The 229,232-nt window shown below is 58.7% G+C and carries 217 protein-coding genes, 2 tRNA genes and 5 pseudogenes (2 of these 224 running past the window's edge); 126 read left to right on the top strand and 98 right to left on the bottom strand.

Going from position 1 to position 229,232, the window contains the following annotated elements:
- A protein-coding gene (locus HALTADL_RS12785; RefSeq protein WP_089671122.1) for a 5'-deoxyadenosine deaminase crosses the window boundary here: on the bottom strand, positions 1-167 show its beginning. 1,168 nt of this gene lie to the left of the window's left edge; 167 of the gene's 1,335 nt are visible here — the first part of the coding sequence; its start codon is at positions 165-167; its stop codon lies beyond the left edge, outside the window.
- 159 nt (positions 168-326) lie between these two features.
- On the opposite strand from HALTADL_RS12785, the gene HALTADL_RS12780 reads away from it, so the two are divergent.
- Complete coding sequence (locus HALTADL_RS12780; protein ID WP_089671147.1) at positions 327-521, top strand: 30S ribosomal protein S17e; 195 nt, start codon at positions 327-329, stop codon at positions 519-521.
- 32 nt (positions 522-553) lie between these two features.
- On the opposite strand, the gene HALTADL_RS12775 is transcribed toward HALTADL_RS12780, so the two are convergent.
- Both HALTADL_RS12775 and HALTADL_RS12770 read right to left on the bottom strand, forming a co-directional pair.
- Entirely contained in the window at positions 554-1,930 is a 1,377-nt protein-coding gene (locus tag HALTADL_RS12775; protein WP_089671121.1) for a dihydroorotase, read from the bottom strand.
- A 344-nt stretch (positions 1,931-2,274) separates the two neighbouring features.
- The gene (locus HALTADL_RS12770) at positions 2,275-3,645 is read right to left on the bottom strand and encodes a uracil-xanthine permease family protein (protein WP_089671120.1); all 1,371 of its coding nucleotides are present in this window, start codon (positions 3,643-3,645) and stop codon (positions 2,275-2,277) included.
- Between the two features lie 243 nt (positions 3,646-3,888).
- Here HALTADL_RS12770 and uraD point away from each other — a divergent pair, with 243 nt between their 5' ends.
- The 6 genes from uraD (at position 3,889) to HALTADL_RS12740 (ending at position 9,044) form a co-directional block, all read left to right on the top strand.
- Positions 3,889-4,392 carry a 2-oxo-4-hydroxy-4-carboxy-5-ureidoimidazoline decarboxylase gene (gene uraD, locus HALTADL_RS12765; protein ID WP_089671119.1) on the top strand — a complete coding sequence of 168 codons (504 nt, stop codon included), beginning with the start codon at positions 3,889-3,891 and terminating at the stop codon, positions 4,390-4,392.
- 327 nt (positions 4,393-4,719) lie between these two features.
- A complete protein-coding gene (gene pucL / locus HALTADL_RS12760) occupies positions 4,720-5,688 on the top strand; it encodes a factor-independent urate hydroxylase (RefSeq protein WP_245708359.1) in 969 nt (322 codons plus the stop codon).
- The gene (gene uraH / locus HALTADL_RS12755; RefSeq protein ID WP_089671118.1) at positions 5,685-6,035 is read left to right on the top strand and encodes a hydroxyisourate hydrolase; all 351 of its coding nucleotides are present in this window, start codon (positions 5,685-5,687) and stop codon (positions 6,033-6,035) included. Before pucL ends, uraH begins: the two co-directional genes overlap by 4 nt.
- Positions 6,036-6,143: 108 nt before the next feature.
- On the top strand, positions 6,144-7,415 hold the full coding sequence (locus HALTADL_RS12750) for a Zn-dependent hydrolase (RefSeq protein ID WP_089671117.1): 1,272 nt from the start codon (positions 6,144-6,146) through the stop codon (positions 7,413-7,415).
- Positions 7,416-7,565: 150 nt separating this feature from the next.
- Positions 7,566-7,952 (top strand): DUF3830 family protein, encoded by a 387-nt coding sequence (locus HALTADL_RS12745; protein WP_394327350.1) that lies wholly within the window; start codon positions 7,566-7,568, stop codon positions 7,950-7,952.
- A 144-nt stretch (positions 7,953-8,096) separates the two neighbouring features.
- On the top strand, positions 8,097-9,044 hold the full coding sequence (locus tag HALTADL_RS12740; RefSeq protein WP_089671115.1) for an AEC family transporter: 948 nt from the start codon (positions 8,097-8,099) through the stop codon (positions 9,042-9,044).
- Positions 9,045-9,339: 295 nt separating this feature from the next.
- On the opposite strand, the pseudogene HALTADL_RS12735 reads toward HALTADL_RS12740, so the two are convergent.
- A pseudogene (locus tag HALTADL_RS12735) lies at positions 9,340-10,034 on the bottom strand (IS6 family transposase).
- Between the two features lie 189 nt (positions 10,035-10,223).
- Here HALTADL_RS12735 and HALTADL_RS18115 point away from each other — a divergent pair.
- The 3 genes from HALTADL_RS18115 (at position 10,224) to HALTADL_RS12720 (ending at position 13,002) form a co-directional block, all read left to right on the top strand.
- Positions 10,224-10,634, top strand: coding sequence for a hypothetical protein (locus HALTADL_RS18115; protein WP_162551729.1), 411 nt, complete (start codon positions 10,224-10,226; stop codon positions 10,632-10,634).
- 177 nt (positions 10,635-10,811) lie between these two features.
- Positions 10,812-11,267, top strand: a complete 456-nt coding sequence (locus tag HALTADL_RS12725; protein ID WP_089671113.1) for a hypothetical protein — start codon at positions 10,812-10,814, stop codon at positions 11,265-11,267.
- A gap of 169 nt (positions 11,268-11,436) precedes the next feature.
- A complete protein-coding gene (locus tag HALTADL_RS12720) occupies positions 11,437-13,002 on the top strand; it encodes a hypothetical protein (RefSeq protein WP_089671112.1) in 1,566 nt (521 codons plus the stop codon).
- Positions 13,003-13,145: 143 nt separating this feature from the next.
- On the opposite strand, the gene HALTADL_RS12715 is transcribed toward HALTADL_RS12720, so the two are convergent.
- The 3 genes from HALTADL_RS12715 to HALTADL_RS12705 all read right to left on the bottom strand — a co-directional run bounded on the left by HALTADL_RS12715 (position 13,146) and on the right by HALTADL_RS12705 (position 15,546).
- Complete coding sequence (locus tag HALTADL_RS12715; RefSeq protein ID WP_089671111.1) at positions 13,146-14,252, bottom strand: NADH:flavin oxidoreductase; 1,107 nt, start codon at positions 14,250-14,252, stop codon at positions 13,146-13,148.
- Between the two features lie 359 nt (positions 14,253-14,611).
- A complete protein-coding gene (locus tag HALTADL_RS12710) occupies positions 14,612-14,968 on the bottom strand; it encodes a DsrE family protein (RefSeq protein WP_089671110.1) in 357 nt (118 codons plus the stop codon).
- Between the two features lie 95 nt (positions 14,969-15,063).
- On the bottom strand, positions 15,064-15,546 hold the full coding sequence (locus tag HALTADL_RS12705; RefSeq protein WP_143054113.1) for a hypothetical protein: 483 nt from the start codon (positions 15,544-15,546) through the stop codon (positions 15,064-15,066).
- A gap of 91 nt (positions 15,547-15,637) precedes the next feature.
- Between HALTADL_RS12705 and HALTADL_RS12700 the strand changes: the two are divergent.
- Positions 15,638-16,117 (top strand): annotated as a pseudogene (locus tag HALTADL_RS12700) (patatin-like phospholipase family protein); the annotation flags it as partial.
- A 49-nt stretch (positions 16,118-16,166) separates the two neighbouring features.
- On the opposite strand, the gene HALTADL_RS12695 reads toward HALTADL_RS12700, so the two are convergent.
- On the bottom strand, positions 16,167-16,631 hold the full coding sequence (locus HALTADL_RS12695; protein WP_162551728.1) for a DUF63 family protein: 465 nt from the start codon (positions 16,629-16,631) through the stop codon (positions 16,167-16,169).
- Positions 16,632-16,732: 101 nt separating this feature from the next.
- Here HALTADL_RS12695 and HALTADL_RS12690 point away from each other — a divergent pair, with 101 nt between their 5' ends.
- The 3 genes from HALTADL_RS12690 (at position 16,733) to HALTADL_RS12680 (ending at position 18,448) form a co-directional block, all read left to right on the top strand.
- Complete coding sequence (locus HALTADL_RS12690; RefSeq protein WP_089671107.1) at positions 16,733-17,254, top strand: redoxin domain-containing protein; 522 nt, start codon at positions 16,733-16,735, stop codon at positions 17,252-17,254.
- A gap of 63 nt (positions 17,255-17,317) precedes the next feature.
- Positions 17,318-17,605 (top strand): hypothetical protein, encoded by a 288-nt coding sequence (locus HALTADL_RS12685; protein ID WP_245708358.1) that lies wholly within the window; start codon positions 17,318-17,320, stop codon positions 17,603-17,605.
- Between the two features lie 159 nt (positions 17,606-17,764).
- On the top strand, positions 17,765-18,448 hold the full coding sequence (locus tag HALTADL_RS12680; RefSeq protein WP_089671106.1) for a haloacid dehalogenase type II: 684 nt from the start codon (positions 17,765-17,767) through the stop codon (positions 18,446-18,448).
- Here HALTADL_RS12680 and HALTADL_RS12675 read toward each other — a convergent pair.
- The gene (locus HALTADL_RS12675) at positions 18,437-20,377 is read right to left on the bottom strand and encodes a glycoside hydrolase family 15 protein (RefSeq protein ID WP_089671105.1); all 1,941 of its coding nucleotides are present in this window, start codon (positions 20,375-20,377) and stop codon (positions 18,437-18,439) included. The two genes, HALTADL_RS12680 and HALTADL_RS12675, sit on opposite strands and share 12 nt — an antisense overlap.
- Before the next feature lie 177 nt (positions 20,378-20,554).
- Here HALTADL_RS12675 and HALTADL_RS12670 point away from each other — a divergent pair, with 177 nt between their 5' ends.
- The 3 genes from HALTADL_RS12670 (at position 20,555) to HALTADL_RS12660 (ending at position 28,810) form a co-directional block, all read left to right on the top strand.
- On the top strand, positions 20,555-23,944 hold the full coding sequence (locus HALTADL_RS12670; RefSeq protein ID WP_143054112.1) for a hypothetical protein: 3,390 nt from the start codon (positions 20,555-20,557) through the stop codon (positions 23,942-23,944).
- Positions 23,941-27,828 (top strand): UvrD-helicase domain-containing protein, encoded by a 3,888-nt coding sequence (locus tag HALTADL_RS12665; RefSeq protein WP_089671103.1) that lies wholly within the window; start codon positions 23,941-23,943, stop codon positions 27,826-27,828. The genes HALTADL_RS12670 and HALTADL_RS12665 overlap by 4 nt, the downstream gene beginning before the upstream one ends.
- A gap of 301 nt (positions 27,829-28,129) precedes the next feature.
- Positions 28,130-28,810: a carbonic anhydrase gene (locus HALTADL_RS12660; RefSeq protein WP_089671102.1), complete on the top strand. Its 681-nt coding sequence runs from the start codon at positions 28,130-28,132 to the stop codon at positions 28,808-28,810.
- Between the two features lie 27 nt (positions 28,811-28,837).
- On the opposite strand, the gene HALTADL_RS12655 is transcribed toward HALTADL_RS12660, so the two are convergent.
- The 4 genes from HALTADL_RS12655 to HALTADL_RS12640 all read right to left on the bottom strand — a co-directional run bounded on the left by HALTADL_RS12655 (position 28,838) and on the right by HALTADL_RS12640 (position 33,159).
- The gene (locus HALTADL_RS12655; protein ID WP_089671101.1) at positions 28,838-29,704 is read right to left on the bottom strand and encodes a universal stress protein; all 867 of its coding nucleotides are present in this window, start codon (positions 29,702-29,704) and stop codon (positions 28,838-28,840) included.
- 66 nt (positions 29,705-29,770) lie between these two features.
- The gene (locus HALTADL_RS12650) at positions 29,771-31,159 is read right to left on the bottom strand and encodes a hemolysin family protein (protein WP_089671100.1); all 1,389 of its coding nucleotides are present in this window, start codon (positions 31,157-31,159) and stop codon (positions 29,771-29,773) included.
- Positions 31,160-31,228: 69 nt separating this feature from the next.
- Complete coding sequence (locus HALTADL_RS12645; protein ID WP_089671099.1) at positions 31,229-32,122, bottom strand: ABC transporter permease; 894 nt, start codon at positions 32,120-32,122, stop codon at positions 31,229-31,231.
- Positions 32,119-33,159, bottom strand: a complete 1,041-nt coding sequence (locus HALTADL_RS12640) for an ABC transporter ATP-binding protein (protein WP_089671098.1) — start codon at positions 33,157-33,159, stop codon at positions 32,119-32,121. The genes HALTADL_RS12645 and HALTADL_RS12640 overlap by 4 nt, the downstream gene beginning before the upstream one ends.
- A gap of 155 nt (positions 33,160-33,314) precedes the next feature.
- On the opposite strand from HALTADL_RS12640, the gene HALTADL_RS12635 reads away from it, so the two are divergent.
- Together HALTADL_RS12635 and HALTADL_RS12630 are read left to right on the top strand one after the other, a co-directional pair.
- Positions 33,315-35,189, top strand: a complete 1,875-nt coding sequence (locus HALTADL_RS12635; protein ID WP_089671097.1) for a cation:proton antiporter domain-containing protein — start codon at positions 33,315-33,317, stop codon at positions 35,187-35,189.
- A 137-nt stretch (positions 35,190-35,326) separates the two neighbouring features.
- Entirely contained in the window at positions 35,327-36,232 is a 906-nt protein-coding gene (locus HALTADL_RS12630) for a DMT family transporter (RefSeq protein WP_089671096.1), read from the top strand.
- Positions 36,233-36,243: 11 nt separating this feature from the next.
- Here HALTADL_RS12630 and HALTADL_RS12625 read toward each other — a convergent pair whose 3' ends face one another.
- The 6 genes from HALTADL_RS12625 to HALTADL_RS12600 form a co-directional block, all read right to left on the bottom strand.
- Positions 36,244-36,636, bottom strand: a complete 393-nt coding sequence (locus HALTADL_RS12625) for a type II toxin-antitoxin system VapC family toxin (RefSeq protein WP_089671095.1) — start codon at positions 36,634-36,636, stop codon at positions 36,244-36,246.
- Positions 36,636-36,833, bottom strand: coding sequence for a hypothetical protein (locus HALTADL_RS12620; protein WP_089671094.1), 198 nt, complete (start codon positions 36,831-36,833; stop codon positions 36,636-36,638). The genes HALTADL_RS12625 and HALTADL_RS12620 overlap by 1 nt, the downstream gene beginning before the upstream one ends.
- An 81-nt stretch (positions 36,834-36,914) precedes the next feature.
- Positions 36,915-37,196 carry a chorismate mutase gene (locus tag HALTADL_RS12615; protein WP_089671093.1) on the bottom strand — a complete coding sequence of 94 codons (282 nt, stop codon included), beginning with the start codon at positions 37,194-37,196 and terminating at the stop codon, positions 36,915-36,917.
- Positions 37,193-38,104, bottom strand: a complete 912-nt coding sequence (locus HALTADL_RS12610; RefSeq protein WP_089671092.1) for a shikimate kinase — start codon at positions 38,102-38,104, stop codon at positions 37,193-37,195. Before HALTADL_RS12610 ends, HALTADL_RS12615 begins: the two co-directional genes overlap by 4 nt.
- A gap of 52 nt (positions 38,105-38,156) precedes the next feature.
- A complete protein-coding gene (locus HALTADL_RS12605) occupies positions 38,157-38,591 on the bottom strand; it encodes a hypothetical protein (RefSeq protein WP_143054111.1) in 435 nt (144 codons plus the stop codon).
- Between the two features lie 45 nt (positions 38,592-38,636).
- A complete protein-coding gene (locus HALTADL_RS12600; RefSeq protein ID WP_089671090.1) occupies positions 38,637-39,842 on the bottom strand; it encodes a hypothetical protein in 1,206 nt (401 codons plus the stop codon).
- Between the two features lie 98 nt (positions 39,843-39,940).
- Here HALTADL_RS12600 and HALTADL_RS12595 point away from each other — a divergent pair, with 98 nt between their 5' ends.
- The 5 genes from HALTADL_RS12595 to HALTADL_RS12575 all read left to right on the top strand — a co-directional run bounded on the left by HALTADL_RS12595 (position 39,941) and on the right by HALTADL_RS12575 (position 44,386).
- Positions 39,941-40,381, top strand: coding sequence for a DUF5796 family protein (locus tag HALTADL_RS12595; RefSeq protein ID WP_089671089.1), 441 nt, complete (start codon positions 39,941-39,943; stop codon positions 40,379-40,381).
- 18 nt (positions 40,382-40,399) lie between these two features.
- Positions 40,400-40,720 (top strand): DUF7508 domain-containing protein, encoded by a 321-nt coding sequence (locus HALTADL_RS12590; protein WP_089671088.1) that lies wholly within the window; start codon positions 40,400-40,402, stop codon positions 40,718-40,720.
- 53 nt (positions 40,721-40,773) lie between these two features.
- Entirely contained in the window at positions 40,774-42,963 is a 2,190-nt protein-coding gene (locus HALTADL_RS12585; RefSeq protein WP_089671087.1) for an AAA family ATPase, read from the top strand.
- Between the two features lie 59 nt (positions 42,964-43,022).
- Positions 43,023-43,424, top strand: coding sequence for a DUF7522 family protein (locus HALTADL_RS12580; RefSeq protein ID WP_394327349.1), 402 nt, complete (start codon positions 43,023-43,025; stop codon positions 43,422-43,424).
- A gap of 65 nt (positions 43,425-43,489) precedes the next feature.
- A complete protein-coding gene (locus tag HALTADL_RS12575) occupies positions 43,490-44,386 on the top strand; it encodes a hypothetical protein (RefSeq protein ID WP_089671086.1) in 897 nt (298 codons plus the stop codon).
- Here the strand turns inward: HALTADL_RS12575 and HALTADL_RS12570 are convergent.
- Positions 44,372-44,593, bottom strand: coding sequence for a hypothetical protein (locus HALTADL_RS12570; protein ID WP_089671085.1), 222 nt, complete (start codon positions 44,591-44,593; stop codon positions 44,372-44,374). The genes HALTADL_RS12575 and HALTADL_RS12570 overlap by 15 nt on opposite strands.
- 165 nt (positions 44,594-44,758) lie before the next feature.
- On the opposite strand from HALTADL_RS12570, the gene HALTADL_RS12565 reads away from it, so the two are divergent.
- Both HALTADL_RS12565 and HALTADL_RS12560 read left to right on the top strand, forming a co-directional pair.
- Positions 44,759-45,541, top strand: coding sequence for a helix-turn-helix transcriptional regulator (locus tag HALTADL_RS12565; protein ID WP_089671084.1), 783 nt, complete (start codon positions 44,759-44,761; stop codon positions 45,539-45,541).
- A gap of 187 nt (positions 45,542-45,728) precedes the next feature.
- On the top strand, positions 45,729-46,133 hold the full coding sequence (locus HALTADL_RS12560; protein ID WP_089671083.1) for a DUF7475 family protein: 405 nt from the start codon (positions 45,729-45,731) through the stop codon (positions 46,131-46,133).
- Positions 46,134-46,238: 105 nt separating this feature from the next.
- Here HALTADL_RS12560 and HALTADL_RS12555 read toward each other — a convergent pair whose 3' ends face one another.
- From HALTADL_RS12555 to HALTADL_RS12540, 4 genes are all read right to left on the bottom strand, one after another.
- The gene (locus HALTADL_RS12555; RefSeq protein WP_089671082.1) at positions 46,239-49,130 is read right to left on the bottom strand and encodes a DEAD/DEAH box helicase; all 2,892 of its coding nucleotides are present in this window, start codon (positions 49,128-49,130) and stop codon (positions 46,239-46,241) included.
- 81 nt (positions 49,131-49,211) lie between these two features.
- The gene (locus HALTADL_RS12550; RefSeq protein ID WP_089671081.1) at positions 49,212-50,018 is read right to left on the bottom strand and encodes a metallophosphoesterase; all 807 of its coding nucleotides are present in this window, start codon (positions 50,016-50,018) and stop codon (positions 49,212-49,214) included.
- Positions 50,018-51,751 (bottom strand): hypothetical protein, encoded by a 1,734-nt coding sequence (locus tag HALTADL_RS12545; protein ID WP_089671080.1) that lies wholly within the window; start codon positions 51,749-51,751, stop codon positions 50,018-50,020. Before HALTADL_RS12545 ends, HALTADL_RS12550 begins: the two co-directional genes overlap by 1 nt.
- Positions 51,748-53,019 (bottom strand): Single-stranded DNA binding protein, encoded by a 1,272-nt coding sequence (locus tag HALTADL_RS12540; RefSeq protein ID WP_089671079.1) that lies wholly within the window; start codon positions 53,017-53,019, stop codon positions 51,748-51,750. Before HALTADL_RS12540 ends, HALTADL_RS12545 begins: the two co-directional genes overlap by 4 nt.
- A 105-nt stretch (positions 53,020-53,124) precedes the next feature.
- Here HALTADL_RS12540 and HALTADL_RS12535 point away from each other — a divergent pair, with 105 nt between their 5' ends.
- Positions 53,125-53,511: a DUF7510 family protein gene (locus HALTADL_RS12535; RefSeq protein WP_089671078.1), complete on the top strand. Its 387-nt coding sequence runs from the start codon at positions 53,125-53,127 to the stop codon at positions 53,509-53,511.
- Between the two features lie 99 nt (positions 53,512-53,610).
- Here HALTADL_RS12535 and HALTADL_RS12530 read toward each other — a convergent pair whose 3' ends face one another.
- On the bottom strand, positions 53,611-54,741 hold the full coding sequence (locus HALTADL_RS12530; RefSeq protein ID WP_089671077.1) for a hypothetical protein: 1,131 nt from the start codon (positions 54,739-54,741) through the stop codon (positions 53,611-53,613).
- Between the two features lie 221 nt (positions 54,742-54,962).
- Positions 54,963-55,991 (bottom strand): glycosyltransferase family 4 protein, encoded by a 1,029-nt coding sequence (locus tag HALTADL_RS12525; protein WP_089671076.1) that lies wholly within the window; start codon positions 55,989-55,991, stop codon positions 54,963-54,965.
- A gap of 156 nt (positions 55,992-56,147) precedes the next feature.
- On the opposite strand from HALTADL_RS12525, the gene HALTADL_RS12520 reads away from it, so the two are divergent.
- A complete protein-coding gene (locus tag HALTADL_RS12520) occupies positions 56,148-56,813 on the top strand; it encodes a 2,5-diamino-6-(ribosylamino)-4(3H)-pyrimidinone 5'-phosphate reductase (RefSeq protein WP_089671075.1) in 666 nt (221 codons plus the stop codon).
- 106 nt (positions 56,814-56,919) lie between these two features.
- Positions 56,920-57,255 (top strand): thioredoxin, encoded by a 336-nt coding sequence (gene trxA / locus HALTADL_RS12515; protein ID WP_089671074.1) that lies wholly within the window; start codon positions 56,920-56,922, stop codon positions 57,253-57,255.
- A 119-nt stretch (positions 57,256-57,374) separates the two neighbouring features.
- Here the strand turns inward: trxA and HALTADL_RS17845 are convergent, their stop codons facing one another.
- Complete coding sequence (locus tag HALTADL_RS17845) at positions 57,375-57,518, bottom strand: hypothetical protein (protein ID WP_177171896.1); 144 nt, start codon at positions 57,516-57,518, stop codon at positions 57,375-57,377.
- An 80-nt stretch (positions 57,519-57,598) separates the two neighbouring features.
- Positions 57,599-60,076: an ATP-dependent DNA helicase gene (locus tag HALTADL_RS12510; protein WP_218143639.1), complete on the bottom strand. Its 2,478-nt coding sequence runs from the start codon at positions 60,074-60,076 to the stop codon at positions 57,599-57,601.
- A gap of 215 nt (positions 60,077-60,291) precedes the next feature.
- Here HALTADL_RS12510 and tbsP point away from each other — a divergent pair, with 215 nt between their 5' ends.
- Positions 60,292-61,110: a transcriptional regulator TbsP gene (gene tbsP / locus HALTADL_RS12505; protein WP_089671072.1), complete on the top strand. Its 819-nt coding sequence runs from the start codon at positions 60,292-60,294 to the stop codon at positions 61,108-61,110.
- Positions 61,111-61,165: 55 nt separating this feature from the next.
- Entirely contained in the window at positions 61,166-62,890 is a 1,725-nt protein-coding gene (locus tag HALTADL_RS12500) for a YcaO-like family protein (protein ID WP_089671071.1), read from the top strand.
- On the opposite strand, the gene HALTADL_RS12495 is transcribed toward HALTADL_RS12500, so the two are convergent.
- Entirely contained in the window at positions 62,891-64,024 is a 1,134-nt protein-coding gene (locus HALTADL_RS12495) for a mechanosensitive ion channel family protein (protein WP_089671070.1), read from the bottom strand.
- A 132-nt stretch (positions 64,025-64,156) separates the two neighbouring features.
- On the opposite strand from HALTADL_RS12495, the gene trmB reads away from it, so the two are divergent.
- Both trmB and HALTADL_RS12485 read left to right on the top strand, forming a co-directional pair.
- Entirely contained in the window at positions 64,157-65,206 is a 1,050-nt protein-coding gene (gene trmB, locus HALTADL_RS12490) for an HTH-type sugar sensing transcriptional regulator TrmB (RefSeq protein ID WP_089671069.1), read from the top strand.
- A gap of 107 nt (positions 65,207-65,313) precedes the next feature.
- On the top strand, positions 65,314-66,552 hold the full coding sequence (locus HALTADL_RS12485) for a response regulator (protein WP_089671068.1): 1,239 nt from the start codon (positions 65,314-65,316) through the stop codon (positions 66,550-66,552).
- 11 nt (positions 66,553-66,563) lie between these two features.
- Here the strand turns inward: HALTADL_RS12485 and pyrF are convergent, their stop codons facing one another.
- On the bottom strand, positions 66,564-67,379 hold the full coding sequence (gene pyrF, locus HALTADL_RS12480) for an orotidine-5'-phosphate decarboxylase (RefSeq protein WP_089671067.1): 816 nt from the start codon (positions 67,377-67,379) through the stop codon (positions 66,564-66,566).
- Between the two features lie 128 nt (positions 67,380-67,507).
- Here pyrF and HALTADL_RS12475 point away from each other — a divergent pair, with 128 nt between their 5' ends.
- The gene (locus HALTADL_RS12475; protein WP_089671066.1) at positions 67,508-67,852 is read left to right on the top strand and encodes a hypothetical protein; all 345 of its coding nucleotides are present in this window, start codon (positions 67,508-67,510) and stop codon (positions 67,850-67,852) included.
- A 63-nt stretch (positions 67,853-67,915) separates the two neighbouring features.
- Here the strand turns inward: HALTADL_RS12475 and HALTADL_RS12470 are convergent, their stop codons facing one another.
- On the bottom strand, positions 67,916-68,317 hold the full coding sequence (locus HALTADL_RS12470; protein ID WP_089671065.1) for a universal stress protein: 402 nt from the start codon (positions 68,315-68,317) through the stop codon (positions 67,916-67,918).
- Between the two features lie 267 nt (positions 68,318-68,584).
- Between HALTADL_RS12470 and HALTADL_RS12465 the strand changes: the two genes are divergently transcribed.
- The 5 genes from HALTADL_RS12465 to HALTADL_RS12445 all read left to right on the top strand — a co-directional run bounded on the left by HALTADL_RS12465 (position 68,585) and on the right by HALTADL_RS12445 (position 73,228).
- A complete protein-coding gene (locus HALTADL_RS12465; protein ID WP_089671064.1) occupies positions 68,585-69,616 on the top strand; it encodes a PAS domain-containing sensor histidine kinase in 1,032 nt (343 codons plus the stop codon).
- 26 nt (positions 69,617-69,642) lie between these two features.
- Positions 69,643-70,026, top strand: coding sequence for a CHY zinc finger protein (locus tag HALTADL_RS12460; RefSeq protein WP_089671063.1), 384 nt, complete (start codon positions 69,643-69,645; stop codon positions 70,024-70,026).
- Positions 70,027-70,057: 31 nt separating this feature from the next.
- Entirely contained in the window at positions 70,058-70,603 is a 546-nt protein-coding gene (locus tag HALTADL_RS12455) for an NUDIX hydrolase (RefSeq protein WP_089671062.1), read from the top strand.
- 77 nt (positions 70,604-70,680) lie between these two features.
- Positions 70,681-72,177: a tRNA guanosine(15) transglycosylase TgtA gene (gene tgtA / locus HALTADL_RS12450; RefSeq protein ID WP_089671061.1), complete on the top strand. Its 1,497-nt coding sequence runs from the start codon at positions 70,681-70,683 to the stop codon at positions 72,175-72,177.
- Positions 72,178-72,388: 211 nt separating this feature from the next.
- The gene (locus HALTADL_RS12445) at positions 72,389-73,228 is read left to right on the top strand and encodes an esterase/lipase family protein (protein WP_162551726.1); all 840 of its coding nucleotides are present in this window, start codon (positions 72,389-72,391) and stop codon (positions 73,226-73,228) included.
- A 9-nt stretch (positions 73,229-73,237) separates the two neighbouring features.
- Here the strand turns inward: HALTADL_RS12445 and HALTADL_RS12440 are convergent, their stop codons facing one another.
- Both HALTADL_RS12440 and HALTADL_RS12435 read right to left on the bottom strand, forming a co-directional pair.
- On the bottom strand, positions 73,238-75,130 hold the full coding sequence (locus HALTADL_RS12440) for an ABC transporter ATP-binding protein (RefSeq protein WP_089671059.1): 1,893 nt from the start codon (positions 75,128-75,130) through the stop codon (positions 73,238-73,240).
- Between the two features lie 74 nt (positions 75,131-75,204).
- Positions 75,205-75,663, bottom strand: a complete 459-nt coding sequence (locus tag HALTADL_RS12435) for a pyridoxamine 5'-phosphate oxidase family protein (RefSeq protein WP_089671058.1) — start codon at positions 75,661-75,663, stop codon at positions 75,205-75,207.
- Positions 75,664-75,745: 82 nt separating this feature from the next.
- On the opposite strand from HALTADL_RS12435, the gene arcS reads away from it, so the two are divergent.
- From arcS to tpiA, 14 genes are all read left to right on the top strand, one after another.
- Complete coding sequence (arcS, locus tag HALTADL_RS12430) at positions 75,746-77,503, top strand: archaeosine synthase subunit alpha (RefSeq protein ID WP_089671057.1); 1,758 nt, start codon at positions 75,746-75,748, stop codon at positions 77,501-77,503.
- A 61-nt stretch (positions 77,504-77,564) separates the two neighbouring features.
- The gene (locus HALTADL_RS12425) at positions 77,565-78,008 is read left to right on the top strand and encodes a thiol-disulfide oxidoreductase DCC family protein (protein WP_089671056.1); all 444 of its coding nucleotides are present in this window, start codon (positions 77,565-77,567) and stop codon (positions 78,006-78,008) included.
- Positions 78,009-78,114: 106 nt separating this feature from the next.
- Positions 78,115-80,181 (top strand): bacterio-opsin activator domain-containing protein, encoded by a 2,067-nt coding sequence (locus tag HALTADL_RS12420; protein WP_089671055.1) that lies wholly within the window; start codon positions 78,115-78,117, stop codon positions 80,179-80,181.
- 439 nt (positions 80,182-80,620) lie between these two features.
- On the top strand, positions 80,621-81,697 hold the full coding sequence (locus tag HALTADL_RS12415; protein WP_089671054.1) for an archaeosine biosynthesis radical SAM protein RaSEA: 1,077 nt from the start codon (positions 80,621-80,623) through the stop codon (positions 81,695-81,697).
- 61 nt (positions 81,698-81,758) lie between these two features.
- Positions 81,759-82,496, top strand: a complete 738-nt coding sequence (locus HALTADL_RS12410) for a fumarylacetoacetate hydrolase family protein (protein ID WP_089671053.1) — start codon at positions 81,759-81,761, stop codon at positions 82,494-82,496.
- A gap of 58 nt (positions 82,497-82,554) precedes the next feature.
- The gene (locus tag HALTADL_RS12405; RefSeq protein ID WP_162551725.1) at positions 82,555-83,547 is read left to right on the top strand and encodes a mechanosensitive ion channel family protein; all 993 of its coding nucleotides are present in this window, start codon (positions 82,555-82,557) and stop codon (positions 83,545-83,547) included.
- 45 nt (positions 83,548-83,592) lie between these two features.
- On the top strand, positions 83,593-83,781 hold the full coding sequence (locus HALTADL_RS12400; RefSeq protein ID WP_089671051.1) for a CbtB domain-containing protein: 189 nt from the start codon (positions 83,593-83,595) through the stop codon (positions 83,779-83,781).
- A gap of 3 nt (positions 83,782-83,784) precedes the next feature.
- Entirely contained in the window at positions 83,785-84,507 is a 723-nt protein-coding gene (locus HALTADL_RS12395; protein WP_089671050.1) for a CbtA family protein, read from the top strand.
- A complete protein-coding gene (locus HALTADL_RS12390) occupies positions 84,504-84,848 on the top strand; it encodes a (2Fe-2S) ferredoxin domain-containing protein (RefSeq protein WP_089671049.1) in 345 nt (114 codons plus the stop codon). Before HALTADL_RS12395 ends, HALTADL_RS12390 begins: the two co-directional genes overlap by 4 nt.
- A gap of 66 nt (positions 84,849-84,914) precedes the next feature.
- A complete protein-coding gene (gene hisC, locus HALTADL_RS12385) occupies positions 84,915-86,003 on the top strand; it encodes a histidinol-phosphate transaminase (protein WP_089671048.1) in 1,089 nt (362 codons plus the stop codon).
- A gap of 20 nt (positions 86,004-86,023) precedes the next feature.
- Entirely contained in the window at positions 86,024-86,545 is a 522-nt protein-coding gene (locus tag HALTADL_RS12380; protein WP_089671143.1) for an adenylate kinase family protein, read from the top strand.
- Positions 86,542-87,144 (top strand): CDP-alcohol phosphatidyltransferase family protein, encoded by a 603-nt coding sequence (locus HALTADL_RS12375; RefSeq protein ID WP_089671047.1) that lies wholly within the window; start codon positions 86,542-86,544, stop codon positions 87,142-87,144. Before HALTADL_RS12380 ends, HALTADL_RS12375 begins: the two co-directional genes overlap by 4 nt.
- Before the next feature lie 45 nt (positions 87,145-87,189).
- On the top strand, positions 87,190-87,717 hold the full coding sequence (locus tag HALTADL_RS12370; protein ID WP_089671046.1) for a multiprotein bridging factor aMBF1: 528 nt from the start codon (positions 87,190-87,192) through the stop codon (positions 87,715-87,717).
- A gap of 124 nt (positions 87,718-87,841) precedes the next feature.
- Entirely contained in the window at positions 87,842-88,486 is a 645-nt protein-coding gene (gene tpiA / locus HALTADL_RS12365) for a triose-phosphate isomerase (RefSeq protein ID WP_089671142.1), read from the top strand.
- Positions 88,487-88,516: 30 nt separating this feature from the next.
- Here the strand turns inward: tpiA and HALTADL_RS12360 are convergent, their stop codons facing one another.
- Positions 88,517-90,655 carry a helicase HerA domain-containing protein gene (locus HALTADL_RS12360; RefSeq protein WP_089671045.1) on the bottom strand — a complete coding sequence of 713 codons (2,139 nt, stop codon included), beginning with the start codon at positions 90,653-90,655 and terminating at the stop codon, positions 88,517-88,519.
- A gap of 131 nt (positions 90,656-90,786) precedes the next feature.
- Here HALTADL_RS12360 and HALTADL_RS12355 point away from each other — a divergent pair, with 131 nt between their 5' ends.
- A complete protein-coding gene (locus tag HALTADL_RS12355) occupies positions 90,787-91,353 on the top strand; it encodes a DUF5658 family protein (protein WP_089671044.1) in 567 nt (188 codons plus the stop codon).
- A 167-nt stretch (positions 91,354-91,520) separates the two neighbouring features.
- Here the strand turns inward: HALTADL_RS12355 and malQ are convergent, their stop codons facing one another.
- Together malQ and HALTADL_RS12345 are read right to left on the bottom strand one after the other, a co-directional pair.
- Positions 91,521-93,008: a 4-alpha-glucanotransferase gene (gene malQ / locus HALTADL_RS12350; RefSeq protein ID WP_089671043.1), complete on the bottom strand. Its 1,488-nt coding sequence runs from the start codon at positions 93,006-93,008 to the stop codon at positions 91,521-91,523.
- Positions 93,009-93,106: 98 nt separating this feature from the next.
- Positions 93,107-93,712 carry an FAD-dependent oxidoreductase gene (locus HALTADL_RS12345; protein ID WP_089671042.1) on the bottom strand — a complete coding sequence of 202 codons (606 nt, stop codon included), beginning with the start codon at positions 93,710-93,712 and terminating at the stop codon, positions 93,107-93,109.
- Between the two features lie 415 nt (positions 93,713-94,127).
- Between HALTADL_RS12345 and HALTADL_RS12340 the strand changes: the two genes are divergently transcribed.
- On the top strand, positions 94,128-94,919 hold the full coding sequence (locus HALTADL_RS12340; protein WP_089671041.1) for a helix-turn-helix transcriptional regulator: 792 nt from the start codon (positions 94,128-94,130) through the stop codon (positions 94,917-94,919).
- Positions 94,920-94,927: 8 nt separating this feature from the next.
- Here the strand turns inward: HALTADL_RS12340 and HALTADL_RS12335 are convergent, their stop codons facing one another.
- Complete coding sequence (locus HALTADL_RS12335; protein ID WP_089671040.1) at positions 94,928-98,014, bottom strand: FAD-binding and (Fe-S)-binding domain-containing protein; 3,087 nt, start codon at positions 98,012-98,014, stop codon at positions 94,928-94,930.
- Between the two features lie 128 nt (positions 98,015-98,142).
- Between HALTADL_RS12335 and HALTADL_RS12330 the strand changes: the two genes are divergently transcribed.
- Positions 98,143-98,433, top strand: coding sequence for a PRC-barrel domain-containing protein (locus HALTADL_RS12330; protein WP_089671039.1), 291 nt, complete (start codon positions 98,143-98,145; stop codon positions 98,431-98,433).
- On the opposite strand, the gene HALTADL_RS12325 is transcribed toward HALTADL_RS12330, so the two are convergent.
- The 4 genes from HALTADL_RS12325 to HALTADL_RS12310 all read right to left on the bottom strand — a co-directional run bounded on the left by HALTADL_RS12325 (position 98,430) and on the right by HALTADL_RS12310 (position 102,014).
- Complete coding sequence (locus HALTADL_RS12325; protein WP_089671038.1) at positions 98,430-99,884, bottom strand: DHH family phosphoesterase; 1,455 nt, start codon at positions 99,882-99,884, stop codon at positions 98,430-98,432. The two genes, HALTADL_RS12330 and HALTADL_RS12325, sit on opposite strands and share 4 nt — an antisense overlap.
- 107 nt (positions 99,885-99,991) lie before the next feature.
- On the bottom strand, positions 99,992-100,753 hold the full coding sequence (queC, locus tag HALTADL_RS12320) for a 7-cyano-7-deazaguanine synthase QueC (RefSeq protein WP_089671037.1): 762 nt from the start codon (positions 100,751-100,753) through the stop codon (positions 99,992-99,994).
- Positions 100,754-100,755: 2 nt separating this feature from the next.
- Positions 100,756-101,559: a 7-carboxy-7-deazaguanine synthase QueE gene (locus tag HALTADL_RS12315; RefSeq protein ID WP_089671036.1), complete on the bottom strand. Its 804-nt coding sequence runs from the start codon at positions 101,557-101,559 to the stop codon at positions 100,756-100,758.
- A gap of 2 nt (positions 101,560-101,561) precedes the next feature.
- Positions 101,562-102,014: a 6-pyruvoyl trahydropterin synthase family protein gene (locus HALTADL_RS12310; protein ID WP_089671035.1), complete on the bottom strand. Its 453-nt coding sequence runs from the start codon at positions 102,012-102,014 to the stop codon at positions 101,562-101,564.
- A 90-nt stretch (positions 102,015-102,104) separates the two neighbouring features.
- Here HALTADL_RS12310 and HALTADL_RS12305 point away from each other — a divergent pair, with 90 nt between their 5' ends.
- Positions 102,105-102,446 (top strand): 2Fe-2S iron-sulfur cluster-binding protein, encoded by a 342-nt coding sequence (locus HALTADL_RS12305; RefSeq protein WP_089671141.1) that lies wholly within the window; start codon positions 102,105-102,107, stop codon positions 102,444-102,446.
- Positions 102,447-102,643: 197 nt separating this feature from the next.
- On the opposite strand, the gene HALTADL_RS12300 is transcribed toward HALTADL_RS12305, so the two are convergent.
- Positions 102,644-102,717, bottom strand: a tRNA-Tyr gene (locus HALTADL_RS12300).
- Between the two features lie 116 nt (positions 102,718-102,833).
- Between HALTADL_RS12300 and HALTADL_RS12295 the strand changes: the two genes are divergently transcribed.
- Entirely contained in the window at positions 102,834-103,610 is a 777-nt protein-coding gene (locus HALTADL_RS12295; protein WP_089671034.1) for a hypothetical protein, read from the top strand.
- Here HALTADL_RS12295 and HALTADL_RS12290 read toward each other — a convergent pair.
- Positions 103,607-103,882 carry a hypothetical protein gene (locus HALTADL_RS12290; RefSeq protein ID WP_100190892.1) on the bottom strand — a complete coding sequence of 92 codons (276 nt, stop codon included), beginning with the start codon at positions 103,880-103,882 and terminating at the stop codon, positions 103,607-103,609. The genes HALTADL_RS12295 and HALTADL_RS12290 overlap by 4 nt on opposite strands.
- A 113-nt stretch (positions 103,883-103,995) precedes the next feature.
- Here HALTADL_RS12290 and HALTADL_RS12285 point away from each other — a divergent pair, with 113 nt between their 5' ends.
- Positions 103,996-105,060 carry a pyridoxal-phosphate-dependent aminotransferase family protein gene (locus HALTADL_RS12285; RefSeq protein WP_089671140.1) on the top strand — a complete coding sequence of 355 codons (1,065 nt, stop codon included), beginning with the start codon at positions 103,996-103,998 and terminating at the stop codon, positions 105,058-105,060.
- Here HALTADL_RS12285 and HALTADL_RS12280 read toward each other — a convergent pair whose 3' ends face one another.
- The 6 genes from HALTADL_RS12280 to HALTADL_RS12255 all read right to left on the bottom strand — a co-directional run bounded on the left by HALTADL_RS12280 (position 105,061) and on the right by HALTADL_RS12255 (position 111,049).
- A complete protein-coding gene (locus HALTADL_RS12280) occupies positions 105,061-106,977 on the bottom strand; it encodes a DEAD/DEAH box helicase (protein WP_089671032.1) in 1,917 nt (638 codons plus the stop codon). It abuts the gene before it with no gap.
- 56 nt (positions 106,978-107,033) lie between these two features.
- Entirely contained in the window at positions 107,034-107,672 is a 639-nt protein-coding gene (locus HALTADL_RS12275; RefSeq protein ID WP_245708357.1) for a hypothetical protein, read from the bottom strand.
- Between the two features lie 177 nt (positions 107,673-107,849).
- Positions 107,850-108,128 carry a ubiquitin-like small modifier protein 1 gene (locus tag HALTADL_RS12270; RefSeq protein ID WP_089671031.1) on the bottom strand — a complete coding sequence of 93 codons (279 nt, stop codon included), beginning with the start codon at positions 108,126-108,128 and terminating at the stop codon, positions 107,850-107,852.
- A 45-nt stretch (positions 108,129-108,173) separates the two neighbouring features.
- The gene (locus HALTADL_RS12265) at positions 108,174-109,421 is read right to left on the bottom strand and encodes a hypothetical protein (RefSeq protein WP_089671030.1); all 1,248 of its coding nucleotides are present in this window, start codon (positions 109,419-109,421) and stop codon (positions 108,174-108,176) included.
- Positions 109,418-110,653: a potassium channel family protein gene (locus HALTADL_RS12260; RefSeq protein WP_089671029.1), complete on the bottom strand. Its 1,236-nt coding sequence runs from the start codon at positions 110,651-110,653 to the stop codon at positions 109,418-109,420. Before HALTADL_RS12260 ends, HALTADL_RS12265 begins: the two co-directional genes overlap by 4 nt.
- Positions 110,654-110,743: 90 nt before the next feature.
- Positions 110,744-111,049, bottom strand: a complete 306-nt coding sequence (locus tag HALTADL_RS12255; RefSeq protein WP_089671028.1) for a hypothetical protein — start codon at positions 111,047-111,049, stop codon at positions 110,744-110,746.
- Between the two features lie 183 nt (positions 111,050-111,232).
- Here HALTADL_RS12255 and HALTADL_RS12250 point away from each other — a divergent pair, with 183 nt between their 5' ends.
- Positions 111,233-112,399: an NAD-binding protein gene (locus tag HALTADL_RS12250; protein WP_089671027.1), complete on the top strand. Its 1,167-nt coding sequence runs from the start codon at positions 111,233-111,235 to the stop codon at positions 112,397-112,399.
- A 13-nt stretch (positions 112,400-112,412) separates the two neighbouring features.
- Here HALTADL_RS12250 and HALTADL_RS12245 read toward each other — a convergent pair whose 3' ends face one another.
- The 4 genes from HALTADL_RS12245 to HALTADL_RS12230 all read right to left on the bottom strand — a co-directional run bounded on the left by HALTADL_RS12245 (position 112,413) and on the right by HALTADL_RS12230 (position 116,059).
- Positions 112,413-113,426: an AI-2E family transporter gene (locus tag HALTADL_RS12245; protein WP_089671026.1), complete on the bottom strand. Its 1,014-nt coding sequence runs from the start codon at positions 113,424-113,426 to the stop codon at positions 112,413-112,415.
- An 87-nt stretch (positions 113,427-113,513) separates the two neighbouring features.
- On the bottom strand, positions 113,514-114,401 hold the full coding sequence (locus HALTADL_RS12240; RefSeq protein ID WP_089671025.1) for a DUF726 domain-containing protein: 888 nt from the start codon (positions 114,399-114,401) through the stop codon (positions 113,514-113,516).
- A 113-nt stretch (positions 114,402-114,514) separates the two neighbouring features.
- A complete protein-coding gene (locus tag HALTADL_RS12235; protein WP_089671024.1) occupies positions 114,515-115,234 on the bottom strand; it encodes a hypothetical protein in 720 nt (239 codons plus the stop codon).
- A gap of 99 nt (positions 115,235-115,333) precedes the next feature.
- The gene (locus HALTADL_RS12230) at positions 115,334-116,059 is read right to left on the bottom strand and encodes a nucleoside phosphorylase (protein WP_089671023.1); all 726 of its coding nucleotides are present in this window, start codon (positions 116,057-116,059) and stop codon (positions 115,334-115,336) included.
- Positions 116,060-116,202: 143 nt separating this feature from the next.
- On the opposite strand from HALTADL_RS12230, the gene HALTADL_RS12225 reads away from it, so the two are divergent.
- Positions 116,203-116,676, top strand: coding sequence for a DUF485 domain-containing protein (locus HALTADL_RS12225; RefSeq protein ID WP_089671022.1), 474 nt, complete (start codon positions 116,203-116,205; stop codon positions 116,674-116,676).
- A gap of 22 nt (positions 116,677-116,698) precedes the next feature.
- Here the strand turns inward: HALTADL_RS12225 and HALTADL_RS12220 are convergent, their stop codons facing one another.
- Complete coding sequence (locus HALTADL_RS12220; protein WP_089671021.1) at positions 116,699-117,217, bottom strand: hypothetical protein; 519 nt, start codon at positions 117,215-117,217, stop codon at positions 116,699-116,701.
- A gap of 194 nt (positions 117,218-117,411) precedes the next feature.
- Positions 117,412-118,233 carry a DUF63 family protein gene (locus tag HALTADL_RS12215; RefSeq protein ID WP_089671020.1) on the bottom strand — a complete coding sequence of 274 codons (822 nt, stop codon included), beginning with the start codon at positions 118,231-118,233 and terminating at the stop codon, positions 117,412-117,414.
- An 82-nt stretch (positions 118,234-118,315) separates the two neighbouring features.
- On the opposite strand from HALTADL_RS12215, the gene deoC reads away from it, so the two are divergent.
- The 3 genes from deoC (at position 118,316) to HALTADL_RS12200 (ending at position 121,662) form a co-directional block, all read left to right on the top strand.
- Positions 118,316-118,963: a deoxyribose-phosphate aldolase gene (gene deoC / locus HALTADL_RS12210; protein ID WP_089671019.1), complete on the top strand. Its 648-nt coding sequence runs from the start codon at positions 118,316-118,318 to the stop codon at positions 118,961-118,963.
- 65 nt (positions 118,964-119,028) lie between these two features.
- Positions 119,029-120,873: a formate/nitrite transporter family protein gene (locus tag HALTADL_RS12205; protein WP_089671018.1), complete on the top strand. Its 1,845-nt coding sequence runs from the start codon at positions 119,029-119,031 to the stop codon at positions 120,871-120,873.
- A 42-nt stretch (positions 120,874-120,915) separates the two neighbouring features.
- Positions 120,916-121,662 (top strand): Lrp/AsnC family transcriptional regulator, encoded by a 747-nt coding sequence (locus HALTADL_RS12200; RefSeq protein WP_089671017.1) that lies wholly within the window; start codon positions 120,916-120,918, stop codon positions 121,660-121,662.
- Positions 121,663-121,690: 28 nt separating this feature from the next.
- On the opposite strand, the gene HALTADL_RS12195 is transcribed toward HALTADL_RS12200, so the two are convergent.
- The gene (locus HALTADL_RS12195; protein WP_089671016.1) at positions 121,691-122,125 is read right to left on the bottom strand and encodes a universal stress protein; all 435 of its coding nucleotides are present in this window, start codon (positions 122,123-122,125) and stop codon (positions 121,691-121,693) included.
- Between the two features lie 360 nt (positions 122,126-122,485).
- On the opposite strand from HALTADL_RS12195, the gene HALTADL_RS12190 reads away from it, so the two are divergent.
- The 5 genes and pseudogenes from HALTADL_RS12190 to HALTADL_RS12170 form a co-directional block, all read left to right on the top strand.
- Complete coding sequence (locus HALTADL_RS12190) at positions 122,486-124,783, top strand: amino acid permease (RefSeq protein WP_089671015.1); 2,298 nt, start codon at positions 122,486-122,488, stop codon at positions 124,781-124,783.
- 332 nt (positions 124,784-125,115) lie between these two features.
- On the top strand, positions 125,116-126,651 hold the full coding sequence (locus HALTADL_RS12185) for a TrkH family potassium uptake protein (protein WP_089671014.1): 1,536 nt from the start codon (positions 125,116-125,118) through the stop codon (positions 126,649-126,651).
- 157 nt (positions 126,652-126,808) lie between these two features.
- A complete protein-coding gene (locus HALTADL_RS12180; protein WP_089671013.1) occupies positions 126,809-127,306 on the top strand; it encodes a ferritin family protein in 498 nt (165 codons plus the stop codon).
- Positions 127,303-127,743 carry a metal-dependent transcriptional regulator gene (locus tag HALTADL_RS12175; protein WP_089671012.1) on the top strand — a complete coding sequence of 147 codons (441 nt, stop codon included), beginning with the start codon at positions 127,303-127,305 and terminating at the stop codon, positions 127,741-127,743. Before HALTADL_RS12180 ends, HALTADL_RS12175 begins: the two co-directional genes overlap by 4 nt.
- Positions 127,744-128,113: 370 nt before the next feature.
- A pseudogene (locus HALTADL_RS12170) lies at positions 128,114-128,443 on the top strand (DUF1616 domain-containing protein); the annotation flags it as partial.
- 437 nt (positions 128,444-128,880) lie between these two features.
- On the opposite strand, the gene HALTADL_RS17840 reads toward HALTADL_RS12170, so the two are convergent.
- Positions 128,881-129,045 carry a DUF7838 family putative zinc beta-ribbon protein gene (locus HALTADL_RS17840; RefSeq protein ID WP_177171895.1) on the bottom strand — a complete coding sequence of 55 codons (165 nt, stop codon included), beginning with the start codon at positions 129,043-129,045 and terminating at the stop codon, positions 128,881-128,883.
- Between the two features lie 193 nt (positions 129,046-129,238).
- On the opposite strand from HALTADL_RS17840, the gene HALTADL_RS12165 reads away from it, so the two are divergent.
- The 4 genes from HALTADL_RS12165 (at position 129,239) to HALTADL_RS12150 (ending at position 131,078) form a co-directional block, all read left to right on the top strand.
- Complete coding sequence (locus HALTADL_RS12165; protein ID WP_321166912.1) at positions 129,239-129,754, top strand: acyl-CoA thioesterase; 516 nt, start codon at positions 129,239-129,241, stop codon at positions 129,752-129,754.
- 94 nt (positions 129,755-129,848) lie between these two features.
- Positions 129,849-130,382 (top strand): cob(I)yrinic acid a,c-diamide adenosyltransferase, encoded by a 534-nt coding sequence (locus HALTADL_RS12160; protein ID WP_089671009.1) that lies wholly within the window; start codon positions 129,849-129,851, stop codon positions 130,380-130,382.
- Positions 130,383-130,660: 278 nt separating this feature from the next.
- Complete coding sequence (locus tag HALTADL_RS12155) at positions 130,661-130,906, top strand: DUF7553 family protein (RefSeq protein ID WP_089671008.1); 246 nt, start codon at positions 130,661-130,663, stop codon at positions 130,904-130,906.
- A 97-nt stretch (positions 130,907-131,003) separates the two neighbouring features.
- A tRNA-Val gene (locus tag HALTADL_RS12150) sits at positions 131,004-131,078 on the top strand.
- 164 nt (positions 131,079-131,242) lie between these two features.
- Here HALTADL_RS12150 and HALTADL_RS12145 read toward each other — a convergent pair.
- Complete coding sequence (locus tag HALTADL_RS12145; RefSeq protein ID WP_265472957.1) at positions 131,243-131,665, bottom strand: glutamate cyclase domain-containing protein; 423 nt, start codon at positions 131,663-131,665, stop codon at positions 131,243-131,245.
- A 32-nt stretch (positions 131,666-131,697) separates the two neighbouring features.
- Complete coding sequence (locus tag HALTADL_RS12140) at positions 131,698-132,675, bottom strand: DMT family transporter (protein WP_245708352.1); 978 nt, start codon at positions 132,673-132,675, stop codon at positions 131,698-131,700.
- 243 nt (positions 132,676-132,918) lie between these two features.
- Between HALTADL_RS12140 and HALTADL_RS12135 the strand changes: the two genes are divergently transcribed.
- The gene (locus HALTADL_RS12135; RefSeq protein WP_089671006.1) at positions 132,919-133,710 is read left to right on the top strand and encodes a helix-turn-helix transcriptional regulator; all 792 of its coding nucleotides are present in this window, start codon (positions 132,919-132,921) and stop codon (positions 133,708-133,710) included.
- Here the strand turns inward: HALTADL_RS12135 and HALTADL_RS12130 are convergent.
- The gene (locus HALTADL_RS12130; RefSeq protein WP_089671005.1) at positions 133,707-136,151 is read right to left on the bottom strand and encodes an efflux RND transporter permease subunit; all 2,445 of its coding nucleotides are present in this window, start codon (positions 136,149-136,151) and stop codon (positions 133,707-133,709) included. The genes HALTADL_RS12135 and HALTADL_RS12130 overlap by 4 nt on opposite strands.
- A 1-nt stretch (position 136,152) precedes the next feature.
- Positions 136,153-137,895: a COG1361 S-layer family protein gene (locus tag HALTADL_RS12125; protein ID WP_089671004.1), complete on the bottom strand. Its 1,743-nt coding sequence runs from the start codon at positions 137,893-137,895 to the stop codon at positions 136,153-136,155.
- Between the two features lie 432 nt (positions 137,896-138,327).
- On the opposite strand from HALTADL_RS12125, the gene HALTADL_RS12120 reads away from it, so the two are divergent.
- Entirely contained in the window at positions 138,328-138,609 is a 282-nt protein-coding gene (locus HALTADL_RS12120; RefSeq protein ID WP_089671138.1) for a PadR family transcriptional regulator, read from the top strand.
- A gap of 32 nt (positions 138,610-138,641) precedes the next feature.
- Here HALTADL_RS12120 and HALTADL_RS12115 read toward each other — a convergent pair whose 3' ends face one another.
- The 3 genes from HALTADL_RS12115 to HALTADL_RS17835 all read right to left on the bottom strand — a co-directional run bounded on the left by HALTADL_RS12115 (position 138,642) and on the right by HALTADL_RS17835 (position 143,014).
- Entirely contained in the window at positions 138,642-139,964 is a 1,323-nt protein-coding gene (locus HALTADL_RS12115; protein ID WP_089671003.1) for a phosphohexomutase domain-containing protein, read from the bottom strand.
- Between the two features lie 272 nt (positions 139,965-140,236).
- On the bottom strand, positions 140,237-142,054 hold the full coding sequence (gene glmS, locus HALTADL_RS12110) for a glutamine--fructose-6-phosphate transaminase (isomerizing) (RefSeq protein ID WP_089671002.1): 1,818 nt from the start codon (positions 142,052-142,054) through the stop codon (positions 140,237-140,239).
- A gap of 381 nt (positions 142,055-142,435) precedes the next feature.
- The gene (locus tag HALTADL_RS17835; RefSeq protein WP_218143638.1) at positions 142,436-143,014 is read right to left on the bottom strand and encodes a DUF7344 domain-containing protein; all 579 of its coding nucleotides are present in this window, start codon (positions 143,012-143,014) and stop codon (positions 142,436-142,438) included.
- Between the two features lie 357 nt (positions 143,015-143,371).
- On the opposite strand from HALTADL_RS17835, the gene HALTADL_RS12100 reads away from it, so the two are divergent.
- The 8 genes from HALTADL_RS12100 to HALTADL_RS12060 all read left to right on the top strand — a co-directional run bounded on the left by HALTADL_RS12100 (position 143,372) and on the right by HALTADL_RS12060 (position 151,871).
- Positions 143,372-144,538, top strand: a complete 1,167-nt coding sequence (locus tag HALTADL_RS12100; protein WP_009486633.1) for an ISH3-like element ISHla1 family transposase — start codon at positions 143,372-143,374, stop codon at positions 144,536-144,538.
- Positions 144,539-144,705: 167 nt separating this feature from the next.
- Positions 144,706-145,422, top strand: a complete 717-nt coding sequence (locus tag HALTADL_RS12090; protein WP_089673977.1) for a nucleotide sugar dehydrogenase — start codon at positions 144,706-144,708, stop codon at positions 145,420-145,422.
- A gap of 1 nt (position 145,423) precedes the next feature.
- Entirely contained in the window at positions 145,424-146,482 is a 1,059-nt protein-coding gene (locus HALTADL_RS12085; protein WP_089673978.1) for a glycosyltransferase family 2 protein, read from the top strand.
- Positions 146,475-147,326, top strand: coding sequence for a polysaccharide deacetylase family protein (locus HALTADL_RS12080; protein ID WP_089673979.1), 852 nt, complete (start codon positions 146,475-146,477; stop codon positions 147,324-147,326). The genes HALTADL_RS12085 and HALTADL_RS12080 overlap by 8 nt, the downstream gene beginning before the upstream one ends.
- Complete coding sequence (locus HALTADL_RS12075) at positions 147,323-148,534, top strand: GNAT family N-acetyltransferase (RefSeq protein WP_089673980.1); 1,212 nt, start codon at positions 147,323-147,325, stop codon at positions 148,532-148,534. Before HALTADL_RS12080 ends, HALTADL_RS12075 begins: the two co-directional genes overlap by 4 nt.
- Positions 148,535-148,825: 291 nt before the next feature.
- Positions 148,826-150,013, top strand: coding sequence for a carboxylate--amine ligase (locus tag HALTADL_RS12070; RefSeq protein ID WP_089673981.1), 1,188 nt, complete (start codon positions 148,826-148,828; stop codon positions 150,011-150,013).
- A 439-nt stretch (positions 150,014-150,452) separates the two neighbouring features.
- Complete coding sequence (locus tag HALTADL_RS12065; protein ID WP_245708550.1) at positions 150,453-151,175, top strand: GNAT family N-acetyltransferase; 723 nt, start codon at positions 150,453-150,455, stop codon at positions 151,173-151,175.
- A gap of 381 nt (positions 151,176-151,556) precedes the next feature.
- Positions 151,557-151,871 (top strand): glycosyltransferase family protein, encoded by a 315-nt coding sequence (locus tag HALTADL_RS12060; RefSeq protein WP_162551724.1) that lies wholly within the window; start codon positions 151,557-151,559, stop codon positions 151,869-151,871.
- On the opposite strand, the gene HALTADL_RS12055 is transcribed toward HALTADL_RS12060, so the two are convergent.
- A complete protein-coding gene (locus HALTADL_RS12055) occupies positions 151,868-153,205 on the bottom strand; it encodes an ISH6-like element ISHla10 family transposase (protein ID WP_100190878.1) in 1,338 nt (445 codons plus the stop codon). The two genes, HALTADL_RS12060 and HALTADL_RS12055, sit on opposite strands and share 4 nt — an antisense overlap.
- A 94-nt stretch (positions 153,206-153,299) precedes the next feature.
- Between HALTADL_RS12055 and HALTADL_RS12050 the strand changes: the two genes are divergently transcribed.
- The 4 genes and pseudogenes from HALTADL_RS12050 (at position 153,300) to HALTADL_RS12040 (ending at position 156,040) form a co-directional block, all read left to right on the top strand.
- Positions 153,300-154,232, top strand: a complete 933-nt coding sequence (locus tag HALTADL_RS12050; RefSeq protein WP_143054205.1) for a glycosyltransferase family 4 protein — start codon at positions 153,300-153,302, stop codon at positions 154,230-154,232.
- Positions 154,178-154,663 (top strand): annotated as a pseudogene (locus tag HALTADL_RS18050) (glycosyltransferase family 4 protein); the annotation flags it as partial. The gene HALTADL_RS12050 and the pseudogene HALTADL_RS18050, both read left to right, overlap by 55 nt.
- Positions 154,664-154,690: 27 nt before the next feature.
- On the top strand, positions 154,691-155,308 hold the full coding sequence (locus HALTADL_RS17825) for a glycosyltransferase (RefSeq protein ID WP_245708548.1): 618 nt from the start codon (positions 154,691-154,693) through the stop codon (positions 155,306-155,308).
- A 6-nt stretch (positions 155,309-155,314) separates the two neighbouring features.
- The gene (locus HALTADL_RS12040; protein ID WP_089673962.1) at positions 155,315-156,040 is read left to right on the top strand and encodes a hypothetical protein; all 726 of its coding nucleotides are present in this window, start codon (positions 155,315-155,317) and stop codon (positions 156,038-156,040) included.
- Between the two features lie 120 nt (positions 156,041-156,160).
- Here HALTADL_RS12040 and HALTADL_RS12035 read toward each other — a convergent pair whose 3' ends face one another.
- From HALTADL_RS12035 to HALTADL_RS12015, 4 genes are all read right to left on the bottom strand, one after another.
- Positions 156,161-158,515 (bottom strand): hypothetical protein, encoded by a 2,355-nt coding sequence (locus tag HALTADL_RS12035; RefSeq protein WP_162551722.1) that lies wholly within the window; start codon positions 158,513-158,515, stop codon positions 156,161-156,163.
- 657 nt (positions 158,516-159,172) lie between these two features.
- Positions 159,173-160,030, bottom strand: a complete 858-nt coding sequence (locus tag HALTADL_RS12025) for a hypothetical protein (protein WP_100190891.1) — start codon at positions 160,028-160,030, stop codon at positions 159,173-159,175.
- Between the two features lie 140 nt (positions 160,031-160,170).
- The gene (locus HALTADL_RS12020) at positions 160,171-160,965 is read right to left on the bottom strand and encodes a hypothetical protein (protein WP_089673958.1); all 795 of its coding nucleotides are present in this window, start codon (positions 160,963-160,965) and stop codon (positions 160,171-160,173) included.
- Positions 160,966-161,275: 310 nt separating this feature from the next.
- Positions 161,276-162,052 carry a ParB N-terminal domain-containing protein gene (locus tag HALTADL_RS12015; RefSeq protein WP_100190890.1) on the bottom strand — a complete coding sequence of 259 codons (777 nt, stop codon included), beginning with the start codon at positions 162,050-162,052 and terminating at the stop codon, positions 161,276-161,278.
- A 3-nt stretch (positions 162,053-162,055) separates the two neighbouring features.
- On the opposite strand from HALTADL_RS12015, the gene HALTADL_RS12010 reads away from it, so the two are divergent.
- Both HALTADL_RS12010 and HALTADL_RS12005 read left to right on the top strand, forming a co-directional pair.
- On the top strand, positions 162,056-162,877 hold the full coding sequence (locus tag HALTADL_RS12010; protein WP_009488261.1) for an IS5-like element ISHla2 family transposase: 822 nt from the start codon (positions 162,056-162,058) through the stop codon (positions 162,875-162,877).
- A gap of 354 nt (positions 162,878-163,231) precedes the next feature.
- A pseudogene (locus HALTADL_RS12005) lies at positions 163,232-163,438 on the top strand (helix-turn-helix domain-containing protein); the annotation flags it as partial.
- Between the two features lies 1 nt (position 163,439).
- Here HALTADL_RS12005 and HALTADL_RS12000 read toward each other — a convergent pair.
- Positions 163,440-164,279 carry a proline dehydrogenase family protein gene (locus HALTADL_RS12000; RefSeq protein WP_089673441.1) on the bottom strand — a complete coding sequence of 280 codons (840 nt, stop codon included), beginning with the start codon at positions 164,277-164,279 and terminating at the stop codon, positions 163,440-163,442.
- Positions 164,280-164,422: 143 nt separating this feature from the next.
- Here HALTADL_RS12000 and HALTADL_RS11995 point away from each other — a divergent pair, with 143 nt between their 5' ends.
- The 7 genes from HALTADL_RS11995 to HALTADL_RS11965 all read left to right on the top strand — a co-directional run bounded on the left by HALTADL_RS11995 (position 164,423) and on the right by HALTADL_RS11965 (position 171,675).
- Positions 164,423-165,697: an ABC transporter substrate-binding protein gene (locus HALTADL_RS11995; protein ID WP_089673442.1), complete on the top strand. Its 1,275-nt coding sequence runs from the start codon at positions 164,423-164,425 to the stop codon at positions 165,695-165,697.
- A 7-nt stretch (positions 165,698-165,704) separates the two neighbouring features.
- Positions 165,705-166,616 (top strand): branched-chain amino acid ABC transporter permease, encoded by a 912-nt coding sequence (locus HALTADL_RS11990; protein ID WP_089673443.1) that lies wholly within the window; start codon positions 165,705-165,707, stop codon positions 166,614-166,616.
- Positions 166,616-167,857, top strand: coding sequence for a branched-chain amino acid ABC transporter permease (locus HALTADL_RS11985; RefSeq protein ID WP_089673444.1), 1,242 nt, complete (start codon positions 166,616-166,618; stop codon positions 167,855-167,857). Before HALTADL_RS11990 ends, HALTADL_RS11985 begins: the two co-directional genes overlap by 1 nt.
- Positions 167,850-168,728: an ABC transporter ATP-binding protein gene (locus tag HALTADL_RS11980; protein WP_089673445.1), complete on the top strand. Its 879-nt coding sequence runs from the start codon at positions 167,850-167,852 to the stop codon at positions 168,726-168,728. The genes HALTADL_RS11985 and HALTADL_RS11980 overlap by 8 nt, the downstream gene beginning before the upstream one ends.
- Positions 168,725-169,438 (top strand): ABC transporter ATP-binding protein, encoded by a 714-nt coding sequence (locus HALTADL_RS11975; RefSeq protein ID WP_089673446.1) that lies wholly within the window; start codon positions 168,725-168,727, stop codon positions 169,436-169,438. Before HALTADL_RS11980 ends, HALTADL_RS11975 begins: the two co-directional genes overlap by 4 nt.
- Before the next feature lie 24 nt (positions 169,439-169,462).
- Positions 169,463-170,359, top strand: a complete 897-nt coding sequence (locus tag HALTADL_RS11970; RefSeq protein ID WP_089673447.1) for a DMT family transporter — start codon at positions 169,463-169,465, stop codon at positions 170,357-170,359.
- A gap of 263 nt (positions 170,360-170,622) precedes the next feature.
- Positions 170,623-171,675 (top strand): PD-(D/E)XK nuclease domain-containing protein, encoded by a 1,053-nt coding sequence (locus tag HALTADL_RS11965; protein WP_089673448.1) that lies wholly within the window; start codon positions 170,623-170,625, stop codon positions 171,673-171,675.
- A gap of 149 nt (positions 171,676-171,824) precedes the next feature.
- Here the strand turns inward: HALTADL_RS11965 and HALTADL_RS11960 are convergent, their stop codons facing one another.
- The 4 genes from HALTADL_RS11960 to fer all read right to left on the bottom strand — a co-directional run bounded on the left by HALTADL_RS11960 (position 171,825) and on the right by fer (position 175,106).
- Positions 171,825-172,250, bottom strand: coding sequence for a universal stress protein (locus HALTADL_RS11960; protein ID WP_089673449.1), 426 nt, complete (start codon positions 172,248-172,250; stop codon positions 171,825-171,827).
- Positions 172,251-172,303: 53 nt separating this feature from the next.
- Positions 172,304-173,815 carry an aldehyde dehydrogenase family protein gene (locus tag HALTADL_RS11955; RefSeq protein WP_089673450.1) on the bottom strand — a complete coding sequence of 504 codons (1,512 nt, stop codon included), beginning with the start codon at positions 173,813-173,815 and terminating at the stop codon, positions 172,304-172,306.
- 97 nt (positions 173,816-173,912) lie between these two features.
- On the bottom strand, positions 173,913-174,359 hold the full coding sequence (locus HALTADL_RS11950) for a hypothetical protein (RefSeq protein ID WP_089673451.1): 447 nt from the start codon (positions 174,357-174,359) through the stop codon (positions 173,913-173,915).
- Between the two features lie 93 nt (positions 174,360-174,452).
- Entirely contained in the window at positions 174,453-175,106 is a 654-nt protein-coding gene (fer, locus tag HALTADL_RS11945; RefSeq protein WP_089673452.1) for a ferredoxin Fer, read from the bottom strand.
- 134 nt (positions 175,107-175,240) lie between these two features.
- Between fer and HALTADL_RS11940 the strand changes: the two genes are divergently transcribed.
- The 7 genes from HALTADL_RS11940 (at position 175,241) to HALTADL_RS11910 (ending at position 178,979) form a co-directional block, all read left to right on the top strand.
- Complete coding sequence (locus HALTADL_RS11940) at positions 175,241-176,032, top strand: alpha/beta fold hydrolase (protein WP_089673453.1); 792 nt, start codon at positions 175,241-175,243, stop codon at positions 176,030-176,032.
- Positions 176,033-176,101: 69 nt separating this feature from the next.
- Positions 176,102-176,815 (top strand): type 1 glutamine amidotransferase, encoded by a 714-nt coding sequence (locus HALTADL_RS11935; protein ID WP_089673454.1) that lies wholly within the window; start codon positions 176,102-176,104, stop codon positions 176,813-176,815.
- A 152-nt stretch (positions 176,816-176,967) separates the two neighbouring features.
- A complete protein-coding gene (locus HALTADL_RS11930; RefSeq protein ID WP_089673455.1) occupies positions 176,968-177,330 on the top strand; it encodes a hypothetical protein in 363 nt (120 codons plus the stop codon).
- Entirely contained in the window at positions 177,331-177,660 is a 330-nt protein-coding gene (locus HALTADL_RS11925) for a hypothetical protein (protein ID WP_089673456.1), read from the top strand.
- Between the two features lie 71 nt (positions 177,661-177,731).
- Entirely contained in the window at positions 177,732-178,052 is a 321-nt protein-coding gene (locus HALTADL_RS11920) for a 4Fe-4S dicluster domain-containing protein (protein ID WP_089673457.1), read from the top strand.
- A gap of 133 nt (positions 178,053-178,185) precedes the next feature.
- Positions 178,186-178,635: a CBS domain-containing protein gene (locus HALTADL_RS11915; RefSeq protein WP_089673458.1), complete on the top strand. Its 450-nt coding sequence runs from the start codon at positions 178,186-178,188 to the stop codon at positions 178,633-178,635.
- A 116-nt stretch (positions 178,636-178,751) separates the two neighbouring features.
- Positions 178,752-178,979: a hypothetical protein gene (locus HALTADL_RS11910; RefSeq protein WP_089673459.1), complete on the top strand. Its 228-nt coding sequence runs from the start codon at positions 178,752-178,754 to the stop codon at positions 178,977-178,979.
- A 5-nt stretch (positions 178,980-178,984) separates the two neighbouring features.
- Here the strand turns inward: HALTADL_RS11910 and HALTADL_RS17820 are convergent, their stop codons facing one another.
- The 4 genes from HALTADL_RS17820 to HALTADL_RS11895 are packed head-to-tail and all read right to left on the bottom strand — an operon-like array spanning position 178,985 to position 181,271.
- Entirely contained in the window at positions 178,985-179,140 is a 156-nt protein-coding gene (locus tag HALTADL_RS17820) for a hypothetical protein (RefSeq protein WP_177171949.1), read from the bottom strand.
- A gap of 60 nt (positions 179,141-179,200) precedes the next feature.
- Complete coding sequence (locus HALTADL_RS11905; protein ID WP_089673460.1) at positions 179,201-179,917, bottom strand: energy-coupling factor transporter transmembrane component T family protein; 717 nt, start codon at positions 179,915-179,917, stop codon at positions 179,201-179,203.
- On the bottom strand, positions 179,910-180,680 hold the full coding sequence (locus HALTADL_RS11900; RefSeq protein WP_089673461.1) for an energy-coupling factor ABC transporter ATP-binding protein: 771 nt from the start codon (positions 180,678-180,680) through the stop codon (positions 179,910-179,912). The genes HALTADL_RS11905 and HALTADL_RS11900 overlap by 8 nt, the downstream gene beginning before the upstream one ends.
- Before the next feature lie 3 nt (positions 180,681-180,683).
- Positions 180,684-181,271: a biotin transporter BioY gene (locus HALTADL_RS11895; RefSeq protein WP_089673462.1), complete on the bottom strand. Its 588-nt coding sequence runs from the start codon at positions 181,269-181,271 to the stop codon at positions 180,684-180,686.
- A gap of 143 nt (positions 181,272-181,414) precedes the next feature.
- Here HALTADL_RS11895 and HALTADL_RS11890 point away from each other — a divergent pair, with 143 nt between their 5' ends.
- Positions 181,415-182,014, top strand: a complete 600-nt coding sequence (locus HALTADL_RS11890) for a conditioned medium-induced protein 4 (protein WP_089673463.1) — start codon at positions 181,415-181,417, stop codon at positions 182,012-182,014.
- A gap of 66 nt (positions 182,015-182,080) precedes the next feature.
- Entirely contained in the window at positions 182,081-182,740 is a 660-nt protein-coding gene (locus HALTADL_RS11885) for a CRISPR-associated protein Cas4 (RefSeq protein WP_089673464.1), read from the top strand.
- Between the two features lie 33 nt (positions 182,741-182,773).
- On the opposite strand, the gene HALTADL_RS11880 is transcribed toward HALTADL_RS11885, so the two are convergent.
- The 4 genes from HALTADL_RS11880 to HALTADL_RS11865 all read right to left on the bottom strand — a co-directional run bounded on the left by HALTADL_RS11880 (position 182,774) and on the right by HALTADL_RS11865 (position 187,586).
- The gene (locus tag HALTADL_RS11880) at positions 182,774-184,495 is read right to left on the bottom strand and encodes an ATP-binding protein (protein WP_089673465.1); all 1,722 of its coding nucleotides are present in this window, start codon (positions 184,493-184,495) and stop codon (positions 182,774-182,776) included.
- A gap of 86 nt (positions 184,496-184,581) precedes the next feature.
- Positions 184,582-185,184, bottom strand: a complete 603-nt coding sequence (locus HALTADL_RS11875) for an L-threonylcarbamoyladenylate synthase (protein ID WP_089673466.1) — start codon at positions 185,182-185,184, stop codon at positions 184,582-184,584.
- Positions 185,185-185,256: 72 nt separating this feature from the next.
- Positions 185,257-186,210 carry a hypothetical protein gene (locus tag HALTADL_RS11870; RefSeq protein ID WP_089673467.1) on the bottom strand — a complete coding sequence of 318 codons (954 nt, stop codon included), beginning with the start codon at positions 186,208-186,210 and terminating at the stop codon, positions 185,257-185,259.
- Positions 186,211-186,212: 2 nt separating this feature from the next.
- A complete protein-coding gene (locus tag HALTADL_RS11865; RefSeq protein ID WP_218143703.1) occupies positions 186,213-187,586 on the bottom strand; it encodes an eCIS core domain-containing protein in 1,374 nt (457 codons plus the stop codon).
- A gap of 118 nt (positions 187,587-187,704) precedes the next feature.
- Here HALTADL_RS11865 and HALTADL_RS17815 point away from each other — a divergent pair, with 118 nt between their 5' ends.
- The 6 genes from HALTADL_RS17815 (at position 187,705) to HALTADL_RS11840 (ending at position 193,828) form a co-directional block, all read left to right on the top strand.
- Positions 187,705-188,544, top strand: coding sequence for a hypothetical protein (locus tag HALTADL_RS17815; RefSeq protein ID WP_218143704.1), 840 nt, complete (start codon positions 187,705-187,707; stop codon positions 188,542-188,544).
- Positions 188,545-188,561: 17 nt separating this feature from the next.
- A complete protein-coding gene (locus HALTADL_RS11860; RefSeq protein ID WP_218143705.1) occupies positions 188,562-190,289 on the top strand; it encodes an ATP-binding protein in 1,728 nt (575 codons plus the stop codon).
- A gap of 77 nt (positions 190,290-190,366) precedes the next feature.
- A complete protein-coding gene (locus HALTADL_RS11855) occupies positions 190,367-191,287 on the top strand; it encodes a thiamine-phosphate synthase family protein (protein ID WP_089673468.1) in 921 nt (306 codons plus the stop codon).
- Between the two features lie 48 nt (positions 191,288-191,335).
- Positions 191,336-191,614, top strand: a complete 279-nt coding sequence (locus HALTADL_RS11850) for a DUF7385 family protein (RefSeq protein WP_089673469.1) — start codon at positions 191,336-191,338, stop codon at positions 191,612-191,614.
- 63 nt (positions 191,615-191,677) lie between these two features.
- Positions 191,678-192,250 (top strand): hypothetical protein, encoded by a 573-nt coding sequence (locus tag HALTADL_RS11845; protein ID WP_089673470.1) that lies wholly within the window; start codon positions 191,678-191,680, stop codon positions 192,248-192,250.
- Positions 192,251-192,304: 54 nt separating this feature from the next.
- Positions 192,305-193,828, top strand: a complete 1,524-nt coding sequence (locus HALTADL_RS11840; protein ID WP_089673471.1) for a glutamate--cysteine ligase family protein — start codon at positions 192,305-192,307, stop codon at positions 193,826-193,828.
- Positions 193,829-194,119: 291 nt separating this feature from the next.
- Here the strand turns inward: HALTADL_RS11840 and HALTADL_RS17425 are convergent, their stop codons facing one another.
- The 4 genes from HALTADL_RS17425 to HALTADL_RS11825 form a co-directional block, all read right to left on the bottom strand.
- Positions 194,120-194,257 (bottom strand): hypothetical protein, encoded by a 138-nt coding sequence (locus tag HALTADL_RS17425; protein WP_162551721.1) that lies wholly within the window; start codon positions 194,255-194,257, stop codon positions 194,120-194,122.
- A gap of 119 nt (positions 194,258-194,376) precedes the next feature.
- Positions 194,377-194,757 (bottom strand): hypothetical protein, encoded by a 381-nt coding sequence (locus tag HALTADL_RS17810; protein WP_218143706.1) that lies wholly within the window; start codon positions 194,755-194,757, stop codon positions 194,377-194,379.
- 222 nt (positions 194,758-194,979) lie between these two features.
- On the bottom strand, positions 194,980-196,317 hold the full coding sequence (locus HALTADL_RS11830; protein WP_012659191.1) for an ISH6-like element ISHla10 family transposase: 1,338 nt from the start codon (positions 196,315-196,317) through the stop codon (positions 194,980-194,982).
- Between the two features lie 64 nt (positions 196,318-196,381).
- A complete protein-coding gene (locus tag HALTADL_RS11825; protein ID WP_089673721.1) occupies positions 196,382-197,146 on the bottom strand; it encodes an alpha/beta fold hydrolase in 765 nt (254 codons plus the stop codon).
- A gap of 120 nt (positions 197,147-197,266) precedes the next feature.
- Here HALTADL_RS11825 and HALTADL_RS11820 point away from each other — a divergent pair, with 120 nt between their 5' ends.
- The 5 genes from HALTADL_RS11820 (at position 197,267) to HALTADL_RS11800 (ending at position 202,752) form a co-directional block, all read left to right on the top strand.
- On the top strand, positions 197,267-198,508 hold the full coding sequence (locus HALTADL_RS11820; RefSeq protein ID WP_089673720.1) for a cytochrome P450: 1,242 nt from the start codon (positions 197,267-197,269) through the stop codon (positions 198,506-198,508).
- Between the two features lie 33 nt (positions 198,509-198,541).
- Positions 198,542-199,468: a hypothetical protein gene (locus HALTADL_RS11815; protein ID WP_089673719.1), complete on the top strand. Its 927-nt coding sequence runs from the start codon at positions 198,542-198,544 to the stop codon at positions 199,466-199,468.
- Positions 199,469-199,539: 71 nt separating this feature from the next.
- Entirely contained in the window at positions 199,540-200,484 is a 945-nt protein-coding gene (locus HALTADL_RS11810; RefSeq protein WP_089673718.1) for a hypothetical protein, read from the top strand.
- 111 nt (positions 200,485-200,595) lie between these two features.
- Positions 200,596-201,567, top strand: a complete 972-nt coding sequence (locus tag HALTADL_RS11805) for an alpha/beta fold hydrolase (protein ID WP_089673724.1) — start codon at positions 200,596-200,598, stop codon at positions 201,565-201,567.
- A 90-nt stretch (positions 201,568-201,657) separates the two neighbouring features.
- Entirely contained in the window at positions 201,658-202,752 is a 1,095-nt protein-coding gene (locus tag HALTADL_RS11800) for a glycerol dehydrogenase (protein WP_089673717.1), read from the top strand.
- A 96-nt stretch (positions 202,753-202,848) separates the two neighbouring features.
- Here the strand turns inward: HALTADL_RS11800 and ilvD are convergent, their stop codons facing one another.
- A complete protein-coding gene (gene ilvD / locus HALTADL_RS11795) occupies positions 202,849-204,594 on the bottom strand; it encodes a dihydroxy-acid dehydratase (RefSeq protein WP_089673716.1) in 1,746 nt (581 codons plus the stop codon).
- A gap of 92 nt (positions 204,595-204,686) precedes the next feature.
- Here ilvD and HALTADL_RS11790 point away from each other — a divergent pair, with 92 nt between their 5' ends.
- The gene (locus HALTADL_RS11790; protein ID WP_089673715.1) at positions 204,687-205,010 is read left to right on the top strand and encodes a hypothetical protein; all 324 of its coding nucleotides are present in this window, start codon (positions 204,687-204,689) and stop codon (positions 205,008-205,010) included.
- Positions 205,011-205,066: 56 nt separating this feature from the next.
- Here HALTADL_RS11790 and HALTADL_RS11785 read toward each other — a convergent pair whose 3' ends face one another.
- A complete protein-coding gene (locus tag HALTADL_RS11785; RefSeq protein WP_089673714.1) occupies positions 205,067-206,410 on the bottom strand; it encodes an RNase J family beta-CASP ribonuclease in 1,344 nt (447 codons plus the stop codon).
- Between the two features lie 220 nt (positions 206,411-206,630).
- Entirely contained in the window at positions 206,631-206,804 is a 174-nt protein-coding gene (locus tag HALTADL_RS17805) for an HEWD family protein (RefSeq protein ID WP_177171962.1), read from the bottom strand.
- Between the two features lie 210 nt (positions 206,805-207,014).
- Between HALTADL_RS17805 and HALTADL_RS17045 the strand changes: the two genes are divergently transcribed.
- On the top strand, positions 207,015-207,170 hold the full coding sequence (locus HALTADL_RS17045; protein ID WP_109561565.1) for a rubrerythrin-like domain-containing protein: 156 nt from the start codon (positions 207,015-207,017) through the stop codon (positions 207,168-207,170).
- Between the two features lie 38 nt (positions 207,171-207,208).
- Here HALTADL_RS17045 and HALTADL_RS11775 read toward each other — a convergent pair whose 3' ends face one another.
- Together HALTADL_RS11775 and HALTADL_RS11770 are read right to left on the bottom strand one after the other, a co-directional pair.
- A complete protein-coding gene (locus tag HALTADL_RS11775; RefSeq protein ID WP_100190889.1) occupies positions 207,209-208,195 on the bottom strand; it encodes a DUF368 domain-containing protein in 987 nt (328 codons plus the stop codon).
- A 152-nt stretch (positions 208,196-208,347) separates the two neighbouring features.
- A complete protein-coding gene (locus tag HALTADL_RS11770) occupies positions 208,348-211,374 on the bottom strand; it encodes an oligosaccharyl transferase, archaeosortase A system-associated (protein ID WP_089673712.1) in 3,027 nt (1,008 codons plus the stop codon).
- Positions 211,375-211,481: 107 nt separating this feature from the next.
- Between HALTADL_RS11770 and aglG the strand changes: the two genes are divergently transcribed.
- Both aglG and HALTADL_RS11760 read left to right on the top strand, forming a co-directional pair.
- On the top strand, positions 211,482-212,435 hold the full coding sequence (gene aglG, locus HALTADL_RS11765; RefSeq protein ID WP_089673711.1) for a glucosyl-dolichyl phosphate glucuronosyltransferase: 954 nt from the start codon (positions 211,482-211,484) through the stop codon (positions 212,433-212,435).
- An 11-nt stretch (positions 212,436-212,446) separates the two neighbouring features.
- Positions 212,447-213,625, top strand: coding sequence for a glycosyltransferase (locus HALTADL_RS11760; protein WP_089673710.1), 1,179 nt, complete (start codon positions 212,447-212,449; stop codon positions 213,623-213,625).
- On the opposite strand, the gene HALTADL_RS11755 is transcribed toward HALTADL_RS11760, so the two are convergent.
- Positions 213,600-214,730 carry a glycosyltransferase gene (locus HALTADL_RS11755; RefSeq protein ID WP_089673709.1) on the bottom strand — a complete coding sequence of 377 codons (1,131 nt, stop codon included), beginning with the start codon at positions 214,728-214,730 and terminating at the stop codon, positions 213,600-213,602. The two genes, HALTADL_RS11760 and HALTADL_RS11755, sit on opposite strands and share 26 nt — an antisense overlap.
- A 117-nt stretch (positions 214,731-214,847) precedes the next feature.
- Between HALTADL_RS11755 and HALTADL_RS11750 the strand changes: the two genes are divergently transcribed.
- The 5 genes from HALTADL_RS11750 (at position 214,848) to HALTADL_RS11730 (ending at position 220,503) form a co-directional block, all read left to right on the top strand.
- On the top strand, positions 214,848-216,041 hold the full coding sequence (locus HALTADL_RS11750; protein ID WP_143054189.1) for a hypothetical protein: 1,194 nt from the start codon (positions 214,848-214,850) through the stop codon (positions 216,039-216,041).
- 100 nt (positions 216,042-216,141) lie between these two features.
- Entirely contained in the window at positions 216,142-217,191 is a 1,050-nt protein-coding gene (locus HALTADL_RS11745) for an RNA-guided endonuclease TnpB family protein (RefSeq protein WP_089673707.1), read from the top strand.
- 274 nt (positions 217,192-217,465) lie between these two features.
- Positions 217,466-218,881, top strand: a complete 1,416-nt coding sequence (locus HALTADL_RS11740; protein WP_245708516.1) for a hypothetical protein — start codon at positions 217,466-217,468, stop codon at positions 218,879-218,881.
- Positions 218,882-218,961: 80 nt separating this feature from the next.
- Positions 218,962-219,468 (top strand): SDR family NAD(P)-dependent oxidoreductase, encoded by a 507-nt coding sequence (locus tag HALTADL_RS11735; protein ID WP_089673706.1) that lies wholly within the window; start codon positions 218,962-218,964, stop codon positions 219,466-219,468.
- Between the two features lie 96 nt (positions 219,469-219,564).
- A complete protein-coding gene (locus tag HALTADL_RS11730) occupies positions 219,565-220,503 on the top strand; it encodes a transposase (protein ID WP_015911568.1) in 939 nt (312 codons plus the stop codon).
- Between the two features lie 303 nt (positions 220,504-220,806).
- Here the strand turns inward: HALTADL_RS11730 and HALTADL_RS11725 are convergent, their stop codons facing one another.
- From HALTADL_RS11725 to HALTADL_RS11695, 6 genes are all read right to left on the bottom strand, one after another.
- Positions 220,807-221,508, bottom strand: coding sequence for an acylneuraminate cytidylyltransferase family protein (locus tag HALTADL_RS11725; RefSeq protein WP_089673990.1), 702 nt, complete (start codon positions 221,506-221,508; stop codon positions 220,807-220,809).
- Between the two features lie 225 nt (positions 221,509-221,733).
- The gene (neuC, locus tag HALTADL_RS11720) at positions 221,734-222,894 is read right to left on the bottom strand and encodes a UDP-N-acetylglucosamine 2-epimerase (protein WP_089673991.1); all 1,161 of its coding nucleotides are present in this window, start codon (positions 222,892-222,894) and stop codon (positions 221,734-221,736) included.
- 126 nt (positions 222,895-223,020) lie between these two features.
- Positions 223,021-223,701, bottom strand: a complete 681-nt coding sequence (locus HALTADL_RS11715; RefSeq protein ID WP_089673992.1) for a class I SAM-dependent methyltransferase — start codon at positions 223,699-223,701, stop codon at positions 223,021-223,023.
- 60 nt (positions 223,702-223,761) lie between these two features.
- The gene (locus HALTADL_RS11710; RefSeq protein WP_089673993.1) at positions 223,762-224,769 is read right to left on the bottom strand and encodes an N-acetylneuraminate synthase family protein; all 1,008 of its coding nucleotides are present in this window, start codon (positions 224,767-224,769) and stop codon (positions 223,762-223,764) included.
- Positions 224,770-224,824: 55 nt separating this feature from the next.
- Entirely contained in the window at positions 224,825-226,162 is a 1,338-nt protein-coding gene (locus tag HALTADL_RS11705; protein ID WP_012659191.1) for an ISH6-like element ISHla10 family transposase, read from the bottom strand.
- Between the two features lie 632 nt (positions 226,163-226,794).
- The gene (locus tag HALTADL_RS11695) at positions 226,795-228,591 is read right to left on the bottom strand and encodes an ABC transporter ATP-binding protein (RefSeq protein ID WP_177171964.1); all 1,797 of its coding nucleotides are present in this window, start codon (positions 228,589-228,591) and stop codon (positions 226,795-226,797) included.
- Positions 228,592-228,791: 200 nt separating this feature from the next.
- On the opposite strand from HALTADL_RS11695, the gene HALTADL_RS11690 reads away from it, so the two are divergent.
- Positions 228,792-229,232, top strand: the start of a protein-coding gene (locus tag HALTADL_RS11690) for a sugar phosphate nucleotidyltransferase (RefSeq protein ID WP_089673767.1). It continues 780 nt past the right edge of the window; 441 of the gene's 1,221 nt are visible here — the first part of the coding sequence; it begins with the start codon at positions 228,792-228,794; its stop codon lies beyond the right edge, outside the window.

The following is a 229,232-nucleotide window of genomic DNA, read 5'->3' as shown; positions in this document are numbered from 1 at the left end:
ACAAAGCCGGGGAGCAACAGATCGTAGGCGTGTCGCTCTCTGTCCGTATACTGGTCGACGAGTTCCGCTCGATGGCCGACAGCTTCGATCTGTGAGCCGTCGACGACGACAGCGCCATCCTCGATCACGGTCGTCGAATCCACGACGACGGTCCCGGTTAGTATCATTCCGCTCCCGGATACCGGGGACGGGCTGAAAAGTGTCACCCCTGCAACAGTGCCACAGGTCGGCCACACACGCCACTCACACATACTGGGTGTCTGTCATCGTCCGTAGTTCGAATGGTCCGCGAAAGAACTATTCGTCAGGTCGGTCGATTGGGTGGCATGACACTGAACGCCGAAGAGATCATTAACATCGGTGATACCCTTCTCCAGCGGCATCCGGATGGCTTCACCGACAGCTTCGAGACGAACCGTCATCGCGTGTCGACCCTGACTGACGTCGAGTCGCGGCGGGTCCGGAACCGGATTGCAGGCTACATTACCAGACAACAACAGAGCCGGTCCCAACAGGTCTAGACCGGGGGATTTCGCCGCGGTTTTGGCTTTGCTTACTGATCCCAATCAGGAACGACACGACTGAGGAACTGTCCGTGTCCCGGTTCGGCAACGATCTCACCGCTGTCGGCGACCAGTGTACCGCGGACGAACGTTTTTTTCACTCGTCCAGTCACTTCACGGCCATCGTAGATCGAATAGTCCGCATTCGAGTGGTTCTGGGCTGCGTTGATCGTATAGGTCTCGCCGGGATCGAACACCACGAGATCGGCGTCGGCACCCGGTTCGATCCGCCCCTTTGAGGGGAGTCCGAACGTGCGGGCTGGCGTAGTACACATGAGCCGGACAAGCGAGGGATACGAGAGGCCGCGCCGATTCACGGCTTCGTCGTGGAAGACCGGCAGGCTTGTCTGGAGGCTGTTGACGCCGAAGGCGCTCTCCCACCAAGGGCCGCCCTCTTTTCGGCTGGTGGGGAGTGCGACGTGGTCGGTCGAGACAACCGAAAGCGTCCCGTCGCGGAATCGGTCGAACAATGCGTTGATATCGTCCTGCGTCCGCAGCGGCGGTGCCATGATCGCGCGGTTTCCAAGGCGGCCGTAGGTGGAGTCGTCGAGCGCGGTATAGTGTGTACACGTTTCGGCCCTGACGTTCGAACCGTCAGTTCGGACCGAGGCGATAGCATCGGCTGCTGCCTTTGAGGTCGTGTGGACGCCGTAATACTTCGCGTCGGCCGCGACGGCGAGTCGAGCAGCCGCTCCAGCCGCCATCGCCTCGGCGTAGTCCGGCCGCGACTGGGGGTAGGCCGATGTCGACTCGCCCGAAGGGTCCGATTTTACCGCCTTCGTCCGCTCGGTGCACACGGAGTAGTCTTCGGTGTGAACCATGCCGACCGCACCGAGTTCGGCGAGTCGGTCGAACACCTCGCCGATGAACCCGTTGGAGAGCCGGATGTCGTCAGTCGTGAACATCTTAAACGAGGTGACCCCCGCCTCAACGAGCGCTGGGAATTCGTCGAGTACTTCGGGCGTCTCCTGAGTAATCACGGGGTGTTGCCCACAGTCGATCAGCGGGAATGCGCCGTCTTTGTGGCGTTCGACAGCTCCCCAGAGGGTCCCGTCTTCGTCCCACTCGCCGTCATCCCATCCCTGCCATGCGAACGTTAGGAGGCTGGTGACGCCACCCACGGCGGCCGCTGCGGTCCCTGTTTCGTAGGAGTCGATCGAGTTATACCCCGCGAGGTGAGTGTGGGGGTCGACTACTCCCGGGAGTACGAGGTTACCGCCAACGTCGATTCGTCGGTCAGCCGTCGGCAGCGCCCGTTCGTCGCCGACGCCGACGATCGTTCCGTCGTCGATACCGACAGTTGCATCAAACATCGAGTCTGCAGTTACAACTGTGCCGCTGGTGATGAGCGTCTCTATCGGTGCCATTACCGATCGTTCTCGCATAGGCTGGGGAAATCGTTCATCCGAATTTTGAGTCGGGACAATCTCTTAGTTGTGTCCAGACGAGTAGTTGATGCGGGTATAGTGCGATCAAGCCTCTTCGGTTGTGTATAGCCGATAGAATCGAACTGCCAATCTATGAGGCTGTTTTGGTGATTAGCGTTCATTGTGAGATATCCCATGCTACGTGTATTTATAACCTGAAATTGCCACACAGACACCGAACGTCTGCACATGCCGTCTGATGTGTCCGACTGATCCGACCGCGGGTCGACTGCCGGACCACGCAACAAATTACTGTACTCTCAGTGGTCGGTTGATGTGCTGGATCAGTCGTCGTCTGTTGGTTTCAGAGTCGACGAAACGGGGTCAGCAGAATCAAACAACGGACTGGAACTGCCGGGAACAAACGTATTCAGTAGTAATGCTCCGAGACCCGTCATAATAACCGGCTCCCCGAAGAGCGTCTGTGCCCCAGCAGGTAGCCCCGAAAGTGCATCAGGAACAGTTGCGATACCCAGCCCGAGACCGAGTGAGGTCGCAATAATAACCATGTTGCGCCGGTTCATCTCGATATTTAAAAAGAGCAGGCGCATACCGCTTGCAGCAACCATCCCGACCATTACTAATACGGCTCCACCAAACACCGACGCAGGGATTGTCGTCACAATGGCCCCGAATTTAGGAATGAGTCCGAGCCCAACGAGAATGAAGCCTCCGATACCGACAATGTGTCGACTCATCACGCCAGTAAAGTTGATAATGCCAACGTTCTGTGAGAACGAAGTCTGTGGGAACGATCCGAAGATGGCCCCGATAGCACTGATGAATCCGTCCGCGAAGATGCCACCACGGAATTCTGTTTTGGTTGGATTCCGGCCTTCTGCGGCGGTAATACCGGACATATCTCCGATTGTTTCCATCCCTGACACTAAGAAAAGAAACATGAACGTAAGGAGTGGGATTGCCTCAAAGCTAAATCCAAACCGTCCTGGCGTCGGCACGGCGACCCATGCAGCCTCGTACACCGGTGTGAAGTCAACGACGCCGAAAGCGACTGCAGTAATGTAACCAACACTGATTCCGACAATGATACTTAGTATGCGCCAGATACCAGTTAAAAACAGATTAAAAAGGACCGCAATGGCGAGAACTAACGAGGCAAGTCCGAGGTTTTGCATTGAGCCGAAGTCTGCAGCTCCAACGCCACCTGCAGAGTACTCCATGCCGACCGGAATGAGATACAGACCGATGATAATCACAATCAGGCCGGTGACGAGTGGAGGGAAAAACGATTCGAGTCGGTTAAACTGCCAACCGAGGAGGAAGGGAACCACAAAGGCTGCAATCAGAATTGAACCGAAGACGACGTCCAGGCCGGAACTTGCGCCAATCGAGCTCATCGCACCGACGAAGGCAAAACTCGTTCCCATTACGATCGGTAGCTTGGCACCAATAGGTCCGACGGTATAGGCCTGAACGAGGGTTGCAACTCCTGCAAAGAGGATGGCCATCTGTACCAAAAACGTTGTATCGCTAGCCCCTAGCCCAGCAGCCCCCGCAACAATGAATGCGACCGCAGTTGAGGGGACAATCATAACTGACACATGTTGTAATCCAAGGAGTATTGATTTCGGAAGCGGAGGCTTTTCTTCAATACCGTAGTTGATTCTAATCTCATCACCGCTATTATTGGACATGATTCGTAAGTGAAAGAGAGGTGACTAAACTTAAAATTTTTTCTCGACAAGATATATGCCAAATATAGTTCCAAAATCTACGACAGAGGGTAGTAACAGCAGTTGGGATTAGTTCAATTAGAATATGTTGTGTCGGTATCGGCCTGAACAACAGTGATCAACAGAACCGAACTACCTGTGTGAATTGTGTGTCGGTAATAGGGAGGAGTAATTTAACTAACGGCCGGATAGAATGCCGAGAGGATGGCTGAACTCACAGTCCAAGCCCTCAATGGGATGGACAAGACATCATTCGTCGATACCCTAGAAAGTGTATATGAAACATCTCCTTGGGTAGCCGAGCGAGCCGCTTCGGACCGACCGTTCGACTCTATCGAGGCCGTCCACGAGAGCATGAGACAGGCTGTACAGAACGCCTCACACGACAACCAGCTCGAACTGTTACAGGCCCACCCTGACCTCGGAGAGCAAACCGAAATGACCGACGCCTCGCGCGAGGAGCAGGCCTCGGCTGGCCTTGACCAACTCTCCCGAGAGCAGTACGAGGCGTTTCAGCGGCTGAACGAAACATACCGTGACACCTTCGGCTTCCCGTTCATCATGGCGGTGAAAGGTGCGTCTCCGGATGTGATTCAAGCGACAATGGAGGACCGAGTCGACAATTCGGAGTCCAAAGAGTTCCAGACAGCCTTAGACGAAGTACACGAGATCGCACGGTTGCGGCTCGACGAACTACTGACATCGTAACGGCCTCCGGATGTGTGGTGTGTGGCACACGTCTGCAGGCACGTCCAACGGCTCGTTCTCTGATATTCGAAATTAGAGGTCGTAAAACCGGAACCAACGGGTTTCGGAACTGAGGACAAGCGGCCAAAGCCGAACACATATTTTAGTTTTCTGTATGTTGTGTCACCAATCATCGGACGATTGTTGATATTTTGCCAGTGAAAAGATACTTTATATAGCCAGTGGCAGTGAGAGGTGAACGATGCGAGAGTTAGGAAATCGGGTAGACGGACTGTGGGATCAAGAACGAGAGGCTTCTAACGTTGTGTCAGGAGGAACGGCAACCCAATGAGCGAAAGTGAACTGTCAAACGCTGACGAGCGGACGATGAACTACGGCAAAGAGAAAGTCGCCGTCTATCGGACGTACGGGACCCCATTGGAGGACGTTCGGACGATTCCGGAGTCTGATTTCGATGGCCGAAACAACATACTGTTCGGATTAGAACTCCGTATGCAGGTCGAAGGCGAGGAGTTCCTGCCGTCGTTCAGCGATGGCGACAACAGTATGGTCGTTGCAACGGACTCGATGAAGAACTTTGTACTCCACCACGCGGGAGAGTACGACGGTGCGACAGTCGAGGGCTTCCTCCACTTCGTGGGGTCGCTGTTTCTGGAGACCTACTCGCAGGTGGATGCTGTACAGATGTCTGCCGACGAACTCCCCTTCGACGAGCAACCCGTTCCTGAAAACGATGCGTTCGAGGCCAGTGATCTCGTCTTCGGTGTCTCCCATGGCGAGTCGGCGTTCGGAGAACTCTATCTGACTCGGGGCGATGACGGATCAGCCATCGAGAACCATCGAAGCGGTGTCACCGGAATCGAACTCGTCAAAGTCAAAGATAATTCGTTCGTCGGCTACGTCGACGACGAGTATACGACCCTTCCAGAACGAGAGAATCGAACGCTCTACGTCGCGATGGATATCTTCTGGACATACGCCGATTCGGTCGACGCGCTCGGAGACGACCCACAGCGCTACGTTCCTGCCGAGCAGGTACGCGATATTGTACAGACCGTCTTCCACGAACTCGACGTAAACTCGATTCAAGAGCTGATCTATCAGACCGGGCTTCGGATTCTCGAACGCTACCCTCAACTCGAATCGGTCAGCTTTGAGGCGAACAATCGAACATGGATCAAAGAGCGCGACGATCTGGACGGGGACGGGAAGGTGCTGCGAGAACCGCCGCGACCGACCGGCTTCCAGCAGTTCTCGATGGACCGTAGCGACCTCGACGAGGAGGACACAGCATGAGTGCCGAACTAACAACACACGTCCTCGACACGGGCCGAGAGGGCCCTGCTGAAGGTGTCGAGGTGACACTACAGCGACTGGACGGCGACGGACCAGCCGAGACGATCGCTCAGGGAACTACCAACGATGATGGTCGACTCAATGAGCCGCTGTTGACCGAATCCCAAATGGAGGCCGGCACATATCAACTGCTCTTCGATGTTGGAGCCTACTATCGACAGGGGCCCTCGGGGTCGACGTTCTTGGAGACAGTCCCGGTCCGATTTGTTATCGACGATGCCAACGACCACTATCACGTCCCGCTGTTGTTGTCTCCCGGCGGGTACACAACCTATCGAGGAAGCTGAACCGTTGGCTCCTATGATACCTTTCAGACTCCGTGTCTGGTGTGTAAATATTAACAGATACCTAACCAATCGGCAGGCGATAGCCGCCGCAGACGAGGACGTCGACTGATGACCGAATCTCGGTTTCCGGTTGATGGTGACCGACTCCAGCAAGATATCGAGCGCAACGCACAGTTCGGCACTATCGCGACCGAAAACGGGCGCGGCCGAACGGTGCTGCCGGGGACCACGCCGAACCAGCAGGCCCGTGAAAGCCTCGTCGAGCGATTGATCTTTGCGGATCTGACCGTCGACACCGATGCTGTCGGCAATATCACCGGAACGTGGCTGCCCGAGGGGTGCGATCCCGAGGCTCCACCGGTTGCTGTTGGGAGTCACCTCGACTCCGTTCCGAACGGTGGCATCTTCGACGGCCCACTCGGAGTCTACGCGGCTCTCGAAGCCGTCCGGGCGCTCCAAGACGCCGACGTATCCACGACAAGACCGATCCAAGTCGTCTGTTTTACTGGTGAGGAGGGGACACGATTCGCTGACGGGGTGCTCGGATCGTCGGTTGCCGCTGGCCTGCTTGACATCGCCACGGCGCTCGAACTGTCGGACGGCACGGAGACGCTTCGTGAGGCGTTGGAGGATATCGGCTTCCACGGCGAGGGACGTCTCGACGCGACCGACTGGCACGCATGGCTGGAACTCCACGTCGAACAGAGCCAGCGGCTCGAACAGTTGGACGTTTCGGCTGGGGTCGTGACGACAATTAACGGGACTACGAGGCTCCACGGGACCATCGAAGGGACGCCAGAACACACCGGATCAACGTCGATGGCGGATCGAACGGACGCGCTTGCGGCCGCCAGTGAGTTTGTTCTCGCGGTCGAACAGGCGGCACAGGCTGCCGCTGAAACGGACCCAACGGCCGTCGCAACTGTCGGCGAACTCTCCGTTGATCCGGGTGCGGTCAACGTCGTCCCGGGCCAAGTCGAATTCAGCGTCGACATCCGTGCTGTCAATCAATCAGTGATCGATCGACTCGTCGACCGTGCCGAGTCGAAACTCGAAGCTCTCGAAGCCGACCGCGGCGTCGAGACAACGCTCGACTGCTCGTACGACGTGTCGCCCGCCGATATGGCACCAAGTTGTCGTGCTGCGTTACACGACGCAGGGGATGCTTTGGGTATCGAAACTGTCGACGTTCATTCGGGGGCAGGACATGATACAATGCAGATCGCCACCGCGACCGACGCAGGCTTGTTGTTTGCTCCATCTCGGGGTGGACATTCACACAACCCCCTCGAATGGACCGACTGGTGGGACTGTGCTGCTGCGACCGAAGTACTCACAGAAGCACTCTACTCACTCGCTACCAACGGTGCTGACACATGATATGTTACGAAACACAACCAATGAGACGATACCACAGCCACATTCGAACCATAGCGGAGACAGCACTGTTATCGACTACTCCTCGACTGGCCCCACAATGGACAGGAGAGTCGGACAGTGAGTGATCTCGAACTAGTTGTCGACGGAGACGTGTTATCATCGACGTTCCTGCCCGAGGCCGCTCCGGAATCGGTCGAGGCTGTGCGGGAACTGGCTCCCCTACATACCGAACTGATGCATGTTCGGTGGAGTGGTCACGCAACATGGATCAACATCGACGAGATCGATCTTCCGGAGATCCCACGTGAGAACCATACGGTCTATCCGTCCTATGGGGACCTGCTGTTGTACCCGGGGTACCGGAACGAACAGGAAATTCTCGTCCCGTGTGGACCGACCTGTTTCAAAAGCCCGGCCGGTGAACTCGCTGGCAATCATTTTGCAACACTCGAAACACCACGTGACGCGCTCGCTGCAATCGAAGAGCGAACACTGCAGGAGGGTGTGCTTGATGTGACGCTCCGAGTGGTCGACTAACGGATTCAGTTTTGTGTCAATGAGATTGTCACGGCAATTCCAAAACAAACGGACAAGACTGCAAGCATATATACCGCACATAGTTACAGGAAACAGAAGAGCAGGACCGAAACTATTGACTCCAATCCACTGCTCGTTTTAATTGTGTCACTGCTTTCAGTGTTAACTTCGGCCATTCTCCCTGTCGTTTCGGTTGCGGGTATTGGTATGATTCTCGGCTATACTCGTGATATCGAAGTCGACCCTCTTTCAACGATTACCATCTACGTGCTGACTCCAGCGCTGGTTTTCCATAGCCTAGTAACAACACCAATCAAGGGATCGACTGTTGCCCGATTGTTCACTGGTGTCGTGATCTTCACTGTCGTTGTTGTTGTGCTCGCAGTAGGAACCGGTCATTTGATCGGCGAGAAAGAGCCAATTCTTGGTGCGTTCGTGCTATCGACCAGCTTCGCCAATGCGGGCAACTACGGGATTCCACTCTCGGCGTTTGCCTTTGGTGCGGTCGGTCGAAGCACGGCTGTCCTCTATATCGCTGTCCAGTCGATTTTGATGTACACACTCGGAGTCTACATCGCCTCTCGTGGGCAGACCGGGTCAATACGAAGTGCTGTCGGCGCAGTGTTTCGTCTCCCGCTTGTGTATGCCGTCGTCGCCGCCGGAATCATCCGTGTATTTGAGATCGCACCACCGACCGATACCGCGCTCATGCAGACAATCAAACTCACCGGTGACGCGGCGATTCCTGTGATGTTGTTGTTGCTCGGTATTCAGCTTGCAGGCTCAACCGGGAAGGGGACTGTACAGCGAGTACTTCCGGCGACGACGCTAAAATTGCTAGTCGCCCCGATTATTGCTATCGGAGTTGCGTTAGCGCTCGGTCTCACTGGGACTGTCGGTCGTGTGTTTATCCTAGAGTGTGCAATGCCCGCAGCTATCACACCACTGATACTCACAATTGAGTTCGGTGACAAAAGTGTGGGTCTGTCAGCTGCCGACTACGTCAGCACGACGATTCTTGTTAGTACACTAGCTAGTACAGTAACGTTGACTGGGCTGATCTTGCTGCTCCAGTCCGGTACCGTACTGTAGGTGATCTCAGAGTATAGCATTGAATTGGTAGTCTGTACCAACAAGTTCATTCCGTATACATTGAGCAGAGCAATCTTCGAAGGTAGAACTGTCAAACATCAGTCTCGGTCGACAGTCTGTTAAATGTATTAAGCGAGGATCGTGGTGATTCAAATACGACTATACAAATTTTCGAGGGTCGAGTTACACGTTTTCGGGATGTGGATAGCTACAAATCACATCTTACCTGATAGATTCTTCTGAAATGCACTGTATAGTTAGCGATCTCCTCAGCTGGCGTCCGATTATCTAGTGATTAATGCGGTCGCTGGCGGTTATAATAATGTACAAACTGCGAACACCAGCGACGAACGCTCGACCGACTGCCCACCCACGAATTATGGAAGCGGTCGATCCTCATTTTGAGTGTCTGAAAACACTTTTCGATCAGGTTCCGGTCTGTATAATCACGCCGATGCTGAGTTCTAATCGAGCAAGGACAGTCTGATAGCCGAAGCCATCAACGAGAAACACGGCCTCGGAGAGGTCGTGTTTCTCGGAGAGTCCATGCAAAAACGCAGCAGCTGGATCGGTGCCGTGAGTTCCGAAGAGATCGACACCCAAAATCAACTTGGTGCCGAGGTTTATTGCAGCATATAACCAAGACCACTCGCCATTGATTTTGACAGCGGTCTCGTCTACAGCGACCCGCTTCGGCTGCGCCTCAGGCGGGTCGAGAACGCTGTCAGCTACTCGATGTACCCACTGAAAGATTGCCTGATGAGACCGTTGTACGCCGAATAGTCGGAGAACTGCTTGTGTCTCTCTAAGTGAACAGCCAGTCGCGTGGAGCCGGACGGCGAACGCCCTGACGGGCGTCCCCAGAAATCGAAGATTTCTGGTGTGCGAACGAGGCGTGTAGCGTCTCGTTAACGTCGCCGTCCGTTCTCGCTCCCAACATTCAAGATTTGCCATGTCCAACGTCTCTCTGAGCAGTTCTGGCGACAGCATAGACAACTCTAACCACGAACTGCTCACTTCTTAAACTGGCTTAACTAGACAGTGCTGTTTCGGAGGATAGGGTATCGAATAGCGACATCAACCGGTTTTCGGGATTTTTGTAGAGGTATTCAAAGGCCTAACGTGTTGATTACAAACAAACAGAGAGATTCTGATTCGGTTCGTACCACTCCATCCGATGTGGTTTCCGAAAGCCGGGAGGTCGACGAAAACCGGTTGTACAACTACCTAACGAGAGTCGCTCGTCTCACAGACGTTGCGATAATCGACGCCGATCTCCTCGGTGATAGCGTTGTTACACCGTATCAGCAGCAGGTCGAACTCGAACTCTGTCGACTCCTGTTGGACGGTTTGGAGTTCCTCATCGAGTTCTTCGCCAGCCTTTATCTGCTCGTCGTCGAGGAGTTCGCGCATCGGCTCGATAGTCTCCTAGCGGTACTCCTCGGCTGCGGCGGTGGGGTCGATCTTCCGAAAGGGGTACTCCCTAACAGGGAGACACCCGTCGACGTCTGGCGTGGGATAGAGATCAACGGGTCGACTGCATCGAGAGGGGGTGAGTCAATATCGGTTGTAAGATTTGGTGGGCGATAGGTCGAAATGGGGATGCTCCGTCGTAGAGTGTATGCGTTTCGATGTCAGTATTCAACCCTTGAGGGGTTGAGAAGTGATTGCAGCAGCGATCCTTGGACACCCACAGACACTCCTTGCGGTGGGACGAGAGGCCAGTACAGACAATATAGTTATTATATTGTAGGGAGACTGATACGCATGGACACGCGGTGGAACTCATTTGTCCGAAATATCATCCTATCTACAGGAATCCTTGTGGTGTTGTACGGTCTTCGAGCCGCAGCCCCACTTGGCACCCTTTTACTTGCGTTCAATCCAGTGCGTATTACTACAATACTGGGGCTAAATTACCCGGAGTCGTTCGATGCTGTGATTTTTATCATGGAAATATTTCTACTCGGTTTGGTCGGTACGACTGCTGCTCACCTCGTTCATAGATGGGCAACCGACACCCACCATGGCGGTTGGTATCTCGGCGTGGCTGGGGCCCTCAGTATACTCAGTGTCCACTGGATTAAATGGGCAATTCAATTCTTCGGTACGACCCATACCGATACAGAACCGCTTGTCATTACGGGTATTTCAGGGGTGATACTGCTTGTGCTGGCCGGGTGGTTCACTGGGATGTTCGCTGGCAGTGGTGCACAAAAGTGAACGGTAGACGACTGTGGAAGCTATACACGTTTACAGTTCAAGACCGACAGCGAGACGACAGTCACGAACGGCGTCGTGATCGTTACCACACAGGCCGATGATGTCTACCTTGAGCGAATCATAACGACGAACCGTACATTTATTGTTTCACGACCGACATCGGTAGACGATGTCGACTGCCCTCCGCAACGGCCTCCGGATCGCGTTGAACGAGCCGCGTGTCTTTGGCCTTGCGGGTAGTTCGATTCTGCTCGACATCCTCACTCGACTCGTCCTTGCCGGGACTGTCCATCCCGTACTGGCCGTCCTCTGGCCACCAGTCGTCGCACTCCCCCTACTTGGCGCGGGGGCACCGACAGTCAGGCGACTCGCGGACGATCCGGCGTCGACACCGCAGTGGGCCCTCGGTTCGACACTTCGGGAGATCGGCCCGCGACTCATCGTGGGTGCCGTCGTGGGCCACCTCTGTGCGATTGTACTCGGGACTTCGGCGTTCCTGATAGTCGACACTGCAGTCCGGATCCTGATGTATGCCATCGGATGGTCCGTTCCCGCAGGCCTCGTGTTTTTCCTGCCGCTTCCGGGAGTTGCGGCTGGAACGCTCCTCGCATGGGGACTGCTCGTGCCGACGGTCGCACAACTGGCCACCGGCCGCAGTCTCCGTGATGCTGCCGATGGGTCACTCCGGGCCCTCGCTGATCGTCGACGGACTGCGTACGCGCTGTCTTTGCACGGCGGGATCGTCTTCATTGTTGCTGCGACCGTCGGCATCTGTTTGCTCCTTGCGAACGAACAGTATGCGACCCAGGAGGCGGCATTCGTTGCGTTTGTAACTCTGATTGGGGTTGGTGTCGCAGTCCTGCTCGTCCTCGGTGTGTTCGCCTATCCGATTCACGTCGCCTTCGCGGCTACAGCCACGGACCGACCCCGGACAATCCCAGTCGGTCGGATCGCGATCGCTTGCCTCCTTGTCTCCGGATTGGTCATCGGTGCGAGTGCGATTCGCGTGACAGAGAGTCGTCCCATGCCAGCTACCACAGCATCAACGCCCCTGCCTGCTGACGGGACAGCTGCCTACGCAACGGCCATCGGACGGACAGCAGCCGTCGACCACCGACTAATCGTCGATCAAGCACGAGATGATGAGCGAATCATATATTCAGCCGTCGTTGAGCGGTCTTCACGACAGATCTTGGTCTCACAGCAGTCCAGGGATCGATCGTTTACCGGCTATGCCGACAGCGGCGTCGTGTATCGATTGCATGCCGATTCCTTCGGCCTCTTTTCGCTTGGCGAACGCCGGATAAACGACGATAGCGTTCGTTCTCTGCCGGGATATTGGGAGTTGAACAGTGGGTACGACATCACGGACGCGGTCGGTTTTGATCTCCCGGATCCACAGACTGGAAACTGGGAGACAATCCATGAAGAAAACGGGATACTGACGCTCGAACTCACCGATGACCAAGCGGTGTTCGACGCCGTACTACCGGTCGACAGCGAGACTATGAGCGCGGAGACGGCGTGGATACGGATGCGTGTCGACCGAGAGCGCGGTGTCGTCCTCGGCGGTCGTGCAGTCATCAACGGGACATATAATGAGTATAATGACAATCGAGTTTCTCGGGCGTACAACTATACCGTCAAAACCGGACGATCCGTAGATGTCCACCGACCGGACGTGCTTGGGTCACGTTCGGTTGGCGAGTGGACGTGGGATCTCTTTGCCTACTAAACGAACCGGTGGGAACAACTGATAGCCTCCTACGGCGAAAGCCATGCGGTCCGTTGTATGGCGATGTCTGGAACGAATCCGAGTGAACATCGAATTTGGATGGTACCCATGGCTTGGCCGTGGAATGATGTCATCCGGGACCGTCAATCGTCGCTGGGGATCTCGGCATCGCTAAGCGAGGCGTCGGGCTGGAAGACAATACTCGGGTCCAGATCATCGAGCGGTTCGCCTGCCCGAACCCGATTGGGCCAGTCGTGATTGGCGAGCGCCCCGGTTCCAAGTGTGATCAGGTCGGAGCCGTCTGCCAGCGCCTCCCGTGCGTTCTCCGGGTCCCCAAGGCTTCCGTTGGCGATCACGGCGACATCGTCGTCGACATACTCGATCGCCAGTTCGGCGAGCGTTCGGTCGGTATCCGGCACCTCCGGGGCGGTCGCGTCGCCGCCAGTGACGTGGACGTAGTCGGCACCGGCCTCCGAGAGCGCCTCGAACAGCACAGCGGCAGTTTCCTCGCCGTCAGGCCAAACCCGTTCCTCGTCGGTAACTGCCGCCTGAGAGGTACGCACGCCGACGACGAACGCATCGGGCGTCGCCTCGTCGATTGCGGCTGTCACCTCGGCGGGGAATCGCGCGCGGTTCGCCGGAGAGCCACCATACTCGTCGTCACGGTCGTTGACCAGCGGGTCGACGAACTCATGGAGGAGATAGCCGTTGGCCGCGTGGACCTCGATACCATCGAAGCCAGCATCAACCGCGCGTTTGGCGGACGCAACGAATCCCTCTTTCACCTCTGCGAGGCCGTCAGTATCGAGCGTGTCAGCTTCCGGGAACTCACCGGAGCCGCCGTAGAGCTCGGACATCTCGCCCGGCGGGCGGTAGACTGAGGGGGCGATCGAATCATAGCCATAGCGATTGCCCTGTGCTTGTGCGCCGGCGTGCATGAGTTGTGCGAAGATGGGGCTCCCCTCCTCGTGGACGGCGTCGACCACGCGCTCCCAAGCCGCCGCCTGCTCGTCGGTAGCGAGGCCGGGTTGGTTGGGGTAGCCTTGGCTGTGAGTTGCGTCCGGGTGGACGCCCTCAGTAATGAGGAACGAGAAACCACCGCGGGCGAAGGAAGCATAGTAGCGGGCCATCCGGTCGGTTGCATGGCCGTCGTCGGTTGCACTTGTACGCGTCATCGGCGCGAGCCCGATACGGTTGTCAAGAATATGATTATTTAGTTCAAATTCGTCGAAGAGTAGGTCATCAGTCATCGTAGTTTCGTATTGTGGTTGGAACCATAAGGAGTCGGCGAATTTCGTACTTGATCACATAACTCAATAGGATTACATTTCTCTGTCTGTGGGTTAGTCTTCGAGAGCTTCGATGCTCTCTTGAGCAGTTGAGTTGATCCGACCGAGACGGGGCCGCCAACCGCTCACCGTTCTCGGGAGCGACGGGGTCATCGACAGCCTCGGCGTCATCAGTTATCTCGAAGCCGTCGGTCATCGCCGACCACCCTGCTGTCCAATCGGTGCCACACGTCGACCGAGAGCACTCACGCTCTCCGATAGTATTCTGAACAGAAGGAAAATGGGAGGGTGTGTGGTGGGTGCCTCTGAGGCGAGTCAGGTTAGAACGTGATGACTTCGTAGCCGTCGGCGACGAACTCTCGGATACTGGGGTGGCCTTCGTACTCGTTGACGAGGGTCAGCCCGGCCTCGTCGACGGCCTCCTCGACGCCGAAGGCGCTGGCGCAGTAGTCGCAGACAACGGCCTCGTCACGGATCGCCAGATACAGCTCGTGGTAGTCGCTCTCGGCGTCGATAAGCTCCGGAATCCATTGCGTGCCGCCGCCATCGAAGACGACCGTGACCTCGTCGCCGTCGGTTTCGACGAACTCCTTGGCGGCTTCGAGCCCGTTTGCCAGTCGACCGTAATCGGCGTGCGATTCGTTACCCGTTAGGATGAAGATTGCTGCTTTTGCCACACATCCCTCTACCCTCCGAACCATCTTATATCGACGGCTGTTGTGTGTTTTCTTCACCAATCCGATCCGTGATAATCACGAACACACACGTTAGGTTATAAATGGGCAGATAAGCGATCATGCCACTCAGGAAATGTTGCTTCCCGAGCAGTGGTCGCCCCTTCGGCACCACCAGACTGCGGGAGCCCACAGGCCGCTGGCGGTCGCCAGGCACCGTAGGCGACCGCGAGGTTCAGCCCGACGAGCACTGCCAGCCCGAGGCCGATGGCGGCATTAAGGGGCGCAAACAGGTAGTCGACCACGCCGAGTTCAAGCAGCACAATCGGCTCGTACTGGAACGGTCCCATCGACTCGAAGAGCCGCGAGAAAGGCTGGTCGACGACCGAGATGCCGACCGATCCCGGCGTCACCGACTGCGCGAGATCACCCACCGCAACCGAGTACAGTAGGAGAGAACCGAGGACCGTCCCCACGAACACGGTTTGGCCGTCCCGGCGGGAGAGCACACCACCCACCCCCCGGCTCACCCGGCGCGCTGGCCGACCGAGCCGCCCTTTGAGACTGTTTTCAGTCGACATAGCTCATCCCCGGGTAGAACCCGCACCACGCGAAATGCATCGCGTCGAACGCGACCACGCGATCCAGCGGCAGCTCGGTGGCGTCGGCCGACTGGCCGTCGACGCTGTATTGGCCTCGGCGGCCGTCCCGGAGCTGTTCCGAGCCGTCGAGATCCACGGCCACCTCCACTGGGACGGTCTGTTCTCACAGAACCCGCCCGTCGACGACCTCATGGATCTCCCCGAGCGGAAACCAGAGGAGCTGTGGGTGATCCAGATCAATCCCCAGGAGTTCGATGGCGAGCCGACGACGAGCGAGGTTATCGCCGACCGTCGCAACGAACTGGCGGGCAACATCTCGCTGAATCAGGAACTGCGGTTCATCGAGACGGTCAACGAGTGGATCGAGACCGGCAAACTCCCGGCCGACGAGTTCACCAAAACCGAGATCCATCGGATCCAGATGGGCCAGCGGTTCCACTGCTCGACCAAGGTCGACCGGAGTGCGGCGTTTATTACAGATTTACAGCGACTTGGCGTGACACAGGCAAAGGAGTTCCTCACCGAGCGCGGATCGGACTACTCGCCGTAGGTGTGGAAGTCGACGGCCTCGAAGTGCTCGCCTAATCCGCACGACTATTTTATATCGCCACTTGAAGGCTGAGATTGTTCAGTGCCGGACCGAACCCGGCACCGAACGTGATTCCGAACAGCAGCCACCGTTCGGCGCGGCTGGCGTCGTCGGTCCGGGCGAGCAGCGTCACGATTCCGACTGCCAAGCCGCATTTGACGAGGACGAACAGCCACGTCGTGCCCAGCAGGTCGGTCAGTGGGAGTCGGGCCGTCGACTCGATGATGAGCCGCGAGAGAAACACCTCCTCGGTGAAGCCGAGCCGGTCGATCCCGACCAGTGTCGTGATCGCATCGAGCACCTGCCCGAAGATCACGAGCCCGCCAACCCACCCCGTCTGCTCGGTGACATCGGAGAGTCGGAGCCGCATGGCTGCCCAGAGACCCACGGTGAGGACCACCGCCGAGAGGGTCGACAGCAGTGGCCAAAACAAGCAAAAATCGGCCCCGAACACGGCGACAGGTAGACTCGCCACAGGAGTGGATCCGAGCCCAGTGTACAGAACCCTTGGCTGGTTTGGCCGCCGCGCCGCACAATCCCCGAACCCTTAGCCATGCTGTGGGCCTCCCTGTCTGTATGACCGCGATTCCCAACTTCGAGTTGCCGAACGTCGGCGCAGGTCCCGATCCATTCGATCTGGCAGCCGCTGCAACCGACGCGTCGACCGACGCCATCGTCCTGCTGTTCCAGCGGGACCACCACTGCCCGAAATGTCGACAGCAGGTTCAGGATATCGCCGCACGCTACGACGAGTTCGAAGCCCTCGACACGCTTGTCGTCTCGATCCTTCCGGAGTCCGTCGAGAATGCCGCCGAATGGCAAGCAGCCTACGATCTCCCCTACCCACTGCTGGCCGACGAATCGAAAGCCGTCGGCGACGAGTTCGACCAGCCGACGCGGTTCGGCGCGCTGGGTGGCCTCCACGACATGATCGGCCGGATGCCGTTTGCGATGGTCCTCGATGTCCGGGACGGCGAGCCGACGGCGATCTTCACTCATAAGGGGTCGATGCCTGCGGATCGGCCGTCGATTGACGACCTCTTAGAGAGCGTGCGGTCGCAGGTTTCCGAGACGCCAGCGGCTTCGGTCGACGACTAATACGGAGTTAACAACGACCAATGAATACGATCCGAGTCAGTCGTCGACGCTGGAGGGACACCCGTGAGTACTGACGGGACAGCGAACGAACAGGTCGACGAACGCGATGGAGGCGATCAGAACGATGGGGACGACGAATCGTTTCTCGGCGCACTGTCGATCATCGGCGCGATCAGCTTCTGCTGTATCGGCCTCGGCACCGTCGTCGGAACCGCCGCCCTCGCTGGCGGGCTGAGCGGGACGACCGTCGCCATCGGGGCCGCCAGTACCCGCGGGTCGATCATCAGCGGGCTGGTGACCGCGCTGACAGTCGTCAGCGTTGCGCTCGTCGCCCGCTGGTACTACAGTTAGTACAGTTAGGGATCGCGACTCGGCCGCAGCCGTCGATGACTGTCCCGAATACCACAGATATGAATCGTCTGCCTGAGTGGGGTACGCCGTCGTTACCAGAGCCGACCGACCACCTCGTCGGACACAACCGTTAGGACCACCGCGAGCCTCCGGTGAGCTATGTCATTCGACTCCGACCGCGTTTCGACAGTGACCTTTGATTCCTACAGCACGCTGGTCGACGTTGAGGCCGCCGAAGCGGCCCTTGCCGCCCGCGTGGCCGACCCGGAGCCAGTCTCGAAGCTCTGGCGGTCTCGCTCGCTGGCCTACACGTTCGTCGCAAATCAGCTCGACGCCTACCAGCCGTTTTACGAGATCAACCGCGACGCCCTCCAGTACGCGCTGGATGCCCACGGCGTCGACATCACGACCGACGAGCGCGACGAGATATTGGCCGTCTACCATGAACTGGACGTCTTCGACGACGTACGAGAAGGGATCAAACGCCTCCAGGAGGGTGGATACGACTGCTATGTCGTCTCGAATGGCAATCCAGAAATGCTCGATTCGATGGTCGACCACGCCGACATCGGCGATCTCATCGAAGACACGATCAGCGCTAACGAAATTCGGACGTTCAAACCGAACGCCGACCTCTATCGCCACGCCGCCGGACGAACCGACACGCCAATCGAAGAGATTGCCCACGTCACGGCGGGCTGGTTCGACGTGATGGGTGCGACCCACGCCGGGATGCAGGGCGTGTGGGTCGACCGAAAGGGATCGCCGTGGGAGACATTCGGCACCGATCCAGACCTCACAATCGAGACGTTCTACGAGCTGGCCGAGACGTTAGGTGTCTGAATGATTGTGATCACGAACCGCTTCGACGGTCGCGCCCGTCCCGAGTTCGATGCCGATGAGTTCCGTACCGGGGACGGCCATCCCCTTGGCGCGGCTCACGTGGAGGGCCGAGTTGATCAAGCCAATGTGGCTGAACGCCTGCGGGAAGTTGCCGAGCTGTTGGCCCGTCGACTCGGCGACCTCCTCGGCCAAAAGGCCGACCGGATTGACGTAGCCAATGAGTTCTTCGAGGCGGGTTTCGGCCGCTTCGACTCGCCCGGTTAGCGCGAGTGCGTCGACCAGCCAAAACGAACAGAGCAGAAACGTCCCCTCGCCGCCCGGCAGCCCATCGGGGCCGTCGTAGCGGTAGACGAGCCCGGTCTCGGAGGTCAGGCGGTCGTCGACCGCCTCGATTGTCGCCCGGACCCGTGGGTCGTCGAACGGAAGAAAGCCGACGAAAGGTATCATAAGGGTTGCCGCATCGAGCACGTCGTCTTCCTCGAAGGAGCGGACGAAATACGAGCCCGTCGGATCGAGCCCCTCGTCGAGGATCTCGGTACGGATCTCCTCGCGGTGTCGACGCCAGCGGTCGAGCGGGGCCGAAAATCCCTGCTGTTCGGCGAGGTCGACCGCCCGGTCGAGCGCGACCCAACACATCAGCTTCGAGAAAACGAAGTTGAGGGGCTCGCTTCGGACCTCCCAGATCCCCGAATCCGGTTCCTGCCAGATTTCGGTAACGTAGTCGACGATCTCACAGATCGCCTGCCAGTCGGTCTCGGCCAGTGTGATTCCCGAGCGTGTTGCTTCGAAGACGGCCAACAGGAGCTCGCCGTAGATGTCGAGTTGGCGCTGGTCGGCGGCCTCGTTGCCGATCCGGACCGGCTGGGAGTCCCGGTAGCCCGAGAGATGGCCCAAGGTCTGTTCGGCAAGTCCTGACTCGCCGTGGAGGCTATACAGGGGTTGAAGATCCGCCGGAGTGGTGGTCCGACACAGATCGAGAAACCACGAGAGATACTCGCGGGCCTCGGCGGTATGGCCGAGATTCGAGAGTGCCTGGACCGTGAAGGCGGCATCTCGAATCCAGTTGAATCGGTAATCCCAGTTGCGAACGCCGCCGATCTCCTCGGGCAGTGAGGTCGTCGGCGCGGCGGCAATCGCGCCAGTTTCGTCGTGGGTCAGCAGTTTGAGCACCAGCCCCGACCGGACGGCCAGGTCGTGCCACGGCCCGCCGAAGACACACTCGGCTTGGTTCCCACAGGAGTGGCTCCACTCGCGCCAGTAGTCGACTGTCTCGACGAGCGCCTGCTCGCAGGTCTCCGTTGTGGGAGCCACAGCCTCGCCGTAGCTCACACCGACCCACTCCTGCTGGCCCGCTGTGAGCGTGGCTGTGGCCGTCGCGTGGCTGGCCGCAGTGTCGATCTCGAACGGCTGGGCGGCGAACGTGGTCCAACAGCACAGCGGTGTTTCATCACCGGTTGCGTGAACTCCCTCGGTCGTGGCCGAGAGCGTGGGCTCCGTGCGGGCGAAATCGAATCGTGGCTCAAAGACGATACGGAGGTCGACATTCCCCTCCAGACAGTCGAGTTTTCGGAAGAGCGTTCGCTCGGAGATCTCCGACTCGCCGTCAGTCATCGGTGCCATGAAATCCGTGAGCCGGAGCGTCCCGCCCTCGGTTTGAAACGTTGTTTCGAGGACGTTCGTTCGCTCGCGATAGCGGTGGGTCGACTCGAAGGGGTCGACCGGCTGGATGGCAAAACAGCCGCCACCGCCGTCGAGCAGTCTGCTGAAGGCGCTCGATGATTCGAGATGTGGGATCGGAAACCAGTCGACCGATCCCCGGCGGCTCACGAGGGCGCAGGTTTCGAGGTTACCGACAACTCCGTAGTGTTCGATCGGTTCGAACGTCTTATTTGATGGATCGCGATTGGTTGGGTGATCGTACTGTGACATATGGTATCGCGGGATTCGCTACCTACTAGTCGTCCCACCGGTCAATCAAACCCGTTCGTTGCCATCGAGAGAGTCAGTCGGGTTTATAAAACGAGTCCGAGCCATGGTCGTCCTGCGTGTCCGGTCACTTGCAGTCACGGATAATTTATACGGCCACCGCCCATCGCGTAGCGTATCGTGTCAGTAACGGTGTCATATGGATCGCTGGTTTCGTTTCTCGACACACGGGTCGACCGAGAAGACCCAGTACCCACCACAGAGACGACGGGCCTCTGTCTGGTCGCTGGCGGCATCGTTGGTGACAACCTCGAAGAGGCACTCGCCCGGCAGGGAATTCCAACAGCGGCCCTCGACATTTCGACAATCGAGGACACTGCGAGCCGCCTGCTCGACTCCCATCACAGCCGTCACACTGACGACCCCGCGTCGGTCGACATCCTCGACCAACAGCTCTGCGAAGCCCTGCTGGTCGATACGATCACCACCGCCTCTGACTCCGGCTCGGTCGAGACCGTCGACAGCCTGCTGTCGGGGTTCGACTGGGCCGGTCGACCCACGCTTCGAGACACGCTCTGGCGAGAACTCGACCGCTACTTTCGGATGACCGATGCCGGTGAGGACCACGCCGCAGCAGTCGACGTCGCCACCGATCTCGCTGCACGCGACCCCTATGCCGGGAGTCGCTCCCAGCAGGCTCTCGATGCGTTTCAGGAACTCCATACTGCCCTCCAGCAACGAACCGAAGACCTGCCGGAGGCTGCGTATATCTCACGAAGCCATCTCGTCAGTGCCGCCCGCGAGGCGCTGGCCGCCGAGTGGGTCGACTGCTATCCCGACGTCGAGTGGGTCGCCGTCGACACAATCTCGGTCCTCGACAACCCCACGCTCCGCTTTTTCGAAACACTCGCCCACCTCGACGACGGGCCGGATCTGTATCTGTTCGGAACCGAGACGGGCGCGGGGGCGACGCTCTACGACCGACTCAACGCAACGAGTCTCGATCCGGATCTCACGCCGGGTGAGACCGACGACCCCGAAACCCCACACGTTGCGGGACTGATGGAGACGGTCCGAGGAGATCCTCCCGACTCGCTCCCGAACGTCGAATTTGTGGAGGCCCCCGATGGTCGACGGGAACTCGAATATGTCGCCGGAGCGATCCGAGAACTGACGGCGATGGACGTCGACAGCGATGAGTCGACCGAGACGACCTGTGGAGATATCGTCATCGCCGCCAAGGACGTGATTCCCTACCGGAACCGGATTGCCGACGTGTTCACCAGCCACGAAATCCCGACGCATATCGAGGCCCGCCAGCCCCTGATGCAGACGGTTCCGTATCGGTATCTGCGGGCCGTCGTCGACCTGCTGGCGGCCATCGAAAACGGAACACCGATTACCACACAAGAGCTTGTCGACCCGCTTCGACTGGGCTTTTGTCCCCCCGACACAGCGACAGCCTCGGAGGTGGAGTGGCCAGTGGATGGCCAAACAGCTGCCGAAATTGAGGCTCGTCTTGAAACAGTTGCCACGGCAGTCGACGAGGAGGGCCAACCATTGGCAGACTGGATCGAGACGATTCAGACCGAACTCTCGCCGACCGAACTGCCAGTAATGACCGCGTTCATCGAGTGGGTCGACGAGACTGCCGACTCGGCCCCTGAGTCGGACGAGGCGGTCGTCGACCTGATCGAATCGGTGCTCGATGCACATCTCAGGCCACTGACCAGCCGCGGCGTTCGTCGACCCTCAGGTCCCGGTATTGATGGAACACGAACCGCACTCACCACCAAACACGACTCTCATGTCGTCGCCCGACTTCGGGCACAGTCCGACCGCGTTGGCAGCTACGTCGACCGAGCCATCGAGACCGACCTCGCAGCTCCCGGCTGGGAGGTGGCCGCCGAAGCCGTGAGACAGGTCTGTGGCAGTGGCTCCTACTGGCCGCAGAACGCCGACGGTAATGCGGTGCGGATCATCAACGCCGCCAACGCACACTACATCGAGGCCGACCACGTGTTCGTCATTGGTCTGGCCGCCGAGGAGTTCCCTGCCGACCGTAGCCAACCAAATATCTTCCACGAGACGTTTTACGGGACGATCCGCGAGATTTCGGCGGCAGCAGACGATGGAACCCCGACTGCGTATCTCCACGCGCCGACCAATCAGAGCCAGTTCGAGGGCGATATCGACGAATACCGCGCAGCAGTCGATGCGGCCACCGAGAGCGTCTGGCTCTGTCGACAGTTCAGAACCAAAGAGGGTGAGACTGTCCCGTGGTCGGGATTTGTCGACGCCTACACCTCGGGGGCCGACGAGGAAATCCACCGTATCGCCATGGATGAGTGGCTCCCAACAGCCGACCGCGAGAGCGATTGGGAGACCACAATCCGGACTGCAACGCCACGGGACCGGCTTCGACTGCTTTCGGCGACGTTTCCCGATGGGATCAATGGGCCCGCCGGTCGGTCGACAGGTTCGCTCACCGACCGAGACGCCATTGTCGACCTGCTGTCGCGGGTCGATGGCGACGCCTACAGCCGGGAGATCGACCCACGTCGACGGCGATATCTGGGCGAGGATATTCGGTCGATCACTGTCAGTCCTGACGAACCGCTGTTTTCGGCGGACAGCGAGACAGCAACTCCAAAACAGTCGCTGGCAGAGATTACGGGTCCACCGATCCGACCCCACGAGCTCGATTTATATACCAACTGCCAACTCAAGTTCTACTTTTATCAGTATGTAAACACAGGCGGCATCGACAGAGACCGGGTTGCTGACCGGGCGACACGGCTCGGCAAGCAGTATCCCGATCCAGCGTTCACTGACGGACTCCGTCGACTGATCTCGTCGACCGGCCGGCTCGCGGATCGACAGGCTGCCCTCAGCCGGTACGACTCGCTGGGGGCGTTCCGTGATCAGTTGGCCTCGTGGATCGAGACCGATCCGGCACTCGATTCGAGTCTGATGCAACCGATGCTCGGTGAGTATCAGGCCGTCCAGCAGGAACTCAATGCAGACATCAACAGGGAGTGGCGGTGGGAACCAGCAACGACCGTTCAGATCGATGGGCATGCGGTTCGGGTGCCCGGCCACCGTGTCGACGTGCTTCCGGAGTCCGGATTTTTGATCCCAGTCTGGTACACCGGTGCCGAAGGGACCGCCAAACAGCTCGTAAGTCAGTCCCTCCCGTCACAGAGCGCGGTTACCGAACGCGACCACCGACTTCTGGGTGGTGCCGAGATGGCCGACACATTCGGTGGTACGCTCGTCTATGATCCTACCAGTGCGGCCGCCTCCGCACCGCGGGGACTTCTCATCGGCGGCGATCTCAACCCGATCCCTGCGGCGATTCCGGACACGTCGAATCTCACGCGAATCAGCCGCTCGGAGTGGGACGAGTGGCGCGATTCAGCTGCTGGCTCTCTCGAACCGATGACTGCCGTCGACGAACCGATCACCTACGACGTCTCCGACTCGTTCGTGGACAACGGCGGCTGCGTCGGCTGTGGTTACCGTGATCTCTGTCAGGTACCAGCCAGTCGACAGCGGGGTGGCAAATGAGCCAAGACACTCGGTCGACTGCTGGCGAGTCCAGCGACATCGACCTTCAGTTGTCTCTTGAAGATGGTGAGGGACCGCCCCATCCGCCGGTCGACGACCAGCGAGCGGTGTTGGCGAGCTACTTTGAAGGCACTGGTCGGGTGGTGGTCGACGCTTCCGCAGGCACTGGGAAGACAACCACGCTCGTGGTGACGCTGGCCGAAACCATCGTCCGAACCGCCAGCGAGACCGACAATCCGCTGTCGGATATTCTCGTGACGACGTTCGGTCGGGATGCGACTGCCGAACTCAAAACCCGACTCAAAGGACTGCTTCGGCATCACGTCGACAACGGGGGTGGGCTTCCGCAGGACGTGTTCCGGTGGATCGAAACCGAGAGCAACATCCAGACGCTGGATGCGCTGTTCGCGGATCTGCTCCGGGAGATTGCCATCGAGGCGACTGTACCGCCGGATTTCAACGTCGACGACCGACTCGAACTCCAGCGACTCCGTGAGGAGATTTTCGCGGATCTCCGCCGGGAGTACCGCAGCGAGTTCCGGACGCTCGAAGAGGCGTATCCGGCCGAGGAGTGGCGCACGTATCCTCCGGATACCGTCGAAGAGATGCTGGCTTCGGCCCAACAGAACTGCCGTGAGTTCGGTATCTCGACGGCCGAGGCTGCCGAATCGCTTCGGGAGAGCCTCATTGTGGGTTATGGCGGTGACGGCGGCCACTGGCTCGGTGAGACTGACACGGAGACCAGACCAAACTCGGTTCCACCGGAGACGGTCGACGACATCACTGCAATTCTCAGGGCGGTCGTCAGCGAGGATGCGGAGCTCTCGGTCGACTCCGAGGCCGACGCCCAGCAGCTACTGGCACACGTCAGAGCGACCTACTTCGAGACCGAGGCCGCCATCGATGCGTTTGCCACCCTATTGACGGCTTACGAGCGGGCGTACGACAGCCGAACGCGGCGGGCCGGGCAGTTCACTTTTACCGATGTCGCACACCTGCTCAACAGCTATCTCGACGACTGCGAGCCGACCGCTCCGTTCCGGCAGACACTGGGCCAGCGGTTCGACCACGTCTTCGTCGACGAGTTTCAGGACACGAGTACGGTCCAGTGTGCCGTGCTTCGTCGACTTGTCGAGCCTGAGGACGAGAGTGGTGGTACCGACGAGGATGGATCGAACCTGTTTCTGATCGGCGACAGCAAGCAGGCCATCTACGAATGGCGGTCGGCCGACCCCGCGCTGTTCGCCGAGATCATCGAAACGACACAGGCTGTGGCCCCCGACCCGGCGACGATACCGCATCTCAACGTCAGTGGTGTGCGCTACCACGCGCTGACGACGGTGTTTCGGCATCATCCCGACATCGCCGCGGCCGCGAACCACGTCTTTCAGCGGCTGCTTGGGGACGAGGGCCGCGGCGCAGTCGACGGGTCGGGACCGTCGTATGTCCCCGTCGACCCCTACGGCTCGCCGTGGGAAGCCAATACAGAGACTGCTGAGACCACTGAGAGCGATAACAATGATGACGACTCTCACATCCATGTCCTCAATGTGGGTGCGACCAGCGAGGATCTGAGTGAGTATATTGCGGCCGCCGACTGGGCGGCTGCCGAGTCGACGCGCGTTGCCGAGACGATTGCAGCGATCACCGACCCCGATACGGAGGAGCCACCAGTGACTATCCAAACCGCCGGGGGCGAGGAAGATACTGACGACGAGCCTAGCCGACAGCCCACACCGGGCGACATCACCTTGCTGTTTCGGTCGACACGCCAGATGGAGCGCTACGCAACCGTCCTCCGCGAGGAATACGACATCGCTGCCGAGGCGGTTGCGACCGGCGACCTCTTCGAGCAGCCCGAAATCCAACTACTGATCGATCTGCTGTCGTGGATCGCCCGACCATATGACATCGATCTCCGTCGACTGCTCCGGTCGCCGCTGGTCGCCCTCTCCGACGAGACGATCCGAACGGTTGTCGCCACAGACTCCGAGTTGGAGACGCTCGTCGACGCGTGGCCGGAATCGCTTCCGGCCGACGACCGCCAGCGACTCGCCGGGCTGGTGTCGCTCCGTGAGGATCTCAACTGGGTGCGCGAAACCTCGAAGACGGCGCTTATCCACCGCTTGCTACAGCACTCCGGACTGGACGCGGTGCTGCTGAGCGACAGCGACGGGCTTCGGCGCTACGGCAACGTCTGGCTGTTGACCGAACTCGTCGACGACTGGGAAGTCGACGAACTGCTTTCTTACCGGGAGTTCCGCAGTCGACTCCGAGCGCTTCGAGGCGGAACCGACAGCAGCGACCCGCAGTTTTCGGTCGCCGACCGCGATAGCGAGCGTGGCGATGCGGTCACGCTGACGACGGTCCATCAGGCCAAGGGCCAAGAGTACCCCATCGTGTTCCTCTGTGATCTGCCGAAACCCTCGAACTACCCCCGACTCCAACACGACCGACTGGTGATGAGTCGACGGGATGGTTTCGGGCTCCGGCCACGCCCCGGCACGCCCCCGAGTCCGGAGGGTGTCGAGTTCCCAACGCCAGATTCGGATCGCAGTCGGCCCGTCTGGTTCAACGACGATTTGGACACCGACTACCCCGATGCGACGGGACCGATCTGGCTTTCGGATGCCCGGACCGAGACTGGCGCGTTCCGGTACCCCAACCCACTGAATAGCCATTTAAAAGCCCACGAGGCGGAGTTTTGGCGGCTGGCCTACGTGGCGTTCACCCGCGCCGAGGACCACGTCTTTCTTGGAGTGGGTGATCTGGATACGAACTCCGACTACTATGACCAAGCGCAGTGGACGACATGGCTCGCGGCGTTCAACGAGACGCTAGCCCCCGACGCTGGCTGGGATTCGATCACCGACCGCGACCCTGCGGATCGAACAATTTCGCAAGATCTCTCGTGGCGCGTCGACGCGGACCAAGAAATCTCGGAGACCGTTTCGATTGGCGTCGACGAGATACCACCGCAGTCCCCCAAACCGACACCCGAACTCGATCTCCTCGACGAGTTGGGTCGACTGCCGGGCAGTGGCGACGAGATCGACACCCAGACATACCGGCCACGAACCGTCTCAGCGTCATCGCTCGCCACGCTTGCGTCCTGTCCGCGTGCCTTCCAGTACCGTCACGTCCAAGCAATCGAAGCCGTCCGCCAGCCGTCTCGGTCGGGTCGGTTGGATCAACCGGTCGCGTCGACCGCGTCGACACAACCGCCGGGTTCCCTCGCCCCCAACGAGTGGGGCGACATCGTCCACCGGGCGATTGAGCTACGGCTGAGCGACCCCGAGCGCGCAGGGCAGTATATTCGAGACCAGCCGGAGGCAGTCGAGAGCCAACTGCGAACAGTCCTCACGGCGGTCGAGTCGTCCACACTCTTCGAGCAGTGTCAGTCGACGGCTGGCGAATGGGTCACTGAGTACGATCTCTCAGATCTCGTCTCGACCGAGGGACGCGAGCTCCGTCTGACCGGAACCGTCGACCTGCTGTATCGAAGCGAGGGGGCGTGGCACTTAGTCGACTGGAAAACCGGCCAGCGGCCAGCAGACCCAGCGGACTCGGCACACAGCCAGCAACTCTCCGTGTACGCATGGCTCCTCGAACGGCAGTTCGGAATCACGGTCGAGACCGCGACTCTCGGCTACATCGATCCCGCCGCGGAGCCAGTCCTCACACCGGTTGCTGTGACAGACAATCTCGATACTGAGTGGGTCGACCGAACAGTCGTCGACGCGAGCGACGCGCTCCCGATTCCCTCCGCGGATGGTCTCGAAACTCGTCCGGACCCCGAGACCTGTGGCAGTTGTCCCTACGCAGCGAGCGTGGGTGGACCGTGTACTGACGACTATCACGCGACTGACGCGGACTCCGAGTAGCATACTATCACCAAATAGTTATTATCTACACCGGTGATTTATCGGTATGACCGAGGATCTTGCGGCGGCATTTTGTCGGTTTGTCGAGGAGGACTGTACCAGACGAGTTGGAAGCCCCTCACACTGTGTGAACGGCTCTCGCTGGAGATCGATGCGGGTTCTGAACTGCTCAAACTGGCCAGCGACGCCTGCGAGGAGCAATCAATAGTTTTCATCCCGTGACTGAGAGTCAACCGACAGCAGACGAACGGTTGAGCCGTCGAGAGTGAAGAATTTTATTCACTGCGGGAGACCGTAGTATATGAATCAGACTGTCGTCGACTTATTAGCGCGGAACGTCGACCACGCCCACGAATTCAAAACTCGGTTTGACGACGTTCAAGACGCCCAGTATCCGGGTGCGGTCACGGTCTGTTGTTCGGACTCACGGGTGCTTCAAGACCACATCTGGGGCAACGACGAGCCCGGACAGCTGTTTTCCTGTGGCAACATCGGCAACCGCGTCATCCAGCGAACTGACGAGGGCGATGTCGTCTCCGGCGACGTGCTGTACCCGATTGCCCACACCGGGACGAAAACCGCCATCGTGATGGGCCACACCGGCTGTGGAGCCGTCACTGCGACCTACGACGATCTGACCGAGGGCCTCGACGAGCCAGCCGGGATTAGTCACTGTCTCGACCTTTTAAAACCACCTCTCGAACCCGCGCTTGATATGCTTCCCGACGATGTGAGCCGGGCTGGTACAATAAATCGGCTCGTCGAGTACAATGTCGACCGACAGATCCAGATGCTCTTAGAGAGCGAGGACGTGCTCGACGATGTCGACTGTATTGGTGTCGTCTACGACTTTCAGGACGTCTATGATGGCGAGCGCGGCGAGGTCCACGTGATCAACGTCGACGGTGAAACCAACGTCGAGACGCTCCAAGCAGCCCATCCGGAGCTCGAGGCACGGATCGAGCGGCTCTGGGAGTACTGAGCGCCGTTGGCTACCCATCAAGCGTAGCTATTCGTGGCTGCCGACGGTCAACACCGGCACGGGGGCCGTTCGGAGCACTCGTTCGGTGATACTCCCCAGAAGGCGCTGATTGAGACTGGTCCGGCCGTGGGTTCCCATCACGATGAGGTCGACATTCTTCGTGTCTGCATAAGATCTGATTTCGCTTCGAACTGAACCTTGCTGCACAGCGGTGGTAACGTCGGTACATCCTCGCTCGGCTGTGATCTCGGCAGCCTCATCGAGGAGGGTCTGACCGTCGGCTTCGAGCCGCTCGGTGGCCGCCGCCGAGCGTGCATCGATTCCCAGTGGCTGTTCGTCGACGACAAACAGAAGATGGAGTGTTGCCCCATGGTAGGCGGCGATCTCCGCACCGCGTTCGACGGCCGCCGACGCGTGGTCGCTGCCGTCAGTCGGGACGAGGACGGTTTCGTATGGATAGGGTGCGGCCTCGGCGGCCGCTCTGACCGTCACGACCGGAGTTTCAGTTGTGGTAACGACCTGATCGGTGACGTTTCCGAGGACGTACTCCCCGAGGTCGCGCTGGCCGCGGGTCCCCATCACGATGCAATCGATCTCGTAGCTCTCGTCGTACTCAAGGATGGCTGCTGCTGGTTCGCCCTGAATCACCTCTGTCACCATCGAGACGTCGCGTTTCTCGCCACGCTCGCGGGCTTCGGCGACGATGTCTGCGCCCTCTTGGACCAGCGCGTCGACCACGTCGACGCCGATCCGGGTCAGACTGGGAACGTTGGTGTCGGCCACGTTGATGAGATGGAGTGTCGCCTCGTGGTCCGCAGCGATATCGAGGGCGTGGTCGAGTGCCGCGGTCGCCGGGTCGCTGCCGTCGACGGGGACGAGAATCTGGTCATACATGAATAGTAGTTTGGCGGCGACTGACTTACACGTGTGGCAGGTCCTTTTTAACCGGTGACGAGCCGATCAGTCGCTGGCCTCATCGTTTTCGTCGTCGGAGCGACTTTCCTCGCTCGCCTCGCCCTCTTCGGTCGACGTGTCAGTCTCGTCGATAGCGACCGAGGTGATTCGCGCGCCGTCGACGCTCTCGACAGTGAAGCGGTAGCCGTCGACCTCGATTCGGTTGCCAACTGCGGGGGCCCGACCCAACCGATCCAACACGAGTCCACCGACCGTGCCGAACTCGTTGGTTTCGAACTCGGTGTCGAGCGTCTCGTTGACCATCGAAATCGTGAGGCTGCCGTCGGCGACGTAGGTGCCGTTTTCGCGCTTGCTGATCGATGGCTCGCTCTCCGGAACGTCGAAATCGTCCCGCAGATCGCCAAGGACGACTTCGATAATGTCCTCAACCGTGACGATTCCTTCAAACGCGCCCCATTCGTCGATCACGGCGGCCATCTGCCGCTGTTCGGTCTGGAACTGGTTTAAAAGGTCGGTGACCTGTCCGGTTTCTGGAATGATCGGCATCTCACGGGCGAGATCTCTCGCCGTGATCTTGTCGGCTCGCTCGGCGTCGAACTCGCTTGCTCGGAGCACGTCTTTGACGTCGACGAAGCCGACCATCTGGTCGGACTCGGACCCCTCGACGACCGGGTATCGGGTGTGGCCCTCCTCGATGATGGTCGACCGGAGCTCCGACAGCGACAGATCCGCCGACACGCTCACCACGTCCGGACGCGGGATCATGATCTCTCGGACCGAAATATCGTCGAGATCGAAGACGCGTTCGATCATCTCGACTTCTTCGGCGTCGATATGACCTTCGGTCCCTGACCGGGTCAACACAGTCAGAATTTCTTTCTCAGTCAGCGTCTCATCGGTCTCGGAGGCTGGCGGAACACCGATGAGCCGTGTGAAGAAGTTCGCGGTCCCGTTGAACACGTAAATACCCGGTCGAAAAATAACGTAGAAGAACTTCATCGGCGCGGCGACGAACAGCGACACACGTTCGGCCTGTGCGATAGCGATTGTCTTCGGGGCAAGTTCGCCGAAGACGACGTGGAGGAACGTAATCACGCTGAACCCGATGGCGAAGGCAGCGATGCTGATCGCTTCCGGTGAGAGAAACGGCTCCATGAGGGGCTCGATAAGCGCCGCCACCGCTGGCTCCCCGATCCAACCCAATCCAAGCGAGGAAATCGTAATCCCGAGTTGGGTGACCGCGAGGTAGTCGTCGAGGTTGTCGAGGGCCTCATCCAAGAGATCCGAACCGGGTTTCCCCTCCTCAACGAGTGTCTCGACAGCTGTCGACCGAATTCGGACGTAGGCGAACTCCGCGGCCACGAAAAAGCCATTTAAAAATACGAGGAAGATGGCCGCAACGACTCGACCAGCCGAAAGGGCGAGAGTGGTCATTGGGTCCCTTATTCGTTTCTTCCCTAAAAATACACCCGTCGAGTACCACACCTGTTAGGCGTCTCGCCGTTATTGCACGTCAGAACTCGATGCCCGAGAGAGCAGCGAGACGGCAAGAGCACCGAACGCGAGATCCAAGCCGAGCAACACGACCACGGCCGGAACGACACCGTCGAGGGTGCCGCCGAACCACGTCACCTCGATCACAGTCATCACGTCCTGATCGAGCATCAGCGAGCGCGCGGCGTCGACCCCATACGTAACTGGATTGAGCCGGGCGAACGTTTGAATCCATCCCGGGAGCGCCGACAGCGGGAGAAATGCACTCGACAGAAAGAGGAGTGGGAACTGCAGGAGATTCGCGCCGATGATCGTCGACTCTTGGTCCCGAGTGAGAATCGCCAGCGTGTTCGAAAACGCGACGAACCACAGCGAAAACAGGATGCCGACCGCGATAATCCCGAGCGCACCGACGACGCCGGTGATGATCTCCGCGCCGAGGACGAGGCCGAGCCCGAGGATGATCGAGATCTGAACCGCGATGCGAAACACTTCGGCGGCGGTTTTGCCGACGAAGACCGCAGTGCGGTTCATCGGCGTCACGAGCACCTTCTCGAACATCCCGTTCTCGATGTCGTTGACCAGCCCGATACCGGAGGTGATCGCCGCCGCGAGGGCAACCTGAATGGTAATCGCGGGCACGAGATACGTCTCGTAGGAGATGCCGGGAATCCCCTGATTGACCGCCGAGCCAGCGACGGTACCGAATACTTCGGTAAACAGGACCAGAAAGATGATCGGCTGGACCAGCGAGACGACCAGCACAAACGGATTCCGGACGGCCTTGAGGTTCCAGCGTTTGAAATTCACCCAGACATCGCCGAGGAAGCTGTTGCCGGAGCGGTCGAGGCCGTGGCCTGCAGGGGTGGCTGTCTCAGTCGACTCCTCGACGTCGGTACTCATTGTGAGACCTCCGAGGCGGTCGACGCTGGCGTCTCGTCTTCCACAGCATCAGTCGACTCGGCGTCGACCGTATCGCCGGTGATGGCGAGGAACACATCGTCAAGCGTCGGCGCTCGAATATTGAAGCCAACGACAGTCAGCCCGGCATCGCGGAGGGCGACAAGTAGATCCGTCCCGTGTTGGCGGACCGACTCGGCGGTGACAGTGATTCCCTCGTCGGTTTCGTCGACCGTCGCATCGGGGAACGCTTCGAACTCACGAGCAATCGTTGCGGCACGGGCGCGAACGTCGACCCCACCGTCCAGTTCGAGATCGAGGACGTCTCCACCGACTCGTCTTTTTAGGTTGGATGGACTCCCGTCGGCGACTATTTGTCCGTCGAGGATGACCGCCAGCCGGTCACAGAGTTGGTCGGCCTCTTCGAGATACTGGGTGGTCAGAAAAATCGTCGTCCCGCGGTCGTTGATCCGCCGGAAGTAGTCCCAGAGCCGGTTTCGAGCTTTTGGGTCTAATCCGGTCGTCGGCTCGTCGAGAAAGACTAGTGGTGGCCGGTGGACCAACGCGGTCGCCGCATCGAGTCGCTTTTTCATGCCACCGGAGAACTCCTCGGCTCGCTTGTCGGCGACGTCGGCGAGGTCGACGAGATCCAGCAGTTCGTCGACTCGCTGGTCGCGGTCGCCTCGCGGGACGCCGTAGGCCTCACAAGCGAAGCGAATATTCTCCTCGGCGGTGAGTTCCGGATCGATGCTCGTCTCCTGGGCCATGTAGCCGATGGTCTCCCGAATCTTTCGCGGCTCGGTGCGCACGTCGAATCCATTGACGTGGACCGTCCCACTGGTGGGTCCGAGCAGCGTTGACAACACTTTGATGGTCGTCGTTTTTCCGGCTCCGTTGGGGCCGAGGAAGCCGAAGAACTCGCCTTCGGGGACGGTCATATCCACCCCGTCGACGGCGGCTGTTCCATCGCCATATACGAGTTCGAGACCCTCGACGTCGACGGCCGCGGGGACCGTCTCGGTCGAATTCGGCGGTGACATACTGGCCTTAGTACCGCGTACGGTATGTACGTTGGCTGTGTCGACAGCGACGACCGGATACGGAACTCACCGACAGTCACCAGCCTGTTCTGTGTGAGGGCGGTATCGCCACGCATCTCGCCATCTCTTTATGAGTCGACTGTGTGTTTGTCTGTGTGGTTGGAGAAGGACCAGATACACTCATCATCGTCGCGCTCATCCTCGCTCTCGGCGTGGCCGCACAGGTTCTCGCCGACAGATTTCGCGTCCCGAGCGTGCTGTTTTTGATTTTGGCGGGGGTGGCTGTCGGGCCAAAGGGGTTGTCGATTGTGACGGTCGACGTCTTCGGTGATTCGCTGACGACGATTGTGGGAATCAGCGTCGCGATTATCGTCTTCGAGGGCTCGTTCCACCTCAAAGTAGACAAACTGCGTGAAGCCCCCTCTGCGGCACTGCGTCTTGTGACCATCGGTGCGGTGATCTCGTTTGTCGGGACAACGGTCGCAGCTAGGTACTTCCTCGGTGCCGAGTGGGGGATTGCAGCCCTCATTGGCGCGCTCCTGATCGCGACCGGGCCGACAGTGATCACCCCTATTTTGGCCGTGGTTCCGGTTCGGGATCGTGTTGCCGCGGCGCTCGAAACCGAGGGGATCGTCAACGACGTCACCGCGGCGATTCTTGCCGTCGTCATTTTCAAACTCCTGACCGCACAGGAAGTCGCACCCACGCAGTATCTGGTCGAGTTTATCCAACGGTTGAGTATTGGGGTGTTTTTCGGACTGGTCACCGCAGGTGTACTCTGGTTCCTCTTCGTTCGGATGGAGCTGTCGACGGGCTGGACCCCACAGAATGCCCGCCTGATGACGCTTTCTGGAGCGATCTTAGCGTTCGCCCTCGCAGATACAATCGCCTCGGAATCCGGCGTTGCCGCGGTGGCGACCGCCGGGATACTGCTTGGCAACGCCGACCTCCCCTACGAGGAGACCATCGAGGAGTTCAAAGGGGATGTGACGATCATCGTGCTTTCGTTCGTCTTCATCGCGCTGGCAGCACTGATTGAGTTCGATACCTTGCTTGCACTCGGTGTCGGCGGCCTGCTTGTCGTGGCGGCGATAGCACTGCTGGTCCGCCCGTTGTTGGTGTTCATTTCAACAACTGGCGACCGGTTCAAGCGGAACGAGAAACTGTTTATGAGTTTCGTGGGACCTCGCGGTATCATTCCAGCCAGCGTCGCCACGTTGTTTGCGATCCAACTCCAGACGCCCGAGGCACCGTCGAACCCCGAGGGTGCGAGCATTCTTGCGGGAACGGTGTTTCTCGTCATTTTGCTGACTGTCGTCTTCGAAGGTGGATTTGCCAGACAGATAGCTGAGAAATTACAGGTCATACCAATGCGTGTACTCGTTATCGGCGGCGGCCGTGTAGGAAAAGAAATCGTTGAACGACTCGAAGAGCGGGGCGAAAACGTCGTCATCATCGAAGATCGAGGTGACACCGCAGAGGAACTTCGGAATCAGGGCTTTACCGTCCGTGACGGCGATGGAACCAACATCGAGACGCTCCGTAAGGCCGGGGCAGAACGGTCGAAAATCGTCGTTGCCGCCACAGGCGACGACGATACGAACCTGCTTGTGGCACAGCTCGCAAGCTCCAAGTTCGATACGCACAAAGTGATCTCTCGGGTCAACGAACCCGACAACGTCGACGCGTTCAACGAACTCGGCGTCGAGACCGTCTCGGCGTCATCAGCCACAGCATGGGGGATCGACAACCTCATCGAACGCCCCGCGCTCTCCCGGTGGATGACCGAACTCGGCCGGAGTGGCGACGTCCAAGAGATCGAAGTCACCGACGAATCGCTGGTCGGTAAAACGGTCGGTGACGTCTCCGAGATGCTCCCCGGCGGATGTATGATCGCACTCGTGAGTCGGGATGACGAGAACACGGTGCCAGACACCAATCAAGAGATTCACTACGGTGATCACCTCACCGTGCTCGGTCGAACCGATGCCGTCCACGAAGCCATCGAACGACTCCACCCCCACGACTGAGTTGCGACCGACGGTCGAGGGCAACGGAAGGGGATGTTGAGCCCGTATTCGGATCTCTTCTGGCGACAGAAAAAATAGCAGAACAGAACCACGTACGGTTCTCGTAAATATATAAGGCCGGTAGCGAAAATGCGAATGTGAGTAGTTTCCGAAACGCCGGACTGTTTCTCCTGTTATCGTTTCTGTGGGGAACGTCGTTTATGGCGATCAAAGCGGGCCTGGAGTTCATGCCGCCGGTCCTGTTTGCAGCGTTTCGCTACGACCTCGCCGCCGTCGGAATGCTTGGCTATGCGGCATACGCGACCGACTACTGGCGACCGCGCAGTCAGGCCGACTGGACGGTCGTCGGAATCAGTGCGATCCTCATTATCGCCTTTTATAATACGTTCCTGTTCGTCGGCCAGCAGGGCGTCACAAGCGGGGTCGCCGCGATCCTGATTGCGATGAACCCGATTCTGGCGACCGGCTTTTCACGGCTCCTGCTCCCGAGCGAGCAGTTGGGAGCCGTGGAGTCGGTGGGACTTTTCGTCGGCTTTCTCGGCGTCGGACTGGTCGCTCGGCCGACCTCTTCGGGGGTGCTGGCGGCGGATCTTCTGGCACCGGGGTTCGTCCTGCTGGCGGCGGTTTGTGTCGCCCTCGGCAGCGTGTTGATCCAGCGCGTCGACGGCGGACTTCCGGCAGAGGGGATGGTGGCGTGGTCGACCGCGTTCGGGGCGATCCTGCTGCACGCGATGAGCCTCGCCCTCCCGTCGGAATCGATGGCCGATATAACAGTGACAACCGAAGCCGTCGTGACACTGGTCTATCTCGCGGTGTTTGCAAGCGCTGTGGGCTACGTCATCTACTTCGACCTACTTGACCGACTGGGAGCCATCGAGATCAATCTCGTCTCGTATACCGTGCCGATCTTTGCGGCGCTGTCGGGCTGGCTCGTGTTGAGCGAGTCGGTCGACGTACTGTCGGCTGTCGGCTTCGCCATGATATTTGGTGGCTTCGTCCTGCTGAAGCGCGGGGCGCTCGGTGAGAAAGTCGACTGGCTGTGAGCAAAGCGTCGTTACTCGATCAACTCGGCTGGCTCGATGGCACCGTGCTCCAGTAGTTCGCCATCGAAGGTGACCATCGTGGCGTCGACATCCTCGGCGAGAGCAAGGAGGACGCAGTCAAGCGTGTACAGTAGCGTGTCTTCTTGGAGACTGTATGCCGAAATCTGATCACTGATTTCCGGCGCGTAGATGTCGACGCGTCCGTAGATGTCAGTCAGTATATTTTCAACTTGCTCTTGTTCCACACGCTTCTTTTTCGTCAATACCGACCGAATTTCCATCAGGTTGAGAATCGACGTGCAGAACTCATAGTTCTCGTTCAGCAGTTCGGTCGCTATCTCACCACGTGCTGGTTCCTCGGTTATGCTGGCAATGAATACGTTTGTATCGACGAATACCTTCATCAACGCTCTCGCGTGTCGCGCACTGCTTCAACAGAGTCGATGTCGACAGCTGCCAGTCGTCCAGACAGTACGTCACCGAGTTTGGCTGTCGACTCGTCGTCTTTGTTGAAATCACTGATGTTGGCCGTCGATTCGTCGTTCTCGTCGTTCTCGTCGGTTGATATCGGCCCGTTTGGCGACGTTACGCGACTTCCCATACGTACCATACCGGAGCGAATACTAAATCAGTTTGGTGGTCCTGCACGATTCGGAGAAAAACAAACGCGTATAGCGGTCGACTACCGGTTCTGTCGCTGTTCGACCTTGTTCAACTCGATCAGCAGTCGGAATACGGCCTTGACGAGGTTCGAGTCGACGTCGAACTTGTCGGCGTTCTCCCCAGCGCGATCCATGACCTTGTCCTCTTGGCCTTCATCAGTCGTTGGCAGATCTCGCTCGGATTTGACCTCCGCAATCGTGTCGGCAACATAGGTTCGGCGGGCGATCAACTCGACGATCTCCCGGTCGATGTCTTCGATTTCGGTACGCAGCTCGTCCAGACTCTTTTCTTCAGTGCTCATTGGATTCGTGCTCCGGTGGTTTGTGTCGACGTCTCAAGAAGGCTCCCATCGCGCGCGGCCCACTGCTCGCGGACCGCCGCCAGCGACTCACCAGTGCCAACCGCCACGACACTGGGGCCGGTGCCCGACAGCGAGACACCCTCGGCGTGGTCCATCGCCTCGATAGCTGGATCGGTCGAAAAGCCGAGCGCCGCCGAGTAGGCCAGTCCATTGACGGTCATCGCCTTGCCGTAGCGACCGTCGAGTGCCAACTCCTCGACGAGGTCGGCCATCTCGGTGATCTTTCCACAGCGGTCGACGTCGGCGTCCGCGCTGTAGGCCCGCTCCGGCGGCGTCCAGACCAGCACCTCCCAGTCGCGGGTTTCGCGGGCCAACAACTCGTCGGTGTCGTTGTCAGTCACAACAACGCCGCCGACCATGCTCGCGGCGGCATCGTCGAACGCGCCGGTGATCGTGACACCCACGTCACGGGCGGCTTCGACGCCGAGTCGACAGGCATCGAGAGAGGTGATTTCGTCGGCTGCGGGGTCGACCCCTCCATCGCCATCGAGTTCACTTTCACCAGTGGGGTCGACGACGTCGACGCCGAGGGCATCGAGCGTGGCCAGAATCGAGGCGTTGGCCGCCGCGCTCGAACTCTTGAGTCCGGCAGCCATCGGTACCTCGCTTTCGGTGCGGACGGTGCCACCCTCGCCGTCACCGAATCGCTCGGTGACGAGGTCGACACAGCGTTCGATCAGTCGGGTGTCGCCATCCGGTTCGCCATCGATTTCGCCGGTGACGGTGTCGCCGCTATCGAGGTCGACGGTGGCGGTGGTGTCGACATCGATGGCGAAGGCCGACCCTGTGTGTGTCGCCAACGCGTTAAGAACGGTGCCGGCACCCGGTGCCGACGCGACTCCCTTCATACCGGAACGGTGTCAGGGGTGATAAAAGAGGTGACGGTTCGCACTGTAGGAGTTAGTTGAGTGCCGAACTCAGCGCCGAGACGAGGCTCCCCATAATCGCAGTCGGAATCCCTGCGACGAGCATGGGGACCAGTGCCTGACCGAAGGAAAACGCCTGTGTCGCCCCATCGCCTTTCGAGAGGACGAGCACACCGAGTGCGATCACACTCATGATGTAGAACCCGACGAGGCTCCCGCCGCCGCCGGTGATAAGTGCGGTTTTCGGACTCGAAAACACCGAGCCGAGGAGGCCGCCGACGAGTGCGGCGATCACTGGGCCGAGGAAGAAGATGATGACAGCGGTCTGGAGATAGGCGATGGCGATGAAGATCGGCCCGAAGTCGGTGGCTCCACCAGCGTCGGTGACGAGCTGTGACTGTGCCCACGAACCGGAGACAAAAGCCAACACCCCGAGAGCAATACCGAAAAGGGTGAAGAGCGATATCATGAAACCAACTGCTTGCAGTGTCTTTTTCATAGGTGTAGTCGGATGTTATGGGTTCAGCCACGTGCCGCTGAGGAGTTCAGTCCACTCATCGCTCCGTTCTTCCCACGGGGTCGGTGAGGGGTCGACCGCAAACAGGTAGGAGTCTGCTCTACAGAAATAGGCGTAGAACCGCTGTCCGTCCTTGGTGTAGAGCACCTGATTCCACGTCTCATCGCCCCAGTCGACTTGGGATTCGATTTCGAGGTCGAACGCCTCGGAAGCAACGACCGTTTCGAACGCCGCCTCGGCGGCCGCGAGATCAGCGTACTGCTGGCCGTAGACTGCTAGTGGATCGGTTTGGGTAGGATCGATACGACCGCTGGTTCCCACATCGTGGAACCGAACGTAGAGTTGATAGCGCCGGTCGGTCGACTCCGCGAACGGTTCGAATCTATTGTCTATCGACGACAACAACTCGTATCGCCTGCCGCCCATCGGCCGGTCAAGATACTCGATCTCACGGCTCGAATCATTGACGACATAGACGCCGTGTCCGGGAAGCCGCTGATCGGCATCGTCGTGCTGATCGGGATCATCGCTGCGGTGTCGAATCTCGAACATCGTTCCGGGTTCGTCTCCGGCAAGCCACTCGTGAAGTCGGTTGTCGACCGGATTGGGCGAGTAACGCTCTTCGGTCGCTTTGACCGTGGACGCCTCGCCGTAGATCCGAGCGACGTATTCGAGTTCGCGTTCGACTCGGTCCCAGTCTTTGCGATTCCTGAACTGTTTGGCCACGGGAAACCGATCGTCGTTGACTGCCGAGAAGTTGATATGACCCGTGAACTGTGGTTTCGGAATCTCGATGACCGTACTAGCCACATCGTTTGCGAACGCCTCGACGTCTTCGAGCGGTTGTGCATCGAGCCGCCCGTCGGTGGTAAGCGTCTCCAGTAAGGATTCTACCTCGGTGTAGACATCCCGAAGTCGACCCCGATACGTTCGCATCGTCCTGTCGTACTCGGTTTCGAACCACCGGAGTTCGTCGTAGATCGAAGCCGTCTCCTCGGCAATCCGGGAGTTAATCGGATCTCCGGACGGCTCTTCGGATTCTCCCGGACTTTCATCGCCATTCCCGGAGGCGTCCGGTTGTCCGTCGGACCCATCGGTCCGTTCCGGATAGGTGATGTTCGATCCCGATGACAGACAGCCAGCAACCCCAGCGCCGATACCGACACCTGCAATCGCAAGGCACCGACGGCGTGTTGGTTGCATAATCCTGATTGGTCGTTAGTGGATAATAAACCCAACGCTCGGTGGGGGTGTGGCCGGACAAACGGCGGACTTTTTCGGGCCACTCCCATAGCGACAGTATGGCAGTTCATAACGACGTTCCCCCGCGAACACTCGGCGTCGAACTCCGTGAGGAGGGTGTCGTCGTCACCTACGCCGACGGACGGACGACCATCTACCGCGGCGTTCCCAAAAAGGTCAGTGGCTCACTCAAAACCGCTCCCGGCAAGGAGACACACGTTCTCGTCACAGATCCGACCGAAACCGAGGGCGTCCTGCTGTACGTCAACGACCTCAAAACCGCCGACGAAATCCTCGAAGACACCGGTGTCGGCCGAATCCTCCTCTCGGAAAACGACCGTGAGGACGTGTTCCCCGGCGTGACAGTCTCCCGAACTGGCGGTCATCGAACGACTGTCGAGGCCGACCCCGAGGAGGCTCGGGGCCGCGTCTTTGTCTTCGTCGAGGACGACTGGGGCGAAGCCAGCTACGAGTTCGTCGACGAGTCTCGACTCGATTAGTCGCTCCCTAACTGATACATGAGTCTCAGAAAACAGTGGCAAGCCTTGGATCGGTCGACCGTTGCCAGCGCCCCCGAGCGCTACGGTCTCTACGAGTTGGGCGACCAAGAGGGCACCAGTCTCGGCGTCGGCATCGGCGTGCTTCGGGACGAACTCAAGGAGGCGCTATCCTACGGGAGACCGTCGGGCTTCGAGTCGACCGAAGCGGGTGGGACAACCGGCGAGTCGACCGAAGCGGGTGGGGCAAACGGCGAGTCGACTGGCAAGCCAACACAGGTTCGCTGGGAGACCGCCACATCGAAAGCCCACGCCGAGCGGCTGCTCGAAGAGCATCGGTAGCCCAATTCCTGTTGTCCGTGCATAATAAACCGGTAGCGGCCTAACCCCCTCTCATGAGTGACGATCCCGGTGTTGAACTCACCGTTCGCAGTGCCGAAAAGCGGGATGCCGGACGCGGAATCGCCCGGCTTCCCGACCGAGCGATGCGGGAACTCGGCGTTCTCAGTGGGGATACAGTCGTTATCGAGGGCGCAGCCTCGACGGTCGCCAAAGTGTGGCCCGGTGGCCATAGCGTGGCCGCTGGCTCCGTCCTCATCGACGCCGACACACGCACCAACGCGAGTGTCAAAGTCGGCGAGACCGTCCGAGTGAAAAAAGAGCCGGTATCGGATGCCCGCCGCGTCCGACTCATCCCGCCAAAGGAGTTGGCCGCAGCCGACATCTCACACGAGACCATCGAAACCGCGGTCGAACGCGATATTCGGGACCGACCAATCCGCGAGGGTGAGGGCGTTCGCATCGAACGCCTCGCCGGAACGCGGTTCACCGTGGCGTCAACCGACCCCGAGGGGACGGTGCGCGTCACCGACTCAACGCGTGTCACTGTCGACCCCGTCGCGCAATCACGGTCGTCGAATCAGACGAGCAACCCGACGGAGCCGATCGACAAAGCGATCGACGGGAGGGCCAACAAGGTCGACAGTGACCCCCAATCCCCGACCGGTGTCACCTACGAGGATATCGGTGGCCTCGACGACGAACTGGAACTCGTTCGGGAGATGATCGAACTCCCGTTGTCCGAGCCGGAGGTGTTCACCCGACTCGGCGTCGACCCACCGAAGGGCGTCTTGCTGCATGGCCCTCCCGGCACGGGGAAGACGCTCATTGCGAAGGCGGTCGCCAACGAGGTCGACGCCACCTTCCTCACCGTCTCGGGGCCGGAGATCATGTCGAAGTACAAGGGCGAATCCGAGGAGAAACTCCGCGAGAAGTTCCAAGAGGCCGCCGACAACGCCCCCGCCATCGTCTTTTTCGACGAGATCGACTCCATCGCGGGCAAACGCGAGGACGGCGGCGATGTCGAAAGCCGGGTTGTCGGCCAACTGCTGAGCCTGATGGATGGTCTCAACGCCCGCGGTGATGTAATCGTGATCGGGGCAACGAACCGCGTCGACTCGCTCGACCCCGCCCTGCGGCGCGGTGGGCGGTTCGACCGCGAGATCGAGATCGGCGTTCCCGGCGAGGCAGGTCGCCGCGAGGTCCTCGACGTCCACACACGGCGAATGCCGCTTGCCGATGACGTAGATGTCGACAAACTCGCCTCACGGACCCACGGCTTCGTGGGGGCTGATCTCGAATCGCTGACCAAGGAGGCCGCGATGACCGCGCTTCGCCGGACCAGACGCGCTGGCGAGCCGCTGGGGAACATCACCATCTCGCGGGCCGACTTCGAGAGCGCGATGGCCGCCCTCGAACCCAGCGCGATGCGGGAGTACGTCGCCGAAACGCCGTCGACTGATTTCGACGACGTGGGCGGGCTCGACGAGGCGAAATCACAACTCGAACAGGCAGTGACGTGGCCGCTGATGTACGGGCCGCTGTTCGATGCCGCCGACACCGCCCCGTCGGCCGGCGTCCTCCTCCACGGGCCACCCGGAACCGGAAAGACACTTCTCGCACGCGCGATTGCGGGCGAAAGCGAGGTTAACTTCATTCAAGTGCAGGGGCCTGAACTGCTGGACCGCTATGTTGGCGAATCCGAGCGAGCGGTTCGGGAGGTCTTCGAGCGCGCCCGACAGGCCGCCCCCGCCATCGTCTTTTTCGACGAGATCGACGCCATCGCCGGCGACCGAGACAGCCTCGGTAGCGACTCCGGGGTCGGTGATCGCGTCGTCTCTCAACTCCTGACTGAACTCGACCGCCTTAGCGACAACCCGAATTTGGTCGTTCTGGCGGCGACAAACCGCCGCGGCAGTCTCGATCCAGCCCTGCTCCGGGCCGGTCGACTCGAACGCCATATCAACGTGCCCGAACCCGACCGCGAGGCCCGGCGGGCAATTTTGGCGGTTCACACCCGAGACAAACCACTGGCCGAAGACGTCGACCTCGATTCGGTTGCCGACGACACCGAGGGCTACTCGGGGGCCGAACTCACCTCGATCTGCCGGGAAGCCGCACTGTTGGCAATTACCGATGTCGCGGGTCGGTACGAGGGTGAGACCGCAAACGACCACGTCGACGAGCTGGTGATTACGGACGATCAGTTCGAGACCGCACTCCAGTCGATTGCCGCGAGTCGGTAAGCCGGCAGGTCAGCCCCACGACCCGTGGTTTCAAATCGCCCGCATCCGTACGGGTTTATATGAGCGATGAAGAACCAATGAGCGAGAAGCCACTGACCGAAAAACGCGCCGACCAGCTTAAAACCGCCTGCCGGAGTGCGGTCGGCGACAACTGTCGGTCAGTTACCTACTTCGATGCGACCAACTATATGCAAGTGTATCTCCGCGGCGATCTCGAACAGGATGCGGATCTGATGTCGTTTATCGGCCACGAATGGCACGACTACAAGACGACGACCGATGCCTACGCTGGCTCGGAGCTTGGCAACTACGAGTACACGATCCGAAACTTCGAAAACGGGTTTCTGGTCCGGGTCGGTGTCGGCGACAGCGGCGTCTTCGTGACGACTGACGGGCTGAAGCTGAAAGATTTCGACTCACTCGTCGCCACAATCACTGAACTCCTCGAAAGCTGGGACTGAACTGAGATCAAGAATGAACGACTCTCGTCACACGTAAGTTACTGTGTACCGTTCGGTCTGCTAACGTGTCATCCCGGTGGCTTCAGGAACTCTGTGACCTTCCCGCGACCGCGGTCGGCTGGTGGCGACGAACGACAGCCACCAGTCCGGCCGAACACTGGCTCGTCTTAGCTGGGCTGCCAGCCGTACTGGGGATACTGTGGCTCCTCTCGCCAACCGATGGGCTCGCGTTTAGTTTGGCGGCTGATTCGGTATTTGAGAGCTCACGGACGCTGTCGACCGCCTTTACGGCCAACTACGTCCACGCTGGTGGTCGACACCTTGCTGATAACCTGCTCAACTTCTGGGTGACGCTGTTCGGCATCTACCCGCTGGTCGCAATTGCTGGCTGGCGGCAGGAGTTCCGCATCTCGATGGCGGTCTACCTCCTGATTGCTCCCTTTGGTATTGCGTGGCTAACGTTGGCTACGCTGGGTTCGATCACGAACCAGCCATCGATGGGGTTCTCCGGAATCACAGCCGCGTTTCTCGGCTTTCTCCCGGTCGTATTGGCGGCAGCCGTCTGCGAAACAACTGATGGTGAACTCGACACCGCATGGGCGGCAGTCCCGTTTCTGCTCTCGCTGGCGATTGTGTTTGCGGTTCCGTCGGTTTCGTACTTCCCGGTCCAGCCAGTCCTTGCGCTCGGATTGACGGTCTGTGGTGTGTCGGCGGCTGGCGCACTCTGGTGGATCGACCCACCCCACAAGCTTGGCGCGTACAACCGTCACCTCGATCCGGACCGTCGACTCGCCTTCCTGATCGGGTCGACGGTGTTCGTCTTCGGGGTCGCCGGCGCACTGCTGTTCGTCCGACCCGGAACCAATGTCTGGGGCCATCTGGCCGGGTATCTCGTCGGCTTTACGGTCCCGTATCTGGGCTTCGTAATCTGGCCAGTAGTGACAAACTCACTCCCAGACTGATTGGGTTCGGGCGTACTGTTGCTCGGCGGCCAGAATATCCCGGTCGAACTCCGCCTCATCCTCGCGGACGTTGGTGATGATGCGGACGGCTGTCTCGGGGGCGACGCCGCGGGCCGCTATGGCGATGATTGCGGCTGCTGCGGAGCGAATTGGGACATTGAGTGGGTTGCAACTGCTCGCTACGATGCCTGAGTAGACCTGTGGCAAAGGGGCCGTGCAGGTGTTATGATTACATCTCAATTGCGTCCAGCGTGAATAGCGTGTCTGCAACAGTATCGTGCTGCGGTTGGCAGCCGACACCAACCGTTCAGCGTACGACTGAACCAACGACCGAGGTTATTATGAGACCGCAAACTGAACGATTAGACGCAAATGCCAGGGAATTCGGTGTATGATTTCGTTATCTCTTCGTCGGTTCGGGTTGATATTTTGCAGCGACTAGCCGCAACTACGCAGCCGACGGATCAGCTCATCGACCACCTGGATGCGAGCACGTCGACGGTGTATACCGCACTCGCGGATTTGGAGCGTCGGGGAGTGGTTTTTGATGGAGACGCTGGCTGGACACTCACGGGACAAGGCCGTCTGGTGGTAGATCTCATCGAACGAAAAAAATCCACCGTTCAGACAATCAACTATGATCAGGAATACTGGGAGACCCACCGAACCGATCATCTTCCCCGAGAGTTTCGCCGTCGACTTCCTGAACTGGGGCAGTACGAAGTCGTTCGTTCCGAACCACCCACTGTTCGAGCACATGCCAGCGCAGTTGTCGACCTGCTTGAGCAAGCAGATAGCTGCCGTACTGCCGTGCCAATCCACGCTCCAGAGTATAGTGATGCGTTCCCGGATGATCCTGACTCTCGGCTTATTTTGCCACCGAGTGTTGTCGACCAGTTACAGGCGGACGTCGAGGCGGGAACCCGCGACCGGATTCGTGAGATCGACACAGCCCAGTACAGAGTGACAGATATTCAGTTTGGATTCACTGTTGCTGATTCGTATATGATGATGGCGCTCCGACCGATGACCCAGTCGCCGGTTGAGTCGGTGCTAATCTCCGAGGCAGAGTCCGCTATCCGCTGGGCCTCGGACCTCTACGAATCGCTCTGGCAGGATGCCGAACGCTTGGATTCGTATCTGAGTCGGGGATAATCAGTTTCGTGAGTGTGCTACTAACTGCTTTTGGGGTGTCGTTGCCCACGGCACCAGAACCAACCGAACAATATCAGATTTCATATGGATAAAAATATTTTTGCCACAATGAAACAATCCGGCAGAACAAAAAATTTTTTCTCCAAGATTCTTTGGGTTTTATTACCTGAACCATACACTCTGGGATATGGCTGAAACGACCACAGCGACAGGCGTACAGACATTCAGTACACCGGAGAATCCCGCTGGGTATCTTGCCGTCCTGACTGCACTCACGACTGGCATCTTGCATCTGTACCTCATTCCGGGGGCAACCGCGACTGCAGGTACTACTGGGGGCGTGTTGTTTGCACTCAACGGGACAGGATTCATCGGCGGGACGGTGCTGTATCTCTCGAAATACTGGCGGAAGGGACTGTTCCTTGTGGCAGCGATCTATGCGGTACTCTCGATTCTAGCAATGTTTATGGTACACGGATGGGGGATAGAAGCATTCTACAGAGGCGGCTCCCTCGCTCACTGGGCAGTAATAACAAAGACCGCGGAGTCGATCCTCGCCGTCTGTTCTCTCTACTTGTATTCGAATAGCTAGTCCCACCAGACACAACGCTGATGAATGACTCTCCACACTACGTTTGGGCCACCGCAGTTGTGACCGCGATTGCCGAATCACTGAATACGCAACCCACCACCAGAGTTAGTCCCAAAACGACTGCGTTCGGGCGTACTCGCGTTCCTGTTTAAGTAGATCCCGATAAAACTCCATTTCGTCTTCGCGGAACTTGCTGATAATCCGGGCGGCGTTGTGGGGGCCGACACCGCGGGCCGCCAGCGCGATCACGGCCTGTTTGCCGTGGCTCTGGACGAGGTTCGCAGCTTTATAAGCACGTCTCGTCTGTTTCTTCTGGTCGCCGTCCTTGTCATCCGCTCGGACTGCCGAGACGACCTCGTCGGCCCACGGATTGAGCGCGGCGACGCGTGTCGACCCACAGTCGGGGCACTCCGGCTGCTCGCGGATTCGCCGAACCTTTGTTGTATGATTCCAGTCTTTGCAGTGGCAACAACACAGCAGGACGCGGTCGTTCTGAATCCGGGTTTTGATCGCCTCGATCACGCTCGCGTCGGCCTTTTCAGGGACAAGTAGCTCCTGGCCACTCGGCCGCGAACTCGTCCCTATCGGTGTCTCATCGCCAATGAGAACGAGATCCAGTTCGCCCGACTGCAGTCGACTGAGCACGTCGGCCGTCGCGTCGACTGCCAGATCACGGTGAAAAATCTCCCGCAATGCTTCGTCGTACATCGGAGTGCCCTCCAGCGCATCCAGCAGTCGGTCGCCGCCGAATCGGTTCCGGCCCTGATACCGCTTCAGCGAGCCGAACTTGGCGGCCACCTGCGCAAGCGTGAATTTGAGTGTTTCCGAGTTCTTGAGTGCGAGTTCGAGATAGCTTTCGAGATGGTCGGGATCGGTCGACTGCAGAATATCTCGGAACACGCCGCCGTTGACGCCCTGTGGGACCTCGAAACTGATTCGGTAGGGGTCGACACTCATCCCAATCGAGGAGCCGGTTTGCTGGCCGACTAAGGCCGAGAGCAGTCGACCCAGCGTCTCGTTAATTTCGTGGCCGAACGCCGCGGTGACTCTGACTGTCCGCCCACGAGCCTCGATACAGAGTCGCTGGTCGGTTGGCATCGGAAATCCCGCCTCGACGTGGCGTTCGATGGGATCAAGCGCAGTCTCAAGGGTCGACTGGTTGGTTGGATACCGCCCGCAGAGATCGGCCGCGACTGTCGACGCTGTGGCCCCATGCTCGAACTGCGATCCAGCAATCCCCCGAATTTTACCCACCTCTTGGGCGACTGCGGCGGGGACTGGGATCTCTTGGCCGACCCACGAGGGCACCTCGCCTGCGGGGTCCTCGATGGGGGCGACGTTGACCCGGCTTCCCTCCTCGTCGGTGTCATTGATTCGCCACATCTCGCCGCGTTGGATGAACACCTCGCCCGGCGCGGCGAAGTTGATGACAAACCGCTCGTCGAGGGTGCCGACCTGTGTTCGGGAGGACATATCGTGGACCTCGTAGCTCTCCTCATCGGGAATCATCGAGAGGTTGGCGTAGTAGTACTGCCACGTCCCGCCCGACTTTTCGAGTTGGTCGGCGTCCTCGTTGAGCCAGCAGAGCCGATTGCTGTGAAGCTCTCGCACGACGGCCCGGAACTGGTCTTCGGTGAGGTCGTGGAACGGTTTGGCTCGCGTGACTGTCTGGTAGGCTCGCCGGGCACTTACTTCACCAAAATCCATCACGAGGCCGACGATCTGGTTGGCGACGACGTCGAGACTCCCGGTGTGGATTCCGGCTGGTTCGACCAGTCCCTCGCCTGCGCGGCGGGCGATGGCGAGCGATTCGAGCGTGTCGTCGGGATAGCTCGTGATGATCGTTCCGTGGGAGACCTGATCGTGGCGGTGGCCAGCGCGGCCGACCCGCTGAAGCAGGCGGGCGACCTCGCGGGGACTGCCGTACTGGACGACGTGGTCGACTCGGCCCACGTCGATCCCGAGTTCCATCGAGGACGTACAGACCAGCGCATCGAGATCCCCTGTTTTGAATCGGTCCTCGACGTCGACCCGAACGTCACGCGAGAGTGAGCCGTGGTGGACTTCGATTGGGTCGCCGAGCTTTTTGAATCGGGAGCCGAGTGCTTCGGCGGTCTGTCGAGTGTTGACGAAGACGAGCGTCGACTCGTGGGTCTCTACGATCTCACGGATCACTCGGACGTGGCTGGCGATTTCCTCGGTGGTTGCGAGTTTCCCCGCCAGCCGGTCGTCTGCGGTGGTGATCTCGGGCTGGGTGACGGTGAACTCTATTCGGCTGCCGACGTCGACCTCGACGATGGAGAAATCGCGGTCGGCGTCGGTCTCGCTTTCCGGCAACTCGTCGACACGGGAGCCAGTCAGAAACGCCGCCACCGCCTCGGGGTCGCCGACGGTCGCAGACAAGCCGATTCGCTGGAACGACCCCGAAAGCAGCCGTAGGCGTTCGAGGCCGACGGTCAGTTGGGCACCGCGCTTCGAGGCCGCGAGTTCGTGGACCTCGTCGACGACCACGTGCCGCACGTCTGAGAGCGCGACTCGCAACTTCGAGCCGCTCAACATTGCCTGCAGTGTTTCGGGCGTCGTCACCAGCACGTCGGGAGGATTGTTGGCCTGTTTCTGTCGCTGGTACTGGGTGGTGTCTCCGTGGCGGACATCGATCTCGATACCGAGTCGCTGGCCCCACCACTCCAGCCGCTGGCGCATATCCCGGTTCAGTGCGCGAAGCGGGGTGATATACAGGGCACAAAACCCCTCTGTCGACCCTTCGCGCTCGCGGTGTTGGACGATAGCATCGAAGACGGGCAGCATCGCGGTCTCGGTTTTCCCGGTGCCGGTTGGGGCGATGACCAGTGTGTTGCGACCCGAAGCAAGCGGCGGAATGGCTCGCCGCTGTGGCTCGGTGGGGGTTGAAAAACCGCGGTCAGAAAGCGCGGCTCGCACCGTCTCACCGAGATGAGAAAAGGCATCGACGCCCGACTCTGCGTCCGCAGAACTCATTGTTCAACCAAGCAGCGCGAGCGGATTAAGCACATCGCCCTCGTGGCTGGGAGAGTATAGATGACCACATTTGCGTCCGGCTCAGACCTGCTGGTAGGCACCCAATCGCGTCCCATCGAGTAGATATAGCTCTCCACTGCGAAGCGCGTCAGGGAGAAACGGAGCCAAGAATCCCGCTTCGTCGACATTGATCCATGTCCCTCCCGACCGGTCGTTGAACGCTGGCATGACGATGAGTTCGGGATCTGCCCACTCCAGCGCCTCGGGGTCACAGCCGACCCCCTTGGCAAGCACCGACCGGTCGAGTCGACCGCGGAGCCACGCCTTCTCGGTTCGGTAGCCACCCACGCTATCTTGGAGTTTGACGGTTGGATGTTCGTGGGCCATACAGATCACGTCGGCCGACAGCAGCGATTGGTCCGGCCACGTATGGCCATGGAACACGCCCACCAACCCTGTTTCCTCGGTGGCGAGCAGTCCACCCGACGGCGATAGGATGTCGACGCCATCGCGGTCGCCCCATACCTGATCAAGCCCTCCGTCGTGGTTGCCGGGGGCGACGGTAATCGGTACCCCCAAATCCTCGACGACCACCGAGTACAGCGCGTCGAGTTCCTCGCGCTCGACCTGCTCGACAGTACCGATTCGGTGGCCGAGATCACCGAGAATCACCAGTCGGTCGACGCCGGTCTCGTTGACCAGAGTCTGCAGACGCTGTCGACGCTCCGCGCCGTTGCTCGGGAGTTCGACACCACGTTCGTAGCGAAGTCCAGCCTCGATTCCGGCGTGGTAGTCACCGACTACTAGTGCCTGCTCGTCTCCGAGGTCGACCGTCGCGGCCGGGGCGTTGGGAACCGGCTCGACACGGGGTCGGGAGCCGAGGCCCATCAGATCGCCTTCAGGACTCCGTCACCCGGCTCGTAACACCGGCCGCCCATCAGCGCGTCGGCGATGGCCCCCTCGACGGCTTCCTCGTCGACGCCGTAGGTGTCGACGATCTCGGTCACGAGGTCTGCACGGTCGACGCCGTCGCCGTCGTCCAAATCGGCCATCGTCTCGACGACTGTCTCTTCGAGGTCAATCTCCTCAGCTGGTGGCTCGTCGGCTTCGGCGTCCGCCGAACTGTCGTCCGAGGCGTCGACCGCCGGTGATTCAGCAGCCGCTTCTGTGTTTGGCTCCACTGCAGGCGCGTCATCAGTGACGGGTTCGGTAGTCGTGGACTCGTCGTTATCGAACTCGTCCAACCCGTCGTCGAACTCCCCAAGCGTCTCTTCGTCGTCAGTTGTCTCTGTCTCTGCGGTGGCTGACTCTTCAGCCTGAGACTGCTCGGCCTGCTCGGCCTGCTCAGCGAGTTCGTCGACATCCGGCACGTCGATGTCGGCCTCGCCAGCCGGGTCGACGTCGTTACCGCTGGAGAACCCGGTGTCGAAATCTGATTCGAGTTCCTCGCGTTCTTGCTCGTCGAGTTGGTACATTCCGGTCTCCTCGGAAGCACCCTCGTCAGCAGACTCCTCGGCGGCCGGTTCAATGGCATCGTCACCGGCCGGAGCCACTGTCCCGGCGTCCGCATCTGGATCTGACGCCCCGTTTGCGGCTTCCGTATCCGGCTCTGCTGCCTCGATGCTGTCTCCCGTCTCAGTCGACTCGGTCGACGTCTCGTGGTCGGCTGGATCAGTAGCCGACGTATCCGACGATTCGGCTGCCGCTTCGGTAGTCGATGTCTCGGATGTATCTGCAGTCGCTGTGTCGGCTGACTCCGAGGCTGTCGTCGGTTCCGCGTCGGCTGGCTCCTCTGTTGAGGCTGACTCTGAAGCAGATTCCGCCGCTGACTCGGAGGCAGGCTCCGGCTCTAGCCCTGGCTCCGAAGCTGGCTCGGCAGCGAGATCGATGTCGACGTCTGGGACCGCGCCGAGACCCGTCTCGCCGCCCTCGTTGGGTGCGATATCCAGCGCGCGTACCTCCTCGCGCTCGTCGGCAACGAGTTCGAGCGCGTCGATAGCGACCTGCCGCAGTGCATCGAGATATGCCGTCGTCGTCCCGTAATGGTCGAGTGCGCGCGGAATGCCCACCGCTAGCGAGTCGTCGACACCGGCCTCGCTGAGGGCGGCCTGTAGCTTGTCGCCCCGCAGCGAGGAGTCAAGCGCGGCCGCACAGACCGCAATTCGGTGGAGCGTCGCTTCGGCCGCCGAGACCACCCATCGGTCGCGGGTGTCGCTGTCGACCTCGCTGAGGCTCTCCGGCCGAACCGAGGTGAACACCCGGTCGGAGTCCTCCGGCTCGAAGGTTCGAGCTTTGCCAGTGATCGCCACGAACGCTGGTGGGGTGGTCTGGTCGAGGAACGCCTGTGCTGGGGGTTGATACTGGCCAGCGTAGGTGACGAACGCGCCGGTTGGGTCGACAATCCGCCCCCGAAGCGTGTCCTCGTTGATCGATTCGACCTCGGTCAGCACCCCGACTGCGAACAGTCGGTTGACCCGAAGGCCGGTCGGCGTAACAACGAAGTTCGGCGCGCGCTCCTCGTCGCTCTCGGAGTACGACAGCGAGGCGTCGTCGAACTCCGCAGCAAATAGTCGGTAGGCGACCTCGCGTCGCCCCGGTCCGGAATCTCCCTCGGCGCTCATTGGCGCACCTCCGCGAGCGCGGCCGTCGCAAGCGCGGCCGGATCCTCGCCGGCCACCTCGAACTCCTCGACGTTAAGATTCGCCCCGTACTCGTCGACTGACAACGAGCCGCGAACTCGATAGGCCCGACCCACCAGTTGGCTCCGAATCGTCTCGGCGACGACCTCCTTGTCCATCGCCTCACGGGCGGCCTCCTTGGCGTCGTCGACGTCGCCGCCGTAGATCTCCTCGGTCAGCTCCGAGCCGATAATCGCCGTGACGGTGTCGGTGCCGTCGTCGAGAATGGCCTTGATTCGCAGGTCGTCCTCACCGTCGACCGTTCCGTGAGTCCGACACTGGTCGTTCTGGATGACGCGGCCACACTCGGGACAGCGTTCGATTAGCCCGGAGCCATCCCGGACTTCGAGGACATTTCCGACGACCTCGACGTCGAACAGCCCGCCGCTGTCGACCGTCTCGGCCAGCGAGAGCCGTGGAGCGGAGTCGGAGACCGTCACCGGCTCCGAGAGCGGCTCGACAGTCGAGAACTCCGAGAGATTCACCGACGGCGAGCCGCGGAACTCCCGGACGTACACGTCCTCGATTCGGAGATTCGCTCCTGCTTCGAGATCCGGATGCGGGTCCCAGTCGGTGAACGGGAGTCGGGCGGTTTCGTCGGCGACGACACCTGAGAGAATAGTCGTCTCACCGTCTCTCCCGTCAATCGTTCGGGATTCGACCTCTTGGACTCGGACCTCGACGTTTCGCCCCCGGTCGCCCGGTTTGAGATCGATCAGATCGCTGTCGCCACCGATGGGCTGGTCGACCGCGACCTCTTCGTCGGCCATCGACACTGACGTCGACTGGCCGAGGTTGAGTTCGGGATGACCGTCCCACTCGCGGACGCCGGCGTTGCCGATGACGAGCGAATCGCCCGCCTCGAAGCCGAAATCCTGCCACGCGGTGTAGGAAATCGTCCCCGACGAGTCGGCGAGTTTCCCCTCTCGGATCGTGACGTCCTCACCCTGATACCGGATCGTCCGCGTTCCCTGTGTGAGGACTCTGACGGTGACGTTCACCGAATCCTGTGTCGTCGATATTGACTCGATATCGAGGGTTTCAGGTGTCGACGACCCACCGCTGGCTCCGCCGTGTTTCCGGCGGACGCTCTGGGCGGCCTCCTCCAGTGGCACGTCGAACTCCAGCAACGATTCCAGATCCGCTTTGACCTCCTGTTTGGTGACACCGAGAGCGGAGGCAAGCTCCTCGGCTTTGTTATCTACGTCCATCATCTCTCCGTTGGTCAGCCGACAATAAAAACTGTTTGCGCCGAGCGGGGGTCTGGACGGGCGAACTCGGGGAACTGATAAGTGGGTTGCTCACCCACATTGGGTATGAGCGATTCCGAGACGGTCGACGAGGAGCCGGAGTTCGAGTACACGACTCGCATCGAAGATGGTCTCACTGTCATCGACGTGACCGGAAACCACGATGTCGCGTTCGTCATTCAGTCTGACAGCGGCGAGCGTATCTATTTCCCGCCGGAAGAGATGTCGAACAAATCGAAAGACGAACGCGACAGTCCCTACCAGAGCCGCGATAGTCCGTATCAGTCCGACAGCCCATACCAGTCGGCCGACAGCCCGTACCAGCCAAGCGACGACCCCGAAGTGAGCACTCGCGGCGTCAGCGAAACCCGAACCGGGTTCCGTATCACCCACCCGGAGCCAGCCTCCGAAATTACGCTGTTCCGTGAATCGGTCGCTGCAGTCGACGCGTAACCTGAGAGCGGCGGCACGCGAGGATCTGCGATCCAACTGGGCCGAAACGGTATGAAAAGCTGTGAGTAGAGGCCTCACCCGTCGTCGGTTCCGACTACGTTAGTCGTGTTTTTCGTACTTCTTTTTGTACTCCTCGTATTTCGCCTTGTGTTCTTTCATCCGTTTTTTGAGTTCCTTTTTATTGTCTGGCTCTGGCGGTTCCGGCGGCTCGGGTGGTTCTGGCGGTACCTCCGCACAGGGGGCGTCAGTCGCCTGAATGTTTCCAGCGAAGAGGGTTTCATCCTCGAACACGATCTCGATACTCGATGGATCGAAATCACCAGGAAGTGCGATTACACCCACACCGTCAGCGTCGACTATCACATCGTAAGTCGTTGAAATATCACCGACAAACTCAACGGTGACAAAGAGTGTCTCACCAGTTTCGATGTTGTCGGTCGTAATCGTGATCTCTTCACAAGTCACGTCGATGGCATCGATGAGGGGGTCTTCGGGCTCAGGTGGCTCGGGCGGCTCGTCGGTACAGGGGGCATCTTCGGCGACGATATCTTGCTCACCGAGCACGCTATCCCCGAACGAGAGTACGAAGAAGGTCGGATTGAGATCACCGGGGAGGTCGAATGTGGCTGTATCGTCTTCAACCGTCGCCTCGAAGGTTTCCTCTGACTCCACGCTATCCTGATCGAGGAACGTGACCGTCGCTGTCAGTGTCTCGTCGTCATCGATGTTTTCGGTTTCGACAGTGAGTTCCTCGCAGGTCACCTCGAAGTCGACCAGTGCGGGCGTCGGATCGCCACCACACGAATAAAACGTCGCGTTACTGATGTCGGGCGACCCCGGTGGAAGACAGAACGTCGTGTTGTCATCAACCGATGCTAAATAGCAGTTCAACCCTGCTTTGAGGGTGATGTAATCGGCACCGTCCGGGATCTCATCCGGCGTGAAACACTGGCCGGTTAGTCCGGTAAAAAGCGGATTGAGTGGGTTTACCTCCTCGTCACATTCGGCCTCAACGCACGCAATACATTGTTGATCTTGTGGCCCCGGATTGAAGAACCCACAAAATTCGGCGACAGTCGCCTCGTCGTTGACATCTTGGGGCGATTCTTGTTGTGCACTGGTCGATTTCGCCGCGAATCCACCGAGTCCAGCGACCGCACCAGCGGTAGTAACGCCCTTGACATATGTTCGACGGTAGATTCCAGCATCGTCTGATCCATCTGTTGTCATAATGCAGTTCCCAGATTACTACCGAATAGTATTGTAATAGTGACATAAAAACCTCAAATAATTTTAAATATTAATACTTACACAACTAGGCATATACTAGAGCTACTATTGTTGATCCCACAGAAACCATCATGGCCGCCGGTTCCAGCTCTGTGCTGTTAGATGATCGTTACAGACAGTAATCGATGTATACCGTTGTTAGATTAGTTGAACGTGACTAGTCAGTCGAATGCAGTGTTGTAGACCGCAAGCAAGTCGTCGGCGACCTCGTCCCACGTTCGCGGCTCGTACTGTGGCGGCCCCTCGCGGGCGAGTGCTTCGTCGATCCCACGAGCAATCGAATTCGAGTCGGTCGTCACCTCGACGAGACAGCCGTCTGGGAGTGTCTCTCGGACACCGCTTTCGGTGGCGACGACCTGTGCGCCCGCTGCGAGTGCTTCGGTGATCGTGAGACCGAACGGCTCGGCCCGCGACGGCGAGATGAACACGTCAGCGGCCGCGTAGTAGTCACCGAGCTTTTCTTCCGGAATGTAGCCCGCAAACTTCACGCGGTCTTCGATCCCGAGCAGTTTTGAAAACATCTTCAGGTGGTCGGTCTGGTGGCCGCTGCCGCCGAGAACAAGCGTCGCATCCGTATTCTGGACCTTGTTCATTGCATACAGCAGATGACTGATCCCCTTCTGGTCGGTGTGTCGACCGACGAAAAACAGCATTGGCCCTTCGATGCCGAGATCGGCCTTCACATTAAAGCCGGTCGTCTCAAGCGATGAAAACCCATTGTGGACGACGTGTGAGTCAGCATCGTACAGGTCGAGGACGTTCTGTCGGGTGATGTCGCTGACCGAAATCAGGATATCGGACTGGTTTGCGACACGGCGTTCGGTTTCGACTTCCCGTTCTGGGGGATTGATGTTGCGGTCACTGGACAGCGAGTGGAACGCCGACACCCACGTGGCGTCGGTTTCGCGTTTGGCCCGGAGTCCCGGCCCATAGCCGAACCAGTCGTTGGTGTGGGCGATGTCGGCGTCTTCGGCGAGTTCGACGAACTTGTCGCTCATTCGACCAACGCGGGTGATGATGTCACTGTCGCCGGTTGGGGCGCTATGAATACCCTCCCGATCAGTCGGAGCATACTCCTCGGGGAGCAAGAGCTGCATATCTACGTCCTTTGCTTCGAAAGCTTCGAACACTTCACCGACCCACGTGTCGAGACCGCCGGTGACGTTCGGTGGAAACCCCCAGCCAAGCATGAGTATGCGCGGAGTCATACTGTTTGATTCGCTCAGCCCCCACTTATCAGTTGGCCCGTTTGAGCTGTGAAATCGTTGCCACATTCCCATGTGGCCGACAGCCACCCCCGTCGACCGGACCAAAACGCCGATACCTCCGCCGTCTCATTCCACCGCATGGATGTCGTTATCAACGCCGCGATGAGCGTCGACGGTAAACTCTCGTCGCGTCGCCGCGAACAAATAAAGATCAGCGGCCCCGAAGACTTCGACCGCGTCGACCGCATCCGGGCCGACGTCGACGGCGTCGTGGTCGGAATCGGGACCGTCCTAGCCGATAATCCGCATCTTACGCTCGATGATCCCGAGCGACGCCAACGGCGACGCGACACCGGTCGATCCAGCGATCCCGCACGCGTGGTGGTTGACTCCCGTGGCCGCACGCCACCCGAGGGGCGGATCTGTGACGACGCCGCCGAAACCTACGTACTCGTCTCTGATGCTGCCCCCGAGGAACGCCGACACGCGCTCCGGGAGGCCGGAGCCGAACTGATCGTCGCCGGAGCACAACGGGTCGACCTCCCAATGGCGTTCGACCAGCTCGAAAAACGTGGTATAGACCGCCTACTGATCGAAGGTGGTGGCGAGCTGATCTTTTCAGTTATTGAGACCGATCTTGTAGACGAACTGACCGTGTTTGTGGGATCGCTCGTCATCGGCGGCCGTGATGCGCCAACACTCGCCGACGGCGAGGGGTTCGTCACGAATTTCTCCTCGCTCTCACTGGAAACTGTCGAACAGGTCGACGGTGGCGTTGTTCTCAGCTATATAGTCGATGATTAAATAATATTCTTTTGATAGTGTCATCTGAGTGAGAGGGGGAGGGGGTTGTGCGAGCTACTGACACATTCCTGCAACTGTTATACCATTTGACCTCGTAGAAACATGTATGAGTACCACAACTGCTTCCGAGCCGATTCACGTCGAGGATGAGAGCCATTTCGAGGAACTCATCGAGTCACATGGGGTTGTCCTCGTCGACTACTACGCCGACTGGTGTGGTCCCTGCAAGATGCTGGAGCCGACCGTCAAGGAGATCGCCGCCGAGACCGAGGCCGCGGTGCTCAAAGTAGATATCGACGAACTCCAGGAGTTCGCCAGCGCGAAAGGGATCCGAAGCGTTCCCACCCTTGAGTTCTACCACAACGGCGAATCAGTCGACCGCGTGATCGGTGTCCAAGACAAAGACGACCTGCTCAACGCGCTCGACGAAATTACCGGCTAAGGCGCTCGGACGCCATTCCGACTCTCCAAACCAACGATTCTTTTTGTGGACGTAGTGACCAACGGTAGTGCTCTTGCTGTGGCCGTGAAAATGGAGACTACAATTGGAGCGACGCTGACCTACGCTACCTGTTTAAAATCCAACCGATGTCCGGTGATCGCTTCGTGGTCGACCGCCTGTTGTTTGGCTGTCGAGGCACTCTCGACTAGTTGTTCTTTTGAACAGTCACGACAGACGAGGTGATACATGCTGGACTCAGACATTACGCATCAAGTCGTTGTTGGATTGTTTAGTTACGAACCGAATGTTCCATTGTAGGGACTGCCTACTGACCGGGAGTTGCTCACTCAGTGTTCCAAAACTGTGTGAACTGACTGCCGAGAAACTCCGGCGTCAGTCGACTGAACTCCCGTTGTTCTTGGGCAGCGAAAAACGGCGCGACGGACCGGGGTCGGTCAGGGAGATACCGCTCGCCGACCAGCACCCGAACCCCTCGCTCGTCGGGGCCGCGAAGCACGCGTCCGATGGCCTGTCGGACCTGTCGGACCGCGGGGATAGTCAGTGCATACGTGAACGCGTTGTCAGTGCCGAATCGGTCGCCGTAGGCGTGTCTGACTGCCTGCACACGGGGAGAGCCGATGTTGACAAGCGGGACGCCGAAGACCGCACACGTGTGGAGTTTCTCGCCGGCGTAGTCGACGCCTTCGGTCAGCGTCCCCCGAGTACTCGTGACCAGCACCGCATGCTCGCCACTGAAAAACTGCTCTTTGAGGCGCTGGGTTTCCTCGTGGCTTGAGGAACTGTCGAGGACGACGGGTTTGTCGACTTCCTTGCGGAGCCGACCGGCGGCCCATTTGGCTTCGGCGTAGTTGGGATACGACAGCAGAATGTTGCCGTGGCTCCGGGCAATCTCCCGGGCGACGTAGGCGTAGCGCTCTCTGGTCTCGTTGTGGTTGTCTGAGGTTGGTTGGCCCCGATTGCGGGCGGTAAACGGCATCACGTCGACCACCCAACTTTCGCGGTTGGCTGCCGGAAACTGCAGCTCGTAGCTCCGGCGGTCGACCCGTCGTTTGGCTCCGTCATCATCTGTGGACGTCCTCGTCGACAGCGATTCAAGCCCGCTGACAGTCTCAAAAATCGAAATTGGCTCAAGGGTCGCACTCATCAGGATGCCGCCGCCGAACTCTCCGAGGATGTCACGGACCTGCTCGGAGGGGATACAGTTGTACATCACCAGCGAGGCGTTGTAGGCGTTAAACCACGGATACTCCGGGTTTCGGTAGTCCAGATCCGTGGGTTCGAGCGTGATCTCCCGAAAGAACTCGGTGTGGTCACGCTGCCACCACTGACTGAACCGGACCCCGGTGGCCGTACAGACACAGTCACGGTTGATCCCCTGCTGGCTCAGTGTGTCCTCGACAGCGCTGCCAACAGCGCCGAGTGTGCGGAAAAAGTCACCAGTGTAGCCTGCTTGTTCTTCGGCCCACACCGTGAAGGCGTCTCGCTCGTCGGAATCGGGTTCACGGAGTTCGAGTTCGAGGGTTTCGTCAGGCAGGGCCTCATCAATAAAGCCGGTGCCGTAGCGCTCGAAGCGGTCGGTGAGTTCTGTTTCGACATACTCATCGAGCCACTGAATCGCCTCGCCGTAGAACTGGTGGGCCTGTTCGACCGCCTCGTACGGCACGTCGTGGTCGGCGAGATGCGACTCGATGAGTTCCTTGTTGTCAGGATGCTGTCGGGCGCGTTCGAGCAGTGTCTGGAGGTCCTGTTGGGCCTGTTTGAGCGTTACCCGGCCCATGGTCTCGCTGAGCAGATCCCTGACGCGCTCTTCGAGCCGGTGGGCCTCGTCGACGATCACGAGCGTCCGCTCGTCGAGGATCGACTCGGTGAGATGGCGCGTCTGACTGTCAAATAAGTGATTATAGTTGCCGACTACGATCTCCGCATTTTCTAGTAGGACGCTCATAACCCGGTGCGGACAGGTGCCAGCCTCAACTGCGGCGGGGAGAAAATCGTCCGTCGAGAGGACGTGGTCGACGCCCTGTTCGAAGCCGACCGGCGAGCCGGTGTCACGGGCATACCAGTCGGCCTCGAACGGACAGTACAGCGGCGTGCTCTCGCTATCGGTGAACTCCGCAGGGGTGGCTGGCTGTGCGGTCCCGTACGGCGCGGTCGCGCCGGCGGTCCGAAGCGGTTCGTCGTCGCTGGCGGCCTGATCTTGGCGCGCAGTCTCCACGAGGCTGCGGGCTCGGTCGGTGTCCCACCACTGCTCGGCGTCGTCAGTGGTTCCCTCGATAATCGCCGCTGGCTCGGGGTCTGTTTCTGGAGTGGTTGTTGATGAGTCGACGGCTGTCGACCCGCCGCTGTCGCCTCGGTGGCCGCCGGAATCGTCCTCACGGACGAGATCTGCGGTCGTCTCCCGCAGCTCCTCACACCGAGTTTGGACGCTGGTGTCGTCGGGAAATACACCTTCGCGCCCGTAGGGGCAGAGATCCGATTTCCCGACGAGGCTGACACCCGAAAGCGGCTCGTCGAGACCGCGGTTGATCGTTCGGAGGTCTTCGATGAACTGCTGGCGTTGCTGTTTGACCGGCGTCGCTATCACGACGTTCTCGAAGCGGTCGGTCTCCCGGAGCAGAAACGCCGCCGCGGTAAGGGCGGCCATCGTTTTGCCGGTCCCGCAGGGACCCTCCATCGCGAGATATCCCTCTCGGCGGACGGTTTCGATTGCGGCCTCGATGGCGTCGGCTTGGTTCTCGTAGGGACGCTCGAAGCCGAAATACTGCTCCCAGCCCGGGCTCTCGTCGGTCGACACGTTCACTGGCTCTCCTCCGTGACCGCATTTATATCCTCGGTGTTCCCACCTGCCCGCGGTGAGAAAACACAAAACATACATCCGAAAATAATTTATGTATGAATGACATAAATAGATTCAATGACGCTGATTTGGAGTTAAATTAGGGAACCATATGCCGATGTGGTTGATCGAGACCCGATAATATTAAATAACAGTTTCCATATTATACTATACTATAGATGAACTCGAATTTACTCGAACAAGACATTAACGATATCCTACAGACAGTGCTCACTGAAGCGACGGATGATCTGCTACTGATTGACCCGACCGAAGGGGCAATTCAGGCACTGGTCGACGTCGCCACCGGATTCGATGGTGAGCTCCCCACGATTCGGATGCTCGCAGAGGAACGTCCACTCAAGGAGACGATGGAAGACTTTCTGGTTGCGAGTCGCGCTGCCGACCTGATCGACGCTGGTCAGTTGTCGATCCGGACGCTCGATGATCCGGCGGCTAACTCGCTGCTTATTTCGGGAGCGTCAGTGTTGGCACTCGTCGCGGCTGGCGACCGGATCGCCGCACTGACGACTGATGACAGCGAATTCGTCGAGAGCGCCCGAGACAGCTACGACGACCAGTGGGAGGCCGCCGAGCCATTCCGCCTCCGAACGCCGCCGATCACGCGCGTTCGGGAGACGCTGGCCGCCGATATCAGCGAGGCCGCCCGCGAGGATTTCGATGCAGTGCTGGCCAAACTTGATACGGCTCGCGGCGACGGCAACGGGCTCGATGAAGTAACGATTTCGCTACTGGTCGCAGCGAGAAACGAGGTCCTCCTCTACGATATCTCCAAATGGGGCGAAGATGTCGGCATCGCCAGCAAGGCGACCTTCTCGCGGACCAAAACCAGACTCGAAGACATGGGGCTTATCGCGACCGAAAAGGTTCCCATCGATGTCGGTCGACCACGGCTCCGACTCCAACTCGGCGACGACCGACTCCGAGAGGCCGAGGCAAGCGAACTGGCTGGCGTTAGTCAGGACCTACTCGACTGAACGCAGTCGTTGAGCCATCGCCGTGTTATTTTACCTCCCACCCGCAGTGTGAGCTATGGAACTTGGTCTCGTTGGCAGCGGTCCCGCTGTCGAGGCGCTCACCGCGGCCTGTACTGATGTCGACCTCTCGGTCGACCGGATTGCGCCGTCGGCGCTTGGTTCGACGGCGGATGGAACGACACAGCCCGACATCGGGGCGGTCGTCGCACCCACCGGTGCAGACGTCTTTTCGGCCGCCTCGGCCGTCTTTGACCGATGGGTTGCGGTCGAAATCGGCGGCGTTGGTGGGTTCCCACTGGCCGACGTCGACGCAACAGTCTCGCTGTATGAACCCGGCACGGCCTGTTATGGGTGCCTCCGCGCCCGCGTTGCAGCCAATCAGGAGGAGCGTTCTGACGCACAACCCAGCGGCTCCCGGAGTGAGGTTCGGTTAGCGGGGGCGGTCGCCGGAGCCGAACTGATCGATCTGGTATCGGGGTCGACCACTGGTGGCCGACTTATCGAACTCCCCTGGCAAGAGCGCAGTTTTCTGCCAGTGCCGGATTGTGAGTGTGAGACGCCCGGTCCCGACCGCTCGCTTCGGCTTTCCCATCGGTCGGTGAACGTCGACGCCTCGCTGTCGCGAGCCGAACGGGCAGTCGACGACCGTGTAGGCCTTCTCAGTCAGGTTGGCGAGCGCGAGTCGTTCCCGGTTCCCTACTACATTGCAACGACAGCCGACACGGCCGGCTTCAGTGATGTCGCGGCCGCCCAGTTGGCCGCTGGCGTCGACCGCGACTGGGACCGGGCGTATATGAAGGCCATCGGCGAGGGCCTCGAACGCTACAGCGCAGGCGTCTATCGGCGCTCGAAACTCGATGGCGGCTCAGAACGAACCCGCAAGCGGCCGGTCTCGCCCAGCCGGTTCGTCCGCCCCGAGAGCTTCGAGACCCCGGACCCCGAACAACGGATCGAGTGGATCGAGGGGTGTGATCTGGCGAGTGACGAGCCCGTTTCCCTGCCGGCGGAGTTCGTCTGCTTTCCGCCGCCGAGTCGACGGTATCGGCCACCGATCACGACCGGGCTCGGCCTCGGGAACTCGACGGTCGAGGCCGTCCTCTCGGGACTGTACGAAGTCATCGAGCGGGACGGGACGATGCTGGCGTGGTATTCGAGTTTCGAGCCGTTGGGCCTCGCGGTCGACGACGAAGCCTTCGCGGAGCTAACGAGACGAGCCAGCGCGGAGTCGCTCACCGTCACGCCGTTGCTCGTCACGCAGGATATCGACGTTCCCGTGATTGCGGTCGCGGTCCACCGCGAGGGTGAGTGGCCACAGTTTGCGGTCGGCTCGGCCGCAGGGCTCGATCCGACCGCCGCCGCCCGGTCGGCGCTCGCCGAAGCGCTCCAAAACTGGATGGAGCTTCGGGCGATGGGTCCCGACGACGCCAGCCAGCAGGGCGGTGCCATTGGGAAGTACGCCTCGTTCCCGGCGGCCGCCCAGGAGTTCGTCAAAACCGAGAGCCGCATTCCGGTCGACTCCCTTGGTAGCCCGGGCCTAACGGGCACAGAAGAACTGGATGCGGTCGTCGACAGCGTGGCGGCCGTGGGCCTCGATGCATACGCCTCGCGGCTCACGACGCGGGATGTAGAACACCTCGGCTTCGAGGCAGTACGGGCAGTGATCCCGGCCGCACAACCACTGTTTACCGGCGATCCGTACTTCGGCGACCGTCTGCAGGAAGTGCCTCGGTCGCTCGGCTTTGAGCCACAACGCGACCGCCCGTACCATCCGTATCCGTAGCTATGACGAGTCGCCGTCGGTTGCGGTCGACCCATCCGATTGTGGTCTCTCATCGGATGACGGGATCGAGCCACCGAATTCCCCGTCAGTCGGCGAAGATACGGGGTCGGCCGGGCTGGTCGATTCGGTGGTTGGCTCGGTCGACTCCGCGTCTCCAGCGGCATCCGGTGAGACGGGGTCGGTGGCTGCTGTGGCGGCAGCCTCGCGGATTGCGACCTGCGCCTCGCCGCTGTTGTCGTCGAAGACGAGCTGTTGGTGTGGGTAGGCCATCTCGACGGTCGCGTCGGCGGCGGCGAACGCCTCTCGAATCTTGGTGCGGACCTCGGAGTGAACGGTAGCGATCTTGTACGGTTTCGTCACCCAGTAGCGGAGCCGAAGTAAGATTCCGTTATCGGCGTAATCAGCGATAAGACAGCCCGGATTGGCGGGATACCGTGCGCTCCCGACCCGGATATCGGGACCGCCCTGAATTACATCGGTGGTGTCTCTGGCCGCCCGCTCCATCAGTCGACGGGCCTCAGGAATGTCGGACTCGTAGGTGACCAGTACGTCCAGCGAGAGTCGGGTTCGTTCGTCCTCGGCGGAGTAGTTGGTCACGTCCCGCTCGCGGATGTTCCCGTTCGGAATCACCAGAAAGGTGTTATCGAGGGTGAACATCTTCGTGTATCGGATCGTGATATCGTCGACGAAGCCGCGGGTCTCGTCGTCGAGTTCGATCATATCGCCGATCTCGAAGGGCTGGTCGGCCAGCACGAAAAACCCGTTAAGGATGTTGCCGACGATGGGCGCGAGGATAATACCGACGACGGCCGAAAAGACCGTCACCGAGAGGACGATATCACCGATTCGAAGTCCGACCAGCGAGCCAGCCACGATGATCGAGCCGCCGATAGTGAGGCCGCGAACCCCGCCGAGGACGGTCTGGGCAACGCTCTGTCGGGTAAACCGGCGGGCGATGGGTCGACCCAACAGCCGCACCAGTAGTTTCGAGAGCCAGATACCGGCCGCGACCACAAGCAGGGCCATCAGCAGTCGGTGGCCCGGGAACTGGAGCCAGCCGGGCAGTAGCTGTGCCAACGCGTCAGCTTCGGTCTCTCCCGAAGTCGTCTGTAGCAACTGCCCGAAGCGGATCATACAGTGACGTTATGGGCTGCCTGAAAAAGGGTTTCTCCCTGTCTATCGAGGGCTCGAAGATACAGAATTACGGAACAGGGTGCAACTCAAAGTATAGTAACTTACAAACCTACTGGCTCGCCACGGAGTAGTATGGCAGATGACCTCCGACAGACGCTGGATGCGGTCGGCGACCGGTTTAATTTGGGCGACTACGAGATCGATGCCTATCTGGCCGTCTTGGAACACGGCCAGCTCACTGCCAGTGAGATCGCTGACCGAACCGACATCCCACAGCCACGAGTGTACGACACCGTGCGGAGCCTTTCCGACAGACAGCTCGTCGAACTCCGGGAGTCGCGACCGATGCAGGTTGTCGCCATCGATCCCGAAGACGCCTTCGGTGAGATCCAGTCGTCGTTCACCGAGATGGTCGACGAACTCACCGCCCGCTATACGGCTCCGACGCGGGAAACGGAGGCCGTGTCGCTGGTGAAATCCCGGTCGACGATCATCCGACATCTCCGGGAGTGTATCGAGTCGGCGGAGTTCGAACTCGCCCTGTCGCTGACCCCGGAGCTACTGACGCAGTTCGCCGAGGACCTCCAGCGACAGATCGCAAACGGTGTCAGCATCGACCTGCTGCTCACCCCGGCCACCGCGGCCCCCGATCCCGAGACGTTCGACTACCTTTCGGTCGCAACCACGGTTCGGGCCCGTCGCGGCATCACGACACCCGTATTGGCGGTTGCCGATGGCGAACACTCGGTGTATGCGACCCAAGACGCCCTCCGAGACGATCAGGACCGGTACGGCGTGATTTTCAACCGTTCGGCGCTCGGCTTCCTGATCTCGGGGTTCTTTGGCACGGTGCTGTGGACCACCGCAGAAACACTCGCCGTCAACGGGACGGAACGACCCTTCCCCCGCCGGTATGCATCGATCCGCCGAGCGGTCAAAGACATCCGAGAACTCGGCGGCGATTTCTACGCCACCGTCGAGGGTCGGGACATCGAAACCGGCGAGCCACGCATCTGCGCCGGCAAGATCGTCGACCTCGCCTTCCAAGACTCCGAGGAGATCGCCGCACTGACCGTCGACACCGAGTCAGGGCCGGTCGAGATCGGTGGTCTCGTCGCCGCACTCGAAGACGTCGAGGGCCAAGAGATCCACATCGGCCGCGAAAGCCCACCCGAAATCTGAGCGGCGGTAGCCACCGGCTACTAGCAGCGTAGGGGCCAAACGACGAGTTCGGCTGACAGTCAGGATAATCAGAACAATTACCTAGGCTGCAGTGTGTTGTATTATTTATGAAGGACTCGGTTCGAATCCTCCACGTCGACGACGAGTCGTCATTTTTGGATCTCACTGCGGAGTTCCTCTCTCAGGAAGACGACCGCTTCGAGATCACAACCGAGACGAGTCCGGCCGATGGGCTCGACCGGCTTGCAGACGAGGCGTTCGACTGTGTCGTGAGCGACTACCAGATGCCGTCGACGACGGGAATCGAGTTTCTCGAAGCCGTTCGGGAGTCGTATCCCTCGCTCCCATTTATTTTGTTTACCGGCGAGGGCTCCGAAAAAGTCGCCAGCGACGCGATCTCGTCGGGTGCGACCGACTATCTCCAGAAACAGACCGGCACCGAGCAGTACCAACTGCTTGCCAACCGCATCACCAACGCCGTCGAAAGCTACCAAACCCAGCGGGAACTCGAACAGTACCAGTTGCTGGTTGAGGCGGTCGGCGACCCGATGTATATTCTCGACAGCGAGGGATCGGTCACCCTTGCCAACGAGGCTCTAGCCGAGATGCTCGGCTGTGATCGGGAGATCGCACACCGGATGCATGCTGATGACTTTTTAGTAGAGGGTGGCTACCGGACCGAGAGCGACCGGTTGGACGAGATTCTGGTCGATCCGACCGTCGACTGGTCGACCTACGAGGCGTGTGTCGAAACAACCGATGGAACGGAGATCCCGACCGAAATCAATATCGCTCCCGTGGCCAGTGGGACCGACAGCTACGCGGCAAGCGTCGGGGTTGTGCGGGATATTTCCGCCCGAAAACGGCGGGAACGCCGGCTCGAAGCACTCCATACGACGACCAGAACGCTGATCGACGCCACCAGCTTCGAGGAGATCGTCGATATCGGTCTTTCAGCCGCCGAGGACGTCCTAGAACTGGAGCTTGCGTCGTTTTATGCACCGCCGGCCGAAAACGCGGATCTGCTCGTTCCGATAGCGTCGACCGAACAGACCGAACAGCTGTTTGGGACGATTCCATCGATGGAACGTGAAGAGGGGTTGATATGGCAGGTGTACGAAACGGGCGAAGAGATATTCCGGGCCGATATCCGTGATCATCCGGAGGCGTACAATGCTGAAACGCCCATCCGAAGTGAACTCATACTCCCGGCCGGAGATCATGGTGTCTTCATCGCCTCGGCGACCACTGTTGATGGATTCAATACAACTGACAAGAAGTTAGCACACGTGTTGGTTGCGACGCTCACGCGCGCACTCGAAAGCGGAGAGACTCGTGAGAACTGAGCGAACGGCCGCTACTCGACGTCTCGGTACTGGTTCAGCCGCTGTTTGAGCTGTTTGGCCGACTGACCAGCCGCCTTGGCGAACTGCTTGCCCCGATCCTCGCCGGCATAAATAATCCCTCGCGAGGAGTTGACGAGGCCGACACCGTCACCTCGGAGCCCATGCTCGACGGCGGCCTCGGCATCGCCACCCTGCGCACCGACGCCCGGCACGAGGAACGGCAGGTCGGGCACCGACTGGCGGATCGTTTCGAGTTCGTCGGGGCCGGTCGCGCCGACGACGAGGCCGACGTTGCCGTGGGTGTTCCAGAGATCGGCGAGTGCGGCGACCCGTTTATAAAGAGCTTCCCCGGAGTCGAGTTCCAGATCCTGCAGATCTTCTCGGCCGGGGTTCGAGGTCCGACAGAGAATGAACACGCCCTTGTCGGCGCGATCCAAAAACGGCTGCAGCGAGTCCCGCCCCATGTAGGGGTTGACCGTGATCGCGTCGACCTCCTCTAAAACCTTGGCGTACTGCCGGGTCGTGTTGCCGATATCGGCGCGTTTGGCATCCAGAAGCACGGGAACATCTTTCCCGTGGGCGTAGGCAATCGTCTCCCGCAGCGAGCGCCAGCCGTCGGCTGACTCGTAGAAGGCGGCGTTAGGTTTGTAGCAGGCGGCGTGTTCGTGGGTGGCGTCGATGATTCGCCGATTGAACGCCCACTGCGGGAGATCTTTGTCTTGGAGGTGGTCGGGAATGCGAGTCGGGTCGGTGTCAAGCCCGACCGAGACGACGCTGTCGACGGTAGCGATCCGGTCGGCGAGCCGGTCGAAGAAGGCAGTAGCCATTACGTTACGGGTGTCACGGCACTCTTAAGTCTCCTTCCCTGTGCGCAGACAGCCTGTATCTGTTGGTAGTGAGACACTACCAGCCGGTGGCGGCGGCTAACAAAACCGCATGCTGTGGGAGACCCGGTATGTTTCGCTCGTCCGGCGGTTCGATGGGTCGGCTCCACCGGCTCCAGCCTGCATTGTGGCTGGTTGCGATTGCGTTTTATGGTGTCGGTGATCTGGTGACGACGGTCATCGGGCTCCGAATCAGCGGTATCATCGAGGCAGGGCCGCTCGTCGGTCCACTGATCGACCAGTACGGCGTGATGAGCCTCTTCGTGCTAAAATTCCTTACAATAGGTGTGAGTTACGGCGTCTGGCAAGTTATCCCAACCCCCCACCGCACTGGCATCCCGCTCGGGCTGGCCGTCCTCGGCGTCGCTGTCACTGGCTGGAACACGGTGGTCGTGTCGACGGCGCTCTTTTTCTGAGACTCGCGGACCTAACAGTAAACAGCTCCCGTGGGCGTGCTACAGCGACGCCATCTGAGAGCATTACTCCAGTTCGCGTGGAACAACCGCCATCGGTCGACTCGAGTGGAGCAACACCTGTTCGGTGACGCTGCCGATAGCGACCTTGCTCGTCGACGTCGGTTTCCTGACACCAAGGACGATCTCGTCGGCCTCAACCGTTTCGGCAAACGAGAGGATGTCTTCGGCCGGGACGTTGCCCCGAACAAACTGGTGGGTTTCGACGGTCGTCATCGCGCCGAGCCGCGAGTAGATCCCGTTGAGCGCGTCCTCGCCGTCCCGGAGTTCGTCGTCGGTTGCCGACGCCTCGTCGAGATGTGAGTTGATCGCGTGGACGGTGTCGCCATCGTCGACTCGATCACCGAGATAGTCACAGATCGCTGCACTCGTGTGAACCGAGTTCGTTGCGACCACGAATATCGTCATAGCTGAGTGAATAACGCCAGAGGTGATAAATCCAAGTCAAACACTTAGAAAACACAGGCACACAAAACACACTTACTGGGAAGTAAAGGTAGTATGTATTTAATATATTCAAACATTTCTATAGCTTCTAACACATATTGGCCTTACAGTTTGTTTTATTACAAAGAAGCATCTCAACAGAGATAGACAATAGATGCGATACTGGTTATTTTTTCTGGGCACCAACAGATGTGACCCACTGTTCGACTATAGAGGGCGTGAGCAGCTGTGAATACGAATGATACACAGAGTAGCGATCGATTCCAACAGCTGTTCGAACAACTCAACGACGCGGTCGTCGAGTTCGCGCTCGTCGACGACGAGCCGATAGTCCGTGATGTCAACTGTACATTCGTGACAATATTCGGCTACGATGCCGAGGAGGCAATCGGCGAGCCACTCAACGAGTTGATCGTTCCCTCAAGCGAGCAGGCCGAAGCCGAGAACTTCGACCAACGAACCGCAGACGGGGAGTCAAACGCAGCCGTCGTCAGGCGGGCCACCGTCGACGGCAACCGAACGTTTGTCTACCGTGGCGTGGCGTACGCCGAAGATTGTGGGTTCGCAATCTACTCCGATATTACCGAAGAGATGCAGCGTGAACGCTATCTCGATGTGCTCCAGCGGGTAGTCCGGCACAACCTTCGGAACGACCTCAATATCGTTCTCGGGGTCGCCGATACAATCCTCGAAAGGACCGATGATAGCCAGATCACCGCAGCCGCAACGACGATCAAACAGACTGCTGAGGGTCTCGCGCGGCTCAGCGAGGAGGCGAAGATCGTCGACAGCGTGCTTGGCGAGCAAACAACGGTCGAACCAACCCCACTGCGGCCTATCGTGAAGACTGTCCTCACGGAGTATCAACAGCAGTTCGAGACGGCAACGATCAGTGTCAATCTGCCAGCGGACCTCTCAGTCGCCGCTGACAAACGACTCTACACGCTACTTCGAAGCCTCGTCGATAACGCCCTCGTCCACAACGATGCTCCGACACCGAAGGTAAACATCCGCGTGACGACAGCCGCCTCGGAGGTCCAGCTCGAAGTCCTCGATAACGGACCGGGGATTCCAGACGCCGAACAGGCTATCGTGTTGGGCGCAGCCGAGATCACCCCACTGAACCACGGTAGCGGCCTCGGCCTCTGGCTCGTCAAATGGATCACCGACAGCTACGGTGCGGAGGTCGAAATCGAAACCTCCGACAGCGGGAGCCTCGTCCGTGTGCGACTCGACCGAACTGATAGTCCACCATCGTAATTACTCCGCGACCCAACCATAGCCCAATGACGACCGAGTGTCGACGTCGACTGACACCGGAACAGCGCCTCGTCGTGGGACTCGCGGTCGACGACCAAACCCGGTGTGCCCACTACCACACCGACCGCGACGTGATCGCGGTTCAGTTCCCCTGTTGTGAGACTTATTACCCCTGTTTCGAGTGTCACGCCGCCTGTGTCGACCACGACGCCGTACAGTGGCCCCGCGACCGATTTGACGAACCAGCGGTACTCTGTGGCGTCTGTGGCAGCGAACTCAGTGTCCGAACGTATCTCGACTGCGAGCATCAGTGTCCGGACTGTGGAACAGCGTTCAACCCGGGCTGTCGACGCCACGCCGACCGCTATTTCGCGGTCGACGAAACCGTCACGACGGATTCGGACCGGTGATATTTAGCCATCGCCGCGGGACAGTCAGGATATGACCAACGACTCGCTCGAATGGGAGACCAAGGCAACGGAGATTGACTACCGCTGTCCGGGATTCGATATCCGTCGCGATGCGGTCGAACTCCCCGACGGCACCGTCACCGACTACCACTACGTCGACGAGTCACCAGCCGTGGTTATCCTCCCCCTAACACCCGACGGCGATGTGGTCGTCATCGAGGAGTGGCGACAGGCCGTCGACAGCGTTAACCGCGGGCTGCCGGCCGGCTCGGTCGAAGGCGAGGAGGATCTGTTCGATGCCGCTCGGCGGGAACTCCGCGAAGAAACTGGCTACGAAGCAGGCAGTCTCGAACACCTGCTAACGACTGAACCATCGAACGGGATCGCCAACTCGGTTCACCACCATTTCGTCGCCCACGACTGCGAGCCGACTGCCGAGCAGGAACTCGACGACAACGAGTCTATTCGCGTCGACGTGACTGACTACGACGAGTATCTCGCCAGTGTCGTCGACGACGAACTCGACGACGGACGGGCCGCACTCGCCGTTACCCACTACGAACTCACTCACCGGTGAGGCCCCCTGCGGCTACCGACAGCCGACAGAAACACCGAACGCAATCCTTACCGACCAGCCACGGATAGGGCTGGCATATGCGCGATCATTTCGAGATTCGGGATGCCGACGGTGCCGGGCGGATCGGCAGACTCGACGTCCCACGGGCGGGCCGCACGGTCGAAACCCCGGCTCTCCTCCCCGTTATCAACCCCAATATGCTCACTATCGAGCCCTCGCGGCTCGAATCCGAGTTCGGCGTCGACATCCTCATCACCAACTCCTACATCATCCGCCAAACCGAGAGCCTCCGCCAACAGGCCCTCAACGACGGCCTTCACGAACTGCTGAATTTCGATGGCGCGGTCATGACTGACTCGGGCTCGTTTCAGCTCTCGGAGTACGGCGACATCGACGTGACGACCGAAGAAATCCTGAAGTTCCAACACGAGATCGGCTCCGACATCGGCACGCCGGTCGACATCCCCACGCCGCCGGATGTAAGCCGCGAGCAGGCCCAGTCGGATCTCGAAATCACTGAGCAGGCACTGGCTGATGCCGAGAGTCTCGATCTCGGCGAGATGCTGATCAACGCCCCCGTTCAGGGGTCGACGTATCCCGACCTCCGCGAAGAGGCCGGTCGACACGCCGCCGCGACCGATCTCGACGTGTTCCCGATTGGAGCGGTGGTTCCAATGATGAACAACTACCGCTACGACGATCTTGTACATACAGTCGCAGCAGCCAAACGTGGGCTGAGTGTCGACTGTCCGGTCCACCTTTTCGGCGCGGGCCACCCGATGATGCTCGCGCTAGCGGTCGCGCTGGGCTGTGACCTGTTTGACTCGGCGGCCTACGCATTGTACGCCCGCGCGGGCCGATACCTGACCGTCTCGGGCACCCAACAGCTGGATGATCTCGACTACTTCCCCTGCTCGTGTCCGATCTGTGTCACCCATACGCCCGAGGAGATCCGGCAGCAAAACGACGACGAACGCGAGCGACTGCTGGCCGAACACAATCTCCACGTCACCTTCGAGGAGCTTCGCCGAATCAAGCAGGCGATCCGGAGCGGGAACCTGCTCGAACTGGTCGACCGTCGCGCTCGCGGCCACCCTTCGATGTACGATGGCTACCGTGCCCTGCTGGATCACGCCGACCAACTCGAACGCGAGGACCCCGTCTCGAAAGGCACCTTCTTCTACACTTCGCCCGAAAGCGCCCGTCGACCCGAGGTCCTGCGCCACCACGAGCGGCTTGATCGGTTGTCGACGCCCGACCGGCTCCTGCTGACCGAGGCCGGGGCCCCCGGCTCTGATGAGTACGACGCCGCATGGCGCGTTGTCCCGCCGTTTGGTCCGTTTCCCCGCGAACTCTCCGAAAGCTATCCGTTTACCGCGGCTGTCCCTGACCGCCCCGACCGGGGCGGACAGATCGCGGCTGCCGAGGGGGTTCGGCGGCTCGTCGAGACCAACCCTAACACCGAGTTCACACTCGCAGTCGAAGCGTGGCATGCCGATGCCATCGAAGAGATTCCGGACCGAGTAACGGTCGAATCGATGAAAGACGTCCGCGAAGGGTTCGGTACTGAGTAAGCAAACGGGGGTCTGATTCATCCGTTTGTGGGTCGAATCAAGACGACAGTCGACGGCGCTGTATAGTACAGTTCGGACAGAATACATAATAGATTTTGGTGGTTTTTCAGTTATTTGTGGGACTGTAGTCACTGTGCAAAAAGGATATAGTCGGCTCGCCGTATCATGATCTGTACAACTCATGTATCCCTACATTCCCGCATGCGAACACGTGTTCAGTCTCGGGATCTCTCAGTCGGCTCGGTATCAACAGGCGATGTTCGATCTCTGTTTTAGCGACACTGAGAGTACGGACCGTCGCTCCGACCACCCGTCAGATCGGGTCGACGATGCACAACTGCCGTGGGAGACAGCCGGGCAGTATGGCGGCTGGGGCGGCCACGAGTGGTTCGGGACGGCCCCCGGAACGACACAGGTTCCCGTTGTCTTCGTTCATGGCAATCAGTGCGATGCCTCGGACTGGACCGAGACCTGCGAGCAGTTCATAGAGGCGGGCTATCGAGGAGACGATCTGTGGGCGATTACGTTTGCCGAGTCGACGCCAACCCACGCGGAGATGGCAGCCCAACTCGACGAGTTCGTCGCTGAACTCCGCTCGGACACCGGTGCAGAATCGGTAATGGTGGTTGCCCACAGTCTCGGCGTGACCGGCGTCCGCTACTGGCTCTCCGAGCGTGACCGCTACGACTGGGTCGAGACGTTCGTCGGGTTGGCTGGGGCCAATCACGGCGTCTCGTGGGCCACACTCTGCTGTAAGTCCGGACTCGACAGTGGCCCGTTTCAGGTGAGCGGCTTTCTCAGAGACGACTACGACCGCTACACCAACCATCCACTCTCGGAACTCAACGACAACGAGACGCCCGGAGAGATCGATTACTACACGATCCGTGGCCGGTACGATTCGCTGTTTTGGGTCGATCAGGCGAGTCCACGGCTTGATGGCGCGGTCGAAAACGTTGTTCTTCCAACAGACCACAACGGAGTCAGAGACTCCGCTGCGGCTGTCGAACGGATATTTTCGTGGGTCACTCCCGATGCGTGTGGGGCCTAATGCGAGCAGTTAGTCGACAAGAGCTGGCTCGTCGTCGACCTGCGCGCCCCAGAGATCGGCGTAGGCTCCCGAACTCCCGACCAGTTCGTCGTGGGTTCCCTGTTCGATAACCTCGCCGTCGTCCATGACGACGATCCGATCCGAATCGCGGATCGTCGACAGCCGGTGGGCGATCACCAGCGCAGTTCGGTCAGCAATGAGGCGAGTGAGGCTCTCCTGGATGTGTTTTTCCGTCTCGGTGTCGACGTCGCTCGTGGCCTCGTCGAGAATGATGATCGCGGGATCGTTGAGAATCGCCCGCGCGATGGCAAGTCGCTGGCGTTGGCCGCCCGAAAGCTTCACGCCGCGTTCGCCGATCTCGGTTCGGTACCCTTTGGGGAGGTCATCGATGAACCGGTCGGCCTCGGCGGCGTCGGCTGCGTCGACGACTGCCTCGGGCACGTCTTCACCGTTGCGGAGCCTATCGAGCACCTCGCGGTCGCCGTAAGCGATGTTTTCGGCAACCGTCCCCGAGAACAGATACGGCGACTGGCCGACGATGGCGACCCCGCTCCGGAGGCTCTGTCGGGCATACTCCCGGACGTCGACATCGTCGACTCGCACCGCGCCGGAGTCGACATCGTAGAACCGGGGAACAAGCCGAGTGAGCGTTGATTTCCCCGCGCCGGTCTCGCCAGCGAGGCCAATCGTCTCTCCGGCCTCGATATCCAGCGAGACGTTGGAGATCACGGGTTCGCGGTCGCCATACGAGAACGTCACATCGTCGAACTCGATATCGCCCGCGATGGTCTCGGGCAGGTACGGATCATCGGGGTCGGAAATTGTCGACGTCTGCCCGAGCAGACCGAAGACGCGTTCGGCGCTGGATTTGGCCTGCTGGTAGCGGTTGGCCGACCGACCGATCCGCCGCATCGGCGAGTAGAGCCGCCGGAGATAGAGGAAGAACAGCGCGAACGAACCGGTCGACAGCGCGCCAGCGTCACCGAGCAGGATGATGTCTCGGCCGCCGATGTAGAGGATTGCAACGAAGGCGACCCCGGTCATCAGTCGGAGTGCCGCAAAAAAGCCGCGCCGGAGCCGAAGCGCCTTGATCTGTTCGTCGTGGTAGCGTTCGCTTTGAGTTGCCACCCGGTCGTGTTCGAACCGGTAGCGGTCAAAGGATTTGATGACGTCGACGCCCGCGATGTTGTTTTCCAATCTCGAATTCAATCGTGAAACGGTCTCCCGAATAGATTTGTATCGGGGTTCGATCCACGTGAGGAATCCCGCGCTGGCCAACCCAATGATCGGCACCGGAAACAGGGCAATTGCTGCAAGCTTTGGCGAAACTCTCCACAGAATGATCGTAATTCCGGTCACCGTTGCGACGACCCTGATGAGTTGGCGAAACTCACTATTTAAAAAGCGTTCGAGGCGGTTGATATCGCTGTTGAGAATAGACAGCATCCCGCCGGTCTGATGGTCGACGAAAAACTTCATCGAGAGCTGCTGGAGGTGGTCGTAGGCATCGTTTCGGAGGTCGCGCTGGACTTTTTGGGCCATCGACTGCAGGAGATACCGTGAGGCAAACCGGGTCACAGAGCGAATCAGATATGCGATAGCGGCGATAACGACGAGCCGCTGGAGGAACGCCAGTCGGGCTGCCTCGCCGACGATGTCACCGGTCGGAAGCAGGCCGACATCGGTCAGCAGTCCGGGGTCGCCCTCATTGAGGACCACTCGGTCGATGGCTGCCGCGACGATCAACGCGGGCATCAGTCGCGCAAATCGTGTGATGACAGCGGTGGTGACGCCGGTCAGCAACCGTGGCCAGTAGCGGAATGCGTACCGAACGAGACTGACCATCGGGTGTCCGTCGACGTTCCCTCGAATGTCTTCGAACCCACCGTGTTCGTCAGCCATATCTCGCGGTAGTGGCCACCCCGGTGTAACACTGGCGTTCCGGAGACAGTGACCGTCTGGAGGCCAGCTTGGGCTTACTCCCTTTCAGGAACCGATCCGGCCATGCGGTGGCTGAAATCCCACGTATACACGCGGTCGGGATCGATCCGAATTCGCACTTCGTCACGGTCGGGCGACAGCAGTCGCTTGGCCAGCGGCGAATCAGTTCCGCCGAGATAGCGTTCGAGCAGTGTTTTTAAAAGGTCTTTATCAGGGTCAGAGTCGACGCTTGCCGTCCCGTTGCCCCGAACACCTTTGTATGGCGGTTCGTTGGTCGATATTTCGAAGGCCACCCGGTCGTCGTGCGAGAGGTAGTCGACGACGTCGGCCTCGGCGCTGGTTGCACACCACAGCGCGCCGTCGCGGTAGCGATACCACAGCGAGAGCATCCACAGATCGTCACCCTTCGTACGGCAAGAAAGCCGAATTGGGATCGTCTCGCGTTCGAGAAACGCCTCGGTTTCGGCGCGGTCCCATGCGCCAGTTGGGTCCATACAGTGAGGTCGACGGGGGGATCGAAAAACCTCGGGGTCGGCGAAAAGCAAGATAGTTCACCCTCGACTGCCCAGCATTGGTATGACTACGTATTTCGAGGTTCTCGACCGCGATGGGGCGGCCCGTCTCGGCGAGATCCGACTTTCGACGCCGGTCGACACCCCGGCACTGCTCGACGATGTCCTCGTCGACAGCGGGAGCCACTGGACGGCCGAGCAGCCAGTTCCGGAGGGCGACGACGACCAACTGACGATTCTCCCCCACCGTTCGTTGCCTGCTGGTACGCGAGAGGAGGTCCGCGAGGCATTTACCACGGACGCAATCGATGTCGACTTTCCATCGGCGTCGGTGATCTCCTCGGAGTCACCCCGTGATCTCGGCACCGATGCCGCCATTCTGAGCGACGCCTCCGGATTTGTGGGTCACGGCGAAGGACTGAAGGACGCGATCATCCGCACCAAAGAGGCGCTTCCGGCCGACACCGCACTCGTTCTTTCGGGTGTTGCCACACCGGTCAACGTCGCCACGCTGGTCTATGCGGGCGTGGATGGTGTCGACGCGAAACTGGCGAAAGTCAAGGGGAGTCAAGGAATGTATCTCACAAACGACGGCGAGGCATTCCTCGAAGACCTCGACGAGCTGCCGTGTGCCTGTCCGGCCTGTCAGGGGCCACGCGAGGAGTTCACCCAGCAAGATTGTATCGACCACAACGTCAACGCGCTCCGCGCCGAACTCCGGCGCGTCAGAGAGCGGATTCGAGCCGGTCGACTACGCGACTACATCGAAGGCCAAGCTCGCCACGAAAACTGGCTCACGGCGGCGTTCCGGGAGTTCGACAGTCAGTACAGCTATCTCGAAACCCAAACCCCAGTCGTTCGAAATAACGAACTCGCCGCCGCGACCAGCGACTCGCTCCGCAGAGTCGAAATCCAGCGGTTTGCCGACCGGGTGACCAGTCGGTACCGCAACCGGTTCGACAACCCGCTCGTCCTCGTGCCCTGTTCGGCCCGGAAGCCGTACAGCGAATCCAAGAGCCACAGTCGGTTCCACGATATGATCGCCTTCCGGGGCCACACCGTCTCGATGACCTCGCCGATTGGCGTGGTGCCACAGGAACTCGAATTGACCTATCCGGCCCAGCACTACGATTCAGTGGTGACAGGACGGTGGTCCGAGGACGAAAAGCAGTTCGTCGCTGCAGTGCTCGATAAATACCTCCAGCGAAACGACTATTCGCGGGTAATCGCCCACGTTCCCGACCACGGCTACCGCGACATCGTCGAACGCGTCGAGTCCGACTCGTCGCTCGACTTCGAGTACACGGTCGACGGCCATCCCACGTCGACGGATTCGCTGGGGAATCTGTCGGCCGCCCTCGAAGGCGAACTCAAATACGCCAAGCGGGAGCGGGAACACAACACGGTCAAAGCAATCGCCGACTTCCAGTTCGGGCCTGATGCGGGCGACGACCTCTTTGGCGATATAGAGATCAAGACGACAGGTCGCTATCCCAAACTACAGGTCCGGGACACCGACGGCGAGCAGTTGGCGACGATGGTCCCACAGTACGGCATGCTTGCGATGACCCTCGACGGGGCCGACCGCTGGGTCGACAGCGATGCCCCAACCAAGGTTGTCGAAATCGATGGCTTCGTGCCCCACGGTAGCGTGCTCGCGCCGGGTGTCGTCGACGCCAGCGACGAGATCCGACCGGGAGATGAGGTCGTGATTCGGGGACCGAAAGCGTTCGGCATCGGTCGCGCCGAAATGAACGGGCCCGAAATGGTCGAGTCGACACGGGGTGTCGCCAGCACGGTGCGGCACGTCAGAGAGCGATGAGACGGCGGCTCTGCCCGAGGGTTGATATGGTCCCGTCGCCGAACACCCAGTGAACCGAGCAATGAGTTCCGGAGACACCAACGAGGAGACGGCTATCGCCGAGAGCGACACCCATCCCGTGCTGCTGTTCGATGGCGTCTGTAACCTCTGTAACGGCGCAATTCAGTTCATTATCCCGCGTGATCCCGAGGGAACGATCCGATTTGCACCGCTTCAGTCGACGCTGGGCACACGGATTCAAGAACAGGCCGGGCTGTCAACCGAGGATCTCGAAACGGTCGTGTTGGTCGAAGACGGGGTGGCTTACACCAAATCGGATGCAGCGATCCGCGTCGGCGAACGGCTCGGCGGGATCTACAGACTGCTGTCGCTCGGTCGACTGGTCCCCCGCGGACTCCGTGACCGCATCTACGATTTCGTCGCCGACAACCGCTATGACTGGTTCGGCCGGAAAGACCAGTGTATGATCCCCGATGAGGACGTTAGCGACCGGTTTCTCGAGTAGGGAGTTCCTACTGAGCTGAATCTCCGATCTGTCGACTCTATTTTCTCACGAATTTACCCATAATAAAAACAGAACGTTCAGTATCACGGGCCTCCAACGGGAACCAATGTCTCGGTCGATCCGGGTGCTCTACGTCGACGACGATCCGCAATCACTGGACGTGATTACCAATCGGTGTGAAGCGGTCTCAGAGCTCCGGTTCGAAACCGAATCACGGCCACGGCAGGTGGCCGATCAGCTCCATGAGGATCTCGACTGTCTGATTACTGACTACCGGATGCCGGGAATGGACGGGATAGAGCTACTGGCAGAAGCCTCCAAACAGCGGCCGGAGCTCCCGATTTTGCTGTTGACGGGCCATGGTGGCGGTGAGATCGCAAGCGAGGCGCTCCGAAAGGGTGCCACCGAATATATGGAGAAGTCGACCGCAATCGAGCAGCCGGATCTGTTGGCCAACCGGATTCGAAACGCGGTCGAACAGATGCGCCGGGAGAAAACTAACGAGGCTCTGGCGACCGACGCCAACCGTTTCATTCGGGCGACCTCGCCCACTGCGGTCTACGAGGCAGCTATCGATCTTACCTGTGAGACGCTTGGCTTCGAGGATGCCGCGATCATCGAGGAGACGCCTGATGGTCATTTGGTCGTCGCCGACAGCGGTTTCTCCACGAGCGTTCTGAACGAGCTCCCGACTGCCGAGGCGGTGTCGACGGCCACCGACAGCGAGGAACCGGTCGTCGTCGAGCCGGGAACCGTCGACGAACTCGACACGGTGAGCTGTTGGGTGTCGCTGGGAAGCCACGGCGTGTTGGTGGGTCGAACCGCCGGGAGGGATGCCGCGGTCGACTATCTCCGCGACGGCATTCTGATCGTGGCGACCAACGCCGAAAGCGCGCTAACCCGGCTCGAACAGGCCGCCCTGCTCGACGAGCGGAAGCGGGAACTCGAACGCCAGCGCACCGAGCTGGCCTCGCTCAGACAGACCAACGAGGTGATTCGGTCGGTCAACCGGGCGATTACGAGCGTGAGTTCACAGCGAGAGATCGAACGCCTTGTCTGCGAGCGGCTTGTCGGCGAGGATCGCTACAGCTACGCCTGGATCGGCGAGTACGATCTCGAAAGCGAGCGACTCACCCCGCAAGCAAAGGCCGGGTTGGGGGCCAACGTTACCGTCGACTCGCCGGTCTCGCTGGTCGACCGCTACAGCGTCGAGACGCTCGAAACCGTGATCGACCACCGACAGGTGGCCGTCGAGACGCCACCCACCGAGATCGGCGAGGCGAGTCTCAGATACGTGACCGACCCCGACACCGATCCCGACGCCGGCACGGCAGTTCTCGTTCCGATCACCCACAACGAGATCCTCTATGACGTGCTGATCGTGTATGCGGCCGGGCGCACCTCAGTCGGCCACCGAGAGCAGGACGTGCTGGCCGAACTCGGCGAGACGATTGGCTACGCGCTTCGGACGGCCGAACAGCGCCGGGCGCTCGTCGGTGACGCTGACACCGAGGTCGTGTTCGAAATCGACTGCGAGCAGGAGCATCTCATCCAACTGTCGACGGCCGCCAACTGTACGGTCACCCTCCAGAGTCTCAGTACGCGCTCGGATGACCGCCTTCGTCAGTTCGTTCTGGTTGAGGGGGCCGAGCCGGATGCGTTCTTGGAGTACGCCGACCGGATCGGGATCGATCAGCCGACCGTGTTGGTCGAGCGCGACGACTGTTTTGTCGCCACGCTCACGACCGACGAGAGTCCGGTGATCAACTGTATCGCCGATCAGGGCGTCTCGCTCACGGAGTTCCGCGCAGCCGAGGGCCGCGGCACGGTGTCGATGACCGTGCCGGATACGACCGACGTCCGGACGCTGGCCGAACTGTTCGAGTCGACGTTTGCGGGGGCCGAACTACGGGCCAAGCGACAGCTCGACTCCTCGGTCGACACCCCACAAGGGTTCCGCGAGCAGCTTGAGGAGACGCTGACTGACCGCCAACACGAGACGCTGCAGGCGGCCTACCACGCCGGATTCTTTGCGTGGCCACGGAGCAACACCGGCGAAACTATCGCCGACCGGCTCGGGATCGCCGGACCGACGTTCCTGCAACATCTCCGCGCGGGCGAACGCAAACTGCTCCGGGAACTGTTCGAACAGGACCAGACAGTCTACTCCTGATCGCGTCGGTCGACCACCGGTATGGTTCAGTCGACACCCGAGGCGATGACTCCATAACGCCGTAAATCGACAATTCAAGATGCTTGCCTATGCACATAGGCAGTTTATTTTCAGTGCACCTATGCAGATAGGTACAAGTGTTATTTACATACCAATCTTTAGCCGATATGTGTCAAAGCCGACGGTGGCACCCGACAGCGCCCCACTCGCTGGCGGTCTGCAACCGTCGGTCGGTCGACACAGTTAGTCCCACACTACACTGGTGACAGCCCCACCACGTCTGTCACTACTTGAGAGAGCCCCACCACGCTGTCTCAGTGGTGACAGCTTTCCATACCTGTCTCCACACTCCCCCCGCTGTCGCTTCGCACCGGTTGCCCTCCACTCATCCGTTCTGCGGTGCGATGCGGTTTTATCCTTCACGCGAGTAGCATTGCCAATGAGTAAGCCGAGCCCAGAAGTGTACGAAGACGGGCGCGGGATGGACGCACACAATTCGGTGATGCGTGATATCCGCGGTCTCAAGGAGAAACACTACGACCCACACGAGCCGACCCGCGTCTGGCTCGACGAGGACAACACCCCCAGCGGCGTCTACGACTCGCTGACGATCATCCTCAACACCGGCGGCTGTCGGTGGGCGCGGGCGGGTGGCTGTACGATGTGTGGCTACGTCGCCGAGAGCGTCGAGGGCGGCACTGTCGAGCATTCGGCGCTGATGGACCAGATCCAGGCCTGTCTCGACCACGAGGCCGACAACGCCGACGAACCTGCCGACCTGATCAAGATCTACACCTCCGGTTCGTTCCTCGACGAACGGGAAGTGCCCGCCGAAACCCGGCAGGCCATCGCCGAAACGTTCGGTGACCGCGAGCGGATCGTTCTTGAGTCCTTACCGGACTTCGTCGACCACGGGAAAATCACTGATTTCACCGAGCAGGGACTCGATGTCGACATCGCAGTCGGTCTCGAAACCGCGACCGACAAGATTCGCCACGACTGTGTGAACAAGTACTTCGATTTCTCCGATTTCGAAGACGCCTGCGCGACCGCGAAAGAAGCGGGCGCAGGAGTCAAAGCCTATCTGCTGATGAAACCACCGTTCCTCTCGGAGCGCGAGGCTCGGGACGACATGCTCGCGTCAGTTCGGCGCTGTGCCGACGTCGAGGGCTGTCACACGGTGTCGATGAACCCCTGTAACGTCCAGCAGTTCACGATGGTCAACGAACTGTTCCGCGAGGGCGGCTACCGGCCGCCGTGGCTCTGGTCGGTCGCCGACGTCCTCGAACAGACCGCCGACATCGATGCCATCGTCATCTCCGATCCCGTCGGCCACGGCTCGGATCGTGGCGCACACAACTGCGGGGAGTGCGACGACAAGGTTCAGAAGGCAATCAAGGACTTCGATCTACGACAGGACCCCTCGGTCTTCGAGCAGGTCGACTGTGACTGCAAGCGAACTTGGGAGCTGGTCATCGACGAAGAGACCAGCTACGCGATGCCGCTGGCGCGGTAGCCGGAGCCTACCCAACTCCTCGCTGGTAAACGTTTTTACTCGTTCAACGAATCCCTCCGTTATGAAGTATCTCCGCTTCCGCGACCCGGCTGGCTCGGTTCGACGTGGGACGTTCGATGACGGCACCGTTCAGTTTGGTGACCAGCAGTACGAGGTAAGCGAGGTCGACGTTCTGTCCCCGACCGACCCAACCAAGATCGTCTGTGTGGGGCTCAACTACGCCGACCACGCGGCCGAACGCGATAAGGATGTGCCGGACCGACCGCTGCTGTTTCTCAAAACGCCGAACACGGTCTCGACACACGGCGATACGGTGACTCTGCCAGCAGGCAAACAGCGCGTCGACTGGGAGGCCGAACTCGCGGTCGTGATCGGCGAGCAGTGCCGGAACGTCGCAGTAGAGGAGGCAATGGATGTTGTCGAGGGCTACACTTGTCTCAACGACATCTCGAATCGGGACGACCAAGACACTGAGCAAAACTGGGTCCGCGGCAAGGCCTTCGACAACGCCGCCCCGATGGGGCCGGTCGTGGCGACGCCCGACGAGGTCCCAGACGACGCGACAATCGAACTCCGAGTCAACGGCGAGACGAAACAGGCCTCGTCGATTGACCAATTTTTCTTTTCAGTCCCTGAATTGATCGCCGAAATCACGACCCATCTCACCCTAGAGGCTGGAGATGTGATCTCGACCGGAACGCCTGCAGGGGTTGGTCCGCTGTCGGATGGCGACCACGTCGAGGTCGACATCGAAGGGATCGGCACGCTGGAACACGATGTGCGATCACCCAGTCGGTGAGTATCCGTCGGTAGTCGGCAGCTACGACGCCGGTAGCCGACGCCTACGCCGTTGATAGGTGGACAGTAACCCTGTCTCCCTCGGCGGCAAATCAGTCGACCGTATGATTCGTCTGCTCCAATCTGGACTCGGCCAGTTCATCTCCGAGATGCTCCGACCGAGCATGCCGTGGTTCGTTGCCGTGCTCATTCTCGTCGTGGGCTGGTATGGCGCGAAGTATGTTGCCCGACTGATCCGTCCGCAGTTCGTCAAGCTACTCCAACGTGTGAGTGTCGCAGAGACACTCCTTGGCGTCTTGCGGGCGATTGTGATGGTGCTGGCATTGTTTGCGGTGGCCAATGTCTTCGGGTATGAGCCCGAAAACATCCTGCTGTCGGTCACTGTGTTGACGGCGGCTATCGCCTACATTCTCGCGCCGCTTCTCGGGAGCCTGATCAACGGACTGTTCGTCCTCGTGAATCGACCCTACGAGGTCGGCGACATGATCGAACTCGTCGACACCGACCAGTTAGGGTACGTCAAGGAAATCACGCTTCGGTATACGAAAGTCCACACCCTCGAAAACACGACGCTCGTGATCCCGAACGATAGCATCCACCGCCGGGATGTGATCAACTACAGCGAAGCCGACGAACGCTCGTGGCTTACGCTCGAACTCACCGTCACTTACGAAAGCGATCTCGAAACGGCACTCAGCCGAATCGAACGGGCTGGCCGAACAGTCGACGAGGTAATCGACGGCGGGCCCTCGATCAGACTGGGTGGCAACCGATATCCGGCGGCTCCGACCACCTTTGTTACTGATTTCGGTGATCACGGCGTCGACATCGAACTTCGGTTCTGGGTCTTCGAGCCGTATCATCCGAAACGAGCCCGGTCGAAAGTGTACCGACGTATCAAGACGGAACTCGACGAGACGGACGTTTCGATTGCCTACCCGCGAACCCACCACGTGTTCGACGAAACCAGTGGTCGAGCAGCGGTCTCGGTCGATGGACAGCAGCCATCGTGGGCCGAGCAGTCGACACCGTCCGAACAGCGACCTCGCTGAATCACAAGCTTTACAATCTAATTTTCAGTAAGGCAAGTAGAGTTTATGACTTCCACTGACGACACCGTTGCCGACCGCATCCAGACCGCACGAGCGACCGTGACGCCGATTCAGGCTGCAACACTCCTTACGTTTGCCACCGCGATCACGTTCGCGCTGGTCGTCCTCCAAGAGCCGCTGGCCCACGAGTCGCTGCACAACTTCCGACACGCTGCTGGCGTCGTCTGCCACTGATCGATGATCGACTACCTCAAGCAAGGCGTGCTCGCAGGCGGGGTCGCCGGAGGAGCCTACGGCTTGTTTCTCTCCGTCGTGGCAAACCCACTGATCGAGTCGATCCATGAGCTACAGCACGACCACAGCCATGCCGCGGGCGAATCAACCGCTATTGTCGCCGAGTCGACGACGAATATCGTGAGTGTGGGCGGCGGGTTGCTGTGGGGTATTTTCCTCGGTGGCCTGTTCGCGCTGGCGTTCTTTCTGCTCGAACCCGCCGTCCCCGGTAGGAAGGCGGTCAAACCCTACCTGCTCGCCGGGGTGGGTTTGCTGACTGTTTCGCTGACACCGTGGCTGGTGCTTCCGCCCGCAACTCCCGCCTCCGAACAGCTCTACAGCGTCGACGCCCGGCTGGCCGTCTACGGCGGCCTCGTCCTCGTCGGAGCCGCCATCTCGGTGGCCGCTGTCGAGATCTACCGACGAACCGCTTCCCGACATCGGCTTCTCCGTATAGCTGCTGGGCTGGTCCCCATCGTTGGGACGATCATCCTCCTGCCAGTGCTGACGCCGACCACCGTCAGCCATCCGGGACTGTCGACTGATCTCGTCGTAGCCTTTCAGGCGATGGTCGCCGTCGGGCAGGCAGGTATCTGGCTGCTGATCGCGGCGACGTTCAGTTGGCTCCAGCGACGGGATGCCGCCGCCATCTCTCAGTCGACCGAGCCAACCCCGGAGTCAGCATGAAACACCGAACCGACGAACACAGAGAGCGACTCGATTCCCACGTGTTCGTCTGTACACAAGAGCGAGACTCCGGGTACGCTTGCTGTGCTGAGGCTGGCGGCGAGGAAACGTTCACAGCCGTCAAATCGTGGCTTCGAGACCGGGATGCGTTCTGGTCGACCGTCTCGGTCACCGAAACGGACTGTCTCGGCCTCTGTAGCGAGGGGGGAACCGCGATTTCGATCCAGCCACGCAACGAGTGGTATTCCGATGTCCAGCCGGAGGATGTCCCCGACCTGCTCGAATCGGAGTTTGGGCCGGATGCAGAGCGTGTCAGTGTTGAGGCCGACACTTCGACCTAACCCCTCACACACGCGCCCACAGGTTGTGTAAGCACGTTTAAGGGCGGGGGTCTGCTTCCAACGACTATGCAACCACGGGATCTCTCCGCGACCAGCCCGTACGTGCCGGGCCGGGGGATCGAGGAGGTCGCTCGTGACCTCGGACTCGATCCAGACGAGTTGATCAAACTCTCGTCGAACGAAAACCCTCACGGCACCAGTCCGAAGGCCGTCGACGCCGTCACGACACGCGCCAATGAGGGCCTCCACGTCTACCCGAAAGCCGCCCACACTGATCTCACCGAAAAACTGGCCGATAAGTGGGACCTCTCCGCAAATCAGATCTGGGTCACACCGGGTGCCGACGGCGCAATCGACTACCTCTCGCGAGCGATGCTCGAACCCGGCGACTCCGTTCTCGTCCCCTCGCCCGGTTTCTCCTACTACTCGATGAGCGCTCGCCACCACCACGGCGAGGTCGCCGAGTACGACCTCTCGAAGGACGGCGCGTTCCAACAGACTGCCGACATCGTCCTTGATGCCTACGACGGCGAGCGAATCGTCCATCTCACCTCGCCGCACAACCCGACCGGCACCGAATGGAGCCGCGAGGAGATCACGACGCTCCTCAACGCAGTCGACGACCAGACGCTGGTCGTCGTCGATGAGGCCTACGGTGAGTACTCCGACCGACCCAGCAGCATCGGTCTCCTCTCGGAGTTCGAAAACCTCGCGGTCCTCCGGACGTTCTCGAAAGCCTACGGGCTGGCTGGACTCCGGATCGGCTACGCGGCTGTACCCGAGGCTTGGGCCGACGCCTACGCCCGCGTCAACACGCCGTTTGCGGCCAACGAACTCGCCTACCGGGCCGGACTCGCTGCTCTCGATGACGACGACCACGTCGACCACTCGGTCGAGACCGCAAAGTGGGCACGCGAGTACATGTACGAGAACCTCGATGCGCCGACCTTCGAGAGCGCGGGGAATTTTGTCTTGGTCGACGTTGGCGACGCAAGCCGTGTCGCAGAACGGAGCCAAGAGGAAGGCGTCATCATCCGGGACTGCAGTAGCTTCGGCCTTCCCGGCTGTGTCCGCATCTCCTGTGGCACCCGCGAGGAGACGAAGACGGCCGTCGAGACGATCAACGGAATTCTGGCAGAGGTGGCTCCGACATGAGCGATGATCAGTCGGAGCCGCTGAAGATTGCGGTGACTGGAACGCCCGGCACCGGCAAAACGACGGCCACGGAGCTACTGGCCGAGCGTGGCGTCGACATCCCCGTCATCCATCTCAACGACGAAATCAAGGAGTACGATCTGTGGAGCGAGCGGGACGTCGACCGTGATGACTCCCTAATAACAGATATCGAGGCCGTCAAAAATCACCTCGGCGACTGGGATGGACTCCTCGAATCCCATCTCGCCCATCATTTCGATGTCGACCGTGTGATCGTGCTTCGCTGTGAGCCATCCGTGCTTGAAGATCGGCTCAGCGAACGCGGTGACTCCGAGCAAAAGGCCAAAGAAAACGCCGAAAGCGAGGCGCTTGATGTCGTACTCTCAGAGGCTGTCGACCAGCACGGTCAGGACGCCGTCTACGAGATCGACACCACTGGCCGCGATCCAGAGGCAGTCGCCGACGAGATCGTGGCCGTAATCGACGGTGATCGGTCGCCCAGTGCGGGCAACGTCGACTTCACGGGGTATCTTCTGCCATGACACTCGATAAGTTCCGCCCGGTGGCCGAACGCATGTTGACACCGTTTGTGACCGCAGCCGACAGCCTCGGGCTGTCGCCCAACAGCGTGAGCGTGCTCTCGCTCGGCGTCGCGGGGGCGGCTGCGGCGGCCTTTGTCGCCGGAACCCCGCAGTGGTACGCGGTGGGTGGCCTCCTCGTGTTGCTCAATGGGTGGTTAGATCTGGTCGACGGCGCACTCGCCCGCAAGCAGGGGATCGCCTCCGACGGCGGCGACCTGCTCGATCACGTGATCGACCGCTATGCTGACCTGATTATTATCGGTGGACTGGCAGCGGGTGTCGACAACTTCGCGCTCGGATTCCTCGCGGTGACGGGCGTGCTGATGACATCGTATCTCGGCACCCAGATACAGGCAGTCGGCCTTGGTCGGGCCTACGGCGGGCTTGTCGGTCGGGCAGACCGACTCGTGTTGATTACGGTCGCTGGGCTCGTTGCCGCGGTGTACACCGTGCCGATTGTCGCTGGCTACGGTGTGATCGAACTGCTGCTCGTCTTTTTCGCCGTGGTTGGCCATCTGACTGCGCTCCAACGGTTCTGGGGCGCATGGGGCGACCTGTAGGCCCGCGGCGCATGCTTTATACAGGGTCGCACGTTACCGATGAGTATGCCCCAATGTGAGATGTGTGGTGCCAACGAGTCGTCTCTTACCACCACCAAAGTCGAGGGTGCGGAACTGGACCTCTGCGAGAACTGCGAAGGGTTCGGGACCGCCGTCGAAACCCAGACCTCCTCTTCGAGTACCAGCAAGTACTCCACCTCATCGAGTAGTGGGACCTCGAACTCCTCGGGCGGGAGCTCCGGTAGTGGCGGCTCCAGCGGGTCGACGCGGCGCAAAAAGGACATGTTCGACGACATGGACGAACTCGCCGCCGACTACGACGACCGCATCCGCAACGGTAGAGAATCAATCGACCTCACCCAAGAGGAACTCGCCAACCAACTCAACGAGAAGGCGAGTCTCATCCGGAAACTCGAACGCGGCGACATCCTCCCGAGCGATGACGTCAAGGCAAAACTCGAAAAGAAACTCGACATCACTCTGACAGAGGGTGCCGATGTCGAAGACACCGAGTGGTCCAGCGGCTCCGGCCAGTCGATGACCCTCGGTGACGTCGTCGAGCGCAAAGACTGAGCCATCGTCGACGCGGTTGTTTCTGCAAACCATTTCTGTGGAGTCGACATAGATGTGGCAAATTCTGTCACAGTCTGTTGCCTGAAAGATGAACCTATTTGACGGGGGCGACACGTTATGTGGTATGTTCATCTTAGTGAACCTCAAGGCGTATCCGTGTGATCCAATTGCCGTCGCCAAAGCCGCCAAGGAAGTCGCCGACGAGTCCGGCGTCCGTATCGCCGTCTCGCCGCAGGCCTCCCAGATCAGCGCGGTCGCCGACACCGGCGTCGAAACGTGGGCCCAGCACGTCTCGCCAAACCAGTACGGCAGTTTCACCGGGAGCACGCTCGCCGAGGCCGCCGCCGACGCCGGTGCGGTCGGTACGCTGATCAACCACTCGGAGAACCGCCGCAAACTCGCCGACATCGACGCCTCGGTCCGCGCGGCCGAACGCGCCGATCTCGAAACCTGTGTCTGTGCGAACAACCCCCGACAGACCGCCGCCGCAGCCGCACTCGGTCCTGACTCGGTCGCTGTCGAGCCGCCGGAGCTCATCGGTGGCGACGTCTCGGTTGCCTCCGGCGATCCCGACATCGTCACTGACGCCGTCGCAGCCGCTCAAGAGGTCGACGAGTCGGTCGACGTCTACTGTGGTGCCGGTGTGTCGACTGGCGAAGACGTAACCGCAGCCCAAGAACTCGGCGCGGAAGGGATCCTGCTGGCCAGCGGTGTCGCCAAAGCCGACGATCCGAAAGAGGCACTCGAAGACCTCGTCTCGGACCTCTAAATAGGATCGTCGCGGTCCGTGCTACTCGTTTTATAGGTCGAATCCGAACCCCAAGTCGTCGCTGTCGTCAGTATCGGCCGCTGAGCCGTCAGTATCCGCAGTAGTGACCGCCGATTCGTCGGCGTCGACAGTCTCGTCATCGCGCGGATCGGGGACTGACTCGCGGAACACGGATTCGATGGATTGGACCATCGCCGCAACCTCCTCGTCGTCGAGTTGGTTGGCGTAGGCCTCACGGATCAGCTCCGGCACTGCGTAGGCATAGCGCCCGCGACCGGTGTGGCGGATCAGCTGGGCCTGTCGAAGCGGTCGGTTCCGGCTGTAGGCCAGCTGTTGGTTGTCGTCGCCGCCAGCTGCGTTGTGTGCTGCGAGCGGCTTGCTACTGCCTACCTCTCGGTAATGTCTGAGCATTCCAATCGAGAGCTCCGGAAGCCCCGCGATCCGTTCTTGGAGTTCGTCGACCACCGCATCCCGGGTGCCGAGTTCGACCGCCTCGGCGAACTGCATCGCCTCTTCGGCGATTTCCTTGCGTGTGACGGTGCCGAACTTCGAGTCACTGGCTGCCTGTTTTCGCTCGGCGTCAGTCGGGCCGCTCACTTGGTTCGGGTCGACCGGCGAGGGGTCGACGGGTGCGGATTCACCGGCCGTGCCGTCGAACGCCGACTCCTCGGCCGAGAAATCGAACGTCGATCCGTCGGTCGAATCGAACGCCGAGGTGTTGAGCGCCTCGATTGGGTCGGTCGGGATCTTCTCGGAGTCAACTGTCTCGTTGGGGGCGTCGGTCTCGTTGGGAGCGTCAGTCTCGTCGGTTTCGTCAGTCTCGTCAGTCGCTGTCGACGCCTCAGTGCTGGCTCCCAGCGCAGCCATCGGATCGTCGACCGACTGCTCGTCGGCTGTCGGCTCCGACGGTGTCGGCTGGGATGGTCCCTCGGCATCCTCACGGCTGGGTTCGGCCTCGGATATCAGCGGATCGAAGCCCGGATCGCCGGCTGGCGTCTGGCCAGTGGGAGTCGGACCATCGCTGTTGTTGGTCGACTGTTCGGGATGGTAATCCTCGATATCAGCCTGTTCGGCCGGTCGATTGAAGTTTCGTCCCTGCCCACCACGGTGAGGGGCCTCCGAGCGCTGGAGGAGCGCCTGAGCGAACTGGTCGGCCATCTGGCTCAGATCTCGTGCCTCCTCGAGCTCGTCTTCGAGCTGTTGGATCTTGGCCTCCTTTTTGTCTAATTCTTGCTGGAGATCCGCGATTTCGCTCTCGCGGCGTTCCTTCTCGTCGGAGATATCGGTGAGTTCCGAAACCAGATCACCGCTGACGGATTTGAGTTCGGGTCGCTCGAAGTCTTCGAGCCCGGGAGTCGCTCCCGCATCGAACGTTCGCTTACGGTGGAACTGGACACGCTGGATATCGGTCGCCCAGTCGGCCACCAGAAAGCCCTCGCCGTCGCCCATCTCCTCGATGGCGTCGGCGTACTCCGAGCCCAAAATTCGGCCGACGACTTTCGTATCGTTCCGCCACGTCAGTCGGTGCCAGACGAGCCAATCACATTGCGTGATGAAATCCTTCTTTACGTCTGCTGGGCGCTGACTGATCCCGACGATTCCCAGACCGTGTTTCCGCCCCCGCTTGCCGATCTTGATCAGCATCTTACCGGCTTCGCCCATCCCGCTTTGCTCGGGGATGTACTCGTGGCACTCCTCGATGACGACCAAGAAAGGTTTTTTGAGTTTTTTCTCCTTGGCGAAGAGGTGTCGCGTCGTCTCTAAGACCAGTTGGTCGGCGTCATCATCGTCCAAATAGCCCGAGACATCGAGGATGATCGGGATGTTCTCTTCGAGGGCAAGGGAAGCTATTTTTTCGGCATGATCGGCGGTGACTTGGATATCGCATTCGTCGTCCGCGCCGACATGGAGGACTTCGTACTCTTCTTTGAGGCCGTAGTACTCGCCGTCGCTGTCGACGATCAGCACGGGAAAGTTGTTGTCCAGCAGATTCTCCAACATCACCGAGACCGTGTTGGATTTACCGCTACCGCTTTTGCCGGTGACAAAGCCGCGGCCGGTTAGGATGTCGACGACTGGGAGGTCGACCGGGGTTCCGGCGGGGGTATCTGCGGCGCCACCCGGTCCTGCGCTGACGTCAGCGACCGTAATCGTTTCTTCGTCACTCATTCAGTTGACTGAGTTACTCGGCTGAGCACACATAGTTCCTCCTGTCGACTAGTCGCCTACCTGAACTGTTGTGCTGAACAGTCGAGCCAACGGCCAATAGGAGTTACCCAGCGCTGGTCGAACGCGGTGGTGTGGCTGACCGAGCGAGCGTCGACACGCGTTTCGGCGGCCGGTTGTCAAAAGGCGTATCGAGCGACTGGATACGGCTCGCAGCCCTCGCGGGGATCTGTCTCGACGGGCTGACGACGTGGGTCGTCCTCGGGACCGTCAGCTACCAAGAACTCAACCCTATTATAAACGGACTCTGGGACGGCCATCCGTTGTTCGTCGTCGGCTACTTTGGTGGCTTTGGACTTGCCGTCTCGGCGTCGACACGCCGTCACAGTCGGCTGTCGACGGCGGTGTCGACCTACGTAATCGTCGTGATGGGTGTCTTCGGCGGCCTCAACAATCTTGCGTTGTTGGTCGTCGGTCCACCCACACTGCTCGACTTACTGGTAGCCACGGGTGGCATATCGGGAGCCATAGCCATCCAAGTGGTTGTTCCAGCCTGTGGGCTAATCGCTGCCATTGGCGTCGCTCGCCTCCGCCATGACCCGCTCTCGTGGCTCAAGACCGTTGTCATCATGATTGCGGCAGTTGTCTATCTCGTCATCCTCAGTTGGGTTCCCCATCTATTCGGCATCAGTGGTCCGTAAACTATCGAGACCAACACACATGTGAGTTGTTGCGTGTTACCGACATCGTCGAGCGAATCCATGACGACTGTTCCAGCGATAGTTTTCTACCGGTCGACGCCGACTTGTAATCGATGCCAACAGCCTACGTTACAGCCCCCAAATCGGCGGCCGCCGGAACGAACTGATTATCGAATTTCGATAGCAGTCATCGTCCCGAGTTTCTTTGCGATTCTCTCGTCGAGTCCTTCGCTGGTGACGCGCCACGTCCAGTTGCCGTCGAGCGTTCCCGGCGTGTTGAACCGAGCGTGACTGTCGAGACCGAGCAAGTCCTGCATCGTGGTAAACGCGAGGACCGCGTCGGATCGCCAGACAGCCTCGATCATCGACCAGTTGATCTCGCTGCCGTCGACGCCCAGATTGTACTGCAAACAGTCCCGCTGGCGCTCCGAGAGGGTCTGATAGTAGCCGTCGAAGGTGTCGGTGTCGTGGGTCGACGTATAGCCCACTGAGTTCTTGGGATAGTTCATCGGCTGGTGTTCGTTGCCACCCTGACACCAGTCGGCGTACTGCGGCACTCGCATGCCGGGGAAGTCGAACCGATCCATCAGCGCCTGTAGCTCCGCATCCGGGAACCCCAGATCCTCCGCAATGAACGGCAGCTCGCCGAGTTGCGCCTCGATTGCCTCGAAAAAGGCGGCCCCCGGCCCATCCCGCCACTCACCCTCTGCGGCCGAGTCGGCCTCGGTTGGGATGGCCCAGTACTCGAGGAAGCCCTGGAAGTGATCGAGGCGAGTAATGTCGACCTGCTCGAACAGTCGACCGAGGCGTCGACCCCACCAGTCGTAGTCGTTGTCGGCGAGCGTTTCCCAATCATACAGCGGATTGCCCCACTTCTGACCGGAGTCGCCAGCGTTTGGCGGGACACCCGCGACCGCCGTCGGTCGGTTCTGGTCGTCCAACTGGAACGCCTCGGGGCTCGACCACACGTCGGCGCTGTCGAGACCGACATAGATCGGCACGTCGCCGACGAGTTTGATCCCTTTCTCCTCAGCATCGGCTTTGAAGGCTTGCCACTGTTTATCGAACCAGTACTGGATCAGCGTCTGGTACTCGATTTCCTCGCTGAGTTCCTCGCGGGCCTCGCTCAGGGCGTCTGGATCGCGGGTCCGGATCGGTTCGGGCCAGTCGACCCACGCCACGCCGTCGTGTTTCTGTTTGAGCGCGCGGAACAGCGCATAGTCGTCGACCCACGACTCCTCATCGCGGAACTCGTCGAGGGCCGCGTAGTCGTCGTCGGTTGCGGTCTCGCGGAACTGCTCGTGGGCGGTCCGGAGTTGGTTGCGTTTGTAGTCGCCGACCGCCTCGTAGTCGACCGAATGCTCGTCGAAGTCGGGGACTGGCTGGAGGTCCTCATCGGTCAGCCAGCCGTCGTCGACCAGTCGGTCGAGGCTGATCAGCAGTGGGTTACCAGCGAACGCCGAAAACGACTGGTACGGCGAGTTGCCGTGGGCCGAGGAGGTCGGTCCCAGTGGGCAGAACTGCCAGCAGGCCTGTTCTGCCTGTTGGAGGAACGAAAGGAACTCGCGTGCGCCGTCGCCGAGGTCGCCGATCCCGTGTGGGCCCGGCAGTGAGGTAAGGTGGAGGAACACACCACTCTGTCTATCGAAGTCCATATCTACCCTCTCGGTGGCCCTACTGTCAAACGTTGCGGTATTTTTCGTTCACAAAACAGTTGCTGGCTGTCGACGCTACGCTGACGCTACGCCGAGTCTCAGGCCTCGTCGCTCATCCCACCGAAGACGCTATCGGCGTCGGCTGGAACGTCGAAGTCGTGGTAGTGTTCGCCCTTGATGTCCGAAAGAATATTCAGGGCTGCGGCCGCGCCGTCGCCCGAGGAGATGACTGCCTGCCACTCCTCGGCCCGAACCATCGCACCGGTCGCGTACACGTTTTCGACGCTGGTCTGCATCGAGAGGTCGACGTCTACGACGTCATCGTCGGTAAATTCACAGCCGACCGATTCGGCGAGGTCGCGATTCGCACCGGTTGCGAGGACGACATAGTCGGACTCGTACTCGCCGTCGTCAGTCTCAAGAACGAATCCATCGTCGGCATCGCTGATCGTTTCGACGGCTTCACCCTGATGTCGCTCGACGCCGAAGCTGTCGACCTGATTCCGAGCGGTCTCCATGAACGCCGAGCCGTCTTGGGAGCCAACGCCGAGGTAGTTGAACAGGTGGGCCTTGTGCATCCACGTCCCGTCGAGATCGAAGACACGGGTTTCGAGCCCGTTTTTCTGGGTAAAAAGCGCCGCACTTAGTCCGGCCGGACCGCCACCAACGATACTTACTGTCGACGTCTGGGATTGCTCGCTCATCGTCGTCTACCTGTTTGATAGCAACCACAATAAGAGGTCGTGTTACCCCCTCGTCGACTGGTGAGAGTATGCAGTGGTCGTCACTCGAAGGGAGTAAACTGAAACGTCTCCCCGGCCACCGAATGGTAGCCGGGCGGACGCAGAACCGAACCGACCCGGGCAAAGTCGGCCGGTCGATGCCTGATGGTCCGGGCAAAGGCCATCAAGCGGATGATCAGCCGTCCGGGCAAGGCGGCCAATCACGTTGCCGGTTTGTCAGAGGCACCCCGGCGTCTATACTACCGGCGGGTTTCATCTTTACCTCACTGCTTGACCAGGCTCGTCAGCCGACGACCAACCTTTATATATTTGCTGGTTGTTTATATACATATGTCAGTAATATCTCCTGTTACTTCCGCTGGAGGCTGAGAGTCGGATGGAACACCGTGATACGGCCGGAGCGATTTCGCTGGTCACCAAGCGTGAGCCGATCCTCCGTGCGGTCGGAACCGATGGGGTCGGCAAGCGCGAACTCGTCGACCAGTTAGTGGTTTCTCGGTCGACCGTCGACCGTGGGATTCGGGAGCTAGAATCGGCGGGCCTGCTCGCCCGGTCGACCGAAGGGTATCAGCGTACGCTGCTTGGGGAGCTTCTACTCGCCGAGTACGACCGGTTTGCGTCGACGGCCGGGACGCTGCTCAACGGGCGGGAACTACTGGCCGAACTCCCGCCGGACTTCGAGCTCGATCCCGTGGTGTTCGAGGATGCCACCATCGTCACTGCCAGCCAGCACGCGCCCCAGCAGCCGATTTCGGCGCTCTGCTCGGTGCTTGACGAGGGGCGATGGACACAGACCGTCCTCCCGGCAGTGTTTCCACAGGTGATCGATCAGTGGGTCGCGCTCTGTGACGAGGAGATGGCCCGAGCCGATATCGTACTGACTGATCCAGTAGCCTCGACGCTCGTCGGCTCTCACACCGAGTCGCTCCAACAGCTGCTCGATGAGTCGCGTGTCGCTCTCCATCAGGTCGAGACGACGCCAGCATACGGTCTGGTCGTCGCCGAAACGGAGTCGACTGCCACCGCGGGACTCGTCGTCCTCGACGACCGCGGTGGGGCACGTGCCTTTATCGAAACCGAGAGCGACGAGGCCATCTCGTGGGTCCGCGATGCGATCAACGACCATCTGATGCAGTCGACACCGCTGTCGACGCCGTCACCGGAATAACAGAGAAGTTAGTCGAGTGCTGCCTCGACTTTCTCGATTGGATGTGGCGGTTCGGCGACCTCGCCATCCCGGTCACCGAGTTGGGTCCGACAGGAGGCTCCGGGCGCGACGACGGTTTCGCCCTCGCTGTCGTCGACTTGGTCGAACAGAATCCGGCCAATCGCCTGACTCATCGAGTAGTGTTCGGCCTCGTAGCCGAAGGCACCAGCCATGCCACAACAGCCCGAATCGAGGGGGTCGACGCTGTAGCCCGCCCGCCGGAGGACGCCGACGGCGTGGTGATCTTTCGTCGTGGCTTTCTGGTGGCAGTGGCCGTGGTAGGTCAGCGATTCGCCGGTTTCGGGGTCCTCACGGAACCAGAGCCGTCTGTCGATGTCGAATGTGTCGAGATACTCCATAATGCCGTAGCTGTTGGCGGCGACTGTTTCAACAGCCTCACCGGACAGCAGATCGAGATAGTCCGACTGGAACATCACGGCATCGGATGGTTCGACCACGACCACGTCCCATCCTTCGTCGATTTTTGGGGCGAGCGCGTCGACGTTCTGCTGTGCGGTCTCACGGGCTTTGTCGATGAACCCTTTCGAGTAGGGTGGTCGACCGCTGCCGCCGAGGCCCGTGGGAATCGTGACGTGGACGCCGGCGGCTTCGAGCACGCGGACTGCGGCTTGTCCAGCCTCGGGATGGTTGTAGTTAGTGTAGGTATCCGGGAACAGGATCGCGGTGTGGTTGGCCTCCTCCTGTGGAACGGTCGACCCACCGCGGGCATCGAACCAGTCTTCGAGGCTTTCGTAGCGGAACGTTGGTAGGCTCCTCTCTTTGGCGATGCCGACCGTCTTTTCCATGAGCGTCCGGACGCCCGGAATCTTTCTGGTCGCATTGGCCACCGGCGCGACCAGACTACCGAGCGACGACAGCGACTCGATGTTGGCAAACAGCTTGTCCCGAACTGAAGAGCCGTGTCGCTGGTGATACTCGTGGGTGGCTTCGACTTTGAGTTTCGCCATGTCGACGCCGCTCGGACAGTCCTTCTTGCAGCCCTTGCAGCCGATACAGAGATCCAAGACCTCGGTGACGAACTCGTCGCTGAAGGCTTCGTCTTCGGGCAAGTCACCACTCATCGCCTGCCGGAGCATGTTCGCTCGCCCCCGGGTCGACGTGATTTCCTCGTCGGCCGCCCGAAACGTCGGGCACATCACGCCGCCGGTGAGGTCCTGACTGCCGCGACAGCCGCCGCAGCCGTGGCAGAGTTCGGCCATTCCCTGAAACCCGTTTTCGTTGTCCCACTCCAGTTTGGAGTCGAAGCCGGCATCAAACTCGTAGGCCGGATCGAACCGCAAATTTTCGGTCATCGAGACGTCGCCACAGATGTTGCCCGGATTCAGCAGCCAGTCGGGGTCGAAGGCGGTTTTTAAATCGCGGAACACCGACCAGAGATGGTCGCCGTACAGCTTTCGGTTCCACTGAGTGCGGGCACGGCCGTCGCCGTGTTCGCCCGACACGGAGCCGCCGTACTGGACGACGAGATCGGTCACCTCGTCAGCGATCTGCTCGAACGTCTCAACGCCGTCGACGGTTTTCGTATTCACCAGTGGCCGGATATGGAGGACGCCCGGCCCCGCGTGGGCGTAGTAGCTGGCGAAGGTGTCATGCTCGTCTAAGATCTCCTGAAAGTCACCGACGAAAGCAGGCAGGTTCTCAGCCGGAATCGCGGTGTCCTCGATGTAGGCGATGTGTTTGGCGTCGCTCGTTCGAGAGAGCAAAATCGGCAGCCCGGATTTCCGCATTTTCCAGAATTTCGCCTTCGTCTCCTCGTCGTAGGCCTCCATCGCCGTCCGCGCGGTCGGCGCGTCGACAGTCAACTCGGCCGCGCCAGCAGTGGGGTCGACCTCGCTCGTTGCGTCGGGAACCCGATCAGCGATCAGATCCGCGACCTGCTGTTTGCCATCCGCCGTGCTGTCGGCGTAGAACTCGACCAAGAGGACCGAATCGGTGCCCTCCGGCAGCAGGTCGACGACCGGCCCGAACTCCTCGGTTTCGCGGGCCAGATCCAGCAGGACGTCATCCATCACCTCGACTGCGGCGGGGTTGTGGTCGAGGATTGGGTCGACGTCTCGGACGGCGTCGAGCACGTCATCATACGTGAGCAGGGCGACCGCGGTCGTCTCCGGAATCGGCTCTAAGGAGACAGTCGCCTCGGTGATGATCGCGAGCGTTCCCTCACTGCCAGCCAACAGCCGGGCGAGATTGACCGTCCACGGTCTCGACGTTGGGTCCGGCCCTGACTGGTCGGGAAGTTGGAGTTCTCCGCGGGCGTCGTCGACCAACATATCCAGATTGTAGCCCGAGACGTTCCGTTTCAGGTCGGGATACCTGGCATCGATCTCGTCGACATCCTCGTGGAGAATAGTTTGTACTTCGGCGTAGATTCGGGGAAGTGGCTCGTCAGCGTCGGCGTCAGCCTCCTTCATGATCGTTCTGATGTCGATCTCGCCGAACCGCGTGACCGTGCCATCGGCGAGGACGGCCTCGACTTCTTCGATGTAGTAGTCCGTTTTGCCGTATTTCAGCGAGTGCGCGCCGGTCGAGTTATTGCCGATTGCGCCGCCAAGCACGCTTTTGTCGCCCCACGCCGGGTCTGGCGCGAATTTGAGATCGTGGGGGCGGAGTTCGGCGTTGAGCTCGCCGAGGATCGTTCCGGCTTCGGCGGTCGCGGTTTCGGCCGCGGGGTCGACCGCAACGATGTCGTCCATATATTTGCTAAAGTCGAGGACGACCGCCGTGTTGACCGTCTGGCCCGCGAGGCTGGTGCCGCCGCCGCGCGGGAGGACTGGAATCTCGTTGTCGGCGCAGTAGGCCATGACTGCGGCGACATCATCGGTCGACGTTGGCATGACGACGCCGATGGGCGTTACTTCATAGGCCGAGGCGTCAGTTGCGTACAGCTGTCGCGAGTAGCTATCGAAGCGTACGTCACCGTCGACGAGGGCGTCGAGTGCGTCCCGCAGCTCCGGGTCGTCGACGTCGTCGCTCGTGTAATCGTAGTCGCCAGCGACCGAGGGATCGGCTGGCGGTCCCGCTGTCGGTGCTGCCATTGGCCGTGATATAGGCTGGGAGTATAAAATCCCACCGACCGTCGGGTCGTCGACCACTGCTGTGTGCCTGTCAGACGGACGGCTTTCAATCACGAAAACTTAATATCAGCACACACAACCGTCACCCCATGGACGGGACCCCACAGGAGATCACGAGCCTCGTCGGACGCGAAGTATACTCGAACAACGGTGTCTTTGTCGGTGAAGTCGAAGACGTGCGCCTCAATCTGGACCAAGAGGCCGTCACCGGGTTGGCGGTCGGCGAACTCAACGCCGAACTGTTTTCCGAGACAGTTTCTCCCGGTGAGGGCGTCATCATCCCCTATCGATGGGTTCGCGCGGTCGGTGACGTGATCCTCATCAACGACGTGATCGAGCGTCTCAAGCAACCCGAAGACGTCGAAGAAGCCGTCGTCTAGGAGCCGTTCGTACTTTCGCCGCCTTCCACACCCATCGCCTCAAAGAGCTTTCTGCGGACTGCCTCTTCGGTCAACTGCAGCAGCGTATCGCGGTTGTCCTCGCTGGCTTCAATGCCGGTGAAGATGCCGAGCGGCACCTCGACGCTGCCCTGTTTCGAGTGACCGACGACCTCGCCGATGCCGTCGAACCCGTTTTTCAGGACGCTGCCGATATCGATCCGGATATCTTTCGATTGGGCGGCGACGATGATCTCGTTGTCGACAATCCCGAACACCGCGCTCGTCGTAATACCTTCCAGATCAAGCAGGTATTGGGCGGCCTGTTCGAGGGCATCTCGGTCCCGAATGAAGCCCGCACTCGAAAACAGATGGCTCCCCTGAACCTCGCGGTTCTGAATCGCTTCGGCCAGCACGTCGAGAGTTTCGGGCGACATCGAGGGCGACTCGACCTGTTCGAGCGTGTCGTGGTTGGCAAACGGATGGAGATACGCCGCCGCCGTGAGATCGGCGGGCGTCGTATCCCGTTTGAAGTCCAGCGTTTCGGCCCGAATCCCATACAGCAGGGCGGTGGCGACCGTCTCACTCGGCGAAAGGTCGAACTCTTGGAGGTATTTGGTGAGGATGGTCGACGTCGAGGAGACGTTGGTTCGAATGTCGACGAACTCGGTTTCGAGATCCTCGTCGGGCTCGTAGTGGTCGATGAGGATATCGATATCCAACTCGACGCTTCGGTCGCCGGATTTCATGTTGTCGACTAAGGCGAGTCGGTCGTACTCGTCGAGATCCGGGGCCTCCTCGCGGGCCAGCAGTTCGATCCCCAGCAGGTTGACGAACGCGCGGTTCTCTTGGTGGCCGATATCACCATCGTAGAGGATGTCGGCCTCGATGCCGAACTCCGCGGCAATCGACTGGAGGGCGGTCGCGCTGGCAATCGAGTCGGGGTCGGGGTTGTCTTGGGTGAGGATAGCGAGTCGACCGGAGGTCGCTTCGAGGATGTCAGCGAGCTGTCGGGCCTTGTACTGGAGTTCGCCGGCTTCGAGGCTCCGCAGGGCGGATTCGGCGATGACCGTCGACGGGTTGACGACGACATCCGAGCCGAGGTTGCGGAGCTCTTCTTCGGTGACGGGATCGGAAGCGCGGACGACGATATACTGGTTGCTGCCGCGGTTGCGGATCGCTGAGACGGCGGCCTTGCTGGCCTCGACGTCCGAGGCGAGCACGAGGATAATATCCCGGTCGGCGACCACGTCGGCCACCTCCGGCTCGCTGATGTCCTGCAACTTGGCGTTGAGGTCCTGATCGCGCAGGGCCTCGACGCGGCTTTCGTCTTTATCGAGGATGAGAACGTCGTTGCCCTCCTCGGCCAACTCTTCGGCGACTGCGTGGCCGACGCTCCCACAGCCGAGAATCGCATAGGTAGATCGTGATGAACCGATAGCGCCAGCGCTCATTCGTGTTGAATCCCGTACGGGTGGCACTTAACGCCATCCGTTTCGGGTTTATTCTTCATTTTATTGATAGAATGCCGAACGCTGTGAGGCCGCACGCGATCTGTCGTTCAGCTATTCGTCTCTGTGTAGTCAGGTCGTTCGGCGTACGAAATCGGGTCATGGACGCCGAGTCGCTGGAAGGCTTGGAGTCGAAACGCACAGGCATCACAGGTGCCGCAGGCCGGTTCCTCCTCGCGGTAACAGCTCCAGGTGTGTTCGAACGGAACGCCGAGGTCGACCCCTCGCTCGGCGATCTCGGTTTTGGTCGACTCCACGAACGGAACTTCGATTGTGATCTCAGTCTCGGGTTTGGTGCCGACCTCAACCATGGTCTCGAACGCATCGAAGAATTCGGGTCGACAGTCGGGATACCCGGAGAAATCCTCGCTGTGGGCGCCGACGAAGACGGCCTCACAGCCGTTTGCCTCGGCGAAGGAGACCGCCATCGACAGCAGGTTGGCGTTCCGGAACGGGACGTAGGTGTCGGGGATTTCTTCGCTGTCGAGGTCCGCATCGTCGACAGCCATCTCGTCGTCGGTAAGCGCCGAGCCACCGATCTGCTGGAGGTGATCGGTTTCGATGTGGAGGAAGTCCGCGACGTCGACCAGATCGGCCAACTGGCGGGCGCAGTCGTACTCGGTCGACTCGGTTCGCTGGCCGTAGGACGTGTGGAGGAGGTACAGCTCGTAGCCGCGGTCGCGGGCCTCGTAGACGGTCGTCGCGCTGTCCATCCCACCGGAGACGAGGACGACCGCGCGCTTGGTGGACTGATCAGTGGACGGTGCGTCGGCAGTGTCGGTAGTCGGTGGACCTTGTGTGGATTCTGTCATGGTTAGGTTTCGGGGGCGTCGTTCCAGAGGTCGACGTGGAGCCGTGGGGTGTAGCGATACCCCGACTCGATGGCGACCTCGGCGACTTCCTGTCTGGTTTCTGCAAGCTGGCTCCGGGTCTGTCCCTCCGGCATCAAGAGGACGTCACTGTCTGCGATTTCGGTCTCGGTTCCGGCGCGGAGGTCGGCGATCAGGTCCTCGATTTCGGGCAGGTCATCGCGGCCCGTGAGCACGAACTTGAGTTGGAATGGGAACCGCTCGATGAGCGCGGTGAGTTCGTCGTGATCGATCCGACCTGCTTCGTGGCGTTGTTGCCAGTCCTCGGCATCAACCGCATCCTCCTCTCCGCCCGCCGGTGGTCGCTCGGGTGTGGGCGTCGACGAGGCGAGTTTCGGGCTAATTGAGGCGAGATCGATTGGCGTTCCGGGCGGCGGCGCAATCGTCCCATTCGTTTCGACGGTGATGTGGTAGCCGCGGTTGGCGAGTCGGTTTATGAGGGCTATCGACTCCTCGTGAATCAGTGGTTCGCCGCCCGTGAGCACGACGTGGTTGGCGTCGAACTCCGAGACGCGGTCGATAACCTCATCGAGGTCCATCCACGCGTGGGTTGGCTCCCATGAGGTATGGTAGGAATCGCAGAACCAACACCGGAGATTGCAGCCACTCGTCCGAATGAAGATGCTCGGCACGCCCGCGAGGACGCCCTCGCCCTGCAAGGACTCAAAGAGTTCGTTGACCGGCAGGGCTGGCCCCTCGCTATCGGGTTGGCTATCTTGGTCGACGCTGAGTTCGGAACTGACTGGCATGGTTACTGGCAGCTGCTCAGTTCGGCGGTTTCGCTCACGTCGGCCGAGACGTCGGTGACGGTGTCAGGGAGTTCCGCGCGGAGTTCGTTTTCGAGGACGACTGCCATCACCTCGGCGGTCGGCGGTGCCTCAAGGACGACGACTGCATCGCCGTCGCCAGCGTCTTCGAAGGCTTCGATCAGCGGGTCGCCCTCCTGCAGGAGGAATCGGTGATCCCAGCGGTCGATAATATCGGTCACGTCGCCTTTGTCGACGACCCATCCCTCCTCGGTGAGTTCGCCGGAGATCGAGACCGAGATCTCGTAGTTGTGGCCGTGAGGGCGGCTACATTTGCCGTCGTGGTGCAGAATTCGGTGGCCGGAACTGATCCGGATCGGCCGGTCTCGGCCGACGTGGATCGTCCGCTCGCCGGCCCGGTCGACGAGCGAATGTTCCTGTGATGCTCTCTGAGTCATACCATGCGATTACCGAGTCGAGTATATAAATCCCGCTGGATGACGGTCGACAGCCAAAGAGGCAATCAGGGCGGCAGCCACCCTGTCGGTATGGGTGGCTCCGCAGACTCCACGGAGACGGTTCGGCTGGTCATTGTCGACGGTGAGACCGAAACTGAACTCACAGTCGAACGGGGGCGAGTGCTTCGGGATGTGCTTCAGGAGGCTGGTTTTTCGCCGTACAGTCGACTGACCAAGCGCGCCAACTGCGGTGGGCGTGGGCTCTGTGCGACCTGTGGGGTGCGAGTGGCTGAGGATGTGGAGCCGGACCACTGGCATGACCGAGTGGCTGAACGGTTTGGGTATCCGCGACTGTCGTGTCAGCTTGTCGTTGAGCAGGATTTGCGGGTGGAACTAGTGGAGAAGGTGGTGTGGGGAAGTCGAGACAAATAAAAACAGTCCGCCCTCCCCGAATTGAACTCGCCGAGACAGTCCGGGCATGCGGCTCGCTTCGCTCGCCGGTCCGGGCTGTGACTCGTCTGCTCAATTCGGGTCGGGAGAGACTTCTCACTGCTCACGTTGTTCGCAGAAGAAGGCTCGCGGCTACGCCGCTCGCTAACCGAGACTCTCACGATGTTCGAGTCTCGCAGTCCGCCCTCCCCGAATTGAACGGGGGACAAGTCGATCTACAGTCGACTGCTCTACCAGGCTGAGCTAAGGGCGGGCTATCTAACAGTAGCCGCCCAGCCCTGTTTAAGAATTCTCATTTCCACGTCGGTCGCCACGCCCTCCCACACTCCGAGCCGTCGACCTTTAGCACCCACCGTCCCCACAGCCGCCATGGGCGAGGAGCGAGAGCCACGACAGGCGACCTTCGGCAGCGACGGCGAACTCGACACCGACCGCGACCCCGAGGCCGACACGGACAACGACTTCGGCGAACCCAAGGAAGCCAACGAGACCGACGGGGGCTACAACCGCTATGCCGTCTCCAGTTTGCTCCAGAAGGCCGTCCGGCGCTCCGACGAGGAGGTCGCCGCCTGGGCCGCCTGGGAACTCGCCCGGTCGGGCTACGCGTGGAATCTCTGGGACCGGCTCAACCTGTACGTCGTCGAGGACCTCCGGGCTGGCCACGAGGTTGCGCTCACCATCGAACGCTACGAGGAACTGGCGACCGAGCGCTGGGAGGAGGCCAGTTGGAAAGGTCGACTCTGTGCGATTCACGCCGCGCTGGCCGCCGCTCGCGCACCCTCCACGCGCGAGGCATCCAACGCCGACGAATACTTCCGCAAAGTCGCTGATGTGCGAGCCGAAGCCCGTGAGGAGGGCGAGGAGCCAGCCGTCGACTTCCCGGCGGGTGATCTCGAACCCGGAGAGAAATACGACGCCATTTTCGACGGTCACACTGGCGAAGGCTCCCGTTTGGGTCGTGGCAAACGCTTCTTTAAAACTCGTGGCGCACGCGTCGGCCCGGACGGCGAGGACGACCAGAGCGCCCGATGGCAGCGATTGAGTATGGTGCTCGATGAGATCGACTTCTCGGAGGCCGAGATCGAGCATGCGATTGAGGCAGTCGACGTCGACGCGCCGTGGGACGAACCCGACGAGGTCGATTAACCAATCGCTACGAACAAAAGGAGCGCCGAAACCACCAGTGCTGCGACGACAAGCCCCGCGAGTTCGAACCACTCTCGCGGAGCCGGATCGTCGGGAGAAACAACTGATTTTGGATGGACCCAGTACCCGACAGCGGCGGCGATCTGCAGCACGGCAACGACAGCATATCCGTAGCCAGCCGACTCCCCCGCGCGGATCGAACTGACTGCGAGCCCGGCAAACAGGATGCTGAGAAGCAGGACCACGGCAACAAAAAATGATCGGCGTGTCATATGACTCCTAACTATACATATTACAATAAAACACAATGTTTGACAACTATTAGCAGTAGCCCACACAGCCAACAGACCGCAATCAGTTAATGGGTCGACTGCCCACTGACTGTATGTTATTCACACCGGGGCCGACCGCGGTCCCACCCGAAGTCCGGGAGGCGATGGCCCGCCAGCAGCCGAACCCCAACATCGATTCGGGGTTCCGCGACCGCTACAATCAGCTCTGTGAGAACCTCCAGCAGGTCTACGACACGAGCCACGATGTGATTGTCCCCGGCGGCGAGGGCATCCTCGGCCTTGAGGCCGCCATCGCCTCGCTGGTCGCGCCGGGCGACCACGTGTGCTGTATCTCGAACGGGGTCTACGGCGACGGGTTTGCGGACTTCGTCGACAACTACAACGGCGAGTCGACGCTCGTTTCGGCACCCTACGACGAGGGCTACGACCTCGCTGGCATCGAGACCGCACTCGCGGCGGCCGAAGACGCGGGCGAGCCGGTGTCGGTCGCCACGTTGGTCCACTGCGAGACGCCGACCGGGACGCTCAACGATCTGGAGCCGGTGCTCGATCTGCTGGACAAGTACGACGTACTGAGTGTGGTCGACGCCGTCTCCTCGCTCGGTGGAACACCGGTCCCAACCGACCGAATCGATGTCTGTCTCGGAGCCTCTCAAAAGTGTTTCAGCGCGCCGCCCGGCCTCACCACGGCGGCCGTCAGCGACCGAGCGTGGGACGCAATGGAGGAGCGTGCCCCCACGTCCTTATATACGAACCTGCTTCCATGGCGTGACGTGTCGGATGGCTTCCCGTACACGCATCTCGATGCGAACGTGGCCGCGCTGGATACCGCCGTTTCGCGACTTCTCGATGAAGGAATGGAGTCCGTTTATAAGCGACACGAGGCCGCCGCCGAGCAGTGTCGACAGCGCGGTGCCGAACTCGGACTCGACATTTACCCCGACGAATCCCGCAGTTCGCCGACCGTCACAGCATTCCACATCCCCGGCGAGGCCCAAGCGATTCAGCAGCGCATCGAGGACGAGCACGACATCGTCCTCGCAACAAGTCTCGGCGATCTGGCCGACGATATCCTTCGCGTCGGACATATGGGGTATAATGCAGATGTCGAGAAGGTCGACCGGGTGATGGACGCAATAGAAGCCAGCGTGGACTAGCTACTCGCTCACATTTGTCTCGCGGATTCTGACGCCCTTGCCCGCGAGATGCCGCATCTGCTGTTGGGCGAAGTCCTCCTCTCTGGTCCCACGGGTCGCCAGCACGTACAGCACCGCGCTCCCGACCGGTCGCATCGTTCGGCCCGCCCGCTGGGTTCCCTGTCGACGCGACCCCCCAAGCCCTGAAGCAACAATCGCCAGTTCAGCATTTGGCAGGTCGATCCCTTCGTCGGCGATTCGCGACACGATCAGCGTCTGTAGCTCACCGTTGCGGAACGCCTCGAACTGCTGTTGGCGCTCGTAGTGGCGCGTCTCACCACTTATGAACGGAATATCCAGCGCCTCGGCGATTTCTTTGCCTTGGTCGAGATAGTCGACGAAGATCAGCGTCTTCGAGTTGGGATGGGTTTCACACAAATACCGGATTTCGGCGATCTTCGCGGGGTTCATCGCGGCCAGTTGGTACCGCTCTTGGCCATCCGCGCTCACGTACTCGTTGCGGGCCATTTCGTCGCGCCACGGCACGTACCGAATCTCGACCTCCGGTTCGGCGACGAATCCGGCGTCAAACAGTTCGGCCCAGTCGGTCCCGATTGGCGGCCCGATCAGCGTGAAGATCTCTTTTTCCTTGTCGTCCTCTCGGACTGGCGTCGCGCTGAGTCCCAACCGATGGGAGGCCTGCAGATCAGCACTCCGACGGAACACCCGGCTCGGAATATGCTGGACCTCGTCGTAGACAATCAGACCCCACTTCCGGGAGTCGAACAGCTGTCGGTGCCGATCCATCCCGGCAGTCTGGTAGGTCGCAATCGTCACTGGGCGAATGTTCTTCTGGCCGCCGTGGTACTCGCCAATCTGGTCGTCAGTGAGCGTCGACTCACTCGTTAGTGCCTCGCGCCACTGGGCGGCGAGTTCCCGGCTCGGAACCAAAATGAGCGTCTCGCCACCGACTGCGGCGATGGTGGCGATGGCTGCAATCGTCTTCCCGCTGCCCGGCGGGCCGACGTAGACGCCTGCTTTCTGATCGAGGAACGTGTCGACCCACGACTGCTGGTACTCCCGGAGCGTGGCCGTCAGGTCGACCTCGATGGGGTCGCCAGTGTCGAGGTCCCGTTCGTCGACGACCGGGTAGCCTGCCTCGTAGAGCACGCGCTTCACAGAGGCAACCTCGTCGGCGTTGACCCAGCTTTCAGTGTCCGACATCGGCGCTCGCAACTGGTCCTCCGAGAGCTTCTGCCGGGCGACGTTGCCCATCAGGTCCTCGGTTGCGGCTTCGAGAACCGTGTAGCCGTCCTCGTGGGTTCGAAGCGTGAACTGGTGGGCGCGACTCCATTGGGATTCGACCCACTCTTCGAGATGCGTCGACCGGCGGGGAAACACCGACCGCATCGACGCCAGCAAGCCATCGAGATCGTCAAACGGCGCGGCCCAGATGTCTTCCTGCCGAATGCGGTACAGATAGCCACGGCTCCCCGGCTCTGAGCCCGTCGAGTCGACCAAATGCGCGAACTGCGAGAGGTGGGCGCGAGTGTACTGGGTGGGTTGGTCGACGACGACCTCCCGCCGGGTCGGAAACAGGACGATCCGCTCGCGGGCGGCCAGATCCCGGATCTCGGTGGGATACCACGCCACTGGCTCGCCCTCGTGGATGACCGTTTCGAGGTCGGCGGCTGCGGCGAGCGACTGGAGCCCCTCGCTGGCCGCCGCCTGCGTCAGATCGAGTCGACGGGCGACCTGCTCGGTAGTGAGTACCGGCCGCTGCTCGGCGTCGACTGCCGTATAAAAGTCGTCAAGCGAGAACGCCTCCGGCTCTCGGTCTTGGAGATCGCCGGAATCGTCGACATCCCCATCGGTGCCCGCGTCAGTACCGACATCCTCGCCTGCGTCGACATCGTCCCCGCTGTTGTCCCCAGTCATTGTCGGCCAGAGGGGACCGACCGACAAACCGGTTGTGAACGCGGGGAGTGCGTCACCTACGACCGACAGTGACGGCGAGCGAGTTCAGCTTTCGACCGGAACCGGCCGCCACAGTCGACACAGCCCACCGAGCCGTTTCCGGCCTCGGTGGTTACGCGATGGTCGCCGATGTCGAACGGGCGGCTGACGATTCGTGGCCGGATCAGGTCCGGAATCTGTGCGTCGTGGTTGTCGCTGAGGTCCGCACGGAGTTTGATCGTGTGCACGTCAGTGTCGTGCCACCGGTCGGAGTCGATGGCCGTCTCCCAGTCGTCGACTTCGGTCCAGCCGGTGACGACGACCGGCGAGTGGGTCTCGGTGTCGCTGACGACGACCACATACCGAATCCCGTCTTTGAGCAGGGCAAACCGCCAGCCGTCGGTGGTGTTCCACCGAATCTGGCCGTCGGTGATCGCCTCGCTGACGATAGGCACCGAGACGTAGCGACCCTGCTGATGCAGTCGCTCACGGAAATGGTCTGTCTGTGCATACAACGCGGGATTTCGAAGGGGCGGGTCCTCGGGTGTCCGCTTCGTGGCAGGAGAATCGGCACTCGGCCGTGTATGGCCGGCTGTTTCGGCATACGCGGTCGGTTCGGGGAGTGAACCGAGTCCCGATGTCTCGTCGACACCCGGGCCGCTTTGTCGGGATGCCACTATCGGCTCTTGGGAGACACCCAATATAAATTTTTCAGCCAGAATGGTCTACCCTCCCCCATATCCCACGTATTCACGTATACTAATCGACAAGTATGCGATGATTGTGGCATGATATTGCGTACCGAACACCAACATCGGCCACTGAGAGCGGTCGACTGTCTCGCGCGCGAGCAGCTACCCGCCGCTGACAGGGGGAAAGAGTGCCAGTTCGTCGTTGCTACTGACGGGCGTCGACAGCCTGCTATCGCCGCTTACGTTCTCGCCATTGAGAAGCAAATTCAGATGAGACTCGATCTCGCCGTCGTCGGTATAAATACGCGGCTCCAGTTCGGGGTAGCGCTCGATCAGCGCGCCGAGCGCGTCGGCGATGGTTGGCTCGTCGCTTCCGACAGTCACGTCGACCTCACCTTGCCCCGTAATTTCGGCGAGATCCGCAAACAGCTTCCAGTGCATACCCGTTATCGGGCCGGAGCCGTCTTGAGAATTGTGTCCCGAGCGTTATTCGGCGTCGTCGAGTTCCTCGTGATCGGCGGTCTCGCCGTTGGTTGCCACCGCTTCGACACTCTCGTCGGCCGCTGGCTCCGCTGGTGTCGTCGACCACTGTTCGAGCTGGCGGATCACGTCTGGTCGACCCAGAACGTAGATCGTCTCACCACCCTCGAATTCGCGGTCCCGCTTCGGAAGCGCGATCAGTTTGCCTTCGGACGGTCGGAGCGCAAGCACGGCCGCCGACACCGTGTCGGGCGTCTCGCCGACCAACGTACTGCCAACCTCGACCGTAACGGTTCCCATCGTCTCGTCGACACCCCGCAGCAGTGTGGCGAACTCCCGGTCGGCCTGTGGCTCGGCTGGCATCGTCAACAGCCGATACTCCTCGCTCGGCGACAGCAGTTTCGCGTCGGCATCGTCAACCGCAAGCGTAACCGCGTCGCCTGCAACTCCACGGATCTCGCCGGTCGTGAGTCGTTCGGAGCTCTCGCCGGTCGACCACACCTGAACTCTGTCGCCGGAGGCAGCGTTGTGCGGCGGATCCGCCCGGATCGCGACTGCCACCGTGCCGGGTGCGATAGTCGGGCCGAGCCCGGCGGCTCGTGAACCGACCGCGAGATACTCGACCGTTCCGTCGACAGTGAGATCGACGTCGACGTAGCCGACACTGTAATCCTCCTTCAATCGGGAAATCAGCCGCGAGCGAAGCTCGTCGAGGGTGAGCCGTCGGGGGAACACCAGCGTCTTGCTTGCGAGCTCGGCTTTCGTCTCGTCGGTGACCGGATCGTAGCTTTCCATATCCCCGATCTCCGAGGGGAGCGTCACGCTCGTCACGCGGCCAACCGACCGGACCATCGTCGACATCTCGGTGTCGATCTCACCGAGACCGAACAGCGAAAACAGCTGGGAGGCAAGCGTATCACCGATCCGTCGACCAACCGGCGCAGCGACCGTCGAGATGCCGAGGGCGACGACGTTGAAAAAGACGACGCCGGGTCGAAATAGGTCGACCGACCCCTGGCTGACGACGGCGCCGAGCGAGGCCGTATTGATGTAGAGGGCGACGACCGCCACACCCGCGAGAATGGCGATCCCCTCAGGAATCAGCGATTTGAAATACCAGCGGTAGGCAACCGTGAGTCCGCCCGCCGCGAGCGCCGACAACAGCCCAAAAATAAGGAGATTGACGCCTGCGGTCGAGGGATCCTCGAAGGTCACACCGGACTGCAGCAGTGCCGTGGCCGCGATGAGACTCATACCGCCACCTCCTCAAAGGAAGCCAGCGCCTCGCGACTCCCGATCACGTAGAGACTGTCGCCCGCCGACAGTATCTGACTGCCGCGCGGGGCGACCTGCCACTGCTCGTGTTTGGCGGCGATAATCAGCACGTTGTAGGTGTCTCGGACGCTGACCTCCCCGATTGTGTGGCCGTCGAGTGGGCCTGTGGGTTTAACCGTCAGTTTCTGGAAGCGAATACCGGACCGCCGGAGCAACGAGACGAGTTCGAACTCCCGGCGGGTTCCCCGCGAGAGGACGACCACCTGTAGCTCACCCGCTTCGAGGAGGGTTTTGGCCACCGACCGGTCGACGACCACTGTAACCCGACCCTCGCCACCGGTCGTCGTCGAGGCAGTGGGTGGTTTCGGCACCATCGGCTCCGTTTCGCCGCCGTCGGTTGCGACGGTAGGATCAGCTGATGTCGACGGTTTATCCGCCGGTTTGTCGCCCGAACGAGCCGCAATCAGGGTTCCAGTAACCGTTTCGGAGGGTGTGACCAGTCGGACGGACTCGCCGCGTGTCATCCCGCTGGGAACCAGCGCGGACAGCGAGACGGCACGTTTGCCGTCGGGAACGCGTTTCGAGGTACTCCCAATCGGTGGGGCTGCGCCCACGTTCGCGCGTGCACGCTCGTCAATCGAGACGGTCACGGCTGCGAGATCAAGCTCCGACTGCAGGCGGTCTGCAAACCGGGTTTCGAGCTCGCCGACCGGAATATCCGCCGGAAACGTCCAGTGGCCGTCTTTGATCTCCCCTCGCAGTTCAGCGGTCAGCGGTGGGTAGCCCTCGACATCGGTCACCTCGCCGGAAACGGTGACACGGACCTGATTCCGCCCGCCAACCAACTCGATGACGTCCGTGTTGAGCGTCCGGTCCCGAAGCTTGCGGAGCGAGATCCGTTTGGGGACCGATGCGCCGAGTTTGTCGCCCTGCGAGTGGGCATATAGCGCCAACATGAGGACGACGATAATCGCGGTCAGCAGTGCGACGGCGTTTTCGGAGGTGCGGATGTTCTCGTCGTTGAGCGCCATCAGCCCGCCGTTGACGCCCGCTATCCCGAGTGCGAGCACGACGACACCGAGTCCGGGAATCGAGACGTCCGTGAAATACTTGAAGATGAAGCCGAGAACGCCAGCGATCAGCGCCGGGATGATCCCTGTGAGAACACCGAGATAGATGCCCAGCAGGATTTCGAACGGAAGCGCAGCCATTGCCTGCTTCTATCGGTACTCCCGCTTAAAGTATCGGTTGGGACTACTACTCGGCCCCACGAGTCGACTCAGCGGCCGACCTCAGTCGGCCTACTGCCAGTGGTCGGCCGCTTCGAGCGTCGAGAGCGCCGACTCGAATTCCGTTTGGGTGACGCCGTAGAACCGCTCTCTGCCGACAGGGGTCCGCAGTTGGAGGAGGTCCGTATGGTTCGTGACACGGTAGACACTGAGCATCCACCCCGCCTCGGATTGGTGCCACTGACCTTCGAGCGTCGACTCCTCGTCGTCGATGACGCGGGAACCCAACTCCCAGCTCAGCCGCGTCGTGTGCGTGATATCGAGCGGTACGGCCTCGGGAAGTCGACCACACTGGTTTCGTGTGCCATGGACAGCCATACCCAATTGAGGGCAGTCTATCCTGAAAAATCCAACTGTTTGCCGCTGTCGGGCATCACCGTTGCCGTAGCCGCTGAGCTCCGTCTGTAGGTGCCGTTGGCCCTGATCGAACGGTATTTTCACGTTCGCTGCGTCGACCACGATTCCAGAGGTATTAGTAGCCTCCAAAGATAGCTGTGAGCGATGAAGTGGACACACGACTGGGTGAGCATCCGGGCGTCGATCCTGTTGACGTTCGCGATTGCGATCTTGTCGATCATCGTCGGCTTAGTCCACATCTCGACCGGTGGTGTCGACAGCCCGCTGGCGTTCCTCGTCCCGGATGCGGTTCGGCGCGCGGTCGGTTTTACCGGGACACTGACCGGGTTTACGATGCTCGGCAGTGCGCTCGCCCTGAAACAGCGGTACCAGATCGGCTGGTATGCGACCGCGATTCTCCTGCCGATCACCGCGATCCAAGGGCTGTTGCAGGTCTCGCCGTTTGCGGTCCCGCTGGTCGCGCTGTCGGTGATCGCTGCGCCCGCACTCCTCTACAACCGCAAGCGGTTCGACCGGACGTTTAGGCCGTCGCCGACACAGTTAGCAGCGGGGGTCGCACTCGTTACCGCACTCTCCTACGGAACGTTCGGCTCCTACGCACTTCGCGAGGAGTTCGACGGGATCGTGACGATCACCGACGCCTTCTACTACACAATCGTGACCGCCAGCACCGTCGGCTACGGTGATGTGACCGCGGCCCCTGGCTCCGAACTCGGCAAACTGTTTTCGATTTCGGTGCTCCTGCTCAACGTCGCAGCGTTCGCGGTCGCCCTCGGTGTCCTGCTGACGCCCGCCATCGAAGCCCAACTCTCGAAAGCACTCGGACGCATGACTGACAGCCAATTCAACCTCCTCGACGACCACGTCATGATCCTCGGCTACGGGGATCTAACCGAACCGATCATCGAAAACCTCGCCACGAACAGTACCCAGTTCGCGATCATCACGATGAACGAAACTGCCGCTCGGCGGCTCTCCGACCGCGACATCCCGGTGGTAACCGCCGACCCCAGCGACGAAAATCCACTGCAACGGGCCGGCATCGTCGACGCGAAAGCCGCCATCGTCGCCACCGAAAACGATGCTCAGGACGCCCTAGCAATCCTCACTGCCAGACAGCTCAACGATGATCTCCAGATCCTCGCAGCCGCGATGCAGCGGGAAAACGTCGCCAAACTCCGCCACGCCGGAGCCAACCGCGTGATTAGCCCCAGTGAGATCGGTGGTCGACTGCTGGCGAACTCCGCGACCGGCAAACGCGACGCCGAAGAAGCCTCCAAACAGCTTTTGGGCGAAGAACTCGGTGACTGATTCCGGCGACTACCTACAGACGGTCGTACTGTTCGTCGAACAGTTCCAGAGCGGCTTTTAGCGCGCCGATAATGATCGGCCCGATAAACAGTCCCATCACGCCGAACGCCGACAGCCCGCCGATCACGCCGATGACGATCACTGCCGGGCTGATCTCGGCATACCGGTCGACGATAACCGGGCGGAGATACTCGTCCGAAACGCCGACGACGACCGTCCCGTAGGCAATCAGAAACAGGGCACCGACCGTCTGGCCTGCCGACAGCAAGTAGAGCGCCGCGGGGCCCCAGACCAGAAACGACCCGACAAACGGCAACAGCGACAGCAGGATCATAATCACGGTCCAAAATAGGACGTTGGAGATGCCAACGATCAAGAGGCCAACGCCAGCGATCCCGCCTTGGATAATAGCGACGAGTACGTGGCCCAGCAGTACCGCCCGCGTCATGTTGTCGACCCGGTCGTAGAGTCGTTCTTGGACAGACTGTGGCAGCGGCGTGATCGTGTGGAGCCAGTCGACCAACTGGTCGCCGTCACGGAGCAAATAAAACAGCAGGAACGCCGCGAGACCGAGACCGATTGTGATATGGGTCAGCGAGGCGAGCAGATCCGGCGCTGTTCCCAGCACTGTTTGGGCAACTCCTTCGAGCCGAGTGGCGATTTCGGAGGTGAGATCGATGTTCTGGCCCAGCCGCGAGTTGAGCCACGCTTCCGGGGCGTTGAGTTGGGCCGCGATGTCGTCAGCAGCGAGGCTGCGTGCAATCGCGACCGCCTCACCCGCGGTCGCAACGATGAGTGCAACAAACGGAACCAGCAGTGCCAGTGTCACAACAATCACCAGCAGCGCGGCTGCAGTCGTCGACCCAAATCGGTCAAGCTGGGATTCGAGCCATGTTTGAACCGGCGACAACACGTAGGCCAACAGCAGTGCCGCGATAACGAACGAGAGATATGGCTGAACCAGTTGGAACGTGAGATACGACAGGACAGCGATCAGGAGAAGAAGGACGCCGCGCTGGGCATTCATGGGATGGGCTGGCTAGTCGGATGGCCACTTCATAAAGCCACGAACAGCCATGATAGCCGACCAGTTGCGAACGACTATCTGACTCGATCAGGGAAGTCGGTCGACCAGCTGCGGGAGACAGCCCTCGGCGGGCTGGAAATACGAGTAGTGATCCGGCACGCGTTCGGTCACGTCGACGTCTTGGTAGCCCTCCGGTTCGGCCGCGGCGTCGACGATCCCGGTCTGGCCGACAGCCTGCGTGCTGTCCGAGAGCCGGTAAACCCAGCCCAACACCCGGTCGTCGGCATTGTGGAAGTTGGTTACCGGCGCGTCGACCGCCGTGATCGCCTCGCCGTATCGCCCCGCTTGTCCGACACTGTCGTTCGGAATCGCGCCGCCGAGCAGCGAAACCGAAGCCACCGCGTCGGTGCGGTCTCGGTCGGCCAGCACGCGCAGTGCCTCGCCGGTGACGCGAGCACCCAGCGAGTAGCCGATGACGTGGACCGGTCGACCGTCCTCGTCGGCCCAGTCGGTCAGCCACTCTGCGAGCGGGGCGGCGTTGGCGTCGGCCATCGCCTTGGCGGGCCCCCACTCGATATCCGAGTCCCAACTGTAGGTGACTACGGGCGCGGCGCGCAGCGATTCGAGACCGGTCTCCATTGCGTACCCCTGATCTCGGGCCGTTTCGTCGCCGGTATCGAACCCGTGGACGAACAGAAACAGTTCCTCGGCCTCGCCGAAGGCCCACTCTCCCTCGGTTTCGGCGGTCGACTGTTCGCTTGACCCAGCATCGGGGTCGACCAGTCCGCGTGTGGTGACGACCGGGGCCGAGTCGGGTGCGCTGTAGTCGCCGAAATCCCCTTGGAGTTCGCTGGTGACGTACAGCCCGCCGCCAGCGGCGACTGCCACTGCACCCCCAGCACCGGCCAGCAGTCGACGGCGAGTCAGTCGAGATCCGTCGCTCTCGCTTGATTGGTCCGTGATACAGTATCGCATGAACGGCCGTTGTAAATAGCTCCCGTTTCAATGCGAGCTACTGGCCAGCGAACCCATCACCGTGGTCCTCAGTCAGTCGACAGTAGTGTCCCTGCGTAAAAACCGGTGGCAGTCTACAGTGCGACGACAGCCCACAGCCCGCTGCCAACGAACACGGCCGCAATGAGCAGTGGGAACATGGAACTCCAGAGCCGCGTGACAGCGAGTTGGCGTGGGGATTGATCCGTAATCACGAGATCCCCAGTGAAAGCCATCGTTCCCTGTCGGTGTTCAACACGACCGGCGATGACGTACTCCTCGCCGGGGTCGACCCGGCGTTCGATGAAGCGTCGTGTGCCGAACAACGGAATCGCCGCAAGCCAGCGAGCGACGGGTTGGATCTCTCGAACGTCCAGAAAGCGCTGAATCCGATCCGCCGGCGTCTCGTGGCTGTCGACCGAGATAACTGCCGACTCGGTGTCCAGCGAAAACCGACGTGAGGAGGGGTCGACGGCTACCGTTCCGTACGCGCCATCGAGTGCGAACGGTGTCGTGGCGACGCCGTCATCGAGGTGGTTGTTGGACCACGGAAGACCGATCCAAGCCAGTTGGCGTTCGGTCACCTCGAACTCGAAGCCAAGACAGTCCCGTCCCGTAAACGGGGCCGCAAAGCTCTCGCCGTTCTCCGTTGCGGTGCCGCGACAGACCACGAACCCATCGGACTCCGAGACCGCAGAGGGGTCCTGAACCTCGTTTCGAACGAGTGGCACGACCACTGTAAGCGGTCGGAGCCCAAACCAGCCGACTGCGAGACCGAGTCCAACGAAGACGATACTGAGGGCGACAACCCACATCAGTCGACACTCCGTCTGTCACCGGTGGCGAGGGAGGACCACGAAACCATGATTCGATTATCTGACTGTTGTTCGGGATATTACTAAAAAGTAACCTGTCTACAGCTCCGCAGCCGCAGCCAGCGTGATCGCAATCGCACGCTCGACGTTGTTTTTCGCCTTCTCTGGGAGTTCTTCGTCGCCGTCGGCTCCCTTTTGAGTGCCCTCAACGAGATTCCCGTCGACCGTACAGATCGCACCGGCTCGCATCCCTTTGCGCCGCGCGAGCGAAAAGACGGCTGCGGCCTCCATCTCGATGGCCAGCAGGTTGGCTGCTTCCCAGTCGTCGACGTAATCTTCACTCTCGGCATAAAACGCATCGTCGGAGACGATAGGACCCACGTGAACGTCCTCATCGTTTGCTTCGGCGGCGTCGACAAGCCCGCTGAGCACCTTGTAGTCCGGCACCGCGGGGTAGGTCGCCGACTCGTAGCGCTTGGTCGTCCCTTCCTCTTTGGCCGCCCCGGTGGCGACGATCATGTCGCCGATCTCGATGTCGGACTGGAGGGCACCCGTCGTGCCACAGCGGATGACTGTCTCGACACCGGCGGCGTGGAGTTCCTCGATGGCGATGGCTGCTGACGGACAGCCGATTCCGGTCGAACAGATAGTCAGTTTGCGGCCCTCGTAGCTGGCGTTAACCAGTTTATACTCCCGATTCTCGGCGACGAATTCGACGTTCGTACACTGGTCGGCGATCCGGTCGACGCGGCCGGGGTCGCCCGGGATAATCGCCAGATCGTGGACGTCGCCCGACTCGATCAGTAGATGCGGCTGTTTGGCCATGGCTACTGGTCCGGCGGTGGGACAAAAAACGGTCCGGTGTCGGTTGGTGGTTACTCACCTGATATCACCGCCTTTTCCCGCACTGACCGCTAACAACAGGTACTGATGAGCAATACGAGCAAACTGTCACCGGGTGACGAACAATGAATCCGAGCCGTGTCGACTTCCTCGTCGACTTGGCCTACGGTGTGCTGATATTTGCGGCGATCATCCTGTTCGTCGTCGTTGGCACCAACGTCGGCATCGCATTCGGGCTTGGCGTCTTCATATCGTACATGATCCACGTCGTCTGGAAGATGGCCCGCTTCGACCCCGAGTGGATGACACGCGAAGTGACCGAGACCGTCGAGCAGACGGTCGACGAGACGGTCGGCAAGGAGGTCTCGGAGGTTATCAACAAACTCGAAGCGATCAACGAGCGGGTCGACCGGCGGCCACGAACCGACGAGATCGAGGAGAAAGTCGAGGAGAAAATCGAAAAACAGACCGGCGAAGTCGAGGAGAAAATCGAGGAACAGACCGGCGAAGTCGAAGCCAAGGTCGAAGAAAAGATCGAAAAGCAGACCGAAGAGATCGAGGAAAAACTCGACAAAACAGCCGTCGACGGCGATGCCTAACTGGTAGCCGAAGACTCCTATTTTAGCCAGCAAGCGAGAGTGCCACGAGCGGGACTGATACCGCCAGCGTGGCTCCAAAAACGAGCGACGAGCGGAGCCACTGGCCGCGAATTGCGGTCGCCTGTTCCTCGTAGCTCCGGCCACCGGCCCGTGGCAGGACGAAGTGGGCGAAGAACGAGTAGATAAAGCCGCCGACGAGGCTGACCGCCAGCAGATGAGCCACGATGTCGAGACCACCAACTGCGAGCAGTTCGGGCAGTCTGGCCGAAAACCCCACCACCAGCAGTCCGTACAGCACCCCGGCAAGCAGCCCCGCGAAATGGTGGACGATCATCAGTTCGGGCATCGAGACTGCCTCGACCGGCTGTCGGGAGACGACCGCCGCGGCAATCGCCGCCGGAATGAAGCCGTCGGGCTGTCGACTCATCGGCCAGTCCATGACGACCGCCGCCACGAGCCCGGCCAGCGCACCGACTGCGATCACCACCTCCCACGGCAGCGGGTCGGTGGCGGTGACTGCAGTCGTCAGCGAGCTATCCATACAGGGATAATGCAGAACCTGTGGGTATATAACCTCGTCAGACACTGCCGGTCGACCAACGGTATCGGTTGACTGGTGTTAGCAGTCGACCAACGGTATCGGTTGACTGGCGTTAGCAGTCGACTACCGGACGAAACCTCTCGTAGCCCCTGACTACCACTGTCCACGATTACCGAAGATCGAACAGCGACCGATCAGCCGCCAGTCACCGCAAACAACAACAGATTGTGGACCCCGGGACCGAGACCGACCGCCGCAATGAATCCCAACAGAAGATAGCCCTCGGTGGGTTCATCCTCGATATAGTCGGCAAACAGCACCACGACGCCACCGACTAACACCAGCTTCACCACCACGAACAGCCAGCCGCTGCCAAGCGCCTCGGCGGTCGGCAGCCGATCTGCAAACTCGATAATCAGTCTCGACGCCGGGGTTCGCTCGCCGAAGCCGAGCACGTCGACACCCACAGCCGTCGAAACAGCATCCAGACTGTGGGCAAACAATGCTAAGAGGCCAACTGAGCCGGTCGTCGACGCCGCCGCCGGTCGGAGTCGACGCAGACCCACCCACGCGAGTACCGTCACGGCAACACTCAGGACCACCCCAACAGCGGGCCAAAACACGGCTAACGTCCCCTGCTGGGCCCCAACCGCAACTGCTCCGCCGACCACCGGCAGCAGTGCCAGCAGGCCGGTCCCAGCAATCACAGCAGGCACCTGTCGACGGGGACGCGTTGAGGCCGCGAGCAGCCAGCTGCCACCGGCAACCGCCGAGACGGTGAGATAGACCGCCGCGGTGCCGCCGAATGGCTCGACGGCTGGCGGAAGACCACCGATCACATGAAGGACGTGCAGCGAGGAGCCGACCACCATCCACGGCGCGAACGCGAGGATATGGCGGGCGGTGACCGGTGGCCGTCGACGGGAGAGCCCGTAGCCCACAGCGGCGACAGCGATGAGAAGGCCACCCAGATACGGCAGCGGCGGGAGCGAGAACCCTTCGGGGAGCAAGACCATACGCTGTGGCTCTCGCTCTCGCTAAAAACAGTACCGAACACCGGAGGCGAGCTTTTTCACCCTCTCCGTCTGAGCACTAGCTATGGACCGTCAGGAACTCGCCGGGCGAATCGATCACACGGTACTCGGGCCGGAGACGACCCCCAAGGACGTCGACCGCGTCGTCAGGGAGACAGTCGACCACGGGATGAACGTCTGTATTCCGCCCTGTTATGTGGCGACTACCGCCGAGCAGGCACCGCCTACCCTCACGATTGCCACCGTCATCGGCTTCCCACACGGACAGGACTCTCCTGAAATCAAGCGTGAGGCAGGAGCCTCTGCATGGAAATCGGGCGCCGACGAACTCGATGTCGTCATCAATATTGGTCGACTCAAAGCCGGCGACACCGAGGCCGTCACTGACGAAATCGCCGAAATCGTCGCCGCCGTTCCGATCCCGGTCAAGGTGATCATCGAGACGGCACTGCTGACTGACGCCGAAAAACGCCGCGCCTGTCAGGCCGCGGTTGCGGCGGATGCAGCGATGGTTAAAACGTCGACTGGCTTTGTCGACGCCGAGCCCGCTGGGGCCACAGTTGCGGATGTCGAACTGATGGCAGCGTATCTGCCGGTAAAGGCCAGCGGCGGTATTGGGGACTACGAAACGGCGATGGCGATGATCGAGGCAGGAGCCGACCGAATCGGAGCCTCCAGTGGGGTCGACGTTCTTGCGGGAGCTCCGGAGTAGCGGGGCGGGCCGACAGCGAGCCGAAAAGCCAACACCTTAGGTTTGGAACCGATTTGTCCCCCGTAATGAGCGAACCGAACGGCAATGGGCAAGAAGACTCGGTGCGGGACGCCGTCGAACGGTCCAGGAGCGGCGCACCCGCAGTCGGTGAGGTCCTCCGCGACCGGTTTTCGGCGGATGAAGTGTTTCAACGGGTCGTGGCGGCCGCCGACGAGGAGATTACCTCCGGCAGCCGCGAGCTGTTTTTCAGCGCGGTCGCCGCCGGTTTTGCGATCACGATCACCTTCTTGCTCTACGTCTCGATGTCCGCGGCTACCGACAACGCCGTCGTCGGCACACTGCTGTATCCGCTTGGATTCATTTATATTATTATCGGTGGCTATCAGCTGTACACCGAAAACACGCTGCCGCCGGTCGCGCTGACGCTCGAACGGCTGGCGAGTATCCCGACGCTGTTTCGCCACTGGGGGATCGTACTGGCGGGTAACTTCACTGGGGGGGCGATGGGTGCGATCTCGCTGGTCTACGGCGGGATCTTCGAGCCCGAAAGCCAGCTCAAGGCCATCGAGATCGCCGAGAAAGGCGCAATCTACACCGAGTGGTGGTCACTGTTTTTCAAGGCGGTCTTTGCTGGCCTGATCGTCGCCGGTGTCGTCTGGGTTGGCTTCGCGGCGGGCGATACCGTCTCCCGACTCTTGGTCGTCTATCTCGCCTTCCTCGCGATTCCGAACGGCAACCTGTTCCACGTCGTCGTTTCGTTCACCGAGGTTATCTATCTCGTCTTGGAAACGAACTACTCGCTTGTCACCGGCATGACGAGCTTCGTGCTTCCCGTCCTGCTTGGGAATACGCTCGGTGGGGTGGTCCTCGTGACGGTCGTCAACTACTTCCAGACCAGCGAAGAGCGGCTCGAATCCGCCCGGTTCGAAGGGCTGAACCGTCGACTCACCCTTCCCGAATGGACCTTCGGTCGCTTCGCGGGCCGGTCGTACGTCCCGATCCTCGATGCCGCCGAGGCCGCCCTTGTCGGCGAGGACCGCTACCGAATTATGGTTCCGATCACGAACCCGCGGACCGATATCCCGATTGTCGAACTCGCCTGTCGGGTCGCTAGCCATCGCGAGAACGCCACCGTCCACGTCGTCCACATCGTTCAGGCACCGAAGAAGATGTCGCTGGCGACCGGCGGGAACTCCGAGCGGATTGAGGCTGAATCCGACAAGCGAATGGCCGACATCCACGCGCTGGGCGAGGAGTGCGGCATCAACATTAGGGTCTCGTCGCTCGCCAGCCACCACTCCTTCGAGGAGGTCTTCGACATGGCCCGCCGCACCCGGCCTGATCTGGTCGTCATGGAGTGGGGCGAAGATCAGCTCTGGAACGCCGCCCGCGCCGAGCGGCCGCTCGACGAGATTACCAACCAGCTACCCTGCGATTTCGCCATCATCAACGACCGCGGGCTCGACACCTCCCGTATCCTGATCCCGACCGCTGGGGGCCCGGATTCGGGACTGAGCGCCGAGGTTGCGGCGGCCCTGCAGGCGACGACCGGCGCGGAGGTCGCACTGCTCCACGTCGTCGACAGTCCCGACGAACGCCAAGCGGGCGAGGCCTTCCTCGAATCGTGGGCCGCCGAACACGAACTCGAAGACGCCGCGTTCATCGTCGACGACTCCGGCAATGTCGAAGCCGCCATCGAACGCGAGTCCCGAGATGCGACACTGATCGCCATCGGTGCGACCGAGAAGGGGCTGATCTCCCGGCTTGCGACCGATTCGCTCCATCTGGATGTCGTCAACGACGTCGAGTGTTCGGTACTCTTGGCCGAACGGCCCTCCTCTCGGTCGCTGGTCAAGCGACTGTTCGGGAAGGGTCGACACGAACAATCCGAACCGCAGCTGGAGTCGTAGCCGGAGGACAACGGTCTTGTGAGTCGGCTGTGTGGCCGGGGTATGGACGAGCAACTCGACGCAATCGACCGGCGGGTGGTCTACGAGCTGATGGCCGACGCCCGCAACACGTCGGCCCCGGAGATCGCCACCGCAGTCGACGTCTCACCGGCGACGATCAGAAACCGAATCAGCCAACTTGAGGAGGCAGGCGTTATCACTGGCTACCACGCACAGGTTGACTTCGAGGCCGCCGACGGTCGACTCACAAACCTCTATTTCTGTAACGCGCCGGTCGCCGAACGCGAGTCGTTTGCGAGCAAAGTGCGGGCGATTCCCGGCGTGATCAACGTCCGCGAACTGATGACCGGTCGACGGAACCTCCACGTCCTCGCAGTCGGTGAGGCAATCGACGATCTGCGGCGGATCGCGCGTGCGATCTCAAGTCTGGGCATCGAGATCGAAGACGAGGATCTGGTCCAAACTGATTCGGTCCATCCCTACTCACCGTATGGGCCTGAACCGGACGAACAGCGAAAGACGCTGTCGGATTTCACGAGTTTGGCTGGCGGCTCAGAAATCGTTGAAGTAACCGCGGGCGAGGACGCACCGATTGTGGGTCGACAGCTTTCAGGGGCCAGTCGACGTGGTATTCTCGACGACGATACGCTCGTGATCGCCATCGAACGAGAGGGGATGGTGTTGACGCCGCACGGCGAGACACAGATCGAAGCCGGAGATCTCGTGACGCTGTTTTCGCGTGGCGGCATCGCCGACGAGACGCTTGCCTCGTTTCGACAACGCGAGTAGCCTGCGTTTACTCGGGCGTAGAGAGTGGCTACTCGTCGTCGCTGTCGACACGCGGCAGTGCGATCACAGGCCGGTCGGCCTGCGTCACGAGTTTGAGCGAGCGGTCGCCGGACAAAAACTGGACGAGTCGGTTGCCGCCACGAGAACGGTAGGCGATGGCGCTTGCGTCGACCTCCTCGGCGGCCTCAAAGATTGCTTTCACGACGTTCCGGCTGTAGGCGGTGTGTGTCTCTGCATCGGGGAACTCCTCACGGACGGCCGCAAACGCCTCCGCGGCCATCTCTTCGGACTGCTCGACGGGTGTCTTATCCGGAGAGCCACCACCCTTTTCGACGACGTGGAGTGCGGTCACGTGGTCGGGGGTGTATGGGGCGAGCCGTTGGGCAGTCGCTCGCGCGTCTTCGGCCGTCGCAACGGGCACGAGAACATGAGACAACAGTGCTGTGTCGACTGGCTGAGCCATACCAGACGAACACAAACGAGTAAGAAAAGTGTTGCGTGCTATCCACCAGTCACTGCCACTGCCGCTCATCAAATACGTATCATACAAGACTACAAATACGACATCAAAAAGGAGTTTATATACAGTATTGCGTGATCAGTAGATAGCTGTCGAACATATTAAGTACAGAACACGGATACGGACTGCTACAATGCGAATAGTCGACAGAACCACCATCGGTCGAGGCTGTCGGTTCTCTGGTCAGTCGAACCGATTAAGGAAGCCGAAACTAATCCACTACTATGTTTGAGTATCTCTCTTCGGTTCACACACCAGTAGCAGGCCAGTACGCTGACAGGTACGGCCAGCGGGAGGGTCGACATGAGTGACGAAGAACTCGCCAAAGACCTGACGCTCACCTCGGCACTGACCATCGGAATCGGGACGATGATCGGGGCTGGGATTTTCGTCCTGCCGGGGGAGGCTGTCCAGCAGGCAGGACCGCTTGCAGCCGGGGCGTTCGTCCTCGGTGGCGTTATTGCGATCTTTACGGCGCTGTCGGCCAGCGAACTCGGCACAGCGATGCCGAAATCGGGTGGTGCCTACTTCTATATCAATCGCTCGCTCGGGCCGCTGTTCGGCTCGATTGCTGGCTGGGGCAACTGGATCGGGCTCACCTTCGCCTCGGCGTTTTACATGTTCGGCTTCGGCCAGTACGTCATTGCTTTCAAACCGCTGTTGACCGAGATCGTCTCGGCGGCTCCGTTCGGTGATCTCGTCATTGCAGCGCTCGAAATCCCCGGTCTCATTTTGGCTCCGATTCCACTGTCAAGTGCGAAAATCATCGCGCTTCTCGGCGCGGTCTTTTTCGTCGCCGTCAACTACTTCGGCGCGAAAGAAACTGGCAAACTCCAGAACATTATCGTGTTTATCCTGATGGGGATTCTGACAGTCTTTACGCTGTTCGGGGTCCTCAATGCTGATCTCCAGACACTCCGGCCAATCGATCCGCAGGGGTACACACCGCTGCTGCCGCTCACCGGACTCATTTTCGTCTCCTATTTGGGGTTCGTCCAGATTACTTCGGTCGCCGAGGAAATCCAAGATCCCGGACGTAATCTGCCGATTGCGATTGTCGGCAGCGTCGTCATCGTCACCGTCATCTACGCGCTGGTGCTACTGGCCGTGTTGGCTGCGGTCCCCAACAGCGTCGTGGCCGGCAACGATACCGCCGTGGTCGACGTGGCCCAGATTCTGATGGGGCCACTGGGGGCGTTGGCACTGCTGTTCGGTGGGCTGTTGGCAACCGCCTCCTCGGCAAACGCCTCGATTCTTTCGTCGTCGCGGATCAACTTTGCTATGGGCCGCGATAAGATCGTCTCACCGCAACTCAACGAGGTCCACGAGCGGTTCGGAACGCCGTACAAATCAATCGCGCTCACGGGCGTACTGATTGTCCTGTTCATCCTCGTCGGCAATCTCGAACTGTTGGCGACCGCGGGGAGCGTCCTCCACTTGGTCGTCTACGGACTGCTGAACATCGGTCTGATCGTGATGCGCGAGGCCGATCCTGACGAGTACGAACCGGATTTCACCGTCCCCCTGTACCCGATTGTGCCGATTCTCGGTGCGGTCCTCTCGTTTGCGTTGATCGGCTTTATTCAGCCACGGAGTTCGCTCCTCCTCTGTGCGGTCTTCGTGGCGCTGTCTGTCGTCTGGTATCTCGTGTATGCTCGCTCGCGGACGACCAGCGAGGGCGTGCTCTCGGAGTACATTCTCTCGCGCTCCGAGGAGATGCCCGACGCAGCGGTCTCTGCGGCCTCCTCTGTCAAACCTGATGGCGGCGAGTACCGCGTGATGGTGCCGCTGTCGAACCCCCGAACCGAGCGCGACCTGATCGAACTCGGGAGCCTCCTTGCCAAGGCCAACGACGGCACGGTCGTCGCGACCCACATCGTCCAAGTGCCGGATCAGACGCCGCTGTATGCAGGTTCGGAGCACGTCGACCGGATCGATGCCGAATCCGAGAAACTGCTGGAAGCCGCCCGCGAGGATGCCGAAACCTTCGGTGCAAACGTCGAGACGAAGACGATTCTCTCCCATCGATCCTTCGAGGAAGTCTTCGATGCCGCCAAAACTGACAAGGCGGATCTGGTCGTGATGGGTTGGAACCCCGGTTCACCGCTGTCAGCTGGCCGCGTCGAGGGGCCAATCGACGAACTCACGAGCAATCTGCCGTGTGATTTCCTCGTGCTGAAAGACCGCGGGTTCGATCTGTCGAACGTGCTGCTGCCAACTGCTGGCGGTGCCAGTTCGGACCTCAGTGCCGAAATCGCCCGGATCCTGCTTCAGCGTGGGTCGGATGTCTCACTGCTCCACGTTGTCGACGACGACTCCGAACGCGAGGCAGGCGAAACGTTCCTCTCGGAGTGGGCCGCCGACCATGGGCTCGACGAGGCGACCCAAATCGTCGACGACTCCGGCGACATCGAGGGCTCGATTGCCCACCATGCCGAAGATCGGTCGATGGTGATCATCGGAGCCACCCGCGAGGGGCTGCTCTCGCGGCTCGTCCGTGGCTCGCTGGCCTTCGACGTGCTCAACGATGTCGACTGTTCGGTCCTGCTGGCCGAGCGACCATCCCAGCGGTCGATTATGGATCGACTGTTCGGGCGGTGAACCGCCTCGGAGGCAACTTCTTCGAGAAACAGAGATTCTCGTCATTATAAGAGTGCGTCACTCGGCCGTGGCGACTTCTCGTCGCTGTTTCTCCCGTTCATTGCGAGAGTGGCTGCCCACCCCCGTGGCATTCGCCTCGACCTCCTGTAACGGTAGTCGTCTGCTTGGCAACACTGTTCGAAGCTGTTTGTACACCTAGGTGGTCTGTTCGTGGGTCTCTCACCGATTGGTGTACCGAGATGAGTCGACTCCGTACGGAGAATCCAGTCCCGAAGCGTTGATAGGGACGTACCGAATCACGTGATTGTAACTGCATATATGGAGTCCTTGGTATGAAATGGCGAGTTGACTGGGTTGCGAGTGTGAGCATGGTCGGAACCATCATCAAATATCTCGCCGTGACGATGGTAATTCCGCTCATGGTCTCGATCATCTACATGCGAGACATCTGGGTGTTCGTCGCCGCAATCGGGATTACGCTGCTCGTTGGGTTCGGTCTCGAACGACTCGATAAGGACCCAGATCTCGGGCCAACCGAGGCACTGTTGCTCGTCTCATTGTCGTGGCTTGCTGTCGCTGTTGTCGGATCGATCCCGTATCTGCTTGCCGGGTATGGGACCGAATCTATGCTTCGCCTCCCGATCAATGCGCTCTTCGAGTCGATGAGCGGCGTGACGACAACGGGGTCGACGGTGACTGCCGAACTCAGCTTCGACCGCCACTCACATGCGGTGTTGATGTGGCGACAGCTTACCCAGTGGCTCGGTGGGATGGGTATCATCGTCCTGATGATCGCCATCCTGCCGGAACTCGCAGTCAACGGAGCCCAACTGATGGAGTCGGAAGCACCGGGGCCGGAACTCCAGAAGCTCACGCCACGAATCGCTGAAACTGCCCGCGCACTGTGGCTGATCTATTTCGGCTTCACGCTGGTGTTGATCGGTCTACTGTACGGGGCCCATTTGCTCGGGTTCGCACCCAATATGAACCTGTACAACGCGATTGCCCATGGGTTCTCCACGCTTCCGACCGGTGGATTCTCACCACAGGCCGACAGTATTGCAGCCTTCGGTGCGGTTGTCCAGTGGATCATTATCCCGTTTATGGTGATCGCAGGCGTCAATTTCGCGCTGTTCTGGCACGTTCTCAGAGGCGAGTTCCGAACCATGGTCGACAATCCCGAATTCCGGTGGTACATGGGAGCGATTGGCGTGCTTATCGCCGTGCTGTCGGTGATTCTGGTCCGTGGGGCCGCGCCAGCGATGGAACTCGGTGGGGTTACAGAGGGGCTGACGGAGAATACGATCCGACAGGCAGCATTCCAGATCGCCTCACTGATGAACTCGACTGGCTATGCGACTGCCAACTTTGCACAGTGGGATGAACATGCACAGGTTGTGTTGCTCTTTGTGATGTTCATCGGTGGGTCGGCTGGCTCGACTGGTGGAGGTGTCAAAGTCGTTCGCTGGCTTATTACGCTGAAGGCGATCCGCCGGGAGCTGTACACCACCATCCATCCCGATGCTGTCAGTCCGGTTCGACTCGGCGGACAGGTTGTCGACGAGGATGCGATCCGCGGCATCATGGTGTTTACACTGCTCTACATCTTCCTGTTTGGAGTCGCAGCGGTGTTTCTGAGCCTCGACTCGGCACGCATCGGCTACGAACTGTCGACCTTGGAGGCAATCAGTGCCTCGCTGGCAACACTCGGGAACATTGGACCGGGGTTCGGCTCGCTCGGTCCGTTTGGAAGCTTTCGAGAGTTTTCAGACCTTTCGAAATTCCTCATGATCTTCCTCATGTGGATCGGTCGACTCGAAATCGTCCCTGTGTTGGCACTGTTCGTCGGACGACTCAAGGACCGATAACTCATCTCGCAGTTCACTACTCACGTCAATTTCTCGGTGGCAACGGTTCGGATTTTTGCAGTGTTGTGTCACACACGGACTCTCGGAGGGAAAACGGTAAGTTACCGACGCGCTGATAGTGTGATATGAACCCAGCAGTATCGGACGGGAGCAACCAGTGAGTCTCGGTCAGCAGGTGTGGTCGGACCGCCAGCTGGCGCGACTGCTCCAGATCGGGATCGTCCTCGAAGAGGTGGTCGAGGCCCGCGCCTCCCGGCATTATCAGTCGCTTGCCGAGGAAGACCGCACCCTCGACGCAGAAATCGAGGCGTTGCTCTCACACGCCGCCGAGGAGTCCGCTGACCACCGCAAGCGACTGGAGGATCTCATCGAGGGATTGAACGTCGACAGCGTTCCCTTCGACGAGATCGAAACGCTCGTCGAGGCCCGCTACGGACAGACCAAGCCCGACGATTTCGATGGCGTCCTCTACGACCAGCTTTGCAACGAGGAGACCGCCTACAAGTTTTACGACGATCTGATCGAGGCCATCGAAGCCAGTGAGGCGTCGTTCTCGGTCGACCGCGAGCAGCTACTTGCGGTCCTCCGTGGCCTGAGAGAAGAAGAAAGCGATGGCGTCGAGGAAGTTACTACAATCATGGAGGAACGCGAATGAACACGGCGAACCAGTATCTCAAAGCGATCTATCTGATTCAACAACAGGACAATAGCCCCGCCGCAACCGGCCGGGTCGCCGATATGCTCGATGTCAGTCCCGCCAGCGCAAACGAGATGATCGGCAAACTCGAAAGCCGTGAGTTGGCCGAACACGAGAAATACAAGGGCGTCAGTCTCACCGACGAGGGGATCGTCCGTGCCCGTGACGCGCTACAGACCTACTGTATCATCCAGCGCTTCCTCGTCAACGTTCTGGGTGTCGAGGAGTTCCGCGAGGAGGCTCACGAGCTCGAAAGCGTCATCGACGGCACCGTCGCCGAACGGCTCGATACGATCATCGACCGCAAACCCGAATGCCCCGACTGTTTCGATCCGGAGCTCGATGCCTGTGGCTGTCTCAACGTCGAGATCGAACCCGAGCAGCCAGCCGACTGATCGGCCCCACGCTATTTTGACAAGGTCGGTGTGAGTCAGTTGTTGTCGACGATTTTAGCGATCCACACGGGGGCTACTACTCGTAGATTAGTTTTAGACAGTAAGTAGACAGTTGCGAAGTTCTGGTCGCAAAAACGATAGCAGTAATTCAGCCGCTCATGGTTGAAATACTGCGATATAGTTGGATAAAAATATCCTGTTGAGAGATTTAATCAATATCAGATATCACACAGCTGTTGCAGATAGTATCCAAATCAGTACGATGAGTATCCATTTATATTTAGATTGACAATCCAGGGATGATACAAGCAGTTGTCCTCGCGGCAGGCGAACGCGGCTCCGACCGCTCACCGAAGAGAAACCGAAAGGCATGGTCGAGGTCGCTGGTTTCACGCTCGGCGCAACCGCAATAGCGGCCCGTCGACGGGCTGCGCTCTCGGTCGACGAACGGTTTTCGGTTCCCTATCAGGCGTGGATCGAAGCGGGACGCAGTGAGTTGTTGCAGCCTGAGACACGGGGCGATTCCGCGCTGAATATCCTGCTTGTGGTCAGTGTGCTGCTTGCCCTCGGAAGCGTTTCCTATGCGGTCGCCGTCCCGCCGGATGGCGAGCAGTTCTCGGAGCTGTATCTGCTGACCGAAGACGACGACGGCGAACTGGTGGCCGACAACTACCCCTCTGAACTCGTCGCCGGTGAGTCGACGGCGCAGCTCTGGTACCGAAATTTGTATAGCCACATACAGTTTATTTGTGGAGAGCCGACCAACTAACTTAGTAGTCGGCTGGTTTACGTCGCCAATTGGAGTCGGACGAGGTGGCCACTTTCTGGGGTCGCACGCGCGAAGAAAATAAGAAGCCAGCAATCTCCATGACCCAGCCGACGACGGACGACGAAAATCGAATCGTTCGGGCACCCAAAGCGCTGCCTGTTGATTGAAACGTTGGGCATGACCGACGGTTTTCTATTCGAGCTCTGTACCCCACTCTTCGGTCACGAACGGAGATTGAACGAGTCGATTAGCTCACCCCTCGACCGATAGGTCATCCGACCACGTCGACACTTTTGGGCGTGCGGTACGTTCCGAGTTTCAAACCCGTAGAAGAGGCCAACACAGTACCGCTGGTGATCTCGCCGTGTTCACGCAGCCGAACTGTCGATGCCGTTGATTTTGACAAAGGTGTAGCTACAGGTCGTACATCTCCATTTGGTTTTCTCTCCGAGATGGAGCGTCGTGCTGGCGGCTCGATAAAACGTCTCTTCGGTATCACAGTCGGGACAGTCGTGACTGATTTCGAGGCTCATACGCCCAACGTAGGACCGTGGTGTGTTAAGATATTGGGTCATCCGGGACAGTCATCCGGGCGCCACCACACGTATAAACTATATTTTGCTATATAGAATAGGGAAATCAGCATAATGAGATCGATTGGCAGAGTCACTGTACCAGCCTTCAGAGACGAAACACAGATCGCGTGGGTCGACACGAATCGGTCATATGAGACTGGTACACTGGCTAGAATCAAGCAACACCTCAGTCGCACTCGGAGAGGAGTCGACAGTCCCGAGCGTACATATGGATGGCACCCAACGGACCAGTATGGATGTCGACCATCCGGTTACGATCCCGGTGCCGGTTCGGTTCCGTGATCTCGATCCCTTAGGGCACGTCAACAACGCGGTCCACGCGAGCTACATTGAGGAGGCCCGAGTGGCCTATTTCAAACGGGTTCTCGATATTGATCTCGATACTGTCGGGACCGTCGTTGCCTCGCTGTCAATCGATTACCGACAGCCCATTGAACTCGGCGATGAGTTGGTAGTTGAAATCAGGGTTCCGAAAATCGGGACGACGAGTCTCACGACTGAGTACGAACTCCGGGCCGACGGGGATGTCGTGGCGACCGCGACCGTGGTACAGGTGTTGTACGATTACGAGGAAGACGAGCCGACACCGATTCCCGACGACTGGCGGTCGACAATTGAGCGCTTCGAGGATCACGACACCGAATGACTCCGAGCCGGACTGTACCAAACTACTTGCTGATTGCTCCAAAAGAGTAGTGTATGCACACAGCACAGACTGCCGACAGCGATGGGGGTCACAGATGACGATCTACACCGGCCGTGGCGACGAGGGCGAGACCGACCTTCGAGATCTCTCTCGCGTCTCGAAAACCAATCCGCGGATCGAGGCCTACGGCGTCGTCGACGAGGCCAACTCTCTGATCGGGACAGCCCGGCCCAGCGGCTACGACGACATCGACAACTGGCTGGAGTCGGTCCAAAACCATCTCCACATCATCCAATCGGAGTTTGCGACGCCTGAGCCGGGGGAGGACGATCCACAAATTCGCGCGGAACACGTCGACGAACTCGAAGCGTGGATCGATAGCGCCGACGAGGAGTTGGAGCCGCTCACGTCGTTCATCCTCCCGGGTGGCAGTGAGTCAGGGGCCGCCCTCCACCACGCGCGGGCGGTCACCCGCCGGGCCGAGCGCCGGGCGGTCGAACTCGCCCAAAACGAGCCGATCAACGCCGAGGCGGTAACGTATCTCAATCGGCTCTCCGATGGGCTGTTCACCTTCGCGCGGCTCGTCAACGCCCGCGACGGGATTCCTGAGGAGTCGCCGAGCTACTGAGCGTGCGGGACTAGTGTTACAAAACGGGGCCGCAGACCGCCACAGTCTGTTGGGACAGACGGATGAGTTCGCTGTGGCGGCCGAATCCGGGTCATGTCATCAGTCGATACCCACGGTGCCGTCGACCCGGCGGACGGAGGCGATACATGCGGCGGTGGCAAGCCACTCCACCGACCGTGTCTTTAGGTTCGCCTAAACCTTTGTCAAGTTTGCGGTTTAGGCTGGCCTAAATAACGTTCAGCACAAAGGCTATATCTGTTGCCCGCATTTGGTCAAATATGAACAAGCACTTCAGTGACGCACGATACTACCTCGGCCGCGCCGCATCGCACCTCAAAATCGGTCTGAGCGAGGAGCTGGAGCCAGTTGCTCGACGTGTTCGGGCGAAATTCGGCACGGAAGTCGACGAACCCGCCGAGCCGGAGACGCGTGCTGGACGTGCTCGTGTTGCTGCAAAGCGAACCGTCAAACAGGCGACGCGTCGTGTGCGAGGCTCCCGGCAGCCTGACGAGCAGGCAGTCTAACGGCGCAGTTCCGTCTTTTTCGATGTGCTACAGTGGCGAGCCGTCGCCCGGTTCGGACAGAAGCTTTTAAGTCCGGTCGACAGGTAGCAGTGAGTGCGGGTTGGTGGTCTAGCCAGGTTATGACGGCTCCTTCACACGGAGCAGGCCGGCGGTTCAAATCCGCCCTAACCCATTTCTAATTTCTCGCAACGCTGAGCGTAGCGAAGCGTCCGTGAAATCGAAATGGTCGACTGGCGGATTTGAAGCAGGGAACGACCGAAGGGAGTGACTGTGGTTCAAATCCACCCCAATCCACTTTTCAGCGGCACAATAGACGAGCAGAGCATTTTCACTCTATCACTTTGATCTGGAGCGTTCAGCTTCACAAATACCCGATAAAACGTCGACAACCCCTTCGTGAATCCCACTTCGAATCCCACTTCGAATCCCGTCGACAGACAGCTCAGGCTCCCCACTCACACCGTCGACACACCCGGCTTCCACACACGCAGCCAACAACTGACGCTCAGTATCGCCACTGTGCAGTAGATTCTCCCCAGTAAGCACCGACAGTGCGGCGACGATGCCGTAGGCTCCCCAGTTGGAGACACCAGCCACGACGAGATGGTCGACCGGCGTCACACAGGCAATTGTCTCGCCGTATGTGATTTCGGCTTCGACGGTCGACTGGACCACGCCCATCCCGATTTCGTTGCCGCCGTCGCCAACGTCGACCGTCGGACCCCGTGCTCGTGGGCTTGGTCGAAAACGAGTCGACAGCGCTATAACGTGAGTCGAAAGTTTGCTTGGGGTCAGTCGTGCTTGTGGTTCTCGTGTTGGGAGAACGCCTCGAACTGCCAGCGCCCAGTCGAGCGGGCAACCGTCCGGCGGACCACCGGCGCGAGCGACTCGTGGCCGATGATGACGAAGCCAATGACGACAACCCCGAAGCCAGTAACTGTTGTCATCGACAGCGACTCACCGAGCAGGAGCCAGCCACCGAGCGTGGCGAAGATCGGACTCACATAGAAGACGAGACTGGTGTGGGTCGCACCGATCTCGTCGAGCAGTCCGAAGTAGAGGATGTAGGCAACCGCACCTGCGAGGATGCTAAGGTAGCCAACAGCGAGTATCGCGCCGAGCGTCCAGTCGACGGCGGCGGGCGACTCTCCGGCCCCGAGGCTGAGCGCGTGGAGCAGGACGGCACTGATTGGCAGCGCCCACGCAGTCCGTACGGTGCTCGACAGCGAGGCGTCAGCTCGGCGGATCAGCACGGTCCCGAAGGCGAGGCTGGCCGCGCCAGCGAGGATGACCATCGCACCGCCGTTGAACGTCTCGACGACCGTCGCGGGCGTGATGTCGATCACGAGACCGACGCCGACGAGACCGACGAGCGTCCCGACTGCGCCCCCGGTCGAGAGTCGTTCGTCGCTCAGCAGTCCACTGGCGAACAGCGGTGCGAAGATTGGTACGAGTGCGAATAGGATCGCCCCGATACCGCTGGTTACCGACCCCTGCCCGACGAACAGCAGGCCGTTGGCGAGGCCGATAGCGAAAACCCCCGCCGCCAAGATGCCAGCAACGTCGGCACGGGTTTTCGGGAGCCACTCCGAAGGACTTCGAGTCAGTACAACGTAGCCAAGCAGCACCACTGCAGCGACATCAAATCGGACCGCAACGAGCAGCAGCGGCGGCATGTAGGCCTGTCCGGCTTTCGCCGCGACGAAGGTACCACCGAAGAAGATACTCACGAGCAAAAACCGGAGCAACAGGCGGTGGTTCAGTGCCAAAACTGAACGCCTCCAGTCGCTTGCCCTCGACGAATCGAGCCAGCAGTTTGGTGGTCGGTGGTAGTCATTACAACACTGTAGAACCCAGAGCCGTATAAATTAATTCAGAAATAATTTCATAGCAAGAAAGCCATCCACACGTCGACAGTCGACCACTCCGTGTAGTAATCTCACGTCAGGCTATTGTTTCATGGCGTGAAACCGCGACGAAACTGATTTGGAACGGGGACGACAACACGGGGTATGGACCCGGTACTCGACGAGATCGAGTTTCTCGCGTTGTCGACCAATCGGGTCGACGTGCTGAGTCAGTTGGCCAAGAGACCACAGACGCGCCAAGAGCTCGGTGCGGCAACCGGTGCGTCCCAGCCGACGTTGGGGCGGATTCTGCGGGATTTCGAGGAACGACACTGGGTCACACCCGGTCCAGATGGGTACGAAGCGACCCCAACCGGTCGACTGGTGGCCGATGGTTTCGGGGATTTCTACAGCCTTCTCGAAACGGAACGCAAACTCCGAGAGATCGTCGAGTGGCTTCCGACCGAGGAACTGACGTTCGATCTGCGAGCGCTTCAGGAGTCGACGATCACCGTACCGAGTCAGACGCGCCCCGGCGCACCAGTCAGTCGTGTGATCGACCTCATCGAGGACGCCGAGCAAGTCAAAATCCTCTCGCATGCGTTCAACGACCGGACGCTCCAAGCAGTCACCGACTGGGTTGCAGCCGGCGGCTCCTTCGAGGCCGTGTTTTCGGCCGCAGCAATCAAACCGGTCGCCAATGACGCGGCGCTCGCCGGCCTGCTCCGAGAACTCCTCGACAGCGAGACCGCAACCGTCCGGATCTACGATGGCCCGGTCCCGCTGGCAGTGACACTCACCGATAGCGTGGTGAGCCTGCTGGTTCGGGACGACAACGGTCGACTGCAGGCTGCACTTGACACTGACAATCCCGAAGTAACTGACTGGGCACAGGAGGTATACAGTCGCTACTGGGAGGAAAGTCGGCCCCTAGAGCCGGATCTGCTCGATACTTAGCCCGAGGACGTTCGCCACCGATCCCAGACGACGATCACGGAGGGCGTCACCAATAGCGAGGTGAGATAGGCGTACCCGACACCCAGCGCGATCAGAATACCGAACTCCTGGATGAGCGGAATCAACGCAACCGCCAGCACGCCGATTCCGGAGACGGTCGTCACCATGCTTCCAGTGAGCGCCCCGCCAGCGCTGGTGACCGTGGCCGACAGGGCAGCAAACAGCTCCCGGTTCTCGAACTCGTCGACGAACCGATGGACGAAATGCACCGTATAGTCGACGCCTAATCCAATCGAAATCGACAGAATAGGGGCATTGATCGGTGTCAACGGGATTCCGAGGAACCGCATCGATGCCAACAGAAGCCCGACCGTTACCAAAACAGGGACGAGATTCACCAGCCCATAGCTGGCCTGTCCCTCAAGGAGGCGATAACTAACGAGCAGTACAACTGTAGTGAGCAGGAACGCGACGACGAGGCTTCGGATCGCTGAGTCCAACGTGGCGTTAATTACCTCCTGTTGGACGACGCGGTCGCCGGTTGCCACCGCCGACAGTGGCGTCCGGTCGGCGATGAACTGTGCATCCTCGACGACTGTCGGCGTCTCGGCATCGGGGTCGACTGCGATGTCGACGCGCGCGCTCTCACGGTTGGCCGACAGATAGCGGCGAGTCTCGGTGGGCCGTGAGGCCTCCACGGCGTCGTAGACTGTCTCGAGATCTCGGTCAGGAACATCGGTTCCGAGTCGGTCGCGCCGCTCGACCAGTCGGTCGAACGTCCGGTCGGCCGCCCGCTCCCGCTCGATTACCGTCAGGATGCTTTCGGTTTCTGCCTCGCCGGGGGCTGACTGCTCGAAGCTAGCCGGTGGGTCCCGCCCGATGCGGTCGATCCGCTCCAAGGAGTGGTCACGACGAACGGGTTGGTCGATGTAGATCGTCACACCGCCGGAGGTCGACTCGTCGAACTCGGTTTCGAGAATATCGATGGTGTCCAGAAAGGTGTAGGTCGACGGTGCAAACGGTTCGAGGAGTCGGTCGTAGCGGTCGATCCACGTTTCGGAGGGAAAAAACGCTTCCTCGGAGAATTCAGTGTCGACGCCCGATCCGTAGGCACCGGCTACCCCTGCGGTAAGCACAACCAAAAGGAGGAACGCTACCGGTGCGGTCCGGGCAATCGAGACACCACCCGAAAGCCCGCGGGCCAGCCGCGAGCCTTCGCTGACGATTGGTGTCGTCCCAAATTCAGGAATCGGGAGTCGACCTCTGAGGCGGTCGGCAGTCACCTTTGCGGCGGGCAGATAGATGGCGAAGATGACGAACGTGAATGTCATGCCGACCGCCGCAACGATGCCGAAATCACGGAGTGATCCGAGTGGGCTGGTGAGGTTTGCCACGAAACTCCCGATTGTCGTCATCGTCACCAGCAGGAAGGCAGTGCCTAACTGTGCCATTGATCCTGCCATCGCCTCGTCGACCGGTATCTCGTCGAGTCGAGCCTCGCGGTAGCGGTTGATCGCGTGAATGCCGAAATCGATACCAACAGCCAACAGCAACGGAAACACCGAGACGATAGCATCCGAAAACGGGATACTGGCATAGCCCATGAATCCGAAGGTCCAGACAAGTGTCAACAGGAGCGCCGAAAGTCCAAGGAAGAGATCGATTGGATCACGGTAGGCAACGAGAAGGAACAACAGAATGAGGCCGAGTGCGGCCGGGAACACGACGATTGCGGTATCTGTGAGCAGTGCGGTTATCTCTGTCTGAAGGATTCCCTCTCCGAACAGATAGGCGTTGTCGCCGATATCGTTTCTCGGGGTCTCATCGATGACAGCCGCGCTGTCGGCCTGGAGCGTCTGGAGTCGACTGGTCTGGACCGACTCGGGCACGTCGTACTCGACTGTGACGCGTGCAGTTGAGGCCCACTGGGTCGTCGGGTTGTAGTCAGTCGAGAGCTGGGTTTCGAACGTATCGCTATCGTCGACCGCTGCGATTGCGGCCGACAGCTCCCGGTCGGTCGCGTCCTCGATGGCCCGCTTTCGGTCGGCGGCGGTCTCGGCGTTGTCATCGAGTTCGGTTGCGATCCGGTCGGCGTGACTGGTCGTCTCGCTGACGCGGAGCGTGCCGTCGGCTTCGAGTCGACGTTGGGTTTCGAGGAGTCGGATGAGGGCGGGCCGGGAAACCACGTTGTCGCTCTCGATGAACAGCTGGGCAGTGGTTTCGCTGTCGCCGACCGACCCTTCGAACTCCTCGTCGATCTCCTCCAACGCGGCTTGGGCGGGTACCTCCTCGGTGAACTGATCGGTGCCAGCCTCCTGATCGACGAGGCCGACCCCGCCCGCAAACAGGACAGTCACCAGCGCGGTTCCGACGAGGATCGGCACCGCGCGCTCGACAGTTGCCTCGGCGATCCAGTCGACGGTGCGGTCGGGGTCCCACATCTCAGCGGTGCCACCGAACGGCGACGGTGATACCGATAGCGATCATTGTGAGGCCGATCAGCGAGAGGAACGACGGGAGGAGACCGTCATCGGGCGGTGGTTCGGTGGCGGTCACCGGCAGTTGATACACCTCGGAGATGAGATCCTCGTCGGTCTCGGTGTCGTACCGGATGTCGACTTCGAGCGGATAGGCTCGTTGGGTGGCTGTCTCGTCGACCGAAACCTCGACAGCGATGGTCTCGGTTTCGCCCGGGTCGAGTTCGGCGATGAACGCCTCGTCGGTGTCGACACTGAGTGGCCCATCGGGGTAGAGAAAGACGTTGAGGTCCGACACCGTCTCAGCTCGGTTGTTCGTTACGTTCAGCCGGACGGTTTCGGTCGTCCCAGTCGGAATGGCACTGTCCTCGGCACCAATGGAGAATGCTGACCGGTCGGCAGCAACGTCGACCTGTCGAACGGCGGGATCGCTTTCGAGCCGATCACCGTTGGCCCCATATTCGACGGTAAACGTTACTTGGCGTGGACCTGGATCAGCCTGCCCGCTCACGTCGGCCTCGAAGGTAACCTCGGTCGACTCGTCGTCGTCGAGATCGTCGAGGGCAACCCGTGACTCCCCGATATCGATCCGTTCGGAGGCCGGCTCGGCGCGAACAACCGGAGTCTCGACGTCTTCGGGACCTGTGTTTTCGAGGTCAGCAGTGATTGTCCCGCTTTCACCGACCGCGAGCGTGCTGGTGACGTTCTCGATCTCGAACGTTTGAGCACCGGTTGGCTCGACGGCAGTCGCAAGCGGCGGCGATTCACGCAAGATACCGTCCTCGTCCTCGTAGACGACGGTGAGTTCGAGCAGATAGCTTTCGACGCTGAGATCCGAGTCGATTCGCGTATCGAACTGCACGTCCTCGGAGTCGTCGTCCTCTAACTCGCCAAGGAAAGCGCCTGATTCCGCGGTCGACCTCCCGGCTTCGCCCGGTGTTCCGGATGGTGAGTCGACGGCGTCGACCGACGAGTTGGGCCCGTTTGCGCTGTTTTGATCCCCGCCGTTCGGACCAGTGGCTGGGCCACCGCCGTTTCCGGCCCCGACCGTCACTCCACCAGTGGGTGAGCGAGCGGTGACACGGACGTTGTCGGCGTCTGCCTCCCCCACGTTTTCGATGTCGACTTCGACGGTACCATCAGTGCCGACCTGCGCGTCAGTGTCGGCATCCTCGATCTCGAATCGGGACCCCTCTTGGACAGTGATCGGCACGTCGAACGATTCGGACTCCGTTTCATCGTCGGCCGCGGATTCGACCTCCGTGTAGGTGTACTCGACATCGACATCGAGTTCACCGCTCTCATCGTCATTCGATGCCGGAGCAGTCACTGTCACCGGAACCGACACCGCTTCACCGGGCGGAATCGAGCCAACGCCGGTATCGCCGGTCGTGACGTCGACCGGGGCGTCCTCGTCGTCGACCGCGATACTGACACCGCGTGCGGTCGCCGTCTCCGTATCGAGGCTCGACCCCTCCTCAATGCTGCCTGTGTTTACAATCGTGAGCTCGACGGTCGTCTCCGTACCGGGGGCGACAGTCCGATCAGTGAGGAACACATCGAGTGTGGGTTCGCCGACTCGCTCCTCGAAGAGATCATCGGCGAGTTGGGTGGTCGGGTCGGCTGGAGCCTGTGCGGCGTCGACGGTCGCGCCTGCCGCGTGCCCAGCGGTGGCCAACAGCACCACACAGACTAAGACACCGGCCACCAGCCTGCTCATCCATGATCCGTCGACGCAGTTAGTTCTCCACCCAGACAGATCTCCACAACCATAGCGGACCAATACGCAACCCCACTACAAATGATTTATCCACAACAATTTTTATACGTACGAAATATCGTTTAGTCAAAATTCGACAGCAGTCGTAGGATCGACAGACGGCAATGCTACTGTCATCAAAATGTCTGGTAAGGTGGTCATTCAGAGATTATTGACCCAGTTGAAAGAGTGGTTGAGTATCGTTGCAATCGTTGCAATCGCACGACTGCGTCGGCATAAACAGTTCAGATTGGCTTACTTCCGCCCCCACGAGAGGGTACATGGTGGGCATACTGGGCTGTGGCGGTAAATTACTACATATCACCTCTCAGCAGTAACTAACAAGATGGTACGGGATGACCGTCTATCTGCATGACCCGTATGTTTGAACTGACCGGCTTCCAGCGAGACCTGTTGTACGTCATTGCAGGCCTCGGTCGCCCATCCGGTCAAATGGTCCGCCGCGAGATCGAGAAACACGTCGACAACGTCAACCACGGCCGTCTGTATCCGAACCTCGACACACTGGTCGACTACGGACTCGTCGAGAAAGGACGCCACGATCAGCGAACGAACTACTACGAACTCACCGAGAAAGGCCAAGAGCTGATCGAACAGCGCAAACAGTGGGAAGACGAGTACGTCTCGGTTCCCGCCGAGTAGCGATCCGTATTCTTTTTTATAGTAGACCGCAGTCAGACCGAGAGTGCTGCCGATTCGATGAGCGACTCCGCCCGAGCAAACAGTCGGTCGGCAGTCTCGGTGTCGGCGGCGTCGGCCGTGATTCGGACGACGGATTCGGTGCCGCTGGCCCGGATGAGAAACCACCCGTCGTCGGTTTCGATTCGGATGCCGTCGGTGGTGTCGATCCGGTCGTACTCCCCGTTGAGTCGACGGCGAATACGATCTATCGCATCGTGTTTCGCCCCCGCATCCAGACAGCTCCGACGCGTGGTGTACCGGTCGCCGAACGGCGCAAGCTGTGTCGACAGCGGGCCCTCGGTCGCAATGCGTTCGACCAGTTTGCAGGCCGCGAAATGGCCGTCGGGACACCGAGTTTCGTCGTCCCAGATCCACAGGCCGCTCGGTTCGCCACCGAAGGCAACTCGCTGGTCGTCCATCCCATCGGCAACAGACATCTCGCCGACACCGGTGCGAACGATCTTGCCGCCGGCAGCACGCACGGCTTCGGTGACAAGCGAACTGGTGTCGACAGTGAGCGCGACTGACTGTCCTTGCTTGGCCGCTCGGGCGGCAAACAGCGCGAATAGCTCGTCGCCGGGGACGAACCGTCCGGTCTCGTCGACCGCCGACAGCCGGTCGGCGTCCGCATCGTGGGCAATGCCGAGATCGGCGTCAGTCGCTTTGACGGTCCGGCTCAGCCGCTCGCAGGCGGTGGCTGTCGGCTCGCTCCCGCGGCCGGGGAAGCTTCCGTCACGGTGGCCGTTGAGTGTCGTGACGTCACAGCCCAACTCGGCCAACACGTCGGCAGTCAGCCGCCCGGTGCCGTTGCCGAGGTCGACGACCACCGAGAGCCCCTCGACGGCATCGAACTGTGAGCAGAGCCGCTGGTGGTGACGCTCACGGAGATCAGTACGCCGTGTCGAGTGACCGATCTCGTCGGGAGCAGCCGGGGTGACAGTCCCAGCGTTGGCCCGCCGGACGAGCGACCGGTAGCGATCACGGTCGAGCGCGCGACCGGTTTCGGTTCGGAGTTTGAACCCGTTGTCCCCGGCCGGGTTGTGTGAGCCGGTAATTACCACGCCGAGGTCGGCATCGAGCCACGGCACGCTCCGGGCTATCGTCGGCGTCGACTCGACACCGACGCGGATCACCGAACCGCCACACTCCACGATCCCAGACACGAGTGCGTGTTCCAACATGGGACCGCTGTCTCTCACATCCCGGCCGACGACAATCGAATCAGCAGTGGTGCCGAGGGCACGACCCAACCGAATCGCCAGACTCGTCCCGATACTTGCGCCGACCGGCCCTCGGATACCGCCCGTTCCAAACATGGGTGGAACTGTCGACCATTCGGCTTAGGTAGGCGGTTCATACTCTCGGTGAGCCACTGACTACTCGGGCCATAGCCCACTCGCTCGTCTCGTACGGGCTCCCTACTCGATCACGAGCTCGCCATCGCCTGTGAGTGATAGCTCATACCGGCGTAGGTGAATCTCACCGACAGACACTCGTTTGTCACATGTACTGTTATGTTCACTAGCGTTTCGACTCGGTCGACGATCAGCGAGGAAAACAAGACCGCTGCCGGTAGCTGTCGAAGACGTTATTCGACAGTGACGCTTTTCGCGAGGTTTCGTGGTTTGTCGATGGAGCGTTCGAGTCGGTTGGCGAAGTGGTAGGACAGCAGTTGGAGCTGGACGTTCGCCAGTAGTCCGTTGAGCTCCGGTGTCGACGACGGGATCGGAATCAGATCGTCGACGGTCGCGGCGACCTCCGTGGCGTCTTCGGGAGCGATACCGATCACCGATGCCCCGCGAGCTTGGACCTCTCGGACGTTGTTGAGCGTCTTCTCGTCGTGATCACCGGTGAACACCGCGATCACGACCGTGTTCGGCGTGACCAGCGCCAACGGGCCGTGTTTGAGCTGTCCGGCCGCAAAGCCTTCGGCGTGTTCGTAGGTGATCTCCTTGAATTTCAACGCCCCTTCGAGCGCGACCGGGTGGGCGATCCCGCGGCCGATGAAGAAGTGGGCATCCATCCCCTGATATTTCCGGGTGAGTTCGGCGGTCGGATCGCTGTCGAGGATCGACTCGATCTGTTCGGGGAGCGCGCCGAGTGACTGCAGCAGCCCCGAGGAGTGTGCGCTGGGTTCACCGGTAATATCTCGGTGGAGCCGCTCGGACAGCAGCGCAAGCGCGGTGACTTGTGAGGAGAAGGTCTTGGTCGCCGCGACGCCGATCTCGGGACCAGCGCGGATGTACAGCACGTCATCGGTCTCGCGGGCCGCGGTCGACCCAATGACGTTCGTCAACGCCAATGTCCGGGCGGGGGTATCCTCAAGTCGCCGGAGCGATTCGAGCGTGTCGGCGGTTTCGCCCGATTGGGTAACGCCGATCACCAGCGTCTCGTCGTCGACCGGCATCGGGTTCGAGGCGTACTCGCCGGCACGGTGGGCGTAGGCTGGAATCCCACGCTGGCCAAGCAGGTGACAGCCGTAGAGGGCAGCGTGGTAGGAAGTTCCACAGGCGACGAACTCGACACGGGAGATATCGCTGAACTCCCCCGGCTCGAAGTCATCGAGCGTGATCGACTCGTCGGTGGGATCGAACCGGCCGTGGATCGTCTGGTTGAGCGAGGCGGGCTGTTCGTGGATCTCCTTGAGCATGTAGTGGTCGTAGCCCGACTTCTCGGCGTCTTCGGAGGACCATTCGATGGTGTCGACCGGGCGGTCGACGGCAGTTGCCGACCGGTCGAAGATCCCATAGGAATCGGGCCGCAGGACCGCAACATCCTCGTTTTCGAGGTAGATCACCTGATCGGTGAACTCGATAAACGCCGGCACGTCGCTCGCGAGGAAGAAGCCGTCGTCGGCCAGCCCGACCACCAGCGGCGAGCCGTTCCGGGTGGCGAAGATCGCGTCGGTGCCCTCGACGATCATCGCCAGCGCGTAGCTGCCTTCGAGGCGGTCGACCGCGCTCATGAAGGCATCGAATGGTTCGGCACCATCGTCGAGGAACTCCTCGACGAGGTGTGGCACGACCTCAGTGTCGGTATCACTGGTGAACTCATGGCCGCGGTCTTTGAGCTCCTCACGGAGGACATCGTAGTTCTCGATGATACCGTTGTGGACGACCGCGACACGGTCGGTCATGCCGGTGTGTGGGTGGGCGTTCTCGTCGGTCGGCGGCCCGTGGGTACTCCATCGGGTGTGGCCGATGCCAATCGAGCCGCTGGGCCGGTGTTGGTCGACGAGCCGGCGGAGCTGATCTGCTTCACCCTCACATTTCAGCACGTCGATCCCGTGGCCGTTCTGTATCGCAAGCCCTGCGGAGTCGTAGCCGCGATATTCGAGGTTTTCGAGGCCAGCCATCAGATCCTCGACGGCGTTGCCGGATCGGATGCGACCGGTGATTCCACACATTAGTCGACCCTCTCGGTGGGCAGGTCCAGGAGCCGATCAGGGGTTAATTGCGTATCGATTCGGAGTCGTCGTGGAGGGGTGGACGGAGTAGTCATCGTTTGTTGTTCGGAAACGGTCACAGCTGTTCGAAGCGGCGACTGTCAACACCTTCTCAGGGGGTCCAACCGGCTTTGTTATAGATCCATTGTCAGTTCATCACCGATCCAACGAATCGAGTAAGCGTCGGATACTCTGTACTGAATCGGCATAATCAGCGGCTGAGAGACCAACATAACAGATATCAATCCGTACTGAAATACGGAAAATGGTATACGTACGTTACTAGTAGCTGGATCAAAACGTAGGGAATCGCTCTGTGAAACGCTCAGCGAGCGTGTCGGGTTACTCGGCAGTGAGTTGGGCGGATCCGAGAAGCCCGAAGCCGAGCAACGAGAGGCCAAACACAGGTGTGAGTACTGCCGGCGCGACCAGCAGTCCAACACCAAACAGCGTGAGGCTCAGTGCGGTATGGGCCAGATAATACTTCGGCCACGGCCGTTGGGCTTCGTCTTCGGCATCGAGGAACGGATACAGCTGCTCGGCGTTATCACCGAGGGCTATCGTCCCACGGTTGCCGTCGAAATCGATCACGTTCGTATCGTCCATCTTCGGGAGATGGCACTGGTAGAGACCGACATAGACACGTTTCCGTTCCTGCGAGGAGAGTGCCTTTTCGGGTTTGTCGTTCTCGATGGCGGCGATGTGTTCGGCGAGATCACTCAGCGAAACTGTCTCGGAACTACTTTCGCTGAGATATTTCAGCACGCGTCGACGGCGTTCGTTTTTCAGCACCTCGAAAACCAGATCTAACGAGAGGGGGTCTGCGGTCGTACTGTCGGTCTCGACATCGGTTGTTGGAGGGGTTGTTGGGTCGTCACTGTGCGTCTGGGTTGCTTCGGTGGGGGCTGTTTTTGAACTCATGTGTCACGGATGCAGCGGGGGGAGTCGGGAACACCGGTGGGGACCGGTGGCCCCGATTAGTTCGACCGTGCGGTGTCGACAGCTGAGCGAACCCAACGGGGCGTGTATGCAGTCACTACCGTTCGGCGGTAGGCACCCAATATGGGTCGTCGGTATGTATCGCACTGCCTGGGACTCCCAACCAAGCTCGCCAGCCGCGGTCGACCGGCGAGAGAGGGCGGTCAGGAACCCATGCAGGCAGTGATTTCGGGGACTATGTGGGGACCGTTCAGCTGCGGGGTGGTGCATCGGTTCGTTCCTATGCAAATCTCAGTACTTCACAAAGCCGCTTAGTTAGAACGTCTGCTTGCTGAAGGTGTGTCTAAAACCAAACAAGCAGACGGTGAGATCCACGAGGACCAGCTTCTTAACTTTCTCGTCAACCGCCTTGACGAGGAAGTTTCGCTCTCGTTAGCCAATAACGCTGAAATCACTGCTGAAGACATCTATGAGGTCCTCGTCGGCGCTTGCGCCGACGGGACCTCTGTCTCTACGCTCTGTGCGTCGAGCCAGAACTCACCCGCTGGGAACACGGTCCTCTACCATCTTCGGACGAAGTTCGAGCCGGAACGGCTCGAACGAGTCGCTAACACGCTCCTGCGAAAGGATCTCGATGAATTGCTCCCCGAACAGGTGGAGGTCTGCGCAGACCTCCACCTGCGGCCCTACTACGGTGACGAAGACGACACAGACGGCCTCTATCACTCGGTAGCGAAGCGTGGAACCACTGCGTTCCACGCCTATGCCACACTCTACGCGCGTGTGAAGAACAAACGCTACACGCTGGCGGTACGCCGTCTCAAAGACGGCGATACCGCAAGTAGTGTCCTCGCTGAGTTCTTCGGTGTCCTCGACGGCCTTGACGCCGGGGTCAAGGCCGTCTACCTTGATCGCGGATTCTACGACAGTAAGTGTCTCACGCTGCTTCAGGCGCACAATTACGCGTACGTGATCCCGATCATCCGGTGGGGTGAGGCGATTCAGCAAGAGCTCTCGGAAGGATGGAGTCGCGTCATTCAGCATGATCTGACGGGGAAACTCGACGGTCACAGCTGGACCGTCGATTTTCCCGTCTACATCGACTGTACGTACCTAAATGGGAAGTATGACGAGAACGGTGTGGCGCGTCACGGCTACGCCGCTGACGCGCCGTTCATCGACTCACCACGGGACGCTCGATACCACTACTCGAAACGCTTCGGTATCGAGTCAAGCTATCGCTTGTTTGAGCAAGCGATAGCGACAACGACAACACGAGATCCAACGGTACGGCTGCTGTACGTGGTGGTGAGTCTCCTCTTACAGAACGTCTGGCGGTACCTTCACTACGAGTATGTGGCGACGCCCCGCCGAGGCGGGCGTCGCCTCTGGTGGTGGCCGTACAAGGAGTTCGTCAATATGATTCGACGAGCTGCGTGGACGGCCCTCGCGGTGCGTCGGGCCGTCCCCGCGAATCGGCCACCTGACGACCGATTCCACCGCTAACCACCGACCGAGCAAGCCAGCGGAGTGAGTGGCGACGCTGTCGCGTCGGCGGCTGACCGCCGCCGACAGCGACAGCTCTCCGTCGATCCGTCCGTAATTCTCTCGTCGAGACCGTCAGTACAACCGCTTCGACACAGAACTCAGGCCGCAGAAACAGCTAGCCGAGGATGCTTTGTGAGGTACTGAGTCTCGAAGTCGCAGAAGCGGCCAAATGCATCGAGAATATCCAGCGAGACCTGAATATTGCGCTCGTCAACGAGCTCGCGATTACCTGTAACAATTTGGACATTGACACTCACGCGGTTCTCGAAGCCGCCGGGACGAAGTGGAACTTCCACGAGTACTCCCCTGGATTGGTCGGTGGTCACTGTATTCCGGTCGACCCATTCTATATCATCTACGAATCCAAGCGCAACGGCTTCGATCCCAAGCTCATCCAACAAGCTCGTGAAATCAACGAGCACATGCCTACACACGTGGCCAAGGAGACGCTCAAAGCTCTCAACGACTGTGGCAAGGTAATGGGTAAATCCACCGTCATGATTCTGGGGTTGGCGTACAAACCCAACGTCGGCGATATTCGAACCTCAGCAGTCGAAGGAACGATTGAGGTGCTACGAGAGTATGACGTCGATATCGTCGGTTACGAACCGCATGTCGACGCCGAGGCTGTTCGAGACGAGTTCGGGATTACGGTTCAAACAGAGTTGAGTTTCCAAGATGCCGACTGTGTGCTCTTGGCGACTCCTCACGACGAGTTCGAACAACTCGATTATATGGCTGCGGCCTCCGAGATGGCCTCCAATCCGGTTCTCGTCGATGTCATGGGCGAACTCGATCCAGCACGCTTCGCCGACACGGATCTCAAGCTCAGGAGAATCTAACATGTACAGAGACCACTCTATCGGCGTCGTTGTTCCGGCCTACAACGAGGAAGGATTTATCGGCGACGTGATCCGATCGATGCCAATCTATGTCGACTGGATCTACGTAATCGACGATTATTCGACTGACGGAACCTGGAAGGAGATTCAGGCGGCCGCAACCCAATGTCGATCTGCGTCAGAGACGGCTCGGACCCCGCTTCAGTCGGTGATGACCGATGGCTCCGGTGGACTGTTGACCGAACGAGCGACCGTTCACTCCCACACCGGACGGGTAGTCCCAATCAAACATCGGGAAAATAGGGGTGCCGGTGGAGCAATCAAGACCGGCTACCTCGCCGCGCTTCAAGACGAGTTGGATATCACCGTGACAATAGACGGCGATGGCCAGATGGATCCCGATCAGATGGTGAAACTCATCGATCCACTCGTCGATGGTCAGGCGGACTACTCGAAAGGCAATCGACTGCTGTACAAGGATTACCGACAAGAGATGTCGAGGTTTCGGTTCTTCGGGAACGCGATTCTGACGTTTCTGACGAAGGTTGCCAGTGGCTACTGGAAGACGATGGACCCACAAAACGGGTATACAGCGATTAGACACCACGCCTTGGCAAACGTCGGTGTTGAGAATATGTACGAATACTATGGCTACTGTAACGACCTTCTCGTCAAATTGAACGCAAAGGGACTACGGGTTGCTGATGTCGCGATCCCTGCCATCTATGGCGAAGAAGCATCCAGTATCAGCTACCCTGCGTACATTCGACGCGTCTCCGGGATGTTGTTGCAGAACTATTTGTGGCGACTGAAAGTCAAGTACTTCGTCTTGGACTTCCACCCTCTCGCGTTGTTCTATCTGTTTGGTGCGGGAACGACGATGCTGGGAATGGCTGGTGGCCTTTGGTCGTTCTATCTGTACTTTTGGGTCGGTGAATCGTTATTCGTTCGGGCCTCTCTCAGTATGATGATGTTCCTCATCGGGAGTCTATTCCTGATGTTTGCGATGCTGTTTGATATGCAAGTAAACGAAGACCACGAAATCCAGATCCATGAGTAAATCCAACGCGACAGTCCTCAGCAAAGCAAACCAGGACGATCAAAAAACGGCCTGTATCACCCTCGATCTGGAGAGTGACTGGTTCGTCGACCAACCGGGTCACTCCTACCGCTCAGTGGAGTATCTCCAGAGCTACATTGAGATGATCAGGCAGGTTGATGTTCCCGTCACAGTATTTGTCAGTGGACGCCTGCTCGAAGATCGGCCCGAAGCCGTCGAACGGCTCCGGAGGGAACTCGATACCGAGTTCCACCTCCATTCGTATGCACACGATCCGGAGATGAAACAGGGGTTTCGAACGGATCTTAAACAGGGTATTGATGCCTACGAGGCGTTTTTCGGCTCTCGTCCGCGGGCATACCGTGCGCCACTTGGCAAGCTCACACCCTCACAGCTAACAATCCTCGACGATGCCGGGTTCGACATTGATTCGAGTGTGTTTCCATCCGTCCGACCGGGAACCTACAATAACCTCGGCGCGCCGATCGAACCGTATCAGCCTCCGGAAACGTCTGACTTAGTAGAGTTTCCAATCGGCGTGATTCCGCGACTTCGAATCCCTGCAGCCCAGAGTTATCTCAAACTCGGTGGCTGGCCGTATCTTCGACTACTCAGCATGGTCGACCTCCCCGATCCGCTCGTCTTTGTCTCCCACCTGCACGATTTTTTCGATTCAGGCGTCAACGAGTATCGGAGTCAGCCAATGAAGGCGATCCAGGAGCGTAACCTCGACGCCTCAACGACGCTGTTCGCGGAATTGATAAGCTGTCTCGATCGGCAAGGATACCGATTTGCAACGATCGCAGATGTGTACGACGACCATATCAACGGTGGCTTACTATGACGGCTGCACAACAGGGGCTTCCCACACAGTCCGAGACGCTATCGCTGCTTAATGAATCCTATAACGGATGGGGGACGTCTGAATATTTCCGCTGGAAGTACGATTTGTACCCAGAGTATGATCCCGAACAACACTGTTTCCACATCAACGTCGACGACAAACTTGCCGCGTTTCGTCGGGCCTTCTACAAGGAAATCGTCGGCTCTTCGCAAAAGAACTCGATATTCGTGCTTGGTGATACAGCTGTCAAGCCAGAGTATCGCGGTCAAGGGCTCTACTCTAGACTCCACGCCAGAACGGTGGAGTTTTGTGACTCTCAAGATGTCGATCGCCTCACGACGTTCAATCGGAAGACCAACACTACCTACGAAGCGAATCTGGGTCGCGGCTGGGACTATCGAGAGCTGCCGCTCAAAATCAGGATTCTCTCCCCCGACGTGGTGCTTCAACGATATGCAGCCCTCGTGATGTCAAATTACCCTGTGCTTACCACTGTCGCAGACCGTGTCGGTGATAGGGTTCATATCACGACCTCGAACGGTCAAGTCCCCTTGGGTGATTTCACACCTGCGGAGGACACAGACAACTCATCCTCACATACTGTAGGCCCATCTGTGTCGGATCAAACTCTTGTGAGACTCATCGACCTCGCATGCAGTGATACCACCATCGAACCTCTGGGCACCCTTCTCAATGGTTGGCTGACCACCCAACAGCGATCCAAACATACCGGCTCTCAGGGGCGCGGAGACGATCACCCCTATCAGGTGTCGTGTAAACAATCAATCTCATCCACAGAGTTCGAGTCGATCGTCGGCTTATACGATTCAGATACCACCTCGTTTCGACGGACACCAGCGGATATCAGACACATCATCCAGTATCCTGACTCAGATATCATTCTTATCAAACAGGACGATGAACTGATCGGCTACACCGTCGTCGGCCCACGGTCGAGGGCTAACGTTCTGGAGGGTCGGGTTCTGGAACTCCGTGTCGAAGACGAAGACGCGTTTGATGTCTTGATCGACGAGATCGAGCGGGTAGCGATTGACCGTGGATTCGACCTAATAATCGTGTTCTCGAAGCAACCGATTGGTGAACTCTGGGCATCGGTCGACCAGCAAGTGATCATGTGGACTGATCTTGACCACTCGAGCCCCCGGCTCGTAGATTCCTGTCAAATTTCCCTCTATGATGTCATGTAACACAAATCCGGAACCGCCGTCTGTGCTGCTTCGAGACCGTTGGGATTGTGCGCGCTACGTGGTGGTAGATTGGTATCGAAGCAGACCAGCCGTCGACACTCCTCGGGACCGACTGAAACTTCGGGATGAGGTGGAAAACGGACCGATCCAGCCTATCACTCTGAGGACAGTTATCGAGACATTCACGAACAACGGAAAACTCAAAATGACCAATAAAACACAGGTAATGCACACTTCGGTTTCAGGCTCACGTGGTTGTGCAAAACTGATAGTCCAGATTATAACAAAAAGATGACCGCTACTGTGTTGGTAACTGACGGTCGATCACTCTCCTCGTTAGCAATCGTTCGATCACTCGGCCAGCTGGGGTGTGATGTACACGTCTGTGATGATTTCAAGCGAAACCTTTCGGCCTTTTCGAAATATGTCTCCGACGTAAAAGTTCACGAGCCGGTTGGTGCCGATCCGACTGCATTCATTGATTGGTTAGTCGCCTGTTGTGAGCGTAGGCAGTACGACCTGATTGTCCCAGTCCGAGACGAGACGACACTCGCCGTTTCTACCCACCGCGAGCGTGTCTCTGGGGTGACCGAAGTCTTCATCGCAGATCCGTCGGCCATCAAGCAACTAATGGATAAAGGACGTTGCATGAAGACCGCCGAGCAACTCGGGATTCCGATCCCTACGACGTACTATCCTGATGAGGATCTCGAATCCGTTCGTGCTAACTCGACATTTCCAGTCTTGATAAAACCACGTGCGGCCTCGGGGGCTCGCGGTATCGTACGCGTCGACGATCCGACTAATCTGGCCCGAAAGTACGAAGCCGTCAATAGGGCTTATCAGAATCCAATCATCCAAGAGTTTGTCGACCATTCAGGTGGCCACTACAGTATCGGGACGCTCTTCGACGAAACAGCCGAACCCGTTGCAACGCACGTCTACAAAGAAACCCGACAGTATCCCTCCTCAGGAGGACCCGCAATCGCCGCCCACACGGTCGAGCGAGAACCCTGGATCGAATCGATGCTCGACCTCCTGCGAACGCATGACTGGAAGGGTCCAGCACATATGGATGTCCTCTATGACCCCGATAGCGAGGAGTACAAACTACTCGAAGTCAATCCTCGTTTCTGGTCGTCGCTCGGATTGACGATCAACTCGGGGGTCGACATTCCACGTCAGTTCTACCAACTGGCCGTCGAAGACGGGACGCCGGAGCATGACAATCAGTATCTTGTGGAGACTAACTACCGCTGGATTCTCCCGAATGAACTCCTGTGGGTGTGGGAACAGGAGAACAAACTCCGAGCCGCACAACAACTGGGGATGATTGATTCGAACACGTGCTGTGCGACACTGTCTCGTGACGATCTCAGGCCGGTATTGGGTGTCGTCGCACAGGCCATCGGGTACCTCCAGGACTCAAATAGACGAAAGAAGATATTCGACAGAGGATGGTCGATCGATCACAGATGAATCGTTCACGCAGCACTGATCGAGCGGCGAGTTTCACTGAACGGTTCGTAGCACGTCGACCGAGTGCCTTTGGTAAACTGTTGATGAGATGTACTGTATTCGTAAAGATACTAAATAAATCAAGGAAGATTATCAGATGAAGATACAAGAAATCGGGTTTTCAGAGTGGGATACCGTGCTGCCGACAACCGGCATCACTGTTTTTCATACCGCTGCTGCACTTCGAGTACTCGATAGACACGCAGTGGGAGAGCTGCGTCTTCTCGGTGGGTTCAAGGGCAGTCAACCGGTGGGGTTGATCCCCGTGTTTGTGCGGGACAAATCAGTTGCCAAATTCGTGTTTTCCCCACCGCTGGGGTTTGGAATTCGACGACTTGGCCCCATACTATTCCCAACTAGTCCCAAACAGTCCAAGCAGGAACAGGTTAACCGAGAGTTTATGAGTGGGGTGCTAGAGGAGCTTGAGGGATCGGTCCCCACACTGTACTTTATATCCTGTAGCACAGCCTACACAGATCCACGACCGTCTCGGTGGGAAGGGCTTGACTTCGAGCCACTATTTACATATCAACTCGATCTCACTGGCCGAACGCGGGATGATCTCCTCGCATCGTTCAGTAAGAGTTTACGCCGAGAGATTCGACACGGTGGTGAAACAGAGCTGTCGGTCGACCGCAGAGGAGTAGACGAAGCCAAACAGGTCTACGAGACGACTCGCAAGCGGTTCGAAGATCAGGGCCTCAATCTTCGAATCTCGTGGGAGTACATGCGTGATCTTCTCTATTCGCTCGATGACCGCGCTCGGGTGTATACTGCTGAAGACCCCGACGGCGACTTTCTTGGTGGGATTACGGTGTTGTACGCAGACGATACTGCATACTTCTGGAAGGGAGGAACACGGAGTAGTTACGACGGTATCAGCGTCAACAGTCTGATTCACTGGCGGATCTTAACTGATATCCTTGAGGATCCTGCACTGGAGTCCGTTGGTCAATATGACCTCTATACCGCAAATAATGAACGACTGACCAGATATAAGAGCAAATTCGGCGGTTCGCTCGAACCATACTACCGGATCGAATCTTCAAGCGTGCCGATGACAGTGGCGAAAGCACTGTATCGGACCGTGTCTTTTAATCCAACACTCTCCAAGTGGGTTTGATAGACCACCTGTGTAGCTTCGTAAAATAGTAAATCCACCTACTATTACACCAAATAATAATTATATCCAAGTAATATATCTGCGATCATATACTGATCAATCTCAGGCCAATCATACACTATTTTGTGTAAATGTCTGGTATTTTATATTTGGGAGGCGATGTTCCCTCTATGTCGGCCACTAGTCGTATTGTCAACGATATTGATTATAGGTCCGGTCGGGTGAACCGATAACTCCCCACGCCGAATCTGATGGCCGGTTGTTGTCCGATCAACTATGGCTGGGCAGACACACCACACTATGACAACCACTCAGACCCCTTCCGACACGCTCCGTGTGCTCCTCATGGCAACGACATTTCCCCGGTGGGAAGACGATACTATGCCAAAATTCATCCATGATCTTTCGAAAGAGCTAGAGACTCAGTCAGTCGACGTATTCGTGCTTGCGCCACATTATCCGGGTGCCGAGCGAAAGGAGACGATGTCAGGTGTGACCGTATACCGATATCCGTACTTTTTCCCGTTCAAATATCAAAAGGTGGCGTTGCAGGGGCACGGCGGTATCATTCCTTCGCTGAAACAGAGTCCGATTGCAATGCTGCAACTGCCGTTGCTGATCGCTTCCCTCACGATACACACCCTCTGGATTTATCACACAGAACGGATCGATTGGTCGTGTTGCAAAGCGGTCTAGACTTTGCCGCTGGTACTCTCAATTGAGAGGTCACAGTTGATTGCTGTTTTGGTCGAACGTTGGAGCAGTTCGTCGAGGAACGCTTGGTAGTACTCGGGGTCGGCGTACTTCACCAACCGAAGTTGGAGTATCGCTTCCAATCCCTCTGCTGTCCAGCGCATCCACTGGTTCTTGCACCGCTTGCTGACCTCGCCCATCAGTCGTTCGACGGGGTTCGAGGTCCACGGAACCTCGAACCCCTCGACAGCGTGCTCGGCGAACGTCACAATCGACGGCAGCCACCGCCGAAGATACCCTGCAGCCTTTGCTGACCCGAACTGCTCCAGTTGCCACGCTGTCTTCTCTAATCGCTCTCTCGTTCGCGCGATCCGCGAGCGGATCGCCGCGAACTCCTCCGCTGGACGATGCTTCGCCACAGAGTTCTTCAGATGGAACACCTCGTCGATCACCTCCGAAACGATCTCCTTCCGACGGTCCAAGGAGAAGACGCCATCGTCCCAGAGGGTGTTACCCAGCGTTCGGCCGACGTGGACGAGATCGAGCTGGTGGTCACGGTTTTCGTCGGTAAAGGCTGTGACGATGCCGCTATCAGCGTCACTGACGACCGTCGCGTCGTCAGTGACTGCGCCGATATCATCGAGTTCGGCGGCAGTTTCGTCCCAGTCAGCGTTGACCGACAGATCCAGCAGGGAGCGTGACTCTTCGGCGGTGTCTTCGCCGAGCGTTGCTTGGACGGAGTGGGACGAGCGGTCGTCGTCTTGGCTGTGGCACTTTGTCCCGTCAGGAATGACGGCGTCAGCGTCTGTGCCAGCGACACAGTCTGGAAGGAACTGTTTGAGCTTGTGGCCGTATTTCTTGGCACGGCGGTTGATGGTGGTCGGCGACGGCATCGAGACGAAGCTGTCGCCGTGATTGGCAGCGTCTCGATAGCTGAGCGAGGTAGCGAGATCGACGCTTTTGGCGGCGATGTCCTGCTGATAGCGGTTCTGCCCGTCGAAGTCGAGAACGTCTTCGACGGGCCGGAAGTAGCTGGATTCGTCTGGGGAAGCGGCTGTATCTTCGACGTAGTGGAGAGAGAACTCGTGTTCTCCGGCAGTTGTGACAGCTGTGCGGGTGTCGGTGCCGGCGCGTTGGAAGCGCTGGTCACCGTTGCCATGTGCGTGTTTCTCACCACAGAGCGCCTCGACGCTGGCGGCGTCGAGGCTCTCGACCAGCGATTCGAGAAGGACTGCTTCGAGGTTCTGGTCAGTGACGGCCTCGGCAAGCGTGGCGAGCGGTAGCGTTTTGTCGTCGTCGATACTCAGTTCGAACCGCACGTCGATTGTGGCGTGCATGGGGTACCTCGGTTTGGACACCAGAGGCAACCCCGCCTTCACGGGAGTCAGTTACTACTGAACTCTAGAGGACTTTGCGACACGACCGATCGATTTGATCAATTCACACTGGTTGGTGCCCAACGGCGTGATCGCTGGGGTGTTCGCGACGGTTTTCGGTGTCGACCACGTACTGAGCCTTCACGCACGTGGTGTGCTGTTCGTCGAAAAACTCCCGTTCGGATCGACGATCGGCACCTACGCCTATCGAACGTCGGATGCTATCCTTCCAGTGAGCAGCCACATTCGAGATAATTTCATCGGTATGATAAACGAGTCGACTACCGAGGTCGACAAGTTCCAGATCCAGCCGATGGGAGCCCACAGTACCGACTACGATATCGCTTCCAAGCCTGACTTGCGAGCCGACCGAGATGTCGAAGACACTGTTCGTGGCCTCTTTGTCGGGCGATTGGCCAAAAAGAAGGGAATCCGGTATCTACTTGATGCCATCGATCTTGCACAAGTACCTCCCGACGACTTTCAACTCACGATCGTCGGAACGGGCCCCCTGAAAGATGAGTTGCAGAACTATGCCAGTACGTTAGAACTCAACGATCAGGTCACATTCACTGGATGGGTAAGCCAAGAGGAACTCCACGACCAGTATGTGCTTTCGGATTTCGTCGTCGTTCCCTCCATCGAGACGGCGCAGGGAGATACGGAGGGGATGCCGACTGTGATCTCGGAAGCCTTTGCGGCAGGTAATCCCGTTATCGGGACCGACGTCGGTGGCATCCCGGACGTCGTCGACGATTGTAGCAATGGGTTCATCGTACCACAGAAGCAACCCAGCAAGCTGGTCGCGAAAATGCGGCTCTTAATCGATGACGCCGAACTGCGAGCCGAACTCTCGAACGAGGCGCTTGCAACGGCCGCTGAACTCGACTGGAGCCGGTGTGGCCAGCGGTATGCTCAGACCTTTCGATCGGTATGCTCAGAGAGATCAACCCCCCGCTCTACCACTCCCCCGAGCGTCCAGTCATGAAACTCGGCCTCCTGATCAATGACCTGCAGAATGGTGGTGCCGAACGGTTGGTGACGGATTTGGCCCTCGAATTTTGCCAGACCGATGGGATCGAACCACACATACTCTTGGCCCATCGAGGCGGCGATCTGCTTTCTTCTCTCGCCCCCACAGAGATTCAGGTTCATGGGCTCGACGTCGATATCTCGACGACGACGATCCCACAGGGAGCCCACGCTCTCTCGGAGCAACTGGAGCGTCTCGATATCGACCTCGTACACTCACACCTCTCTTACTCCCACGTTATCGGTCGTTTTGCCTGTGCTCGACAAGGAGTCCCCAACGTCTCGACGTATCACAACGTTCGGGCCCACAAACCGCGCCTCAAACGTCTGGCAGAGCGGACAACAAGATCGCTCTCGGATTGTATTGTGTGTGTCTCGGAAGGAGTCAAACAGTCCTACAGAAATCGTGAGGGTATGGTCGTGATCTACAATGCAATCGATACGGAGGGGTTCCGGACCCGAGTTGAATCGGCTGATACGAGCGCATTGTTGTCTGCACACTCGAACGAGACGACCGTGTTTTTGAACGTCGCTCGCTGCGTCGAGCAGAAGCGACAAGGCGATCTCATACAGGCTTTTGCCGAGTTCGATGCCCCCGACACACATCTCTATATCGTGGGAGACGGGCCGCGTAAACAGCAGTTGGAGACGCTCGTCAGTGAGCAAGAGCTCTCGGATCGAATCACCATAACGGGGTATGTCGACCGAATCGAACCCTACTATGCGATTGCCGACGCGTTCGTGTCCTCCTCGTCGATGGAAGGCCTCCCCTCGACCCATCTCGAAGCGAAGGCCGCCCAGCTCCCGATTATTTCGACGAATATTCCGGGCGTCACAGAGCTCGTCGACCACGGCACAGATGGCTACCTCTGTGCTGTCGAACACCCCCGCGAGATTGCGAACTACATGCGGACGGTCCACACGACCGATACAGGAGCGATGGGGAGACAGGGATTCGAGAGCGTCGACAATGAGTTTTCAATCGGTACCATCGCAACCGAACATGCCGACCTCTATCGGAGGGTAGTCTAACCCCCTATGATTGTTGAAACTGTAGATACGGTGGCTCAAGGCGCACTGCGGACTGTCTCGAAGGTCTCTACCTACGCAACGTACGGACGCCAATACGAGGCCCCGCTGAACCCCACAGAGGTTTTATCAGTCGACCCCAGATCGATCACTACGATACCGGTCGACAAACCCCGGCCGCCTTTGCCGGTCATTTCGGGTGTCAAGGGAGGACAGTGGGATCTAAACACACGTGAGGTAGCCGACGATGTCGTCTATAAGTCGTTCGTCGAACGGTATGAACGGGAAAAACCATGGGAGGAAACAGCATACCACTCGTTCATGTTGGATCGACTCGAAAACACCAGTGGTGAGTGGAAACAGTATCAACAGGTAGCGGACATCCGACAGCGGTATAATCGCTTGGATCAGCTATACCGGACGATCGAACAGGATGGCTATCGGCCGCAACACGAGATTAGCGAGGAACAGTTCGTTGATTTTTCGAACAAATCACGGGGGTTCGAATTCACACTCCCTCCCGAATTCAGAGAGGTTAGTGTCTACGTCTCACGAGATGGTGGATTTATGTGGGCCGCCGGGATGCACCGATTGTGTATCGCACAGTTAGTCGGAGTCGATGCAATCCCCGTTCGGATTCGTCTCAGACACGAACAGTGGCAACAGCATCGTGATGCCGTCTATGCTGGGAACAGGGATCCATCAGGGCATCCGGACCTTCGGCAGAGAGACTGACGGTCTGAACTGTCTCTCGTGATCGGTCAGCCACCACGGTTTCTTGCAGGACTTGGTGTGTCTACTCATCTGAGAAATGAATTCTTCGCGGTCAAGATGGAAGCGGTAGGTCTATTTGACTTAGATTGGTGGGGTGGGGTCAGCTCCTGCGGATTCATTATCGCCACCATCGGCATCATCAGCCGAAGCGTCCCCGTCATCGGTTTCGGATGTTTCATCGTCGTCATTATCCCCGCCATCATCCTCAACGTTGGCCTCAGAGGAGTCATTCTCATCGGGTCCAGGTATTTCTTCAGTGTCGGATTCAGAATCATCTTCGACAGATGGCTCGGAGCCATCATCACCGATTTCTGGAGGTTCTTCGGCATCAGGTTCAGAGGGGTCCCCACTATCGGTCTCTGTAGATTCGGTGCTCGATGTGTCCGTGGACTCCGCTTCGTCCTCGGTCGACGCCGAACTGTCTTCATCGTCGGTGGCATCAGGTTCAATCGGCAAGCCATCAGCAGCTTCGGATGTATCCTCATCGCTGTCATCTGAGGTGTCTGACTCAGTTGTAGTGGTGTCGTCGTCTGCTGAATCAGTTGACTCCTCGTCGGTCGGTGCGGAGGAATTGGGGCCGATTTGTTCGAAATTATCTCCAGTGGTGTTTGAGAAATTGGAGGTGCCAGGGCGGGAGGCATTGGAAGCCCCTGACTCAGTGTCTTGGTCCCCTGGAGTCTGATATAGTTTGAATTGACCGTTTGTGACTACCTTATTGATATCTGGATGATTTTCTAGGTACGCAAAGTCATCGTATGAAAATTTAAACCCGTTATAGAGCTCTGCGTCACGAGCGATATCTGAACCGACCACCCCAACATAGAGCGGGTTCTCGTTCGTATGGATGGATTGATTATCGAAATGTATCGGCGCGGGTCCGATTTCGTCTTCGTGATAATCTATGAGTCTTCGCTCGATCCCGCTGCTAGAGTCGGTCGTCACAGATGCATATCTAAAGGCCGCTGACCGAGCGTACACGATCGGCTGGTCGACATCGTAGTACTCAAACGCCGTATCGTACCCACTTACGTGGCTTTCGGGTACGTGTCCTGAACCTTTGTAGATAAAGCTGGATGAGTGTATGACTGGCATAGACAAAGCCAGACAGCAGACGAAAAAGATGAAAAACACGCTCTGTACGGACCGAGATCCTAGCTTAGATTGAAGAAGAGAATATAATCTCGCCAGACTGAGCGAGCCGAGAATCGTCACCACCACCATAACGAATCCCAGGTGGCGGGCAAACTGATCGGAGATGCCACCGGCAAGGTAAAAAAACACCATCCCAACCACGCCGAGGACGCCAATCGTAAGTGAGAGTTCGAAATAAGGGATGGTACGTTTTGTGCGCTTCACCGACCATCCAATCAGTAATACGTTCACCACGTAGAGACCACAAAATATGCTTGCAATCAAGAATAATTTGACAAATATCTCTCCGACGCTTCCTCCGACAGCGTCGACGGAACTCGCCCGACCTTCTACAGTCTCAATTCCCCGCCCGGTAAAAGAAATAATACGTTCAACAGACAGTTCTAGTTTATTGACGAAGAACTCTCGACCACTCATAAGTAGCCAAAACAGGATTCCAGTGACGAGCGTCGGAAAGTGGTGGTGATTGTGGGTGTTGATAAACTCTGTACTTACCCTCTTGTCGAGAATTATCAAACTAACCGATAGCAGACCCAATAACAAGACGAGATTCGCGGCCTGCTGTGGGTGGAGATAGATATAGAACCAAACTAGTAGCACTATCAGAACAGACGAACGGCTTCGAAGATTTTTGTAATAAAGAATAGTTGCAAAGAGAATTACTGGGAGAAACAACACAGCCTGACTCGTTGGATGTGCTTCAATTCGAACGCCGAGCTGATTTATTGGAAGAAACAACAGTCCAGACAATAAAGCAATATATTTTGCATTCTGTTTGCGGGGTTCAAGTCGTCGGACAGACAAGAAAACGAAGATTGGGAACACCAAGCCGTAAACTACGGCCAACATATACAACATCGTATTTGCACTACCTCCGGTTATGAGGGCCCAGATCGCTGTGCCAACATGAAGTGCAGGATACCGCCATTCGAGGATCTCTCCGGCCTGCAGAATATCCTGTACCGTTCCCCAGTGACTCATTGCATCTGTCGCTCCGACATGATGATACCCTCGAATAATCGGCAACAGTAGCAATGAGGCGACCGCAAATCCACCGAGTGTACCGCCAAGATATTTATTCAAATTTTTAGATAATAGGATGTGCGTCGCTACGACCAGCGAAAGAGCGAAACCGATCCAATAAACCATCGTCGTCTCGGTATAGATTGAGAGTTCGTACCCTGTTGCCGGTGATCTATAAGCTAATAAGATCCCCACAGATAACAAGATGAATGCAACAGAAGAGACGCTATACGTGGCACGGTCGATCTGGTCCATCGTCACCTTGGTGTTTTATTTGGCCCAGTTGTCAATCATTTGCCAGATTTTGGAGACAATCGTGACTCGGGTTAGAAGCCACAGGAATCTCTCTCAGAGACGAGCCTCATTGCGACAATATAATCTAAATTTGCAGACGTATTAGAGATGCTGAGAAACTATTAGCATCATGGATCACCGTCTTCACTGTGTATACAGTATCGAATTAGTCACGTTCTTGGGTCGACTACCTACGTGAAAAATGTGACAGTGAGATCATAATATCCGATATCAATGAGTATAACAAATCGAATTAGATACGTTCGCTTGATCACGCTGTGGCTACTCGTTTCCATCTTATTGTTGGTTGTTCTAGATAGGTTCGAACTGGAGCCGTTGGTAGCCCTTTCTGTAATCGGTGTGTTACTGATGACCGAAGTCACTGCCCCAACCCACATCAATCCCCAATGGCGTCAAAGACTCAGCATGGTGCGGCTGCTCAGTATATTGGTATTTGTTGTAGTTGCTTCTCGACGTCTGGTCGAGATCGTAGTTGAGTTGATATGAGTTCCACCGTTCGCCGAGTCGGATCTATCACTGCGTCCTCACGGTATCTGTTTACTCTTCGATTTTCCTCCGTCGACAGATCAGAGACGAATGCTCGGGCCTCTACTCCAAGTCTCGTTACCAGCGAAACGTCGCCGTAAGTGGGTCGTGGTTCGTACTGATCGTTTCCACCGGCGAATCCAACCCAACAGCAAGCGCCACGGCGAACAACGATATGAGTGGATGATCGAACCGAGTGCAGTTTTCATAGAGTGGATCCGAAAACTGGACCTCCATCGTTTGGTGTTCAATATCGATATCAGAACTGAGCGATTGGGCGAGGCCAAACTCTTCGACGACTGCTTCTGCAAGTTGTTGGGACAGTTCCTGTGGTTCGTCTGCGAGTGGCTTATCTAACATACTCAGAACTGAGAAAAATAGGCCCTCGCCCGTGGGGCGGATCGACAATCCGACTATCTCACTCTCGTTTCTCACTACGAAGGATTCGAGGTCCAACCAAGCTATTTCACGAAGTGGTATATCGGACTGTTTCGGGACGTAGAGGCGAACTGCTTGGGTTTTATTTCGGGGTTTTATATTGCTCTGAAAGTCTGTTTCGGTGTCTCTATCTTTCGGATTAGTTTGTGGAACGTACACACGCCGGTCAGACAGATCAAGATCCGCACAAATACCCTCGTAATTCCCCATGGTGGCAGCATGGATCTGTTCGCCCAAATCTGCGGTGATAAATCGATCTATCCCTAGATAGTAGGTAAGCACACCAGAAAACAAACCAATTCCGCCTAATACGAACAGCACGGCTGTCGCATCCAAAACTACCGCACCAATAGAAAACACAGCGCCGATTCCGATCAAGATCGCCCCAATTGCAGGGTATGGATAGCGTGTGTAGCTGACTGAGTCATCTCGTCGACGTTCGTCGGCGTCCTGTTGGGGGCTATTAGTGTCACGGTGGTTCCAGCTCTCTCCGTCCATCTCTGGGTCGTCTCCATCTTGACGTTGTGAATGTGGATCTGGTCTACTCATATTGGTACTCAACTCACGACTGAACGGCGGATTCGGCTCGAAATTTGATTAATGTGACACGACAATACAAAACTGGACGATACAGTTGGTCAGACATACCCAAGATCCTTTAGACGATCAGTCACTACAGCGTCTTCGACCGCTTCAGGTTCGTACAGAGACTGTTCGGCGTAGATATCTGGTCTCTGTCCCGTCTCTACGGTCAGCCACGGGACGTCGACCAACTGCGGCGTATAGGTCTTAGACGGATGACCCCACTCTGTGATCGGTATCGGACGAGACCGCTCTCCAATCATGTTTCCGTGGTCCGACGTGACAACGACCTTCCCAGAGATGTGTGAAAGCAGCTCCGTGACACTCTCAAGTGCGAGTTCAAGATTACTAATATAGGCGTCGGCGATAGATTCTTTCGTATACTCGATCCTATCGCGCATCTTGAGTCCCCAGATGTCGGTCCCGAAGTCCTCGATTATCCCACGGCCTACCTGCGCCAACTCCGTGCCAATGAACGGGTAGTGAGGCTGGAGATAATGGAAGATGTGTCGTTTATTCGGATACCGTTCGAGGCTTTCTAGGCAGGCTTCGGTCATCTGTGTGGGTCTTACGGTTCCAAGATCAGCATCCCACCGGTCAGAGTTCCAGACGTGATTGATATCGTGGAACTCGACTCCAATCGACTCAAGATGCTTTTCCAGCTGGGGATTGGCCGTGGTATAGACGGTATCGAGATGCTGTTCGCCTGTGAAGTTCCCGTAGAGGAACTCGGATGTATTGGATCCTCTGGAAACCTTTGATTCGACAGTACCGGCAATATCAATCACCGAAGAGAACACATCGTATCGACACGCGTCTAATATGACTAAAATATCCCACTCCTCGTTCATTATTTTAATTCCGTTTATATTGTAATCTGCAGCTACCTTTTTTGTATGGTACTGGCGATTCAGTTCTCGAAGAGCTAAATTTGGATGTCTGAATCCAATTTTGAAATGTTCACTACTGTACATAGTACACGATTTATTTTCGGTAAGCAGTCCCGAGTGGGGCCGTATGTATAGTTATAGGCGCTCTATGCTACATGGTATTCGGTAGTTTCATATTTCTTCTATGGTCTTTAACTGAACTACCACTGTTTTTGAGCAAATCTTAATATGCGTTTTCCAAACTGTCCAATCGTACTGGAGATTCAGACGATTAGTTGGTTGCAGAGTGTGATTTTCTGTGAGAGACATCCTCCGGTAGGCCCCCATCCCACTCGGCGTGGACGACCGCTATCTGTATCGGGATTTGATCAATGTCCAGTATTTTCGCAATCGACAAGCGATGGCGGCCATCCAGCAGCACTAGGTCACCATCTCTTCCAACGGCGACACTGATTTCACGCAGTGTGGGCGGGTAGAAACTCGCGTTTTCGCCTCGGTCAACTGTGAGCTCAGATTGAGGCGTGTATCCGTTTTCTTTGATTGTCTTGTAGAGGTCATCGAGATAGGAACATCGGCTTCGCAAATCTTGCATGGAGCTACACCCGTGCCAGCACGATTCACCGGATCGAATGAGTTGTTTCGCATGCTCCAGTTGCCTCGTTCGATCCCACTCCCATCCCCGTTCAAATCGTTTCTTCAGTGAGTGGTAGATGCGATACTCGTCGAAGTCTTCTGCCTCCGTATCCCACTGGCCGCCGTGTATTTCACCCGAATTGGCGACCGAGAACGACGGCTCAGGAGCAATCAGTTTCTGAATAGTATCGGGGCGGGTATAGTATCTCTGTCGCGGATGTATCTGTTTGTTCTTGAACTGACTCTGATATCTGTACTCGGTAATCATGGTAAAATAGCGCCGGATTAACGGTTGTGAATAAGATAGTACCAGCTGTGATATGTCCAACCTATTTATTTTATTATGGACGGCAAATAGATAGCGTTGGCTCTGTTGAAATCCTTGAAGATTTACATGTTTGTCGTGTAATTCCATGAGATGAAGACCCTCCCGAAGTCGCAGATTCTCCGTTTTACTGAGAAGGCGATCCACCTAGCACGCCGAGCAGTCTCTCGATACTCCTCGAAGTTTTCTAAACACCGCTATACACTCCCGCAGCACGTTGTTCTACTGTGTCTCAAAGTTCGGAAGAACACGACCTATCGTGGTCTGCTTGACGAACTGATCGAGATGCCACGCATTCGTCAAGCTCTTGGATTAACTGAACTACCTACGCCATCAACGCTCTGTAAGGCGTTCAATCGGCTTGATATGGCTGTATGGCGTGTTGTATTGACTCTCTCAGCGACGCTACTTCCGACGAGTGGAATCGTTGGAGTTGATGCGTCAGGGTTCGACCGCAGTCACGCCTCAAAACATTACACGAAACGGGCTGAACTCACGATTCAGCAGCTCAAAGTGACGCTGTTGGTAGATACGAAAGTGAACGCAATTCTCGATCTGCACGTGACGACGACACGAAAACACGATAGTCAGATCGCTCCATCGTTGGTCAAACGCAACCCCGAGACCATCGACATTCTGCTCGGTGACAAAGGCTACGACGACCAGAAGATCAGACGACTTGCCCGTCACCACGAGGTTCGGCCACTGATTAAGCATCGTGAGTTCACATCTCTCCACAAGGCATGGAACGCACGCTTAGACGCTGATCTCTACGGACAGAGAAGTCAATCAGAGACGGTCAACTCAACGCTCAAACGAAAGTACGGTGCCTTCGTTCGCTCCCGACAATGGTGGAAACAGTTCCGTGAACTCGTTCTTAGATGTCTTGTCCACAATATCGACCGAGCCCTCTAAGATCAGTACAGAGCAAAGGTCCCACAATCGTTATCTCATCAGGCATTAACCCATTATGTATGTCAAAAGTAATTTGGACACTTGCTGTAGCATATGGTCTCGTTGGACTCGGTCTATTCTACAGTTTAGCAGTAGATTCTAGTGAGCTATTTTTAGCCATGACTACCGTCATCTATGTTCTAATGCTTCCATTAGCATATCTAGTCTATAAAAAACGGGTTGTAAGTGAGTAATCGCTCAAGAAACAGCCAATTCCCACATCTACGTAGCAGCTGTGTCACTGCTAAAAGTGTTAGTTCAATAGGATTTCAACAAAGCCAAGTCAAGCGGATTACTGCGGCCGGAGATATTCGCCAGCCTGAGCGCCAGCGTCGACTCGATTCGCTCACACCCACCCAGCGAGAGGTGTTCGACCTCGCACGGAAGGAGGGGTATTACGAGTGGCCTCGCGGCACGTCGACCCGGGAGCTTGCTGAGTTGAGCGGCGTCTCGAAAACCACACTGTTAGAACACCTCCGCAAAGCCGAGGCGAAACTGCTCAATCCACAGGAGACGAACTGAGTTACTTGCCGACGATAGCTCTGAATGCGAACAACGCGTTTTCCTTCCGTTCGCGGAGTCGACGGTAGAAGTACGACATCCATTTGTCGCCGTACGGGATGTACTGGTAGGTCGGCACCCCGTCGGCTGCGAGCTCTCGCTGGGCGGCCTCTCGGACCCCCATCAGCATCTGGACCTCGTAGTCGGTGCCGTACTCCGCATGGAGCTCGGCCGCATGGTCGATCATGGCTGGATCGTGACTGCCGACTGCGATCCCATCGTCGAACTCTCGGAACGCGAACTCGAGGAGCTCCTTGTAGGCCGTGTTTACTGCCTCCTTGCTTTTGTGTGCGATCTCGGCGGGCTCATCGTAGGCCCCCTTGACAAAGCGGATTTTCCCCGGCAGTTCCGCAAGCCGTTCGATATCCTCACGCGTGCGCTTGAGATTCGCCTGGACGCAGAGCCCGACATCGCCGTCAGTCCCGATGGCGTGAGTCTCGAAGGCATCGAGTGTCACGTCGGTCGTCGTGTGGTCTTCCATATCGATCCAGACGAACCGGTCGTGTTGTTGGCCAGCTTCGACAATCGACGCGAGGTTCTCCTCGAAGACGTCGACACCGACATCGAGGCCGATCTGTGAGGGTTTGACCGAGACACAGCCCCCAACGTCGGCCGCAGCAAGCGCGGCAATGAGGTCGATGTAGGCCTGCGTATCGGCGTCAGCCGGTGGCCGCTTGCTGTAATGTTCGCCCAACAGGTTGAGAATGCCGTCGACGCCATCGCTGTTGCACGATGTGACGTGCTCGATGGCCGTCGACGGATCCTCTCCGGCAACGAAATTGTTGGCAATCGGTGGGATCATGAATGGTCTATTGTAGCTATCAGGCCTCAATACCGACCCTACCATACTATACTGACATTTGATGTCTGAAACGAACAACTCTCAGCAGCCGACCGACCATGGGAGGGTGACTGTTGATACAGATAGTACTATTCAGAAATACCATGGTAGATGATATCAAACGGAACCTAAATCGGCGAAATCTCATCAAAACCTCTGGTGTGGCTGGCATCACGGCGTTTGCAGGCTGTATCAGCACATCAGACGATGGCGGCGACGGCGGCGACGGTGGAGATGGTGGCGACGGCGGCGACAGTGGCGAGGGGGCCTACTCCATCGGGATGGTCGACTCACTGACTGGCTCGCTGTCGGCGTTCGGTGAGCGCAATCAGCGCGGCAAAGACCTCGCCCTTGGGCGTGTGAACGAACTGGGAATCAACGACCAAGAGCTCGATATTATTGTCGAGGACTCGGGCAGCGAAAATCAGGGCGGCATCTCCGCAGCCCAGAAGCTCGTCAACCAAGACTCCGTGCCGTTTCTCATCGGCGCAGTTGGCTCCGGTGTCTCGGTTGCGATCTACGAAAGCGTGGTCCAAGAGACCGATGTCGTCCAACTGAGTCAGAACTCGACTGGATTGGGCCTCACTGATTTCCCGGGACTGCTCCGGATGTCGCCAACTGGGCGAGCACAGTCACTCGCGTTGGCCAACATTATCGCGGACGATGGCTACGACAGCGTGGCGGTCACCTACGTCAACAACGAGTTCGGACAGAGCCTGACCGACGCGTTTGTCGACGCGTGGGACGGCGAGGTCGCCTACAACAGCGCCCACGATCAAGAACAGTCCTCCTATTCAAGCGTGATGTCGGAGATGAACAACTCGGGAGCGGATGCGTGGCTGTTTATCACCTACCAGGCGGAGTTCACCACGATGGTCAACGAAGCCTTTTCGAGCGGCTACGAAGCCCAGTTCTACGGTGCCGACTCCGCCCAGGGCAGCGGTGTGCTCGAAGGAACGCCGGAAGGGAGCATGGAGGGGATGAAGATCACGCTACCCTCGGCCCCAATCGAGCAGGAGAACTACCAAGAATTCGCAACAGCGTTCGAAGAGGAGTACGGCGAGGAGCCGACCTCCTGGTCGGCCTACGCCTACGACTGCGTGATCAACGCCGCACTGGCGATCCAGGCGGCCGACGATTTCAGTGGGTCGGCACTCCAAGAGACGGTTCGAGAGGTGTCACGACCGTCGGGCGAGCAGGTGTCGACCTACGAAGACGCCCACGCGATCCTTGCCGAGGGTGGTAGCGCCTCGGATGTCGACTACCAGGGCGTCAGTGGCCCCATCGACTTCGACGAGAACGGCGATCCGGTTGGCTTCCTCCAGATCGTGACCGTCGAAGACCACGAATACGTCGACGCTGGCTTCATCGAGGGGTAGTCAAATAATGTCCGTCCTCGAACTCGTCGCAAACGGGCTGATCTTCAGCAGCATCCTCGTCCTCGGGAGTATCGGGCTGTCGTTGATCTACAGCATTGCGAACTTCGCGAACTTCGCACACGGCGATACGATGACGGTCGGGGCGTACTCGGCACTGGTGACGTTCGGCGCGGTTGGCGGACTCGGTGGCTCGGTGTTAGGACTCCCGTACGGCTTTTTTGTAGCGCTGCTCGTCGGAGCCGCAATGGCAGCGGTCGTCGCCGTCGTTACTGAGAAGGTCGTCTACGAGTCCCTCGATATCGGCTCGATTGGCCTCCTCATTACGTCGATTGGCATTGCGTTCATCTATCGCAGCGTTATCCAGATCGGCTTCGGAGCCGACTTTACGCGGTTCGATATCGTGGCGCTTCGACCGATAGAGTGGCTGGTTCCGTACGGGATTCGGGTCACCCAACACGATGTCGCCATCGTGATTTCGGCGGCCATCCTCGTCGGTGGACTCCACGTCCTGTTGCAGTACACTGATTTGGGGCGAAAAATGCGCGCGATGGCCGACAACCCGGATCTCGCCCGTATCAGCGGCATTCGAACCAAACGCATCACGCTCGTGACGTGGGTGATCGGGGCCGGACTCGCCGGCGCTGGTGGGGTCTTCCTCGGGCTGTTCAACCAGCTCGCACCGCGAATGGGGTTCAATTTGCTGTTGCTGATCTTCGCGGCAGTCATCCTCGGCGGCATCGGCTCGATCTACGGGGCGATGCTCGGCGGCTTTTTGATAGGTATGATTAGTCAACTCACGCCAGTTCTGGAAATGGTCGGTATCCCGATTGGTATCGAGTACGCGAACGCCATCGCCTTCGTGATCATGGTGGTCGTCCTGCTCGTGCGTCCAACCGGTATCGCAGGGGAGGCGACCTGATGTCGCTCCGTGAAGATGCGGTCGACTACTGGAGCGATCTCACGCGAGCCGAGCAGGGCGTCTCCGGGAGTATCGCCCTGTTCGCGGCTGTCCTGCTCGTTGGCCTCGTCACTGGCGGTCTCAACCCGACGTACTTCCTGTTCCTCGTCGGGCTGGCCGGGATGTACGCCCTCATGTCGCTGGGACTCAACTCCCAGTGGGGCTTTAGCGGCCTGATCAATTTCAGCGTGGCCGCCTTCTTCGGCATCGGTGCCTACGGGGCTGCGCTGATGACGTCGGATTCGTCGCCGATCCTCGGCGGCTTCGATCCGATCTTGGGGCTCGTGGTCGCCCTGTCGGTTGCAGCCGTGATGGCGGTGTTGATCGGTATACCGACACTCCGACTGCGGGCCGACTACCTCGCGATTGCGTCGCTGGGACTGGCCGAGGTCGTTCGTCTCTTGGTGCTCAACGAGCGCCAGTGGACCAACGGCAGTGGCGGTGTGCGTGGCATCCCACGGTTCTTCGAGAACTGGCCGATTCTGTCGACGTTCCCCGAGGCGATGCCGGTGATCGAGATCGCGGTTCCGAGAATCGGATTCAGTATTCCGGGGCTCTTCGGTATCATACCGGGACTCGATGTCGTCATTCTGTCGGGGTCGCTGATCGTGCTCGATTCTCCGTTCTACCAGATGCTGCTCAACATCTCCCTTGCGACGATCTTCGTGGGGGCCAGCTACCTCGTCTTGCGCCGGGCCCACCGCTCTCCGTGGGGCCGTGTGCTGCGAACGATCCGGTCCGACGAGGATCTCGCCAGAGCGCTTGGGAAAAACACCTACTCGTTCAAGATGCAGTCGTTCGTCCTCGGCAGCGTCATCATGGCGCTGGCAGGCGTCTTTTACGCGCATCTCAACCTCTTCGTGAGCCCCGGCGACCTCAACCCCATTACGACCTTTTATGTCTGGGTTGCGGTCATCCTCGGCGGCAGCGGCTCGAACCGCGGGGCGCTGTTCGGCGGGATCGTCGTGGTGACGATCCGGGAAGGAACGCGCTTCCTCAACGAATTCGCGTGGATTCCGTTCGATACCGCGCCGCTCCGATTGCTCATGATCGGCGTGTTGATCGTCCTCGTCATGAAGTTCCGCCCGCAGGGGATCTTGCCACCGCAGCGAGAACTCATCTGGCCGGATGCCATCGCGGGTTCGGAGACGAAACCAGAGCGCCACACGAATCAGCAGACTGGCGGTGACTCCAATGAGTGATACTGACACTACAGCCGACGTATCTCCAGCCGAACAGTCGACGGTCGACGAGTCGACAGCCGACGGATCGACCACTGACGAGTCGACCACTGAGCAGGCCGACGAACCGGAAATCGTCCTCGAAGTCGAGGATCTACAGAAATCCTTCGGTGGCCTCGTTGCCACCGACCACGCGACCTTCGAGGTCGAACGCGGCACGATCACCGGACTGATCGGCCCGAACGGGGCTGGGAAGTCGACGATCTTCAACCTCATTTCGGGGTTCTACGAGTCGGATGGTGGCACTGTCACGGTCAACGGAACCGACGTGACCAACAGGGAACCCTACGAGGTGGCCGAACAGGGCCTGATTCGGACGTTCCAGACGCCCCGAAAACTGGAGGGGATGACCGTCCGCGAAGCGATGCTCATCGGACCACGAAACCAGCCCGGTGAGTCGTTTCTCACGCTGTTTACCGATCCGGCCACCGTCAACGAAGCCGAATCAGCAAATCTGGCTGACGCCCAACGGATCCTCGAAGAGTTCGAGATCGACCATCTCGCCACCCAGCCCGCGACCGACATTTCGGGTGGCCAGATGAAACTCGTCGAGCTGGCGCGTGCGATGCTTGCCGAACCCGAGATTCTGCTGCTCGACGAGCCGGTCGCGGGTGTCAATCCGACGCTCAGAAACACGCTGGCCGAGCAGATCCGTCGACTCAACGAGCAGGGGACGACGTTCCTCCTGATCGAACACGACATGGAGTTCGTGATGAGCCTCGCGGACCCGGTGGTCGTGCTCAATCAGGGCAGCGTTCTGATGGAGGGCAAGCCAGACGAGGTCCAGAGTAACGACCGTGTTATCGAGGCGTATCTCGGAGGTGGCACATGAGCGACCCCGTCCTTGCGTTGGACCACGTCGACAGCGGCTACGGCGAAGCGCAGGTGCTCGATGATCTTACACTCCAACTCAACCGGGGCGAGATCGTCTGTCTGGTCGGTCCGAACGGGGCCGGGAAGTCGACCGTCCTCAAAACCGCCTTCGGGATGCTGACGCCGTGGGAGGGCACCGTCCAGTACCACGGCCAAAACATCGGTGGGATGGCACCCGAGGAGATCGTCCGCGAGGGGATCGGCTTCGTGCCACAGACCGACAACGTGTTTGGCTCGCTGAACATCGACGAGAACCTCCGTATGGGTGGCGTCGCTCGCACCGACGACCGTCTGGGTGAGGTGATCGACGAACTCTACGAGCGGTTCCCGCTGCTCGACGAGAAGCGGTCGGCCAAGGCCAAGACGCTCTCGGGCGGCCAGCGCCAAGTGTTGGCCTTTGCCCGCGCACTCGTAATGGAGCCGGATGTACTCTTGATCGACGAGCCATCGGCCGGACTTGCACCGAACACGGCTGATGACGTATTTGCGGACGTGCAGGCAGTCAACGAGATGGACACCTCGATTCTCATGGTCGAACAGAACGCCACGAAGGGGCTGAACATCTCCGACCGTGGCTACGTCCTGGATCAGGGGACAGTCGCCTACGCGGATGACGCCAGTGGTCTGCTCGACAACCCCGAAGTCTCGAAGCTGTATCTCGGTGGGTAGGCGTCGACGCTACGTTTTTGATTCATGAGTCGACAGTCACCTGTTGCACTGGCACCGCTCCTAGCAGCCGTGCTCTGGGGCGGGATGTACATCGTCAGCAAGTGGGGATTCGACGCGATACCACCAGTGACGCTCGCGTTTCTCCGCGTCGCGCTCGGTGCGGCAACGCTTCTCGGCGTGGTTCGAGTCGTCTACCCGTCACGAGAATTTTCGCGTCAGGATTGGACCGGATTCGGGTTTCTCGGTGTCTGGGTCGCTGTAACGATGGTGACGCAGTTCATCGGGACGGATCTGACCACTGCAAGCGAAGGGGCCCTCATCACCGTCCTGACACCGATTTTCACGCTCGTGTTTGGGGTCATAATTCTCGACGAGGCCCTCACGCGGCGGAATATCGCCGGCATGGGGCTTGCGGTCTGTGGAACTGGGCTCGTTCTCGCTGGCCAATACGAACTGGCGTCGATTGGTCTCGGGAGCCTCTTTGGTGTCCTTTTGCTCGTGGTCGCGAGTGCCGGCTGGGCCGCCTACACCGTCTGGGGTAAGCCACTGATTCGGCGGTATTCGGCGCTCGAAACGGCAACCTACTCGACGGTGCTGGCTGTGCCACTGATCGGACTCCTCGTGCCGATTGAACTGGCCGTCTCCGATGTCGCGCTGTCGACGATCCCAGTCACACTCTCAGTTGTGGCCGCAGTCGTCTATCTCGGCGTGTTGAGCACGGCTGTCGCGTGGTACTGCTGGTACAAGGGACTCGAAGAACTCGATGCCGGAACGGTTGCGGTCTACTTCTTTGCCCAGCCCGTCGTCGGCGCTGCGCTTGGGGCGCTGCTACTCGGTGAGTCTGTGGGTCCAGAATTCGTCGCTGGTGGTGTGTTATTGGCGGTCGGAATCTATCTTGTAAGTACGGCTCGCACTGAATGATCAACCGGCGCTACTCCCTACACGGACGAGGCCAGCGGGCTGGTCGACAACCCCGAGGTCTTGAAGCTGTATCTGGGTGGGTAGCTGTCGCTGGTTTTGTTTTCGTGGCTCTTAGCTGATCTGGTAAAACAACATACAATATGCAGATATTGCCATCAGTTAGCATACAAAATATAGAGCATATAAACAGCGTATTGTGACACTAATTGGTGACTTAATTTCCTTGAGATACTCTTACTTACCTGAGCAAATAGATACAATCCATGAGACAGACATTCAGTACTATTTCCCACAAAGAATATCCTGAAGACGATGAGTCGATAGTAGCTACGTTAATTCTAATAAAAGATAACGATAAAATTCAAATTCGGATAACAAAAGAAACCGGTGAAATTCAGAACAATGAAGTACAGATTACATCAAAAGAAATTTTAGATCTTGGTGATGTTAATGTGAAGACACTAAGCACTATCAGGGAGCGAACAAATACGTGGATTCAGTCAGAGAGCAAGGCAGCAATTTTCGAAGAATTTGATGACGTAGAAGGCGAATACGAGCGAATCAGTTATACTCAAAATACCGGGAGAGGATTTAGTAACACCTCATCGAAAGTTGTAGAGGGAAAATCTGAAAGCTCGTTTGATGAGATCCGTTTTTCTATTGCTGAAGAAGGCATATCATTCGATTTTCCAGAGGATGGCGGACATGGAAGTGTTTGGATACCAAGCGCTGACGAATTAGAATATGGTCCTAAAAACATTTCAAATGCAGACCTTTTCAATAAGACTCTTTTCGATTTCTTTCAATTAAGATTTCCTAACGAAATTTTATCTGATGCATCTAAATTAGCATCTCCCGAAGATGATGCTATTTCATATGTTGAGAGAATTTTCGATAGATTTGGTGCTGTAGTTCGACAGCTGGATGAACGACAGAGAGACCGGGAGCCGCTACTTGTTAAGGATGAATATGATGTCCAATACATACTCCAAGCGTTACTCAAAATCAACTTCGATGATGTTAGAACAGAGTCTCACACAGAGCAACATTCAACGGTCAATCCACGTGTTGACTTTCTGCTTGAGACTAATAAAATTGGTATAGAAGTGAAGTTGGCATCAGAATCGATGAATAAAAAGAGGATTCTGAAGGACCTAGCGAAGGATAAGGAACAGTACCGTAACTCCTCGAAAATAGAAACTTTGCTCTGCTTTATTTACGATCCGGATTATATCATAAAGAATCCTGCTGAGCTTGAGTCTGACCTATCAGGATCACGTGACAATCTCAAAACCACTGTTACAGTGACTCATTGATTTCTTGAAAGGGTTCAATTTTATGACAAGCAGAATTGGGTTTAGGATCCACTTGTAGGTACGAGCGTTATATTCAGCTTTGAGGGTTGAGATAAGCATCAACGCTGCGTCTCAATCGGTCGACACACCCTGAGTAACCCGCTCTCGGACTAGCCCCCGCCGCCGGTGACTGTGGCGGGGCGGTCGGTGTTGAGGAGGACTTCCTGTGTGACCGAGCCGAACAGCAGCTTGCCGGCGGGCGAGCGTTTGCTTCCCCCGAGGACGATGAGGTCGACATCGAGGTCCTCCGCGTCCTGAATAATGTCGTCGGCTACCTCGCCACTGTCTTCGAGGAGCTGGTAGTCGACACCGGCGTCTTCGAGGCATTCCTCCGCGCGGCGGACCGACGCGACGCGCTCGGCGGAGTTGAATCGCTGCAACTCTGTGGGCATCTCCGTCGCACCTGCCCCATCGGTAAAGACGAACAGGAGGTATGCTTCGACCGCCTCGTCAGCGTTCGGAAGGCCGGCAACGAACGATGCCTGTCTGCGAGCGCGATCTTCATTGTCGTCGACCGGAACAAGTACGCGGTACATATGTTATTAATTATAAAGTCAGAATTGATTGTCAGTCTGTAATTCAGTTCGCCTCAGTCGTCGTCGGTCTTCACGTCAGCCGACAGGCCCTGCGCCAACTCGATTTCGGGCGCGTTGTTCAGTGTCCACGCGGTCCGCTCGGTGACGGCTTCGATGACTTCACGGGCCGAGGGGTAGCCGTTGCCGGATTTCTTGACGCCGCCGAACGGCAGTTGGACTTCCGCACCGATACACGGGAGGTTCCCGTAGGCCAGTCCGAGGTCGGCGTGATCGCGGTAGTAGTTGATTTGTCTGTAGTCCTCGGAGATAATCGAGCCCGCAAGCCCGTAGGGGGTCGCGTTCTGCAGTTCGACGGCGCGCTCGATATCGCCGTCGTACTCGATGAGCGCGACGTGGGGGCCGAAGACCTCCTCGCGGATACATTCGAGCGACTCGTCGTACTCGATTTCGTAGACGAACGGGCCGGTCCAGTGGCCATCTTCGTGGCCCTCTGGAATTTCTTCCTCACTGAGTTCGCCGCGGTCGACCAACACGTTCGCGCCCTCCTCGCGGGCCCGCTCGTTGCCAGCCAGCACCTTCTCCTTGTGTTCGGCCTCGATCAGTGGTCCCATGAACGTGTCTTCGTCGAGCGGATCTCCGACCGCAACTCGCTCGGCTGCGGCGACATACCGTTCTTTGAACTCCTCGTAGACATCGGTGTGGACGATGAGCCGCTCGGCCGACACACAGCGCTGGCCTGTCGTTTTGAACCCCGACAGCACAGCCGCCGGAACAGCGAGATCGAGATCCGCCTCATCGGTGATGACGACCGCGTTTTTGCCGCCCATCTCACAGGCCGCGAGTTTGCCGGGCGTCCCACCGACCTGATCGGCGATATGATGGCCGACCTCGGCGCTGCCCGTAAAGAGGACTGTCGCCACGTCGTCGTGGTCGACGATGGCGGCTCCGGCGTCGCCGTACCCCTGAATCATGTTGAACACGCCATCCGGAATCCCGGCGTCGACCATGAGTTCGGCAATGGCTTGGGCACAGCGTGGCGTCTGTTCGGCGGGCTTCCAGACGACCGTGTTCCCCTCGACGAGTGCCACAGCCATATGCCAGAACGGAATTGCAATCGGGAAGTTCCACGGTGTGATACAGCCGACGACGCCGCGGGGTTTCCGCCGCATGTAGGCATCTTTCGAGCCGATTTCGGAGGGGACGACATCGCCGTGGGGATGGCGGGCGTTGCCGGCGGCCCATTCGACCATGTGGGCGGCCTCGACGATGTCGGCCCGGCCCTCGTTGATCTCCTTGCCACACTCGCGGGTGACGAGTTCGCCGAGTTCGTCGGTTCTATCCTTTAGTTCTTCGTAGACATCCCAGAGATACTCCGCGCGGTTCGGATACGAGAGGTTGCGCCACTCGTCGGCTGCCTCGTCGGCCGCGGCGATAGCTCGGTCGACGTCTTCGTCAGTGCCCCGTGGGAATTCGCCCAACGCCTCACCCGTCGCTGGATTGGTGCTCGTGAATGTCTCGTCGCCCTCGACCCACTCGCCGTCAATATAGTGTTCGAACGTCTCCATACACTGTCTAGACGGTATACCGGCGAATAAGCCATACCGACCATGGGAGGGATTCCGGATCGTACTGCAGTTTCAGTTCAGCAAGACTCGAAACGACTCAGTCGACGGCTGCCTCGGCCACGTCGAGTTCGTCCATTGCGACCTCAATGATCGTCGCCTCAACGAGTGCTCGCTGTTCAGTCAGTGGATCGTCAGCCGACTCCAAGACCTCCCGGCTTCGGTCGAGCAGTCGACTTTCGAGTTCGGTCTGGTTGGGTTCTCTGGTCTCGTTGAGCATGGCCTCGAAATCCTCCCGGAGGTCGAAGGAAGCGTAGGCGACGTTACACCGCGAGAGTGGATGGTGGCCCATCTCAAGAGCGAGATCAGCAACGAGGTCCCAGTCGTCGGCACAGAACTGGAGGGTCACCGGGCTGACGATATCCTGCCACGCAATCGGCCCGCTGTTTTCCATCAGCGTCACCGCCCGCGGCGGGACTTCGATGCGACTGGTGGTTTTGGCCTGCCCGCAGAGACAACACGGGGTGTCGGTTCGCCCAGTGAACATACCTCCTGTAGGGGGGTGACTGGTATGGTCCTTTGGTCCGTGTCGGCAGAATCAGTCGTCGGTGGTCTGTCGTCTTCAGTCGACGGTACCTCGTCAGTCGTCGGCTTGGGCCTTCTCGAAGCGGTCCGGCGGCAGTCGGAGGTCGTCGAGGTCAGGACGGTGTTTGATGTTGTAGACGACTTTCAGTTCGTCAGTCGTCGGTCGACCATTACACGAGAGCCGGATGCCCTGCTCAAGCAGGTCCTCGGAGAGAATGTGGTCGACCAACTGCGAGAGTTCGCCTTCAAGCAGCGCGACCGCGCAGTTTGCACACGCCCCGCCGCGGCAGGCAAAGGGCCAAGCGTGACCGCTTCGCTCGGCGGCCTCCAGCAGCGTTTCGTCGTCTTCGACCTCGAAGCGACCGAAGTCGACTTCATCGAGATCTACCCTCGCGGCCTTCTCGAAGAGGTCGTCGTCATCGAGTTCCCAGCCGTAGTCTTTGAGGACATCATAGTTGAGATAGTCGACTGTGGCTGGCTCCTCTTCGGGTTCGGGCTGGACAGTCGCGCCGATGAAATCGTCGTCTTCGAGAGGGTCGTCGGCTCCCGTCTCGGTGAGAGCTTGATAGGCTCGTTCGACGCGTTTGAATGCCTCTTCGGAGCCGCCGAGATCCGGATGTGTCTCTTTGACTCGGTCTCGGTAGGCCTGTTTGATCTCCTCGTCGTCTGCATCCGGGTCGACGCGGAGGATCTCTGCTGGAGACGCCATCTAGGTAGGTGGTCGACTGGTGGGTCTCGCTCATCCTTAAGGCGTCGACTTGGGTCGTGTCCAACGGTCGTACCGAGTCGAAATGGCCCCACCAAACACGGTTGCTTTTCACACTCACTCCCGACTGCTACGTAATGACGTACGCAGATTCGGATGGCTGTTCGATCTACTACGACGTCGACGCCGCCGCTCCCGACGCAGAAACCGTCGTCTTCGTCGGTGACCTCGCTCTCGGCGCGTGGCAATGGGGCTGGCAGTACAACGCCCTCGCTGGCCTCTTCGAGACTATCGTCTACGATCACCGCGGCTGTGGCCGATCAGATTCCCCTGACGGCCCATACTCGATGGCCGATCTGGTCGACGATCTGGAAGCCGTCTTGGTCGACGCGAACGTTCGCCGCGCCCACCTCGTCGGCTGTGGCCTCGGCGGCTGTGTGGCCCTCGCCGCGGCCCGCCACACCAGCCGCGCCGAGAGCCTCACGCTGATCGGCACCCCAGCCTCGGGCGAGGCGTTCGATCCATCCGACATCCGGGCAGATCCTGCCGATACCAACGGTCTCCGAGCCTCGACGACTGCGCTGCTGTCGACCGAATTCTGCGAGGCACACCCCGAAGTCGTCGACCGAATCGTCGACTGGCGAGCAGACGAAGACGCTCCCCCCGCGGTCCAGCAGGCCCAACTGGCCGCCATCGAAGGGTTCGATGCCGAGCCACTGTACGAGATCACGCGTCCGGCGCTCGTCGTCGCCGGGGGCGACGATAGGGTTGTCGACGGCGAGGCGAGCCAGCGGTTGGCCGAGGACCTCCCAAAGGGCGAGTTTCTAGAGTACCCCGAGGCTGGCCACCTGCTTACCGTCGAGCGGTCGGCGGCGGTCAACGACGAGTTGGTCGGGTTTCTGGAGTCGAGCGGTGAGAGAAGTAAGTAGGCTCGCCGAGACCGGCAGAAGCCGCGCGCGACGCAAGGCACTTAGTTACGGCTCTCCTGTCTGCTGGTAATGGAACGGCTACGGTTTGGGCTTCTGCAGGCGGCTCACGACGACCCCAACACGACACGGAACTTCAGACGCGAACTCGATGCCGACCTCGTCGAGTTCGACGTGAACAACGGCAACCTCCCGCCGACCACCGAGTTCGACGCATTGGTCGTCACCGGCTCGCGGGCCTCGGTTTACTGGGACAAAGACTGGATCGGCCCGCTTGTCGACTACGTGGGTCGGGCCGCCGCCGATGGCGTCCCGATCCTCGGCATCTGTTATGGCCACCAGGTGGTGGCCGAAGCCCTCGGTGGTCGGGTCTCTGGGATGGACGACTTCGAACTCGGCTACAACGAAATCGAACAGGTCGACGACGACCCTCTCTTTGCGGGCATGGGCGAGGCATTCACCGTCTTCACTAGCCACGGCGATTCGGTCATCGAACTCCCACCGGGTGCGGAACTGATCGCTCGCAACGAGTACGGTGTCCACGGCTTCCGCCGGGACCACTGTTGGGGCGTGCAGTTCCATCCGGAGTACGACATCGAAACCGCCCGCGAAATCGCTGAAAGCAAACGGGAGCGATTGGGCGACGAGCAGGTCGACCGTGTGCTCAGCGAGATCTCATCTGAACAGTACGACGCCGCCTGCGAAGCCAAACAGCTCTTCGAGAACTTTGCGGCCTACGCCCGAAAGCAGGCCGCCGAGGGCGACGAACTCGAAGCCACGGCCTGATCAGTCGACTTCGCTTCTGTCCGGTTTTTTTGTATCGGCTGTTACCGCGGAATCACAGCAGACCGTAACCAAGAGCGTCGACTGCACTGGTCGACTGATTGACGGTCAAGCACGACAATACATTCATTACGACAGCACACTAGGTACAGTGTATGCCCGTTCGTATCGACGAGTTCGAAACCGGCGAGTTGCCAACCGGTCCGAGTGTCCCCGAGCAGGTACTCACGTATTTGTACACGAACCAAGAGCAGGCGTTCACTCGTTCGGAGATCGCAGCCGGAATCGACGAAGATCCAAACACGGTCGGGACTGCTCTCAGTCGACTCAAAAAACGGGATCTCGTCCGACACAAGGGGGAGTACTGGGCGTTAACGACCGATATCGACCGAGTACGGGATGCGTATGCGCTCCATACAGTTTCCGAACACCTCGACGGAGACGATGGCGGGATCGATCCAGAAGCGTGGGACACTGCTGCTCCGGATCAACCCCACCCCAGCGAGCAGGACGAGTAGATGGAGCCCGAACGCGGAGATGTCGTTCGGAGTGTTGATCCATTTAAAATAGGCGAGGACCGACAGCGACCATGGCTGATCGTCAACAACGAATCACACCCATTTGGAGATCAACAGTATATCGCCGTCGCTATTTCGACGAAAGCATACAGTGACTCGCTGTCACTAGAATCCAAGCTATGGGACGTGGGTGGGACACCACGCGAATCATTCGTTTCTCCATGGGCAATCCACTCGCCACGGGGCGAAGATTTCGTCGCATGGCAAGGTCGACTCTCCGAGGCGTTCGTCGACGAGGTTATCGATGCAGTCGAGACGTATCTCCGCTGATTGGGATCATCGCCAGTGAGATGGACCCTGCCAAGAACGCCCTTAAGTAGCCGCCTCACGACCATTCAGTAATGGCTATTGACCCGAACTTCGATGTAAACAGACAAAAGGTAGGTGAGGAAAACGGCGTCGACGTCTGGGGCCCCGTCGACCCACCCGAAACACTGGGCATCCACGGCACCCACGTCGCCGTCGACTACGATATCTGCGTTGCCGACGGCGCGTGTCTCGAAAACTGCCCCGTCGACGTCTTCACGTGGGTTGAGACCCCCGACCATCCCGCCAGCGAAAAGAAGGTCGAACCCACCCGCGAAGACCAGTGTATCGACTGCATGCTCTGTGTGGATATCTGCCCCGTCGACGCAATCGATGTCGACGGCAGCCGGAAGTAATCCAAACCCAGCCACCACACCCCTCTGTGGGTTGACAGCCACTGTACTCGGTTTGACAACTTGTCACATACATTTATTTTCATCGACCGAATACTGGGAGCTAGTGTCACGGGCAGCGTGAGGATGGTTCCCTATGCAAGTACAAGATATCATGCGTTCAGGGATGGTGACCGTCCCTGTCACCGCCGATCTCCGAACCGCGTCTCGAAAGCTCCTCAAACGGCGTGGTCGACCACTGACGGTCACCCACGACGGCGAGCCAGTCGGGCTACTGGCCGAGTACCACGTGGTCAAAGCGGGCTGTCTGTCGAACCGCCCGTTTGAAGAAATTCCTGTGAAGAAAGTCATGGCACGATCCTCAGGCTCGGTGTCGCCGACGATGCCGGTCCGAATCGCCATCAAGCGGATGAACCGCCACAACGTCTCGGCGATCCCGGTCGCCGAGGAGTTGGAGGTGATCGGCTCGCTGACGATCAGAGACGTCGCTCGAAACTACCACCAACTGATCGACGAGGCCACCACCGAAAGCGAACTCAAAGAAACGTGGAACAGCGACGACCAACGCATTGAGTTCGAAAACTGATCTCCTACCTATTGGCAGAGCCACTGCCAGCAGCACCTCACCCGAACACCCGTCGACGACAGCCATATGACCATAACAACTGATATCTCTCTGTGACACAGTTCGAAAGATGAACTATGTCTGAGTGGTCTCCGCGGTCAGTGCCACGGTCGTGGCGAGTTGGACTCGGGATTGGTTATCTGCTGGTCTTCGCCTACGCAATCATCATTGCCCAACAGATCTTGTATGGACTCTTGCTGGGTCTTTTGTGTGGGGTGGTGTATTTGGGTTGGCGGTTCCTCGTTGCGATAGAGGGCATCACTGACGCACTCCAGCGAATCGCCCGACAGTACGAAGAGAACTAAGCAGATCAGCGTCTGTTCGGTGGGTCGGTGTCGTCGCTCAGAAACACACTATCCTGTGTCGGATCAAAATAAACCTCCAACGCCCGTAACGTCCCGGCATACGCCGCGGCCATCACGAACGTGAACCCAACCAGCGCCGAAAGAACGACACCAAGGACCATTGCGACACGGTTTTCGCGTTTTCATCAAATAGCTGTCTATTCTCGCTATTCTGTCATGGATTACAGAACCACCTGAGCGAGTCCGACAACGAGCAACCCAACCGACACCCCAACGACGGGCAGGTCGACCAACCCAAATCGGAGCGGCGGCAGCGTCGGGTTCCACGAGAGACACCGTGCCTGCATCGCCAGCGAGAGCCGGTCGGCCCGCCGAAAGGCCCGATTGAGCCCGCTGGTCGTCAGCGTAATTATTCGCTCGCGGAGCGGCCGATCAGTGCCGAGTCGGGCAGCCTCGGCGTCTCGGATCGCAAACAGATCCTGACGCAACACCGGGAGGAACCGGGCGACGAGTTCAACTCCCAATCCCAGAAACTGGCCCGGTCGACCGGGCACGGTCGACTGAATCGCCGCCCGTGAGGCGGTGATCGAGGTGGTCCGAACGTAGCCGCCACAGACGACCAGCACGATGAGATTTCGGAGGCTCGCCAACGCGGGGTCGACGGCGTCGCCAACGACGAGCCACGGCGACCCGAAGGTGAGCATAGCGACCAGCGGTGCGGCCACCAGAAACGGGAGGACGAACCGGTAGGCCCAGATCACCCGCAGGGGGTTGGTGTCGGCTCCAGCGAGTGCGACCAAGCCCAACAGGCCGAACATGGCTACCCCATGCGGACTCGTATAGGCGAACGCGGCGGCCGCAAAGCTGAGCTGGAACAGGAGTTTGGTCCGCGGATCGAGCTGGTGGGCCAACGAGTCGCCCGGCTGGTACTCAAGCATTTTCTGGCCCGGGTGTCGACGGCGATTGCTCCGACCCGGTGCTGTCTGTGCTGTCTGTGCTGTCGGGCGGCACGTACACATCGAGCGCGGCCAGTTTCTCACGGGCAGCCTCGGCGTCGGTATCGAACGCAATCTGCCCATCGGCCATCCCGATCACGCGGTCGGCGGCCTCCAAGACGCCGCGGAGGTCGTGGGTGACCACGATGATGCTGGTACCGGCGTCGTGGAGCGCCGAAACCCGCGAAAGGACGGCTCGACGGGCTGGCTCGTCGAGTCCGGTCAGCGGCTCGTCCAAGACGAGATGATCCGGCTCCATCGCCAGCGCACCAGCGATGGCGACCCGCTCGCGTTCGCCACCCGATAGTTCGTCGATCCGGTCGCCCTCACGCCCAGCGAGGTTGACCGCCGCCAGCGACTCCTCGACCCGGCGGTCGACCTCGCTGTGCGAACAGCCGAGGTTTCGAGGCCCAAATGCCACGTCAGCACCGATGGTCGACGCCACGAACGCATCCCGCGGCTCCTGAAACACCATGCCGACGGCCTGTCGGGCCGCAACCAGATCCTCCGCAACTGGCCTACCGTTGACCAGCATCTCACCCTCGTCGGGCGTTTCGAGCCCGTTGAACTGCCGGACGAGTGTCGTCTTTCCCGAGCCATTGGGCCCGACGATGAGGACGTACTCGCCGGTGTCGATTCGGAGCGAGACCTCGTCGACGGCGGTCGTCTCGCCGTAGCGGGCGACGAGGTCGCGTGCCTGAAGCATCGCTTAGGTGGCCGCAATCGCGTCGCTTCGGAGGATGCCGATCACGGCGGCGATTTTGACGGCCTCGAAGGGAACGAACGCGAGCGCCGAGACGGTAAAGGACTCGACGAGACCGATGTCTTGGATCACTGCATACCCAACCGTTCCCATCGCGTAGATGACGACCGTTCCGGCGACCATTGCCCCGACAAGCAGGGGTACGCCGACCTCGTTGTAATCACGAAGCTCCATGCCTCGGTGAACGATGAAGCCGATGACGCCTGCGGCGATCAAATACGACCAAAGATAGCCGAACGTCGGCGCGCCGATGAGATAGCCGAGTCCTGCAGAGCCACCGGCGAACACGGGAACACCAATCGCCCCAGCGGCGAGATACAGCGCCAGCGCACCGGTTCCCCACACTGGGCCGAGCATGATCCCGGCAAGGAAGACGCCGACGACCTGCAGCGTGACTGGAATACCCGGTGCGAGTGGATTCGGGAACGAAACGTACGAAAAGGCCGCCACAAGCGCGGCAAACAGCGCCGCACGGGCGATGTTGCTGACGGTATCGCCGTCGACTAAGTCGACTGATTCGGTCGAAGTTGCCATACAGGGAACCTCTCGTAAACTATATTCAAAGGTTCGGTTTACATGACGACTGTCGACACTGCTGATAGGTTTTGGTCGATTGTTGTCACCATGTGAGCATGCAGACAGATTTTTATATACCGACACTGTGGATGGTTCCACCTATGGACGACAAGACTGCCGAACTCCGGGATATCTTCATCGATGCCACTGGTTCGGACACCGTCACCGAGAGCCAGTCGGAATCGCCGGGTTCGTTGACTGACACGGGGGGTGATGCCACCCAGCGACTGCTCGAACTGATCGGTCGTATGCGAGAGCGGTACGCCTTCGACACCGAGTTCGACGACGAGACACTCAGTCAAGTGGTACAGTTGTACTACGCCGAGGGCTCCGACCGCGAGATCGCCGCCGAACTCGAAGCTGACGTCGACAGCGTCTTCGAGGCCCGACTCGATCTCCACCTCGTTCGAGAATCCGACCGCGACGCCGAGTTCGATCTCGACGACCTCCGTCGACTGATCGTCGAGGATGTACCACTGTCTGAGCGTGCCGACAAACTCGATATCACCGAGGCAACTGCCCGCCACTACAGCGTGATTGTCGAGGCCGATCTCCGGTCGACGCGGGCCAACGACCGGTTCCGCGACGAGTTCCGCGAACTGCTGACCGACTCGGATCTCACGAACCAACTCGCCCGCGACGCCCGCGAAGACGGCCTCGAAGAGGCCACCGAAGACCTCGAAACCGACACCTCGTTCTAACGCTCTCTCCCGTCTGTCCTCCAGCGGTGCGTACTTTCAAATACGAACAGTCGACCACGGGCTGGTATGCCGACGTTCAGCGACCTGAGTCGGGCCGCCTACTGCCCCCGACAGCTCTACTACGCCCGCACCGACGACGACCGGGGACCGCCACCCGAAGCCGAAGCCCGGCAAGCACTCGCGTTTCAGTACGACGACCTCCGAACAGCCGACGACGAAACGCTCGCCGAGCTTCCAATCAACTGCTCGCCGACAGCCTATCGGGAGGCACTGGGTGAGCTGTCGAGCCGCGTCGACTGGAAGGCGCTCTGTAACCCGGTCGAGCGGGACTACTTCGTGGAAGGAAAGGACTGCCACGGACGGATTCACAAACTGCTGGCCGGTGGGTCAGAGCCACCAGTACCGACCGTAATTTCGCCGGGAACCCCACCCGAGAACGGTGTCTGGGAGCCACAGTCTGTCCGGGCGGTAGCGGCCGCAAACGCACTTGCTTGGGAGCGTGAACAGGAGATCCCCCGCGCCCTCGTCGAGTATCCAGCGGTTGGGATCGTCCGTGAGGTCGAGTTGACCTGTCGACGGACCGCCGACTACCGTCGCGTCCTCCGAACCGTGCGGTCGATGGATGGCCCACCGCCGCGAGTCAACGACAACCGCTGTGAGAGCTGCGACTACCGGACAGAGTGTGGCGTGAAAACGCGGTCGTTGAAATCACTGCTCGGCCTCTGAGTCGTTGCTGCGGCCGGTCAGTCACTCACCGGGTTAGGTGGCGAACTCGGAGAGAGCGTCCTGACACGCATCAAACGAGATCTCGTCACGATCCGGGTCGACGAGAGTCCGTCGAGCGGCATCGGTGACGATCTTCGTGAGATCACGGGCCGAGTAGCCATCGGTCGACGCAGCGAGGTCGGCAATTTCGTCGTCGGTCACCGAGTGGGCACGATCCGAGAGATGGGTTGTGATGATCTCTCGGCGGGTCTGTTCTTCGGGCAAGCCGACGAACAGCTCCTTGTCGAACCGGCTGAGCGCCGCCGAATCGAGTTCGTCGTGAACGTTCGTCGCCCCCATGAAGAGGATGTTTTCCTCACCGACGTTCTCGATCTGGGTGAGGAACTCGTTGACGACCTTCTGGTCTTCGGCGTGCTGGTTGGTCGAATTCCGGGCCTTGAGCACGGAGTCGATCTCGTCGATGAAGATGAGAGCCCCACCCGCGTGCTCGGCAAGGGCTCGCGCCTCGGCAAACAGTTCGTTGACGTTCTCCGTGCTGGCGTTGATATACCGCGACAGCATGTCGCCACCGCTGAGCGTCACGTAGGGGTAACCGATCTCTCCAGCGAGAGCCTTTGCGAGATAGGTTTTCCCGGTGCCCGGCGGGCCGTACAGCAGCAGGCTCGGTACCGGAACGCCGAGCTGTTTGGCCTGCTCGGGGCGGTCCCGGAACGGGACGATAACGCTGTTTCGAATCGTCTCAGTTAGCTCCGGTCGACCGCCGTAGTCGGCCATCGTGACGGCCGACTCCTTGGTCCACGAGTGGGAGAGTTCCATCTCCAACTCCTCGGCCCACGGCGGCTGGTCGTCGGTCGACTCCGTCGACTCCTCGTCGGTCGACTCGGCGTCGGAGGGTGCCTCATCGGAGGCAACGGTATCTGATGACGGCGATTCGGTGTTGGTCGACGAACCGTTTGTCGGAGTCGACGACTCGCTCCCGCCGTTTTGAGCTGCGGACTGCAGGCGATCCAACGGCGGCCCGGAGACACGCGACATGCGGGGAAACGGATTTTCTTCGGACTCCAACACAGTCTGAGACGGCACATCCTCGGGGATATTGGGTCTGAACTGCCGGTACTCGGGATACAGTAACTCGGCTTTGAACCGGTCGCCAGTATCGGTTTCGGCGTCATACTCCGACAGATAGAGCCGGTAGATCTCTTCGAGCGTCTCGGTTATCTCCGCGTGATAGATGATCGTGATGTACTCGGTGGTTTCGTTATTAAAAATGAGGACGTCAGTCGGGTGTTGGTCGCCGAACGTCCGGTTTTTGAACTGCGATTCGAAATCGAGCAGTCCGTTCCAAAACAGCGTCAACAGTTCCGTCGACTCGGGTTCGAGAATGATATCGGCCGTATAGTCGCCGCTTTCGGTTTGGAAGCCGCCGGTTGCGGTCTCACCGTCGCTGTCGGCCCACAGCTCCGCAAACGGTTCGGGCGTCGGTGCCGACCGGGAAAACAGCCGGATCGACCGTCGGTCGATGATCTTCACCGATTCGAATCGGCCCACCGTCCGTGCATCGTGAATCCCCGTGGCCACCAGCTTCAGCCCGTCGCCCTGTTGGATCTCGTCGACGGTCTCCTGAAGCCGTCGGTCGTACCCCCGAGTGCCGACTGTCGCCGGCTCGCCATCGGCGGAGTACATGACGAGATACCCCGGCTCACGACGAATGACTCGGTATTTGCCACGGCTGGTGAGGGGAGGATTCGCTGACATGATGCGGTTCGATACTGGCTGGTATTTACCAGCCAGATTGTATTAATCCTTTGTACGGATGGTTGACAGCCCACCGTCGACAACGACTAGTTGTCAGCGAGCCACGCCTCGATTTCGGCAACCTGTGCCCCGCGGCGATGAATCTTGTTGGCTTCGATGTCGACGACCGTGCTCTCAGTGCCGGGTGTCTGGCCGGTATCGATGATCACCCTCACGGCCTCACGGACCGAGGCCGAAAGGTCATCGGGCAGTCGGGCACTCGGCTGACCGCTCCGATTGGCGCTGGTGGCGGTGATCGGTCCCGCCGCCCGGCAGAGTGCCAGCGCGACGTCATTGGCCGGAATCCGCACGCCGACACGACTCCGACCGCTGGTGAGAATATCGGGGAGTGTGGGTTTGCGGTCGACGACGACGGTCACTGGACCGGGGAGGAACTGGTTCATAAAGTCGCGTTCGCGCTCGGTCGGCTCGGTGTACTGGCGGGCAGTCTCGCGGTCGGGGAAGGCTACCGAGAGCGGCCTGTGGTAGGGGCGGTCTTTGATTGCGAAGATGCGGTCGACGGCCTCGTCGTCGGTCGCGTCCGCACCCAGTCCGTAGACGGTTTCGGTCGGGTAGACCACTGCCTCGCCCGCCTCGATGGCCGTGGCTGCCTCGTCGATGGCTGCCTGCGTATCGTCGCCCAGTGTCATAGTTGAGGGTCGACCAGCGATGCGAAAAGGATACTGTTCTGGGGTCGACCGGACTCAGTCAGATCAGAGCAGTTAGCCGAACAGCCCACCAGAATCAGTATCTGTTGTGTGGAATGTCGGATAGAGGTCGTAGTGGTCGTACCGACGAGCGTAGATGAACTTCCCGAACCCAATGGTCTGGAACGGTTCCGGTGGAAGCAGACCCATCCCGGCGAAACAGTCCCGGACCTGACACCGAAGGTGGTGGTCGATATAGTCGCGGAACGCCTCGAAACCGCCGGGATCGGCGGGGATCAGTTCGATTGTCGCATCGGGCTCTCGATCAAGCGGATCGTCTGCCCGTTGGACCTGATGTTCGCCACGAGCATCGGGGTAGCCGACGTGAATCCCGGACACGGCGGCGATTTCCAGTGGGATATCGTCGACGTCGGTGGTCTCAATGACGTGTTCGCCAACCGCCTCCCAGTCGACGAGGTCTGGCTGGGTGGCCGCTGAGACCGTCTCTGCGGTCGCGGCCTCGAAATCCAGACCATGTGATGCTGCGACGGCTTCAGCAGTGTCCGAGACGGCATCATCTTCGAGGTCGACGCCAAGATAGACATCGAGTTCGTAAACCACCGCATCTTCGGCCCGAACACCAGCCGGGAGGTCGACGAGCCGCTGGACGCTCTCGTCGTGATGGCTTCGAATCTGCTGATGTAGTGGCCCGAAATACTGCTCGAAGTCGGACGCCGACAGATCGGTTATGGCTTCTCGAACAGCGTTGACGTACTCGGGGTTTTCGGCGTGGTCGACTGTATCGTAGCCGCGCTGTTGGTAGACATAGTATTTGGCGTATCGACGGGCCTGCTCAACATACTCGTTATCATTATCAGTTCGATTGGCTGCCTTGTCGGGGTAGCCATCTGAGTCATGGCCAGTGATCTCACCATTTTCGCCAATCTCGATTAGGTTTTCAACATCTTTGTTGTCGATAACGCTGAGGCCAACAATTTCTTCGTTTTCACCGGTGATTATCGCATCCATACTCATTCACTCCTGCTCTGAGCTTTGCCTTCAAGATTCGAGAAGTCAGACCCTTCTTTCAGTTCCTTGTACATCCGGGTCATCTCGCTGTACATCTGTTCTAGGTCTTGGGCTTGGCTATCGAGGAGCCGGTCACCAGCGTAGTCGACGCCCTGCTTGGTGAGATCGCTGGCCATACCGGCAACAGCACCGACGCCAGCCCCGAGGGCAGTCCCAATCGGACCACCAAGGACCGTTCCAATGGCCGCACCTGCGCCTGCACTCACAAGTGAGCCGCTGGCACCCTTGATTGCAGTTTGGGCCAAGTCATCCATACCAGGTGCACTCGTCGCACCCGGCTTGGCTTCGGTCAGTGTTTTCATGACCAACTGTTGATTGGCTTTGATTTGTTGGACTTCGTCTGCCAGCGTCTCTGGATCGGCTTTGATTTCGTCGACGTCGATGTCGACTGGCTGTTGGTCCGACTGGGTCGGTTGGGGCGGCTGCTCTGGACGGTCACCGGGCGACCTCGTCTCATCGCGGCTGATGCTCCCGAGGCCTGCCCGCTGTACGTGGACCTCCGTCTCAGACATTCGTTGAATATCCAACGCTCCGCCCTTCATTACCTGTTGAGCCGTCTCTTCGGCCTCACGCTCCAATGCAGGATCTGGGTCGACCTCCAGTTCTACATTTTCCTGCGGTAACATCGACACCGTGCTGCCAGTCTGTTGCCTCACGTGCGCTAACTCGTGAGCCAATACATGCTGACCCTCTGGTGATTCGGGATCATACTCGCCCTGATTGAACGCAATATGACTCCCGACCGTGAACGCACGCGCATTGATCGATTCACAGGCCGCAGCCGCCGTCGACCCTGTATGAATCTGGACGTCACCGAACGAATCGCCCATCCGGTCTTCCATCGCTCGCTGGATCGAGGCGTCCAGCGACCGGCCAGTCGACGAAATCACGTCTCGAACCGGCTCTGGAACACCAGTCTCACCAGCCGCGCCAGTGTCGACAGCGGCTTTTTCGCTGCGCTGGAGTGATCGCTTGTTCTGCCGCTCAATGTTGGTTGGTACTTCAGACGGACGCTCGGCCTGTCGCTGGCGGAAGGTCTCCATATCCCACGTTTTGCCGAGAATTTCGGCGGTCATCCCCTCCTCAATCCAGTCGTGGACCTGTGGTCCGTGAGTATCCTCAGCGATCTGTAACCGCTGGAGGATTCTATCATCGGGTATCTGCATCCCGAAATGCTGTTCTGCACGGTCAGTGTCGGTCGTCCAGATGGCCCCAGTCGAGAACTCTTGCTGGGTGGTCGACTGCCGGTGGCGGGCAGTCTGCCCTGCGACATCAGTCTCTTGGGTCTGTGACCGACGCGATGAGCGAAACCCCATTCTCTCAGTCGGATTTTCCCTCGTCTTTGTATAAATACTCTCGTGCCAACATTTTAACAGGGATCACGGAGCAAACTGCGGTTAAGATGACGACCATCCCCGTCTCGCCAGACGAGTTATGAGCTACGCGTCGACCCACGAACATCTACGCGCGGAGCTTGATCGAGTCGACGCCATCCTGGAAGCGTACAATCCCGGCGAGGAGAGCGAGCGCCCTGAATCATCGGGTGAGGGGGCGTCGAGAGCTGAGGCTGAAGGTCCCCTGCCGGACCCGCGGGAGTTGTCACTCGCGGTTCCCGAAGCGGACCGTCGACAAGTGTCGGAGCTCACTACGGAAATACGCGAAAACTGCCGGACCACCGACGACACGCGGCTCCGGATTCGTGTCCTCGCCGAGACGTGTGGGCTGTCGCGTCGACATCTCGACGTGCTCATGCTGGCTGTGGCTCCAGAAATCGATACGGAGTATGGGACGCGATTCCAGCAGGTCCACAATCATCAGTCACTCGTTCGACCGACCCCGCTTTTCGTCGAGAATCTGTTCGGCTGCTCGTGGACCGACCGCCTCGCTGCCGGAACCCTCGTTAGCAGCGACTCGCCACTCCGCCAGCACGACCTCATCGAACTCCAGCCGTCTCCTGCCGAGCATCTCGGTAAGCGCGGTCGACTCATCACCGTCTCTGAACGCATCGTCGACTACCTCAAAGGCTACGACGGCGTCGACCCCGAACTCGACGCCACGCTCGCCGACCACGTCAAAAGCGGCCACAGCGAACGGGGACTGGCCAACTGTACAGCCGACGCCACTCTCGATTCCCTCGCCGTCGACAATGAAATCCAGAGTCGACTCGCAACCCTCACCGATTCTGCCGAGAACGGTCGCCGATTGTACTGGTACGGGCCAGCGACCGAGAAACACCGCGCTGTCGAGGCTGTCTGTAGCGCCGACCAGTATTAAAAGCCGATCTCGCAGCCGTGCTGGCAGCCGACGCGCTCGACTGGCTTCGCCGGGAGGCCGCGCTGCTCGGTCGACCACTCCACCTCACCAACGCGACAGTGGTGACCGACCATCCCGAACTGAACACATCGCTCAAAGCCGTTTTTGATTCCGTTGCCGACCTCGATACAGAGGTCTTCGTCACCGGCAGCGATTCGTGGACGCCGACCGAGACGATGGCCCGCGAGGTCGACGCCATCATCGCATTCCCGTATCCCTCCGTCGACCTCCGGCGGGAGTTCTGGGAGTCACAAGCAACCGAACTGCCAGAGGAAGTCGACTCCGAGGTGCTTGCAGGGACGTTCCGACTCACCCACGGCCAGCTTCGGGCCGCACTGTCGACGGCCCGGTCGCTCGCTGGCGACAAGGCGTTGACTGCCGAGGATATCTACGCGGGCTGTAGCGCTCAATCGGCCGACGGACTGGGCGAGCTCGCCGAGCGGATCGAACCTGACAGCGAGTGGGACGAGATCCAACTTAGAGCCGAAACCGAGCGAAAACTCCAGCTCGTGCGGACCCATATCACACAGCAGTCGACGATCTACAGCGACTGGGGATTTGCCGAGGGATCGAGCCGCGGCACCGGTGTCGTCGCGCTGTTCGAGGGCCCGTCAGGCACGGGCAAAACGATGGCCGCCGAACTGCTGGCGGGCGATGTGGGGATGGATCTCTACCGAATCGATCTCTCCGCAGTCGTCTCGAAGTATATCGGCGAGACCGAGGAAAACCTCGAAGAAATATTCGAAGCCGCGACCAACTCGAACGCTATTTTGCTCTTTGATGAGGCTGATGCGGTGTTCGGCGGCCGGACGGAGGTCTCGGATTCGACTGACAGATATGCCAACGCCGAGGTGAACTACCTGCTCCAGCGAATCGAACGCTACGACGGGATCGTGTTACTGACGACCAACTACGCCTCACAGATCGATTCGGCCTTCCAGCGTCGACTCGATCACACCGTCTCGTTCAAACAGCCACAGCAGTCGACTCGAACCGCAATCTGGACGGAGATATTCCCCGACGACGCCCCGGTTGGCGAGGTCGACTACGAGTTCCTCTCGACCTTTGAGTTCACCGGCGGCCAGATCAAAACCATCGCCCACACGGCGGCCGTGTTGGCAGCCAGCGAGGCCCAATCGAATGGGACAATCGAGATGCGGCATCTCGTCGGAGCCATTCAGTTAGAGTTCGAAAACAGCGGTCGAATGGTCGACCCCACTGAGTACGAACCCTACCAACACCTGCTGTATACTGCTGGGGATGGTGATGCGGACAATACAGTCGACACACCAGATCCAGTTGATTCGTCTACGTCAGTCGCCGCCGAAGCCAACGCGCAAAGAAACTCGGAGACTGCTGACCGCAGCGCGAACGAGGCGACGGAGTCGACCGACGGGAGCCCGGAAGACGTCGTGCGTGCGTTTTTCGACCGGCTGTATGCGGGCGATCCCGCAGTTCACGACCTCTACCACTCTCGGGCAGTTACCGACCGAGTATCGCGGAAGGAACTACGACGAACCAAAGGAGTCGACCACTCGATTGCAAGCGAGATCGAACGCCTACAGGACGACTCCAGCCGGGTTCGGCTTGGATTCAGCCACACGAGAGATGGGACGAAGACACAGATCTCGGCCGAACTCCGCCTCGATGAAGGCTGCTGGCGACTGTTCGATCTGCAGCGTGGATCGACCCGTACAAATACATAAAACCCCGAAGCGAGTACCGCCTGCAAATGAGGGACGCCTACGGGAGCGAGACTGATGACACACGGGAGTGAGGGCAGATGACACTCCAGTTGCCGAGTGAGATCGTCGTCGACCGATTTCTGCCGACTGCCCGGTCGATGCTGGCGGTCGAACTCGACGACCGGGGGTTGCCACAGCAGGAGATCGCCACCAAACTCGGCATCTCACAGGCCGCGGTCAGCAAATACCTCAGCGGCAAACAGACCGGCGAGCCGCGGTTCGCCGACAACCCGCGAATGGTCGAGACCATCGAGTACATCGCCGAGGGGTTTGCAACGGGCACACTCGATGACTACGAAGCACTCTCTGAGCTGCTGGATCTGATTCGGGCCTTCGAGGACCGCGGGCCGATCTGTGCAGTCCACGAAGAGGAAATGCCCGCCCTCGAAGGGATGGGGTGTGATCTCTGTGTGCGAGGCCAAAATAAAGGACTTCAGGCCGAACGCGACGTCTTGGGTGATGTGAGACATGCTGTTCGGTTGTTTTCCAACACGCCAGCAGTCGTCGACCACATCCCGAACGTCGGTTCGAACATCGGGATGGCACTCCCCGAGGCCGACAGCCAGACCGATATCGCCGCGGTTCCGGGCCGAGTCCACGCGATGCGAGGCCGGGTCAACGTTCCATCAAATCCCGAGTTCGGGGCTTCCGAAAACGTCGCTACGACGCTGTTGGCAGTGATGGCCGTCGACCCCTCGGTTCGCGGCGCGGTCAACCTCGCCACCTCCGATGAACTGCTCGCGGCAGCCGACGAGCAGGGGCTTGAGGCAGTTGCGTTCGATGCGAGCTACGAGAACCGCGCCGAGCGGATTCAGTCGCTGCTCGAAGATCGAGACCGCGCCCCATCGGTTCTCTACCACGAGGGTACGTTCGGCATCGAACCGATCACGTATGTGTTCGGTGAGACCGCCGTCGACGCCGTCGAAACTGCGATTGCGTGTCTCTCGGTCGACGCCTGAAGTCGGCTGAGCGATGTCTTTATTTTTCGTGGTGTGGCTAGTTGTTGCATGGACGACTCAGAGACGACCGAGACGGACGATCTCGCGCCCGATGAGGAGACGGAATCGCTCCAAGAACTCGTGAACTACCTGACGCCACGGCGGGACAACGATATGATGGCGACCTACCAGAACACGACCTCGATTGCCTGTCCGGCCTGCGACGAACCGTTCGACTATCTCGTGGTCTGCAAACAGGACCAGACCAGCCTCTCGCTGTCGGACGTGATGGATCTCTGTGTGAGCGCCGACCACGACGGTCGACCGTTCCTGTTTACCCACGAGTAACACCGGTCCAACGACTCACGAATAGCACAAAACCTATCGCGGCGGCCACACAGCGTTCTATCAATGGTGATTGCAGCACCGATTGTGGCGGTCCTCAGTTTCGCCTTGCTCTATGGTGTCCTCCAACCGACCCACCGCGGCCCGACCGCAACCTACTGGAATCGAGGTCGAGAGGCGGTGTTACCGAAGCTCCACCGACTGGCCAGTCGACTCCGAGTAGGGTATGCAGCTTACGAACTCCAAGACCGGGAGTATGCGGGCCGAATCGACGCCCCAGTTGAGGACGTCGACAGACTACTCGCAGCCTACGGCTTCGAGCGAATGCCGCTGTCGGCGTGGAAAACCCTCCCTGATGGCCGAAGCGAGGCTGGCTCGTGGGCACGTCGAGACGGCCCATTGGCGGACCGACAGCTCCACGTGATGCTGTTTCAAACCGGCGACGGTGCGACTGACTGCTACGTGCACGACGAGTACAACGCCTTCCATCCACGGTATGCCGCCAAACACTACCATGGTATCGACTACAGCCCGCGAGGCGGCCATCGACAGCTCCACGGACTCATTGGTGAGTATCTCTACGAGCCAGCCGTCGGCCCGACCAATGATACCGAACAGCAGAACTGTGAAGAAAACTAAGCGGCGCGGCCACAAGCACGAAACACTATCAGATCGGACACAGTAGCAGGGGGTATGGACACCGTGTTGTCGGCAGTGCGGCGGGCGCTCGATCCCGACACGCAGTCGACGTTCGACCGGCGGGTGGCCGAGCAGGCCGAGCGACTCCGGGCCGAGCTTGAAGCGGGGGCCTTCGACAGCAACGGGGCCGCAGTCGGGTTGGAACTCGAACTGTACGCAGTCGACGAAACGGGCGCACTCACACCAATCGACGAGACGGTGTTCGGAGATGGCGGCTACGCCCGAGAGATCGGCCTCCACAACGTCGAACTCAACGCCAGCCCCCAGCGGTTCGATCCTGAGGGCGTCGCCGCACAGGCCGACGAACTCAAAGCGTCAGTGAGCGGGCTCCAGAAAGCCCTCTCGGCCCGTGGCCAACAGCTCATCTGCGATGGAATGTGGACGATTCCACCCGCCGAGGGGAGTCTGCGCTATCTCGATTTGGTCGACACCCACGACGGTATCCAGACCGCGGTCAACATGCCGACCAAACCGCGCTACTGCGCGATGGACAACACCTTGGTCCGCGAGGCGGGCGGCGGAATCGAACTCGACGTACCGGGTGCACACCACCGGTTTTCGACGATCCTCGTCGAATCCCTCACGAGTTCGATCCAACCCCACCTCCAAATCCCGGAGACGGCGCAGTTTCCGACCTACTTCAACGCCGCCATCCGAACGCTGGGACCGGTACTCGCGCTGTCGACCAACTCACCGTTTCTGCCCGGAGACCTCTACAATTCGGTCGACGATCCACACCGACTGGTCGACGAGACGCCACACGAACTCCGGATACCGGTGTTCGAGGGGACCGTCAACGTGGGGGGTCGAACCAAGGCCTGCTGCCCACAGGATATCGAGACGCCGACCGACATCGTCGACCGCGTGGTCGAAGACTGGACCTGCGGCCCGTTCCTCAGCGAGTGGAGCGAAACGCCGACCGAGGAGACAGCCGACGCGGTCGACTCCGTCTGGGAGTTTATCCACAAGTACGGCACCTACTGGCGGTGGGTGCGACCGATCATCGGCGGCGACGCCAGCGACGGCGAGGGTGGCTCGCTCCGTATCGAGTACCGACCGCTACCGACCCAGCCAACCGTCGAGGACGTACTGAGTCTCCACTGGTTGACAACCGGACTTATTCGTGGGATCGTTGCTGCCGACCACCCACTCGTGGAACTGGACTGGGCCGACGCCGAACAAGGGTTCTACAACGCGGTCGACGACGGCCTGAAGGCCGACCTTTCGTGGATCACCGCCGACGGCGAGTCGACAAGTGACCCCGAACTCATCTACCCGGAGCTGTTCGATCTCGCTCGCCGTGGCCTCAGAGCACAGGGGCATACCGACAGCGAGGCCGAACAACTGCTCGCGCCGATGGTCGACCGCTGGGAACGCGGCCAGACGCCGAGCCAGTGGAAGAAGGCCCGCGTACGCGAACACCTCGACGATGGGAAACCACTGGCCGAGGCGATTACCGCGATGCAGACCAGTTACAACCAGCACAGCGGACGCGGTGTGCCGTTTGCTGACTGGTAGTCTCTGGCTACTCTTGCTTACCACGCTGCGTGTCGCTCGTAGGCACCGGTATCAGCGCCTCAGGAAGCTGCTCTGCGAGACGGTCGAAGCGGATGGGTAGGATATGTCAGATTCATCCCCGCGCTAAAGCACGGGGCTTTCTCCTTGAATTTCCGTAACAGACGAACGAAGCCATCGTACCAACTCACGGCCAGCGCTTGCAAAAGCAGTCGTATTGTCATACATCTAGTATTATCGGTGCCGTCTGATAGAATTCTGGTGTATCTCGGCCAGTAAGTCACGAGATGGATGTTACGACGGAGATACCGCAGCCCCACAGTCCGGACAGTCGTCAGGATACCGGCGTCCGTCGACCGCAGCAATTCCATACTCCTCGTTTTCGGGTGCCTTACGCCGCAGTCGACTGCCACAGTTGGAACACTGTTTCATCTCGATACGTCTTCGCGTGAGGATATATGAATCCTCTGCCCGTCTTGAAATGTATGTCTAACTAGATATATAGCTGAAAACTGGCAGTAGGGAGTGGATAAATATGAGAACTGTCAGGTTCAGATAGGAATTTCGATTGGGAGTCGCTTGCGGGCCTGATCGAGCATCGCGTCGACGCGGTCCTGGAACTCCTCGACAGAGCGTTCGACGTAGTGGACGCGCTGGCGAGGTATCCGACGGATAACATCGTTGCCGTCGGCATCGGTGCCGGTTTTGAGCTGCCAGTGGTCCTGGAAGTAGACGATGTGTTCGTTGTCGACTGTCCGTTTCGTTGTGTCGCCGTCAGGGTCGTCGAAGACGATTGTGGCCTTGCCTAACTCGGGATCCGAAACATCGAGTTCCGACTCGTCGTCGGTGTCGTGCGATTCGTCCGCAAGATCCTCGTCGACGCCGGGCTCTGCTTCGAGTTCCGGCTCGGGGTCTGAATCTGACTCGGACATACACGGAGCGAGGGTTGCCATGTGCAAAACACTGCGGGCCGAAATGCAGCGGTAACGAGACTGTACTGCGTGATTAGATGAACTGAAAACAAGTTAGCAATCAGTCCGCACTGACCTGCTGTGGATCCGCAAGGAAGGCCTTGACTCGGCGATCATGGAGCCGTTTCCGCTCGTCAAAGGCACCGTGTTTTGCGCCATCGATTGGTCGTGTTGCAAAGCGGTCTAGACTTTGCCGCTGGTACTCTCAATTGAGAGGTCACAGTTGATTGCTGTTTTGGTCGAACGTTGGAGCAGTTCGTCGAGGAACGCTTGGTAGTACTCGGGGTCGGCGTACTTCACCAACCGAAGTTGGAGTATCGCTTCCAATCCCTCTGCTGTCCAGCGCATCCACTGGTTCTTGCACCGCTTGCTGACCTCGCCCATCAGTCGTTCGACGGGGTTCGAGGTCCACGGAACCTCGAACCCCTCGACAGCGTGCTCGGCGAACGTCACAATCGACGGCAGCCACCGCCGAAGATACCCTGCAGCCTTTGCTGACCCGAACTGCTCCAGTTGCCACGCTGTCTTCTCTAATCGCTCTCTCGTTCGCGCGATCCGCGAGCGGATCGCCGCGAACTCCTCCGCTGGACGATGCTTCGCCACAGAGTTCTTCAGATGGAACACCTCGTCGATCACCTCCGAAACGATCTCCTTCCGACGGTCCAAGGAGAAGACGCCATCGTCCCAGAGGGTGTAACCCAGCGTTCGGCCGACGTGGACGAGATCGAGCTGGTGGTCACGGTTTTCGTCGGTAAAGGCTGTGACGATGCCGCTATCAGCGTCACTGACGACCGTCGCGTCGTCAGTGACTGCGCCGATATCATCGAGTTCGGCGGCAGTTTCGTCCCAGTCAGCGTTGACCGACAGATCCAGCAGGGAGCGTGACTCTTCGGCGGTGTCTTCGCCGAGCGTTGCTTGGACGGAGTGGGACGAGCGGTCGTCGTCTTGGCTGTGGCACTTTGTCCCGTCAGGAATGACGGCGTCAGCGTCTGTGCCAGCGACACAGTCTGGAAGGAACTGTTTGAGCTTGTGGCCGTATTTCTTGGCACGGCGGTTGATGGTGGTCGGCGACGGCATCGAGACGAAGCTGTCGCCGTGATTGGCAGCGTCTCGATAGCTGAGCGAGGTAGCGAGATCGACGCTTTTGGCGGCGATGTCCTGCTGATAGCGGTTCTGCCCGTCGAAGTCGAGAACGTCTTCGACGGGCCGGAAGTAGCTGGATTCGTCTGGGGAAGCGGCTGTATCTTCGACGTAGTGGAGAGAGAACTCGTGTTCTCCGGCAGTTGTGACAGCTGTGCGGGTGTCGGTGCCGGCGCGTTGGAAGCGCTGGTCACCGTTGCCATGTGCGTGTTTCTCACCACAGAGCGCCTCGACGCTGGCGGCGTCGAGGCTCTCGACCAGCGATTCGAGAAGGACTGCTTCGAGGTTCTGGTCAGTGACGGCCTCGGCAAGCGTGGCGAGCGGTAGCGTTTTGTCGTCGTCGATACTCAGTTCGAACCGCACGTCGATTGTGGCGTGCATGGGGTACCTCGGTTTGGACACCAGAGGCAACCCCGCCTTCACGGGAGTCAGTTACTACTGAACTCTAGAGGACTTTGCGACACGACCCATCGATTGCCAGCATACTGGCCTCCGGGATGCCATCGGCCGTCTCTCGGAGAATTGATTCGGGGAAAAACGGATCACTGCCCCCGCCGATGACGAAGCTGTCGGCTTCGATATCGCCGAGAGTCGACGTGCCATCGTAGTCGAGAATAGCCGACAGTGACCGCGAGACATCAGCCGGAACCGCTGGACGGGGAAGGACGAACCGGCCAACCGTCTGGATCGTCGGTGGTAGGCTGTACCGTCGCCAGTCACGAGAGCTGTAGAGCGCCGTCGCCAGCTCCGACCGGAGCTTGACCCACCGATGTCGGTCTGCGTACTGTTTCCAGCGGCTGACCGTCGACCGACCGGCGTCGACAACGCGGTTGCCGGAGCAGCTGACGATCAGCTGGTTGACCAGCTCCGGATAGCGTGCGGCAACCCCCTGGCCGATGAAGCCACCCATCGAGATGCCGAGAATATCGATAGGCGTTGGCACTGAATCGAGAATCTGTCCGTACTGCTCGGTGGCGTCGTCAATGGTGTAGTTCTCCGGCAGGCTGCGTGGTCGACTGATGAGATGGATCGTGTACTCATCGGTTAATCGGTGGAAGTAGCTCTGGAGGGCCCACGCCGCAGCAGGCGGATACCGACCACCGAACATCGCATCACCGAAGCCGGGGATCACGACCAACTGTTTGTCACCATCGCCGACACGAATATAGGGAAACGAGTCCAGAAGGTGGCTGGTCAGTAACTCAGTCATCACGCATGCTTCGGCTGTGGCGGTCAAAATACCGGGGTTGCGTCGGTTCTATGATATGGGAATATCCACTGAATTCGACGGGTGCCAACAGTTACCCTCAACAAACAGACACAATATAGTATGAGTGCTGCAGATCCCAGTCGACCGGCAGTGAGTTTTCCCGATGCGCTGTCGAGCCGTGAGCGATGGCTCGACCCCTTCGATTGGTATCGAGAGATGCGGGCCGAGTCACCGGTTCGGTACGATGCCGACCGAGAGCTGTGGGACGTGTTTCGGTACGAGGACGTGAAACGTGTCCTGAACACCGACGAACGATTCTCGTCGGACCCAGCGACAATGCCCGGCTTCGAGGAGGAGATCGCCGACTCGGAGGGCGAACCGCCGCCGGTGTTCGACACGATGCTGTTTGCCGATCCGCCGGAACACAACCGGCTCCGGGGTGTCGTAGAGGGGTTCTTCCAACCCCGAGCAATCGCCGAGCAGGCCGACCGGATTCGGGAGCTCACCGAGGAGTATCTCGACGACATCAAGGGTGGGGAAGTCGACCTCGTCTCCGAGGTGGCGTACCCCGTTCCGGTCGACGTGATTGCGATGATGCTCGGGGTGCCGACCGACGACCGCGCGCAGTTCAAGCGGTGGTCCGATACACTCATCGAGCGACCAAATGCGAAAACCGAGGCCGCAATGGAGGAGTTCCAACAGCGACAACAGCAGACACAGGCGGAGATGAGCCAGTACTTTGCGGAGCTGATCGAGGCGCGTCGAGCCGAGCCGCAGGATGATCTGATTACGGCGATCATAGAGGCGGAAGTCGACGGCCACCGGCTCTCGGAGCGCGAGATGGTCGGCTTCTGTACCCTGCTGTTGGTCGCTGGCAACATCACCACCACGAATCTGATCACTAACGCGATGCGGTGTTTCACCGCTCAGCCGGGTCTGCTCGACGACCTGAGAACCGGAGACGTGAAGCTGTCGACCGCAATCGAAGAGGCCCTCCGCTATCGGTCGCCCGTGCAGGCGCTGTTCCGGGTAACGACCGAGTCGGTCGAACTCAGTGGTCAGGAGATCCCGGCAGGCGAGGGAGTCGTAGCGTGGCTTGGGTCGGCCAATCGTGACGGAGACGTCTTCGACAGGGCCGACGAGTTCGTGGCCGACCGTCGACCGAACCAGCATCTCTCCTTTGGCCATGGGACCCACTACTGTCTGGGCGCACCGCTTGCACGACTCGAAGCCGAAATCATCCTCTCGTCGCTCTTAGAGCGATACGAGGCCATCGAGCCGGTCGAGGCCGACCTCCAGCCAATCCGAAGTTCGTTTATATATGGTGTCGAAGAATACCCGATTCGGGTGATCGAACAGTAGTCTTAAGCACGAAACGGAGACATGTTGACATGTATGGCGTCAAGCGAACCGGTTGAATCGGTCGACGAGACGGAGGCGACAGACGATGAGTCGACCGCTTCGGTGTCGTGGGGGCCAATTCGATTTGCTCGGGTTCGCTCGCTGCTGTTCGGCTGTCTACTCGTTTTTGTGGTTGGTATTGTCGGTGGTCTTGGTGTCCTCACAGCAATCATCGCACTCGACGTCCTCAGTGGTGAGTCACAGACATCCGGTTTTGTAGTCCTTGCTGTCGGGTTGATTTTCATCGGCGGACCGTTCTCTCTGTTCTACTGGTTGATTGCCTATGACAGGTCGACCAGTACCGAGCGAGCGTCGATCCGTGAACTGGTCGTGCAGACGCTCCCCGAGCGGTCGACTATCCGCCCGCTGTGGGTTGGCTGTGGCGCAGCCGTCAGTGTCGGATTCGTGTGGATCGGCTCCGAGTCATTGCTGGGCGTCCTCTCGATCCTCCCGCTGGTTTGTGGTCTCAGCTTTCCACTCGTCTTCGGGATGCGGGGAATCGAATACACGGTCGACTCCGACCGAAACACCGTTTCGACCCACGTGGAGTGGGGCGACAGAACGTTTGAGCAACAGCTTACATGGGCAGTTGGTGTCCGACGTGTCGACCTCGGCATCGTGAGTCTGTTTGTCTTCTCGAACCGAGGCAAACGGTGGTACGAGGGGCCGCATTCCCTCTTTGTTCCGACAGCGCTCGCAGCAGACGTCGAGCGACTGCTTCGGCAGATGGTCGAGGAGCAAGCGCCACCGACACCAATACGCAGGGACGAACGAATCATCGTTGGGGGTGTTGGGCTCTCGATGCTCGGAATCGGGCCACTGCTCTACCTGCTCAGCGGCGAAGCCGGACTGTTACTGCTCATTGCGGGCCCATCGGCATTCATTGCTCCCGGACTCCTGCTACATTCGATCAGGGGCTAAAGCGTCGTGACGCCCTCCAAGTCAGCACGAACCCTGACAACAAGCCGAACTTACTTGACGACCAACACGGTATGTCGACCCGGATGACCTCGGCCGAGTCAGCATCGACAGCAGCCGAACGGGATACTGTCGACCCAGCCAACGAGCACCATCCGAGTCAGGGAGTCGATCCGGTCGACCGGTCGGTGTCGTGGGAATCGATTGCACCGAACCGGTTCCGGTCGTTCGTTGCTGGTGGACTGGGGGGAATCATCGGGCTGGCTCTCGTGGCGGTTGCAACGCACAACCCACCGCTCATCAGTGGGGAGTGGCTCTCGGTCGACCCGCTGGCGTGGGTCGGCGGGCTTGTGGTCGTCGCTGGCGCGCTGGCACTCGGCTACTGGCTGTCGACAGCCAATGGGCCAATGGACGGAGAGCGAGATGCCGTCACAGAGCGGCTGGGCCAACAATCCGACTGGACGTGGATTCGCCCGGTCTGGGTCGGCTGTGGTGTCGTTGTATCCGGGATCACGATCTGGAGTCTCGGCGGTGCTGCGGCGAGTCTACACCTGTTTCCGATGGCCGCACTTTGGGTGTCGCTGCTATTTCAAGAGTGGGGTGTCAGACGAACGGTAGACCCGGAGGCGGGAGTCGTCGAGGCGAACCGACCGTCCTACACCCGACGTCGCAGTCTCGACTGGGCAGTTGGTGTTCGGCGGTTCGACGTTCTCGGCCGGAGCCTGTTTGTCGTCTCGAACCGAGGGAAACGGTGGTACACGGGGATTCACTTCCTCCCAGTTCCGGCTGCGCTGGCTTCACAAGTCGACGCGACACTCCAGCGGGTCGTCGACGAAAACGAGTCACCCGAACGCATCCGACGAGACGAACGAATCATTACCGCAGCCGTGGGGGTATCGATGCTCGCGGTTGGACCCCTGCTCTACCTGCTCAGTGGCGAAACCGCGCTGTTGCTGATCGCTGCTGGACCCTCAGCGATCATCGCCCACGGACTCCTGTTGCACGCCACTCGGGGATAGCTTCCCGACCCGACTTTCGGCGAGCCAGACAGTCGACCAGTCGCTCGATAAGACAGTCGACTACGCAAGACGGAGCGGCGAACTTTGTGCGTGGCCCTTGTATGTGTGGCTATGACAAACAACGTCGAACAGAGACGTCCCACCGCAGGCTCGGTCGACGACTGGTCGACCGATCCCGAACGCTGGTATGCGGCGTGTCAAGCCCAACTCGCGGCCTACTACGATGTCGAGGTCGAGTCCCGCACGGTCGAGACCGACAGCGCCGGACGAGTTCACTACCTCGTCGCCGGTGATCCCGATGGCAAGCCGGTGGTGTTACTGCACGGAGTCACCACGACGGCGGCGACGTGGCTCCCGATGGTGCCTGCGCTGACCGACGAGTATCGCCTTTATATCCCGGACCGGCCGGGACGCGGGCTGTCGGCCCCAGTCAGCTATCGCGGCCGGTACCTCCGGTCGTTTCTGGTCGCCTATCTCCGAGAACTGTTGGACGATCTCGATGTAGATCGGCCCCATGTGGTGGGCAACTCGTTGGGTGGGCTACAGGCACTGCTGCTCGCCATTGACCACGACCGCGTCGACCGCCTCTGTCTGGTGGGTGCCCCTGCTGGCATCTCAAAAGAGTTCTCGCTTGCGTGGCGACTGTTGACCGTCCGTGGCATCAATCGCCTGCTGTTGTGGCTCGACAAGCGAGGGGATCCGGTCGAGAACGCGAAGGAGGCGACTCGGCAGCGGCTCGTCGTCGACGCCTCGGCCATCCCCGAAGCGTTTTACGAACTCATGGCCGCCCGCCAGCAGCTCTCGGGGCGCGAAAAGAGCCTGCGGTCGCTGTTGACTGAGGAAGGATCGTTCGGCCGCATGCACCCATTGTTCGATATTCGGGAGGAAATCGCCGACATCGACCAACCGACCGGATTCATCTGGGGTTCGGCGGACGCCTTCTGGCCACCCGAAGTCGGTCGATCGATCGCAGATCGAATGCCCAACGCCGAGTTTTATGAGCTGGCCAATCATGGCCATATGCCGTGGATGGAACCGGGCGACGAAACAGCTGATCGAGTCCGGTCAGTTCTCGATGGGTGACCAGACACACAGACAGTCGACAGCTTCTGTACAAAGTATTCTCAATAGTCCTTTATTGAGTTTCGCGCGGAGTCAGTAACTGAACAACCCATGACAACTGTCTTCAAATCACCCGCTGCGTACGTACAGGGTCGTGGCGTAGCCACAGAAATTGCCGACCACACCGAACATCTCGGAGACACAGCCCTCCTGCTTGCCGATGAAGTCGTCCTCGATATTGTCGAGGAAACCATCGTCGGGAGTCTGCAGGAAGCCGGATTGAATGCCTCGTCGCTGGAGTTCCACGGTGAAGCCTCACAACAGGAGGTCGACCGCGTCGGAGACGTCGCCGCGGAGCGAGGCGCAGAGATCATCATCGGTGCTGGCGGTGGGAAAGCGATGGATACTGCCAAAGCCGCCCGCGAAGCAACCGGCGGCTCGATGGTTTCGATGCCGACAATCGCCTCAACCGACGCTCCAACGAGCGCGCTGTCAGTGATGTACAGCGAGCACGGTGAGTTCGAGGAGTACTGGTTCTACGAGCAACATCCGGACCTCGTTCTCGTCGATACGGAGATCATCGCGGCTGCACCAGCTCGATTTTTCCGCTCGGGGATCGCCGACGGACTCGCAACATGGTTCGAGGCAGATGCCACGAACCAATCGCACGGCGACACAATCGGCGGTGGCAAACCAACTCGCGCGGGACACCAACTTGCCCAGCTCTGCTACACAACACTCCGTCAGCATGGCGTCTCTGCGGTCGACGCGGTCGAAACCGATGCGGTCACCGAAAGCGTCGAGGCAGTGACCGAAGCCAACACGCTGCTGAGTGGGCTCGGATTCGAGAGCGGCGGCCTCGCCGCGGCCCACTCCGTACACAATGGCTTGACTCAACTGGAAGCAACACACGATGCAACCCATGGTGAAAAAGTCAACATCGGGACCATCTCACAGCTCGTCTTAGAGGGTCGAGACGACGAGTACATCGAGGACTATGTGCAGTTTTCACGCGACATTGAGCTGCCGACCACACTGGTAGATGTCGGGCTCGAAGATCCAACTCGCGACCAACTCGACACTGTTGCTGAGGCGGCCTGTGACGAGAACGAGACGATTCACAACGAACCGTTCGATGTGACGCCACCGATGGTTCGTGATGCAATCCGAACAGCCGACAGTATCGGTCGACGACTCAGTCGATAGTCATCCAGTCCACAGTGGTCGTACGAACCCACTGCAGCCGTCAGTGGTGGGCAGGCTACTCGATTTATTTTAAAAGCCAACAGAAATCGGAGAAAGCTAGTCGTTGTCGACCAGACCGGGATTCGTCACCGCACCTTTTGCGGCCGAGCCGAAGTCACGGGCGTATTTTCCCAGCACGCCGCTGGTGTACTGCGGTTCTCGTGGCTCCCACGCCTCGCGGCGCGAGTCGAGTTCGTCCTCCGAGAGGTCGACCGACAGTTCGCGCTCAGGGATGTCGACAGTGACCGTGTCGCCGTCTTCGAGGAGTCCGATTGGACCGCCGTCTTTGGCCTCAGGGGCGACGTGACCGATCATCGGGCCGCGCGTCGCGCCGGAGAACCGACCGTCGGTCAGTAGTGCCACGTCGTCCTCGTGGCCTGCACCGACGACCGCCGCGGTGACACCAAGCATTTCTCGCATTCCGGGGCCGCCGCGTGGACCCTCGTTGCGGATGACGAGCACGTCACCCGACTCGATGTGACCCTCTTGGACGTAGGCCATCGCGTCCTCCTCGTTTTCGAAGACGCGGGCTGGCCCCTCGTGGTGGAACTTGTCGTCACCGGTGACTTTGAGCACCGAGCCGTCGGGGGCGAGGTTGCCGGTGAGGATCTTGATCGCACCCTCCTCGGAGTACGGGTCGTCGACCGTGTACAGATAGTCGGCGTCGAGCGTCTCATCGTCGGGAAGCAGCCCCTCGGCTTCAAGATGAGCGAGTTCCTCGGCGAGCGTGCGACCGGTGACGGTCATCGCGTCGCCGTGGATCAGGTCCGCATCCAGCAGGCGGCGGAGGACGACCGGCACACCGCCGAGTTCGAACAGATCGTTCATGACGCGGGTGCCGCCGGGCTGGAGGTTGATGATCTTCGGGGTGCGGCGGGAGATCTCGTCGAACTCCGTGATATCGAGGTCGACGCCCGCTTCTGCGGCCAGCGCCAGCAGGTGGAGGACGGCATTGGTCGAGCCGCCGGTGGCGACCTGCAGGGCGATGGCGTTCTCGAAGGACTTCTTCGAGAGAATGCCGGAGGGGCGACGGTCGTTTTCGACGGCGTCGACGGCGATCTCACCGGCGCGCTGGGCGATCTCGTAGCGGTCGTCGTGTTCGGCAGGGGCCGCAGCCGAGCCGAGCGGTGCGAGGCCAAGGGCTTCGGAAATCGACGCCATCGTGTTGGCGGTGAACATCCCACCACAGGAGCCAGCGCCGGGACAGGCGTGGCGCTCCATCTCGTCGAGTTCGTCTTCTTCCATTTCGCCTTGGGCGACCGCACCGACACCTTCGAAGACGTTCTGGATGGTGATCTCGCGGCCGTCGTGTTCGCCGGGCATGATCGAACCGCCGTAGAGGAATACGCTGGGGAGATCTGTTCGGATCGAGGCCATCATCATCCCGGGCATGTTCTTGTCACAGCCGCCGATGGTCACGAGGCCGTCCATGCGCTCGCCAAAGGAAACGAGTTCGACCGAATCGGCGATCATCTCTCGGGAGATGAGCGAGGCTTTCATTCCCTCGGTACCCATCGAGACGGCATCCGAGATCGTGATCGTCCCGAACTCGATTGGCATCCCGGAGCCGTTGTCGACGCCCTCGTAGGCCGCCTCGGCGACGTCGTCGAGGTGAACGTTACAGGGTGTGATGTCGGCGGCGGGGTTGGCGACGCCGATCATCGGCGAGGAGAGATCCTCGTCGTCGTAGCCCATTGCCCGGAACATCGCCCGGGAGGGAGCTTGATCGGTTCCCTCGGTGACTTCGCTGCTCCGCAGATTCGGGTCCTTGCCCGACTGCTCGCGAGATTCCTGCTTACTCATGGCACACAGTTGCCGCCCGGTGGGTTAAAAATGATCGATAAGCAGGAACCGAACCGTGAGGGCTTTGCGGGCCGAGTGCGGAGAAGCAGACAGTGAGTTCCGACACCAGCGAGTCGACCGGCGAGCACAGCGAGGGCGGCTACGTCCACCGGCCCGACAAAGCAAGCACGGTCGAATCCGGGGAGTCCGAAGCCTACACTGGCGAGCCGGACGGCGAGGGGTTCGGCAGCCAAGGCTGGATTCTCGTTGCTGGCGTCATCGTCTGCTTTCTGGTGATTCCCGGCGTTATCTATCTGTACCCAACCGCCCCAGCCCAACTCGGCTGGACGTTCTTTGCGACGTTTTTGGCCTTGCCGCTCGTTCCAGCAGTCCTCCTTGGGCTGCTTGCGGTGTGGTCGATGCAGGCCGCGGCGTAGCTACCCTTTTAAAATAGTGAGACAAGGTGAATCGGGGTTCGACTGCAGAGCGTCGACTATTCGGTGAGCTGGAGGATGTTGCCGTTCCGGCTGATGTGAAGGTCGCGACCGACCTCGTAGCCAAAGGAGTTGGCCGTGTCGACGTAGCCCGACAGGCCTTTCAGGTTCTGGTGGGCCGGAATCAGCTCTTTGGGCTGGAGTGCATCGAGCATCTGGTAGTGGCCCTCTTGGCTGAGGTGGCCCGAGACGTGGATGTCGTCGTAGATCCGTGCGCCCTGCATTTTCAGGAGGCGCTCGGACTGGTAGCGGTTCCCCTCGTTTGTCGGCTCGGGAATGATCCCGGCCGAGAAGATGACCTTGTCGCCGTTGTCGAAGTCATAGTTGGTCTCGCCGCGGCCCATTCGGGTCAGCAGCGCCCGTGGCTCGCCCTGATGGCCCGTCACGATTGGCAGGAAGTTCTCCTTGCCGTCTTTCATGATGCGGTTGAGGCTCTGGTCGATGGCGCGTCGATGACCGTACATCTCGATGTCGTCAGGAAGGTCGACGTCGAGATGCGTTGCGGTCCCGGTGTATTTCTCCATCGAACGCCCCAGCAGGATCGGTTTGCGGCCAATCTCTTGAGCGAATTCGAGGAGGCTGGAGACACGGGCGATGTGGCTTGCGAAGGTAGTCGCAACCATGCCGCCGTCGTAATCTTCGAGACTGAGCATGGTGTCGTGGAGCTCTTTTCGGGCAACCGACTCGGAAGGTGTCCGACCCTTCCGGTTGGCGTTCGTACAGTCTTCGAGATAACAGAGGACACCCTCGCCCTCGCGGCCGATCTCGCGGAACCGTTTCATGTCGAACGGATCACCGAGCACTGGGTTGTGGTCGATACGTTTGTCAAGCCCGTAGACAATGGCTCCTTCCGGGGTGTGGAGGACCGGGTTGATGGCGTCAATCGTCGAGTGGGTGACGTTGACGAACTCCATTTCAGTCTTGTCGCCGATCCGCATCGTCTCGCCGGCGTTCATGACCTGCAGGTCATTCTGGACGTCGAACTTGTCCTCGTCGCGGATCTGTTCGCGGACGAGTTCGATGGTGAATGGGGTCGCAACGACGGGGGCGTCGTAGCGGTGGGCGAGTTTGGGGATCGCGCCGATGTGGTCGAGGTGGCCGTGGGTCGGGACGATGGCCTTGATCTCGCCGTCGAGTTCGCTCATCACGCGGTCGTCGGGGATCGCGCCCATATCGATGAGATCCAGACTGTGCATGCGCTCAGTCTGGACGTTGTCGTGAATCAGTACCTGCGAGAGGTTCAGGCCCATATCGAAGATGACGATGTCATCGTCCATACGGACTGCCGTCATCTGTCGACCAACCTCTTCGTAGCCGCCAACTGTCGTAATTTCTATTTCCATAGGTGTTCCGAACGGGAGCTGGTCCACGGAGACGGCGAGGAATCGAGACAGCCACGGAGGAGGTCGACAACTGCACGACACCGCCCGGGAGATCCGATTCGGAGACCCGTCGTCTACGGGAACAGCGCGTTGGTTATTCCTATAGCTGATCCCGAGACGTAAATAGCCGGTGAATCACGGCGATGTGGCCCAAAAGTGAAGAGAGTCGACGGCCAGACAACTACTCGCTGTCGAACGGAACGAACCGGCCGTTGATATCCCATTCGTGAATACAGTAGACGCTGCCGGGGTCATCGCCGACAACCTCCCACGAGTCGGTTGTCGCGTTCCACTGCTCGGCTCTCCCGCATCGTTCACACGTTCGGTCTGTCGGTCGACGAAGCGCTGCAGTCATACTGAGAACCGAGGCGTCCACTGATTTAAACGTGACTTTTGTTGCCATACAGCGACACTGTACGACCCACGCAGAACTCCCGGACTGGTCAAATGAATAGTTTTTGCGCTAAACAACCCATATTAAACCACAAACGTGTGTCTGAATGTCTGATATAGTAGCCGAGAGTGGCAAAAAGGTTTATTTGTTGGCTCATGCCTAGACTGTCATATGATACCCAATAACGCTGATATCGACCCCTACGCTCCGGAGTTGAACTACTTCGAGTGTCGGGACTGTAGCACCCGAACGACAAGCGAAACGCGGCTGACGACCTGTGGGGCATGTGGTGGTTACCTCGACAACATCGCCGTTCCGCGGGAGTAAGCGGCCGAGCCGCCGGAGTCATTGATTCGGCGCCGAAGCTACACTGATTCCGACTCTCCCTCGGCGGGTTGTGAGGGACTGGGTTTGATCCCGCCGGCCAGTCGGTCGACGACGAGCACCGCACCAGCGCCCAGCACGGCAAACAGACAGAACAGCCCAACGGTCGACGGCGTCCATGCCGCGCCAGCATCGGCCAGTTCTATCGTTGTCTGTTCGACCGGCGCTCGGAGCGCCCCGAGGACGAGACTCACGAGGAAGGCGAGTGTGGCCTCTCGGTAGCGGTCGAGTGCCCACCGAACGCTGTGAGCCAACGTGAACAGTCCGACGACGCCGCCGGCCATGAACGTCACTACTGGCACCGCCGCTTCGACGAGCGTGTCGGTTAGCCCGCCGCTGAGACTCCCGACCAGCGCATCGGTAAACCGACTCAGCGCGGTCGACATATACTCGTACTGCCCGAGCATGAGCAACAGCAGCGAACCCGAGACCCCGGGGAGAATCATCGCACTCACCGCGAGTGCGCCGGCGAGAAAGATGATTGGCAGCGACGACCCCAGTGTGCCTGCGGCATAGCCGGAGAGCAGAAATGCGAGGACGAATCCACCCCCAGCGGCGGCCTGTCGACGGCGTGTCGAAAGCGAGACCGCACTGTAGAGGACGACCACCGAAGCCCCGATCAGCCCGAAAAAGAAGCCGTAGGTTTCGACGGGGTTCGTCTCCAACAGGATGCTGACCAGCCGGAGGACGGTGACGACCGCGGTTGCGATCCCAGCACCGAGCGCAAGCAGAAATCCGGTGTCGATTTCGCGGAGGGCGCCGACCGCCTCGGGTCGACCTTCGGCCCGGAGTCCGCCGAGGATCGTTCGGAGTCGACCGGGCTGGATAGCGGTGACCGCGCTGATCAGTCGTTCGTAGATGCCCACTATAAGGGCGATAGTGCCGCCGGAGACGCCGGGGACGGCATCCGCCGCACCCATACCGAGACCGCGGAGATAGATCCCAGTCAATTCGCGGAGTGTTGTCATTACCGACTACTGGGCGTCCCACAACATAGGTAGTTCGGGTTTACCAATCGACAGTGGTCGTTGACTGACTGACGACGAGTAGTAGGTAGAGGCTACGCTTGAGTGGGCTGTTGGTGGTTCAGATCGACGAAAACTGCAGGAGTAGTCAGTGCTTACTGACCGTTTTCAATAGTCTGTCCCGCTGTTGTAGCCTCAGAGATGTCGACAGTAACCACGCTGTCGTCGGCCCCGACAACCTGTGCCTCCGAGACACCCGTTTGAATCGTGGCCGCAGTACCGTTAGTACTGAACGTATACTGGCCGGTTGCCTGAACGCTCGTGTTCGTGTAGCCGTTTTCCGGACCGAACTCGTCGTACCCCGTCGTGGAGTACGGCAGCGTCATCTCGAAGGCACCGTTGGCGTCGGCAGTCGCATACTGCGTGTAGCTAAACGTCTGGCTGCCTTCGGGGTATTGCATCTCGACAGTTGCGCGGACCTCTTCGCCCGGCGCTGCACCCGTTCCCTCGACAGTCGCTCCGGGAACTCGCTCGAAGGTCTTCACCCAGTTTGGTGTCGTTCTGGTGAGTTCGTTGATATCGAGCCTAGTCGACTGGGCTGTTTGGAACAGTTGCTGTTGATAGCCCCGAGAGCTACGGAGCGCGTTCGACTGGCTGGCTTTAACTAGTCGGTAGTGTTCGAGCGCGTCGACGCGTTCTGTCGGATTTGCACCGATCCCGCCGAGCTGTGCACCGGGCGTCTCGTTGACGTAGCTTTCAGCCTCCGAAAGTGTGTCGAACGTCTGGATGTCCTCATTCGGATCGAACGCATTGATCGTGACCTGTTGACCGCTCTGGGTTTGAGCGGTTGTCGGCTCGGTTTCGATCACGGTTGGATCAGGGGTGGCCGCACTCCCGTGGTAGTTGTAGAGCCGGACCATCTGGCTGTCGTAGTAGCGCTGGGTTTGGAGCGTGATCGGCGCGCGGAACCCTTGTTGGCCCTGCTCGTTTTCGACAGTCGGGTAGGCTTGGTTGACGAAGTCGGATTGGCTTACGTCTTCCTCGTCGTAGAACACAATCGGCGCACCGAACTTGGAGTTCGGCGACACCATCTGCCAGTCGACCATCACGTATCGCGTCTCGTCGTTGTCGCCCATTTTCTCGCCGAGCGCGTCGGCTGCCCGCTGTTCGGATGGGGCTAACAGGTAGTTGGCCGCTTCAGTCGCACCCTGCTGGAATGGGTTGGCGTTCGGAATCCGCTCACCGTTGGTCGTGATCCAGTGACCGTAGTCCCACCACGACTGGACGCCGTAGGCACCCTCCGGATACTCGAAGTCATCGTCAGCAGGACGCTCGTAGGTGCCGTACAGCTCCATCGGATTGTTCGCGCCTTCAAGTTCGCCCGGCTGCGGCGTCTCGGTGCTCATCCATTGGAAGCTGTCGTCCCATTGGGTCACTCCACCGGGACCATTGCGGTCACCAGTGGCCCATGCCGACCCTGCAAAGGGAACCAGCAGCGGGACGGTGAGTATCAAGACAACGGCCACCACAGCCATCACTTGCCAGCCTTCGAGGCTCTGAACCGACTCTCGGAGCGACTCGCCGGTAGCATTGATGTCGACGGCGTCGACAACCTGACCGATGAAGATCGCACTGAATACGGCGACCACGATAGCCAGATAGTAGTTGAACCGAACCTGTGTGAATGCTGCCGAGGTGATGAATGCCGCCCAGACGAGCGCGTAGAGTTCTGCAGCGTCATACCGATGGCGGAGCGTTGCACCGACAAGCAAGCCCGTGGCAATAATCAAGCCAAGGACCTGCCACTCTTGACCGATGAAACCAGCAATCGAATCAAGCACTGGTGTGGCGAGGTAGATGAGTCCGACTGTCGCGAGACTTCCGACGACATAGATGGTGTCATTAGTGTCGTCGCTTTTGATGAGTGGTCGACCGAGAATGATGAGTGCGGCCGCGAGCGCAGCGAAGAATGCGAGGCCATACTCGGAGTAGATGATATTGAACGGAGAGCCCTGGCTGAGGAAGGGTTGGGCTTCTCCAATCGTCCGTGTACCTGCATTGGCGCTAAATCCAACTGTATTCAAGAACTGACTGATGATTGAACGGACCGTACCGGGGATAACGAGTAGAGAGGTCCCAAAGAGGACCGCAAGAATTCCACCGACTGCGGATGGATACAGTGACGAAGAGAGATTACGGGCATCCCATTGACGAGCGAGGAATGCAAGAAACACACAGCCCAGACCCACACCGAGTGGAAGAATTACTTGGAGAAGAGAGTAGCTTGTCGATCCACCAATACTGAAGCTGGTTAGTGGAACGAACATAAGCAATCCAGTGACTGTCATCGAGACGGCACCGACAAATGCAATCGGTTCCGGACTCTGGTTGTGATAGACATCGCTTGTGAGTTTGATAGCGAAGTAGATACCGGTAAACCCGACAAGGAGAACACCTGGTGGCCAAGTCCACATGTAGAGAGCCGCAGCGATACCGGCTCCAACTGAGTAGAACAATGGAGTTCGAAGAGCCTCAAAATCACGGTCGACGACTAACTCCCAAATCGGCTGTTCACGTTGCGCAACACTGAGAGCACCAATGAAAGCCAAGACTGCGAGTGTCTGGAAAAACACCTCTGCTGCGTGGTGGTCGAAAAAGCCAACCAAGGTATAATTGAGCACGCTTCCAGGGAGCAGTGCAAGGACGGCAACTCCTGCGAGTGCTGGGCCACGTCCAGCAAGGCGAGCTGCGATGAGATATGTTGGAATCACTGCAAGCACCAAGAAGACCGGTGCGGCAACAAGCATAATTAGGGTCGCGTATTCTCCGGACGGATCACCAAAACTAGTCAGGAGAATGAACCCACTCACAAGCTGGTCAAACAGCGTCCCGAACTGCTCGGCATTTACCCCAGATGGATAGTTGGTCCATGGGTCGAACGGCATTGTCGACGGGAAATTGTCGAGGAGATACGTTGTCTCTCGGAAATGATACCACGGGTCGTTCCCACGGAACGTAATACCACCATTCTGGAAGTTACTTAGTGCACGGAGACGCGTGGCCAACATAAACGCCATCAACGCCACAAGCACAGGAATATGATACCACTGCTTGGCATACGCGAGAACAGAGTTCTCGGACTCTGTCTGACTCTCGCTCCGCTGTTCTGCTGCATTGCTCATTATGTTGAAGCAGTTTCAAGCACTCAATAAGCCTTGTGAAGTGTTGGTGGAACGAACTGGTTCGTATGTAGAAATCCTTATTGACTGGAGTGAGCAATCGGTGGCTAATGGACGTTTCCGTCGTTATTTGTACCTATTCGATGGAGCGCTACGATGTGTTTTCGGAGTGCGTCGAGAGCGTGTTAGCTCAGAGTTACGAGCCACTTGAGATTGTTATTGTCGTCGACGGTAATCCGGAGGTGTTTGACCGTGTGCAAGAAGATTTCGGTCATCATGAGAATCTCGTCATACATAATAACGACGAGAACCGTGGAATCTCCTACTCACGAACGAAAGGGGCGAGACTCGCATCTGGGGAGATCGTTGCGATGATTGATGATGATGCGGTTGCCGAGCCGGATTGGGTTTCGGAGCTGGTGTCAGTCTATGAGTCGAGTGATGCAGTTGCCGTCGGTGGACATGTGGCACCGAACTGGGTTTCTGGCAAACCGGACTTCTTTCCCGAAGAGTTCTACTGGCTTGTCGGCTGTGACGAACGAGGATTTGGTGAACATATGGAGGAAGTGCGGAACACGTATGGATCAAACATTTCATATAAACGAGACGTATTTCTAGAAGTTGGCGGCTACGACGAAAACACCGGGCGAAAAGGTGATCGACATATTCAAGCTCACGAAGCTCCGGTCTGTGTTCGGATTCGGAAATTAACCGGCAACGGTGTTATCTATACGACAGACGCAATTGTTCATCATACGCTCTTTGATTATCGGGGAGAATTTCGCTGGTTGGCTTCCCGGTCGTTCTGGCAGGGTTATTCGAAACGGATCATGGATCAAATCCTTCCAGAAACAAGTAGTGACAAAAACGAGTATCTGAAGCGGTTGATGATGGAGTTCGTGCCATTACGAATCAGTAGGTTGGTTCGACAGCCCTCGACCGCACAATTGAAGCAGCTGATCGCAATATTTGTGTTTACCGCTGCAGTTGGATTTGGGTATCTATACGGCTTGACTAAGAGACAGTTCTCGATTAATGATGGATCTGAGTTGTCGACGGCATAAATGGCAGAAATATGCACATTCTATATTTACTAAACGAATTTCCAAAGCTGTCTGAAAGCTTTGTTATCAATGAGATTCATGGATTGGAACAACGAGGACACGAAATCTCAATTATTGCGTTGAAAAAAACGGGAGAGATCATTAAACATGACGAACTTGCTGAGCTAGATGCGACAGTACGATTTCTACCATCACCGGGAGTTCAGTCGGCTATTCAAGCAGTTAGTCGACCACTGAAGCTTGCGGAGGGGTACAATCAGTTACAATTACTCTCGATGAAAAAAGCAATTGGAACAAGATACATTGCGGGACACTTAAATCGAGAGATAAGATCGCTGCCAAATGTTCCAGATCATATACATACTCATTTCTTCGATTGGCCGAAGTTTTCACTCAGTTATATCGGTTTTGACATACCAATGACGATCACTGCCCATGCGTTCGGACTATTTCAAGAGGGAACAAATACCCAACGCCGCGCGCTTGCAGACCGTGTCGATCGGATCGTAACGATATCCGAGTACAATCGTACCTACCTCAGAGAGACAGTCGGTATCGGAACACCTATTGACGTCGTTCGGATGGGAATACGATCCGAAAAATTCAATCCGATAGGGACCACTGTCGACGGTCGCTTCCTTACTGTTGCACGATTCGTGGAAAAGAAAGGAATCCGATATGCCATAGATGCTATCACAGCAGTTGCTGACCAGTATCCCGAGATCGAATATCATATCATCGGCAGCGGGCCATTGGAAGCAGACTTCCGTGAACAGATCGTTTCCAATGGGCTTACAGAGCAGGTTCAGCTACTCGGTCGAGTGAGTGATGAACGACTCATTCAGGAATTAAATGAAGCATCGGCATTTCTCCTCCCCTGTGTCATCGCAGCCGATGGTGACAGGGATGGCATTCCTGTCGCGCTTATGGAAGCAATGGCAATGAAAACAGTCCCAATATCGACAACTGCCTCTGGGATCCCAGAGCTCATTCAGCACAACAAGAATGGCTTGTTAGTGGAGCCGAAAGACAGTGAACAGCTTTCGGCAACCATCATGACACTCCTGAGCAACCCACAACGACACAGAGAATTAGCTGCCGAAGCACGCAAACGTGTCTGTGAAATGTATAATGTTACACAGCAGGTCGACGGAATGATCAACGTTATGAATCGGTGTGCTGAGCCGTGATCCGATCGGAATCGAAAAGTAACGACTCGTATTCGTCGACAATGCGATCAACACGGAACATCTCGGCGCGACTACGTAGCTTTGTTTCGTCATGTTCTTTGGTAAGCTCTGTTTCAATCATGGCCGACAACCTCTCAACATCACCAACAGGAACTAACCGGCCGTACTCTCCATCAACGAGGATTTCACGTGGTCCGTTCGGACAGTCCGTCGAAACCACGGGGCAGCCACAAGCAAGCGCCTCGATGATACAGAGACCGAACCCCTCCCATTTTGATGATAAGACGAACAGATCGGCGCGTGAGAGATATTTGTACGGATTATCGACGTACCCAGTAAACTCAACAACATCACTGATCCCGAGTGATGCTGCGAGGGCTTGGAGTGACTCTCTAAGCTCACCATCACCCAAGATGAGGAGACGTGCACTAGGAGTACCAGCGTGGACTGCTGCAAACGACTGTAACAGAGTCGAGAAATCTTTCTGTGGCGTCAACCGTCCCAATCCGACGATTGTCTGGTAGGAATTAGATAACCACCGATGTGTGAGTGGTTCGTTCGCTCGTTCGTCGACCATTGATAATTCAATTGGGTTATATATAGTTGTAATTTTTTCCGACGAGACAGAGAATTCGTCGACAAGATCGGCTTTGACCCCGTTTGAGATAGCGAGAATCCGATCTGCTCGACTGTAGACGAACGGAAGCAGATTCCGTCCGATAACGTGGCGTGCTGAGTTTGACGAGAGATGGATCGATGGTGTGTTTGCGACTCTCAATACGAGTCGACTGTTTGATCGGGTGAGGAAATGACTCATCATCACGAGAATATTTGAGAGGTAGATCGTCGAAACTATCACCGAGGGGTGCTGTGTCTGAAGATAGTTGATAAGCGAGGGGAGAGCTACTGACAAGCGCGAGTGATCGAATCCAAGAACTGTGATCTCTGAGGGGAGATCCGCATCCGAGCCGTCAGTTTCGCCCAACAGAAGGTCGACGCTGTAGCCCCGACTACTCAGCTCGGATGCGACAGTCGTGATAACGCGTTCCGCACCGCCGCCGTATGCAGAAGGTAAAAAAAAGGCAATGTCACTGTTTTCATCCATACTCTCACGCTTGTCGAACGGATCGTAAGAACTTTTTGACTCATAAGTAAGGGTAGGTTAATGGAAGCGTCGCTACGGAGTCTCGATCTCTATCTCCAGTATCCTGCAGGGGCCGTAGTGAAAACACGAGAGCTCCGTGATGTGGGGTGTGGGATGTATCTCACGTATTATACGGTCGTCAACGACGAGATCTGGGCATCGACATCGGCGTCGAACCTTGTGTTTGCGCTCGGAGAATTGGAGCCGAACGAGACGTTTGATCCTCCAAATTTTTTCGATGAGCAACCAATCATGGAGCGACTACTTCCCTCGCTCCCACCGGGCGTTGTCGAACACACACCCGCAGTTGTTGGCCAGTTGCTGCGCTCTGTAGGACTTTTGTCGGAAAAATATTGGGACGATAGCATCGAAACGATTGATAAGCGTGTGACGAAACTACGACCCTTTGAACGTCGCACCGCTACGAGTTCATCAGTCGACTTTTCTCCGACCTTTCGGCTCTCGGATCCTGCGGAGTTCGTAACTCGATCTGCGACCCACATTACCGAGTTTATCAATACTATTGAAAAACAGTTTCCCAACCACCATCACATCGCGCGGGTCGGGGGAATGGATAGTCAGCTGCTGCTGCTTGCGCCAAAAGTAACCGACAACTGGCATGTATTTAGCGCAGAACCGAACTATCCGATAGTGAAAGACTTCGTCGAGGAAAACGACATTTCTGTACAGAACGTGTTCAGACACGACAACCAAAACGAGGAAACGGACGCTGATCTCAAGCGAAAACTTATTTGTAGTGATTTGCGAACTGATCCGCGCCATCTCCGGTGGTATCCGACATTGGAGCAGCTGGTCGACCGGTTCGATGGAAAGGTGATTTTTTGGTGTGGAACCGAAGGAGACACGATCTACAGCTATCATGCGGATTATCAGGCCAAGGAAGGAACGGCGTATTTTGACCTCCACCAGTCCCGTGCCGCAAACTGGCAGTCAGTTACACATCAGGTAACAAAGAACTACACTGGTGCTGCAGCACTATCACCGTATCACTCCGAAGAGATATGGTCGGAGCTATATCGCCACTACGATCCGAATATGATTGATAAGGGAACTGATCTCCGATATGAGTTGGGTGAGGAACTTGCGGGCCGGTCGGTTACGTGGCCAACTTCAAATCCGGGACCGGCTCCATATACCTACGACATTGTTGTCGACCCAAGAGAACTGTACACAGAATACATTCATGGAGTCCTCAACGGTGAACACAGTCAACTTATTACAGAGAATCGAGGAGAATGCCTGACCCTTTAGGGTCAGGATGAATCCGACAATCGATGACACAACCCACTGTCGATAGCACGGCTTGATATTCCAACAGATACTTAAGCAACCTCGTACAATTACAAGTGTAATGGTCACGGTGACTGTCACCGCGAAGTTCCACAATCCATCCCTCTCACGGCGGAAGGAGTGGCAACGCGCCACACGTCTCTACCGTGACACCAAACAATTCTGCATCAACGGATGGGAGAACGGCAACTTCGACAAATCCGTGACCACAGCCAGCATCGATAACGACCTCTACTCGGCCATCCAGAATCAAGCCATTCGAGAGGCGAAATCCGACCACAGCAAGGACGGAGCGGTTCGATATCAAGAGAGCCAGCCGTTCGCTATCAACAACCAGAACTGGGAACTCGACACAACCGAGAGCGGTACGGTCGTCGTTGGCTTCCCGTGCGTCTCTCAATGGTGGTACACGCCGATAGAGGTGTACGACGACATTGACGACCACGTAGACCGACTGGTCGAAGGAAACGCTAAGAAGACCCGACTACAGGTCTACCGGCGTGGCGACGACTGGTACTGTACGTTCAACATCGAGTACGACACCGACACGTCGGGTGAGACACCCATCGGTGTCGATATTGGTGAACGCCACATTCTCGCCGCGACGGCCTACGACGAAGACGAGTCAATGCTGGTGTCTGGTGGTGAGGCGAAGTACGTTCGACGCAAATATCGTTCCCTACGCGATTCGCTATCGGAAGCGGGTGCGCTTCGCGCACGTAACCGTGTGGGTGACAAAGAACAGCGTCGAATTAACGACCTAAATCATAAACTCTCCCGTCGTCTCATCACGTTCGCGGAACAGTTCGAGAATCCCGTCATTCGGATGGAGGACCTCGAAGGTATCCGCGAGAACAGTTCGTGGTCGGGTGTCCATTCGTGGCATTTCCACCAACTCCAACAGTTCATCACCTACAAAGCCGAACGCGTTGGTATTCGTGTCGAGAAAGTTGACGCTTATCATACCAGCCAGCAATGTTCGGCGTGCGGTTCAATGGGAACCCGTGATGGCGACCAATTTTCGTGTGCGGAGTGCGGTCGTGGACGCCACGCCGACTTGAACGCTTCGGAGAATATTGCACAACGGGAGGGTGAACCATGCACGGCCTAACACTTCAGGTGAGGCGAACCGTGCTACCTCGCTGGCTGAACAACCAGCCGTCGTTGACGCCCGCTGTATGCGGGGAGGAAGGCCGTTTTGACACGGCTCTACGCGCTGTAACGCACACCGCCGGTCACAATTCGGTGGCAACCTTCGACGGGTCACGCGAAAGCGTACTTGTACCCCGAGGAAACGCGCAACCCGAATATCCACTTCGTGGATTCCCGCGTCTTTAGGCGCGGGAGGATGTCAATAATTATTTAAACGAAGAAAGAGGTTCAGAATGACAACGACCAACAAGCAAAAACACACGATAGCAGATCGTTTCAAATCTCTTGAGCAGGAATATTCGCTGTTTGACATTAGGATAGACAGTGTTCCGATTTGGGAGCGCATTCGCTTCCACATATACAGACAGATCAAACAACAAAACGGAACGGGACAGGCACACACAGGTGTCGATAACGATTGGCGAGATTACATTCGTGGCGGTGGCTTGTTTCTGAAGAACCTTTTTATTAATAATCCATATCTTGCCGATCAGAGTGATGTATTATATCTCGGCCACCATCGAAGGAAAAAACAAGAAGACGGCCACTGGTGGGATCTCTACTGCGATCCGATACATGAAGCCTGTGACCACGAGTATGTGCAGTTCGAACGACCACACCTGTTGGACCATTACCGCCCAGCTCGAACGTCGAACCTCCGCTATCTTGACCTCATAGAGTACGGTGGTACCCTCCAGCGTCTGCTCGGTCTACACGAGCCAGAGATACCACAGGAAGCACGATCTCAACTCGTAGCGGCTGGTTCAGCAATGGAAGACCAGTTCGATGCAGATGTCGATCTACTCTCACAGGCCACGGAGGCACTACATGTTCGACGAACTACGTTGCCGCTTTACCGTCGACTTCTTGAGCGAGTCGATCCAGAGCTTGCAGTCATCGTTGTGAGCTACGGTAATGAGACGTTCATTGAAGCTTGTAAACGGCAGAATGTACGAATTGCGGAGTTACAACATGGAGTGATAAACGAGAATCACTTAGGCTACTCCTACTCGGGCTCGCGTACCAAAGAGATGTTTCCCGACTACCTGCTTACGTTCGGCGAGTTCTGGACGGATGTCGTTGAGTTCCCGATCCCAGACGACCAGATCATTCCGGTTGGCTACCCTTATCTTGAGCAATTTGCCAACACGTATGACAACGTAGAGACAAAAAATCAGTTGCTGTTTATTTCTCAAGGTCTAATCGGTGAACAGCTCTCAAAATTCGCCGTAGCGGTCGATCAATCTCCAGATATCGACCACAATATTGTATACAAACTCCATCCAGGAGAGTATGACCGATGGCGCACAGAGTACCCATGGCTTGCAGAAACCGAAATTACAGTGATAGACAGTTCAGAGCCAGCGTTGTATCGGCTGTTCTCGGAGTCGAGTGGACAGGTCGGCGTCTACTCGACTGCAGTCTACGAGGGGTTACAGTTCGACCTCAAAACCTACCTCTACGACTGTCCAGGCGAAGAAACGCTCCAACCGCTTCTTGATAATGGAACTGCAATACTCGTTTCATCAGTCGACCAACTCGTATCGGCACTCAAAAACCATACCACCCAGTTCGACCGTGAACAGTATTTTTCCCCAAACGCAACAAGTCGGATGTGTGATACACTTTCCGATCTGAAGTCGAAATAGCCGCATACTAGAAGTCAGTAGTAATCGTGGTACTTGATAGAAACAACGTCTTCAATAGGCAGTCACCACCAGTTACCGGTATGCGCTCAGCGCTTGTCACTGGTGCAGCCGGATTTATTGGCTCTCATATAGTCGACACACTGCTTGAACGAGGGTGGACAGTCACGGGATTAGACGATCTCTCGACAGGAAGGCGGTCGAATCTGGCGGCCGCAGACGAGGACCTCTTTGAGCTGATTGAAGGAGATCTACGAGACAAAGCGGCGCTCGAAACGGCTATTGAGGGTATCGATGTAATCTTTCATCACGCGGCAGCGATCTCGGTTCCGGAGAGTGTCGAACACCCAGCACGGACGACCGACGTGAACTGTACGGGGACGGCGAAACTGCTTGAAGTTGCCCGTAGAGAGGGTGTCGACCGTGTGATCCTCGCCTCGTCGGCTGCCGTCTACGGCTCCGATGTTGAGATTCCAGTGTCCGAAGAGACACCGACCGCACCCGAGTCACCGTATGCGCTCTCGAAACGATACACCGAACAGCTCGCCTTGCAGCAGGCCGAACAGTACGAGTTAGAGAGGGTGTCATAGAAAGCGTCACACACGAAGACGCAGGATGTTGGAACTGTGTCTACGAGCGCCAGCATCCTGCAAGAGGAGACTTCTATCGACGAGTTCTTCAATGTAATGGCGACCGAGACGCTCGCGTTGTTCGAGCATCTTGAGTTCGACTTTCTCGAAGAATTCGATGTGTTCGCCCCCGCTCGCCGGGGGCGAACACGAGATCATCACCCACCAGCACTCTTCCGAGCGTTCCTGCACTGCTACTACAAGAACGTCTACGGCATCCGTCCAGTCACGCGAGAACTCCAGAACACGGTCGTCTGGCTCAGCTGTGGCTTCGATCGACCGCCGTCGAGAGACGCGGTCGATCGCTTCCTCACCGACCTCGAACACGTCGTCGACGAGGTCTTCGACCGCCTCGTCGAGCAGGCCGCCTGCCGCGGCCTGCTCGACTTGACCTACTCCATCGATTCCACCGACGTGAGGACGATGCCCGCCGACCAAGACGCGTCGAAAGGCTACGATCCAACCGCCGAAGAGTACTACCACGGCTACGGCTGTACGATCGTCTCGACCGGGCAAAAGATCCCGATTGCCGCGGAGTTCACCGAGAGCAAGCAAGCGCCAGAGGAGACGGCGATGCGCGTCACGTGTGACGCGCTCGCCGTCGAGAAACCGATCTGGATGCTTGGAGACAGCGCCTACGACACGCTCGGCTGGCACGACCACCTGCTGGCCGCAGGGGTCGTGCCAGTCGCTCCGTACAACGCACGAAACACCGACGATCCGAAAGACATCGAGTACAGGGTCGAAGCCCGCATCGACGAACACAGCGAGGACGTTCAGCTGAAGCAATCGACGCTAGACGAGACGTACAACCGCCGGAGTGGAGTCGAACGAACCAACGACGCCGTCAAGGACTGCGGCCTCGGGCACGTTCGCGCCCGAGGCCGCGTCCACGCACGAGCACAAGTGTTCCTCGCGCTGTGCCTTCGTCTCGTTATTGCGATCACCAACGACGAACGCGGAGACAATCCAGGAAGCACCGTCATCACGCTATGAGAACTATTCTATGACACCCTCGTGTGGTAAACTATATCTGGGAATACCTCCTTAACTTCTTGTCTGTATGGTTCGATTCCTAGCCAATAGACTGGTTCCCAGTCAAGTTTAGAACGCATATTTTCTGCCACTGCAATCCAATCAGGAAGATAAGATGTTTTGTATATTATATTAGCCATGATTGATTAGTCGTTTCTTAAATATAAATATCCAGCGTCATTACTTTACCGTTATGACTAATATGAAAGATCTTATTTGAGGGATGAAATAGGTCATTTTCACCATCCATCTAACAAATTAATATCATCTATTAGTTCTCCATTCTATGAGCGCTCTTGCAATCTCAAGGTCTATTGGTTCGTCAATATCTAATGAGCGGCTTGAAGGCATCTCGTATCCCATCGTATCCTTTGTATAAAATGTTCGCTCGTCTCTGAGCGAAGACACCTCAGTGACGAAAATAGCACCGTTCGGATGATAGAGCGTCGGAGCTTCCTGTGATCGGGCGGGTGTCCAATGATCAAACGATTTTTCAAGACGTCCATCTTGATCGTCCATTGTGAGAGCCCAAGCTGGCGGTGTGTCGTAAGTAGTCACGCTAACAAGCGACGTCATCTCTGCTTTGCGCAATTTCGTGACGGCTGTGTCGATGTCATCGGCCAACCGAAACGGTGTCGTCACCTGTAAGAGACAGACATAATCATACTGTTCACCCTGCGAAGCCAACCAATCAAGAGCGTGGATCACGACATCCTCACTCTCCGCGGTATCTGACGCTAGTTCATCCGGGCGCCGAAACGGCACATCACCGCCATAGTCGGTCGCGATTTTAGCAATTTCGTCATCTTCAGTCGACACTATCGTTCGATCCAAAGTCGAAGCGTCGGAAGCTTGGTCAATCGTATGAGCTATGAGTGGTTTATCACTGACCTCACGGATGTTTTTTTTTGGAACCCGTTTGGAGCCACCCCGTGAAGGGATCACTCCGAGCACTCTGTCCGTCATCGTCCCATTCCTCTGATATAGTTAGATTTAGCTTGACAGGAACTTGTTTGTGTATGGTGAATAAAATTCCGTACAGAGTACATAACAATCGTTTTTGCAGTGTGCTATGTATCTTTTTCGATATGAGTGGCCGGATAGAACACGAATTATAGAAATTAAAAAACGAGAAACAAGACTATACAAAAGTAACCACGAGTTCCGGATCGGAGGGTTAACTCGGATCCGTCAGTACGTCATTTGTTTTTTGAGTAGTTTGTCGTTGATCGTCGTCTCTGATAGGTGTGATACAATTTTTTTGCCGGCACCGCCGTAGTAGTACGGATTCGAACACTCTACTACTTCACGACGGAATTGTTCATCCGTCAGGCAAGTGTAAATAGCGTTTTCGATCTCCGTTGTATCGTAGTCGACGGCTATAGTATTGGTTGCTCGTATGCGGCCAGTCTGACGCGGCCCTACATCAACAACAGGTAGATTAAATGAAGGTGCTTCAACAACGCCACTACTCGAATTTCCGATCATAACGTCTGCAGCATCCATCAGACCAAGATAGTCTTTTCTTGGGAGACTCTTGAATGTCCTAGTTCGGTCTGAACCATCCATTGTCGCGGCCCACGATTCGATGGTTTCAATCATCGCTTTACCGCCAGCATCAGCGTTTGGATAAATCACAATGATGTTCCCATCGAAAGATTCCAGCGCCGATAGCGTCGTACGCATCTGCTCTGGTGCGTTTTCCGGTTCCGCTGTCAAGGGATGCTGTACTACCAGTGCAAGTGACTTTGACAGATTGAGATCATGCGCCTCAAGTATTTCCTCAGGAGGCGTATAATCGTTTGTGTGAATTGCGTCCAAACCTGGAGACCCGACGACGAAGATTCTCCAAGGTTCCTCCCCGAGTTTCTCGATGTTTGTAGCGTACTGGTCGGTAGCCGGGTAATGAATATGTGAAAACTTCGTTATCGCATGTCTGATACTGTCATCAATGGTTGACCCGCTCATCACATCTCCTCCGTGAATGTGGGCAACGGGAATGTTCATGTGAGCGCTGGCAAGGGCGGCAGCGAGTCCTTCATCCCGGTCTCCGATCACCACAGTGATATCGGTGTCGAGACTGTCTAATGCTTCGGCCATACTCGCCGTTCCAATCCCGAGCGACTTCGCCATAGCTTTACTCGAATCACCATCAAGGAGCATGTGGATCTCTTTGTCGACAGTGAAACCATCTGCCTGCAGTTCCTTGACTGTCATACCATGTTGCGGCGATAGGTGCATACCAGTAGCAATGAGAGATAGTGTTAGATCATCTTGTGACTCAACTGCGTGGATTGTAGAGGCGACCGGTTCAGCTCGAGTTCCAGTTACCACAGTAAGATTTTTGTTCATGATTTATTTTGAAGACGCGTCTTTGTTAAGTAGATCAGAGGCAATCATAAATGTGACCTTTTAACATTCATTTGAATCACATATCTAAGAGAAAAACAAACGCGACTCCCCATTGACATACCAAGACTACTTCTTTTCACAGAATGCAAAAAGTTCTGATCCGGCACGTTTGAAAAAGCGTGGTAGCACGTTGTAGCTTAACCACCTCCCGATCCGTGGAAAGTAATCATATAGCGGGAAGTCTACATACCGGACGTCGACATCGGAGACTTTCCATCCATTCGATTCGAGGAACTTCGTGAGAAGGTGATAATCCCACCCTTGTTTGTGGCCGTCGAACTCATTTATTTCCTTTCCCAACATCGCGGCAACGAGTCTGTTCGGTCGACCAATATTTGGCGTCATAAATACAGCATTTTTCTGTGAAACACGATGAACTTCATCAACGAAGTGTGATGGGTTCTCCACATGTTCAATCACGCCAAGGGCAGTTACGAGGTCAAACGAATTCGGTTCGAACGGAAGATGTTGGGCATCCGCTCTGACCGAGTGAACGTTGACGTGACGTTCTGTTTCAGCAAGCAGATCTAAATCCATATCTAAGCTATACATTGTTACGTTCTCTAGTTCCTCGTCGACAGTCTCGAGAAACTCCCCGAGCCCAGAACCGATATCAAGCACAGACTCGATATCATCGAACTTTCGGATATAGTCAACGACGATACGATGACGTTCAGTCCGGGGTTGGTATCCGCGTTCTTCTATGATGTGTTCTATATTCTTCGGAGCGTCTGTTTTACGTGTCATATAATAAGTATGAAGTTGATAGTTGATCTAATTGATTAATGGCGATAATGATCAGTGTGTTCACTCCTTGATATACAGATCTGCCCACGTAATCGGGTCACCGGCAGAAAGGTTAGACCGTGTTTTAGTTCCTATCACTGCGTCCAATTCTGTAGGTTTCAATCCATCTGCTGGTCTGATAAGCTTGAGATCATCTTCGTTGATCATCGTATTCCTGGGGATGTCTGTCGTGGTGTGTACAGATTTACGGAACTCATTTTTGTTTGGCCGTTCTGCCTCAATCGGGTGTTTTTTACTGGACCCTAAAGCGTTAGCGGCATTGCGAGCAATGTCCACTGCCTGAGCCAGTTCATCTGGTTCAAGAGAAACTTCGGCATCAGGAACCGGCAAATGTCTACTTAATGTGAAATGTTTTTCGACAATAGACGCACCTGATGCCACCGCAAGGCCTGGCGTCTCAACTGCTCTGGAATGGTCTGAGAATCCAACGGGGCCATCAACTAACTCATCAATGTCAGACATCATCCTAAGATTGAGATCAACTATCTCTGTTGGATATGCCGAAATACAATGAAGAAAAGCAACGTTTAGATCTGGGTTAATTGATTTGATATGATTTTCTGCTGCCCTGATTTCACCTTTGTTAGCCATACCCGTGCTCACGATTAGTGGTCTGCTGAAACTAGCTGCGTGTTCAAGCAACGGGTGGTTAACAAGATCTCCGGAACCGATTTTGAACGCATCAACATCAAGATTGTCAAGAGTCGTTACACTTTCCTCATCAAATGGGGTCGATAAAAATGAAATACCAAGGTTTTCTGTGTGTTCTTGGAGCAACCGCATCTCTTCCTCTTCAAGAATCAACTCTCGGAGAGCATCAATATCGTCACTCTGCGCTGAAATGAGTTCCTCCGGGACAAAAGTCTGAAATTTGACTGCATCTGCACCGGCCTCAGCAGCGACCGACGCCAAGCGCTTTGCGACTTCAAGATTACCATTATGATTACTCCCTGCTTCGGCGATAAAATACACGGACCCGGAGCCTATTTTAGTTGATCCGATTTCCATCACTATCCACTGGATTGAGAGGGTAACAAATATATTGGTCGTGTTGCAAAGCGGTCTAGACTTTGCCGCTGGTACTCTCAATTGAGAGGTCACAGTTGATTGCTGTTTTGGTCGAACGTTGGAGCAGTTCGTCGAGGAACGCTTGGTAGTACTCGGGGTCGGCGTACTTCACCAACCGAAGTTGGAGTATCGCTTCCAATCCCTCTGCTGTCCAGCGCATCCACTGGTTCTTGCACCGCTTGCTGACCTCGCCCATCAGTCGTTCGACGGGGTTCGAGGTCCACGGAACCTCGAACCCCTCGACAGCGTGCTCGGCGAACGTCACAATCGACGGCAGCCACCGCCGAAGATACCCTGCAGCCTTTGCTGACCCGAACTGCTCCAGTTGCCACGCTGTCTTCTCTAATCGCTCTCTCGTTCGCGCGATCCGCGAGCGGATCGCCGCGAACTCCTCCGCTGGACGATGCTTCGCCACAGAGTTCTTCAGATGGAACACCTCGTCGATCACCTCCGAAACGATCTCCTTCCGACGGTCCAAGGAGAAGACGCCATCGTCCCAGAGGGTGTAACCCAGCGTTCGGCCGACGTGGACGAGATCGAGCTGGTGGTCACGGTTTTCGTCGGTAAAGGCTGTGACGATGCCGCTATCAGCGTCACTGACGACCGTCGCGTCGTCAGTGACTGCGCCGATATCATCGAGTTCGGCGGCAGTTTCGTCCCAGTCAGCGTTGACCGACAGATCCAGCAGGGAGCGTGACTCTTCGGCGGTGTCTTCGCCGAGCGTTGCTTGGACGGAGTGGGACGAGCGGTCGTCGTCTTGGCTGTGGCACTTTGTCCCGTCAGGAATGACGGCGTCAGCGTCTGTGCCAGCGACACAGTCTGGAAGGAACTGTTTGAGCTTGTGGCCGTATTTCTTGGCACGGCGGTTGATGGTGGTCGGCGACGGCATCGAGACGAAGCTGTCGCCGTGATTGGCAGCGTCTCGATAGCTGAGCGAGGTAGCGAGATCGACGCTTTTGGCGGCGATGTCCTGCTGATAGCGGTTCTGCCCGTCGAAGTCGAGAACGTCTTCGACGGGCCGGAAGTAGCTGGATTCGTCTGGGGAAGCGGCTGTATCTTCGACGTAGTGGAGAGAGAACTCGTGTTCTCCGGCAGTTGTGACAGCTGTGCGGGTGTCGGTGCCGGCGCGTTGGAAGCGCTGGTCACCGTTGCCATGTGCGTGTTTCTCACCACAGAGCGCCTCGACGCTGGCGGCGTCGAGGCTCTCGACCAGCGATTCGAGAAGGACTGCTTCGAGGTTCTGGTCAGTGACGGCCTCGGCAAGCGTGGCGAGCGGTAGCGTTTTGTCGTCGTCGATACTCAGTTCGAACCGCACGTCGATTGTGGCGTGCATGGGGTACCTCGGTTTGGACACCAGAGGCAACCCCGCCTTCACGGGAGTCAGTTACTACTGAACTCTAGAGGACTTTGCGACACGACCCATTAATTATCAAATTACACGTCTTCGAATGTATTTAAATAACCGGTGTTATTCTAATCACTCACAGACCTATTTTGCTCGTCTAATACTACCTTATATAAATCGGTTGCTTAAACTTTGGTTCATACTGCTATCCCAGAGCTGCTCAACGAAGACATCAGCGAAGAAAATGTCGAGAATAAAATCTAATTCCGCCTACATTTATCAGTCAGACCTGCTCGAAGTATGGACACCAGTCCAGTACGAATCGTACTGCTGAGAGATAGTTTACTTGTAACAACGGTGGATACTCAATGGATAGAGATCAGAATCGGATCGACAGACAATGTCTGGCGGCAGCACAGTCAATATGAGACTTTGCGACGGCGAAAATATCGGAGAGAGTGCTACCCATCGGGTAAACGCCCCGATAGGCTGAACAACGGTTATCTCGCCCTCAACTCTGTACGGTGAGCGGGAACGGCGACTACACTGCATCCACGCGATGTCGACAGATTATAAGTCTACGGATGAGCCCACGAGTTCAATCGTGGGACGACGAGATGCTATGCTTTCGACTGGATCGTGTACAGGTCCGCATAATCGCCCTCTTCAGCAAGCAACTCCTGATGTGTGCCGGATTCGATGATCTCGCCTTTTTCGACCGTATAGATCTGATCTGCATTCTTGACCGTCGACAGCCGATGAGCAATCGCGATGATCCCATACTCTCGGTCCATTGACTCAATCGCGGCTTGTACTTCTTTCTCCAGGCTTGAGTCAAGATCACTCGTCGCCTCATCTAGCACGAGGAAGTCAGCATCTTTCAGCAGTGCTCTCGCTAACGCCACACGTTGCCGCTGTCCACCTGATAATCGGATCCCATCATCACCCAGTTGCGACTCGTAGCCATTCGGGAGGTCGTCGACGAACTCGTCAACCTTTGCGATCTCACAGACATCTTCGACTTCTTGTCGCGTCGCTTCTCGATTCCCAATCGTGATGTTGTTTTCCAAGGAGTCGGTGAAAATAAACGGCTGTTGGCGCACGACAGCGATTCGCTTGCGCCAGGATTCGAGATTATACTCCGTAATTGGAACGCCATCGGCACGGATCTCTCCCTGATCGGGATCATACATCCGTGCGATCAGCGAGACAATCGTCGACTTTCCAGCTCCAGACTGGCCAACAAATGCGATGAAATCTCCTTTGTTAGCCGTAAATGAAAGTTCACGAAGCACCTGTTCGTCTTCATTGTACGCGAATTTGACCCCATCAAATTCGATACTAGAGACGTGTGTTACTGAGCGAGCGCCGCTGTGCTCTTCGTGTCTATCAAGCCGATCAAGAAACGTCTGTGTTCGAAGCGCATGAGAGAGATATCCTTCAACTTGATAGACTTTCGAGTTGAGATCGCTTACCTTTGGTGCGAGTTGGAACATTGCAATAAGAAAGATTCCGAGTTCGCCGAGTGAGAGTCCAGTAAACGTGAAGCCGACATAGATTAGTACAAAGATCGTGATTGCTGCCGAGAGTTCGAAGAAATTCTTGATCGCGATTTCGTTCCGGGTGAGATCTATTTCTGAACTAGTATACTGATCGATAGACTCAGAGAACGTAGAGAACACTTCTGACCGGAGTCCAAACAGTTTCACATCACGAATTCCCTGTGTTCCTGCTTGAACGGTCTCTTGGACGAGCTCGTTTGCCTCTGCAACCCGGGTCCCAACGGTTACTGCTGGTTCGATAACAACCCGAAGGAGTACGGTGATTCCACCAAGAAGTACCATCGCAAGAAGTGTCATTGAGGGAGTGATATAAAACATTACAGCAATGTACATAAGAACTAAAAATAACGTCTCCAACATCGCAATCCCTTGTTTAATTACTCGTCCCGAATACCGTGTTTCTGTGATAATAGCATTGAGAATATCGTCAGTTCCCTGCTCATCGTAATATTGGACTTCCGCATCAAGCGCACCTTCAAACGCCCTCGTGCGAAGATGCTTCTCGTACTGTTTCCCAAGTATGACAGCGAGCCATCGGACGAGGAACGACATCGTGTACCGAATGGTCATTACGAACGCAACACCCACAATCAAATATCCCAGTGAAAAGGGGATTCCGAAGAATTGGTAGGTTCCAATGAATCCTTCCATCACAGGTCCGCTTACATTAGTTGGATCATTAGTCTGAGCCGTCTCAATAATCGGGTAAATAAAGCTCAGTCCGGTTCCTTCAAGAAATGCGACGAATCCACCCAACACAACGAGCATAAAAGCAAACTTTGGTCGATAGCGACCAACACGTTTGAGTGCCCGAATTTTTTCTTGAGTTGAGAGCGTCTCATTGTTTGTAGACATTATGAGTTATTGGGTATCCAATAGTGACGAAGATAAGGATGCTGTTTGCAAACGAGCAGGTGACACCAGCCATCAATTATGTATTACTTGTAATTGTTCAATATCCCCTTCAAGCCAACAGGCCAAATATAACGAGTATATAAAAACAACATGTGCTCATTCTAAGCAAACGTTAAGTCCAAACAGACAAACGCCACTGCATGTCAAACAGTCCTGTCAGCGACGACAGTCGACCCTCCTCTGCGGTCGTATTGGCCGCTGGTGAGGGTATCAGGCTTCGTCCACTGACCGCAAACCGGCCAAAGCCGATGTTACCGGCCGGAACCCGCCCGATTCTTGAACACGTTCTCAACGCCCTGATCGACGCCGGTGTCGACGATATTCATCTCGTCGTGGGGTATCAGGCTAACCGAGTTCGTTCGTATTTCGACTCTACCTACCGTGACGTTCCGATTACCTACCACACACAGGCCAATCAACTCGGCAGTGGGCATGCTCTCCTTCAGGCGCGCGATGGGCCGGATGGACCTTTCCTGTTAGTTAATGGCGATCAGATTATCGACCACCGGATCGTCGAGGCCGTCAGTGAGGCTCACGGCGACGGGACAGCAACACTGGCGGTTGTCGAAGGGCCGGAGGCC

Source organism: Halohasta litchfieldiae, assembly GCF_002788215.1.
Lineage (GTDB): Archaea > Halobacteriota > Halobacteria > Halobacteriales > Haloferacaceae > Halohasta > Halohasta litchfieldiae.
Note: the sequence above shows the minus strand (reverse complement) of the source record. Positions and strands in the feature narration are given on the sequence as shown.

What these genes read in the sequence shown, in the direction of transcription:
- HALTADL_RS12580 (WP_394327349.1), top strand. Translation starts at nt 43,023, where the DNA reads ATGAGCGATGAAGAACCAATGAGCGAGAAGCCACTGACCGAAAAACGC.
- HALTADL_RS12370 (WP_089671046.1), top strand. Translation starts at nt 87,190, where the DNA reads ATGCCCCAATGTGAGATGTGTGGTGCCAACGAGTCGTCTCTTACCACC.
- HALTADL_RS12080 (WP_089673979.1), top strand. Translation starts at nt 146,475, where the DNA reads ATGAGTAAATCCAACGCGACAGTCCTCAGCAAAGCAAACCAGGACGAT.
- uraD (WP_089671119.1), top strand. Translation starts at nt 3,889, where the DNA reads ATGGCTGAACTCACAGTCCAAGCCCTCAATGGGATGGACAAGACATCA.
- HALTADL_RS17820 (WP_177171949.1), bottom strand. Translation starts at nt 179,140, where the DNA reads ATGGTCCTTGGTGTCGTTCTTTCGGCGCTGGTTGGGTTCACGTTCGTG.
- HALTADL_RS11735 (WP_089673706.1), top strand. Translation starts at nt 218,962, where the DNA reads ATGCGCTCAGCGCTTGTCACTGGTGCAGCCGGATTTATTGGCTCTCAT.
- malQ (WP_089671043.1), bottom strand. Translation starts at nt 93,008, where the DNA reads ATGGACTTCGATAGACAGAGTGGTGTGTTCCTCCACCTTACCTCACTG.
- HALTADL_RS11760 (WP_089673710.1), top strand. Translation starts at nt 212,447, where the DNA reads ATGCACATTCTATATTTACTAAACGAATTTCCAAAGCTGTCTGAAAGC.
- HALTADL_RS12010 (WP_009488261.1), top strand. Translation starts at nt 162,056, where the DNA reads ATGAAGACCCTCCCGAAGTCGCAGATTCTCCGTTTTACTGAGAAGGCG.
- HALTADL_RS12270 (WP_089671031.1), bottom strand. Translation starts at nt 108,128, where the DNA reads ATGCACTGGAAGCTGTTTGCGGATCTCGCCGAAATTACGGGGCAAGGT.
- HALTADL_RS11815 (WP_089673719.1), top strand. Translation starts at nt 198,542, where the DNA reads ATGGCGTCAAGCGAACCGGTTGAATCGGTCGACGAGACGGAGGCGACA.
- HALTADL_RS12565 (WP_089671084.1), top strand. Translation starts at nt 44,759, where the DNA reads ATGCCAGGGAATTCGGTGTATGATTTCGTTATCTCTTCGTCGGTTCGG.
- HALTADL_RS12070 (WP_089673981.1), top strand. Translation starts at nt 148,826, where the DNA reads ATGACCGCTACTGTGTTGGTAACTGACGGTCGATCACTCTCCTCGTTA.
- HALTADL_RS11960 (WP_089673449.1), bottom strand. Translation starts at nt 172,250, where the DNA reads ATGTACCGCGTACTTGTTCCGGTCGACGACAATGAAGATCGCGCTCGC.
- HALTADL_RS12640 (WP_089671098.1), bottom strand. Translation starts at nt 33,159, where the DNA reads ATGTCACCGCCGAATTCGACCGAGACGGTCCCCGCGGCCGTCGACGTC.
- HALTADL_RS12230 (WP_089671023.1), bottom strand. Translation starts at nt 116,059, where the DNA reads ATGGCCAAACAGCCGCATCTACTGATCGAGTCGGGCGACGTCCACGAT.
- HALTADL_RS12425 (WP_089671056.1), top strand. Translation starts at nt 77,565, where the DNA reads ATGAGTTCCGGAGACACCAACGAGGAGACGGCTATCGCCGAGAGCGAC.
- HALTADL_RS12705 (WP_143054113.1), bottom strand. Translation starts at nt 15,546, where the DNA reads ATGTCGACTGAAAACAGTCTCAAAGGGCGGCTCGGTCGGCCAGCGCGC.
- HALTADL_RS12525 (WP_089671076.1), bottom strand. Translation starts at nt 55,991, where the DNA reads ATGCTTGGCTGGGGGTTTCCACCGAACGTCACCGGCGGTCTCGACACG.
- HALTADL_RS11800 (WP_089673717.1), top strand. Translation starts at nt 201,658, where the DNA reads ATGACAACTGTCTTCAAATCACCCGCTGCGTACGTACAGGGTCGTGGC.
- HALTADL_RS17810 (WP_218143706.1), bottom strand. Translation starts at nt 194,757, where the DNA reads ATGTCCGAGTCAGATTCAGACCCCGAGCCGGAACTCGAAGCAGAGCCC.
- HALTADL_RS17805 (WP_177171962.1), bottom strand. Translation starts at nt 206,804, where the DNA reads ATGACTGCAGCGCTTCGTCGACCGACAGACCGAACGTGTGAACGATGC.
- HALTADL_RS12205 (WP_089671018.1), top strand. Translation starts at nt 119,029, where the DNA reads ATGAGCGAACCGAACGGCAATGGGCAAGAAGACTCGGTGCGGGACGCC.
- deoC (WP_089671019.1), top strand. Translation starts at nt 118,316, where the DNA reads ATGGACCGTCAGGAACTCGCCGGGCGAATCGATCACACGGTACTCGGG.
- HALTADL_RS12555 (WP_089671082.1), bottom strand. Translation starts at nt 49,130, where the DNA reads ATGAGTTCTGCGGACGCAGAGTCGGGCGTCGATGCCTTTTCTCATCTC.
- HALTADL_RS12175 (WP_089671012.1), top strand. Translation starts at nt 127,303, where the DNA reads ATGAACACGGCGAACCAGTATCTCAAAGCGATCTATCTGATTCAACAA.
- HALTADL_RS12160 (WP_089671009.1), top strand. Translation starts at nt 129,849, where the DNA reads ATGACGATCTACACCGGCCGTGGCGACGAGGGCGAGACCGACCTTCGA.
- HALTADL_RS11890 (WP_089673463.1), top strand. Translation starts at nt 181,415, where the DNA reads ATGGACGACAAGACTGCCGAACTCCGGGATATCTTCATCGATGCCACT.
- HALTADL_RS11755 (WP_089673709.1), bottom strand. Translation starts at nt 214,730, where the DNA reads ATGGATGAAAACAGTGACATTGCCTTTTTTTTACCTTCTGCATACGGC.
- HALTADL_RS12620 (WP_089671094.1), bottom strand. Translation starts at nt 36,833, where the DNA reads ATGGGAAGTCGCGTAACGTCGCCAAACGGGCCGATATCAACCGACGAG.
- HALTADL_RS12520 (WP_089671075.1), top strand. Translation starts at nt 56,148, where the DNA reads ATGGATGTCGTTATCAACGCCGCGATGAGCGTCGACGGTAAACTCTCG.
- HALTADL_RS12665 (WP_089671103.1), top strand. Translation starts at nt 23,941, where the DNA reads ATGAGCCAAGACACTCGGTCGACTGCTGGCGAGTCCAGCGACATCGAC.
- tbsP (WP_089671072.1), top strand. Translation starts at nt 60,292, where the DNA reads ATGAACTCGAATTTACTCGAACAAGACATTAACGATATCCTACAGACA.
- HALTADL_RS12590 (WP_089671088.1), top strand. Translation starts at nt 40,400, where the DNA reads ATGAGTCTCAGAAAACAGTGGCAAGCCTTGGATCGGTCGACCGTTGCC.
- HALTADL_RS12775 (WP_089671121.1), bottom strand. Translation starts at nt 1,930, where the DNA reads ATGGCACCGATAGAGACGCTCATCACCAGCGGCACAGTTGTAACTGCA.
- HALTADL_RS11885 (WP_089673464.1), top strand. Translation starts at nt 182,081, where the DNA reads ATGCCGACGTTCAGCGACCTGAGTCGGGCCGCCTACTGCCCCCGACAG.
- HALTADL_RS11785 (WP_089673714.1), bottom strand. Translation starts at nt 206,410, where the DNA reads ATGGAAATAGAAATTACGACAGTTGGCGGCTACGAAGAGGTTGGTCGA.
- HALTADL_RS11840 (WP_089673471.1), top strand. Translation starts at nt 192,305, where the DNA reads ATGGACACCGTGTTGTCGGCAGTGCGGCGGGCGCTCGATCCCGACACG.
- tgtA (WP_089671061.1), top strand. Translation starts at nt 70,681, where the DNA reads ATGCGCGATCATTTCGAGATTCGGGATGCCGACGGTGCCGGGCGGATC.
- HALTADL_RS12435 (WP_089671058.1), bottom strand. Translation starts at nt 75,663, where the DNA reads ATGGACCCAACTGGCGCATGGGACCGCGCCGAAACCGAGGCGTTTCTC.
- HALTADL_RS12245 (WP_089671026.1), bottom strand. Translation starts at nt 113,426, where the DNA reads ATGAATGCCCAGCGCGGCGTCCTTCTTCTCCTGATCGCTGTCCTGTCG.
- HALTADL_RS12075 (WP_089673980.1), top strand. Translation starts at nt 147,323, where the DNA reads ATGACGGCTGCACAACAGGGGCTTCCCACACAGTCCGAGACGCTATCG.
- HALTADL_RS12260 (WP_089671029.1), bottom strand. Translation starts at nt 110,653, where the DNA reads ATGGCTGCGCTTCCGTTCGAAATCCTGCTGGGCATCTATCTCGGTGTT.
- HALTADL_RS11990 (WP_089673443.1), top strand. Translation starts at nt 165,705, where the DNA reads ATGTCCGTCCTCGAACTCGTCGCAAACGGGCTGATCTTCAGCAGCATC.
- pucL (WP_245708359.1), top strand. Translation starts at nt 4,720, where the DNA reads ATGAGCGAAAGTGAACTGTCAAACGCTGACGAGCGGACGATGAACTAC.
- fer (WP_089673452.1), bottom strand. Translation starts at nt 175,106, where the DNA reads ATGGCGTCTCCAGCAGAGATCCTCCGCGTCGACCCGGATGCAGACGAC.
- HALTADL_RS12715 (WP_089671111.1), bottom strand. Translation starts at nt 14,252, where the DNA reads ATGACTGATGACCTACTCTTCGACGAATTTGAACTAAATAATCATATT.
- HALTADL_RS12750 (WP_089671117.1), top strand. Translation starts at nt 6,144, where the DNA reads ATGACCGAATCTCGGTTTCCGGTTGATGGTGACCGACTCCAGCAAGAT.
- HALTADL_RS12535 (WP_089671078.1), top strand. Translation starts at nt 53,125, where the DNA reads ATGAGCGATTCCGAGACGGTCGACGAGGAGCCGGAGTTCGAGTACACG.
- HALTADL_RS12255 (WP_089671028.1), bottom strand. Translation starts at nt 111,049, where the DNA reads ATGGCTGTCCATGGCACACGAAACCAGTGTGGTCGACTTCCCGAGGCC.
- HALTADL_RS12290 (WP_100190892.1), bottom strand. Translation starts at nt 103,882, where the DNA reads ATGACACGCCGATCATTTTTTGTTGCCGTGGTCCTGCTTCTCAGCATC.
- HALTADL_RS12155 (WP_089671008.1), top strand. Translation starts at nt 130,661, where the DNA reads ATGAACAAGCACTTCAGTGACGCACGATACTACCTCGGCCGCGCCGCA.
- HALTADL_RS12595 (WP_089671089.1), top strand. Translation starts at nt 39,941, where the DNA reads ATGGCAGTTCATAACGACGTTCCCCCGCGAACACTCGGCGTCGAACTC.
- HALTADL_RS17425 (WP_162551721.1), bottom strand. Translation starts at nt 194,257, where the DNA reads ATGAAACAGTGTTCCAACTGTGGCAGTCGACTGCGGCGTAAGGCACCC.
- HALTADL_RS11985 (WP_089673444.1), top strand. Translation starts at nt 166,616, where the DNA reads ATGTCGCTCCGTGAAGATGCGGTCGACTACTGGAGCGATCTCACGCGA.
- HALTADL_RS11875 (WP_089673466.1), bottom strand. Translation starts at nt 185,184, where the DNA reads ATGACACTGGGCGACGATACGCAGGCAGCCATCGACGAGGCAGCCACG.
- HALTADL_RS12680 (WP_089671106.1), top strand. Translation starts at nt 17,765, where the DNA reads ATGTCATTCGACTCCGACCGCGTTTCGACAGTGACCTTTGATTCCTAC.
- hisC (WP_089671048.1), top strand. Translation starts at nt 84,915, where the DNA reads ATGCAACCACGGGATCTCTCCGCGACCAGCCCGTACGTGCCGGGCCGG.
- HALTADL_RS11900 (WP_089673461.1), bottom strand. Translation starts at nt 180,680, where the DNA reads ATGCTTCAGGCACGCGACCTCGTCGCCCGCTACGGCGAGACGACCGCC.
- glmS (WP_089671002.1), bottom strand. Translation starts at nt 142,054, where the DNA reads ATGTGTGGAATCACCGGTCGCATCCGATCCGGCAACGCCGTCGAGGAT.
- HALTADL_RS12545 (WP_089671080.1), bottom strand. Translation starts at nt 51,751, where the DNA reads ATGAGCGCCGAGGGAGATTCCGGACCGGGGCGACGCGAGGTCGCCTAC.
- HALTADL_RS11705 (WP_012659191.1), bottom strand. Translation starts at nt 226,162, where the DNA reads ATGCACGCCACAATCGACGTGCGGTTCGAACTGAGTATCGACGACGAC.
- HALTADL_RS12055 (WP_100190878.1), bottom strand. Translation starts at nt 153,205, where the DNA reads ATGCACGCCACAATCGACGTGCGGTTCGAACTGAGTATCGACGACGAC.
- HALTADL_RS12530 (WP_089671077.1), bottom strand. Translation starts at nt 54,741, where the DNA reads ATGACAACAGATGGATCAGACGATGCTGGAATCTACCGTCGAACATAT.
- HALTADL_RS11925 (WP_089673456.1), top strand. Translation starts at nt 177,331, where the DNA reads ATGGAGCCCGAACGCGGAGATGTCGTTCGGAGTGTTGATCCATTTAAA.
- HALTADL_RS12485 (WP_089671068.1), top strand. Translation starts at nt 65,314, where the DNA reads ATGAAGGACTCGGTTCGAATCCTCCACGTCGACGACGAGTCGTCATTT.
- HALTADL_RS12455 (WP_089671062.1), top strand. Translation starts at nt 70,058, where the DNA reads ATGACCAACGACTCGCTCGAATGGGAGACCAAGGCAACGGAGATTGAC.
- HALTADL_RS12015 (WP_100190890.1), bottom strand. Translation starts at nt 162,052, where the DNA reads ATGGAATTACACGACAAACATGTAAATCTTCAAGGATTTCAACAGAGC.
- HALTADL_RS11730 (WP_015911568.1), top strand. Translation starts at nt 219,565, where the DNA reads ATGGCGACCGAGACGCTCGCGTTGTTCGAGCATCTTGAGTTCGACTTT.
- uraH (WP_089671118.1), top strand. Translation starts at nt 5,685, where the DNA reads ATGAGTGCCGAACTAACAACACACGTCCTCGACACGGGCCGAGAGGGC.
- HALTADL_RS12725 (WP_089671113.1), top strand. Translation starts at nt 10,812, where the DNA reads ATGGACACGCGGTGGAACTCATTTGTCCGAAATATCATCCTATCTACA.
- HALTADL_RS12650 (WP_089671100.1), bottom strand. Translation starts at nt 31,159, where the DNA reads ATGACCACTCTCGCCCTTTCGGCTGGTCGAGTCGTTGCGGCCATCTTC.
- HALTADL_RS12475 (WP_089671066.1), top strand. Translation starts at nt 67,508, where the DNA reads ATGTTTCGCTCGTCCGGCGGTTCGATGGGTCGGCTCCACCGGCTCCAG.
- HALTADL_RS11880 (WP_089673465.1), bottom strand. Translation starts at nt 184,495, where the DNA reads ATGTCAGCGAATCCTCCCCTCACCAGCCGTGGCAAATACCGAGTCATT.
- HALTADL_RS12605 (WP_143054111.1), bottom strand. Translation starts at nt 38,591, where the DNA reads ATGATATCGCTCTTCACCCTTTTCGGTATTGCTCTCGGGGTGTTGGCT.
- HALTADL_RS12025 (WP_100190891.1), bottom strand. Translation starts at nt 160,030, where the DNA reads ATGGACGGAGAGAGCTGGAACCACCGTGACACTAATAGCCCCCAACAG.
- HALTADL_RS12770 (WP_089671120.1), bottom strand. Translation starts at nt 3,645, where the DNA reads ATGTCCAATAATAGCGGTGATGAGATTAGAATCAACTACGGTATTGAA.
- HALTADL_RS11825 (WP_089673721.1), bottom strand. Translation starts at nt 197,146, where the DNA reads ATGACTGAGTTACTGACCAGCCACCTTCTGGACTCGTTTCCCTATATT.
- HALTADL_RS12325 (WP_089671038.1), bottom strand. Translation starts at nt 99,884, where the DNA reads ATGAGCGCTGGCGCTATCGGTTCATCACGATCTACCTATGCGATTCTC.
- HALTADL_RS11955 (WP_089673450.1), bottom strand. Translation starts at nt 173,815, where the DNA reads ATGGAGACGTTCGAACACTATATTGACGGCGAGTGGGTCGAGGGCGAC.
- HALTADL_RS12415 (WP_089671054.1), top strand. Translation starts at nt 80,621, where the DNA reads ATGAGTAAGCCGAGCCCAGAAGTGTACGAAGACGGGCGCGGGATGGAC.
- HALTADL_RS12240 (WP_089671025.1), bottom strand. Translation starts at nt 114,401, where the DNA reads ATGCGATACTGTATCACGGACCAATCAAGCGAGAGCGACGGATCTCGA.
- HALTADL_RS11980 (WP_089673445.1), top strand. Translation starts at nt 167,850, where the DNA reads ATGAGTGATACTGACACTACAGCCGACGTATCTCCAGCCGAACAGTCG.
- HALTADL_RS11975 (WP_089673446.1), top strand. Translation starts at nt 168,725, where the DNA reads ATGAGCGACCCCGTCCTTGCGTTGGACCACGTCGACAGCGGCTACGGC.
- HALTADL_RS12660 (WP_089671102.1), top strand. Translation starts at nt 28,130, where the DNA reads ATGAATCAGACTGTCGTCGACTTATTAGCGCGGAACGTCGACCACGCC.
- ilvD (WP_089673716.1), bottom strand. Translation starts at nt 204,594, where the DNA reads ATGAGTAAGCAGGAATCTCGCGAGCAGTCGGGCAAGGACCCGAATCTG.
- HALTADL_RS12470 (WP_089671065.1), bottom strand. Translation starts at nt 68,317, where the DNA reads ATGACGATATTCGTGGTCGCAACGAACTCGGTTCACACGAGTGCAGCG.
- HALTADL_RS12400 (WP_089671051.1), top strand. Translation starts at nt 83,593, where the DNA reads ATGACTTCCACTGACGACACCGTTGCCGACCGCATCCAGACCGCACGA.
- HALTADL_RS11845 (WP_089673470.1), top strand. Translation starts at nt 191,678, where the DNA reads ATGGTGATTGCAGCACCGATTGTGGCGGTCCTCAGTTTCGCCTTGCTC.
- HALTADL_RS11830 (WP_012659191.1), bottom strand. Translation starts at nt 196,317, where the DNA reads ATGCACGCCACAATCGACGTGCGGTTCGAACTGAGTATCGACGACGAC.
- HALTADL_RS11725 (WP_089673990.1), bottom strand. Translation starts at nt 221,508, where the DNA reads ATGACGGACAGAGTGCTCGGAGTGATCCCTTCACGGGGTGGCTCCAAA.
- HALTADL_RS12065 (WP_245708550.1), top strand. Translation starts at nt 150,453, where the DNA reads ATGAGTGGGGTGCTAGAGGAGCTTGAGGGATCGGTCCCCACACTGTAC.
- HALTADL_RS17840 (WP_177171895.1), bottom strand. Translation starts at nt 129,045, where the DNA reads ATGAGCCTCGAAATCAGTCACGACTGTCCCGACTGTGATACCGAAGAG.
- HALTADL_RS12550 (WP_089671081.1), bottom strand. Translation starts at nt 50,018, where the DNA reads ATGGGCCTCGGCTCCCGACCCCGTGTCGAGCCGGTTCCCAACGCCCCG.
- trxA (WP_089671074.1), top strand. Translation starts at nt 56,920, where the DNA reads ATGAGTACCACAACTGCTTCCGAGCCGATTCACGTCGAGGATGAGAGC.
- tpiA (WP_089671142.1), top strand. Translation starts at nt 87,842, where the DNA reads ATGTTCATCTTAGTGAACCTCAAGGCGTATCCGTGTGATCCAATTGCC.
- HALTADL_RS17825 (WP_245708548.1), top strand. Translation starts at nt 154,691, where the DNA reads ATGGTCGTGATCTACAATGCAATCGATACGGAGGGGTTCCGGACCCGA.
- HALTADL_RS12060 (WP_162551724.1), top strand. Translation starts at nt 151,557, where the DNA reads ATGCCAAAATTCATCCATGATCTTTCGAAAGAGCTAGAGACTCAGTCA.
- HALTADL_RS12040 (WP_089673962.1), top strand. Translation starts at nt 155,315, where the DNA reads ATGATTGTTGAAACTGTAGATACGGTGGCTCAAGGCGCACTGCGGACT.
- HALTADL_RS12220 (WP_089671021.1), bottom strand. Translation starts at nt 117,217, where the DNA reads ATGGATAGCTCGCTGACGACTGCAGTCACCGCCACCGACCCGCTGCCG.
- HALTADL_RS12330 (WP_089671039.1), top strand. Translation starts at nt 98,143, where the DNA reads ATGGACGGGACCCCACAGGAGATCACGAGCCTCGTCGGACGCGAAGTA.
- arcS (WP_089671057.1), top strand. Translation starts at nt 75,746, where the DNA reads ATGACTACGTATTTCGAGGTTCTCGACCGCGATGGGGCGGCCCGTCTC.
- HALTADL_RS17845 (WP_177171896.1), bottom strand. Translation starts at nt 57,518, where the DNA reads ATGTCTGAGTCCAGCATGTATCACCTCGTCTGTCGTGACTGTTCAAAA.
- HALTADL_RS12615 (WP_089671093.1), bottom strand. Translation starts at nt 37,196, where the DNA reads ATGAGCACTGAAGAAAAGAGTCTGGACGAGCTGCGTACCGAAATCGAA.
- HALTADL_RS12115 (WP_089671003.1), bottom strand. Translation starts at nt 139,964, where the DNA reads ATGTTTGGAACGGGCGGTATCCGAGGGCCGGTCGGCGCAAGTATCGGG.
- HALTADL_RS12340 (WP_089671041.1), top strand. Translation starts at nt 94,128, where the DNA reads ATGGAACACCGTGATACGGCCGGAGCGATTTCGCTGGTCACCAAGCGT.
- HALTADL_RS17835 (WP_218143638.1), bottom strand. Translation starts at nt 143,014, where the DNA reads ATGAGTTCAAAAACAGCCCCCACCGAAGCAACCCAGACGCACAGTGAC.
- HALTADL_RS12495 (WP_089671070.1), bottom strand. Translation starts at nt 64,024, where the DNA reads ATGATCCGCTTCGGGCAGTTGCTACAGACGACTTCGGGAGAGACCGAA.
- HALTADL_RS17815 (WP_218143704.1), top strand. Translation starts at nt 187,705, where the DNA reads ATGAGCTACGCGTCGACCCACGAACATCTACGCGCGGAGCTTGATCGA.
- HALTADL_RS11865 (WP_218143703.1), bottom strand. Translation starts at nt 187,586, where the DNA reads ATGGGGTTTCGCTCATCGCGTCGGTCACAGACCCAAGAGACTGATGTC.
- HALTADL_RS11695 (WP_177171964.1), bottom strand. Translation starts at nt 228,591, where the DNA reads ATGTCTACAAACAATGAGACGCTCTCAACTCAAGAAAAAATTCGGGCA.
- HALTADL_RS12420 (WP_089671055.1), top strand. Translation starts at nt 78,115, where the DNA reads ATGTCTCGGTCGATCCGGGTGCTCTACGTCGACGACGATCCGCAATCA.
- HALTADL_RS12560 (WP_089671083.1), top strand. Translation starts at nt 45,729, where the DNA reads ATGGCTGAAACGACCACAGCGACAGGCGTACAGACATTCAGTACACCG.
- HALTADL_RS12440 (WP_089671059.1), bottom strand. Translation starts at nt 75,130, where the DNA reads ATGGCTGACGAACACGGTGGGTTCGAAGACATTCGAGGGAACGTCGAC.
- HALTADL_RS17045 (WP_109561565.1), top strand. Translation starts at nt 207,015, where the DNA reads ATGATACCCAATAACGCTGATATCGACCCCTACGCTCCGGAGTTGAAC.
- HALTADL_RS12375 (WP_089671047.1), top strand. Translation starts at nt 86,542, where the DNA reads ATGACACTCGATAAGTTCCGCCCGGTGGCCGAACGCATGTTGACACCG.
- HALTADL_RS12390 (WP_089671049.1), top strand. Translation starts at nt 84,504, where the DNA reads ATGAAACACCGAACCGACGAACACAGAGAGCGACTCGATTCCCACGTG.
- HALTADL_RS11995 (WP_089673442.1), top strand. Translation starts at nt 164,423, where the DNA reads ATGGTAGATGATATCAAACGGAACCTAAATCGGCGAAATCTCATCAAA.
- HALTADL_RS12625 (WP_089671095.1), bottom strand. Translation starts at nt 36,636, where the DNA reads ATGAAGGTATTCGTCGATACAAACGTATTCATTGCCAGCATAACCGAG.
- HALTADL_RS12235 (WP_089671024.1), bottom strand. Translation starts at nt 115,234, where the DNA reads ATGTGGGTTGTCGCCCTCAGTATCGTCTTCGTTGGACTCGGTCTCGCA.
- HALTADL_RS12190 (WP_089671015.1), top strand. Translation starts at nt 122,486, where the DNA reads ATGAGTGACGAAGAACTCGCCAAAGACCTGACGCTCACCTCGGCACTG.
- HALTADL_RS11895 (WP_089673462.1), bottom strand. Translation starts at nt 181,271, where the DNA reads ATGGCAACTTCGACCGAATCAGTCGACTTAGTCGACGGCGATACCGTC.
- HALTADL_RS12200 (WP_089671017.1), top strand. Translation starts at nt 120,916, where the DNA reads ATGGACGAGCAACTCGACGCAATCGACCGGCGGGTGGTCTACGAGCTG.
- HALTADL_RS12645 (WP_089671099.1), bottom strand. Translation starts at nt 32,122, where the DNA reads ATGAGTACCGACGTCGAGGAGTCGACTGAGACAGCCACCCCTGCAGGC.
- HALTADL_RS11970 (WP_089673447.1), top strand. Translation starts at nt 169,463, where the DNA reads ATGAGTCGACAGTCACCTGTTGCACTGGCACCGCTCCTAGCAGCCGTG.
- HALTADL_RS11820 (WP_089673720.1), top strand. Translation starts at nt 197,267, where the DNA reads ATGAGTGCTGCAGATCCCAGTCGACCGGCAGTGAGTTTTCCCGATGCG.
- HALTADL_RS11740 (WP_245708516.1), top strand. Translation starts at nt 217,466, where the DNA reads ATGACAACGACCAACAAGCAAAAACACACGATAGCAGATCGTTTCAAA.
- HALTADL_RS11965 (WP_089673448.1), top strand. Translation starts at nt 170,623, where the DNA reads ATGAGACAGACATTCAGTACTATTTCCCACAAAGAATATCCTGAAGAC.
- HALTADL_RS12690 (WP_089671107.1), top strand. Translation starts at nt 16,733, where the DNA reads ATGACCGCGATTCCCAACTTCGAGTTGCCGAACGTCGGCGCAGGTCCC.
- HALTADL_RS11855 (WP_089673468.1), top strand. Translation starts at nt 190,367, where the DNA reads ATGACACTCCAGTTGCCGAGTGAGATCGTCGTCGACCGATTTCTGCCG.
- HALTADL_RS12000 (WP_089673441.1), bottom strand. Translation starts at nt 164,279, where the DNA reads ATGATCCCACCGATTGCCAACAATTTCGTTGCCGGAGAGGATCCGTCG.
- HALTADL_RS12250 (WP_089671027.1), top strand. Translation starts at nt 111,233, where the DNA reads ATGAAGTGGACACACGACTGGGTGAGCATCCGGGCGTCGATCCTGTTG.
- HALTADL_RS12020 (WP_089673958.1), bottom strand. Translation starts at nt 160,965, where the DNA reads ATGAACGAGGAGTGGGATATTTTAGTCATATTAGACGCGTGTCGATAC.
- pyrF (WP_089671067.1), bottom strand. Translation starts at nt 67,379, where the DNA reads ATGGCTACTGCCTTCTTCGACCGGCTCGCCGACCGGATCGCTACCGTC.
- HALTADL_RS12280 (WP_089671032.1), bottom strand. Translation starts at nt 106,977, where the DNA reads ATGACTGGGGACAACAGCGGGGACGATGTCGACGCAGGCGAGGATGTC.
- HALTADL_RS12500 (WP_089671071.1), top strand. Translation starts at nt 61,166, where the DNA reads ATGGAACTTGGTCTCGTTGGCAGCGGTCCCGCTGTCGAGGCGCTCACC.
- aglG (WP_089673711.1), top strand. Translation starts at nt 211,482, where the DNA reads ATGGACGTTTCCGTCGTTATTTGTACCTATTCGATGGAGCGCTACGAT.
- HALTADL_RS12460 (WP_089671063.1), top strand. Translation starts at nt 69,643, where the DNA reads ATGACGACCGAGTGTCGACGTCGACTGACACCGGAACAGCGCCTCGTC.
- HALTADL_RS11905 (WP_089673460.1), bottom strand. Translation starts at nt 179,917, where the DNA reads ATGCTTGAGTACCAGCCGGGCGACTCGTTGGCCCACCAGCTCGATCCG.
- HALTADL_RS12225 (WP_089671022.1), top strand. Translation starts at nt 116,203, where the DNA reads ATGAATCCGAGCCGTGTCGACTTCCTCGTCGACTTGGCCTACGGTGTG.
- HALTADL_RS12540 (WP_089671079.1), bottom strand. Translation starts at nt 53,019, where the DNA reads ATGGACGTAGATAACAAAGCCGAGGAGCTTGCCTCCGCTCTCGGTGTC.
- HALTADL_RS12285 (WP_089671140.1), top strand. Translation starts at nt 103,996, where the DNA reads ATGTTATTCACACCGGGGCCGACCGCGGTCCCACCCGAAGTCCGGGAG.
- HALTADL_RS12295 (WP_089671034.1), top strand. Translation starts at nt 102,834, where the DNA reads ATGGGCGAGGAGCGAGAGCCACGACAGGCGACCTTCGGCAGCGACGGC.
- HALTADL_RS11915 (WP_089673458.1), top strand. Translation starts at nt 178,186, where the DNA reads ATGCAAGTACAAGATATCATGCGTTCAGGGATGGTGACCGTCCCTGTC.
- HALTADL_RS12305 (WP_089671141.1), top strand. Translation starts at nt 102,105, where the DNA reads ATGGGTGGCTCCGCAGACTCCACGGAGACGGTTCGGCTGGTCATTGTC.
- HALTADL_RS12120 (WP_089671138.1), top strand. Translation starts at nt 138,328, where the DNA reads ATGTTTGAACTGACCGGCTTCCAGCGAGACCTGTTGTACGTCATTGCA.
- HALTADL_RS11910 (WP_089673459.1), top strand. Translation starts at nt 178,752, where the DNA reads ATGTCTGAGTGGTCTCCGCGGTCAGTGCCACGGTCGTGGCGAGTTGGA.
- HALTADL_RS11745 (WP_089673707.1), top strand. Translation starts at nt 216,142, where the DNA reads ATGGTCACGGTGACTGTCACCGCGAAGTTCCACAATCCATCCCTCTCA.
- HALTADL_RS11935 (WP_089673454.1), top strand. Translation starts at nt 176,102, where the DNA reads ATGGAACGGCTACGGTTTGGGCTTCTGCAGGCGGCTCACGACGACCCC.
- HALTADL_RS11870 (WP_089673467.1), bottom strand. Translation starts at nt 186,210, where the DNA reads ATGGATGCGATAATCACCGGTGAAAACGAAGAAATTGTTGGCCTCAGC.
- HALTADL_RS12135 (WP_089671006.1), top strand. Translation starts at nt 132,919, where the DNA reads ATGGACCCGGTACTCGACGAGATCGAGTTTCTCGCGTTGTCGACCAAT.
- HALTADL_RS11850 (WP_089673469.1), top strand. Translation starts at nt 191,336, where the DNA reads ATGGACGACTCAGAGACGACCGAGACGGACGATCTCGCGCCCGATGAG.
- HALTADL_RS11715 (WP_089673992.1), bottom strand. Translation starts at nt 223,701, where the DNA reads ATGACACGTAAAACAGACGCTCCGAAGAATATAGAACACATCATAGAA.
- HALTADL_RS12335 (WP_089671040.1), bottom strand. Translation starts at nt 98,014, where the DNA reads ATGGCAGCACCGACAGCGGGACCGCCAGCCGATCCCTCGGTCGCTGGC.
- HALTADL_RS12315 (WP_089671036.1), bottom strand. Translation starts at nt 101,559, where the DNA reads ATGCCAGTCAGTTCCGAACTCAGCGTCGACCAAGATAGCCAACCCGAT.
- HALTADL_RS11810 (WP_089673718.1), top strand. Translation starts at nt 199,540, where the DNA reads ATGTCGACCCGGATGACCTCGGCCGAGTCAGCATCGACAGCAGCCGAA.
- HALTADL_RS11805 (WP_089673724.1), top strand. Translation starts at nt 200,596, where the DNA reads ATGACAAACAACGTCGAACAGAGACGTCCCACCGCAGGCTCGGTCGAC.
- HALTADL_RS12165 (WP_321166912.1), top strand. Translation starts at nt 129,239, where the DNA reads ATGAGACTGGTACACTGGCTAGAATCAAGCAACACCTCAGTCGCACTC.
- HALTADL_RS12600 (WP_089671090.1), bottom strand. Translation starts at nt 39,842, where the DNA reads ATGCAACCAACACGCCGTCGGTGCCTTGCGATTGCAGGTGTCGGTATC.
- queC (WP_089671037.1), bottom strand. Translation starts at nt 100,753, where the DNA reads ATGACAGAATCCACACAAGGTCCACCGACTACCGACACTGCCGACGCA.
- HALTADL_RS11930 (WP_089673455.1), top strand. Translation starts at nt 176,968, where the DNA reads ATGCCCGTTCGTATCGACGAGTTCGAAACCGGCGAGTTGCCAACCGGT.
- HALTADL_RS11770 (WP_089673712.1), bottom strand. Translation starts at nt 211,374, where the DNA reads ATGAGCAATGCAGCAGAACAGCGGAGCGAGAGTCAGACAGAGTCCGAG.
- HALTADL_RS11950 (WP_089673451.1), bottom strand. Translation starts at nt 174,359, where the DNA reads ATGTTCACTGGGCGAACCGACACCCCGTGTTGTCTCTGCGGGCAGGCC.
- HALTADL_RS12720 (WP_089671112.1), top strand. Translation starts at nt 11,437, where the DNA reads ATGTCGACTGCCCTCCGCAACGGCCTCCGGATCGCGTTGAACGAGCCG.
- HALTADL_RS12585 (WP_089671087.1), top strand. Translation starts at nt 40,774, where the DNA reads ATGAGTGACGATCCCGGTGTTGAACTCACCGTTCGCAGTGCCGAAAAG.
- HALTADL_RS12310 (WP_089671035.1), bottom strand. Translation starts at nt 102,014, where the DNA reads ATGACTCAGAGAGCATCACAGGAACATTCGCTCGTCGACCGGGCCGGC.
- HALTADL_RS12085 (WP_089673978.1), top strand. Translation starts at nt 145,424, where the DNA reads ATGTACAGAGACCACTCTATCGGCGTCGTTGTTCCGGCCTACAACGAG.
- HALTADL_RS11940 (WP_089673453.1), top strand. Translation starts at nt 175,241, where the DNA reads ATGACGTACGCAGATTCGGATGGCTGTTCGATCTACTACGACGTCGAC.
- HALTADL_RS12360 (WP_089671045.1), bottom strand. Translation starts at nt 90,655, where the DNA reads ATGAGTGACGAAGAAACGATTACGGTCGCTGACGTCAGCGCAGGACCG.
- HALTADL_RS12395 (WP_089671050.1), top strand. Translation starts at nt 83,785, where the DNA reads ATGATCGACTACCTCAAGCAAGGCGTGCTCGCAGGCGGGGTCGCCGGA.
- HALTADL_RS12675 (WP_089671105.1), bottom strand. Translation starts at nt 20,377, where the DNA reads ATGTCACAGTACGATCACCCAACCAATCGCGATCCATCAAATAAGACG.
- HALTADL_RS12655 (WP_089671101.1), bottom strand. Translation starts at nt 29,704, where the DNA reads ATGTATGACCAGATTCTCGTCCCCGTCGACGGCAGCGACCCGGCGACC.
- HALTADL_RS12780 (WP_089671147.1), top strand. Translation starts at nt 327, where the DNA reads ATGACACTGAACGCCGAAGAGATCATTAACATCGGTGATACCCTTCTC.
- HALTADL_RS12410 (WP_089671053.1), top strand. Translation starts at nt 81,759, where the DNA reads ATGAAGTATCTCCGCTTCCGCGACCCGGCTGGCTCGGTTCGACGTGGG.
- HALTADL_RS11775 (WP_100190889.1), bottom strand. Translation starts at nt 208,195, where the DNA reads ATGACAACACTCCGCGAATTGACTGGGATCTATCTCCGCGGTCTCGGT.
- HALTADL_RS12185 (WP_089671014.1), top strand. Translation starts at nt 125,116, where the DNA reads ATGAAATGGCGAGTTGACTGGGTTGCGAGTGTGAGCATGGTCGGAACC.
- HALTADL_RS12265 (WP_089671030.1), bottom strand. Translation starts at nt 109,421, where the DNA reads ATGAGTCTCATCGCGGCCACGGCACTGCTGCAGTCCGGTGTGACCTTC.
- trmB (WP_089671069.1), top strand. Translation starts at nt 64,157, where the DNA reads ATGGCAGATGACCTCCGACAGACGCTGGATGCGGTCGGCGACCGGTTT.
- HALTADL_RS12130 (WP_089671005.1), bottom strand. Translation starts at nt 136,151, where the DNA reads ATGTGGGACCCCGACCGCACCGTCGACTGGATCGCCGAGGCAACTGTC.
- HALTADL_RS12215 (WP_089671020.1), bottom strand. Translation starts at nt 118,233, where the DNA reads ATGGTCTTGCTCCCCGAAGGGTTCTCGCTCCCGCCGCTGCCGTATCTG.
- neuC (WP_089673991.1), bottom strand. Translation starts at nt 222,894, where the DNA reads ATGAACAAAAATCTTACTGTGGTAACTGGAACTCGAGCTGAACCGGTC.
- HALTADL_RS11920 (WP_089673457.1), top strand. Translation starts at nt 177,732, where the DNA reads ATGGCTATTGACCCGAACTTCGATGTAAACAGACAAAAGGTAGGTGAG.
- HALTADL_RS12610 (WP_089671092.1), bottom strand. Translation starts at nt 38,104, where the DNA reads ATGAAGGGAGTCGCGTCGGCACCGGGTGCCGGCACCGTTCTTAACGCG.
- HALTADL_RS11710 (WP_089673993.1), bottom strand. Translation starts at nt 224,769, where the DNA reads ATGGAAATCGGATCAACTAAAATAGGCTCCGGGTCCGTGTATTTTATC.
- HALTADL_RS12195 (WP_089671016.1), bottom strand. Translation starts at nt 122,125, where the DNA reads ATGGCTCAGCCAGTCGACACAGCACTGTTGTCTCATGTTCTCGTGCCC.
- HALTADL_RS12345 (WP_089671042.1), bottom strand. Translation starts at nt 93,712, where the DNA reads ATGAGCGAGCAATCCCAGACGTCGACAGTAAGTATCGTTGGTGGCGGT.
- HALTADL_RS12090 (WP_089673977.1), top strand. Translation starts at nt 144,706, where the DNA reads ATGCTTTGTGAGGTACTGAGTCTCGAAGTCGCAGAAGCGGCCAAATGC.